This window comes from Pectobacterium aroidearum (assembly GCF_015689195.1).
Classification (GTDB): Bacteria; Pseudomonadota; Gammaproteobacteria; order Enterobacterales; family Enterobacteriaceae; genus Pectobacterium; species Pectobacterium aroidearum.
Map to the genome: position 1 here is coordinate 4552402 of NZ_CP065044.1, position 230686 is coordinate 4783087.

Annotated in this window: 198 protein-coding genes, 7 tRNA genes, 6 rRNA genes, 1 other RNA gene, 1 pseudogene and 1 riboswitch (1 of these 214 cut by a window edge); of the genes and pseudogenes, 96 read left to right on the forward strand and 117 right to left on the reverse strand. The window is 51.4% G+C overall.

What is annotated here, in order from left to right; translation table 11 throughout:
• Positions 1–213: 213 nt before the first annotated feature.
• Both I2D83_RS20290 and I2D83_RS20295 read left to right on the forward strand, forming a co-directional pair.
• Positions 214–888, forward strand: coding sequence for a DUF1190 family protein (locus tag I2D83_RS20290; RefSeq protein ID WP_012773030.1), 675 nt, complete (start codon positions 214–216; stop codon positions 886–888).
• Positions 889–899: 11 nt separating this feature from the next.
• Complete coding sequence (locus I2D83_RS20295) at positions 900–2060, forward strand: glutathionylspermidine synthase family protein (protein WP_180778474.1); 1161 nt, start codon at positions 900–902, stop codon at positions 2058–2060.
• 69 nt (positions 2061–2129) lie between these two features.
• Here the strand turns inward: I2D83_RS20295 and ygiD are convergent, their stop codons facing one another.
• The 5 genes from ygiD to rsmI all read right to left on the reverse strand — a co-directional run bounded on the left by ygiD (position 2130) and on the right by rsmI (position 5403).
• Positions 2130–2915: a 4,5-DOPA-extradiol-dioxygenase gene (gene ygiD, locus I2D83_RS20300; protein WP_012773028.1), complete on the reverse strand. Its 786-nt coding sequence runs from the start codon at positions 2913–2915 to the stop codon at positions 2130–2132.
• Positions 2916–3093: 178 nt separating this feature from the next.
• On the reverse strand, positions 3094–3381 hold the full coding sequence (locus tag I2D83_RS20305; protein ID WP_012822123.1) for a type II toxin-antitoxin system RelE family toxin: 288 nt from the start codon (positions 3379–3381) through the stop codon (positions 3094–3096).
• Positions 3371–3625: a type II toxin-antitoxin system Phd/YefM family antitoxin gene (locus tag I2D83_RS20310; RefSeq protein ID WP_180778477.1), complete on the reverse strand. Its 255-nt coding sequence runs from the start codon at positions 3623–3625 to the stop codon at positions 3371–3373. Before I2D83_RS20310 ends, I2D83_RS20305 begins: the two co-directional genes overlap by 11 nt.
• 486 nt (positions 3626–4111) lie before the next feature.
• An RNA gene (gene rnpB / locus I2D83_RS20315) (RNase P RNA component class A) lies at positions 4112–4490 on the reverse strand.
• A gap of 25 nt (positions 4491–4515) precedes the next feature.
• A complete protein-coding gene (gene rsmI, locus I2D83_RS20320; protein WP_205947215.1) occupies positions 4516–5403 on the reverse strand; it encodes a 16S rRNA (cytidine(1402)-2'-O)-methyltransferase in 888 nt (295 codons plus the stop codon).
• Positions 5404–5464: 61 nt separating this feature from the next.
• Between rsmI and I2D83_RS20325 the strand changes: the two genes are divergently transcribed.
• The 4 genes from I2D83_RS20325 to dolP all read left to right on the forward strand — a co-directional run bounded on the left by I2D83_RS20325 (position 5465) and on the right by dolP (position 9074).
• Positions 5465–7483 (forward strand): penicillin-binding protein activator, encoded by a 2019-nt coding sequence (locus tag I2D83_RS20325; protein WP_181829974.1) that lies wholly within the window; start codon positions 5465–5467, stop codon positions 7481–7483.
• Positions 7480–7836, forward strand: coding sequence for a YraN family protein (locus I2D83_RS20330; protein WP_300998014.1), 357 nt, complete (start codon positions 7480–7482; stop codon positions 7834–7836). The genes I2D83_RS20325 and I2D83_RS20330 overlap by 4 nt, the downstream gene beginning before the upstream one ends.
• 63 nt (positions 7837–7899) lie before the next feature.
• Complete coding sequence (diaA, locus tag I2D83_RS20335; protein WP_012773024.1) at positions 7900–8490, forward strand: DnaA initiator-associating protein DiaA; 591 nt, start codon at positions 7900–7902, stop codon at positions 8488–8490.
• An 11-nt stretch (positions 8491–8501) separates the two neighbouring features.
• Positions 8502–9074: a division/outer membrane stress-associated lipid-binding lipoprotein gene (dolP, locus tag I2D83_RS20340; RefSeq protein WP_012773023.1), complete on the forward strand. Its 573-nt coding sequence runs from the start codon at positions 8502–8504 to the stop codon at positions 9072–9074.
• A 125-nt stretch (positions 9075–9199) separates the two neighbouring features.
• On the opposite strand, the gene I2D83_RS20345 is transcribed toward dolP, so the two are convergent.
• The 5 genes from I2D83_RS20345 to mnmL all read right to left on the reverse strand — a co-directional run bounded on the left by I2D83_RS20345 (position 9200) and on the right by mnmL (position 15830).
• On the reverse strand, positions 9200–10495 hold the full coding sequence (locus tag I2D83_RS20345; protein WP_205947216.1) for an alginate lyase family protein: 1296 nt from the start codon (positions 10493–10495) through the stop codon (positions 9200–9202).
• Positions 10496–10565: 70 nt separating this feature from the next.
• Positions 10566–11300, reverse strand: coding sequence for a monofunctional biosynthetic peptidoglycan transglycosylase (mtgA, locus tag I2D83_RS20350; protein WP_012773021.1), 735 nt, complete (start codon positions 11298–11300; stop codon positions 10566–10568).
• Positions 11297–11950 carry an isoprenoid biosynthesis glyoxalase ElbB gene (gene elbB / locus I2D83_RS20355; protein WP_012773020.1) on the reverse strand — a complete coding sequence of 218 codons (654 nt, stop codon included), beginning with the start codon at positions 11948–11950 and terminating at the stop codon, positions 11297–11299. Before elbB ends, mtgA begins: the two co-directional genes overlap by 4 nt.
• Before the next feature lie 461 nt (positions 11951–12411).
• The gene (gene arcB / locus I2D83_RS20360; protein ID WP_205947217.1) at positions 12412–14781 is read right to left on the reverse strand and encodes an aerobic respiration two-component sensor histidine kinase ArcB; all 2370 of its coding nucleotides are present in this window, start codon (positions 14779–14781) and stop codon (positions 12412–12414) included.
• Positions 14782–14900: 119 nt separating this feature from the next.
• Positions 14901–15830 (reverse strand): tRNA modification radical SAM protein MnmL/YtqA, encoded by a 930-nt coding sequence (mnmL, locus tag I2D83_RS20365; protein ID WP_181845767.1) that lies wholly within the window; start codon positions 15828–15830, stop codon positions 14901–14903.
• Positions 15831–16481: 651 nt separating this feature from the next.
• Here mnmL and gltB point away from each other — a divergent pair.
• Both gltB and I2D83_RS20375 read left to right on the forward strand, forming a co-directional pair.
• Complete coding sequence (gltB, locus tag I2D83_RS20370; RefSeq protein ID WP_205947218.1) at positions 16482–20942, forward strand: glutamate synthase large subunit; 4461 nt, start codon at positions 16482–16484, stop codon at positions 20940–20942.
• 9 nt (positions 20943–20951) lie between these two features.
• Complete coding sequence (locus I2D83_RS20375) at positions 20952–22370, forward strand: glutamate synthase small subunit (protein ID WP_205947219.1); 1419 nt, start codon at positions 20952–20954, stop codon at positions 22368–22370.
• Between the two features lie 66 nt (positions 22371–22436).
• On the opposite strand, the gene I2D83_RS20380 is transcribed toward I2D83_RS20375, so the two are convergent.
• Positions 22437–22850: a GFA family protein gene (locus I2D83_RS20380; RefSeq protein ID WP_194431458.1), complete on the reverse strand. Its 414-nt coding sequence runs from the start codon at positions 22848–22850 to the stop codon at positions 22437–22439.
• Positions 22851–23228: 378 nt separating this feature from the next.
• Here I2D83_RS20380 and I2D83_RS20385 point away from each other — a divergent pair, with 378 nt between their 5' ends.
• Complete coding sequence (locus I2D83_RS20385) at positions 23229–24002, forward strand: (S)-acetoin forming diacetyl reductase (protein ID WP_012773014.1); 774 nt, start codon at positions 23229–23231, stop codon at positions 24000–24002.
• Between the two features lie 81 nt (positions 24003–24083).
• Here the strand turns inward: I2D83_RS20385 and sspB are convergent, their stop codons facing one another.
• The 5 genes from sspB to zapE all read right to left on the reverse strand — a co-directional run bounded on the left by sspB (position 24084) and on the right by zapE (position 27790).
• Positions 24084–24587 carry a ClpXP protease specificity-enhancing factor gene (gene sspB / locus I2D83_RS20390; protein WP_012773013.1) on the reverse strand — a complete coding sequence of 168 codons (504 nt, stop codon included), beginning with the start codon at positions 24585–24587 and terminating at the stop codon, positions 24084–24086.
• Between the two features lie 5 nt (positions 24588–24592).
• Entirely contained in the window at positions 24593–25234 is a 642-nt protein-coding gene (gene sspA, locus I2D83_RS20395) for a stringent starvation protein SspA (RefSeq protein WP_005975503.1), read from the reverse strand.
• Positions 25235–25564: 330 nt separating this feature from the next.
• Positions 25565–25957 (reverse strand): 30S ribosomal protein S9, encoded by a 393-nt coding sequence (gene rpsI, locus I2D83_RS20400; protein ID WP_012773012.1) that lies wholly within the window; start codon positions 25955–25957, stop codon positions 25565–25567.
• 15 nt (positions 25958–25972) lie between these two features.
• On the reverse strand, positions 25973–26401 hold the full coding sequence (gene rplM, locus I2D83_RS20405) for a 50S ribosomal protein L13 (RefSeq protein ID WP_012773011.1): 429 nt from the start codon (positions 26399–26401) through the stop codon (positions 25973–25975).
• A 237-nt stretch (positions 26402–26638) separates the two neighbouring features.
• Positions 26639–27790, reverse strand: a complete 1152-nt coding sequence (zapE, locus tag I2D83_RS20410; protein WP_205947220.1) for a cell division protein ZapE — start codon at positions 27788–27790, stop codon at positions 26639–26641.
• Between the two features lie 215 nt (positions 27791–28005).
• Between zapE and zapG the strand changes: the two genes are divergently transcribed.
• The 3 genes from zapG (at position 28006) to degS (ending at position 31368) form a co-directional block, all read left to right on the forward strand.
• A complete protein-coding gene (gene zapG, locus I2D83_RS20415; RefSeq protein ID WP_005975485.1) occupies positions 28006–28410 on the forward strand; it encodes a Z-ring associated protein ZapG in 405 nt (134 codons plus the stop codon).
• A gap of 275 nt (positions 28411–28685) precedes the next feature.
• A complete protein-coding gene (gene degQ / locus I2D83_RS20420; RefSeq protein WP_012773009.1) occupies positions 28686–30056 on the forward strand; it encodes a serine endoprotease DegQ in 1371 nt (456 codons plus the stop codon).
• A gap of 214 nt (positions 30057–30270) precedes the next feature.
• A complete protein-coding gene (degS, locus tag I2D83_RS20425; RefSeq protein WP_205947221.1) occupies positions 30271–31368 on the forward strand; it encodes an outer membrane-stress sensor serine endopeptidase DegS in 1098 nt (365 codons plus the stop codon).
• A 107-nt stretch (positions 31369–31475) separates the two neighbouring features.
• Here the strand turns inward: degS and murA are convergent, their stop codons facing one another.
• The 7 genes from murA to mlaF all read right to left on the reverse strand — a co-directional run bounded on the left by murA (position 31476) and on the right by mlaF (position 36329).
• Positions 31476–32738, reverse strand: a complete 1263-nt coding sequence (murA, locus tag I2D83_RS20430) for a UDP-N-acetylglucosamine 1-carboxyvinyltransferase (RefSeq protein WP_012773007.1) — start codon at positions 32736–32738, stop codon at positions 31476–31478.
• Between the two features lie 82 nt (positions 32739–32820).
• Positions 32821–33075 carry a BolA family iron metabolism protein IbaG gene (ibaG, locus tag I2D83_RS20435; RefSeq protein ID WP_010280170.1) on the reverse strand — a complete coding sequence of 85 codons (255 nt, stop codon included), beginning with the start codon at positions 33073–33075 and terminating at the stop codon, positions 32821–32823.
• 134 nt (positions 33076–33209) lie between these two features.
• Complete coding sequence (mlaB, locus tag I2D83_RS20440; protein ID WP_181848320.1) at positions 33210–33500, reverse strand: lipid asymmetry maintenance protein MlaB; 291 nt, start codon at positions 33498–33500, stop codon at positions 33210–33212.
• 13 nt (positions 33501–33513) lie between these two features.
• On the reverse strand, positions 33514–34143 hold the full coding sequence (gene mlaC / locus I2D83_RS20445) for a phospholipid-binding protein MlaC (RefSeq protein WP_012773005.1): 630 nt from the start codon (positions 34141–34143) through the stop codon (positions 33514–33516).
• A gap of 12 nt (positions 34144–34155) precedes the next feature.
• Entirely contained in the window at positions 34156–34722 is a 567-nt protein-coding gene (gene mlaD / locus I2D83_RS20450; protein WP_205947222.1) for an outer membrane lipid asymmetry maintenance protein MlaD, read from the reverse strand.
• A gap of 4 nt (positions 34723–34726) precedes the next feature.
• Positions 34727–35509 (reverse strand): lipid asymmetry maintenance ABC transporter permease subunit MlaE, encoded by a 783-nt coding sequence (gene mlaE, locus I2D83_RS20455; protein WP_205947223.1) that lies wholly within the window; start codon positions 35507–35509, stop codon positions 34727–34729.
• A gap of 7 nt (positions 35510–35516) precedes the next feature.
• Positions 35517–36329, reverse strand: a complete 813-nt coding sequence (gene mlaF, locus I2D83_RS20460) for a phospholipid ABC transporter ATP-binding protein MlaF (RefSeq protein ID WP_182100470.1) — start codon at positions 36327–36329, stop codon at positions 35517–35519.
• A gap of 301 nt (positions 36330–36630) precedes the next feature.
• Between mlaF and I2D83_RS20465 the strand changes: the two genes are divergently transcribed.
• The 12 genes from I2D83_RS20465 to rnk all read left to right on the forward strand — a co-directional run bounded on the left by I2D83_RS20465 (position 36631) and on the right by rnk (position 45443).
• Positions 36631–37596: a calcium/sodium antiporter gene (locus I2D83_RS20465; protein ID WP_180778488.1), complete on the forward strand. Its 966-nt coding sequence runs from the start codon at positions 36631–36633 to the stop codon at positions 37594–37596.
• A gap of 57 nt (positions 37597–37653) precedes the next feature.
• Positions 37654–38745: an arabinose-5-phosphate isomerase KdsD gene (kdsD, locus tag I2D83_RS20470; protein WP_012773000.1), complete on the forward strand. Its 1092-nt coding sequence runs from the start codon at positions 37654–37656 to the stop codon at positions 38743–38745.
• A gap of 18 nt (positions 38746–38763) precedes the next feature.
• Positions 38764–39330, forward strand: a complete 567-nt coding sequence (gene kdsC, locus I2D83_RS20475; protein ID WP_012772999.1) for a 3-deoxy-manno-octulosonate-8-phosphatase KdsC — start codon at positions 38764–38766, stop codon at positions 39328–39330.
• Positions 39327–39893, forward strand: a complete 567-nt coding sequence (lptC, locus tag I2D83_RS20480; RefSeq protein ID WP_012772998.1) for an LPS export ABC transporter periplasmic protein LptC — start codon at positions 39327–39329, stop codon at positions 39891–39893. The genes kdsC and lptC overlap by 4 nt, the downstream gene beginning before the upstream one ends.
• Positions 39874–40446: a lipopolysaccharide ABC transporter substrate-binding protein LptA gene (gene lptA, locus I2D83_RS20485; protein ID WP_012772997.1), complete on the forward strand. Its 573-nt coding sequence runs from the start codon at positions 39874–39876 to the stop codon at positions 40444–40446. The genes lptC and lptA overlap by 20 nt, the downstream gene beginning before the upstream one ends.
• 3 nt (positions 40447–40449) lie before the next feature.
• Positions 40450–41175 carry an LPS export ABC transporter ATP-binding protein gene (gene lptB / locus I2D83_RS20490; RefSeq protein WP_010296638.1) on the forward strand — a complete coding sequence of 242 codons (726 nt, stop codon included), beginning with the start codon at positions 40450–40452 and terminating at the stop codon, positions 41173–41175.
• Positions 41176–41224: 49 nt separating this feature from the next.
• On the forward strand, positions 41225–42658 hold the full coding sequence (gene rpoN / locus I2D83_RS20495; RefSeq protein ID WP_012772996.1) for an RNA polymerase factor sigma-54: 1434 nt from the start codon (positions 41225–41227) through the stop codon (positions 42656–42658).
• Positions 42659–42681: 23 nt separating this feature from the next.
• Positions 42682–42969, forward strand: coding sequence for a ribosome hibernation promoting factor (gene hpf, locus I2D83_RS20500; RefSeq protein WP_012772995.1), 288 nt, complete (start codon positions 42682–42684; stop codon positions 42967–42969).
• A 96-nt stretch (positions 42970–43065) separates the two neighbouring features.
• Complete coding sequence (gene ptsN / locus I2D83_RS20505) at positions 43066–43539, forward strand: PTS IIA-like nitrogen regulatory protein PtsN (protein WP_039279069.1); 474 nt, start codon at positions 43066–43068, stop codon at positions 43537–43539.
• A gap of 160 nt (positions 43540–43699) precedes the next feature.
• Positions 43700–44557 carry an RNase adapter RapZ gene (gene rapZ, locus I2D83_RS20510; RefSeq protein ID WP_010296630.1) on the forward strand — a complete coding sequence of 286 codons (858 nt, stop codon included), beginning with the start codon at positions 43700–43702 and terminating at the stop codon, positions 44555–44557.
• A 31-nt stretch (positions 44558–44588) separates the two neighbouring features.
• Positions 44589–44861: a PTS phosphocarrier protein NPr gene (gene npr / locus I2D83_RS20515; protein WP_012772993.1), complete on the forward strand. Its 273-nt coding sequence runs from the start codon at positions 44589–44591 to the stop codon at positions 44859–44861.
• Positions 44862–45032: 171 nt separating this feature from the next.
• The gene (rnk, locus tag I2D83_RS20520) at positions 45033–45443 is read left to right on the forward strand and encodes a nucleoside diphosphate kinase regulator (RefSeq protein ID WP_012772992.1); all 411 of its coding nucleotides are present in this window, start codon (positions 45033–45035) and stop codon (positions 45441–45443) included.
• Between the two features lie 139 nt (positions 45444–45582).
• On the opposite strand, the gene I2D83_RS20525 is transcribed toward rnk, so the two are convergent.
• Both I2D83_RS20525 and pmbA read right to left on the reverse strand, forming a co-directional pair.
• Positions 45583–48762, reverse strand: coding sequence for a bifunctional cytochrome P450/NADPH--P450 reductase (locus tag I2D83_RS20525; protein ID WP_205947224.1), 3180 nt, complete (start codon positions 48760–48762; stop codon positions 45583–45585).
• Positions 48763–49201: 439 nt separating this feature from the next.
• Complete coding sequence (pmbA, locus tag I2D83_RS20530) at positions 49202–50542, reverse strand: metalloprotease PmbA (RefSeq protein ID WP_012772990.1); 1341 nt, start codon at positions 50540–50542, stop codon at positions 49202–49204.
• Positions 50543–50912: 370 nt separating this feature from the next.
• Between pmbA and yjgA the strand changes: the two genes are divergently transcribed.
• Positions 50913–51464: a ribosome biogenesis factor YjgA gene (yjgA, locus tag I2D83_RS20535; protein ID WP_012772989.1), complete on the forward strand. Its 552-nt coding sequence runs from the start codon at positions 50913–50915 to the stop codon at positions 51462–51464.
• A 92-nt stretch (positions 51465–51556) separates the two neighbouring features.
• Here yjgA and I2D83_RS20540 read toward each other — a convergent pair whose 3' ends face one another.
• The 4 genes from I2D83_RS20540 to aaeX form a co-directional block, all read right to left on the reverse strand.
• Positions 51557–53011 carry an NAD-dependent succinate-semialdehyde dehydrogenase gene (locus I2D83_RS20540; protein ID WP_205947225.1) on the reverse strand — a complete coding sequence of 485 codons (1455 nt, stop codon included), beginning with the start codon at positions 53009–53011 and terminating at the stop codon, positions 51557–51559.
• A 139-nt stretch (positions 53012–53150) separates the two neighbouring features.
• The gene (gene aaeB / locus I2D83_RS20545) at positions 53151–55139 is read right to left on the reverse strand and encodes a p-hydroxybenzoic acid efflux pump subunit AaeB (RefSeq protein WP_181848360.1); all 1989 of its coding nucleotides are present in this window, start codon (positions 55137–55139) and stop codon (positions 53151–53153) included.
• 11 nt (positions 55140–55150) lie between these two features.
• A complete protein-coding gene (gene aaeA, locus I2D83_RS20550) occupies positions 55151–56116 on the reverse strand; it encodes a p-hydroxybenzoic acid efflux pump subunit AaeA (protein ID WP_180778493.1) in 966 nt (321 codons plus the stop codon).
• A gap of 7 nt (positions 56117–56123) precedes the next feature.
• Positions 56124–56327, reverse strand: coding sequence for a p-hydroxybenzoic acid efflux pump operon protein AaeX (gene aaeX / locus I2D83_RS20555; RefSeq protein WP_005975424.1), 204 nt, complete (start codon positions 56325–56327; stop codon positions 56124–56126).
• A gap of 425 nt (positions 56328–56752) precedes the next feature.
• Here aaeX and aaeR point away from each other — a divergent pair, with 425 nt between their 5' ends.
• Positions 56753–57688 carry an HTH-type transcriptional activator AaeR gene (gene aaeR / locus I2D83_RS20560; protein ID WP_012772984.1) on the forward strand — a complete coding sequence of 312 codons (936 nt, stop codon included), beginning with the start codon at positions 56753–56755 and terminating at the stop codon, positions 57686–57688.
• 175 nt (positions 57689–57863) lie between these two features.
• Positions 57864–58457 carry a hypothetical protein gene (locus I2D83_RS20565; protein WP_181845755.1) on the forward strand — a complete coding sequence of 198 codons (594 nt, stop codon included), beginning with the start codon at positions 57864–57866 and terminating at the stop codon, positions 58455–58457.
• A gap of 79 nt (positions 58458–58536) precedes the next feature.
• Here the strand turns inward: I2D83_RS20565 and tldD are convergent, their stop codons facing one another.
• The 8 genes from tldD to csrD form a co-directional block, all read right to left on the reverse strand.
• Positions 58537–59982: a metalloprotease TldD gene (tldD, locus tag I2D83_RS20570; protein ID WP_181848314.1), complete on the reverse strand. Its 1446-nt coding sequence runs from the start codon at positions 59980–59982 to the stop codon at positions 58537–58539.
• Between the two features lie 56 nt (positions 59983–60038).
• Positions 60039–63869, reverse strand: coding sequence for an AsmA2 domain-containing protein YhdP (gene yhdP / locus I2D83_RS20575; protein ID WP_205947226.1), 3831 nt, complete (start codon positions 63867–63869; stop codon positions 60039–60041).
• A 41-nt stretch (positions 63870–63910) separates the two neighbouring features.
• Entirely contained in the window at positions 63911–65380 is a 1470-nt protein-coding gene (rng, locus tag I2D83_RS20580) for a ribonuclease G (protein ID WP_012772979.1), read from the reverse strand.
• Complete coding sequence (locus I2D83_RS20585; protein ID WP_012772978.1) at positions 65370–65963, reverse strand: Maf family protein; 594 nt, start codon at positions 65961–65963, stop codon at positions 65370–65372. Before I2D83_RS20585 ends, rng begins: the two co-directional genes overlap by 11 nt.
• 8 nt (positions 65964–65971) lie before the next feature.
• On the reverse strand, positions 65972–66460 hold the full coding sequence (gene mreD / locus I2D83_RS20590) for a rod shape-determining protein MreD (protein WP_012772977.1): 489 nt from the start codon (positions 66458–66460) through the stop codon (positions 65972–65974).
• Entirely contained in the window at positions 66457–67440 is a 984-nt protein-coding gene (mreC, locus tag I2D83_RS20595; protein ID WP_012772976.1) for a rod shape-determining protein MreC, read from the reverse strand. The genes mreD and mreC overlap by 4 nt, the downstream gene beginning before the upstream one ends.
• Positions 67441–67615: 175 nt before the next feature.
• Positions 67616–68659, reverse strand: coding sequence for a rod shape-determining protein MreB (gene mreB, locus I2D83_RS20600; RefSeq protein WP_010300322.1), 1044 nt, complete (start codon positions 68657–68659; stop codon positions 67616–67618).
• A gap of 316 nt (positions 68660–68975) precedes the next feature.
• A complete protein-coding gene (gene csrD / locus I2D83_RS20605; RefSeq protein ID WP_181845752.1) occupies positions 68976–70913 on the reverse strand; it encodes an RNase E specificity factor CsrD in 1938 nt (645 codons plus the stop codon).
• Positions 70914–71096: 183 nt separating this feature from the next.
• Here csrD and acuI point away from each other — a divergent pair, with 183 nt between their 5' ends.
• From acuI to accC, 6 genes are all read left to right on the forward strand, one after another.
• Positions 71097–72074 carry an acrylyl-CoA reductase (NADPH) gene (gene acuI, locus I2D83_RS20610; protein ID WP_181829994.1) on the forward strand — a complete coding sequence of 326 codons (978 nt, stop codon included), beginning with the start codon at positions 71097–71099 and terminating at the stop codon, positions 72072–72074.
• Positions 72075–72245: 171 nt separating this feature from the next.
• Complete coding sequence (gene msrP, locus I2D83_RS20615; protein ID WP_012772972.1) at positions 72246–73247, forward strand: protein-methionine-sulfoxide reductase catalytic subunit MsrP; 1002 nt, start codon at positions 72246–72248, stop codon at positions 73245–73247.
• Positions 73248–73326: 79 nt separating this feature from the next.
• Positions 73327–73926 (forward strand): protein-methionine-sulfoxide reductase heme-binding subunit MsrQ, encoded by a 600-nt coding sequence (msrQ, locus tag I2D83_RS20620; RefSeq protein WP_194431449.1) that lies wholly within the window; start codon positions 73327–73329, stop codon positions 73924–73926.
• 253 nt (positions 73927–74179) lie between these two features.
• A complete protein-coding gene (gene aroQ / locus I2D83_RS20625; protein ID WP_012772970.1) occupies positions 74180–74632 on the forward strand; it encodes a type II 3-dehydroquinate dehydratase in 453 nt (150 codons plus the stop codon).
• A 24-nt stretch (positions 74633–74656) separates the two neighbouring features.
• Positions 74657–75124 (forward strand): acetyl-CoA carboxylase biotin carboxyl carrier protein, encoded by a 468-nt coding sequence (gene accB / locus I2D83_RS20630; RefSeq protein ID WP_012772969.1) that lies wholly within the window; start codon positions 74657–74659, stop codon positions 75122–75124.
• Positions 75125–75135: 11 nt separating this feature from the next.
• Positions 75136–76479, forward strand: coding sequence for an acetyl-CoA carboxylase biotin carboxylase subunit (gene accC, locus I2D83_RS20635; RefSeq protein ID WP_012772968.1), 1344 nt, complete (start codon positions 75136–75138; stop codon positions 76477–76479).
• Between the two features lie 272 nt (positions 76480–76751).
• Here accC and I2D83_RS20640 read toward each other — a convergent pair whose 3' ends face one another.
• On the reverse strand, positions 76752–77180 hold the full coding sequence (locus I2D83_RS20640) for a TOBE domain-containing protein (protein WP_012772967.1): 429 nt from the start codon (positions 77178–77180) through the stop codon (positions 76752–76754).
• 545 nt (positions 77181–77725) lie between these two features.
• On the opposite strand from I2D83_RS20640, the gene I2D83_RS20645 reads away from it, so the two are divergent.
• The 7 genes from I2D83_RS20645 (at position 77726) to I2D83_RS22530 (ending at position 83161) form a co-directional block, all read left to right on the forward strand.
• Positions 77726–77968 (forward strand): YhdT family protein, encoded by a 243-nt coding sequence (locus tag I2D83_RS20645; protein ID WP_180779475.1) that lies wholly within the window; start codon positions 77726–77728, stop codon positions 77966–77968.
• Positions 77958–79409, forward strand: coding sequence for a sodium/pantothenate symporter (gene panF / locus I2D83_RS20650; protein ID WP_205947227.1), 1452 nt, complete (start codon positions 77958–77960; stop codon positions 79407–79409). The genes I2D83_RS20645 and panF overlap by 11 nt, the downstream gene beginning before the upstream one ends.
• A 17-nt stretch (positions 79410–79426) precedes the next feature.
• Positions 79427–80314, forward strand: a complete 888-nt coding sequence (gene prmA, locus I2D83_RS20655; protein ID WP_205947228.1) for a 50S ribosomal protein L11 methyltransferase — start codon at positions 79427–79429, stop codon at positions 80312–80314.
• Between the two features lie 175 nt (positions 80315–80489).
• Positions 80490–81224, forward strand: coding sequence for a carbonic anhydrase (locus I2D83_RS20660; RefSeq protein ID WP_205947229.1), 735 nt, complete (start codon positions 80490–80492; stop codon positions 81222–81224).
• Positions 81225–81580: 356 nt separating this feature from the next.
• The gene (gene dusB / locus I2D83_RS20665; RefSeq protein WP_012772962.1) at positions 81581–82546 is read left to right on the forward strand and encodes a tRNA dihydrouridine synthase DusB; all 966 of its coding nucleotides are present in this window, start codon (positions 81581–81583) and stop codon (positions 82544–82546) included.
• Positions 82547–82569: 23 nt separating this feature from the next.
• Positions 82570–82866: a DNA-binding transcriptional regulator Fis gene (gene fis, locus I2D83_RS20670; protein ID WP_005975342.1), complete on the forward strand. Its 297-nt coding sequence runs from the start codon at positions 82570–82572 to the stop codon at positions 82864–82866.
• 193 nt (positions 82867–83059) lie between these two features.
• Positions 83060–83161: a hypothetical protein gene (locus tag I2D83_RS22530; RefSeq protein ID WP_277395608.1), complete on the forward strand. Its 102-nt coding sequence runs from the start codon at positions 83060–83062 to the stop codon at positions 83159–83161.
• A gap of 198 nt (positions 83162–83359) precedes the next feature.
• On the opposite strand, the gene I2D83_RS20675 is transcribed toward I2D83_RS22530, so the two are convergent.
• The 3 genes and pseudogenes from I2D83_RS20675 to I2D83_RS20685 all read right to left on the reverse strand — a co-directional run bounded on the left by I2D83_RS20675 (position 83360) and on the right by I2D83_RS20685 (position 87021).
• Positions 83360–85441, reverse strand: coding sequence for a hypothetical protein (locus tag I2D83_RS20675; protein WP_205947230.1), 2082 nt, complete (start codon positions 85439–85441; stop codon positions 83360–83362).
• A 312-nt stretch (positions 85442–85753) separates the two neighbouring features.
• Positions 85754–85852, reverse strand: a pseudogene (locus tag I2D83_RS20680) (ASCH domain-containing protein); the annotation flags it as partial.
• Between the two features lie 23 nt (positions 85853–85875).
• Positions 85876–87021, reverse strand: coding sequence for an endonuclease/exonuclease/phosphatase family protein (locus I2D83_RS20685; protein ID WP_205947231.1), 1146 nt, complete (start codon positions 87019–87021; stop codon positions 85876–85878).
• A 320-nt stretch (positions 87022–87341) separates the two neighbouring features.
• Here I2D83_RS20685 and I2D83_RS20690 point away from each other — a divergent pair, with 320 nt between their 5' ends.
• The 6 genes from I2D83_RS20690 (at position 87342) to I2D83_RS20715 (ending at position 93326) form a co-directional block, all read left to right on the forward strand.
• The gene (locus I2D83_RS20690) at positions 87342–88109 is read left to right on the forward strand and encodes an amino acid ABC transporter substrate-binding protein (RefSeq protein WP_205947232.1); all 768 of its coding nucleotides are present in this window, start codon (positions 87342–87344) and stop codon (positions 88107–88109) included.
• Positions 88110–88151: 42 nt separating this feature from the next.
• The gene (locus I2D83_RS20695; RefSeq protein WP_010681530.1) at positions 88152–88817 is read left to right on the forward strand and encodes an amino acid ABC transporter permease; all 666 of its coding nucleotides are present in this window, start codon (positions 88152–88154) and stop codon (positions 88815–88817) included.
• Positions 88818–89183: 366 nt separating this feature from the next.
• Positions 89184–90209, forward strand: coding sequence for an amino acid ABC transporter substrate-binding protein (locus I2D83_RS20700; protein WP_005975324.1), 1026 nt, complete (start codon positions 89184–89186; stop codon positions 90207–90209).
• 65 nt (positions 90210–90274) lie between these two features.
• A complete protein-coding gene (locus I2D83_RS20705; protein ID WP_205947233.1) occupies positions 90275–91453 on the forward strand; it encodes an amino acid ABC transporter permease in 1179 nt (392 codons plus the stop codon).
• Positions 91454–91461: 8 nt separating this feature from the next.
• Positions 91462–92556: an amino acid ABC transporter permease gene (locus I2D83_RS20710; RefSeq protein WP_181848300.1), complete on the forward strand. Its 1095-nt coding sequence runs from the start codon at positions 91462–91464 to the stop codon at positions 92554–92556.
• A gap of 8 nt (positions 92557–92564) precedes the next feature.
• The gene (locus tag I2D83_RS20715) at positions 92565–93326 is read left to right on the forward strand and encodes an amino acid ABC transporter ATP-binding protein (protein WP_012772954.1); all 762 of its coding nucleotides are present in this window, start codon (positions 92565–92567) and stop codon (positions 93324–93326) included.
• Positions 93327–93611: 285 nt separating this feature from the next.
• On the opposite strand, the gene rrf (I2D83_RS20720) is transcribed toward I2D83_RS20715, so the two are convergent.
• The 4 genes from rrf (I2D83_RS20720) to I2D83_RS20735 all read right to left on the reverse strand — a co-directional run bounded on the left by rrf (I2D83_RS20720) (position 93612) and on the right by I2D83_RS20735 (position 98729).
• Positions 93612–93727: ribosomal RNA gene (rrf, locus tag I2D83_RS20720) — 5S ribosomal RNA — on the reverse strand.
• Positions 93728–93859: 132 nt separating this feature from the next.
• Positions 93860–96766, reverse strand: a 23S ribosomal RNA gene (locus tag I2D83_RS20725).
• 259 nt (positions 96767–97025) lie between these two features.
• Positions 97026–97101, reverse strand: a tRNA-Glu gene (locus I2D83_RS20730).
• 86 nt (positions 97102–97187) lie between these two features.
• Positions 97188–98729, reverse strand: a 16S ribosomal RNA gene (locus tag I2D83_RS20735).
• The 16S, 23S and 5S rRNA genes sit together here with 1 tRNA gene alongside, the layout of an rRNA operon.
• Positions 98730–99332: 603 nt before the next feature.
• Here I2D83_RS20735 and purH point away from each other — a divergent pair.
• Complete coding sequence (gene purH, locus I2D83_RS20740) at positions 99333–100922, forward strand: bifunctional phosphoribosylaminoimidazolecarboxamide formyltransferase/IMP cyclohydrolase (RefSeq protein WP_205947234.1); 1590 nt, start codon at positions 99333–99335, stop codon at positions 100920–100922.
• A gap of 17 nt (positions 100923–100939) precedes the next feature.
• The gene (gene purD / locus I2D83_RS20745; protein WP_180779705.1) at positions 100940–102226 is read left to right on the forward strand and encodes a phosphoribosylamine--glycine ligase; all 1287 of its coding nucleotides are present in this window, start codon (positions 100940–100942) and stop codon (positions 102224–102226) included.
• A 305-nt stretch (positions 102227–102531) separates the two neighbouring features.
• Here the strand turns inward: purD and I2D83_RS20750 are convergent, their stop codons facing one another.
• The 6 genes from I2D83_RS20750 to nudC form a co-directional block, all read right to left on the reverse strand.
• Complete coding sequence (locus I2D83_RS20750) at positions 102532–103218, reverse strand: DUF1481 domain-containing protein (protein ID WP_205947235.1); 687 nt, start codon at positions 103216–103218, stop codon at positions 102532–102534.
• Positions 103219–103222: 4 nt separating this feature from the next.
• Positions 103223–103495, reverse strand: coding sequence for a nucleoid-associated protein HU-alpha (gene hupA, locus I2D83_RS20755; RefSeq protein ID WP_005970302.1), 273 nt, complete (start codon positions 103493–103495; stop codon positions 103223–103225).
• 204 nt (positions 103496–103699) lie between these two features.
• The gene (locus tag I2D83_RS20760) at positions 103700–104290 is read right to left on the reverse strand and encodes a YjaG family protein (RefSeq protein ID WP_012772950.1); all 591 of its coding nucleotides are present in this window, start codon (positions 104288–104290) and stop codon (positions 103700–103702) included.
• 77 nt (positions 104291–104367) lie between these two features.
• A complete protein-coding gene (gene nfi / locus I2D83_RS20765) occupies positions 104368–105057 on the reverse strand; it encodes a deoxyribonuclease V (protein ID WP_181830637.1) in 690 nt (229 codons plus the stop codon).
• Between the two features lie 15 nt (positions 105058–105072).
• Entirely contained in the window at positions 105073–106137 is a 1065-nt protein-coding gene (gene hemE, locus I2D83_RS20770; RefSeq protein WP_205947236.1) for a uroporphyrinogen decarboxylase, read from the reverse strand.
• Positions 106138–106285: 148 nt separating this feature from the next.
• On the reverse strand, positions 106286–107068 hold the full coding sequence (nudC, locus tag I2D83_RS20775) for an NAD(+) diphosphatase (protein ID WP_012772947.1): 783 nt from the start codon (positions 107066–107068) through the stop codon (positions 106286–106288).
• A gap of 108 nt (positions 107069–107176) precedes the next feature.
• Between nudC and rsd the strand changes: the two genes are divergently transcribed.
• From rsd to thiH, 7 genes are all read left to right on the forward strand, one after another.
• Positions 107177–107638, forward strand: a complete 462-nt coding sequence (gene rsd, locus I2D83_RS20780) for a sigma D regulator (protein ID WP_181830635.1) — start codon at positions 107177–107179, stop codon at positions 107636–107638.
• A gap of 122 nt (positions 107639–107760) precedes the next feature.
• A riboswitch (TPP riboswitch) is annotated at positions 107761–107914 on the forward strand.
• Between the two features lie 122 nt (positions 107915–108036).
• Positions 108037–109992, forward strand: a complete 1956-nt coding sequence (gene thiC, locus I2D83_RS20785) for a phosphomethylpyrimidine synthase ThiC (RefSeq protein ID WP_181848808.1) — start codon at positions 108037–108039, stop codon at positions 109990–109992.
• A complete protein-coding gene (thiE, locus tag I2D83_RS20790; protein WP_205947237.1) occupies positions 109989–110630 on the forward strand; it encodes a thiamine phosphate synthase in 642 nt (213 codons plus the stop codon). The genes thiC and thiE overlap by 4 nt, the downstream gene beginning before the upstream one ends.
• 1 nt (position 110631) lies before the next feature.
• A complete protein-coding gene (locus I2D83_RS20795) occupies positions 110632–111411 on the forward strand; it encodes a HesA/MoeB/ThiF family protein (protein WP_205947238.1) in 780 nt (259 codons plus the stop codon).
• A complete protein-coding gene (gene thiS / locus I2D83_RS20800; RefSeq protein ID WP_205947239.1) occupies positions 111408–111608 on the forward strand; it encodes a sulfur carrier protein ThiS in 201 nt (66 codons plus the stop codon). Before I2D83_RS20795 ends, thiS begins: the two co-directional genes overlap by 4 nt.
• A 1-nt stretch (position 111609) precedes the next feature.
• Positions 111610–112395, forward strand: coding sequence for a thiazole synthase (locus I2D83_RS20805; RefSeq protein WP_205947240.1), 786 nt, complete (start codon positions 111610–111612; stop codon positions 112393–112395).
• Entirely contained in the window at positions 112392–113513 is a 1122-nt protein-coding gene (gene thiH / locus I2D83_RS20810) for a 2-iminoacetate synthase ThiH (protein ID WP_181830630.1), read from the forward strand. The genes I2D83_RS20805 and thiH overlap by 4 nt, the downstream gene beginning before the upstream one ends.
• A 391-nt stretch (positions 113514–113904) precedes the next feature.
• Here the strand turns inward: thiH and I2D83_RS20815 are convergent, their stop codons facing one another.
• Positions 113905–115329, reverse strand: coding sequence for an aminotransferase-like domain-containing protein (locus I2D83_RS20815; protein WP_181848804.1), 1425 nt, complete (start codon positions 115327–115329; stop codon positions 113905–113907).
• 173 nt (positions 115330–115502) lie between these two features.
• Between I2D83_RS20815 and I2D83_RS20820 the strand changes: the two genes are divergently transcribed.
• Entirely contained in the window at positions 115503–115694 is a 192-nt protein-coding gene (locus tag I2D83_RS20820) for a DUF1127 domain-containing protein (RefSeq protein ID WP_010285501.1), read from the forward strand.
• Between the two features lie 94 nt (positions 115695–115788).
• Here the strand turns inward: I2D83_RS20820 and shiA are convergent, their stop codons facing one another.
• From shiA to I2D83_RS20890, 14 genes are all read right to left on the reverse strand, one after another.
• Entirely contained in the window at positions 115789–117186 is a 1398-nt protein-coding gene (shiA, locus tag I2D83_RS20825; RefSeq protein WP_220274105.1) for a shikimate transporter, read from the reverse strand.
• A 180-nt stretch (positions 117187–117366) separates the two neighbouring features.
• Positions 117367–121590: a DNA-directed RNA polymerase subunit beta' gene (gene rpoC, locus I2D83_RS20830; protein WP_012772937.1), complete on the reverse strand. Its 4224-nt coding sequence runs from the start codon at positions 121588–121590 to the stop codon at positions 117367–117369.
• 106 nt (positions 121591–121696) lie between these two features.
• On the reverse strand, positions 121697–125725 hold the full coding sequence (gene rpoB, locus I2D83_RS20835; RefSeq protein ID WP_012772936.1) for a DNA-directed RNA polymerase subunit beta: 4029 nt from the start codon (positions 125723–125725) through the stop codon (positions 121697–121699).
• 327 nt (positions 125726–126052) lie between these two features.
• The gene (rplL, locus tag I2D83_RS20840) at positions 126053–126418 is read right to left on the reverse strand and encodes a 50S ribosomal protein L7/L12 (RefSeq protein WP_012772935.1); all 366 of its coding nucleotides are present in this window, start codon (positions 126416–126418) and stop codon (positions 126053–126055) included.
• A gap of 66 nt (positions 126419–126484) precedes the next feature.
• Positions 126485–126982, reverse strand: a complete 498-nt coding sequence (rplJ, locus tag I2D83_RS20845; RefSeq protein ID WP_012772934.1) for a 50S ribosomal protein L10 — start codon at positions 126980–126982, stop codon at positions 126485–126487.
• 316 nt (positions 126983–127298) lie between these two features.
• Positions 127299–128003: a 50S ribosomal protein L1 gene (gene rplA / locus I2D83_RS20850; RefSeq protein ID WP_012772933.1), complete on the reverse strand. Its 705-nt coding sequence runs from the start codon at positions 128001–128003 to the stop codon at positions 127299–127301.
• Between the two features lie 3 nt (positions 128004–128006).
• On the reverse strand, positions 128007–128435 hold the full coding sequence (gene rplK / locus I2D83_RS20855; protein ID WP_012772932.1) for a 50S ribosomal protein L11: 429 nt from the start codon (positions 128433–128435) through the stop codon (positions 128007–128009).
• A gap of 162 nt (positions 128436–128597) precedes the next feature.
• The gene (gene nusG, locus I2D83_RS20860) at positions 128598–129143 is read right to left on the reverse strand and encodes a transcription termination/antitermination protein NusG (RefSeq protein WP_005970339.1); all 546 of its coding nucleotides are present in this window, start codon (positions 129141–129143) and stop codon (positions 128598–128600) included.
• Between the two features lies 1 nt (position 129144).
• Entirely contained in the window at positions 129145–129528 is a 384-nt protein-coding gene (gene secE, locus I2D83_RS20865) for a preprotein translocase subunit SecE (RefSeq protein ID WP_010285488.1), read from the reverse strand.
• 237 nt (positions 129529–129765) lie between these two features.
• Entirely contained in the window at positions 129766–130950 is a 1185-nt protein-coding gene (gene tuf, locus I2D83_RS20870) for an elongation factor Tu (RefSeq protein WP_012772931.1), read from the reverse strand.
• A 107-nt stretch (positions 130951–131057) separates the two neighbouring features.
• Positions 131058–131133 (reverse strand) — tRNA-Thr (locus I2D83_RS20875).
• Positions 131134–131139: 6 nt separating this feature from the next.
• A tRNA-Gly gene (locus I2D83_RS20880) sits at positions 131140–131214 on the reverse strand.
• A 129-nt stretch (positions 131215–131343) separates the two neighbouring features.
• A tRNA-Tyr gene (locus I2D83_RS20885) sits at positions 131344–131428 on the reverse strand.
• Positions 131429–131445: 17 nt separating this feature from the next.
• A tRNA-Thr gene (locus I2D83_RS20890) sits at positions 131446–131521 on the reverse strand.
• A 332-nt stretch (positions 131522–131853) separates the two neighbouring features.
• Here I2D83_RS20890 and I2D83_RS20895 point away from each other — a divergent pair.
• Both I2D83_RS20895 and coaA read left to right on the forward strand, forming a co-directional pair.
• Positions 131854–132402: a GNAT family N-acetyltransferase gene (locus tag I2D83_RS20895; RefSeq protein WP_181830667.1), complete on the forward strand. Its 549-nt coding sequence runs from the start codon at positions 131854–131856 to the stop codon at positions 132400–132402.
• A gap of 210 nt (positions 132403–132612) precedes the next feature.
• Positions 132613–133563: a type I pantothenate kinase gene (gene coaA, locus I2D83_RS20900; RefSeq protein ID WP_012772929.1), complete on the forward strand. Its 951-nt coding sequence runs from the start codon at positions 132613–132615 to the stop codon at positions 133561–133563.
• Positions 133564–133604: 41 nt separating this feature from the next.
• On the opposite strand, the gene birA is transcribed toward coaA, so the two are convergent.
• From birA to pepQ, 11 genes are all read right to left on the reverse strand, one after another.
• Positions 133605–134564, reverse strand: coding sequence for a bifunctional biotin--[acetyl-CoA-carboxylase] ligase/biotin operon repressor BirA (gene birA, locus I2D83_RS20905; RefSeq protein ID WP_205947241.1), 960 nt, complete (start codon positions 134562–134564; stop codon positions 133605–133607).
• On the reverse strand, positions 134561–135598 hold the full coding sequence (gene murB, locus I2D83_RS20910; protein WP_205947242.1) for a UDP-N-acetylmuramate dehydrogenase: 1038 nt from the start codon (positions 135596–135598) through the stop codon (positions 134561–134563). The genes birA and murB overlap by 4 nt, the downstream gene beginning before the upstream one ends.
• Before the next feature lie 154 nt (positions 135599–135752).
• Positions 135753–135868: ribosomal RNA gene (rrf, locus tag I2D83_RS20915) — 5S ribosomal RNA — on the reverse strand.
• Positions 135869–136001: 133 nt separating this feature from the next.
• A 23S ribosomal RNA gene (locus I2D83_RS20920) occupies positions 136002–138908 on the reverse strand.
• Between the two features lie 209 nt (positions 138909–139117).
• Positions 139118–139193, reverse strand: a tRNA-Ala gene (locus I2D83_RS20925).
• A 42-nt stretch (positions 139194–139235) separates the two neighbouring features.
• Positions 139236–139312, reverse strand: a tRNA-Ile gene (locus tag I2D83_RS20930).
• 73 nt (positions 139313–139385) lie between these two features.
• Positions 139386–140927, reverse strand: a 16S ribosomal RNA gene (locus tag I2D83_RS20935).
• A 391-nt stretch (positions 140928–141318) separates the two neighbouring features.
• Positions 141319–141858: a menaquinone-dependent protoporphyrinogen IX dehydrogenase gene (hemG, locus tag I2D83_RS20940; RefSeq protein ID WP_182100987.1), complete on the reverse strand. Its 540-nt coding sequence runs from the start codon at positions 141856–141858 to the stop codon at positions 141319–141321.
• A gap of 21 nt (positions 141859–141879) precedes the next feature.
• Positions 141880–143331, reverse strand: coding sequence for a Trk system potassium transporter TrkH (trkH, locus tag I2D83_RS20945; protein ID WP_015842133.1), 1452 nt, complete (start codon positions 143329–143331; stop codon positions 141880–141882).
• A 43-nt stretch (positions 143332–143374) separates the two neighbouring features.
• Positions 143375–143986, reverse strand: a complete 612-nt coding sequence (locus tag I2D83_RS20950; protein WP_015842134.1) for an IMPACT family protein — start codon at positions 143984–143986, stop codon at positions 143375–143377.
• A complete protein-coding gene (pepQ, locus tag I2D83_RS20955; RefSeq protein ID WP_205947243.1) occupies positions 143986–145317 on the reverse strand; it encodes a Xaa-Pro dipeptidase in 1332 nt (443 codons plus the stop codon). The genes I2D83_RS20950 and pepQ overlap by 1 nt, the downstream gene beginning before the upstream one ends.
• A 185-nt stretch (positions 145318–145502) precedes the next feature.
• Here pepQ and fadB point away from each other — a divergent pair, with 185 nt between their 5' ends.
• Both fadB and fadA read left to right on the forward strand, forming a co-directional pair.
• Positions 145503–147692 (forward strand): fatty acid oxidation complex subunit alpha FadB, encoded by a 2190-nt coding sequence (gene fadB, locus I2D83_RS20960; protein WP_205947244.1) that lies wholly within the window; start codon positions 145503–145505, stop codon positions 147690–147692.
• 11 nt (positions 147693–147703) lie between these two features.
• Positions 147704–148867: an acetyl-CoA C-acyltransferase FadA gene (gene fadA / locus I2D83_RS20965; protein WP_181845484.1), complete on the forward strand. Its 1164-nt coding sequence runs from the start codon at positions 147704–147706 to the stop codon at positions 148865–148867.
• Positions 148868–148959: 92 nt separating this feature from the next.
• On the opposite strand, the gene fre is transcribed toward fadA, so the two are convergent.
• Positions 148960–149661 carry an NAD(P)H-flavin reductase gene (gene fre / locus I2D83_RS20970; RefSeq protein WP_205947245.1) on the reverse strand — a complete coding sequence of 234 codons (702 nt, stop codon included), beginning with the start codon at positions 149659–149661 and terminating at the stop codon, positions 148960–148962.
• Positions 149662–149710: 49 nt separating this feature from the next.
• Positions 149711–151207, reverse strand: coding sequence for a 4-hydroxy-3-polyprenylbenzoate decarboxylase (gene ubiD / locus I2D83_RS20975; protein WP_180778850.1), 1497 nt, complete (start codon positions 151205–151207; stop codon positions 149711–149713).
• 200 nt (positions 151208–151407) lie between these two features.
• Here ubiD and rfaH point away from each other — a divergent pair, with 200 nt between their 5' ends.
• Positions 151408–151896 carry a transcription/translation regulatory transformer protein RfaH gene (gene rfaH, locus I2D83_RS20980; protein ID WP_015842140.1) on the forward strand — a complete coding sequence of 163 codons (489 nt, stop codon included), beginning with the start codon at positions 151408–151410 and terminating at the stop codon, positions 151894–151896.
• A 59-nt stretch (positions 151897–151955) separates the two neighbouring features.
• Here rfaH and hemB read toward each other — a convergent pair whose 3' ends face one another.
• The 12 genes from hemB to argC all read right to left on the reverse strand — a co-directional run bounded on the left by hemB (position 151956) and on the right by argC (position 163802).
• Positions 151956–152978: a porphobilinogen synthase gene (hemB, locus tag I2D83_RS20985; RefSeq protein WP_180778849.1), complete on the reverse strand. Its 1023-nt coding sequence runs from the start codon at positions 152976–152978 to the stop codon at positions 151956–151958.
• A 17-nt stretch (positions 152979–152995) separates the two neighbouring features.
• Complete coding sequence (gene tatD / locus I2D83_RS20990; protein ID WP_039521957.1) at positions 152996–153778, reverse strand: 3'-5' ssDNA/RNA exonuclease TatD; 783 nt, start codon at positions 153776–153778, stop codon at positions 152996–152998.
• Positions 153779–153884: 106 nt separating this feature from the next.
• Positions 153885–154637, reverse strand: a complete 753-nt coding sequence (gene tatC, locus I2D83_RS20995; RefSeq protein ID WP_039521955.1) for a Sec-independent protein translocase subunit TatC — start codon at positions 154635–154637, stop codon at positions 153885–153887.
• 3 nt (positions 154638–154640) lie between these two features.
• Complete coding sequence (tatB, locus tag I2D83_RS21000; RefSeq protein ID WP_205947246.1) at positions 154641–155231, reverse strand: Sec-independent protein translocase protein TatB; 591 nt, start codon at positions 155229–155231, stop codon at positions 154641–154643.
• A gap of 3 nt (positions 155232–155234) precedes the next feature.
• A complete protein-coding gene (tatA, locus tag I2D83_RS21005) occupies positions 155235–155495 on the reverse strand; it encodes a Sec-independent protein translocase subunit TatA (protein WP_180778847.1) in 261 nt (86 codons plus the stop codon).
• Between the two features lie 82 nt (positions 155496–155577).
• The gene (gene ubiB, locus I2D83_RS21010) at positions 155578–157218 is read right to left on the reverse strand and encodes a ubiquinone biosynthesis regulatory protein kinase UbiB (RefSeq protein WP_180778846.1); all 1641 of its coding nucleotides are present in this window, start codon (positions 157216–157218) and stop codon (positions 155578–155580) included.
• Positions 157215–157856 carry a ubiquinone biosynthesis protein UbiJ gene (ubiJ, locus tag I2D83_RS21015; RefSeq protein ID WP_015842147.1) on the reverse strand — a complete coding sequence of 214 codons (642 nt, stop codon included), beginning with the start codon at positions 157854–157856 and terminating at the stop codon, positions 157215–157217. The genes ubiB and ubiJ overlap by 4 nt, the downstream gene beginning before the upstream one ends.
• Positions 157857–157868: 12 nt before the next feature.
• On the reverse strand, positions 157869–158624 hold the full coding sequence (gene ubiE, locus I2D83_RS21020; RefSeq protein WP_015842148.1) for a bifunctional demethylmenaquinone methyltransferase/2-methoxy-6-polyprenyl-1,4-benzoquinol methylase UbiE: 756 nt from the start codon (positions 158622–158624) through the stop codon (positions 157869–157871).
• A 132-nt stretch (positions 158625–158756) separates the two neighbouring features.
• Positions 158757–160319, reverse strand: coding sequence for a DNA recombination protein RmuC (gene rmuC, locus I2D83_RS21025; protein ID WP_181845486.1), 1563 nt, complete (start codon positions 160317–160319; stop codon positions 158757–158759).
• Positions 160320–160550: 231 nt separating this feature from the next.
• Entirely contained in the window at positions 160551–161924 is a 1374-nt protein-coding gene (gene argH, locus I2D83_RS21030; protein WP_182100981.1) for an argininosuccinate lyase, read from the reverse strand.
• 62 nt (positions 161925–161986) lie between these two features.
• Positions 161987–162760, reverse strand: a complete 774-nt coding sequence (argB, locus tag I2D83_RS21035; protein ID WP_015842151.1) for an acetylglutamate kinase — start codon at positions 162758–162760, stop codon at positions 161987–161989.
• 37 nt (positions 162761–162797) lie between these two features.
• Complete coding sequence (argC, locus tag I2D83_RS21040) at positions 162798–163802, reverse strand: N-acetyl-gamma-glutamyl-phosphate reductase (protein WP_015842152.1); 1005 nt, start codon at positions 163800–163802, stop codon at positions 162798–162800.
• A gap of 202 nt (positions 163803–164004) precedes the next feature.
• Here argC and argE point away from each other — a divergent pair, with 202 nt between their 5' ends.
• Complete coding sequence (argE, locus tag I2D83_RS21045; protein WP_131591696.1) at positions 164005–165156, forward strand: acetylornithine deacetylase; 1152 nt, start codon at positions 164005–164007, stop codon at positions 165154–165156.
• Between the two features lie 54 nt (positions 165157–165210).
• On the forward strand, positions 165211–165924 hold the full coding sequence (locus tag I2D83_RS21050; protein ID WP_015842154.1) for a GntR family transcriptional regulator: 714 nt from the start codon (positions 165211–165213) through the stop codon (positions 165922–165924).
• Between the two features lie 154 nt (positions 165925–166078).
• Here I2D83_RS21050 and I2D83_RS21055 read toward each other — a convergent pair whose 3' ends face one another.
• Positions 166079–167278, reverse strand: a complete 1200-nt coding sequence (locus I2D83_RS21055; RefSeq protein ID WP_181847998.1) for a starvation-sensing protein RspA — start codon at positions 167276–167278, stop codon at positions 166079–166081.
• Positions 167279–167600: 322 nt separating this feature from the next.
• Here I2D83_RS21055 and I2D83_RS21060 point away from each other — a divergent pair, with 322 nt between their 5' ends.
• Both I2D83_RS21060 and ppc read left to right on the forward strand, forming a co-directional pair.
• Complete coding sequence (locus I2D83_RS21060; RefSeq protein WP_181845487.1) at positions 167601–168989, forward strand: PTS transporter subunit EIIC; 1389 nt, start codon at positions 167601–167603, stop codon at positions 168987–168989.
• Between the two features lie 243 nt (positions 168990–169232).
• Positions 169233–171872, forward strand: coding sequence for a phosphoenolpyruvate carboxylase (gene ppc / locus I2D83_RS21065; RefSeq protein ID WP_205947247.1), 2640 nt, complete (start codon positions 169233–169235; stop codon positions 171870–171872).
• Positions 171873–171970: 98 nt separating this feature from the next.
• On the opposite strand, the gene I2D83_RS21070 is transcribed toward ppc, so the two are convergent.
• From I2D83_RS21070 to I2D83_RS21080, 3 genes are all read right to left on the reverse strand, one after another.
• Positions 171971–172753, reverse strand: a complete 783-nt coding sequence (locus tag I2D83_RS21070; protein ID WP_205947248.1) for a tyrosine-protein phosphatase — start codon at positions 172751–172753, stop codon at positions 171971–171973.
• 149 nt (positions 172754–172902) lie between these two features.
• The gene (gene udp, locus I2D83_RS21075) at positions 172903–173673 is read right to left on the reverse strand and encodes a uridine phosphorylase (protein ID WP_015842159.1); all 771 of its coding nucleotides are present in this window, start codon (positions 173671–173673) and stop codon (positions 172903–172905) included.
• Positions 173674–173926: 253 nt separating this feature from the next.
• Positions 173927–174523 (reverse strand): hypothetical protein, encoded by a 597-nt coding sequence (locus I2D83_RS21080; RefSeq protein ID WP_205947249.1) that lies wholly within the window; start codon positions 174521–174523, stop codon positions 173927–173929.
• Between the two features lie 87 nt (positions 174524–174610).
• Between I2D83_RS21080 and I2D83_RS21085 the strand changes: the two genes are divergently transcribed.
• Positions 174611–175288 carry a helix-turn-helix transcriptional regulator gene (locus tag I2D83_RS21085; RefSeq protein ID WP_015842161.1) on the forward strand — a complete coding sequence of 226 codons (678 nt, stop codon included), beginning with the start codon at positions 174611–174613 and terminating at the stop codon, positions 175286–175288.
• 46 nt (positions 175289–175334) lie between these two features.
• Complete coding sequence (locus I2D83_RS21090; protein WP_181845489.1) at positions 175335–176162, forward strand: dienelactone hydrolase family protein; 828 nt, start codon at positions 175335–175337, stop codon at positions 176160–176162.
• A 102-nt stretch (positions 176163–176264) separates the two neighbouring features.
• Here I2D83_RS21090 and I2D83_RS21095 read toward each other — a convergent pair whose 3' ends face one another.
• From I2D83_RS21095 to metE, 3 genes are all read right to left on the reverse strand, one after another.
• A complete protein-coding gene (locus I2D83_RS21095; RefSeq protein WP_181830155.1) occupies positions 176265–177926 on the reverse strand; it encodes a methyl-accepting chemotaxis protein in 1662 nt (553 codons plus the stop codon).
• A gap of 750 nt (positions 177927–178676) precedes the next feature.
• On the reverse strand, positions 178677–180299 hold the full coding sequence (locus I2D83_RS21100) for a methyl-accepting chemotaxis protein (protein WP_181848000.1): 1623 nt from the start codon (positions 180297–180299) through the stop codon (positions 178677–178679).
• Positions 180300–180832: 533 nt separating this feature from the next.
• Positions 180833–183103 carry a 5-methyltetrahydropteroyltriglutamate--homocysteine S-methyltransferase gene (metE, locus tag I2D83_RS21105; RefSeq protein WP_205947250.1) on the reverse strand — a complete coding sequence of 757 codons (2271 nt, stop codon included), beginning with the start codon at positions 183101–183103 and terminating at the stop codon, positions 180833–180835.
• Between the two features lie 104 nt (positions 183104–183207).
• On the opposite strand from metE, the gene metR reads away from it, so the two are divergent.
• Positions 183208–184143 carry an HTH-type transcriptional regulator MetR gene (gene metR / locus I2D83_RS21110; RefSeq protein ID WP_180778836.1) on the forward strand — a complete coding sequence of 312 codons (936 nt, stop codon included), beginning with the start codon at positions 183208–183210 and terminating at the stop codon, positions 184141–184143.
• Here metR and I2D83_RS21115 read toward each other — a convergent pair.
• From I2D83_RS21115 to I2D83_RS21155, 9 genes are all read right to left on the reverse strand, one after another.
• The gene (locus tag I2D83_RS21115; protein ID WP_205947251.1) at positions 184049–184948 is read right to left on the reverse strand and encodes a carboxylate/amino acid/amine transporter; all 900 of its coding nucleotides are present in this window, start codon (positions 184946–184948) and stop codon (positions 184049–184051) included. The two genes, metR and I2D83_RS21115, sit on opposite strands and share 95 nt — an antisense overlap.
• Positions 184949–185080: 132 nt before the next feature.
• Positions 185081–185413, reverse strand: a complete 333-nt coding sequence (locus I2D83_RS21120; RefSeq protein ID WP_015842168.1) for a YjeO family protein — start codon at positions 185411–185413, stop codon at positions 185081–185083.
• The gene (locus I2D83_RS21125; RefSeq protein WP_205948223.1) at positions 185414–186130 is read right to left on the reverse strand and encodes a hypothetical protein; all 717 of its coding nucleotides are present in this window, start codon (positions 186128–186130) and stop codon (positions 185414–185416) included.
• Between the two features lie 16 nt (positions 186131–186146).
• On the reverse strand, positions 186147–186626 hold the full coding sequence (locus I2D83_RS21130; protein ID WP_205947252.1) for an Hcp family type VI secretion system effector: 480 nt from the start codon (positions 186624–186626) through the stop codon (positions 186147–186149).
• A 408-nt stretch (positions 186627–187034) separates the two neighbouring features.
• Complete coding sequence (pagP, locus tag I2D83_RS21135) at positions 187035–187673, reverse strand: lipid IV(A) palmitoyltransferase PagP (protein ID WP_015842171.1); 639 nt, start codon at positions 187671–187673, stop codon at positions 187035–187037.
• Between the two features lie 309 nt (positions 187674–187982).
• Entirely contained in the window at positions 187983–188804 is an 822-nt protein-coding gene (gene cysE, locus I2D83_RS21140; protein WP_015842172.1) for a serine O-acetyltransferase, read from the reverse strand.
• A gap of 142 nt (positions 188805–188946) precedes the next feature.
• Positions 188947–189966 carry an NAD(P)H-dependent glycerol-3-phosphate dehydrogenase gene (gpsA, locus tag I2D83_RS21145; RefSeq protein WP_015842173.1) on the reverse strand — a complete coding sequence of 340 codons (1020 nt, stop codon included), beginning with the start codon at positions 189964–189966 and terminating at the stop codon, positions 188947–188949.
• Positions 189966–190436, reverse strand: coding sequence for a protein-export chaperone SecB (secB, locus tag I2D83_RS21150; protein WP_014913761.1), 471 nt, complete (start codon positions 190434–190436; stop codon positions 189966–189968). The genes gpsA and secB overlap by 1 nt, the downstream gene beginning before the upstream one ends.
• A 203-nt stretch (positions 190437–190639) precedes the next feature.
• Positions 190640–191071: a rhodanese-like domain-containing protein gene (locus I2D83_RS21155; RefSeq protein ID WP_015842174.1), complete on the reverse strand. Its 432-nt coding sequence runs from the start codon at positions 191069–191071 to the stop codon at positions 190640–190642.
• A 371-nt stretch (positions 191072–191442) separates the two neighbouring features.
• On the opposite strand from I2D83_RS21155, the gene envC reads away from it, so the two are divergent.
• Together envC and I2D83_RS21165 are read left to right on the forward strand one after the other, a co-directional pair.
• Positions 191443–192744: a murein hydrolase activator EnvC gene (envC, locus tag I2D83_RS21160; protein WP_181830152.1), complete on the forward strand. Its 1302-nt coding sequence runs from the start codon at positions 191443–191445 to the stop codon at positions 192742–192744.
• Between the two features lie 2 nt (positions 192745–192746).
• Positions 192747–193694 (forward strand): divergent polysaccharide deacetylase family protein, encoded by a 948-nt coding sequence (locus tag I2D83_RS21165; protein WP_205947253.1) that lies wholly within the window; start codon positions 192747–192749, stop codon positions 193692–193694.
• Positions 193695–193744: 50 nt separating this feature from the next.
• Here the strand turns inward: I2D83_RS21165 and tdh are convergent, their stop codons facing one another.
• Together tdh and I2D83_RS21175 are read right to left on the reverse strand one after the other, a co-directional pair.
• Positions 193745–194776 carry an L-threonine 3-dehydrogenase gene (gene tdh, locus I2D83_RS21170; RefSeq protein WP_180778832.1) on the reverse strand — a complete coding sequence of 344 codons (1032 nt, stop codon included), beginning with the start codon at positions 194774–194776 and terminating at the stop codon, positions 193745–193747.
• 10 nt (positions 194777–194786) lie between these two features.
• Positions 194787–195983 carry a glycine C-acetyltransferase gene (locus I2D83_RS21175; protein WP_205947254.1) on the reverse strand — a complete coding sequence of 399 codons (1197 nt, stop codon included), beginning with the start codon at positions 195981–195983 and terminating at the stop codon, positions 194787–194789.
• Positions 195984–196225: 242 nt separating this feature from the next.
• Here I2D83_RS21175 and rfaD point away from each other — a divergent pair, with 242 nt between their 5' ends.
• The 16 genes from rfaD to coaD all read left to right on the forward strand — a co-directional run bounded on the left by rfaD (position 196226) and on the right by coaD (position 214372).
• A complete protein-coding gene (gene rfaD / locus I2D83_RS21180) occupies positions 196226–197158 on the forward strand; it encodes an ADP-glyceromanno-heptose 6-epimerase (protein ID WP_015842179.1) in 933 nt (310 codons plus the stop codon).
• Between the two features lie 23 nt (positions 197159–197181).
• A complete protein-coding gene (gene rfaF / locus I2D83_RS21185; protein ID WP_182100969.1) occupies positions 197182–198249 on the forward strand; it encodes an ADP-heptose--LPS heptosyltransferase RfaF in 1068 nt (355 codons plus the stop codon).
• Entirely contained in the window at positions 198246–199229 is a 984-nt protein-coding gene (rfaC, locus tag I2D83_RS21190; RefSeq protein ID WP_205947255.1) for a lipopolysaccharide heptosyltransferase RfaC, read from the forward strand. The genes rfaF and rfaC overlap by 4 nt, the downstream gene beginning before the upstream one ends.
• Positions 199230–199255: 26 nt before the next feature.
• A complete protein-coding gene (locus tag I2D83_RS21195) occupies positions 199256–200509 on the forward strand; it encodes an O-antigen ligase family protein (RefSeq protein ID WP_241007249.1) in 1254 nt (417 codons plus the stop codon).
• Between the two features lie 211 nt (positions 200510–200720).
• Positions 200721–201791: a lipopolysaccharide core heptosyltransferase RfaQ gene (rfaQ, locus tag I2D83_RS21200; protein ID WP_181830145.1), complete on the forward strand. Its 1071-nt coding sequence runs from the start codon at positions 200721–200723 to the stop codon at positions 201789–201791.
• Entirely contained in the window at positions 201788–202912 is a 1125-nt protein-coding gene (locus tag I2D83_RS21205; protein WP_181845500.1) for a glycosyltransferase family 4 protein, read from the forward strand. Before rfaQ ends, I2D83_RS21205 begins: the two co-directional genes overlap by 4 nt.
• Before the next feature lie 74 nt (positions 202913–202986).
• The gene (gene waaO / locus I2D83_RS21210) at positions 202987–204006 is read left to right on the forward strand and encodes a lipopolysaccharide 3-alpha-galactosyltransferase (protein WP_205947256.1); all 1020 of its coding nucleotides are present in this window, start codon (positions 202987–202989) and stop codon (positions 204004–204006) included.
• A gap of 61 nt (positions 204007–204067) precedes the next feature.
• Entirely contained in the window at positions 204068–205027 is a 960-nt protein-coding gene (locus I2D83_RS21215) for an O-fucosyltransferase family protein (protein WP_182100963.1), read from the forward strand.
• 79 nt (positions 205028–205106) lie between these two features.
• Positions 205107–206024, forward strand: coding sequence for a glycosyltransferase family 2 protein (locus I2D83_RS21220; protein WP_182100962.1), 918 nt, complete (start codon positions 205107–205109; stop codon positions 206022–206024).
• A 60-nt stretch (positions 206025–206084) separates the two neighbouring features.
• Entirely contained in the window at positions 206085–207158 is a 1074-nt protein-coding gene (locus tag I2D83_RS21225) for a glycosyltransferase family 9 protein (RefSeq protein WP_205947257.1), read from the forward strand.
• 372 nt (positions 207159–207530) lie between these two features.
• A complete protein-coding gene (locus tag I2D83_RS21230) occupies positions 207531–208340 on the forward strand; it encodes a class I SAM-dependent methyltransferase (protein WP_182100960.1) in 810 nt (269 codons plus the stop codon).
• Between the two features lie 743 nt (positions 208341–209083).
• Positions 209084–209905, forward strand: coding sequence for a glycosyltransferase family 2 protein (locus tag I2D83_RS21235; protein WP_182100959.1), 822 nt, complete (start codon positions 209084–209086; stop codon positions 209903–209905).
• Complete coding sequence (locus tag I2D83_RS21240) at positions 209892–211034, forward strand: glycosyltransferase family 9 protein (RefSeq protein WP_182100958.1); 1143 nt, start codon at positions 209892–209894, stop codon at positions 211032–211034. The genes I2D83_RS21235 and I2D83_RS21240 overlap by 14 nt, the downstream gene beginning before the upstream one ends.
• Before the next feature lie 464 nt (positions 211035–211498).
• Positions 211499–212392, forward strand: coding sequence for a glycosyltransferase (locus tag I2D83_RS21245; protein WP_182100957.1), 894 nt, complete (start codon positions 211499–211501; stop codon positions 212390–212392).
• A gap of 187 nt (positions 212393–212579) precedes the next feature.
• On the forward strand, positions 212580–213857 hold the full coding sequence (waaA, locus tag I2D83_RS21250; RefSeq protein WP_181845507.1) for a lipid IV(A) 3-deoxy-D-manno-octulosonic acid transferase: 1278 nt from the start codon (positions 212580–212582) through the stop codon (positions 213855–213857).
• Between the two features lie 38 nt (positions 213858–213895).
• On the forward strand, positions 213896–214372 hold the full coding sequence (gene coaD / locus I2D83_RS21255) for a pantetheine-phosphate adenylyltransferase (RefSeq protein ID WP_181845564.1): 477 nt from the start codon (positions 213896–213898) through the stop codon (positions 214370–214372).
• 21 nt (positions 214373–214393) lie between these two features.
• Here coaD and I2D83_RS21260 read toward each other — a convergent pair whose 3' ends face one another.
• The 6 genes from I2D83_RS21260 to radC form a co-directional block, all read right to left on the reverse strand.
• A complete protein-coding gene (locus I2D83_RS21260) occupies positions 214394–215257 on the reverse strand; it encodes a hypothetical protein (RefSeq protein WP_182100956.1) in 864 nt (287 codons plus the stop codon).
• 84 nt (positions 215258–215341) lie between these two features.
• Positions 215342–216334, reverse strand: coding sequence for a glycosyltransferase family 9 protein (locus I2D83_RS21265; protein ID WP_182100955.1), 993 nt, complete (start codon positions 216332–216334; stop codon positions 215342–215344).
• Between the two features lie 44 nt (positions 216335–216378).
• Positions 216379–217188 carry a bifunctional DNA-formamidopyrimidine glycosylase/DNA-(apurinic or apyrimidinic site) lyase gene (gene mutM, locus I2D83_RS21270; RefSeq protein ID WP_205947258.1) on the reverse strand — a complete coding sequence of 270 codons (810 nt, stop codon included), beginning with the start codon at positions 217186–217188 and terminating at the stop codon, positions 216379–216381.
• 221 nt (positions 217189–217409) lie between these two features.
• Positions 217410–217577, reverse strand: a complete 168-nt coding sequence (rpmG, locus tag I2D83_RS21275; RefSeq protein ID WP_002442576.1) for a 50S ribosomal protein L33 — start codon at positions 217575–217577, stop codon at positions 217410–217412.
• Positions 217578–217588: 11 nt separating this feature from the next.
• Positions 217589–217825, reverse strand: a complete 237-nt coding sequence (rpmB, locus tag I2D83_RS21280; protein WP_005967968.1) for a 50S ribosomal protein L28 — start codon at positions 217823–217825, stop codon at positions 217589–217591.
• A 237-nt stretch (positions 217826–218062) separates the two neighbouring features.
• Positions 218063–218728: a RadC family protein gene (gene radC / locus I2D83_RS21285; RefSeq protein WP_015842189.1), complete on the reverse strand. Its 666-nt coding sequence runs from the start codon at positions 218726–218728 to the stop codon at positions 218063–218065.
• Between the two features lie 153 nt (positions 218729–218881).
• On the opposite strand from radC, the gene coaBC reads away from it, so the two are divergent.
• The 3 genes from coaBC (at position 218882) to slmA (ending at position 221306) form a co-directional block, all read left to right on the forward strand.
• Positions 218882–220159 carry a bifunctional phosphopantothenoylcysteine decarboxylase/phosphopantothenate--cysteine ligase CoaBC gene (gene coaBC, locus I2D83_RS21290; RefSeq protein ID WP_370294138.1) on the forward strand — a complete coding sequence of 426 codons (1278 nt, stop codon included), beginning with the start codon at positions 218882–218884 and terminating at the stop codon, positions 220157–220159.
• Positions 220137–220595 carry a dUTP diphosphatase gene (gene dut, locus I2D83_RS21295; RefSeq protein WP_015842191.1) on the forward strand — a complete coding sequence of 153 codons (459 nt, stop codon included), beginning with the start codon at positions 220137–220139 and terminating at the stop codon, positions 220593–220595. Before coaBC ends, dut begins: the two co-directional genes overlap by 23 nt.
• Positions 220596–220709: 114 nt before the next feature.
• A complete protein-coding gene (gene slmA / locus I2D83_RS21300) occupies positions 220710–221306 on the forward strand; it encodes a nucleoid occlusion factor SlmA (protein ID WP_015842192.1) in 597 nt (198 codons plus the stop codon).
• A 56-nt stretch (positions 221307–221362) separates the two neighbouring features.
• Here slmA and pyrE read toward each other — a convergent pair whose 3' ends face one another.
• The gene (gene pyrE / locus I2D83_RS21305; protein ID WP_015842194.1) at positions 221363–222004 is read right to left on the reverse strand and encodes an orotate phosphoribosyltransferase; all 642 of its coding nucleotides are present in this window, start codon (positions 222002–222004) and stop codon (positions 221363–221365) included.
• 155 nt (positions 222005–222159) lie between these two features.
• Positions 222160–222876 carry a ribonuclease PH gene (gene rph / locus I2D83_RS21310; protein ID WP_015842195.1) on the reverse strand — a complete coding sequence of 239 codons (717 nt, stop codon included), beginning with the start codon at positions 222874–222876 and terminating at the stop codon, positions 222160–222162.
• 247 nt (positions 222877–223123) lie between these two features.
• Here rph and ycjG point away from each other — a divergent pair, with 247 nt between their 5' ends.
• From ycjG to I2D83_RS21345, 7 genes are all read left to right on the forward strand, one after another.
• Positions 223124–224089, forward strand: coding sequence for an L-Ala-D/L-Glu epimerase (gene ycjG / locus I2D83_RS21315; protein ID WP_205948224.1), 966 nt, complete (start codon positions 223124–223126; stop codon positions 224087–224089).
• Positions 224090–224133: 44 nt separating this feature from the next.
• Positions 224134–226005: an ABC transporter ATP-binding protein gene (locus I2D83_RS21320; RefSeq protein WP_205947259.1), complete on the forward strand. Its 1872-nt coding sequence runs from the start codon at positions 224134–224136 to the stop codon at positions 226003–226005.
• A gap of 88 nt (positions 226006–226093) precedes the next feature.
• On the forward strand, positions 226094–227635 hold the full coding sequence (locus tag I2D83_RS21325; RefSeq protein WP_015842198.1) for a glutathione ABC transporter substrate-binding protein: 1542 nt from the start codon (positions 226094–226096) through the stop codon (positions 227633–227635).
• 18 nt (positions 227636–227653) lie between these two features.
• The gene (locus tag I2D83_RS21330) at positions 227654–228574 is read left to right on the forward strand and encodes an ABC transporter permease (protein WP_205947260.1); all 921 of its coding nucleotides are present in this window, start codon (positions 227654–227656) and stop codon (positions 228572–228574) included.
• Positions 228575–228582: 8 nt separating this feature from the next.
• Positions 228583–229482, forward strand: a complete 900-nt coding sequence (locus I2D83_RS21335; protein WP_205947261.1) for an ABC transporter permease subunit — start codon at positions 228583–228585, stop codon at positions 229480–229482.
• Positions 229483–229490: 8 nt separating this feature from the next.
• Positions 229491–230567 carry a DmpA family aminopeptidase gene (locus I2D83_RS21340; RefSeq protein ID WP_370374889.1) on the forward strand — a complete coding sequence of 359 codons (1077 nt, stop codon included), beginning with the start codon at positions 229491–229493 and terminating at the stop codon, positions 230565–230567.
• Positions 230568–230593: 26 nt separating this feature from the next.
• Positions 230594–230686, forward strand: the beginning of a protein-coding gene (locus I2D83_RS21345) for a M55 family metallopeptidase (protein WP_205947262.1). 729 nt of this gene lie beyond the right edge of the window; the window shows 93 of its 822 coding nt (coding positions 1–93); its start codon is at positions 230594–230596; its stop codon lies off the right edge, out of view.

The following is a 230686-nucleotide window of genomic DNA, read 5'->3' on the forward strand; positions in this document are numbered from 1 at the left end:
CCCCACACCTTTCCAGCAGAATAACGCCGTGGTATCAGAAGGCGGGAGCCGTCTTCTCTCACCATAAAGCGAAACGTTGCACAACAGAATGTATAGCAACGTAAAGACCCCCTCCGTTACACCTCTTGCCGCTTTAAATTCAAGCAGCGTTCCCCTATTCTTAGGCACACTTATTGGTTATTAGCCGTGATGCTTTGCTCTGGGATAAACACGATGAAACGTACAAAAAATATTAATCAGGAAATGTTCCGCAAGGAATGGCGAACGCACCGTCTGGCACCTGTCGCTTTGGCCGTCAGCGCCGTATTTTTCCTCGCGGGCTGTGAACAAACCGATGAAACCGTCTCTCTCTATCAGAATGCAGATGACTGTTCGTCAGCTAACCCGTCAATGGCTGCCCAGTGCACCACCGCGTACAATAATGCGTTAAAAGAAGCGGAAAAAACGGCACCTAAATACGCAACGAAAGAAGACTGCGTAGCAGAATTCGGCGAAGCACAATGTACCCAAACGCCTGCGCCAGCACAGGCTGGTATGGCCGCAGAATCGCAGCAGGGCGGCGGTATGTCCTGGATGCCATTGATGGCCGGTTACATGATGGGTCGCATGATGGGTGGCGGTGCTGGTTTCGCACAGCAGCCGCTATTCAGCCCAAAAACACCAGCTAGCCCGGCCAATGGCCAGTTCGTTGATGCTTCAGGTAAAAACTACGGTAATGCGACAACAGGCCGCACGATGACTGTGCCAAAAACCGCACTGGCACCGAAGCCTGCAACGACCTCGACCATCACCCGTGGTGGCTTTGGTGAAACCGTCGCGAAGCAAAACAGCATGCAGCGCAGCAGCGCCAGCTCAAGTTCCAGCTCTTCCCGTAGCATGGGCGGCTGAGGACGTATTGAATGAAGCGGATAGATATTACAGCGCGTCCTGACTGGCAGGAAAAAGCGACCGAGTTTGGTTTTCGTTTCCACACCATGTACGGCGAGCCCTACTGGAGTGAAGAGGCTTACTACCAGTTCACTCTTGCTCAGATCGAAGAATTGGAAGAAACCACGGCGGAACTGCATCAAATGTGTCTGCAGGTGGTGGAAAAAGTCATTAATAGCGACGCGCTGCTCGCCAAGTTCCGTATTCCCAAACACACCTGGGAATTCGTCAGACACTCGTGGCGCACCAATCAGCCTTCGCTATATTCACGCCTCGATCTGGCGTATGACGGCAAATCTCCAGCCAAGCTGCTGGAAAATAATGCGGATACGCCAACCTCGCTGTACGAAGCCGCCTTTTTCCAATGGCTCTGGCTGGAAGATCAAATCAACGCCGGGAATCTGCCGCAGAATTCTGACCAGTACAACAGCATTCAGGAAAAGCTGATCGAACGTTTTGAAGAGCTAAAACTGAATCATGGTTTCGGCTTGCTGCACTTCGCCTGCTGTCAGGATACGGAAGAAGATCGCGGCACAGTGCAATATCTTCAGGATTGCGCGCTGGAAGCGGGCCTGCCGAGCGAATTTCTGTACATCGAAGAAATCGGCCTCGGAGAGAAAGGTCAGTTTACCGATCCTGAAAATCAGGTGATTGGTAATCTGTTCAAGCTCTATCCGTGGGAATTCATGCTGCGCGAGATGTTTTCCACCAAACTGGAAGATGCTGGCGTGCGTTGGCTGGAGCCCGCCTGGAAAAGCATCATTTCCAATAAAGCGCTGCTGCCGATGTTGTGGGAAATGTTCCCAGATCATCCCAATCTGCTTCCTGCCTACTTTGCGGAAGATGAACATCCCAAGCTGGACAGCTACGTCACCAAGCCGCTGTTTTCACGCGAAGGGGCAAACATCCAAATTATCGAAAATGGGAAAGAGATTGCGTCAGCCGACGGCCCTTACGGCGAAGAAGGCATGATCGTCCAGCAATATCACCCTTTGCCGAAATTTGGCGATAGCTACACGCTGATTGGTAGCTGGCTGGTAAACGATCAACCTTGCGGTATCGGCGTACGTGAAGATCGCGCCCTGATCACACAAGATCTCTCGCGCTTCTATCCGCACACCATTCTGGATTAAGCCGCAAAACTGAAAGTAATAAGGCACGGTTTTCACCGTGCCTTATTCATTACTGCAGCAAAAAGCGGATTACCCCACCTGCACCGACAGCATACTCAGCGAGCCCATTTCGAGCCCATCGACTGGAATACTAATCGCTTCTTTGCCATCCCAGCTTCCCAGTACATAGAGCAGCGGGAAATAGTGATCGGGCGTCGGGTTAGATAATGCGGCACCTTCATGCTGCATGAAATTAACCAGCGGATGGTCGTCCCCCTGATACGTCAGGTTATCACGCACAAATTGATTGAACGAGATTGCCCACGGATACGGCTCCGCATCACCATCCCATTTCACCATCCGCAGGTTATGCACGACGTTACCACTGGCGACAATCATGAAGCCTTCATCACGCAGTGCCGCCAGCTTGCGCCCTAATTCGTAGTGGTACGCAGCAGGCTGTGTACCGTCCACGCTCAGTTGCACAACGGGAATATCCGCATCGGGATACATCTTGATCAGCACGCCCCAGGAACCATGATCCAAACCCCATTGGCTTTGATCGGCAGTCACGGGATATGGCGCCAGCACCTGCTGGATTCTCGCCGCCAATTCAGGTGAACCCGGTGCCGGATACTGGGTATCAAACAGCGCCTGCGGGAAACCGCCAAAATCATGGATGGTGCGTGGGTTTTCCATCGCCGTCACAGCTGTACCACGGGTATACCAGTGGGCAGAAACGGCAATAATCGCTTTCGGACGCGGCAGCGTCTCACCCAGCGTTTGCCATGCCTGCGTATATACATTGTTTTCCAACACGTTCATCGGGCTACCATGGCCGAGGAACAATGCAGGCATCCGGGAAGTGTTGCTCATAGTCATATCCTCTGAAAGATGTCAGCGAACGTGCAACCGCACGCGATGGCCTTACTTTACGCGCTTTATGACACAGAAAAAGTCAGAGTTATGTGATGAAGAACATCAATTAATTTGAAAGGTATTACACGGCAAGAAAAACTGCCGACGAGGAATAGATAACTCGCAAAAGACCAGATTAAGCAGAGCGACCTTTAGTATCAGAATAAACCTGACTACCTTCGCGCTTTCCAACCCCCATGACCATCACCGTAATGGTCTCATCCTGAACCAAATACACCAGCCTGTAACCAGCAGACTTCAGTTTAATTTTATACTGGTCCTTACGACCATGGAGCTGGGCTGAAGGAACACGAGGATTTTCTAAACGCTCAACTAGCTTTTTTTTGAATTGTTCTCTGACAGGATGCCCTAATTTTTTCCATTCCTTCATTGCAGAAGGCACAAATTTTAACTTATAGGTCATCGAGCGAAATCTCTTCCGCGTCAGCTAACTCTGACATACGATCATCAACAGTACGCCCCAGCTCTGCATCTTCAGCCAATTCCATTAAATAAGCGAACATGGCGGGAGGCACACAATAGAACGCAGGCTCATTCCGGTTCAGTATAGCGATAGTCTCACCTTCAGCAGCCCGTACTGTCCCCATTGGGTCGCGTTTCAGTTCAGTGATACTGGCCGCTGTGTTAGTTAGGATATTGAAAGCCATAATTCGCCCACTCAATTCGATTAATCAAAGACAACTTAAACACGCTAATAATAGCACTTCTAAAAGCACTCAATATAGTATTTCATAAGCATCATGGACAGTCATTCATCTTTCCTGCCCCATAAAGCAAAACCCCGCCGAAGCGACAGTTTTATGATGAAGGGAGTTGACCGTTAAGCCGCGTTCTTTCATAAAAAGCGTCGTGGACAGTCATTCACTTTATCTATCCCCATTAAAGCAAAACCCCGCCGAAGCGGCGGTTTCATGATGAAGGGAGTTGACCGTTAAGCCGCGTTCTTTCATAAAAAGCGTCGTGGGCAGTCATTCATCTTGCCTACCCCATAAAGCAAAACCCCGCCGAAGCGGCGGTTTCATGATGAAGGGAGTTGACCGTTAAGCCGCGTTCTTTCATAAAAAGCGTCGTGGGCAGTCATTCATCTTGCCTGCCCCATAAAGCAAAACCCCGCCGAAGCGGGGTTTTATGATGAAGGGAGTTGACCGTTAAGCCGGGTTCTGTCGTGGACAGTCATTCATCTAGGCCAGCAATCACTCACTGGCTCAAGCAGCCTACCCGGGTTCAGTACGGGCCGTACCATGTGAACCCCTATTTGGCCTTGCTCCGGGTGGAGTTTACCGTGCCACGAACTGTTGCCAGTCGCGCGGTGCGCTCTTACCGCACCCTTTCACCCTTACCTGATCCCACTTGCGTGGGCCATCGGCGGTTTGCTCTCTGTTGCACTAGTCGTAGGCTTGCGCCTCCCAGGCGTTACCTGGCACCCTGCCCTATGGAGCCCGGACTTTCCTCCCCTCCACCTGTCTCCCCCGAAAGGGACGGCAGTGAAGCGGCGACTGTCTGGTCAACTCCGGCGCGGATAATAGGGGAAATTGCCCTACTTGTCATCCCCCGATTCACCGCTATCGCCTTCTTGCTCCAGCCCATAACGGTAAAGCGCGTTTTTCTTCACGCCGTGAATCTCTGCCGCCAGCGCCGCCGCTTTCTTCAACGGTAACTCAGCGCGTAATAGCATTAGCGTACGCAGCGCTTCCGCCGACAGCGCGCTGTCATCAGCCTGATGCCCTTCCACAATCAGCACCATTTCCCCTTTGCGCCGATTCTCATCCTCTTTGATCCAGGCCAGCAGCTCGCCAACGGGTGCGCCGTGAATCGACTCCCAGGTTTTGGTAATTTCACGTGCCAGCACCACATAGCGCTCAGCTCCCAGCACCTCGCTAATATCCTGCAGGCTGTCCAAAAGGCGATGCGTGGATTCGTAGAAAATCAGCGTACGGCGTTCTTCCCCTAGATCGCGTAGCGTATCTTTACGCGCCTTGGTTTTGGCAGGCAGAAAGCCTTCATAGCAAAAGCGGTCAGACGCCAGACCAGAGGCGGAAAGCGCCGTTATCGCCGCGCACGCGCCCGGCAGTGGCACCACGCGAACGCCAGCTTCACGGCAGCGTCGAACCAAATGGTAGCCAGGGTCGTTAATCAGCGGTGTGCCCGCATCTGAAACCAGCGCGATGCTTTGTCCTGACTGCAATTTAGCCAGTAACACATCCGCTTTTTGTTGTTCATTGTGATCGTGTAATGCGAACAGTCGCGCATTAATCGCAAAATGTTGTAACAGCAGACCGGTATGGCGGGTATCCTCTGCGGCGATCAGATCAACGCTCGCCAATACCGCCAGCGCACGCTGCGTGATGTCGCCCAGATTGCCGATTGGCGTGGGGACAATGTAGAGGGTAGATGCAGAAATATCTGCTTGTTGGTCTTGATTCATTGTTTCATCCGGGTTGCCGATTTAATATTGAGCATCTTTAAAAAAAATCACTGGATACAGTATGCTTCCCTTTCATTTCGTCCGTACCCAGGCAGGGCGTGCTATCCCTGTTTTGTTAGCGGCACTGTTTCTCGCAGGCTGTCCAAGCCAAGCACCGCAGAGCCCACCACCCGAGGTTCAGGGCAAAGCTGACGCATCATCCGATTATTATCTGCAACAGATGCAGCAAAGTAGCGATAATAACAAGGCTGACTGGCAATTACTTGCTATTCGTTCCCTGTTACAGGAAGGGAAAGCCCCTCAGGCAAGCCAGCAGTTCAACGCGCTCCCAGAAAAACTGAGCGCGGCGCAAAAACAAGAACAGCAGCTACTCAGTGCGGAATTGTCCGTCGCCCAGAACAATATGGATGCAGCCAAGGCAGCACTGAGCCAGCTTGATGTGAGCGCACTTTCCGATCAGCAGAAGCAGCGTTATTACCAGACGCAAATCAAAACTGCGCAAGGGCGCACGTCCATTGAGCTGCTGCGCGCCTATATTGCTCAGGAGCCGCTGCTGAAAGGCGACGAGCATCAAATGAACCTCGATCAGACGTGGCTGGCATTGACGCAAATGTCACCGCAGGAATCTGGGGCGCTGCTGATTAACGCGAATGAAAATGTGCTTCAGGGCTGGGTGGACTTGCTGAATAACTACCAGAACAACCGCGAATCCCCTGACCAGCTACAGAGCGCCATTCAGGACTGGCAAACCCGTTATCCGCATCACCCTGCTGCGAAAAAACTGCCTACGCAGTTAAATCAGGTCATCAATTATCAGCCGTCGTCTGTAAGTAGCATCGCGCTGCTGTTGCCGCTTAACGGTCAGGCACAGGTTTTCGCCAATGCGATCCAGCAAGGTTTTAACGCAGCAAAGAATGGCCAGATAGCCACCGCTCCCGTATCTGCTCCTGCTGCACCGGCAACGGGCACTACGCAAGACGGGCAGGTAACACCATCATCTGATGGACAGAGCGCTCAATCGCCTGCGCCATACAGCGATCAGGCGCTTGCATCAACGACACCAGCGCCCGAAGCACAACCGACAAGCGCTGGGCCATCCAGTTCGCTTCCGGTAAAAGTGTATGACACCTCGTCCCAACCGCTGGCCAATATTCTCACGCAGGCGCAACAAGATGGCGCATCGCTGGTCATTGGTCCGCTGTTGAAAAATGAAGTGGATCAATTGGCGAATAGCCAGTCGCCGCTGAATATTTTGGCATTGAACCAGCCGGAGCACGTCGAAAATAGCCCTAACATCTGCTATTTCGCCCTCTCTCCGGAAGATGAAGCCAGAGACGCGGCCAAGTTCATCCATCAGCAGGGTAAACAGCAGCCGCTGGTCTTAGCCCCTCGCGGTGCGCTGGGCGACCGTATCGTCAACGCCTTCGCTCAGGCCTGGAACCAGCAAAGCGGCACCAGTCCTCTGCAGCAGCGCTTTGGCAACACGGCGGAGTTAAAGCAGGCCATCAATAGCGGCGCAGGCTTAAGCCTGAGCGGCCAACCTGTCAGCGTATCGCAACAGCAGGCACAGCCGGGCACCACCATCGGGGGCTTGACCATTCCGTCACAGGTTCAACCGACGGTCAGTTCGTCCGTTAGCGGCAATATCGATGCGGTCTATATCATCGCAACGCCAGACGAGCTGGCGCTGATTAAGCCGATGATCGACATGCGCACGACCTCACGCGCACGTCCAGCGCTCTATGCCAGCTCACGTAGCTTCCAGGCTGGATTAGGCCCTGATTTCCGCCTCGAAATGGAAGGTTTACAGTTCAGCGATATCCCGCTGTTAGCAGGCGCGAACCCGGCACTGATGCAACAGGTCAGCAGCCAGTTTAAAAACGATTACTCGTTAGTTCGCCTGTATGCCATGGGGATGGATGCCTGGACGCTCGCCAGCCACTTTGGTGAAATGCGCCAGATTCCGGGTCACCAGATTCCTGGGGCGACGGGGATGTTAAGCTCAGGGCCGGATTGCACCATTAATCGGCAGTTAACCTGGCAGCAATATCGTCAGGGTCAGCTGGTGCCGGTTCTCTGAACCAGCGGGCCGCTGGCGCAGTTTATGAACAACAGGCCCGGCGTTATCTTGAACGCGCGGGTCTGACCTTCACCGCGGCAAATGTTACGCTACGCGGCGGTGAACTGGATTTAATTATGCGCGATCGCCATATCTGGGTATTTGTTGAAGTGCGCTATCGGCGCAACGCCCATTTTGGCGATGCGGCAGCCAGCGTCACCCGACACAAACAGCAGCGGTTGCTGCATGCCGCTGCCGTGTGGTTGGCGCAGCGAGGCGCCAGTTTTGACACGGTCGACTGTCGTTTTGACGTGCTGGCAATTACGGGCGATCGGTTCGACTGGATCCCTAACGCCTTTGCCGCACAGGGATAATACATTTACCACTCAGGGACAGCCCATCCTTGATGGATTTCAATTTACGTAGGTTAACTCAACGTGCTGGATAGAATAAAAGTTTGTTTTACCGAGAGTATTCAAACGCAGATTGCAGCGGCAGAAGCCTTGCCAGACGCCATTTCCCGTGGCGCGATTGCGATGGTGCAGTCTCTGCTGAACGGCAACAAAATTCTGTGCTGTGGCAACGGAACATCGGCAGCCAATGCACAACATTTTGCCGCCAGCATGATTAACCGTTTTGAGGCAGAACGCCCCAGCTTACCAGCCATCGCACTTAATGCGGATAATGTGGTCTTAACTGCGATAGCGAATGACCGCTTGCATGAAGAAGTCTATGCCAAACAGGTCAGAGCATTAGGTCAGGCGGGTGACGTCTTACTGGCTATTTCAACTCGTGGCAACAGCCGCGATATTGTTAAGGCCGTCGAGTCTGCCGTGACCCGCGACATGACGATTGTCGCCCTGACTGGTTACGATGGCGGGGAACTGGCTGGGCTGCTCGGGCCACAGGATGTGGAGATTCGCATCCCGTCGCACCGCAGCGCCCGTATTCAGGAAATGCACATGCTGACAGTAAATTGCCTGTGCGATTTGATTGATAACACACTTTTTCCACACCAGAACGATTGAAGGAGCACTACATGAGGATAAGTTCTGCATTTGCCGTGCTGTCTATCGCCCTGCTGCTACAAGGCTGTGTCGGGGTTGTTGCTGTTGGCAGTGCCGTGGCAACCAAAACAGCCACAGACCCGCGAACTGTAGGCACGCAGGTTGACGATGGCACACTGGAAGTCCGCGTGACGAATGCGATCAGCAAAGACGAGCAGCTGAAAAAAGAGGCCCGTATCATTGCGACGGCTTATCAGGGGAAAGTATTGTTAACAGGGCAGGCCCCAAATACAGAAATGGCAAACCGGGCTAAACAAATTGCCCTTGGCGTGGAAGGTGCAGCCGAAGTCTACAACGAGATACGTCAGGGTACGCCGGTTTCAATGGGAACCGCCTCCATGGATACCTGGATCACCACCAAAGTTCGCTCACAAATCCTGGCAAGCGACACGGTTAAATCCTCTAACGTAAAAGTCACCACGGAAAATGGCGAAGTCTTCCTGTTAGGCTTGGTAACACAGCGTGAAGGCACCTCCGCCGCAGAGATCGCCAGTAAGGTTGGCGGTGTGAAGCACGTGACAACGGCCTTCACCTATCTGCAATAACCTGTTATCGCGCTAATACGTTTGCCTTTTTAAAAACAAAAACCGCTGATGAAGACATCAGCGGTTTTTTTATCTCGATTCGACAGGGTCGTATTGTCACCCGATGAAGTCAGCGTACAACCAAATCACGGTGCAACAGGATTAATCAACCAGAGCGCACGGCGGGTTTCCACGCTGATATGGCTCGGTTCTTTATCCCGTTCGCTCGCGGCTCCAGAGAGTAATTCAGCAAAACCTGCCTGTTTGATTTGCGTCTGGTAACGCGGCGCTTTTACACCTCGCTCCGCCTGTAATAACAGCGGAATAAGGCGGCTGCTTTGCCTGTCCATCGTCTTACGCGGCCACGCCTTATTTTCATCCAGATACGGAGCCATAAAATCCAGCGCCTTTATCACGCTACTGCCCTTCGGCGTTTGGTATTGCCAGATATTCTCCCCAACGCGGGACGCCAGAATAGCCATATCCGTTATCGCCTGAAGGTTGAAGTAGCTGTAATGGAAAGATCGGGTGCGCGCCAGTTCCTCCGGCTGAGAACCATCCGGTTGCAGTTGGTGATCCAACTTTTCCCGCTGCAATTGCGCCATGGATTTCACCACGTCGATTTTGCCCAGATACCAGGCAATCCCCGCCACCTGTACGGTATACCAGCTACCGTGGTTGTTCTGCGCCGTTGCCTCTTTTTTCCCCAACTTGCTGGTTTGCAGCCAGTGCAGATAATCGCTCATCCATTTCTGCATCTGCTGCTCATCCTGCGTCGTCCAGCCCGGCGCGTGACGCAGGATGAGCAACGAATCGACAATACGGGTGGAAAAATAGCGTCCGTCCAACACGCCCGCCCCTCTGCCCGGCGCGATACCCGGCACACCTTGCGCGAAATCGAGATTAGGGTTCATCCGCGTAGCAGGGTCGATAAACCAGGTACGGATCATCGATATCGCTTTATCGGCATAAGCCTGTTTGCCCGAGAAGTACCACGCCAGCGTCAACGCCTGTGTTTGGGCGGTGAATTTTGCCAGCCTAACCCCATCAGTCTCATCATCCTTGCTGGCAGGGTTTACCTGCCCATCACGACGAATCCAAGGCAAACCATCAGCTTTATCGGGATCGGGCCACCAGTAGGCGCTGAGGCTCAAATAATCATGCTTTGAACCACTGGGTGGCGTGGATTTCTTTTCCGTCACGCTAGGGTTAGCAATTTTCAACGCGCGATCGGCTTCCGAAATAAGCTGCTCGTACGCCATTCGCGTCTGCGGCTTTTCCGTTTTCTGCTGCAACTGCTGTTTTACCGAGGATAGCTGGTGCTGTTGCAAGAAGGCGTAGGGATTATCGGGGGATGACGCTTTGGGCTCCGCGTCCGCACGGGCGACAGAGGCCACACAACACAATGCAACCAGTAAACCTGACCAATAACGTAACCGCATACTTTCTCCTGATGTCGAAAACACGACCGTTAACGCAAAAATTTCTCGGTATACTAACGAACAAGACGGGTTAATTCAGATTGTTAGCCCGCAAAAATGCATCTCCGCCCATCTGACGCATCTGGCGCAAAATCCACTGCTGGCGTTGAATGACATAGCTGGAGGGCGCATTCGCACGAAAGCGAATGGGGTTCGGCAGCACCGCGGCCAGCAAGGCAGATTCACTTGCCGTCAGTCTGCTGGCAGGCTTATTGAAATAACGTCTGGCAGCGGCCTCCACGCCAAAAATACCAGGACCAAACTCGGCGATATTCAGGTACACCGTAAGAATCCGCCGTTTTGTCCAGACCAGCTCCACCCCGGTGGTAATACCCGCTTCAAGGCCCTTACGCACCCAGCTACGCCCATCCCACAGGAACAGGTTCTTCACCATCTGCTGCGAGAGCGTAGAGGCACCACGAATCCGCTGCGTGTTGCGCTCGTTGTGCTTTAATGCCTGCCCAATCGCATCCAGATCGAAGCCCCAGTGATCAGGGAATTTTTGGTCTTCCGCCGCCATCACCGCCAGCGCCATTTCTGGTGCAATTTCTTCCATCGAAACCCAGTCAGAATGGGCAACATAGGAGAATTCACCTTTCAACCATGCGCTGATCTGCCTGTCGACCATCACTGCGGAGAACGGTACGGGCAGGAAGGAAAACAGCAGGATGCCAGCCAGCCACGCGCCGATGACGACTAACACACTGCGAACAATCAGGCGCTTCAGCCACGCTAGCAAGCCTCCACGCCCTCGACTCCACTTCATTCGGTGAGATCCAAAACGCGGGCCACGAGCTTATCAATGCCTTGTGCCGCTTCGCTGATGGAGTTAGCCAGCATATAGGCTGGTGTCGTCACGATTTTATGTTCCTCATCCACCACGATATCATCGACCGGACAAACAACGTGGATACCGCCCATCTCTTCGACGGCTTCAGCGGTATCAATATCGTTACCAATGGTTACGCGAACAGGTTCACCCAAAATCGTCGGCAGTAACGCGGGCGAGATGCAAATAAAACCAATTGGTTTATTTTGCTTATAAATTTCCTGTGTGAGCAATTGCAGCGTTTCATCAATCTGACAGGCCGATCCCTGCGTCGCGAAGTCACTTAAATTTTTCGCCGCGCCAAAACCACCCGGCACAATCAGTGCATCTAAATCTTGTGCATTCGCGGTAGAAAGGGGCTGGATTTTTCCTCTGGCGATCCGTGCCGATTCTGCTAAAACGTTGCGATTCTCACCAGTTACGTCACCCGTCAGGTGATTAACCACCTGTAATTGCGGCTTATCTGGCGCAAAGCAAACCGCTTGTGCGCCTGCGCGATCCAGCGCAAGTAATGTCAACACGGCTTCATGAATCTCGGAACCGTCATAAACACCACAGCCACTAAGGACAATGCCGACTCGTTTCATCATCTTTTCCTTCATTTCATTACATCAACTAATTGATTTTTTAATTGACAAACACTAATCTACATCACACATTTTAATGATTCTTGTAACAAAGATTTCTACATTTGCTATTTTGTTGCTTGATGAAGATGTAAAGTAGTTAGGTTGTAATTGTTGTTGTAAGCTGTATGTCGTTAAGACAGTTAGTTAAGACACGAATATCCGCACTTGCGAGTTTACAAAACCTGAAATCTAAATGCAGGTGCATGTTTTCCCTGGTGTTGGCGCATAATTCGCGCACCCCGGCTTCGGCCGGGGTCATTTTTTTCTACCGTATGAAAACGTGCAAAGCCTCGCATTCCCTGTCCTTCTTCACTCGTAAACCCCGATCAATGTGGCATCTTTTTGCATGATCTCGCGTGAGATGAAAAAATTTTTCTAACCGTTCCACTCGCCACATCCCTGTGGCTGCACAGAACCTATCAGGATTCTTTTTCTGCTTTTGCTACCCAATCACGCAGCACCTGAACATCATGACGCCAGTCGTGCTTAAGTTCATCGACCCATTCCTGCACGTTATCCCACCATGCTGGTAGCGATGACGTCTGAATCTGCTGAGCAACTTGCTGAAGATGCCGTAACCCGACGGAACCTGCCGCCCCTTTGATTTTGTGCCCTTCTTCCGTAATGCCCTTCTGGTCACGCGCCGTCATGTTGGAATCCAGAATCGCCAGATAGCCCGGCATCATCTGTTCAAACATTTCCAGACTCTGATGAATCAGTTTCGGCCCGACCAAATCCAGATACTGCTCAAGCATCGGGATATCCAGTAGATCTTCTTCTGCTTTTGCCATTTCAGTCCCCTCCTCAATCACTGGTTCTTCCGTCCACACCGTGTGAGTGTCCCAGAATTGCTTGATGACGGCCGTCAGCGCAGGCACCGATAGCGGCTTGCTGAGCACATCATCCATCCCCGCATCCACATATTCGCGTTTATCTTTCAGCACATTCGCCGTCAGCGCCACTAGCGGCGGCAGACTGCGGTTGCCATAGCGCGCACGCAACTGACGCGCGACGTCGAGCCCGGTCATATCCGGCAGTTGAATATCAAGCAGCACCAGATCGAACTCATCGGGATCGAACATATCCAGCGCGTCCTGCCCGGTCATGGCGACATCCACGCTATTACCCAATTTTTCCAGCACCGAACGCGCGACCACTACGTTCAGCTCAATATCTTCCACCAGCAAGACGTGAAGCGCTGGCAGCGGCAAATCATCGTCGTCGTCCAGACCGCTTCCTGCTTCATCGACGCTCGGCGCAATGACCGTCAGGGTAAAGCAGGAACCCTTGCCTTGTGTGCTGGAAACCTGGATATCGCCCCCCATATTCTGTGCCAGACGTTTCGACACCGCCAGGCCGATTCCCGTGCCCGTTGCGGGCTTCCCACCGTGCTGGTCTTTGACCTGATAATACATGGCGAAGATTTTTTCCAGCTCATCTGCCGGAATGCCCATCCCGGAATCTTCAACCTCAAAGCGCAGGCGATCGCCCTTTTCATGCCAGACGCGCACCACAATTTCGCCCTTTTCGCCGTTCTCCCCCTTCGGCGTGAATTTCACCGCGTTACTGAGCAGGTTCCACAGAATCTGCCGCAGGCGCGTTCCGTCGGTAATCACTTTCTGCGGCAGAGGGTAGTGCTGGTCCATAATCAGCTTCAGGCCTTTCGGTTCCGCCAGTAGGCCACCGAGGTTCTCCAGATCAACCAGAAAACCGGTAAAATCGATCGGCTGGTTATCCAGTTGCACCTTGCGGCGCTCCTGTTTGTCCATCTCAATCACGTCGTTAAAGATATTGCCCAGCGTAATCGCGCTGACGTGGATGGTTTTCAGGTATTTTTGCTGTTCAGGGTCAAGTTGCGTGTCCAGCAGGATGCGACTTAACCCGACAATGCCATTAAGCGGCGTACGAAGCTCGTGGCTGATTGTTGAGATGAAGGTGGTCTTCTCCCTACTGGCGTTCTCTAACGCGTCCTGGTAGCGCTTACGCTCCGTTATATCGCGTCCAAACCCCATGAGCCCGTGACGTTTGCCCATCCGGTCATAAAACGGCACCTTACGCAGCTCAAAGCAGGCTTTACGACCATCGGGGTAAACCAGCCACTGCTCATAAGTCAGAGAAACGTTATGACGGAACACTTTCTCGTCCGTTTCCATCACTTTCTCGGCAATATCGGGGGAGTAAACATCCTGCGGCGTCAGGCCAATGAGCTGCTTCTGGCTTTTACCTACCAGCAGTTCCATCGCCCGGTTGCAGCCGGAAAACTCTTTATCTTCGTTACGGTAGTAAACCAAATCCGGTGAGGCATCGAGGAACGAGCGCAGCAACGCCGACTGTTGCTCCAGCTCAATCTGCGCCTGTTCGCGGCGAGACATCTCTTCTTTAAGCCGGCTCATCACCAGCACACGCGCGTCTTCCGCTTTGATACGGTCGGCGATTTCCTGATTGAGTTGCGCGATGTTCTCCTGAAGCTGCTCGTTCAACTCCAGATCCCGATGGCGCATTTCTTCCAGCTTCGCTACCAATTTCGACAGCCGCTGGCGCGACTCTTCGAGCTGTTCCACCACCACGGAGAGAAAATAAACGGCCCAGGGCGTAATCAACAGCCCGAAGAAAATGGAGCGGACGACGTCGATGTTCTCGACTTCCCCACTGAGCAACAGGGTGACCGCCATTTGCACCACCATCGCCAGCAGCACCAATACCGAGGCAAGCAGCAGTGAAAAACGGACAAGCCCCAGTTTTACCATCAAATCAACATAGTACTGAGCCAACAGACGAATTTGCTTCATAGCGATTTCCCTTAGTCACCAACCCGCGCATCATAACGTAAAACGACGGTTTATACGGTGCGGCCGCACAGATTCACAGCACGAAATATCAGCCCCTACGGGCAGTATCGTCTGCTACATCAGACTTCATCATAACGGTAGGGCTTCCCCAGCGCGGAACCCTGTACACCGTGCGTTTGCAGATAGCGATCCAGCTCCACCATGCCCGTCCAGCGGTTTTCACACCACAGCGGTGCCAGTAGGGTCGGACGGCGAGCGCTGGCAGAAATGCGGTGATAGATCACCTCCGGCGGCGTATGGCGAATCATCTCTCCCGCCGTCTCCACGTAGCGATCCAGCGCCAGCTCGGGCAGCCTTCCCGCTCGCCAGGCTTTCGCCATCGTGCTGCCTTCCACGATATGGAGAGGGTGAAGCTTAATGCCCTCTACGCCAGTCTCAACCACCTGCTCTAGCGTCGATAAACAGTGCTGGGCGTCTTCTCCCGGTAAACCGACAATCAGATGGCTACACACTTTCAGACCGCGCTCACGCGCGCGGCGTGTGGTTTCCTGATAGCAGGCGAAATCATGTCCGCGATTAATTCGGTGCAGCGTTTTGTCACACGCGCTTTGCAGCCCCAGTTCCAGCCAGACCTCGTAACCCTGTTCATGATAGCGGGACAGCAAATCCAGCACCGCATCAGGCACGCAGTCAGGGCGGGTGCCCACGCACAGCCCCACCATTTCGGCCTGCTTCAGCGCTTCCTGATACATACTTTCCAGAACCTGAACTTCGGCATAGGTGCTGGTGTAAGCCTGAAAGTAAGCCAGATAGCGTTTGGCCCGGTTCACCTTTCCTGCCTGCGTTTCCAGCTGCTGCGCGATGCTACGTTGCTGCATCTGTTCATCGGCAAACGAGGCCACATTACAAAACGTACACCCGCCTCGCCCCAGCGTGCCATCACGGTTAGGGCAATTAAAACCACCGTGTAGCGTCAGCTTGTGGATCTTCTCGCCGTAACGACGTTGAAGATTTCCGCCAAACATATTGATTAATTTTTGCAATTGCATATTCTAACCTGCTCCCTTGAGGAACAGCAGACTACCTTTCTCTTGCCCCCTTCGCGATGACCGCGATCAATCACACACATCCCAATGAAATGCATTTTTATTCGCTTTTAGTGAAAATAAACTCACGTCGGTGCTAATTAATTTTTCTTATCCCGTATGCAGGCTTAATGAAAAGATGAAGCAATACTTAAAAATAGTTTCATAAAATCTAAAAGTAGCCATATACAGCAGAATATTCTAGAGCGCAGAAAGAACGTAGCATGGATAAGGGTTCTCACGCTTTTGTATAGTGATACAGCTCACACTTCAATTAAATCCCATATTCACTTCCCGAGATAGTTTTTCTAAAAAAATCATTATGTTTCATAGGTATAATTAAAAATTATCGTTTATCAGCACATTTTGCACTGGTATTTGACCTGAACAGGGTTTCTCGCTAATTTGGGAATCCGCTGGAAGCTTTCCTGACGGGTCCATGATTCGTCATATTTATGCAGTAAATGAAGACTCCCTCTAAAAACAAGTCATTTACCACTTGTGAGACCGTCACGAGAGGCCGAAGAAGAGAGCGTAATACTAGCCGCTCAACGCCACGGTGCTTTCTCGCAGTAGGTTGTGAGAGTCACACAGAGCCTGGGGAGGTTCACTAATATGTTGTACGATGCATCCCAAGAGAGAGATAACTGTGGTTTCGGATTAATCGCCCATATAGAAGGTGAGCCGAGCCACAAAGTAGTGCGTACCGCGATTCACGCACTCGCACGCATGCAGCACCGTGGCGCAATCCTTGCTGACGGCAAGACTGGCGACGGCTGCGGTTTATTACTTCAGAAGCCCGATCGTTTCTTTCGTCTGGTAGCGGAAGAGCATGGCTGGCGCTTAGCCAAAAACTACGCCGTTGGCATGATGTTTCTCAATCAGGACGAAGAGCTGGCTCGCGCCACGCGTCGGATTGTAGAAGAAGAGTTGCAGAACGAAACGCTGTCCGTACTGGGCTGGCGTGAAGTGCCAACCAACCCGGATGTACTGGGTGAAATTGCCCTGTCATCCATGCCGCGTATTGAGCAAATTTTCGTTAACGCCCCCGCTGGCTGGCGTCAACGTGATATGGAACGCCGTTTGTTCATGGCACGCCGCCGTATCGAAAAGCGCATCGAAGATAAAGACTTCTACGTTTGTAGCTTCTCCAATCTGGTCACGATCTATAAAGGTCTGTGTATGCCGGCGGATTTGCCGCGCTTCTACCTCGATCTGGCTGACCTACGTCTGGAATCTTCGATCTGTCTGTTCCACCAGCGTTTCTCAACCAACACGGTGCCACGCTGGCCGCTGGCGCAGCCGTTCCGCTATCTGGCGCACAACGGCGAAATCAACACCATCGCCGGTAACCGCCAATGGGCACGCGCGCGTGCTTACAAATTCAAAACCCCGCTGATCCCAGACTTGCAGGATGCCGCGCCGTTCGTCAACGAAACCGGCTCTGACTCCAGCTCGCTGGATAACATGCTGGAACTGTTCCTGAGCGGCGGGATGGATATCATCCGCGCCATGCGCCTGCTGGTTCCGCCAGCCTGGCAGAACAACCCGGATATGGATCCTGAACTGCGCGCCTTCTTCGACTTTAACTCCATGCACATGGAACCGTGGGATGGCCCGGCCGGTATCGTAATGTCCGACGGGCGCTATGCCGCCTGTAACCTGGATCGTAACGGCCTGCGCCCTGCGCGCTACGTCATCACCAAAGACAAGCTGATCACCTGCGCGTCTGAAGTCGGTATCTGGGATTATCAGCCGGATGAAGTGGTTGAAAAAGGCCGCGTTGGTCCGGGCGAACTGATGGTGATCGACACCCGCAGCGGCCGTATCCTACACTCTGCCGAAACCGATAACGACCTGAAAAGCCGCCATCCTTACAAAGAGTGGATGGAGAAAAACGTTAAGCGCCTCGTGCCGTTTGAAGAGTTGCCGGACGATCAGGTCGGCAGCCGTGAATTCAACGACGATCTGCTGGAAACCTACCAGAAACAGTACGGCTACAGCAGTGAAGAGCTGGATCAGGTCATTCGCGTACTGGGCGAAAACGGTCAGGAAGCGACCGGTTCCATGGGCGATGACACGCCGTTCGCCGTGCTGTCGAGCCGTCCACGCATCATTTATGACTACTTCCGCCAGCAGTTCGCGCAGGTCACCAACCCGCCGATCGACCCACTGCGTGAAGCACATGTGATGTCATTGGCGACCAGCATTGGCCGCGAAATGAACGTCTTCTGTGAAGCGGAAGGCCAGGCTCACCGTCTGAGCTTTAAATCGCCTATCCTGCTTTACTCCGACTTCACACAGCTGACGTCGCAGGATGAACTGCACTATCGCGCCGACACGCTGGATCTGACGTTTGATCCGTCGCAGCAAACGCTGCAACAGACCATCGAAAAACTGTGTGACGAAGCAGAAAACAAAGTCAGAGACGGTGCCGTTCTGCTGGTGCTGTCCGACCGTGGCATTAGCGAATCACGCCTGCCTGTCCCTGCGCCGATGGCTGTGGGTGCCGTTCAGCGCCGTCTGGTGGAAAAGAGCCTGCGCTGTGATGCCAACATCATTGTTGAAACCGCCAGTGCACGTGACCCTCACCACTTCGCCGTGCTGTTAGGCTTTGGTGCGACAGCTATCTACCCTTACCTCGCCTACGAAACGCTGGCGCGGATGGTGGATAACCACACCATCGACAAACCTTATCGTGCCGTGATGCTGAACTACCGTAACGGCATCAACAAAGGCCTGTACAAAATTATGTCCAAAATGGGCATCTCGACGATTGCGTCTTATCGCTGCTCCAAGCTGTTTGAAGCTGTGGGCCTGCATAAAGATGTGTCGACGCAATGCTTCCTAGGCGTCGTCAGCCGCATCGGCGGTGCAAACTACAGCGACTTCGAACAGGATCTGCTGAACCTGTCCAAGCGTGCCTGGCTGAAGCGCAAAACGCTGGAACAGGGTGGCCTGCTGAAGTTTGTTCACGGCGGCGAATACCATGCCTACAACCCAGACGTGGTCACCACGCTGCAAACCGCGGTGAAAACCGGGGAATACAGCGATTACGAGCAATACGCCAAACTGGTTAACGAGCGCCCGGCGGCCACATTACGCGACCTGCTGGCGCTGAAACCACAAGAAGGCGCAGCCATCGCTATCGACAGCGTTGAACCTGCTTCTGAAATGTTCAAACGTTTCGATACCGCAGCCATGTCTATCGGCGCACTCAGCCCAGAAGCGCATGAATCACTGGCAGAAGCGATGAACGTGCTGGGCGGTTTCTCCAACTCCGGTGAAGGTGGTGAAGATCCCGCGCGTTACGGCACCAATAAAGTGTCCCGTATCAAGCAGGTTGCTTCTGGTCGCTTTGGCGTGACACCAGCCTATCTGGTCAACGCCGATGTAATTCAGATTAAAGTGGCACAAGGTGCGAAACCGGGTGAAGGCGGTCAGTTGCCGGGTGATAAAGTTACGCCGTACATTGCCCGTCTTCGCTATTCCGTGCCGGGCGTGACGCTGATTTCACCTCCGCCACACCACGATATTTACTCTATCGAAGACCTGGCTCAGCTGATTTTCGATCTGAAGCAGGTTAACCCGAAAGCGATGATTTCGGTAAAACTGGTGTCCGAACCGGGCGTTGGTACCATTGCTACGGGCGTTGCCAAAGCGTATGCCGACCTGATCACCATCGCCGGTTACGACGGCGGCACGGGTGCTAGCCCGCTGTCCTCCGTGAAATACGCGGGCTGCCCGTGGGAACTGGGTCTGGTAGAAACACAGCAGGCTTTGGTATCCAACGGTCTGCGCCACAAAATCCGCCTGCAGGTGGACGGTGGTCTGAAAACAGGTCTGGATATCGTCAAAGCGGCGATTCTGGGTGCGGAAAGCTTCGGCTTCGGCACCGGACCGATGGTCGCGCTGGGCTGTAAATACCTGCGTATCTGCCACCTGAATAACTGTGCGACAGGCGTTGCGACGCAGGATGAGAAGCTGCGCCGCGATCACTATCACGGCCTGCCTGAGCGTGTGACCAACTACTTCCAGTTCATCGCACACGAAACTCGTGTGCTGATGGCGGAGTTGGGCGTCAGCCGTCTGGTGGACCTGATTGGCCGCACCGACTTGCTGGTTGAGCTGGACGGTTTCAGCGCTAAACAGAACAAACTGGATCTGTCTCCGCTGCTGCACGCTGCACAGCCTCAGCCGGGTAAAGCGCTGTACTGCACTGAAAGCAATCTGTCGTTCGATAAAGGCTTGCTGAACAAAGAGCTGCTGGCACAGGCACAGCCGCACATCGATTCGAAACAGGGCAAAGCACTCTACTTCGATATCCGCAACACCGATCGTTCTGTCGGCGCGACACTGTCCGGTGCAATTGCCGAGAAACATGGCGATCAAGGGCTGGCTGGCGATCCGATCAAAGCCTACTTCTCCGGTACCGCAGGACAGAGCTTTGGCGTCTGGAACGCAGGTGGCGTAGAACTGAAATTAACCGGCGATGCCAACGACTACGTGGGCAAAGGCATGGCGGGCGGCAGCATCTCCGTGCGCCCTCCGGTGGGTTCAGCCTTCCGCAGCCACGAAGCCAGCATTATTGGTAACACCTGCCTCTACGGTGCTACCGGCGGTAAGCTGTTTGCCGCAGGCCGCGCAGGTGAGCGTTTCGCCGTGCGTAACTCCGGCTGTATCACCGTGGTAGAAGGCATCGGTGATAACGGTTGTGAGTACATGACGGGCGGTATCGTCTGCGTGTTGGGTCGTACCGGTGTGAACTTTGGCGCAGGTATGACCGGCGGGTTCGCCTACGTACTGGATGAAGACGGTGAATTCCGCAAACGCGTTAACCCGGAACTGGTAGAAGTGCTGGATGTGGAAGAGCTGGCTATTCACGAAGAGCATCTGCGTGGCCTGATCACCGAGCATGTACAGAATACTGGTTCACACCGCGGAGAAGAGATCCTCGCTAACTGGCCGACCTGGGCACCGAAGTTTGCTCTGGTGAAACCGAAGTCAAGTGATGTGAAGGCATTGTTGGGTCACCGTAGTCGTTCCGCAGCCGAGCTGCGGGTTCAGGCGCAGTAAGAGGTCATCATGAGTCAGAATGTTTACCAGTTTATCGACTTACAGCGCGTTGATCCGCCCAAGAAACCGCTGAAAATTCGTAAAATTGAATTTGTTGAGATCTACGAGCCGTTCTCAGAAAGCCAGTCCAAAGCTCAGGCAGACCGCTGCCTGGCGTGCGGTAACCCTTACTGTGAATGGAAGTGTCCGGTACATAACTACATCCCGAACTGGCTGAAGCTGGCGAACGAAGGCCGCATTATCGAAGCGGCTGAGTTATCACACCAGACCAACAGCCTGCCGGAAGTCTGCGGTCGCGTGTGCCCGCAGGATCGTCTGTGTGAAGGGTCATGTACGCTGAATGATGAGTTCGGCGCAGTCACCATCGGCAACATCGAACGCTATATCAATGATAAAGCGTTCGAGATGGGCTGGAAGCCAAGCGTAGCCAACGTCAAACCGACCGGCAAACGCGTGGCTATCATTGGTGCTGGTCCCGCAGGGCTGGCCTGTGCCGATGTACTGGCGCGCAATGGCGTACAGGCCGTCGTCTTCGATCGTCATCCTGAGATCGGTGGCCTGCTGACCTTCGGTATCCCCTCTTTCAAACTGGAAAAAGAGGTGATGGTGAAACGTCGTGAGATTTTCACCGAGATGGGCATCGAATTCCGCCTGAACACCGAAGTCGGCAAAGACGTGCAGATGAAAGCGCTGCTGGATGAGTACGATGCCGTATTCCTCGGCGTCGGCACCTATCAGTCTATGCGCGGTGGATTGGACAATGAAGACGCTCAGGGTGTCTACGATGCTCTGCCGTTCCTGATTGCCAACACCAAGCAACTGATGGGCTTTGAGGCCGCAGCAGACGAGCCTTACGTCAGCATGCAAGGTAAACGCGTTGTCGTGCTGGGCGGTGGTGACACCGCGATGGACTGCGTGCGTACCTCGATTCGTCAGGGTTCAACGCACGTTACCTGTGCCTATCGTCGTGATGAAGAGAACATGCCGGGTTCCAAACGCGAAGTGAAAAACGCGCGTGAAGAAGGCGTCGAGTTCAAGTTCAACCTGCAACCGTTAAGCGTCGAAATCAACGGCGCTGGCAAAGTATGCGGCGTGAAAATGGCGCGTACCGCACTGGGTGCGCCGGATGCCAACGGGCGTCGTCGTCCTGAAATCGTTGAAGGTTCCGAGCATGTTCTGGAAGCCGATGCGGTCATCATGGCGTTCGGCTTCCGTCCGCACAAAATGGCGTGGCTGGCAGAACATGACGTCAAGCTGGACGATCAAGGTCGTATTGTCGCACCGGAAAGCTGCGATAACGCCTTCCAGACCAGCAACCCGAAAATTTTTGCGGGTGGCGATGCAGTACGCGGTTCCGATCTGGTGGTTACGGCCATCGCAGAAGGCCGTAAAGCCGCTGACGGCATCATGAACTATCTGGAAGTGTAAGAACGACTCACTTCTCTTAAGGGCAGCGCTGGCTGCCCTTTTCTTTTTCCGACGTGACCTCAATATTCAATCTTTACCTGCATAAAGCGCGATAATATCCTGCTCAGTCAGCGTCGGCGTCTTCTCAACAAATGAGTAGTAGCACGGTTTCTTATCAATATAAATCTGCGATATCAGCTTCTTATCCGTCTCGTCGGCAAAGAAACCCGCCGGAATATGGTAGGCATCACCGCCACGCAGCCGGTAGAACAGATGTGTTCCGCATACACGGCAAAAACCGCGCTCGGCCCATTCCGATGACGGCCAGACTGTAATATTCTCCTCGCCTTCTATCTCAATCGCCGGATCGGTACATTCAACCGCCATGAGCGGCCCACCGCCCCACGTCTGGCACATTCCACAGTGACAGGCAGCAACATCACGGACCGAATGCGCCGTGGAAATCGTTACGCCGCCACATAAACAACGACCTTGATGCATAGACCCTCTCCTGATTTTCTGCGTGTTCGAATCGCAATACCCTAACAAGGAATATCACTGCCAGGTTCGGTTATAGCATAGGTTATCTACGCTCTTTCCCTTATTCTCAGGAAGTCGGACAGTGATCCACTTTCACTCTACCTTTCCCTACACGTCGTGCTCAGACGCGGAAGTAATCTGCTCCGTATCAGCCAATGGCAACCACTCCATTCCCCTTCGGAATATCACACCAGAAAGTCCAATAAAAACTTTAACTTTCCACTCACCTCTAAAGAATTTTTCGTAATAAATCCTGCAATATCACGCTAAAGGCCTACACTTACCTCCGACATTGATTTGTCTTTATTGAGATTGGATTTCATTAAGGAGGAAGGAACTATGGCAGTCGAAGTGGCCCTTGTAACAGGAGCCGGTCAAGGTATTGGCCGCGCTATTGCTCTCAGACTGGCGGCCGACGGTTTTGCCGTCGCCATCGTGGATTACAATCAGGAAACCGCGCACAGCGTGGCGCAAGAAATCGAAAAAGCTGGCGGACAGGCTATCGCATTACAGGCAGACGTCGCGGATCGTGAGGCCGTTTTCGCAGCCGTTGCCGCAGCTAAAAAGCGCTTTGGTGACTTTAACGTCATCGTCAATAACGCTGGCGTTGCCCCTTCAACGCTGATTGAAGACATCACGCCGGAAGTCATCGATCGCGTTTATAACATCAACGTCAAAGGCGTTATCTGGGGAATTCAGGCTGCGCTCGATGCCTTTAAATCGCTGGGTCACGGTGGAAAAATCATCAACGCCTGTTCGCAGGCCGGACATGTGGGCAACCCTGAACTCGCCGTCTACAGCTCAAGTAAATTTGCGGTTCGTGGCCTGACGCAAACTGCCGCACGCGATTTAGCGCCGTTAGGCATCACGGTCAACGGTTACTGCCCGGGTATCGTAAAAACGCCAATGTGGGATGAAATCGATCGGAAGATCTCCGAATCCGCAGGAAAACCGCGTGGCTATGCGACAGAAGAATTCGCCAAACGTATTACGCTGGGTCGCCTTTCTGAACCAGAAGATGTCGCTGCCTGCGTATCCTATCTGGCCAGCCACGATTCTGACTATATGACGGGGCAATCGCTATTGATTGATGGCGGAATGGTATTCAATTAAGGGCAATTTCAGTTAACACTATTTTCACCTAGCAACACGAAAAATAAGAAAGGGCACCGCAGTGGTGCCCTTGAAAATGACTTATTTAACCACCCGCAGCGATGGTCTGCCACCTTTAGGCGGCTGTGGCGGTTCATCATCAGAACCAGAGCCACCGTCAGGGGCTTCAGAATCAGGCGAGCTATCGACAATCGACATCACTGTCCCTGAAGGTGCGCCTTCCTGGAAGTCTTCAAATTCGCCTGCGGATTCTTCGTAAGCAGGTTCAGGCTCAAACATCGTTCCAGCCCCGTTCTCACGCGCATAAATCGCCATTACGGCCGCCATCGGCACGTAGACCTGGCGCGGTACGCCGCCAAAACGGGCATTGAAACGAACGCTGTCATCAGCTAACTCAAGGCCGCCAACAGCGCGCGGTGCGATATTCAGCACGATCTGGCCGTCACGGGCGAACTCCATCGGCACCATAACACCCGGCAGAGTGACATCTACCACCAGATGAGGCGTTAATTGGTTATCCAGCAACCAATCATAAAAAGCCCGTAATAAATACGGACGACGCGGAGACAGTTGAGACAACGCCATACGGTTTAACCTCGGGTTTGCAAACGCATTTCACGTTCCACTTCCGTCAGGGAAGCCAGGAACGCATCACGCTCAAAGACGCGAGTCATGTAGCCTTTCAGTTCTTTCGCGCCCGAACCACTCAGTTCAATGCCTAACTGCGGCAGACGCCACAGCAGCGGAGCCAGATAGCAATCCACCAGACTGAACTCTTCGCTCATGAAATAAGGTGCTTCGTTAAACACCGGAGCAATAGCCAGCAGCTCTTCACGCAGTTGCTTACGCGCCGCGTCCGCTTCCTGCGCACTGCCATGGGTAATTTTCTTCAGTAAAGAATACCAGTCGCTCTCAATGCGATGCATCATCAGGCGGCTGTTACCGCGAGCTACCGGGTAGACAGGCATTAACGGCGGATGAGGAAAACGTTCATCCAGATACTCCATGATAATGCGTGATTCATAGAGCGTCAGTTCACGATCGACCAGCGTTGGCACGGAACCGTAAGGATTGAGGTCAATAAGATCCTGAGGCAGATTATCCATGTCTACCTGCTCAATCTCGACACTCACACCTTTTTCCGCCAATACGATGCGGACCTGATGGCTAAAAATGTCGGATGGACCAGAAAACAGCGTCATTACCGAACGTTTGTTGGCAGCGACAGCCATGAAAACCTCCAAGTTTATCGAGAAAATATGGCGAATAGCCGCGCAGTCAGTAACCTGCAAACCGCTATTCGAAATTCTGCTCGCCAATGTGTGTAAACGTCACCTGACAAAATTCGGCGTTTTAGGCAGCTACGAGATAGCTGGCACACAGGCATAAAATCGGCGAATAGCTTATCAGATTTTGTTCGTTTTGTGGGGGTATAAGCGTAATTTCATCGCTAACATACGGAAAGTAAAGCGTATATTGCGAGGAATTTTTTTTCAGACATAAAAAACCCGGTGACCAGCACCGGGTTTTTCGCATTGATTTCGCTGCAAAGCAGCAAGAAATTAACGCTTGGAGAACTGAGGACGACGACGTGCTTTACGCAGACCGACTTTCTTACGTTCAACCTGACGAGCATCACGAGTAACGAAACCTGCTTTACGCAGTTCGCCACGCAGAGACTCATCATACTCCATCAGAGCGCGGGTGATACCGTGACGGATCGCACCAGCCTGACCAGAGATACCACCACCTTTAACAGTGATGTACAGATCCAGTTTCTCAACCATGTCGACCAGTTCCAGCGGCTGACGAACTACCATGCGGGCAGTTTCGCGACCGAAGTACTGTTCCAGACTACGCTGGTTGATAACGATGTTACCGTTGCCCGGTTTGATGAACACGCGAGCGGCGGAGCTTTTGCGGCGACCAGTGCCGTAGTATTGATTTTCAGCCATTGCCTATAATCCCGATTAAATGTCCAGAACTTGCGGTTGCTGTGCCGCGTGATTGTGCTCGGTGCCCGCGTAAACTTTCAGTTTACGGAACATAGCACGACCCAACGGGCCCTTCGGCAGCATGCCTTTAACCGCGATTTCAATCACACGCTCAGGACGGCGGGCAATCATCTCTTCAAAGGTCGCTTGTTTGATACCACCGATGTGGCCGGTGTGGTGATAATAAATCTTGTCGTTACGCTTGTTGCCAGTTACAGCAACTTTGTCAGCGTTCAGAACGATGATGTAATCACCTGTATCAACGTGCGGGGTGTATTCCGCTTTATGCTTGCCGCGCAGACGACGAGCCAGTTCAGTAGCGAGACGGCCTAAAGTTTTACCGTTCGCATCAACAACGTACCAGTCGCGTTTTACGGTTTCTGGTTTAGCTGTAAAAGTTTTCATTAAAAGCTTACCCAATAATTAGTTACACGTTGGTGAACACCCAAACGCTCAAAAACAGTTGAGGCTCACACGACCATCAAGTCCAGCAAACCTACCCCTTCGAATAGCCATTGCCGGCACTATAAAGTTTTTGGGAAAAAAACTTTGTTGTAACGTGGGGTCGCAAGATTATAGAGAAGTCATTCCCAAAGATCGACCTTTTTTCACACGCAAATGACTAAAAAACCGCAGCCTGCGTTATGCCAAATGTGGCTGTCGTAAGTACTCTTCGCTCTGCATTTCCTGCAAACGGGACAGACAGCGCTGATATTCAAATTTCAGGTGTTCTCCCTGATAAATCTCAAACATGGATGCTTGGGCAGAAATAACCAATTTGATGCGACGCTCGTAGCACTCATCCACCAGCGCCAGAAAACGGCGAGCGGTGTTTTCTTCCTTCGTTTCCATCACGGTCACATTGTGCAGCAGCATCGTGTGGTAGAGACGCGAAAGCGCGATGTAATCATTCTGGCTGCGTGCTTCAGTACACAGCGTGTGGAAATCAACCGCCAGAACGCCCTCACTCACACCGAGTGTCGCCAACGGGCGATGATTAATCTCCAGCACCGGACCCGGCGTCTGCCAGCGTTTCCCCGTCAGACGGGTAAACATCTGCTGCATCGTGGCCTCGGTCTCTTCATTCAGCGGAGACAGATAAAGGTGTGCCTGTGTCAGTGTGCGCAAACGATAATCGATACCTGCATCGACATTACGCACTTCACAGTGCTGTTTAATCAGCTCAATCGCAGGAAGAAAACGGGCGCGTTGTAATCCATTGCGATAGAGATCGTCTGGCGGAATATTCGACGTCGCCACCAGCGCGATGCCACGAGCAAACAGCGCCCGCAGCAGTTCAGCCAGCAACATCGCATCGGTAATGTCAGAAACGAAAAATTCATCGAAACACAGCACATCAGTTTCAGCTTTGAACCCATCAGCCACTTTTTCCAGCGGATTTTCCTGCCCCTGAAACTGGTTAAGTTCTTCATGCACGCGCAGCATAAAACGATGAAAATGCAGGCGCATTTTGCGCTCAGCGGGCAAGCTGTGAAAAAACATATCCATCAGCCAGGTTTTACCGCGTCCGACGCCGCCCCACATATACAACCCTTGAACTGGCGCAGATTCACGTTTCTCACGTAGCCCAAGCCAGCTACGCCATTTTCCCACGCGGCCGGATGCCCCTGCATTATCATCAGCAGCACGTTCGCATAGCGCCTGATGTATCGCTTCCAGGCGCACAACCGTTTGCCGCTGCACCTCATCCGGCTGATATTCACCAGCGGAAAGCGCCTGCTGATAAAGTGCCAAGGGTGTTGTTTGCTGCCGTGTTGTCTGTGGAGTAGCCATCGCAATCCCTGAGAAAAAAGTTAGTCGTGTTTTGCTGTGTGTTGCCGTCGATTTAAGCCGTAATCGTCGCAGTTAACAACCTTGATGTCTGCGGTGGGTCAACATTCCCTTCCGTCATCGAGTATCAGGATTCCACTCAGGCAAGGTTAACGGTTATAGTGACTATTATTAAGTGAAAAACCCTACGGGACAACGACGTCAAAATAGGAGCTATTATGACTTGGGAGTATGCGCTGATAGGTTTAGTAGTCGGTATTATTATTGGTGCTGTAGCCATGCGCTTTGGTAACCGTAAGCTGCGGCAACAGCAGGTCTTGCAGAATGAGCTGGAGAAAAGCAAAACCGAACTGGAAGACTATCGTCAGGAATTGGTGGGTCACTTCGCCCGCAGTGCGGAGCTATTGGATAACATGGCGGATGATTATCGTCAGCTTTATCAGCACATGGCGAAAAGCTCCAATAACCTGTTACCTAACGTTCCCGGCCAGGATAACCCGTTTAAATATCGTCTGACCGAATCCGAAGCGGATAACGATCAGGCTCCGGTGAACATGCCACCGCGTGATTATTCCGACGGTGCATCAGGCCTGCTGCGGGGCGAACGCCCGATTCGCAAATAAGTCAATCTCCTCCAGCGTGAGGCTTTCTGGCCTCACGTTTTCCCTTCCTATGCTCTACGCTTAAAGCGTTTGTCCCTTTAAGACGCGCACCGTAGGCTGCTATCGTTCGATAACGCCACCGTTCGGTAACACGTTGTATAAAAGCGATAGTTACAATCTGCTGACGAAACAGCAGTGAACTTTACACACTGATCGCCAGTCTGACTCTTCACCGTGTCTTTAAGTTTATATATCATCGTTTTATTCATCCGCAGGCCGTGAGAGAGTTAATAACAATGAAAAAAACATCATTATTATTTAGTGCACTGGCAATGAGTATAGGTTTGACCCTGTCCACGCTTCCCGTAGCGAATGCTGCGTTGCCTGCCGTGGTACAAGGTCAACAGACGCCAAGCCTGGCCCCGATGCTGGAAAAAGTCTTGCCAGCCGTCGTCAGCGTGCATGTTGAAGGTACACAGGTACAGCGCCAGCGCGTACCGGAGGAGTTCAAGTTCTTCTTTGGCCCGAACTTCCCAACGGACAAACAAAGCTCTCGTCCGTTTGAAGGATTGGGCTCTGGCGTCATTATTGATGCCGCAAAAGGTTACGTGCTCACCAATAATCACGTCATCAATAACGCCGACAAAATTCGCGTCCAGCTCAATGACGGGCGTGAGTATGAAGCAAAACTGATTGGTCGCGACGAGCAAACCGATATCGCCCTGCTACAGCTGAATGACGCCAAGAATCTGGTCGCAGTGAAAATGGCTGACTCCGATCAACTCCGCGTCGGTGATTTCGCCGTTGCCGTGGGTAACCCATTCGGCCTTGGTCAGACAGCGACCTCCGGCATCATCTCTGCACTGGGGCGTAGCGGGCTGAATCTGGAAGGGTTGGAAAACTTCATCCAGACCGATGCGTCTATCAACCGTGGTAACTCCGGCGGTGCGTTGGTTAACCTCAACGGTGAGCTGATCGGTATTAACACGGCGATTCTGGCGCCGGGCGGCGGGAACATCGGTATCGGTTTCGCTATCCCCAGCAACATGGCTCAGAATCTGGCACAGCAGTTGGTTGAATTTGGCGAGGTCAAACGCGGGTTGCTGGGTATTAAAGGCAGCGAAATGACGTCTGAGATGGCGAAAGCCTTCAACGTCGATGCACAACGCGGTGCCTTCGTCAGCGAAGTCTTACCGAAATCTGCCGCCGCGAAAGCGGGTATCAAGGCGGGCGACGTGTTGACGACGCTGGATGGTAAACCGATCAGCAGCTTTGCCGAACTGCGGGCGAAAGTCGGCACCACCGCGCCGGGCAAGACCGTGAAAATCGGCCTGCTGCGTGATGGCAAACCGCAGGAAGTGTCCGTCGTGCTGGATAACAGCTCATCAGCGTCAACCAGCGCCGAAACACTTTCACCGTCATTGCAGGGCGCGTCTCTGACCAATGGCCAATTGAAAGACGGCAGCAAGGGCGTACAGATTGATAACGTCGCCAAAGACACACCTGCGGCGCAGGTTGGTCTGCAGAAAGGCGATATCATCATCGGCGTGAACCGTGAGCGTATTGAAAACATCACGCAGTTGCGCAAGCTGCTGGAAGCGAAACCTTCCGTTCTGGCTTTGAATATCGTCCGGGGCGAAGAAACGATTTATCTGCTGTTACGTTAATCACCTGTCGTCTTTTTCGGCAGCGTAATCAGGCAGAACATCGCTGATGTTAAAAAATTTCCGGGAGAAATTTTTAACGTTGTATCAGCAACGGCCCGTAAGGGTGGCGGCCAAGGATGGCACGCCATAAAAAATCGGACACCGAATCATGCGGTGTCCGAACTTCTCATGATATCCTCCCCACTACCTCCCTTTTCCACAGTAAATCACGGCCATGCTTGCTAAGTTATTACGTTCAGCACTCTTTGGTGCCCTCGTCGCCGGTATTATTCTGGCCATACTCCCCTTTATCGGGTCTGGTACGTCGTTTCTGAAAAGCAGTGACAGACAGACTGATGCTTCTCCTGTCAGCTACCATCAGGGAGTGAGCCGTGCGGCGCCTGCTGTGGTTAACATTTACAACCGGGTTGCCAATCAAGACAAACCCAGTGAAGTCGCTATTCACCCTCTGGGGTCTGGCGTCATCATGAATGAAAAAGGGTATATTTTAACCAACAAGCACGTGATTAATAACGTTCAGCAGATCCAGATAGAGCTGTCAGATGGCAGGCTGTACGAAGCCCGCGTGATCGGTTCCGATTCCCTGACCGACCTGGCTGTGTTGCAAATTGATGGCGTCAATCTCCCCGTTATTCCAATAAATCCAGACCGTATCCCGCACGTTGGCGATGTCGTGATGGCGATCGGCAACCCTTATAATCTGGGGCAAACTGTCACGCAGGGTGTCATCAGCGCCACTGGCCGCGTCAGCCTCAGCGCTTATGGCCAGCAAAGAAGCCAGGTCGGACGTCAAAACTTGCTGCAAACCGATGCGTCCATTAACCACGGCAACTCCGGCGGCGCGCTGGTCAACACGCTCGGTGAACTGGTCGGTATTAATACCCTCTCTTTTGATAAAAGCAGCAACGGCGAAACGCCGGAAGGCATTAGCTTCGCAATTCCCGTCACGCTGGCGACCAAGGTGATGGGCAAGCTCATCCGCGATGGTCGCGTAGTGCGTGGCTATATTGGCGTCAACGGTGTGCAGCTCGAAAACTTTGAGAACAGTACGTCGACCAACAGCCGTAATGCACAAGGGCGATTAACCGGTATTCTCGTGCAGACTATCGACCCAGGCGGGCCGGCGGATAAAGCGGGGATCCGTATCGAAGACGTCATCGTGAGCGTGAACAATAAGCCTGCACGTTCGATTATTGAAACCATGGAACAGGTTTCAGAAATACGCCCTGGAACTGTCATTCCGGTCACCATTGAGCGCGATGCTAAGCAAATCACGCTACAAATGACGATTCAGGAATTTCCCACTCAATAGCGGCACCCGAGGCGAGCTGATAAAGCACTATCGGCAGGCAAACAAGAAACCGGGTGGGAACCCACCCGGCTGAAAAACATCATTGTGAAGATGAACGACAGAAACGCTTATTCGTGCTCTTTAACGCGCTCAATGTTTGCACCTAACGCACGCAACTTATCTTCGATGCGGTCATAGCCACGATCGATATGATAAATACGATCCACTATCGTCACGCCTTCCGCGATACAACCGGCTAATACCAGACTGGCTGACGCACGTAAGTCCGTCGCCATCACCTGCGCACCAGACAGCTTATCAACGCCGTGGCAAATCACCGTATTGCTCTCAATTTCCGCCTGCGCACCCATGCGGATAAGCTCAGGCACGTGCATGAAGCGGTTTTCGAAGATGGTTTCGGTAATCACACCCGTTCCTTCCGCCACCAGATTCAACAGGCTAAACTGCGCCTGCATATCAGTCGGGAAACCCGGATGCGGCGACGTGCGAACGGTAACCGCTTTCGGACGCTTACCGTGCATATCCAGACTGATCCAGTCTTCACCGATTTCAATCTCCGCACCCGCTTCACGCAGCTTCGCCAATACGGCATCCAGCGTATCAGGACGGGTATTGCGACAGATAATCTGACCACGAGATACCGCAGCAGCAACCAGGAATGTCCCGGTTTCAATGCGGTCTGGCACCACGCGGTACACGCCGCCGCCCAAACGCGCAACACCTTCAATGGTGATTTTATCGCTACCTGCACCGCTGATTTTCGCACCCAGCGTGTTCAGGAAGTTTGCCGTATCGACAATCTCCGGCTCACGCGCCGCGTTCTCAATAATCGTAGTACCTTCCGCCAGCGTCGCCGCACTCATGATGGTGACCGTGGCACCCACGCTCACTTTGTCCATCACGATATGCGCGCCTTTCAGGCGACCATCAACCGTCGCTTTTACATACCCCTCTTCCAGCACGATCTGTGCACCGAGCTGCTCAAGGCCGTAAATATGCAAATCTACCGGGCGTGCGCCGATAGCACAGCCGCCTGGCAGCGATACCTGACCTTGACCAAAACGCGCCACCAGCGGCCCCAGAGCCCAGATGGATGCACGCATGGTTTTTACCAGATCGTACGGCGCACAGAATACGTTTACATTGCTGGCATCCACATGGACAGAGCCGTTACGCTCAACGCGCGCGCCCAGCTGACCAAGCAGCTTCATGGTGGTATCAATGTCGCGCAGCTTCGGTACGTTTTGAATCTCTACCGGTTCTTCTGCGAGCAATGCAGCGAACAGGATGGGCAACGCAGCATTCTTGGCGCCGGAAATGGTCACTTCCCCCGCTAAGCGGGTTGGGCCCTGAACACGAAATTTATCCATAGTCTTTGTATCTCGATGTCTTAATTCACTATTTCATCACACTGATACAGGCGATTTATCTCCGCTCACACACGGAGAGTATTTAGAAGCCGTTCAGTTTACGGTCGCGTTGCCACTCTTCCGGCGTATAGGCCTTGATTGACAGTGCGTGAATGCGGTTATCCGCGATGTACTCCATCAGCGGCGCATAAACGGCCTGCTGTTTTTTGACTCGGCTCATTCCAGCAAAAAGTCCGCCCACCACGATGACCTGAAAATGGCTGCCATCACCAGAAACATGGGCTTCTTCCAGTGCTAATGCGTTCATCAGCACGTCTTTAATTTCGTTATTTTCCATCGCTCTCGATTTCTATGTCAGGGGGAGATGATTTACAGGGAGGTATCTTAGATGAATATGGCGCTATCTTAAACAAAGAATACGCCCCTTCAGACAATGCCTAAAGGGGCGTATCCGGTAACCCGTGTTACCGTTTAAGACACTGGAATGATTTCATTCAGGTTATAGAGCGCAATGAGCGTTTTTAACCGATCGCTGGCGCCGACAATCGTTATCTCACGGCCTGAAGACGGCTGTTGGTAAAAATGCATCAGCAATGCCAACCCGGCAGAATCAACGCGGTTTAACCCCGACACATCCAACACGGTTTTACCCACGAGCAGCGATTCACGCTGCTGCCAGAAGGGTAACAGCGTTTCACGATCCAGATCGCCCGTTAACGCCAGCGTGTCGTCCTGCGCCTGCCAGTTCAATGCGTTAGCCATGTTCATATCCAAATTACTTTTTCTGATCCAACGTGATGGTCTGCTTCGCTGAGGATTCCAGCTGTTGAGTCAGGCCATCAACGCCTTTCTGACGCAGAATGGTCGCCCACTCATTTTGCTTCGTGGTGATCATACTGACGCCTTCGGCAATCATGTCGTACGCCTGCCAGTTACCGGTTTTGCTGTTCTTACGCCATTGGAAATCCAGACGCACCGGAGGGCGACCGCCGTTATCAATGATGGTCACGCGGATAGAAATGATATCGGCATTGCCCAGCGGCTGTTCAGGGGCGATCTGGTAGGTTTGGCCGTTGTACATCGCCAAAGCCTGACCGTAAGCCTGCTCCAGATAAGCTTCAAACGCTTTGAAGTAGGCATCACGCTGTGCCGGTGTCGCGTCTTTATAGTAACGCCCCAGAACCAACGCACCGGCGTATCTCACCTGAACATACGGCAGCAGTTCTTCACGCACGACAGTACGCAAATAGTCAGGGCTTTGTTTAATCTTTGGCTGCTCGCTCTTCAAGCGGTCAAAAGTTTTTTCCGCTGCTTCATTCATCAAACGATAAGGGTTCGTTTGATCCGCCGCGTTGGCTAATGGTGCCACCACCAGTAAAGCTACCATCAGTAAACGTTTAAACATGCAGATATCCTCTTATGGATGTGAAGGAACGGGTTCATTATGGTGCTCAGAGGTTGCCGCAGGATCGGCACCCGGCTCTGTACCCGATTGACCGGCATTATCTTCGCTATTACCGCCGCTCTTATATAGGAATTGACCGATGAGATCTTCAAGCACCATCGCTGACTTGGTGTCCTGAATCACACCGCCATCCTTCAGGATCGTGGTGCCCATATCCTCATCTTCAAATCCAATGTTCAGTGACAGATACTGTTCGCCCAGCAAACCAGAAGTACGAATGGCCAGAGAACTGGTATCAGGAATATGATCGTAGCGCTGCTGAATATCCATCGCTACGCGCGGCAGGTACGTTTTCTTGTCCAGCGAAATATCCGCCACGCGGCCAATGACCACGCCGCCAATGCGGATCGGAGAACGCGCTTTCAGCCCGCCAATGTTGTCAAATGTCGCGTACAGACGGTACGTCGGCTCACTGCCGATCGACTTGAGATCCGCCACTTTCAGGCATAAAAACAGGATGGCGGCCAGCGCGATCAACATAAACACACCAACCCAGACTTCAGTTTTCTTTGTTTGCATCGACTCAGTTCCCAAACATCAGTGCTGTCAGCACAAAATCCAATCCCAGTACCGCTAACGACGAGTGCACGACGGTTCGGGTCGTTGCACGGCTAATCCCTTCAGACGTCGGGATCGCGTCATAGCCGTTAAACAGTGCAATCCAGGTCACCGTAATCGCAAATACGACACTTTTAATCACGCAGTTCAAGACATCCTGACGCCAGTCAACCGCGCCCTGCATAGCGGACCAAAAGAACCCGCTATCGATGCCTTTCCAGTCCACACCGACCAGCGCGCCACCCCAAATGCCTACGGCGACAAAAATCACCGCCAGCAGCGGCATGCTGATGAGCCCTGCCCAGAAGCGTGGCGCCACAACGCGGCGCAGCGGATCGACGGCCATCATTTCCATGCTGGAGAGCTGTTCCGTTGCTTTCATCAGGCCGATTTCCGCTGTCAGCGCGGAACCGGCACGTCCGGCGAACAGCAGCGCCGTCACCACCGGACCGAGCTCACGCAGCAGCGACAGCGCCACCATCATGCCCAGGCTGGCCTCGGCGCTGTAAGTCGTCAGAATGATAAAGCCCTGCAACCCCAGCACCATACCGATGAACAGGCCGGAAACCATAATGATCAGCAGCGACTGCACACCCACGCTGTAAAGTTGTTTCACCAACAGCGGCCACTGCTTTCTGAATTCGGGTTTACCCACCAGCGCATTAAACAGCATCAGCCCGGCGCGCCCAAACGCAACGCTAGTGGAGATTCCCTGACGCCCAAGCGACGCCAACGTCCGTAATAACATGACTGCGTTAACCCCCTGAACCTAGCAGCGACGTTTTATAGTCGCCCGCCGGAAAACGGAAAGGCACTGGCCCGTCGGCGATACCATCCAGAAACTGACGGACCTGCGGGTCATTGTTCGCCCTCAGTTGATCCGCCGTTCCTTCTGCCACCACTCGTTTGTCGGCCACGATATACGCGTAATCGGCGATGCTCATCACCTCAGGTACATCGTGAGAAACCACAATGCAGGTCACACCCAATGCATGGTTCAACTCATCAATGAGCTTCACCAGCGTCCCCAGCGTGATCGGATCCTGCCCGACAAAAGGCTCATCAAACATAATCAACTGCGGATCGAGCGCAATCGCTCTCGCCAGCGCCGCACGCCGCGCCATGCCGCCGGACAGTTCCGCAGGCATCAGTTCCGCCGCACCGCGTAGCCCCACCGCTTCCAGCTTCATCATGACGATGCTACGCAGCAGCGATTCCGGTAGCCTGGAATGTTCACGCAGCGGCCAGGCAACATTATCAAACACGTTTAAATCGGTGAATAACGCCCCGGACTGAAACAACATGCTCATTTTCTTGCGCGCGTTATACAGTTCGCTGCGCGACAGCGTCGGGATATTCTCGCCATCAAACCAGATTTCGCCGCTGTCCGGCTGTAGCTGCCCGCCAATCAGGCGCAACAGCGTGGTTTTACCGATGCCGGAAGGCCCCATGATCGCGGTGACCTTGCCTTTAGGCACATTCAGCGTGATGTCCGTAAAAATCTCTCGCTCTCCGCGCCGGAAGCTAAGACCACGGATCTCAACCAGATTAGTTGCCTCATGGTGCATTATTTCCATTCCTTACCAATCAGTACGCCAGTCAGTACGCTTATGCAGCGTCTTTCACTCCAGCCTAACGGCTGACTGTCATCAACGTGAGAGTTTTACAAAAACTTACCGTAAGTTCTTGTCCAAAATGGCGGCATAAGCCGTTATCGGGTTTTACTTATCGCGACAGGTTTTACTTTTTCGCCTAGCACCGTCAGAATTAGCACTCATCACAGAAAAATGCTTTTTGTGCGAAATTCGTCCAGAAATGCTGACTTATTCGACAACAAGCCAGTGATTATATCCTATTAAAGGACGCTGCATGCTTTTTGCAACACTACTCTTGTTCGTTGGTTTGCTACTACTGGTCTACGGTGCCGACCGTCTTGTCTATGGCGCTGCCGTGCTTGCGCGTTCCCTTGGCTTACCGCCTTTCGTCATCGGTATCACGATTGTGGGCTTCGGCACCTCTCTACCCGAGCTGATCGTTTCCGTTACCGCCGCCTTGAACGATCAGAACGATATGGCCGTTGGTAATGTTATCGGTTCTAATATCGCCAATATCTTACTCATTCTCGGCAGCGCAGCGCTCATTCGACCGCTGACAGTACATTCAGCTATCCTGCGCCGAGAATTGCCGCTCATGTTGTCGGTCACTTTATTGTGTGGCGTTTTGCTGCATGATAGCTACTTGAGCCGCGCCGACGGCATGATGCTGCTCTTTGCCGCCATTCTCTGCCTGGTGTTAATACTTCGCATGGCACAACAGGCGCAGCGGGAAGGCGGCGATAGCCTGACCCGCGAACAGCTGGCGGAACTCCCACAGGACGACAGTAACCAGATGGTCGCCGTACTGTGGCTGATTCTTGGCATGATTATTTTACCCATGGCTGCCCGCATGGTGGTGGATAACGCCACCGTCATTGCACGCTACTTCGATGTCAGCGAATTGACCATTGGACTGACGATATTGGCTATCGGCACCAGCCTGCCCGAGCTTGCTACCGCTATCGTCGGGACGTTGAAGAAAGAAGATGATATTGCGCTAGGCAACCTGATTGGCTCGAACATTTTTAATATCGCGATTGTGCTGGGCGTCCCCGCGCTGCTCTCGCCGGGCGCACTGAATCCTCAGGTTTTTCAGCGCGACTATTGGGTCATGCTGGCGGCGAGCGTGCTGTTGACCGCACTGTGCCTCAGCAAAAAACGCCGTATCGGGCAGGGCGCGGGCGCATTATTATGCTGCGCGTTTATCGCCTACCTGACGGTGTTGTTCTTTTTTTCATAAGAAACTGTTTTTCATAATTAAGCTGTTCCGTTTTTCATCATAATCAGGACTATTGGTATGTCACAGTTTGAACAAGATGCTCATCTAAAACAGCAGTCTGACCGTGCACTATCCGATCATGCAACACAAGCCGATCACGCACCACAAGCCGATCATACGCGACAAAAGTCTCATGAACTGCCAGCCGATTTCGACTTCCAGCAGGCGGGTAAGCAGGTAATAAGCATCGAACGCGATGGGCTTGCGCAATTAGATCAGTACATTGATGATAATTTTACCCTCGCCTGTAAAAAGATATTCGATTGCCAAGGCAAAGTTGTGGTGATGGGAATGGGCAAATCCGGTCACATTGGCTGCAAGATGGCCGCGACTTTCGCCAGTACCGGTACGCCTGCTTTTTTTGTTCACCCAGGCGAAGCCAGCCACGGCGACCTCGGTATGGTAACGCCGCACGATATCGTGATCGCCATTTCCAACTCTGGCGAGTCCCATGAGATTCTGTCGCTGATTCCCGTCCTGAAACGTCAGAAAGTGTTCCTGATCTGCATGACCAGCGCGCCAGAAAGTACAATGGGTAAAGCGGCGGATATTCACCTGTGCGTGCACGTCCCGCAGGAAGCCTGCCCGCTCGGTCTGGCTCCCACTTCCAGCACGACCGCGACGTTGGTCATGGGAGATGCGCTGGCCGTGGCATTGCTACAGGCGCGCGGCTTTACCGCCGAAGATTTTGCCCTTTCTCACCCTGGTGGCGCACTCGGCCGCAAACTTTTACTGCGCGTCAGCGATATCATGCATTCAGGCGACGAGATTCCGCATGTCCCACACGATGCTTCACTCCGTGATGCACTGGTGGAAATTACGCGCAAAAATCTGGGTATGACGGTAATCTGCGAGGCGGATATGAAAATTCAGGGCATCTTTACCGATGGTGACCTGCGCCGCATCTTCGACATGAATATTGACTTGAACAGCGCGCGCATTGCTGATGTGATGACCGCGGGCGGCATCCGGGTCGCACCGCAAACGCTGGCGGTGGATGCACTTAACCTGATGCAGTCACGCCACATCACCTCAGTGCTGGTGGCAGAAAACGATCGTCTGGTCGGGATCGTCCATATGCACGATATGCTGCGGGCTGGCGTGGTTTAAAAGAAAGGATAATTGTGAATGAGTGAAGTCAGGGCGCAAACCGATACCTGCTATGGGCCAGTCGATCAACAGGTACTGGATAAAGCCCGTGAAGTTCGCCTGTTAATCTGCGACGTTGACGGCGTGATGTCCGATGGTCTGATTTATATGGGCAACCACGGCGAAGAGCTGAAAGCCTTTAACGTCCGCGACGGCTATGGCATTCGCTGCTTGCTGACATCTGGCATTGAGGTTGCCATCATCACCGGGCGCTCGGCAAAACTGCTGGAAGATCGGTGTAAAACACTGGGCATTAACCATCTTTATCAGGGGCAATCGGATAAGGTTTTGGCCTTCAACGATCTGTTGGATAAACTATCAGTAACGGCAAATCAGGTCGCGTATATCGGCGACGATATGATCGACTGGCCGGTGATGGCACAGGTCGGGTTGAGCGTCGCCGTGGCTGACGCCCACCCGCTGTTGTTACCACGCGCAGATTATGTCACCCGCATTGCGGGAGGGCGTGGCGCAGTACGTGAGCTGTGTGATTTGATTCTGTTCTCGCAGGACAAGCTGGAGCATGCCAAAGGGTTGTCAATATGAGTAAAACCAAACGTTGGCTCACCGCTTTTCTGGCCCTGTTGGTGCTTATCCTTATCGGCTGGAATATTGCGGATGACGACACGGTAGCGGCACCGGATGCAAACGACCCCGCCGTACCGGTTTATACCAGCGAAAAGACCAACACCCAGGTATACAGCCCTGCGGGTAAGCTGAGTTACCGACTGATTTCGGAAAAAGCGGAATATTTCAACGACGAGCAGTTGAGTTGGTTTACCGCCCCCGTTGCCACTCTGTTCAACGAACAGGGGACGGCAACCTGGTCAGTACGCGCCGACCGCGCCAAGCTGACAAAAGACAAGATGCTCTATCTGTACGGCCACGTCGAGGTGAATAGCCTGACGAAAGACGCACAGCTTCAGCGCATCACAACGAATAATGCCCAGGTGAATCTGGTGACGCAGGACGTTTCATCCGATGATGAAGTCACCCTGTACGGGACCAGCTTTACCTCAAGCGGAATGAAAATGCGCGGAAACCTGCGTAATAAAACGGCCGAGTTGATCGAAAAGGTAAAAACCTCTTATGAAATCCAAAACCAATAACCTGATGCGTAACACCCTGATCGCCAGCTCGCTGTTTGCCGTCAGCGTTTCCGCCTTTGCCGTCACGGGCGATAGCAACCAACCTATTCGCATTGATTCAGCACAGCAATCTCTGGACATGCAGGGCAATACGGTGACGTTCACCGGCAATGTTGTCGTGAAACAAGGGACGATTGAAGTGAAAGCCGACAAGGTCGTCGTGACACGCCCACAAGGCACGCAAGGCAGTGAAGTGGTAGAAGGCTACGGTAACCCTGTGACGTTCTATCAGATGCAGGACAACGGCAAACCGGTGAAAGGTCACGCGCAGAAAATCCGCTACGAGCTGGCCAAAGACCTTCTGGTGCTGACAGGCAATGCCTATCTGGAACAGCAGGATAGCAATGTCAAAGGCGATCGCATCACTTATCTGGTGAAACAGCAGCAGATGGAAGCGACCAGCGAAAAAGGAAAGCGCGTAACGACGGTATTGGTTCCCTCTCAGCTTCAAGATAAAGAGAACAAGAGCCAGCCTTCTCGTTCTCAACAACCGCAACCACGGGTCACTGAGTAAGTTATGGCAACATTAACCGCAGAAAATCTGGCCAAGGCGTACAAAGGCCGTAAGGTCGTCGAAAATGTCAGCCTGACCGTCAATTCCGGTGAAATCGTCGGCCTGCTCGGGCCGAACGGTGCTGGCAAAACGACAACGTTCTACATGGTTGTGGGTATCGTCCCGCGTGATGAAGGGCGTATTGTCATTGACGACGACGACATCAGCCTGCTTCCTTTGCATGAACGTGCGCTGCGCGGCATCGGCTATCTGCCGCAGGAAGCCTCTATTTTTCGTCGCTTAAGCGTCTATGACAACCTGATGGCCGTGTTACAGATCCGTAAAGATCTGACGACCGAGCAGCAAGAAGATCGTGCCAATGAGTTAATGGAAGAATTCCATATTATTCATTTGCGCGATAGTCTGGGACAATCGCTGTCCGGTGGGGAAAGACGCCGCGTAGAGATTGCGCGTGCGCTGGCAGCGAATCCGAAGTTCATCCTGCTGGATGAACCGTTTGCGGGCGTAGACCCGATCTCCGTACTGGATATTAAAAAAATCATTGAGCATCTGCGTGACAGCGGACTTGGCGTGTTGATTACCGATCATAACGTCCGCGAAACGCTCGATGTCTGTGAACGAGCCTACATCGTGAGTCAGGGCAACCTGATCGCCCACGGTTCGCCGACCGATATTCTGGCCGATGAACAGGTGAAGCGCGTCTATCTGGGCGAAGGCTTCCGACTCTGATAGGGTAATATTTTATCTTTGCAGTACTTATGGGACGTTAGCGCGATTTATGAAGCAAGGTTTGCAACTCAGGCTTAGCCAGCAACTGGCCATGACCCCACAGCTCCAACAGGCCATCCGCCTGTTGCAACTGTCCACGCTTGAATTGCAACAGGAAATTCAGCAGGCGCTGGAAAGCAATCCGTTGCTCGAACAAACGGATCAGCACGACGAAATCGAGTCATTTGAAAAGGCAGACAGCGATTCACTGGATACCGGTGAAGCCCTTGAACAAAGGGACATGCCGGAAGAATTGCCGATCGATGCCACCTGGGATGAGATCTACTCCGCAGGCACGCCATCGGGCACGGGCACCGACTATCGCGATGAAGAACTGCCAATTTATCAAGGTGAAACCACGCAAACACTTCAGGATTACCTGATGTGGCAGGTTGAGCTGACGCCGTTTTCAGATACCGACGCGGCCATCGCGACCTCTATCGTCGATGCCGTGGACAACACCGGCTACCTGACCGTTCCGCTAGAGGACATTCTTGACAGCATCGGCGATGACGACGTGACATTGGAAGAAGTCGAAGCCGTACTCAAACGCGTACAACGCTTTGATCCCGTTGGCGTCGCTGCCCGCGATCTGCGTGATTGTCTGCTGGTACAGCTTTCCCAATTCGCCGATAGCACCCCACGTCTGGCCGAAGCTCGCCTGATCGTCAGCGATCACCTCGATCTGTTAGCCAATCATGATTTCCGCAGCCTGATCCGCGTGACTCGTTTGAAAGAAGAGGTGCTGAAAGAAGCACTAGCGTTGATCCAATCGCTCGATCCACGTCCGGGGCAGTCGATCAACACCGGCGAATCCGAATACGTGATCCCTGACGTGCTGGTACGAAAAGTTCAAGGCATATGGGCCGTTGAACTGAACACCGACAGCATTCCCCGCCTGCAGATTAACCAGCAGTATGCGGCACTGGGCAACAGCGCACGCAACGACAGCGACGGGCAATTTATCCGTAGCAACCTGCAAGAAGCGCGCTGGCTCATCAAGAGTCTGGAAAGTCGCAATGACACGCTGCTGAAAGTAACCCGTTGCATCGTCGAACAGCAGCAGGATTTCTTCGAGCAGGGTGAAGAATTCATGAAGCCCATGGTACTGGCAGACATCGCTCAGGCGGTGGATATGCATGAATCCACCATCTCACGCGTCACGACACAGAAGTTCCTGCACAGTCCACGCGGCATTTTTGAGCTAAAATATTTCTTCTCCAGCCATGTGAATACCGATAGCGGCGGAGAAGCCTCGTCAACGGCCATCCGCGCGCTGGTGAAGAAGCTTATTGCGGCGGAAAACCCCGTGAAGCCACTAAGCGATAGCAAACTGACGGCGTTGCTTTCCGATCAGGGCATCATCGTGGCGCGCCGTACCGTTGCAAAATACCGAGAGTCTTTATCTATCCCACCATCAAATCAGCGTAAACAACTGATTTGATCTCAACAGAGAAGGAAGACACTATGCAGCTCAACATTACCGGACACCACATCGAGATCACTGAACCGCTGCGTGATTTTGTGAATGGCAAGTTTGCCAAATTAGAGCAGTATTTTGACCGGATTAATCAGGTCAATGTGGTATTGAGAGTGGAAAAAGTTCAGCAAATTGCCGAGGCCACGATCCACGTTAATGGCGGCGAGCTGCATGCGACCTCAGAAGCGGAGGATATGTACGCCGCGATAGATTTATTGATTGATAAGCTGGCGAGACAGCTCAATAAGCATAAAGATAAACTCAAGCAGCATTAATTTTCTCCTTTGCCGTTTGGCAAAGGAACAAACTCGCCCCATCCATCGGATGGGTCGGGATCACCAGAAGTGAAAGCGTCGTTAAGTGAAAATAAAATGAACCACGATCCCGTATTGCAACTCAGCACCGTATTACGTCCTGAGTGCACCCGAAGCACCGTCCACTGCCAGAGTAAGAAACGGGCATTGGAAATTATCAGCGAGCTGGCCGCCAGGCAGCTTAATATTCCTTCGCAGATTATCTTTGATGCCATCCTGACCCGGGAGCGGATGGGCAGCACGGGAATCGGCGGCGGCATTGCCATTCCTCATGGCAAGCTGGAGGACGATAATGCACTGGGCGCCATCGGTGTTTTCATCCAGTTAGAGCAACCTATTGCTTTCGATGCCATTGATAATCAGGCCGTTGATCTGCTTTTTGCCTTGCTGGTTCCGGCGGAACAATGTAAAACCCATTTGCATACCCTGTCGCTTGTTGCCAAGCGGCTGGCGGATAAAACGGTTTGCCGACGCCTGCGTGCGGCGCAAAGCGATGAAGAGCTGTACCAGATTATGACGGAAGCCGGTTAAGCCGGACGATCGTCATGCTCACGATGGCGGGTGACTCGCGTCACGTTCAGAGAATGCTTGCAATCCGTGCGCGAAGCCGTCATTTTTTTAGCTATACATCACTTTATAAAAACAGTGGCAATGAGAATTCGCCATCACGTTGCCAGAGGGGAGTCGTCAGATGGTGCTGATGATTGTCAGTGGTCGCTCAGGTTCAGGGAAATCTGTCGCCCTGCGCGCACTGGAAGATATGGGGTTCTACTGCGTAGATAACCTGCCAGTGGTTCTACTGCCGGAGCTGGCTAATACGCTTGCGGCACGTAACATTTCCGCAGCAGTCAGCATTGATGTGCGTAATATGCCGGAGTCGCCAGAGATCTTCGAGCATGCCATGGAGCAACTGCCACCTAGCTTCTCGCCTCAATTGCTGTTTCTGGATGCCGATCGCAATACGTTGATCCGCCGCTATAGCGATACTCGTCGCCTGCATCCGCTCTCCAGCAAGAATCTGTCTCTGGAAAGCGCCATTGATGAAGAAAGCGATCTGCTGGAGCCGCTGCGCTCACGCGCTGACCTGATTATCGATACCTCAGAGATGTCGGTGCATGAACTGGCTGAGATGCTGCGTACCCGACTGCTCGGCAAGCGAGAACGTGAACTTACGATGGTGTTCGAATCGTTCGGCTTCAAGCACGGTATTCCCATCGATGCGGATTACGTCTTTGACGTACGTTTCCTGCCGAACCCGCACTGGGATCCGAAACTGCGCCCGATGACAGGTCTGGATAAGCCCGTTGCGTCCTTCCTCGACAGGCATACCGAAGTTCACAATTTCATCTACCAGACCCGCAGCTATCTGGAACTGTGGCTGCCAATGCTGGAAACCAATAACCGCAGCTATCTGACTGTCGCCATTGGCTGTACCGGCGGTAAACACCGTTCCGTCTACGTCGCCGAGCAGTTGGCAGACTACTTCCGCTCACGCGGTAAGAACGTCCAGTCACGCCATCGTACGCTGGAAAAGCGTAAACCCTCGTAATAGTCGGCAAACCAGTACAGCCAGGTAACCCATGACAGTCCGGCAAACGGTTGAAATCAAAAACAAGCTGGGCATGCACGCTCGCCCAGCCATGAAGCTGTTCGAGCTGGTGCAGAGCTTTGATGCAGAAGTGATACTGCGCAATGACAGCGGCACCGAAGCCGAAGCCAGCAGCGTGATTGCCATGCTGATGCTGGACTCCGCCAAAGGGCGGCTCATCGAGGTGGAAGCCACTGGCCCGGATGAAGCACAGGCGCTTGCCGCCGTCATCGGGCTGTTCGAAGCCGGGTTCGACGAAGACTAGCGATTTCCTTAGCAGGCTATCTGCCAGCCTTCGTGACAAGGATCGCTTCACTTTCCCTTCCGAACCTCCTACTATCTACCTACATAAATCATAATATTTTCTTATACCCCCTGCTCCTTTGGGCGCGGGGGTTATTTTTATATCATCTAAAAATACCAACTGGAGAGGAGTATGACGAAACCTAACCTGACAATCAGTGAATTGGATGCAGAACGTCTGGATATGTTATTGGAGCAGCCCGCCTTTGCGGACAGCGATATCGCACAGGCGTTGAATGAGGAACTGGATCGGGCGGAAATTCTGCCTTCAGCATCGATTCCCTCACATGTCGTCACCATGAATAGTCGGGTGCGTTTCCGCGATCTGAATACCAACGAAGAGCACATCCGCACGCTGGTTTATCCAGCCGCGGTGAAGGACAGCCAAGAACCGCTGTCGGTGATGGCTCCGCTGGGCGCGGCACTATTGGGAATGCATGTGGGAAATGCTATCACCTGGCAGTTGCCAAACGGTGAAGAAACGCGAATTGAAGTATTGGAACTACTCTATCAGCCTGAAGCCGCGGGCGAGTACCACCGCTAAATTAGCGAGGTACGATGCCAATACCGGCATAGCGTAACCGCCGTCGGACAATGCTGACGGCGGCTCCTGCTAAATACTTTCTACTTCAGCGACATATGGTCGTTCGGAAACGGGATTATCCCCGTTACCACAGTTTACCTCAGATGAACATATCAACCACATACCTCCCTTGCTCCCGCTCAAGTTTATCAGCCCAGAGCATGGCTTCCGTTTCGTTACTCCCTGTCGCTTCGCGGTAAATACGGAGCAGCATGTCTCGTACCTCAGGGACCATCCGCAAACCATCCCCGCAAACAAAGAGAGAACCGCCGTTGCAAAAGAGCGTCTTAATACGCTCCCTGTCAGCCCAAACGCGATGCTGAACGAAGGTAACCTCCCCATCAGGCTGATGGGAAAATGCAGGCAACACCGTCACAATATGACTTTTCTCCCAGGCAGCAAGCTCATCGCGATAGAGATAATCGACATCGGGATGGCCTGTGCCAAAAAACAATAGCGCCGGACCAACCTTCACTCCGGCCGCCTGCTGCAATGCACGTTCCTGTAGAAAACCACGAAATGGCGCTATACCTGAACCTGCACCGATCAAAATAATCGGTATCGAAGGATCATCCGGTAAATGGAAAAACGGGCTAGAAGGGCGTACCACAATGGCGATACGATCGTCAGGTTTCAGAGAAGCAAGGTAGTTGGAAGCGACGCCTTTGTAACGGCCTATACCGGATAACGCTGGCGAATCGACGACCGCGACAGTAAGCGTAACGTGGTCCGGTTTCCATGCTGGCGATGATGATATTGAGTACTGCCGTGCTTTAATAGATGGCAGCATTGTAAGGTAGCGACGAAAATCAGTCGGACAAGATTGGAAGCGATAAAGTAGATCCAGCACGCTCAAACGCGGTGCCAGCACGTCATTCTCGTAATGCTCCGTGGCCAGTTTTTCAAGCTCCATTTTTTCTGGCGGGCAGCGTGTTGCCGCCGCCAATGCTGCGACCTGTGCCCGCGTAGCCGGTTGCGACAGCTCAACATAGTTTCCCAACAACTCTGCACAGCTAATGGGTTGTCCAATCGGCAGCCCCGTGACATCGGGAGCTTGATTAATGACAAGCATCATATCGGGTGACAGACCAAAACGCCGTAATACGCGATCTATCTGATCATCTGAGTTTCTCGGCAATACGGCAAGATAATCTCCCGCTCGGTATGCCATCCCTTCCGGCAACCTGATTTCAATATGCCTTTTTGAACGTGCGAAAGGTGATGTCATGTCGACAAGTTCTCGATTTTCAACCACAACCCCACGTCCCATATCGGGAATCTGTAATGTACTGACGCGATCGGTATGAACAAATTCCAGTTCGAGTTCAGCTGTGCCCTCAGCCACGGCTCCCTGTCTACCGAATGCCGTTGTCAGCGCAGGCCAGAGTTTGGTGCACCAGTCGTCAAAATTGCCGAAAAAATCCCCACCAGAATCGGCAACGCCTCGCTCATGGATACGCTGCCCCCCTGCATGTTCAAGTGCGAGATCCACTCGCTTGGGTATCGCCTGATAGGTACGCACCCATTGTAAGTTACCACAACCAAATACGCTGAATTTCAACCCTGACAGTGCATCATCCGCCAGTCCCTCAACCCAAGGGACAAAATGGCGTGCATTGTTCGGCGGCATCCCTTCATAAGAGGCAGTGACAACAATGAGTGCACCGGTTTGCGGTAACTTCTCAGCATAATCATCCAGCGCTGCGAGCGTAGAGGCAAAACCGTATCTCTGTGCATCAGCCGCGATACGGTTAGCGAATGCTTCTGAAGATCCGGTATTGCCGCCATGCAGCACCAATAAGGGGATAAGATCCTGATGGTGCTGTGCCTTGGCCACAGGCATCACGACCATCTTGTTTGAGGTCTCTTTGGGCGTGACACCTCGTACCAGCGTTTTTGACGGTTTACGCACCCGAATGCGGATTTTCAAGTTATCGGGTTTAATCGTCAAACGTTCGATAATCTTCAGCTCATAGGAAGGATCACTCAGTTCAAAATCAAAACGCTGCAACATCATTGCCAGTACAAGCTGTGCTTCCTGCATAGCAAACATTCTTCCAATGCAGGCGCGTTTGCCGGCGCCAAAGGGCTGCCAGGAATTTGGCAGCAAATTCTCTGCATTATCTGGCCCGAATCGCTCTGGTTTGAACAGGTTGGCATCATCCCCCCATGCTTTGACATCACGATGAAGCTGCGGTTGAAGGATGACGATCGAATCTTTTGGAGTAAGGTGGTATTTACCCGCCAATATCGTATCCTGTATGGGACTCACGACGTGGCCACCGGCAGTAGGCCACATACGCAAACTTTCCATCAGTATCTGTTCCAGATAGCGTAGCTGAGCAAGGTGCTCAATACGGGGTATTTCATCCCCAAGAACCTCATCAACGATAGCCCGCGCTTTATTCAGAACGTCTGGATTTTTCAACAAAAAATAAATAGTAAAAGAAAGCATACCGCTGGTGGTTTCATGACCCGCAACCAAAAACGTCAACATCTGATGAGCAATATTCTCATCAGACAGTTTTTCCCCGGTTTGCGGATCGACGCCATTCAACATGCGATTGAGCAGATCGTTTTTTTCACTCGCCTTCGGATCCATTTTTCTCGCCGCGATCAGTTGCTCTACCACTGAATACATCAGCGCTTTATCTGTCCGGTATTGGCGAGTGCTAGGAATCATCAATTTGTTCACGATTCCAGGTCGGCGCACACGTAAACCGGCCTCTTTAAGCGAACCGACTATTGCTTTCACGAAAGGCAGCAAATCATCACGGTAGAAGCTATTGAAGCGATAATCGAACCCACAGAGAGCGATCGTATCCAGCGTTAGCCGGGTCATATTATCAGCAACATCAATATCGACATCGGGGCCAAAACGCTCCCAACGCAAAAACATCTGCTCTGAAATATCCAGCATCTTATCGAACATCGAGCGAACACCGAGCGGGCCTAATGCTGGCATCAAAATTCGATGCGCCTTACCCCAATTAGGCTCATGAGTATGAGCCGTAAAAAGTCCATCACCGCCTAGATAACGTAATTCGAGTAATTCTGCACTTAACTTTTTCTCAAAGAGACTTTCATCACTCAGCTCGTTCACGAGTTCCTGAGAGGAGGCAACATAAAACTCATCGCTAAAAATTCGCATTTTAAAGAATGGGCCGTATGTTTTTGCTAATTTCATTAAACTGTCGATGCTATTACGGGGATCCACATCAGCCAAATTGCCAATGACCGGTTTGATGGGAGGTTGGGGAACAGCTGTCTTTCCTGACATAATCCATATCCTTATGAAGAAACAACACGTTAATTTCGCTCCAGCGCTGTTTACAGCCCCCACGGTAAAGCCCGTCCGGATATTACCCAGCCGATATTAGCGAGTTCATCATGGCCATATAAATCCAAACTGAGAGAAATAATCAGGCGGACTTAAAGCCATTACCGTTCATTACGAAATAATGCAGGCTCTAAACAATCGCTTTAAAAAATAACAAATCAAAGTAATGGGGAGAACAGAATTTACACAAGCACCGCATTTATAGCTAATTGCCACATCGCGCGCGTAAAATCTGCTATTTAGCGCATTTCATTTTAACAGGAAGACAGGCATCACATCACGGTACGCCTGAAAGATCAGGCCCGTACCGTGATGCATTCCAGGATAGAACACAACGGCACAACTAGAGCCGGGACTCCATCCCCAACGCGCGGCGCCATTATTCCCCTGCGATCTTCATGTCAGGCAACAACACGGAACCACACTGGATATTGCTTCGGGTTTCGATATCGTTCCCCACCGTCACAATATTGCGCAGCATGTCTTTCAGGTTACCCGCGATCGTAATCTCACTGACCGGATACTGAATTTCGCCGTTTTCGACCCAGAAGCCGGATGCCCCGCGGGAATAATCCCCCGTCACACCGCTCACGCCCTGCCCCATCAGTTCGGTCACCAGCAGGCCTTTGCCCATCTGTTTCAGCATACCGTTGAAATCCAGGCCTTGTCCGGCAATCCGCCAGTTATGAATACCCCCCGCATGACCGGTGCTCTTCATTCCCAATTTACGTGCGGAGTAGCTCGTCATCAGCCAGGTCTGCAAGACCCCTGCTTTCACAATCTCGCGCGCCTGAGTCCGTACGCCTTCGCTGTCGAACGGTGTAGAAGCCAGCCCTTTGAGTAAGTGCGGCTGTTCCTCAATCGTCAGCCACTCTGGCAGAATCTGTTGACCCAGTTTGTCCAGCAGGAAGGTCGATTTACGATAAACGCTGCCGCCGCTGATAGCGCCAACCAAATGGCCAAACAGGCCTGTCGCTACTTCGGCAGAGAACATTACCGGCGCCTGCATGGTTGGCAGTTTACGCGGTGACAGACGGGATAACGTGCGGCGCGCGCACTCTTCGCCCACCCATTCAGGGCTAAGCAAATCATCCAGCGCACGGCCAACGGTGTAGGCATAATCCCGCTCCATATCGCCATTCACTTCGGCAATCACGCAGCTGGACATGGAATGACGGCTGGAGCAGTAGCTTTTTAGAAGACCGTGGCTATTGCCGAACACCTTAACGCCATAATGACTGTTAAAACTGCCGCCTTCGGTGTTGGTGATACGCTTGTCAGCCTGTAATGCGGCCTGTTCTGCGCGAGCGGCTAACTCAATGCCACGATCCGCATCCAACTCGGTCGGATGGAACAGATCCAGATCCGGCGCGTCAAACGCCAGAAGATCGCGATCCGCCGGGCCAGCAAAAGGATCGACAGAGGTATAGCGCGCAATATCCAGCGCGGCTTGTACGGTGCGCGCTATCGCATCTGGGCTGAGATCGGTAGACGATGCGCTGCCTTTACGCTGTTGATGATAAACCGTGATGCCCAGCGCACCATCGCTATTGAATTCAACATTTTCAACGTCACCATAGCGGGTACTGACGCTAATGCCTGTCGTTTTTGTCACCGCGACTTCTGCCGCATCAGAACCGGCACGCGCCAGTTCCAGCGCCTGAGCAACCGCGAGCTCCAGCGCTTTACGCTGCTCTGCAACCTGAGTAGTTATCGTCATTGTTCTGCCATAATGAGTGGAAGAAAGCTCACCATCATCATCCCCACTCGAAAAATATGAGTAGAGAGAAATATGCTCTAAATAATTCAAGTTTCAGGAAGGCGGCAAGCGAAGGAATCCCGATGAGCTTACTCAAGTAAGTGATTCGGGTGACTGAACGCAGCCAACGCACATGCAACTTGAAGTATGACGAGCATAAAATGGTGTAGCATAATGCTTTCTAGTCTAACAGGATCTACGGACAATTTCGCACAAAGCCCAAACCTGTTAGTATCAGCCTCTTTTTTTCTGGTGGGCACGCTGTTCACCATCCCGGAGCCCCTACGCGTAGCGTTAGACATTGCTCCTGGACACTTTTTAGGAGCCAACCATGAAGCAAAAGTACGAAGACTGGCTGAATGACGTCCCGGATAATCAAGAAGACGACGAAGATGATGAAATTATCTGGGTCAGCAAAAGCGAAATAAAGCGCGATGCCGAAGCGCTGAAAGATCTCGGTGCGGAACTGGTCGATCTGGGTAAAAACGCCCTGGAAAAGATCCCGCTGGATGACGATCTGCGTGCAGCCGTGGAACTGGCGCAACGGATCAAGAAAGAAGGCCGACGCCGTCAGCTCCAACTGATTGGTAAAATGCTGCGCGCCCGCGATCCAGAACCAATCCAAACCGCGCTGGATAAGCTGAACAACCGTCATAACCAGCAGGTGGCGTTATTCCACAAACTGGAACAGCTGCGTGACCGTCTGATTGAAGAGGGTGACGACGTGGTTCCCGATATTCTGGCACTGTATCCCCATGCAGACCGCCAGCAGTTGCGTTCTCTGGTGCGCAACGCGCAAAAAGAGAAAGCGGCGAATAAACCGCCGAAATCCGCCCGCCAGATCTTCCAGTATCTGCGCGAACTGGCTGAAACCACAGACTAATGGCAAGAGCGGGATGAGGAGTATGACTCACTCATCCCGCACATGACTGGCTTCGGACGCATTATCACTCCAGATCGCTATGTCCAGTCACATTACAATCCGCCCAGATGCCAGGTTTTTACTTCCAGAAACTCATCCAGTCCCAGAACCGAGCCTTCGCGACCTAATCCTGACTCTTTCACACCGCCAAATGGCGCCAGTTCGGTTGAAACCGCGCATTCGTTAATACCCACCATACCGCTCTCAAGTGCTTCTGCCACGCGGAATACACACTGCAAATTCTGGCTGTAGAAGTAGGCTGCCAAGCCAAACGGCGTATTATTCGCACGCTCAATCACCTCTTCTTCCGTTTTGAAGCGGAAACATGGAGCGACCGGACCAAACGTTTCTTCCTGCGCAAGCAACATCGCTTCATTGGCATCAACAATCACCGTCGGCTCAAAGAAGCTGTGGCCCAGCTTGTGCCGTTGACCACCGACCAGTGCCTTACCGCCTTTTTCCACCGCATCATTGACGTGCTTCTCTACCTTCTCGACAGCCGCATCATCAATTAACGGCCCCAGTACAACGCCGTCATCCATGCCGTTACCGACCTTAAGCTTTTTCACTTCTTTCGCGAGCAGAGAGACAAACTCATCGTAGACACCATCCTGAATATAAAACCGGTTGGCACTGACGCAAACCTGACCTGCGTTACGGAAACGGTTAGCAATCGCACCTTTTACTGCGGCCTGAATATCCGCATCGTCAAACACGATATAAGGCGCGTTCCCACCCAGCTCCATCGACACTTTCTTCATAGTGTCCGCGGCGTTGCGCACCAGCGTTTTCCCGACTTCCGTTGAGCCGGTGAAAGAAATTTTGCGTACTTTATCGCTTGCCATGACGGTATCGCTGATCGCCTGCGTATCGCCCGCCACGCCGTTAAGTACCCCATCCGGCACACCCGCCTGCTGCGCCAGCGCCAACAGCGCAAACGCAGAAAGCGGCGTGTTGTTAGCGGGTTTGATGACGCCAGTACACCCTGCGGCCAGCGCCGGCCCCAGCTTACGTGTCAGCATCGCCAGCGGGAAATTCCACGGTGTAATGGCAACAACGACGCCAACGGGTTCACGCGTGGCATAAATCTTCGATCCGGGTTTCGCAGATGGAATAATCTCACCGTTAGCCCGCTTGCCCTGCTCAGCAAACCACTGAATGAAACTCGCCGCATAGACGACTTCACCTTCAGCCTCCTGCACTGGCTTGCCCTGTTCGGCAGTCATCAGCTCCGCCAGATAGCGCTTATTCTCCAGAATCAGCTCGTACCAGCGATACAGAATTTCAGAACGTTCCTTCGCAGTTTTACGCTTCCAGGCGGGAAAGGCGGCATAGGCAGCGTCAATCGCCGCCTGCGTCTCTTTCTTCCCCGCTTTTGCTACGCTGGCAATAGTCTCACCCGTCGCCGGATTCACTACCTCGAAGGTGGATGCGCCTTGCTGCCATTTTCCCGCCGCAAAGTAGCCCGTTTTGAACAGTTCATGATCCTGCAAATTTTGTCCTGACATCGTGTTACCTCCTGAAAATGGTCATATCCCATGACGTTACGAGGGAAGCTATAGATAATTCAGTATAGGAGTGATGAACGCAGACTGCGGTACTCTCGGATTAATCGTGAGGGTTGTCACTCTGCCTTGTCTACTGAGCTTAGTTACTCAGCGCATGCTGATAATCACGCAGGATACCGGTCAATCGCCCCACCGGCGCAGTGACGCTCGTGGGGAGCTGCTGTTCCGTCAGCATCTGCTGATAGCGTTCAAGCTCGCCTAACAGCTGCGTGAAATAGCGGCTGCGCGTGGTGTCGCGTCGGGCCAAAATCACCTGCTCCGCCGTCGCCCGAATCTGGCGATGAAAGGCAGAGAGTGCCGCGTTTTGTGGAATATCCAGCGTTCTCAGACGCTGGTGCATGATGATCAGCCACAGTGCGAGACGATACTTGGCAATATCGTCAGGGAAGCGGTTAAGCAACAGGAACAACTGTTGATACAGCGCAGGCAGGTGGTTTTCCTTGCGCCGCGTCGTGTTGGTCGTCAGCGCTGAAACCGCGCCATACACAAAACGGTTCAGCAGCGTTCTCCCCGTATGCGCCTTGGTGTTATCTCGGATCAGCAGGATCACCATCAACGCCAGAAAACAACCGATGATCTGCCCGATCGCGCTGTCCAGAAATTGGCTGATGTGGAACGTCATCGGGTTGTCCAACACCAAGATATTGATCGTACTGGCTAATGCGCCCAGCGAACCGAGCCGACGCTTTTGTACTTCAAGCCCGAGAAAGAAAGCCATCGCCCCCAGGCTCAGGCACAGCAGCAGCATACTTTGCTGCGTTGACGGCATAATAAACATGAACATCAGCGCCCCCAGCGGCAGCGCGTAGATCGTCCCGAAAAGAAAATCCTTCGCCATCATCTGTGGATTCGGTAAACGCATGGCAAGCGACGTAACCACCGCAATCATCACCATACACACGCTGCCAGAGGTCCAGCCGGTGCTCAGCCAGAACAGGCAGCCCAGCGCCGTCGCCACGCCGGTACGTAAGCCGTTGATCATGGCATGATGGGTTTCGGCTGATGGCGCTTTAATTTCCACCTCGCTGTTCAGCACATCGGCTTCAATCGTCGTGATACGCCCGTTGGTCTGCACCCCTTTTGCCAATAGCAGATAGCGCGTCGCAGCGCCTACCCAACTGACCAGTGTAGGCGGCACATCACGGCTATCAGCCGCAATCAGATGGCGCAATGCTTTCACACGGCAATGCACATCGCGAAATGACTCAACAGGCTGATCCAACACCAGTTTCAGGCTGCTTTTCACAGGGGTTGGAGCATCCTGCAAAACCAGATAGGTTTCACACGCTTGGGTAATCATCGTAAGTGATTGCGTATGCAGCGACGTTAAGCGGCGATTACTGTTCTGCCAGCGCGAGGATTCCAGCATCAGGCTGCTGCGCATGCCGCTTAGCGCGGTCGTTTTACGCACCAGAGCGTGCCATGCCGCATCGATGGTTTCTTTCTCCGCCCCGCTCATGCTGAGTTGCAATAACCGATATTGATCCACCAGCAGCTCACCCATGCTGCGGTCAACGTCCTGCTTGATCGAACGCGGCGAGAACAGTAAATCCGCCAGAATGGCGCAGACGATACCCAATACAATCTCGCTACAGCGCTCCACGGCAAACTGCGGCGTCAGCAGCGGCGTTCCCTGCGTCGATACAATAATAATCAGCGTGGTATAGCCCGCCAGCCCGAACACATAGGCATTTTCGACTTTAACCAGTGAGGAAACCCAGGTGCAGAGGCCAGCCCAAATACAGCACAGCATCAGCATCACAACCGGTGCGCGAACGGTGGCAATAATGATGATAAGTGCGCCGATACAGCCGATAAACGTGCCGACGACACGCAGCATGCCACGATGGCGAATCGCGCCGGAAAACGGCTCACCGCCTGCGGCAAATGCCGGGCCGGCCGCGACAATCGCCGCCGTCAGCACCGACCAGCGCGGGGTTTCCAACTGGAGATGGAACCCCAGAAATAGGGACAGCACGATCGCAAAACTCAGTTTGAAAGCAAAACGCAAGCGCGCAAACTTCGGTGTCGTAAAGAACACGGGGCCTGTCAACGACGGAGTTTTCATCGTCGCCTCACTTAACCAAACTCACGCAGGCGATACAGGAGACGAATAAGCGGCGACGGTTTTTTGTCATTGTTGACCTGTTCACCCGTGATCACCACCGTTGCCGTCGTGCCAGCTGGATAGAGGTCGCCCATTTGGCGATCGAGGCGAATTTTTACCGGCACACGCTGCGCCAGACGTACCCACTCCAGATTAGAATCCACGTTAGCCAAACCTTTATTGTTCGCGCTGCTGCTGCTGTTATTCACGCCAGCCGCTACGCTATCCACCGTGCCATAAAATATCTTTTCACTGCCCAACGGCGTGATTTCTGCACGATAGCCGCGGCGAACCCCTTCAAGCTTGGTTTCTTCCATGTACGCCAGCAGGTAGAACGAATCCTTCTTCACCAGCGCTACCGCCGTATTGCCGCGTTCGATGAACTCACCGCTCTGCACATGCAGGTTGGTCACCCAACCGTCAGCAGGGGCGCGTACCACGGTGCGTTCCAGCTCCAGTTGCGCCAGTGACAATACCGCCTGCGCTTTAGCAAGCTGGTGCGTGGCGGTTTCCAGGGCATTACTGGACTGATCGATATTTTCCTGCGACATCGCACTGATACCCAGTCGCGCCCGACGCCCTGATTCCCGGCGTTTTTCCGTTACCAGTGCCTGATAGTAGGCGACATCCGCTTCCGCCTGCGCGACAGCCTGATGGTAGCGCGGCTGGTCGATAACAAACAGCACATCCCCTTTGTTCACCAGTTGATTGTCCGTGACGCGAACATCGCTCAACAACCCACTGACGTCCGGTGCAATCGCGACAACATCCGCCGTAAATTTGGCATCGCGCGTCCAAGGCGATTCGGTATAAAACGCCCAGACACGGAAAATGGCGACAATCGCGCACAGCACAATCACCAGCGTAATCGCTACGCGGCTCATTTTTTTGATCAGCACGGCCTGCTGTCTAAATAAGGTTAAAAAGAACGCTTTCACAGACGCCTCACAGACCGTAACGGAAGAGTAAATAGAACAAACAGCAGAACAGCGCGCTGTTAAACAGCGCCGGATGCCAGACGAAGTCATAGATACCCGTCGGTTGCAGCAGGCGGTTCACGACAAAAAACAGAGTCAATGACACCAGCAGGACAAAAAATACGGGGGGGAATGACAGCCCGAACAGCACCATAACCGGGAGTGAACTCATCCTCTTTTCCTTTTTTCTATTAGGTAGCGGTAGCGCGCAGGTTCGCTACCGGATGGTAAATTATGTTGTCTGATACTGACGTTCAGCATAGACAAAAGCGCTTCATCCCGCAGGCTGGCTGCCAGCGAATGAGATAGCGTTAAACTGATGAATAGCGATGCCAGCAGGGGCTGACTAGCGATGGGAAATCAGCGTACGATCTGCATTGGGTAAATAAACACAATCATTGGGTAGCCTTGAGCGGTGAATAATCATGTATAGCCGCAAGGACGATATCTGTTCGCGTTCACCTGTAAGTAACGCTGCAACTTGAGCGATGGCGGACAATGCTCCACCCGGCATCACCGGATAGGCTATATTATGGATGCTTATTATCACCTTATCTACATAGTGTGATCTAAATCACTTTTAAGCCAGAGTGAATAATGGAAAGACTAAAGAGTATGTCGGTGTTTGCCCGCGTGGTGGAATTTGGTTCTTTTACCGCGGCCGCCCGCCAGTTACAGATGAGCGTATCCGCCGTCAGCCAGACCGTCACCAAGCTTGAAGATGAACTACAGATTAAGCTGCTGAACCGCAGTACGCGCAGCATTGGGCTGACGGAAGCGGGGAAAATTTACTATCACGGCTGTCGCCGCATGCTGCATGAGGCGCATGAGGTCCATGAGCAGCTCTACGCTTTCAACAATACGCCGATCGGCACACTGCGCATCGGCAGTTCTTCTACGATGGCGCAGAATGTGTTGTCCACCATGACTGCCGCGATGCTGAAGGAATATCCCGGCTTGTCCGTGAATCTGGTCACAGGAATCCCCGCTCCCGACCTGATTGCCGACGGGCTGGATATCGTTATCCGCGTCGGCGCATTGCAGGATTCCAGCCTGTTCTCAAAACGATTAGGCTCGATGCCGATGGTGATCTGTGCCGCCAAAAGCTATCTGGCACAACATGGCACGCCGGATAAACCGGCAGATATGGTGAATTTTTCCTGGCTGGAATACAGCGTACGCCCTGACAGCGAATTTGAGCTGATCGCCCCGGAAGGCATTTCAACCCGCGTCACACCACAAGGGCGCTTTGTCACTAACGATCCGCAAACGCTGGTACGTTGGCTCAAGGCTGGCGCGGGCATCGCCTACGTTCCACTTATGTGGGTCGTGGACGAAATCAATCGCGGCGAAATCGAGATCTTATTTAACCGCTACCACTCCGACCCGCGCCCGGTCTATGCGCTCTACACCCGCAAAGACAACCTGCCGCTAAAAGTACAGGTCTGTATTAACTACATGACGGAATACTTCAAAAATGTCGCCCTGACATATCAGGGTTACCGACAGGATCATGGAGAGGAAAAAAAGTAGGATTTGCAAAGAGGAAAATGCGAGACGCCTTCCTCTTTCATACAAAACACATCCCCATCCCACCATCCGTACGTTATATCTCTTTCCTTCGTTCAGGAAAGTAAAATCACATGGATAAGGTACGAATAAATTCGTACAATATAGGTGAAGGGATGGGGTTCAAGAAGGCGATGACATGAAAATTTTCAAAGTCGGCGATACACAGTCCGCTCTCTGTAACACATGCCAGTCACTTGAAACTGCGACGTTTCAGCTTAGAGACGTCCCATTCAGCGATAGCAGCGGCGTGGTGAGACAGGTTTTGGTTGGCGTTTGCAATCGCTGCGGGAATGTTGCCATCATCCCCCATCAATCTACGCCTATGATTAAGAAAGCGCTGGATGTACAGCGTAAGGCGCTAGAAAGCAGAGTCCCTGCGCACATGATAGATATCTTAAATCTGGCAAGCTGCGAATTAGGTGGGGAACCCGATTTTATTCCCACGCTGATGAAATACTATCTTCACACGCTGGCAGCCGATCGCGCAGCGGCACAAGAGATCCCGCGTTTTCTGCAAAGTGATTTGGCAAAAGGAAAATCCGAGAAACGTCTTTCTCTTAAAGGAAGGCATGTCGCGACAGACATTGACGTACTAAAAACCACGACAAACATCTCCAGTACAACAGACCTATTAAAAGGCATTGTTCTCAAGATTAAGGAAGATGTCTTGGTACAGCGAGATGAAATACACATCAGGCAGCTCAAATCGATTATTGCAGCGGTTTCCTGACTTTTTACTCCATTACCTCTCAACCCAATAAAAAAACAGCGCTTATAAAAGCGCTGTTTTAAAAAGACATCAGAGCAAATTACGCCGTGCCGCCAACGGTCAGGCTTTCCAGCTTCAACGTAGGTTGGCCAACGCCGACAGGCAGGCTTTGCCCTTCTTTACCGCACACGCCGACGCCTTTATCCAGCGCCAGATCGTTGCCGACCATTGAAATCTGCTGCATCGCTTCGATACCGGAGCCAATCAGCGTGGCACCTTTGACTGGCGTGGTGATACGACCTTTTTCAATCAGGTACGCTTCGGACGTCGAGAAGACGAACTTGCCAGAAGTGATATCGACCTGACCGCCGCCAAAGTTTGGCGCATACAGGCCGTATTCGACGCTAGAGATAATCTCTTCCGGCGTGGATTTCCCGGCCAGCATGTAGGTGTTCGTCATACGCGGCATCGGCAGATGAGCATAAGACTCGCGGCGACCGTTGCCCGTCGGCGCAACACCCATCAGACGAGCATTCAGCTTGTCTTGCATGTAGCCTTTCAGAATACCGTTTTCGATCAGGACGTTGTACTGCCCCGGAACGCCCTCATCGTCCATTGAGAGGGAGCCACGGCGTCCGCTCAATGTGCCATCATCGACGACCGTGCACAGCTCTGACGCGACGAGTTTCCCCATCTGTCCGCTGAATACTGACGTGCCGCGACGGTTAAAATCGCCTTCCAGACCGTGACCCACCGCTTCATGCAGCAACACGCCCGGCCAGCCTGCGCCCAACACCACCGGCATTGGCCCTGCAGGTGCAGCCACCGCCGACAGGTTAACCAGCGCCATACGCACGGCTTCTTTCGCCCACGCATCAACACGCGCTTCACCGTCCGCCACTTCCCAGAAATAGTCATAGCCGCCACGCATGCCGCCACCGCTGGAACCGCGCTCACGTTTGCCTTCAGCTTCGACCAGCACGCTGATCGACAGGCGAACCAGCGGACGCACATCCGCCGCCAGCGTACCGTCTGTTGCCGCTACCAGCACCAGCTCATAGACGCCAGTCAGGCTGGCTGACACTTCCTGCACGCGTGCATCTGCGGCACGCGCGACCGTATCTGCACGTTGCAACAGCGCAATTTTGTCCTCACGCGTCAAGCTATCCAGTGGATTCAACGTTGGATAGAGCGCCCGATGCGACACTTCGCCCAGCGTGTGCGCCGTACCTGTACCCTGTTCCCGCACAATGCTGCGTGCTGCCTGCGCACTCTGATGCAATGCGTTCAGCGTGATCTGATCGGCATAAGCAAACCCGGTCTTTTCACCGTCAATCGCACGGATACCCACGCCCTGATCGATATTGTAAGAACCGTCTTTAATGATGCGATCTTCCAGTACCCAGGATTCATGGTAGCTGGACTGGAAATAGAGATCGGCATAGTCCAGACGACGCTCATTAAGCGACCCCAGCACAGCGGCGAGATCGTCAAGATTCAATTTATTGGCGGTGAGTAACTGCTCACTGACAAACGAAAGGCTCATAGTTTTTCACTCTTTATCAGATAATCGGCTGAGTACACTGCGCTGCCCTAACGGCATTATTCGCCTTTCTTCTTGTTCGGCTCACGCAGCACTTCCTGAATCTTTGGCTGATCGAGGCTACCGGAAATCTGGTAGCGAATCAGCGAAATCTTGTTCCATAGCGGTGCCAGCACTTTACTGGCAGCAAACACCGCGGCCCCTATAACCGGATTGACGGCAAATGCGGTCGCCACGCCCACCGTCGCAGAAATTTCCGGGGCGATAACCGCTTCCATATTGACCTGTCGCTTAGCGAGGTCGAGATCGCCTTTCATCGCGATATCCGCCTCCAGACCGTCGATCAGCATATCATCAGTATGCAACACGCCGTCTTTAATCCATGCGGTGCTGCGAATCGAGTCGAAGTAAAATCCACGGCCAAACGTATCACTAAAATCAAACCGCAGCTTACGCATCAGCGCATCGAAGCTCAATAAACGCAGCAGTTGACCCGCCTGACCCGCACCCACTTCGGCAATTTCACCTTTACCAATGCGCGTGTGCAATATTCCGCTCAGGCTGGCAATATCCGGTGCCCAAGGCGTTCCGCGCCAGTACAAATCGTAATCCACATCGAAAGAACCGGCCTTCAGCGGTGAATCAACGCCGAACCAGTTAGCATTCTGCTCCAGACTATCCCCGGTCAGGCGGCCTTTTAGCGCGGTCCGTACGCCTTCAGCATTTTCCTGCCAGGTGCCGTTGACCGTCAGACGAGCCTTACCTGTATCAATGATGCCGTCCGTCAGCGTTAACTTTTCCTTTTCTGGCAGCAGCGTTCCCTGAATACGTCCCATATTCTGCCCGATAATCCAGCACTGGCGACAATTAACCGCCAGCGACGGCCAGTCTTCAAAGCTGATACTCGGGTCGTTCAACGGCGATTTTTTCTCTGCTAACGCCACCGGGTTAGTCGCTTCATTCCCTTTCCACTGAGGATTGTAGTAGAGATAATTGATGTCACTGCGCCACATACCACGATTGGGTATCTCAACCGTTCCGTCAATTTCACGCCCCTTTGCCTTCACTTCACTGCCAGCAAGCGTATTTTTGCGCGTAATTTCCAGATCGTGCCACTGCTGCCCCAACAGTTGCAGTTCAGGTGTACGCAAGGTCACCGCTTCTGGGAAACGAAGGGAACTCTGTGCCTTTCTCCCTTCCGCCGATGTCGAGGCACGCAGTGATGGCAGGAGCCCCAGCCAACTTTCCGCATCCAGCGACGGAAGATCGAGCACCAGCGAGGAATCATCGGGTAATGCAGGCGCCGACGTTGCCGCATTCTGCCAGCTTGCCCGCGCCAGCGTCACGGTGTCGCCTTTCAGCAGCCATTGACTATTGAAGCGGTTATCCTTGCCCAGCCGTCCCTGCATAGCGAAACCATTCAGATCACCACTGGCTTTGACTTCCAGCGGCAGGCTCTCACCAGCTGGTTTATTTAGCGGGTTAGGTAAGTGACTACTCACTTTATTTAAATCAGCCTGAATATCAACCTCATAGGTTGTCTTGCCGGTATGCGGCAGATTGACGGCAACCGTACTCTTCCAGCCTGCCGTGCCGGACAGCGCCTTGCTTGCCGATGCTGGCAAGCCGGGCAAGAGCGCAGGCTGCCAGTCGCCCTGCAAGCCCACATTCACCAGAAAGGCCTTCGCTTGTTCTTCTGTGGTGAAGTTGACCGCCATCGGCTGATTCATCCAATTCGCCTGAAGCGTGTCACTGCGTAAGTTGCCGTTTTCATAGCGGAACTTACCCGTGAGATTCTTAATCGTGGTATTCAACGGTTTGATGTACAGGCTGTTATTGTTCAGCGCAATGTCACCACTGGCGTGAACATCATCACCGACAAGCGGAATATCCAGATGCAGCGAGCCTTTCACTGGCCCGCCAATTTTCAGTTCATCCAGCGCCGTACCCAACGAGGATTTCAGCGGCGTCTGATTAAAATAGTTCCCCACTTCAGGCCCCGGACCTTCCAGTTCGCCATCAATGAGCAGCATCTCTTTTTCATAATCGGGAATGACCGCGCTAATATTCTTGCCTTCCACCTTGCCCAGCCAGGTTTGTGGCGCAAACATCCATAGACCGTTGTTGGCGAAATCCAGATTAATATCCAGTGGCGTCAGCGCAGGCCAGCCCGGCTGAAACTCGAAGGTCGCCTCTTTCACCGGCACCCAGACTTCGAATTGGCCTTCGTTATGCGTATACGGGAAGTGCTGCGGATTACCGGCAAAGATCAGCGTCGCGTTATCGACACGACCGCCCTTCAGCGCGCCGCTCAGATAGTCCACCAGCTCAGTGCCCATAAACTGTTCAGGATAATAACGCCAGGCATCCGCCGCGTCGGTCAAGCGGATACCCGCCAGAATATCCAGCTTCGGCTCCTGTTTAACTGGCTGTTCGTAACGGAAATCACCGTTCGCCCATAGCGATTTCGCCTGCACATCCAGCCCATGGCTCCAAAGCGCCAAACCCTGTGCGTCATTACGCCAGTCAATCGTGCCGCTGGCCTGCTGGATTTCCAACGGCGCGCGGAACATATCAACATAGGGTAGCGTGCTCTGCTTTAATGCTACGCTGACCTGACCACGCTCGGCGCTGCCACGGGCAGAACCAGAAAAATGATCGACCCCCGGCAGCAATTTCCACTGTTTCCAGCTCACGTCCTGCCAGCTGGCCTGAAAGCGGCTTCTCTCCGGCTGTTGCAGAGGGATATCGACGGAAACCGTATTCAATGTGCCCGTCGGTTGCAGTTCTGCCCAACGTTCTTTCAACGCTGGCGTTGTACTGGACAGCAGCGGCAACAGCGTGCTTACCCGCTCCAGCGCCAGATTGCTGGCGCGAACACGCAGCTCTTCCTGCCGATCGGGCCCCAGCATGTGTTCATTTTTTGGCAGCCAGAGGGCAGAGAGCCGCCCTTTCGGCCAGGCAATGCCATCCGTTGCCAGATTCAATTCAGGCACATCCACCTGCCAGCCATTTTCCTGACGGCTGACATGCAGCGTCATGTCATCAACATTCAGGCGATGTGCATCAGGACCGTCCCCCCAGTTGGCCGTCCCCTGATTAAGGAACACGTCTCCACTGTGGATGCCGCCATCACGGACGTTCAGCCAGGCCGCCAGGCTAAAATCGGCGCTTTCCAACCCGGTATTATTTTTCATCCAGCGGCTGAGCCAAGGCTTCATATCGATGTTATCAGCCTGCAGATAGAAGGTGCCGTTGCTGAGCAGCCCCTGCTCATCGTGCAAGTCCATGCGCATTTGCACCACGCCGTGCTGGCCGTTAAAACTCGACAAGCTGATCAACCCTTCCGCACGATGACGTTTGTCGGAATTCAGCCAGGTCAGCTGTGGGATGCTTAGCTCCGCGCGGGAGCCGGAAGGGGTAAGAAAGGTAATGTGGCTATCACGCAGGTCAAAGTGGTCAAACTGGCGCAGGAAAAGGTCGCTGACCTTTCCTGATTCCATCAGTTTGCTGTCCTGCTGCTGCCCAGTAAAAGGGCTATTAATATCGAGCTTTAACTGGTGAAACGTGAGATCGCGGAACTGCCAGCGCCCGTGTAACAATGACTGCCACACATCCAATGCCAGCGTAATGCGATCAACCTGCCAGTCTGATTCCGGCAGAGACGTGCGAAGCTTTTCAATTTCCAGCGTGGGGCCAAAGGACTCCCAGCGCCCCGTCATCGAGCCGATTTCTAACGGGACACCCGCCGCAGACTGCGCCCAAGCCACCAGCTGTGGCCGGAAATGATCGAGCTGCGGCAGCACCAGTCTTAAGCCGCTAACTAACAGCGCAACCATCACGACAAGAGTGGCACCCGTGATGACTACAATTCCGGGCAGTCGCCTCACTAATATCTCCTTCTTTCGTCGCCGACGACGAGCGTACGAATTTACATCATGACGACGTCAAACTGCTCCTGGCTATACAGGGGTTCGATTTGTACTTTGACCTGCTTGCCGACGAAAATTTCGACCTCAGCTAACGCGTGCGACTCTTCACTTTTCAGCGCTTCCCCAACGGCCGGTGAAGCATAAACCAGGAAACGATCGGTGTCATAAGCGTGGTGGACACGCACGATTTCACGCATGATTTCATAGCAGACGCTTTCTACCGTCTTCACGGTGCCGCGGCCATGACAGGTCGGGCATTCATGGCAGAGCACGTGCTCGATACTCTCACGCGTGCGTTTACGCGTCATCTCCACTAATCCTAGTTGAGAGAAGCCGTTAATACTGGTTTTGACCCGATCTTTACTGAGCGCCTGCTCCAGCGAATGCAGTACCCGCCGACGGTGATCGTCGTTATTCATATCGATGAAGTCGATAATGATGATGCCGCCGAGGTTACGCAGGCGCAGCTGCCGCGCAATCGCCTGCGTGGCCTCCGTGTTGGTATTGAAAATGGTCTCATCCAGATTGCGGTGGCCGACAAACGCCCCCGTGTTGATGTCGATGGTCGTCATCGCTTCAGTCTGATCGATGATCAAATAGCCGCCGGACTTCAGTTCAACCTTTCTGTCCAGCGAACGCTGGATCTCATTTTCTACGTCAAACAGGTCAAAAATAGGCTGTTTACCCGCATAGTGTTCGAGTTTGCGGGTCATCTCTGGGATATATTCGGAGGTAAATTCCAGCAGTGCTTCATACGTCAGTCGGGAGTCAATCCGAATGCGATCCAACGCCGCACCGGCGAAATCACGCAAAATTCGCTGGGCGAGCGCAACTTCACCGTAGAGCTTGCATTTGGTCTGGTTGCGCTTTTTGCGCTCCATCACCTTGCCCCACAGACGCTTCAGGAACGCCGCATCCTGCGAGAGTTCTTCTTCACCGATCCCTTCCGCTGCGGTACGAATGATGAAACCACCGTCATCGTCACAATACTCGGCGACCGTTTTCTTTAAGCGCTCGCGTTCCGCTTCGCTCTCAATCCGCTGTGACACGCCAACATGCGATGCGCCGGGCATAAACACCAGATAGCGCGATGGCAGTGTGATATCGGTCGTCAGTCGTGCACCTTTGGTTCCCAGTGGATCTTTGACCACCTGCACCATGAGATCCTGCCCCTGACGCACCAGCTCGGCGATATCACGGACGTGAAAATTCTTCTGTTCGTCACCGGCAACACATTCGGTGTGCGGCATAATATCGGATGCGTGCAGGAATGCCGCTTTATCCAGACCGATGTCCACGAACGCCGCCTGCATACCCGGCAGAACGCGGCTCACGCGGCCTTTATAAATGTTGCCGACAATGCCGCGCTTCGCATCACGCTCAATGTGGATTTCCTGCAAAATACCGCCGTCGATATAGGCAACGCGCGTTTCTGAAGGTGTAACGTTTACCAGTAACTCAGCAGTCATGTTTTCCTCTTGCACTCCGCAACGCAGCAAAATTACTGAATAGCTCATGGGTTTCTACCAGCGGCAGCCCAACCACCGCGTAATAGCTCCCGTTAAGCGACCGGACAAAGCATCCACCTTTGCCCTGAATACCGTAAGCCCCAGCTTTATCCATTGGCTCGCCGCTAGCGATATACCGTTCGATATCCTGCTGCGAGAGCGGACGGAAGACGACGTCGGTGATCACCAGACAACTCAATATATCGTCTTTATCTGCCAGCGCGACGGCCGTCATCACCTGATGTGGTTTCCCGGACAGTTGACTCAACATCTCTGCCGCATGGGCTTCATCTTGCGGTTTTTCCAACACCTGGCCGTTAAGCACTACGATGGTGTCCGCCCCCAGAACCGGCAAATCGAGCGGTGCAGCCGCGACACCCGCCGCGGCTTTTTCATGCGCCAGACGCCGGACATAGACTTCCGCTGCTTCCTCCGGTAACCGCTGCTCTTCCACCGCGACGTTCAGTACAGCAAAAGGAATATCGAGCTGCGTGAGCAGTTCACGACGGCGGGGAGAAGCGGAGGCCAGATAAAGCTGGGTCATGAATCACCTTATTGCACAGTAAACTGACGGCGAATTTTACGCATCAGGAGGAACAGCCACGGCCAGAGTACGCCATCCACGACGCTATTCCAGAATGTTTCTGGTCGGAAAGAGACATTAATAACTAAAAATTCTGCCCAGAATACCGTGAGGTCCATCAGCAGCGACAATAGCATGACGATTAATGCCTGCTGCCATAACGCCATATTTCGGAACAGTTGGAATTTAAAGGCGACCAGATAAGCAATAATGCTCAACGCCAGCGCCCGTACTCCCAGTGTAGACCCAAGAATCAGGTCCATAATCAGACCTAATATAAATCCTGTGCCGACATTCACCCGATGTGGCAATGCCATCACCCAGTAAATCAGGAATAGCGTCAGCCAGGAGGGGCGAAACATGTAGATTTCATCCGGCCACGGCATAATCTGCAACACCATGGCGATCAGAAAAGAAAGCCAGATAATCCAGTTGCCATGCCTGCGATAACGGTTCATTGGCGGCCTCTCTGCGGCTCGACGGTGGGCGCAGCGGTATCAGGAGGCAACGGAGGCCCCATGTCGTCAGGCGACGGTAATACCTGCGGCATCATCTGCATCAGCCGCTCATTGGCAACCCGATGGACTTCCGCCGGCGGCAGCGAGGTATTGGAGTTATTCTCCACACCCCACAGTAACAACAGATAGCGCAGGCGCTGTAGCCCCGCCGTCGGGCGTGCCTGAATAATCGTATAAGCGCGCTGTGTATCAGCTTTGACCGATGACACAACCGCGACCGGATACCCTTCAGGGAAACGTCCGCCCAGCCCCGATGTGACCAGCACATCACCGACGCGAATATCGGTATTGTTAGGCAAGTGCTCCAGTTGCAGATCGTCGGCGCAGCCATTACCGGCAGCAATCACGCGGATATCGTTGCGCAGCACCTGAATGGGCAGCGCGTGGGAAACATCACAAATCAACAAAACCCGGCTGGTAAACTGCCCAACCGCCACAACCTGACCCACCACGCCTTTATCGCTGATGACCGGTTGCCCTTCATACACGCCGTTCGTCTGACCTTTATCAATCACTACCTGATCGCTGTAAGGGTCGGTTCCAGCAGACATCACCTGCGTCACCATCTTCTGCTCATCCTGACGCAGTGGCGAGCCGAGCAGTTCACGTAACCGCGCATTTTCCTGCTTGAGCTGACCTAACATCAACAGGTCGCTGTTTTTCATCAACAGCTCCTGACGCAGCGCAGTATTTTCAAGGCCTAATTGCTCACGGGTCGCCAGTGAGGCGGACATGTTGTCCAGAACCTGACGGGGCCCATTTGCCAGAAAATAAAATGGGCTGACGGCGGTATCCATGTACGTTCTGATTTTGACGAACGAACCGAGCCGACTGTCCGCAACGATCACGACAATCGCGGTAACGACAGCAAGAAAAAGTCGTAATTGCAGGGAAGGTCCCCTGCTAAAAAGCGGCTTCATAAAATTTGCGTATTCCTCGACAGCAACCTCAAATCGCTCCCGGCGATTTTTAACGTCACAAAGCGGCAGCCCCGTAGGGCGGATTTCATTCGCTCAGGCAAATAAAAAAGGGGTAACCACGAGAGATGAAAAACGCAGGCGTTCATCCATCCGGTCCCCCCTTTTCCAGACAGGATTACTCCTCGCTGAACAAATCGCCACCGTGCATGTCGATCATTTCCAGCGCCTTGCCGCCGCCACGGGCAACACAGGTCAGTGGATCTTCAGCCACCACGACCGGAATACCGGTCTCTTCCATCAGCAAGCGATCCAGGTTACGCAGCAGTGCGCCACCGCCAGTTAACACCATACCGCGCTCGGAAATATCGGAGGCCAGTTCCGGTGGGCACTGTTCCAACGCCGCCATGACCGCGCTGACGATACCCGTCAACGGCTCTTGCAGCGCTTCCAGAATTTCGTTGGAATTCAGCGTAAATCCACGCGGCACACCTTCAGCCAGGTTACGGCCACGTACTTCAATCTCAAGCACTTCGTCGCCCGGATACGCGGAGCCGATTTCATGCTTGATACGTTCCGCCGTTGCTTCACCGATCAGTGAACCATAGTTACGACGAACGTAGTTGATGATCGCTTCGTCAAAGCGGTCACCGCCAATACGGACAGAAGAGGAGTACACCACGCCGTTCAGCGAGATCACCGCCACTTCCGTGGTACCACCACCGATATCCACTACCATGGAGCCCGTCGCTTCGGATACCGGCATACCAGCACCGATCGCTGCCGCCATCGGCTCTTCGATCAGAAACACTTCACGGGCACCCGCACCCAGTGCAGATTCGCGAATCGCACGACGCTCAACCTGTGTTGCTCCCACTGGAACACACACCAACACGCGTGGGCTCGGACGCATAAAGCTGTCGCTATGCACTTGTTTGATAAAGTGCTGCAACATTTTTTCCGTGACCTGGAAGTCAGCAATAACGCCGTCTTTCATCGGGCGAATCGCCACGATATTCCCAGGCGTTCTGCCCAGCATCTGCTTAGCGTCGTGGCCTACTGCCGCCACGCTTTTTTGGGAACCAGCACGATCCTGACGAATCGCAACCACAGAGGGTTCATTCAGTATGATGCCCTGCCCTTTAACATAAATCAGGGTATTGGCGGTACCCAGGTCGATGGACAAGTCGTTGGAAAACATGCCACGAAATTTCTTAAACATAACTAAAGGATAATCCTGCAAGCTGGGGGCGAAAAATAAATCCGCCTACTTTACCAACCACACGAAGCAGCGACAAGGCACGAAAAGGCTCTGCTTCGGTGAAAAATGAGTCTGCGTTGCGCACGTCGGCGTCATAGAGAAGGCACAAAATGCCTTCTCCTCAGGCGGCAAGGCATCTTACCACTGTCTCCCCGACAGAATTGCGCTAACACAGGACATAAAATCTAACATTTAATCGGATTGCCGCTATCGTAAGCACACACTAACCGATTTAACAACCGCCTCATTCTACGTCAATTTGAACAGGACGTTTATATTAAACGCGATGCCGCGATGAATATTTTTTCAGCTCATCCGTTACAAGGACTGATGCGGCAAAAAAATCCCCTTGCCCACCATAAACCCCCTTGCCCAACAGCATTCGCCACTCCTCTTTGGTCCGCACGCCAGCGGCAAACACTCGCGTTTGCGAGCCTTTACAGGCTTCGGTCAGGCTTTGTACAAACAGCTGATTTTCCGGACGACGTTCAAGACTACGCACCAAACCGGGATGAAGCTTGATGATCTCCACGGGGAGTGACTTGATATATGTCGTACTAACCAGCGTTAAACCCGCCTGCGTTACCGCCAGACGACAGCCTAATCCCAGGATCACAGTGAGAACCGGGCGCAGGCGGCCGATATATTGACAAACATCTGCCTCTGCAAGTTCAAATAAAATGCGCTGCCGCTGCGTTTTCGGACATTGTAGTAAGACTTCTTTCAGCCAACGCAGGAAAGGCTTCTGCAAAAGTGAGTCCACGCTTACCGGCAAAGCCAGTGTTTCCCCGGGCCAGTTCGCTGACAAATCAATAATTCGCGCCACAAGCTGTCGATCATAGCTGGCTGCCAGCCCCAGTTGTTGAACCAGCGGCATATACTCCGCGGCGAGCAGTTCCTGTTCCCCATCGTAGATCCGGCTCATCATTTCGCGATGATGCACCACGCCCTCTTTGGTGACCGCAGGTTTCTGATACAGCCTCGGGCCGCCACGCGCCAACGTCTGTTCCAGCAAGGTGCGCCATTTCACACTGCCGCGCCCCTTCTCTGGCACTTGTCTGTCAAACACGCACCAGCTGTTACCGCCCTGCAACACCGCATTGCGCGTCGCGTCTTCCACACTTTCCATCACCTGCTCGGCGCTTTGCCCGCCGCGATAGGCGCAGATACCAATGTGGAGCACTTCTTCCCGATCGATCAACGGGCAGGCAGGGAGAATATCGATGGACTTCACCAGCTGCGTGGCAATCGCATTGGCTTCTTTTAGCGTGCTATGAGGGAGTAATACGGTGAAATCGCTGCTGAAATAGCGCGCCAGCAACGCGGAGGGATAGCGCATGACAAACGTCGACAGCAGATTGATCAGCGTGAAACGGTATTCCTGAAGCGCACTGCTATCACCGTGCGTTTCCTGCAAAGTTTCAAAATCGGGTACGCGGATCATCATGACGACGCCGTGCGTCCCCACTTCTTCGCCATCCTCCAACTGTGTGGTCAGTTGATTATCAAAAAACAGACGATTACTCAGCCCGGTTTCGGCATCCTGTGCGGCGAACGCGCGAATTAAGGTATCAACCCGCCCGCGCTCCTCCCGCGCCTCCACTAAATCAGACAGCAGTTGATCGAGCGCCCCGCTGGTATTGACCGGCCATTCACGTACCGACCCCTGCATAACCGATTCACGTTCGCCCTTGAGAATACGCTGCGCGCGTTCTTCCAATTCTTCCTGTCCCGCGGCCTGACGGCGCAGCCAGCGGATGGAGAAGTACAGCATCAAAAGCATCAGACCCGCAGCCAACAGCACCGATAGCATCGACACCACAAAGCGCGGTAAGCCAATCAGCGGATCGACATACCGTATGGCTATCGTCATGTTCAGGTGGTGCATCAGTGGAAATTCGACCTCATGATAGAGGTGCGTGCGTTCCCAGCCGGCCTCAGGGAGCTGTATTGAATAGAGGGTCGAATCGTTATCCTGAATATCCAGCACAACAATGCCTGCCGTTTTCATCATGCTCGGCAGCCAATATTGGATATTTTCAGGCGATTGCACTAATAACGCCTGATCGATACTGGCCGTAACCTCACGCAGCTGCTGCTCAGTCCGCAGCTGGCTGTAATAACAGAGGCTAAATATGCTACTGAAAAGCATAAGAAAAATGGCGAGAACCGTCAGCAATACCACAAGTATCGAAAATCTGGTCGTAAATCCCATCCCTGCGTCCTATTCCAAATAAGTGTCATTTCTGCGAGTTTGTTGTTTTTTATCAGTTCGCATAAACCAGCTGTAACGCATAGTACCAGTACTCACAACGGTAACTGTATTAACAAATAGTATCTGTAATAACTATAGTCGTTAATGACTTCCCCATTTTCATCCTGCTACAGGAGATAGCCCATGCAGGCTTTAGTTCTTGAACAGTCAGACGGACTGACCCACGCTCAGATTCGCGAGATTGACGCGGAGCAGCTTCCCACCGGGGATGTAACTGTCGATATCAACTGGTCCGGCATTAACTATAAAGATGCGCTTGCCATTACCGGCAAAGGCAAGATTATTCGTAACTTCCCGATGGTTCCTGGGATCGACTTTGCAGGCACCGTACGCCACAGCGACAGCGATCGGTTTACCGTCGGCCAGCCCGTCATCCTGACCGGTTGGGGCGTGGGTGAAAACCACTGGGGCGGATTGGCGCAACAGGCTCGCGTAAAGAGCGATTGGCTGGTTCCCCTGCCCGCTTCGCTGGATGCTCGTAAGGCCATGATTCTGGGTACCGCGGGCTTCACCGCGATGCTGTGCGTCATGGCGCTGGAGGACGGCGGCATCACGCCAGAAAGCGGCGACATTATCGTGACCGGTGCCAGCGGCGGCGTTGGCAGTACCGCTGTCGCCCTGCTTGCAGAGCTAGGTTATCAGGTCACTGCCGTCAGCGGCCGTGCTGACAACACCGATTACCTGAAAAAACTTGGCGCCAAACAGGTGCTAGATCGCAGCGAATTCAGCGGAAGCCCTCGCCCACTGGAGAAACAACGCTGGGCCGGCGCGGTTGATACCGTCGGTGATAACGTACTGGCGACGCTGCTGGCGCAGATGGATTACAACGCGACGGTCGCGGCGTGCGGTCTGGCTGGCGGCATTGCGCTGCCGACTACCGTGATGCCTTTTATTTTACGTAATGTTCGCCTGCAAGGTGTGGATTCCGTTATGGCACCGCTGGCTCGCCGTCAGCAGGCATGGGAGCGCCTGGCAACCATCCTGCCAGAGTCGTTTTACCAGCAAGTCACGCAGGAAATCGGGCTGGAAGACGTCCCTGCCACTGCCGCTGCGCTGCTGGAAAATAAAGTCACCGGCCGCACGCTGGTGAAAATCAGCTAACACCTTTCGTTGATCCAGCCACCTGCACCGCGGGTGGCTGTTACACCCTGCAAAAAAGTATTTCATCTCTCCTGTCGCGGTTTCTACCGTAGTTCATCTATAACTAAGTGAACAGTTAGCCGTAAAAACGCCACTTTGCGTCAACAATAATAATGACTGGCGGGAGTTCACATGCACAAACATCGCAAACCCACTGAAGCCGACGTTACCCCGGAATCCCTCTTCTATCAGCGTCGGCGCATATTAAAAGCGCTGGGTATTTCCGCTGCCGCGCTTTCACTGCCGTTTTCTGCACAGGCCGACCTGCTGGCCTGGTTTAAAGGCACCGATAAACCCAAAGCGCCGCCGGGTAAACCGCTCACATTTAGCCAACCCGCTGACTGGAAGCTCGATTTGCCGCTCACGCCGGAAGATAAGGTTACGGGCTATAACAACTTCTATGAGTTCGGGCTGGATAAAGCCGATCCGGCGGCCAATGCTGGCGGGTTAAAAACCGAAGGCTGGACCATCAAGATTGACGGTGATGTCGCCAAACCGCTCACGCTGGATATCGACGATTTGCTAAAGCGCTTTCCGCTGGAAGAGCGGATCTACCGTTTTCGCTGCGTCGAAGCGTGGTCGATGGTCATTCCGTGGGTCGGTTTTGAGCTGGCCAAGCTGATTAAATTTGCTGAACCCACCAGCAACGCACGCTACGTGGCGTTTCAGACGCTGTACGATCCAGAGCAGATGCCGGGACAAAAAGATCGCTTCATGGGCGGCGGGCTGGATTATCCCTATGTAGAAGGGTTGCGGATGGATGAAGCCATGAACCCGTTGGCACTGCTGGCTGTCGGCGTTTACGGCAAGACGTTGCCGCCGCAGAACGGTGCCCCCATCCGGTTAGTCACGCCGTGGAAATACGGCTTCAAGAACATCAAATCCATCGTACATATCCGGTTCACGCGTGAGAAACCACCCTGCACATGGAACCTGGCGGCTCCGGATGAATATGGCTTCTATGCCAACGTTAACCCCCATGTGGATCACCCGCGCTGGTCGCAGGCGACAGAACGCGTCATCGGTTCAGGCGGCCTGCTTAACGTTGAGCGTCAACCCACGCTGTTGTTCAACGGCTATGCAGAACAGGTCGCTTCGTTGTATCGCGGCTTGAATCTGCGCGACAACTTTTAGCTAATAAAACAAAACGCCTAGCTAATAACACAAAACGTCTCGCCAATAACACGTTGTCAGGATAGGAATTCACATCAGCATGAGACTGACGCTACAACACATTACCCGGTTAAAAGTGCTACTCCATCTGGCTGGTTTTCTGCCGCTGCTGTGGCTGATATTGTCGGTTGACCAAGGGTGGTTCAGCGCCGATCCGGCCAAGGATATCCAGCACTTTACCGGCAGAATGGCGCTGAAATTGCTGCTGGCGACGCTGCTAGTCACGCCACTGGCGCGCTACGGCAAACAGCCGCTGCTCATTCGCTGCCGCCGGCTCCTCGGGCTGTGGTGTTTTTTCTGGGCGACGTTACATCTGGTGAGTTACGCGCTGCTGGAACTGGGTCTGGATCATCTGGCGCTGTTGGGTAAGGAGCTGATATCCCGTCCCTATTTGACGCTGGGTGTCATAAGCTGGCTGATTTTGCTGGCGCTGGCAGTGACCTCGCCACAGATGATGATGCGCAAGTTGGGATCGCAATGGCAAAAACTGCATAATTTTGTCTATTTAGTCGCCATTCTTGCGCCTATCCACTATCTTTGGTCAGTTAAAACGCTGTCTCCACAGCCCATTTTGTATGCGCTGGCGGCACTGATATTGCTGCTGCTCCGTTATAAGAAATTTCGCCAGTGGTGGCGCTAAACGCCGCGCTAGCACAGGAAAACCCGACTGTGGGCTGCCGTAAAGCTGACGCAGTTTCACGCCCTGGTGTAGGAATATCTCCGCAGATAAGACCAGTATTTAGCTGCGAATTGCCACGATATAGTTATAATGCACGACTTTAATTTCTCGGGTGGACAATTTGCATCACGAAAGGTGACAAACGAATAGCTTCGCGCTATTTTGTGCGACACGGTTTTGGCAATCTTGGTCAATCGCGGGAGATAGCAGCACAATGGCAGAAAAGTTTCACATTTTGCTCTTGAACGGTCCAAACCTGAATCTGCTAGGAACCCGAGAGCCCGACAAATACGGTAAGACGACGCTAGCAGACATTGTCAGCGAACTGGAAACACAGGCGCAGGCATTGAACGTGAAGTTTTCCCATCTGCAATCCAACGCGGAACATGTTCTGATCGATACCATCCATCAGGCCAGAGGAAACACAGACTTCATTCTGATTAACCCGGCGGCATTCACACACACCAGCGTTGCGCTGCGTGATGCCCTGCTGGCGGTCTCGATTCCGTTTATCGAAATTCATCTGTCCAACGTGCACGCACGTGAGCCTTTTCGTCATCATTCCTACCTTTCTGATGTTGCGGTAGGCGTGATATGTGGCCTGGGGGCAGATGGTTATCAGTATGCTTTACAGACGGCGGTCAAACGCCTGTCAACTTCCAATTAAACAAAAGAGTACGGAACCACATCCATGGATATTCGTAAAATCAAAAAACTGATCGAACTGGTTGAAGAGTCCGGCATCGCCGAACTGGAAATTTCTGAAGGTGAAGAATCAGTACGTATCAGTCGTGCCCCAGCAGCAGTTAACTACCCGATGATGCAACAGGCCTACGCGACCCCGATGATGCAGCCACAGCCTGCTCTGGCCGCCGCCGTTGCACCAGCGCCAGTGGAAGCTGCCGCCGCACCGGCTGCCATCAGTGGACACATCGTTCGTTCTCCAATGGTTGGAACCTTCTATCGCACCCCAAGCCCAGACGCGAAAGCGTTCGTGGAAGTGGGTCAGCAAGTCAATGTTGGCGATACCCTGTGCATCGTCGAAGCCATGAAAATGATGAACCAGATCGAAGCCGACAAAGCGGGCGTGGTGAAAGCCATTCTGCTTGAAAGCGGTCAGCCGGTTGAATTTGACGAGCCACTGGTTGTCATCGAATAACGAGGCTTATCATGCTAGATAAAATCGTTATCGCTAACCGCGGAGAGATTGCGCTGCGTATTTTGCGTGCCTGTAAAGAACTGGGCATCAAAACTGTCGCCGTTCACTCCAGTGCGGATCGCGATTTAAAACACGTATTGCTGGCGGACGAAACCGTGTGTATCGGTCCAGCACCGTCAACAAAAAGCTATCTGAACATCCCTGCGATTATTTCCGCTGCGGAAATCACCGGGGCCGTCGCGATTCACCCTGGCTACGGTTTCCTGTCCGAAAACGCGGATTTCGCTGAGCAGGTTGAACGCTCTGGCTTTATCTTCATCGGCCCACGCGCAGAAACCATTCGCCTGATGGGCGACAAAGTGTCTGCCATCACCGCCATGAAAAAAGCGGGTGTCCCAACCGTACCAGGTTCTGACGGCCCTCTGACCGACGACATGGACGCTAACCGTGTTCATGCAAAACGCATTGGCTATCCGGTCATCATCAAAGCCTCTGGCGGCGGCGGTGGTCGTGGTATGCGCGTCGTGCGCAGCGACAAAGAGCTGGAACAATCCATCAACATGACCCGTGCGGAAGCCAAAGCGGCTTTCAACAACGACATGGTCTACATGGAAAAATATCTGGAAAACCCACGTCACGTGGAAATTCAGATTCTGGCTGATGGTCAGGGTCACGCCGTCTATCTGGCCGAGCGTGACTGTTCCATGCAGCGTCGTCACCAGAAAGTGGTGGAAGAAGCGCCAGCACCAGGCATTACGGACGAGCTGCGTCGCAACATCGGCGATCGCTGCGCCAAAGCCTGTATCGATATCAACTATCGCGGTGCGGGTACGTTCGAGTTCCTGTACGAAAACGGTGAGTTCTACTTCATTGAAATGAACACCCGTATTCAGGTAGAGCATCCGGTCACCGAAATGATTACCGGCGTGGATCTGATCAAAGAGCAGCTGCGCATCGCTGCCGGTCTGCCATTGTCCATCAAGCAGAAAGACGTCAAGGTTCGCGGCCATGCGGTGGAATGCCGTATCAACGCGGAAGACCCGAACACGTTCCTGCCAAGCCCGGGTAAAATCACGCGTTTCCACGCGCCGGGCGGCTTTGGTGTCCGTTGGGAATCGCATATTTACGCCGGTTATACCGTACCGCCGTATTACGATTCCATGATCGGCAAGCTGATCACCTACGGCGAAACGCGCGAAATCGCGATTTCCCGTATGAAGAACGCGCTGGCTGAACTGATTATCGATGGTATTAAAACCAACATCGAACTTCAGATGAAGATCATGAGCGACGAAAACTTCCAGAGAGGTGGCACGAACATCCACTATCTGGAGAAGAAACTCGGCTTGCAGTAAACACTTCGCAATCGAGTCAAAAGGCCAGCTTACGCTGGCCTTTGTTATTTATGCCGATGTCTATCTCTTAAATAATCCCATTGAGGATTAATCATTCCAATCACATTTCCAGCGATACCTGATGTGGTCATTTGAACCGAAAAATAAGATACGTTTTACGCGGGGACACATCGAAGGAAGAAATATTCTGCGGTAAAAAATAAGCCGATAAACCCGTATATATCCGTCGTTTATCGGCAGTGATCGTTATATTTCGCGACAGAAACCGACAATTATTTCCGGGTAGCCAGAATAATACTGGATGCTTTAACCAGCGCGATTAATTCGTTGCCCACATCAATGTTCATCTCTTCCAGACTCTCATTGGTCACGGTTGAGGTCAGCGTCAACCCACCCGCAGTCACCAGTTGTACCGTCGAGTTTACGGCGCCTTTCGTAACGGAACTCACCTTGCCGTGAAACTGATTGCGGGCAGAAAAATTCAAACCACATTCGGCGGATGCCAGAATGACCCAGGGGGCTTTCACCAGCGCAATCGCCGGCTTGCCAACGGCCAGGTCCATAGATTGACAGCTGGCTCGTGTAATCACCGTCGTTAACTTATCTCCACTTTCCAGAGTCAATGCGACTTCATTGTTTACCGCCCCCTCAACAATGGAAGACACAACACCCGAAAGCTGATTTCTTGCTGAAACTGACATAACGACTCCTTTGGTTCATCTTTAACATAGACACTGAGATATTGAGCACTAAAACATCGGCAACCCGACCTACAACAGCGCCAATAACGCTAGCGTTATTATTATGTTCCCTTGCGCACCGCTAATATTCTGCTCAGGAATAGCAGGTGATAAATAATAGCCCTATAGTAAATCTTCTCCTGAGAAAATTATGCGATGTGACGTCCATCATTCGCTAATTACCTCAAGATCAATAAGCAAAAATACTCATTTAGTATTATTTTGTGGCGAGATAAATTTTATTTCCGCCTTGCTCTGTTGCTCACCAGACCGAAATAAAGCGGCAAAGTGACACACTAACCCCCTCTTTTTATTCCCCAATGGTAAAGCCGTTTTTTCACCAAACGATGAGTACCCCATAGCGGGCTTTTACGCCAATGGCGTAATTCTTACTAGTCAATTGGCCCACATGCCGTAAAATTCCCGCTTTCGTCATCACGACGATCATAACAATACCCATGCCCTAAAATGACGGGCTAATCCTCCCATTTACGGTGGAGAAGAACATGGATACACGCTTTCCTCAGGCGCACAGAGAAGCCCGCTGGGCTTTTGGCCTGACGCTGGTTTATTTAGTGGCCTGGGCGCTTGCCGCCTATTTGCCAGACAACACGCAAGGGATAACCGGCCTTCCACACTGGTTTGAGATGGCCTGCCTACTGCTGCCGCTCGTGTTTACGCTGCTGTGCTGGCTGATGGTTCGCGTCATTTTCCGCGATATCTCACTGGAGAGTGACGATGCAAATTGAAATTTTATTGCCGCTGATTGGCTATCTGCTGCTGGTCTTCGGGCTGTCGGTCTATGCGTACCGTCGCCGTAAGGCGGGCAACTTTCTTAACGAATACTTCCTTGGCGGCCGCTCGATGGGCGGGTTTGTGCTAGCAATGACGCTGATCGGCACTTACGTCAGCGCCAGCTCATTTATCGGTGGACCGGGTGCCGCGTATAAATACGGCCTGGGCTGGGTGCTGCTGTCGATGATCCAGCTTCCCACCATGCTGCTGTCGTTGGGTATTTTGGGGAAAAAATTCGCCATTCTGGCGCGGCGCTACAACGCTATCACGCTGAATGACATGCTATACGCCCGCTATAACAGCCCGCTGTTGGTGTGGTTCGCCAGCATCAGCCTGCTGGTCGCGTTTATCGGCGCGATGGCCGTGCAATTCATCGGCGGCGCACGCCTGCTGGAAACCGCAGCGAACATCCCTTACGACATCGGCCTGCTGATTTTTGGCGTCACCATCGCGCTGTACACCACGTTTGGCGGTTTCCGTGCCAGCGTGCTGAATGATGCGATGCAGGGCATCGTGATGTTGATCGGCACCGTCATCCTACTAGTCGGCGTGATCTATGCCGCTGGCGGTTTACACAGCGCGGTGGATAAACTGCAACAGATCGACCCAATGCTGGTCTCTCCGCAGGGCAGCGGCGGTATTCTGTCGATGCCGTTTATGGCCTCATTCTGGGTGCTGGTCTGCTTCGGCGTTATCGGCCTGCCGAACACCGCCGTCCGCTGTATCTCTTATCGCGACAGCAAAGCGCTGCACCGCGGGATTATTATCGGTACCATCGTCATCGGCATTCTGATGCTCGGCATGCATCTGGCTGGGGCGCTGGGCCGCGCCGTGATGCCAAATCTGACGATTCCCGATCAGGTGTTACCGGCGCTGATGGTCACCGTACTACCGCCACTGGCCGCCGGGATCTTTCTCGCTGCGCCAATGGCCGCTATCATGTCCAACATTAATGCGCATCTGCTTCAGGCTTCCGCGACGATCATCAAGGATCTCTATCTCAGCGTACGTCCGCAGCAGATCCATAACGAACGCCGCATCAAGATCCTGTCCAGCATGACCACGCTGCTGTTGGGTCTGCTGGTGCTACTGGCTTCCTTACGGCCGCCAGATATGATCATCTGGCTAAACCTGCTGGCGTTTGGCGGACTGGAAGCGGTGTTCCTGTGGCCGCTGGTGCTGGGCCTGTACTGGGAACGCGCGAATGCCGCAGGTGCGCTTAGCGCCATGTTCAGCGGGGCGATTTGCTATACCTTACTGGCCAGCTTCAATCTTCAACTGGCCGGATATCACCCGATTGTGCCATCGCTGTTACTCAGCCTGATGGCGTTTATTATTGGCAACCGCTTTGGTCATAATCCACCAGCGCCAGTTGCCGCTTCATCTTCACTTTAAATGTAATAGAGACTGCTATGCCGTGGATTCAACTGAAAATAAACACCTCAGGAAATGTTGCAGAACAACTGGGTGACGCCATGATAGAAAGCGGTGCGGTATCCGTTACGTTTCAGGATACGCACGATACCCCGGTGTTCGAACCGCTGCCGGGCGAAACCCGCCTGTGGGGTGATACCGACGCGATTGCGCTGTACGACGCCGAAACCGACATGAATGACGTTATCGCCATACTGGAGCAAGAACCGCTGCTGGGCGTCGGTTTTAAACACAAAATCGAACAGTTGGAAGACAAAGACTGGGAACGTGAATGGATGGATAACTTCCACCCGATGCAGTTCGGTAAACGTCTGTGGATTTGCCCAAGCTGGCGTGACATTCCTGACCCAACCGCCGTCAACGTCATGCTCGATCCCGGTCTGGCGTTTGGCACCGGTACCCACCCAACGACCGCGCTGTGCCTGCAATGGCTCGACGGACTGGATCTGGAAGGGAAAACCATCATCGATTTCGGCTGCGGTTCCGGCATTCTGGCGATTGCCGCTCTGAAACTGGGTGCCGCACGCGCTATCGGGATTGATATCGATCCGCAGGCGATTCAGGCCAGCCGCGACAACGCACAGCGCAACGGCGTCTCCGAACGTCTTGAGCTTTATCTGCCGAAAGACCAGCCTGCCGACCTGTCTGCCGATGTCGTCGTCGCCAACATCCTTGCTGGCCCGCTGCGCGAACTGGCACCGCTGATTAGCGATCTACCTAAAGCGGGCGGCCACCTCGGCCTGTCAGGCGTACTGGCGACGCAGGCCGACGGCGTCGCAGAAGCCTACACAGACAAGTTCACGCTCGATCCGGTGGCAGAACGCGAAGAGTGGTGCCGCATTACCGGTCAACGCCGCGCGTCTTAATCACGTTACCTCTTCCCGCTCCGCCCGCCGTGTACGCAACGGTGGGCGAGCTTCTTCTTGTTATACCTCATGATTTCTCCCGATAAGCTGGCGTATTATGCTGGCCGGCAAGTGACCGGACGCACCTGCGCCCGGCGCTCAACGATGCCGTATCATTATTTTTAAGGGATGAAAAATGAAGGGTAAACTCTCTATCGTATTGATGCTGTCAGCCTGCTTTCCCGTACTGGCGGCCGATCCGGTACACTGGGGCTACGAAGGCAACGGCGATCCGGCGCATTGGGGAAAGCTGTCCCCAGACTTCTCGCTGTGTGAAACCGGTAAAAACCAATCTCCCATCAATATCCGTCAGGCACTGAACGCCCAGCACGACCCTTTACAACTAGCCTTCCTGCCAGGGACACAGCAAATCATCAACAATGGGCATACCGTTCAGGTTAACGTCGGTCCGGGGAATACACTGCTGTTGGATAACGAGACATTCACCTTACAGCAGTTTCACTTCCACGCACCGAGCGAGAATGAAATTGACGGTAAACAGTTTCCGCTGGAAGGCCATTTTGTCTATAAAGACGCAAGCGGCGCGCTTACCGTTATCGCGCTGATGTTTCAGGAGGGAGAAGCCAATCAGCCGTTAGCCACGGCATGGCAGCAGATTCCAGCTCAGGTTAATCAGGCGGAGGACGTGCGCACGCCAATCGCGATTCAGAGCCTGTTACCGACGTCATTAAACTACTATCGGTTTAGTGGGTCGCTCACCACGCCGCCATGCTCAGAGGGCATTCGCTGGCTGGTGCTGGATCACCCCGTCACCGCCTCTGCTGAACAAATCAACCAGTTCCGCGCGGTCATGCATCACGCGAATAATCGCCCCATACAGCCGCTTAATGGCCGCGTCATCATCCACTAAGCCACTCTACGAGGCTGGTCTGACCGTCTGTCGGCCAGCCTCCGCTCAATCACCGCCCTTTTTTACCGCATTAACCAAGCATTTCACTGATAAATCCTTGATAGGCTGTGGTATCTCCACTCAAAATGACCGCGCTTACAGATAAAATTCTGTAAGCAGATGAATATTTTACCGAGCAAAAAACCAGCACAAAAACATAACATACTGTTAAATATGAATAATATTTTCATATGCTTCTACGAACTGCATTTTCATTGATCGATAGCCGTAAATTGGTCAAAGTTTGGCCTTTCATCTGACGTAAAAAATGCGTAATATACGCGCCCTTGCAGGCACAGTATGGTCAATTTTTGTCTATGCACATTGGACAATTTCAGCTTACCAATCGTTTGATAGCAGCCCCAATGGCTGGTATTAGCGATCGCCCATTTAGAGCACTCTGTCACGCGATGGGCGCTGGAATGACCGTGTCTGAAATGCTTTCTTCCAATCCGGAAGTGTGGCGTTCGGACAAGTCGCGTTTGCGAATGGTTCATAGCGATGAACCGGGTATCAGAGCCGTGCAGATTGCCGGTTGTGACCCCGATGAGATGGCGGCGGCAGCGAGAATCAATGCTGATTCCGGCGCGCAAATCATTGACATCAATATGGGCTGCCCGGCGAAGAAGGTGAACCGCAAGATGGCAGGATCTGCATTGTTGCAGTATCCGGATTTGGTCAAACAGATCCTCTCTTCGGTGGTGAAAGCGGTAGACGTACCGGTGACACTGAAGATCCGTACCGGTTGGGCACCAGAGCATCGTAACTGTGTAGAAATTGCCAAACTGGCTGAAGACTGTGGCATTCAGGCGTTAACCATTCACGGACGCACCCGTGCGTGCCTGTTCAATGGTTCCGCGGAATACGACAGCATTCGGGCAGTTAAGCAGGCCGTTTCCATTCCTATTATTGCGAATGGCGACATTACAGACCCGCATAAAGCCAGAGCGGTTCTTGACTACACCGGGGCTGACGCCCTGATGATAGGACGAGCCGCTCAGGGAAGACCCTGGATCTTTCGGGAAATCCAGCATTATCTGGACACAGGGGAGTTGCTGGCACCAATGCCGTTGGCAGAGGTCAAGCGCTTGTTGATCGAGCATATACGGGAATTGCACGACTTTTATGGTCCAGGCAAGGGATTTCGTATCGCTCGTAAGCACGTATCCTGGTATCTCCAGGAGCATGCCCCAAACGACCAGTTTAGGCGCACATTCAACGCCATTGAGGATGCCAGCGAGCAGCTGGAGGCGTTGAAGGCATATTTTGAAAATCTTGCGTAAACAGAAAAAGAGCTGACAGAACTATGTTCGAACAACGCGTGAATTCTGACGTACTGACCGTTTCCACTGTAAACTCTCAGGCTCAGGTAACCCAAAAACCCCTGCGCGACTCGGTTAAACAGGCACTGAAGAACTATTTTGCTCAATTGAACGGTCAGGATGTAAGTGACCTTTATGAGCTGGTACTGGCTGAAGTTGAACAGCCACTGTTGGACATGGTGATGCAATACACCCGCGGTAACCAAACCCGCGCTGCCCTGATGATGGGCATCAACCGCGGTACTCTGCGTAAGAAATTGAAAAAATACGGCATGAACTGATACTAATCAGTTAAGCATTTGAAAAAAGGCGCTTTACCTCTTGGGTTAAGCGCCTTTTTCTTTGCCTTCTATTTAGGCTTCGACCTTAGCATGGACGTTCTGAGCGGTGACGTCTGCAAGATGAGGGAGCCGTTGTTAATGACTAAAGTCACAACGATTGAATGCAAGGTTCCCGCACGCTGCTGTTGCTAAAGTGGAAAGTAGCCTTGAAGCTGATGAAACAAAGGCGCAATGCATCGTCACTGCAGCAAAAAGCGAGGTCAAACGCCGCTGGCGCAAACAATCCAAAGACTGACTGTTGTTACTGCTCTGGCTAGTGTTTAGCCTAGCATCTTCGTAACCTAACGTTGATAGCCAGCTCGGAGCCAAAAACGGGCACTACTTACAGCACAATTCATTAATCAGTTGGGGGAAAATTACTGTGTTTTGGGAGCAGCACAGTCGCTGTAAAAAAGCCCTTTACTATAAAGGGCTGATACATGTTGTATCCATCTCACTCAGAAAAGTTGATGGCCTGTTTTATATATTGCATGGTATCTGCTGAATAATTTTTCTTATTCACATCTAAAAATGAGGCTCCGGTGACACTCCCCAATTTGTTTGGCTCGAGATAATACATATGGCTTTCAGCACTAATGACACCATCACTGATAAGTTTGGCTAAAAGAGCTCGTCCATCAACATCACGAAGCATGCGAACATGGTTAATTTTATCCTGAAGCCTTGCGAGCCTTCCTTTGCTATGAGAGCGAAATGCCATGACTATACGCCTAAATACCCTTAACGTATCAGCAACACGACCACTTGATTCATCATCAGAGAATTTGCTCGAAAAAGCAGACCATGGGTATGCTTCCGAAGAAGGCCAGCTAACGTAAAGTTCAGACCCAGGCCTTACGATTGGAACGTTGACAGGCTTGTCGCTTTTAAAGTTTTTAGCCTCAAGGATAACATTGGTGTTGGCTGCATCACTCTTTACGGATTTAACGATTATCCTCTCACTATGGATAATCAAATTATCACAAGAAATACTTACAGGTGAAAATAGCTCCAACTGATCGCTTGAAGAAAATTCAACATCTGAACTATCTGTATTTACAAAAACATTTCCAACCTTGCTTCCTAAAAGTAGGACACCATACCCATCTGAAGAGAACTCTATCTCTTTAAATACATCATCTTCATTAAGAATGAACTCTATATTAAGAGAAAAATCATCATTATCATTAACTATTAATGTCGCATTATCTGAGTTTTTAAGCTTTGATAATGCAGAATCAAATAACAGCCCAACATATTCGCTACTAATCTTAGAAGAGCCCTCTTCTGGTAAAGCTTCGACAAAGAAGTCAAATAGGAAGGGGTTGGGTGTAATTCGTCCAGAAAGGCAATAATTGCGAGCCGCTTTTGCTATATTCGATTTACCACTCTGTAAGGCATGAGCCAACACACAGGCTTCAAAAACTGAACTAGCACATTTTCTTCCCGCTCCATCCAAAAAAGGATGCTGGGGTAACATACTATTGACTGCATCATCATAAACTGAAACAAGGTCACTGGTTAATACTGAATGGATTGGTATGGGCTCAATATTAAGAATATGGCAAGAAAGCTTATTCAGCTGTTCATCAGCAGTGTATAAATTATCTTTGAATGACTCAAATTTCTCTGACAATTGAGTCGTTAATTTCCCTTGTTCACGACTCAAAATAGCTTTGCATATATTGAGGAGCAACTCGCCACTGAGGATACTGGCCATTTCATCAGAAATTCTAGATGGATTAGATATGGTTCCGACAACCTTAGACACAGCATCTAGAACAGGCGCATACCCAAAGAACCGAGTTGACTCATTACCGGACACTTCTCTTAACGATGCAACAATTTCAGAAACAGACTTTTCATAAACAGGGTAATGGTCACGTAAAGCAGCCGGAAGATGCTTGTAGTCATTATTTGAAAAATATCTTTCAGACAATCCTTTTATCGACTCTAATATAAATAATGATGCTTCACACTCATTAAAGAACTCAATATCAAAAACAGGGCAATCAATTCCGTGGACATCACTAAGGATCAACCAAGTCTCTTCTATTATACCAACCCTTCCAAATATTATTATAGGATTGGCATTCCTCTTAGATACACTGTTCACATCTTCAAGAAAGTCTTCAAATGAATTTTGAGTTACCCGTAGTCTGGCCTCATCTAAAGAATCAATGACAAGTCCAGCAGTTCCTTCATTCCACTCATTAAGGATATCTTTATTAGCAAGACCACCGATAAGATAGTTCCCCGCTATTGTAGAAGCTTGTGATAAGTCTAAATATATAGCACCTGTCTGATTACTTAACTCTCTAGCCATCACTGACTTCCCTACAGCTCCAGGGGCACTTATCAAAATTATCTTAGCGCTGTCTATATCACCAAATAACGACTCATTCAAAGTTAGTCTCGCAGGAATATATTTTTTACTATTTTTCTTGGTAAAAATCCAACCATTGGAGTCACAGTGATTAACTATAGGTTTAACGTTACTAAGTAAAGCGGCAATGTTATTTAATGTGTGTGTCATTTACCCCCCTTTCCCTTCGGAAATAGATTTTTCTAGATACTCCCATCTCAATCCATGGTTTGTCTTCTTTCAGAGATACAACTTGGAGAGCTTCTGCCTCCAGGACTTTTTGAACCAACACATGAATGCACTGGCGCGATCGATGTCAAATCCGAACCAGAACATGGCGTAAGCCTAGTTAAAATATATGTGTTTCGCCAGAATGACAGGTTCCTTACCGAAAATAAGTACTCCGAAGTGAACAGCTCAAGCTACCTAGATACTTCTTAGTCACAGGCAATACTGCTATTCATTTTGCCCGTTAACACCTGCTTCCCGTACCAGTTGCAGCAGTTCATCCGCCAGCGCGGGACTGTCGCCAAATGACCAGCGTAGCGCGTCTGGGTATTGCTCTAATCCTTGCTTGCTCATCATCTTCCCCTGTTATACGACCATCAGGTAATATCCACTTCTACCCAGAGCGCGGCATGGTCGGACGCCGCCGTGTCCCATGAGGTGACTTCCGGTAGCGGCGTAACGGGTTCCGCGCCCTCTTTGGCGGCAATTTTGTCGATATTATAAATGCCCCGACGTTCGACTCCCCAGCCTACCACCGCCTGATGCAGCGGTGCAGATAAGAAAATGTAGTCCAGTTGGTTTAACCGAGCCCCTTTCTTTCCCCCAGCGAAATAGTAGGTGTAGCGCTCTTTTTCTGGGCGATCAGGGTCGATAACCGGGTGTAAATCCGACAGAGAAAACAGCGGAGCCAAGCTGTGCCAGGGGTTTGACGAATCCTCGTTCAAATCGCCGAGAATGACCACGTAATCCTTCTTGAGATCGTAAGTCTGTTGCACAATCTCCGCGACGCGTTCGGCCTGATCGCGACGTTTCTCCGCCCCACGCTGCCGCTCTTCCTCCGTTTGACCGCTCTGGCTTTTGAAATGGTTACACAGAATATAAATCGGCTGTTTGAGACCGGCATCCAGCGTCACTTCGAGGCAGTCACGGCTAAATACGGGATCGAAACGCTTTCCGGCATCAAAAATATGCGTGCGGAGCTGAGCAATCCGATAGCGCGTCAGGCAGGCGACATCAATACCGCGCGGATCGTTCGGGCTGTCGATCATCACGAACTGGCTGAATTTACTGTCCCCCAGTACCTGATTGTTGAAATCACGCAGGACGTCCATATTTTCGACCTCAACGGCGCACAGAAGGTCGGCGTTAAGCAGGGTAATAATCTTGCCTGTATTCTTACGCTGCTGACTGCTAAATTCTTGAGCCTTAAATACGATTTCGCCGATCCAATCACCACGTCCCCGGCAGCTTTTATTAATTCGGAATCCGGTGCCGGCGTCCTCTTTTTTCCATCGCCCCAACGTGCCTGCGTCAGTACGGATATCAATATAAGGGCGCAGTGCGATAGAAAGGCGGAACACCTGATCTTTCAGGGCATCATCGTATTGGGGCTGTTCAAGAAGATGCTGAAGCTGCCTGACCTGCTGCAATAAGGCGTCAATCTGCCGGGAATCAGGGAGGTTGAGAATCGCGGTACGGTGGAACAGGTTCTCGACGTTATAGCTGGCGATACGGATCTTCATTGTTATCTCCTGCTAGGTAGTGGCAAAAGCAATGATGTCCTTTTGAGAATAGAAGCCCATTGTGACAGTTGGGCAACATTCCCGGCAGCGATAGACTTTTTCTATCGTTCTTTAACTCAACATGGTTAAAACGTGTTAGACGCACTATATTCACTACAAAAGTAAGACTCGCGACAACAGTACGCACACCATAAGTACTATATTCACTTCTGATATAAATAATCACACAACGTGATTTATAAACAGATGTTTTGTCGCGTAGATTCGTTATTAACAAAAGTTATAAGCGCATGACCGCACTCTATTCACAGGAATTCATAATGAAAAAAATACGTTTTGCTTTACTGACCAGCGCCCTGCTTGCTACCAGCGTATTCGCTCATGCCGATGACCTTAGCGACATCAAGTCCGCAGGCGTTCTCAAGATCGGCACAGAAGGCACCTACGCGCCTTACACCTATCATGATAAATCAGGCCAGTTGGTTGGTTTCGATGTGGATATTGGCCGTGCGGTGGCAGAAAAACTCGGCGTGAAAGCCCAGTTTATTGAAGGACGCTGGGACGGGTTAATCGCCGGTATCGATGCCAAACGCTACGATGCGGTCATCAATCAGGTTGGCGTAACCAAAGAGCGTCAGGCCAAGTATGATTTCTCCAAGCCGTATATCGATTCCAAGGCGGTGCTGGTTGTCCGTGGCGATAACACCACCCTCAAAGATTTCAGCGATCTGAAAGGCAAAAAAGCGGCTCAGAGCCTGACCAGTAATTACTCTAAGCAAGCCACCAGCAACGGTGCAGACATTGTGCCAACGGACGGTTTTAACCAGTCTCTGGATCTGGTGCTCAGCGGCCGTGCTGACGCGACGTTAAACGATAATCTGTCATTCCTGGATTTCAAAAAACAGAAACCGGATGCCAACGTGAAGATTGCCGCGACCTCAAAAGACGGCGAACCTTCCGCGATTCTGGTGCGTAAAAACCAGGCACCACTGGTGGAAGCATTGAATAAAGCTCTGGATGAAATCAAAGCAGACGGCACCTATAAAACGATATCTGTGCGATACTTCGGGGAGGATGTTTCTCAATAATCGCACTGTTATCAGCGCATACCGTTATCGGAGCTCGTTTTCATGCCGCCTTGGCTACAACTCATGGCAGACTCCTTTTGGAGTCTGCTTTCTGCGGGACTTAAATTTACTGTCCCTCTGGCGATTCTGTCTTTCATCTTTGGCTTAGCCCTCGGTATTATCATCGCGCTGGTTCGCCTTTATGGCCCCAAACCGCTGAAATGGCTGGGTGATTTTTACGTTTGGGTCATTCGTGGCACACCGTTACTGGTGCAGCTTTTCCTGATTTTTTATGGTCTGCCCAGCGCGGGGATTACTCTGGATGCCTTCCCTGCAGCACTCATTGGTTTCACCATCAGCGTGGGCGCTTATAGCTCGGAGATCGTCCGTGGGGCCATTTTGTCTGTCCCGAAAGGCCAATGGAATGCCGCCTATTCTCTCGGCATGAACGGCAGACAGGCGATTCGCTGGGTCATATTCCCGCAATCCGTTTTCGTATCGCTGCCGCCGCTTTCCAATACGTTTATTTCCTTAATCAAGGATACGTCGCTGGCCGCGGTCATCACCGTGCCGGAGATGTTTTTATCCGCTCAACGCATCGTTTCCGTGACCTATGAGCCTCTGATTCTGTATGTCGAAGCGGCGCTGATTTATCTGATGTTCAGCACCGTGCTGAGCCAGCTACAGGTTAAGCTCGAAAAGTATTATCAGCGCCACATCACACACTAACATTTCCCGATATCAGCCCACGCCACCGCTGGGCTGATGACCCCCCCTACTTAACATTCAGCCTTGTTCACTGTTCTCCACATCTGATAAACGCGTAGAGTGACTGAAGGCATCTCGCGCTCTCCATTTTGACGCACCAAAAAAGGGCGCATCGCCCGCTTTGCATTTATCACGGTGCGCTCATACCTATTTAGAATTACCTACTTAGATCAATAACCCTTCATTTTCGTCTTTGTTATCAATCGAATAGAGAATTGGCATTTTATTTGCTTCGCTCTGCTCACGTCGGCATCCCGACAGACAGGTAGGGTGCACCTTTATTGTGTACTTCAAAAACAGCAAATAACTTTAGACGCTAGGATGATTATGAAAAGAATAGTGATTTCTACTCTGGTTGCTGGCGCGTCACTCTTTGCCGCAATCAATCAAGCCCATGCTGGTGCAACGCTGGACGCGATTCAGAAGAAAGGATTTGTACAATGCGGTATCAGCGATGGCTTGCCCGGTTTTTCCTATGCAGACGCCAGCGGCAAATACTCCGGTATTGATGTTGACGTGTGCCGCGGACTTGCTGCCGCCGTATTCGGCGATGCCAATAAAGTCAAATATACGCCGCTGACGGCAAAAGAGCGCTTCACTGCGCTGCAATCCGGCGAAGTTGACGTGCTGTCACGCAACACGACCTGGACCTCCTCCCGTGACGGCGGCATGGGCATGCTCTTTACCGGCGTCACCTACTACGACGGCATTGGCTTCCTGACGCACAACAAAGCAGGCTTAACCAGCGCCAAAGAGCTGGACGGCGCAACCGTTTGTATTCAGGCGGGTACCGATACCGAACTGAACGTCGCTGACTACTTCAAAACCCATAAGATGCAGTACACACCTGTCACGTTCGACCGCTCTGATGAAAGTGCCAAAGCGCTGGAATCTGGCCGCTGCGATACGTTGGCATCAGATCAGTCACAGCTGTACGCACTGCGTATCAAGCTGAGCAAACCTGCCGAATTTATCGTCCTGCCAGAAGTCATCTCTAAAGAGCCGCTGGGCCCGGTAGTACGCCGTGGTGATGAAGAGTGGTTCTCGATCGTCCGCTGGACATTGTTCGCAATGCTGAATGCCGAAGAGATGGGTGTGACTTCGAAAAACGTCGACCAACTGGCAGCAAAACCCACCACGCCAGATATGTCCCACCTGCTTGGTCACGAAGGCAGCTACGGTAAAGATCTCAAATTACCGAACGACTGGGCATTCAAAATCATCAAACAGGTCGGTAACTACGGCGAAATCTTTGAACGTAATGTCGGTATGGGCAGCGAGTTGAAAATTAAGCGTGGCCTGAACGAACTGTGGAACAAAGGCGGGATCCAGTACGCGCCAGCGGTACGTTAATTATCAGAAAAAACCGGGCGCAGTGTATTGCTGCGCCCCTCAGTACCCCGTATCGAGGTTCCAGCATGCTACAACGCCCAACCGTAAAAGGTGATTTATCACTGACTAATCCAGCGGTGCGCGCCTGGCTGTATCAAATTGTCGTTGTTATCGCTGTATTGGCTGTCGCAGCCTACCTGTTGCACAACACCGTGACCAATCTGGCACAGAGGGGCATCACCTCTGGCTTCGATTTCCTGAATAAAAGCGCTGGCTTTGGCATCGTCCAACACCTGATTGACTATCAACAAGGCGACACCTACGCCCGTGTTTTCCTTGTTGGGCTATTCAACACGCTACTGGTTTCGGCATTGTGTATCGTGTTTGCGTCGATTCTCGGCTTTACCGTTGGCCTTGCCCGGTTGTCCGATAACTGGCTATTACGGAAAATATCTAACGTTTATATTGAGATATTCCGTAATATCCCGCCGCTATTGCAGATCTTCTTCTGGTATTTTGCCGTACTGCGAAATCTGCCGGGACCACGTCAGTCAATCAGCGCATTTGATGTCGCCTTTCTCAGCAATCGTGGCTTCTATCTGCCCTCTCCTGAATTGGGGCCGGGTGCAGCGGCATTTTTTCTTTCTCTCATTATTACGTTGGTCGTGACATGGGGCGTTTTTCGGCGTAACCAGCGCTATCATGCGTTAACCGGTCAGCCACGCAGAACCTGGCCGCTGGCGCTAGGCCTGCTACTTGGGCTGTGTGCACTCAGCCATCTGATTTTTGGCTCGGCCTTTCACTGGGACATGCCGGAATTAAAGGGGTTTAATTTCCGCGGCGGTATGGTGCTTATCCCTGAACTGGCGGCATTAACCGTCGCCCTGTCGGTCTACACCTCATCGTTTATCGCCGAGATCATTCGTTCAGGCATCCAATCGGTTTCTCACGGTCAACATGAGGCGGCACGCTCTCTTGGATTACCGAATCCCGTTACGCTGCGCAAAGTGATCCTCCCACAGGCACTACGCGTCATCATTCCGCCACTGACCAGCCAGTATCTGAATATTGTGAAAAACTCTTCGCTGGCTGCCGCGATTGGTTATCCCGATATGGTGTCGCTGTTCGCTGGAACGGTGCTCAATCAGACCGGCCAGGCCATTGAGACCATCGCCATTACCATGTCGGTCTACCTCATTATCAGTCTGCTGATCTCGCTGCTGATGAACCTGTATAACCGCAAGATCGCATTAGTCGAACGCTAAGAGGACACATGACGATGAACCATTATACGCAAGGCCGTCAGTCTTCTCTGTTCAGAGCGATGCAGTGGGCACGGCGTAATCTCTTCTCCAGTATCAGTAATAGCCTGTTAACACTGTTTTGCCTCTGGCTATTGTGGGTTGCCATACCGCCGCTGCTCAACTGGGCGATCTTTCAGGCAAATTGGATTGGCACCACCCGTAATGACTGTACGCGTGACGGCGCCTGTTGGGTCTTCATTCACGCCAGATTTGGGCATTTTATGTATGGCCTGTACCCGGCAGCGGAAATCTGGCGCATCAACTTTGCCCTCACCATCGCACTACTCAGTATCCTGCCGATGTTCCTGAAAAGTATCCCCTATCGCGGACGCTACATTGCCGTCTGGTCAGTGGCTTATCCGCTCATTGCCTGGTGGTTGCTTTACGGCGGTTTTGGCGGGCTCAGCCGAGTGGAAACCTATCAGTGGGGCGGGCTCACGTTAACGTTGATTATCGCCGCAGTGGGTATCGCAGGTGCGTTACCGCTTGGCATCTTGCTCGCATTAGGGCGACGTTCCACGCTGCCGATCGTTCGTATGCTTTCCGTTGTCTTCATCGAGTTCTGGCGCGGCGTTCCGCTCATCACCGTGCTTTTTATGTCATCCGTGATGCTACCCCTGTTTTTAACGGAAGGCACCACGATCGACAAACTGCTCAGGGCGCTAGTCGGCGTTATTTTATTCCAGTCCGCCTATGTCGCCGAGGTCGTTCGCGGTGGTTTACAGGCGCTACCTAAAGGGCAGTACGAAGCCGCTGAATCTCTGGGCTTAGGCTATTGGCGTATGCAAGGGTTGGTCATTCTCCCGCAAGCGCTGAAAATGGTTATCCCAGGCCTGGTGAATACCATCATTTCGCTCTTTAAAGACACGAGTCTGGTGATCATCATCGGCCTTTTCGATCTCTTCAGCAGCATCCAACAGGCAACGGTTGACCCCACCTGGCTGGGCATGTCGACGGAAGGCTATGTCTTCGCTGCTATGGTCTATTGGATTTTCTGTTTCAGCATGTCGCGCTATAGCCAACATCTGGAAAGTCGTTTTAACACCGGACACAAGTCACACTGAGGCCATCCATGAATCAGACTGCATTAACTCAATCAACCGATCACATGATTACCTTAGAAAATGTGAATAAGTGGTACGGGCAATTTCATGTGCTTAAAGATATTAATTTGCAGGTCCGACAGGGGGAACGCATTGTGCTGTGTGGCCCCTCCGGCTCGGGGAAATCAACCACCATACGCTGCATTAACCATCTCGAAGAACATCAGCAGGGTCGGATTGTTGTTGACGGTATTGAGTTGAATAACGATTTACGCAATATCGAAAAAATTCGTACTGAAGTCGGCATGGTTTTTCAGCATTTCAATCTTTTCCCACACTTAACCGTGTTACAAAACTGCACACTGGCGCCATGCTGGGTACGCAACATGCCGAAGAAAGAAGCGGAAGAACTGGCAATGCACTATCTGGAACGCGTGCGTATCGCCGCACATGCGCATAAATTTCCAGGGCAGCTATCCGGAGGGCAGCAGCAGCGTGTGGCCATCGCGCGCTCACTGTGCATGAAGCCCAAGATTATGCTGTTCGACGAACCGACGTCCGCGCTGGATCCTGAAATGGTGAAAGAAGTGTTAGATACCATGTTGGGGCTGGCACAAGATGGGATGACGATGCTGTGCGTAACGCACGAGATGGGGTTCGCAAGAACCGTGGCTGACCGGGTGATCTTTATGGATCAGGGAGAGATCGTGGAACAAGCGCCACCGGATATCTTCTTCTCCAGCCCTCGCTCAGAACGCACACAGTCATTTCTCTCGCAGATCCTGCACTAATCCAGAACAATCAGCCTGCGTATCCACGCAGGCTTTCCCCAACAGCGCCAGTAAATAGCTCTCGCTATAGCTTCATTGAGTACAGACGGCCTCAGGTAGACAGCTTTCACACTAAGCCATTGAATAGTCGCTGGTAACAAATAGACTTCTGCATCCTCAACAACCATCCATTCACCTGTCTGTCATACGAACTGCTGGCAGGCAGCGGATATATATACAGCACTCTCCGCAACGCATACAGCAAAAAGCCCCTGTCTTCCGACAGGGGCTTTCCACTTGTTTGATGCCTGGCAGTTCCCTACTCTCACATGGGGAAGCCCCACACTACCATCGGCGCTACGGCGTTTCACTTCTGAGTTCGGCATGGGGTCAGGTGGGACCACCGCGCTATCGCCGCCAGGCAAATTCTGTTTCATTCCAGCCGTTATACTCCGGTCGCTTTCGCTTCCATCTGTATAATCACCAGAACCAATCTTCGAACAAGCTGAATATCGTTCTCTATGAGTCATCTCACAAAACACCTTCGGTGTTGTAAGGTTAAGCCTCTCGGGTCATTAGTACTGGTTAGCTCAACGTATCGCTACGCTTACACACCCAGCCTATCTACGTCGTCGTCTTCAACGGCCCTTCAGGGACATCTAGTGTCCAGGGAAGACTCATCTCGAGGCAAGTTTCCCGCTTAGATGCTTTCAGCGGTTATCTCTTCCGCACTTAGCTACCGGGCAATGCAATTGGCATCACAACCCGTACACCAGTGGTGCGTTCACTCCGGTCCTCTCGTACTAGGAGCAACCCCTCTCAATCTTCCAACGCCCACGGCAGATAGGGACCGAACTGTCTCACGACGTTCTAAACCCAGCTCGCGTACCACTTTAAATGGCGAACAGCCATACCCTTGGGACCTACTTCAGCCCCAGGATGTGATGAGCCGACATCGAGGTGCCAAACACCGCCGTCGATATGAACTCTTGGGCGGTATCAGCCTGTTATCCCCGGAGTACCTTTTATCCGTTGAGCGATGGCCCTTCCATTCAGAACCACCGGATCACTAAGACCTGCTTTCGCACCTGCTCGAGCTGTCACTCTCGCAGTCAAGCTAGCTTATGCCTTTGCACTAACCTCCTGATGTCCGACCAGGATTAGCTAACCTTCGTGCTCCTCCGTTACGCTTTGGGAGGAGACCGCCCCAGTCAAACTACCCACCAGACACTGTCCGCAACCCGGATTACGGGTCTACGTTAGAACATCAAACATTAAAGGGTGGTATTTCAAGGTTGGCTCCATGCAGACTGGCGTCCACACTTCAAAGCCTCCCACCTATCCTACACATCAAGGCTCAAGGTTCAGTGTCAAGCTATAGTAAAGGTTCACGGGGTCTTTCCGTCTTGCCGCGGGTACACTGCATCTTCACAGCGAGTTCAATTTCACTGAGTCTCGGGTGGAGACAGCCTGGCCATCATTACGCCATTCGTGCAGGTCGGAACTTACCCGACAAGGAATTTCGCTACCTTAGGACCGTTATAGTTACGGCCGCCGTTTACCGGGGCTTCGATCAAGAGCTTCGCCTTGCGGCTGACCCCATCAATTAACCTTCCGGCACCGGGCAGGCGTCACACCGTATACGTCCACTTTCGTGTTTGCACAGTGCTGTGTTTTTATTAAACAGTTGCAGCCAGCTGGTATCTTCGACTGATTTCAGCTCCATGAGCAAGTCACTTCACTTACCATCAGCGTGCCTTCTCCCGAAGTTACGGCACCATTTTGCCTAGTTCCTTCACCCGAGTTCTCTCAAGCGCCTGAGTATTCTCTACCTGACCACCTGTGTCGGTTTGGGGTACGATTCGGTGTTACCTGGAGCTTAGAGGCTTTTCCTGGAAGCGTAGCATCAGTTACTTCATCACCGTAGTGACTCGTCATCACGCCTCAGTGTTAACGATGACCCGGATTTACCAAAGTCACCCACCTTCACGCTTAAACCGGGACAACCGTCGCCCGGATAACCTAGCTTTCTCCGTCCCCCCTTCGCAGTAACACCCAGTACAGGAATATTAACCTGTTTCCCATCGACTACGCTTTTCAGCCTCGCCTTAGGGGTCGACTCACCCTGCCCCGATTAACGTTGGACAGGAACCCTTGGTCTTCCGGCGTGCGGGTTTTTCACCCGCATTATCGTTACTTATGTCAGCATTCGCACTTCTGATACCTCCAGCAACCCTCACAGGCCACCTTCGCAGGCTTACAGAACGCTCCCCTACCCAACAACACTAAGTGTCGCTGCCGCAGCTTCGGTGCATGGTTTAGCCCCGTTACATCTTCCGCGCAGGCCGACTCGACCAGTGAGCTATTACGCTTTCTTTAAATGATGGCTGCTTCTAAGCCAACATCCTGGCTGTCTATGCCTTCCCACATCGTTTCCCACTTAACCATGACTTTGGGACCTTAGCTGGCGGTCTGGGTTGTTTCCCTCTTCACGACGAACGTTAGCACCCGCCGTGTGTCTCCCGTGATAACATTCTTCGGTATTCGTAGTTTGCATCGGGTTGGTAAGTCGGGATGACCCCCTAGCCGAAACAGTGCTCTACCCCCGAAGATGAATTCACGAGGCGCTACCTAAATAGCTTTCGGGGAGAACCAGCTATCTCCCGGTTTGATTGGCCTTTCACCCCCAGCCACAAGTCATCCGCTAATTTTTCAACATTAGTCGGTTCGGTCCTCCAGTTAGTGTTACCCAACCTTCAACCTGCCCATGGCTAGATCACCGGGTTTCGGGTCTATACCCTGCAACTTAACGCCCAGTTAAGACTCGGTTTCCCTGCGGCTCCCCTATTCGGTTAACCTTGCTACAGAATATAAGTCGCTGACCCATTATACAAAAGGTACGCAGTCACACCCCGAAGGATGCTCCCACTGCTTGTACGTACACGGTTTCAGGTTCTATTTCACTCCCCTCGCCGGGGTTCTTTTCGCCTTTCCCTCACGGTACTGGTTCACTATCGGTCAGTCAGGAGTATTTAGCCTTGGAGGATGGTCCCCCCATATTCAGACAGGATGTCACGTGTCCCGCCCTACTCATCGAACTCACAGCCTGTGCATTTTTGTGTACGGGACTATCACCCTTTACTGTGCGACTTTCCAGACGCTTCCACTAACACACAAACTGATTCAGGTTCTGGGCTCTTCCCCGTTCGCTCGCCGCTACTGGGGGAATCTCGGTTGATTTCTTTTCCTCGGGGTACTGAGATGTTTCAGTTCCCCCGGTTCGCCTCATTACGCTATGGATTCACATAATGATAGTGTGTCGAAACACACTGGGTTTCCCCATTCGGGTATCGTCGGGTATAACGCTTCATATCAGCTTACCGACGCTTATCGCAGATTAGCACGCCCTTCATCGCCTCTGACTGCCTAGGCATCCACCGTGTACGCTTAGTCGCTTAACCTCACAACCCGAAGGTGTCTTTGATAAATCAAAGTCACTGTCGCGCTGCGATTATTTGAGAGACTCATTGACAGACTGCATCGTCATCGACACCCGAAGGTATCAACGCACGTTCAGCTGTCATGTTTCAATTTTCAGCTTGTTCCAGATTGTTAAAGAGCAATATCTTAAACCCTGACTATTACTAATCAGTTTTAAGATATGAGGTAAGTGGTTGACTTACTGAAGACCCCCGCTTTCACCGGAATGGTCGGATGCGCTGGCGTCCCCTAGGGGATTCGAACCCCTGTTACCGCCGTGAAAGGGCGGTGTCCTAGGCCTCTAGACGAAGGGGACACGACACCGTACTTTGTTGACGCTTTTGCTCATTATTTTCATCAGACAATCTGTGTGAGCACTTCACTCAACGCACATCTTCTTGGTAAGGAGGTGATCCAACCGCAGGTTCCCCTACGGTTACCTTGTTACGACTTCACCCCAGTCATGAATCACAAAGTGGTAAGCGCCCTCCCGAAGGTTAAGCTACCTACTTCTTTTGCAACCCACTCCCATGGTGTGACGGGCGGTGTGTACAAGGCCCGGGAACGTATTCACCGTAGCATTCTGATCTACGATTACTAGCGATTCCGACTTCATGGAGTCGAGTTGCAGACTCCAATCCGGACTACGACGTACTTTATGAGGTCCGCTTGCTCTCGCGAGGTCGCTTCTCTTTGTATACGCCATTGTAGCACGTGTGTAGCCCTACTCGTAAGGGCCATGATGACTTGACGTCATCCCCACCTTCCTCCAGTTTATCACTGGCAGTCTCCTTTGAGTTCCCGGCCGAACCGCTGGCAACAAAGGATAAGGGTTGCGCTCGTTGCGGGACTTAACCCAACATTTCACAACACGAGCTGACGACAGCCATGCAGCACCTGTCTCACAGTTCCCGAAGGCACTAAGGTATCTCTACCGAATTCTGTGGATGTCAAGAGTAGGTAAGGTTCTTCGCGTTGCATCGAATTAAACCACATGCTCCACCGCTTGTGCGGGCCCCCGTCAATTCATTTGAGTTTTAACCTTGCGGCCGTACTCCCCAGGCGGTCGATTTAACGCGTTAGCTCCGGAAGCCACGCCTCAAGGGCACAACCTCCAAATCGACATCGTTTACAGCGTGGACTACCAGGGTATCTAATCCTGTTTGCTCCCCACGCTTTCGCACCTGAGCGTCAGTCTTTGTCCAGGGGGCCGCCTTCGCCACCGGTATTCCTCCAGATCTCTACGCATTTCACCGCTACACCTGGAATTCTACCCCCCTCTACAAGACTCTAGCTTGCCAGTTTCAAATGCAGTTCCCAAGTTAAGCTCGGGGATTTCACATCTGACTTAACAAACCGCCTGCGTGCGCTTTACGCCCAGTCATTCCGATTAACGCTTGCACCCTCCGTATTACCGCGGCTGCTGGCACGGAGTTAGCCGGTGCTTCTTCTGCGGGTAACGTCAATCGGTGAGAGTATTAATCTCACCGCCTTCCTCCCCGCTGAAAGTGCTTTACAACCCGAAGGCCTTCTTCACACACGCGGCATGGCTGCATCAGGCTTGCGCCCATTGTGCAATATTCCCCACTGCTGCCTCCCGTAGGAGTCTGGACCGTGTCTCAGTTCCAGTGTGGCTGGTCATCCTCTCAGACCAGCTAGGGATCGTCGCCTAGGTGAGCCATTACCTCACCTACTAGCTAATCCCATCTGGGCACATCTGATGGCAAGAGGCCCGAAGGTCCCCCTCTTTGGTCCGAAGACGTTATGCGGTATTAGCTACCGTTTCCAGTAGTTATCCCCCTCCATCAGGCAGTTTCCCAGACATTACTCACCCGTCCGCCGCTCGTCACCCGAAGAGCAAGCTCTTCTGTGCTACCGCTCGACTTGCATGTGTTAGGCCTGCCGCCAGCGTTCAATCTGAGCCATGATCAAACTCTTCAATTTAAGATTTGTTTGATTTGCTGAACTCGTCAGCGATGCTCAAAGAATTAAAACTGTTTATTCGTAATGAATTTACTGTTGTTCACTCTTCAAGACTTTTCATATCGTTAAGATACGGTCTTGTGAGTGCCCACACAGATTGTCTGATTAAATTGTTAAAGAGCAGTGCGTTGCAGCCTTAACCGCTTCGCGAGGTGGCGTATATTACGCTTTTCACCTTCAGAGTCAACGCTTATTTTAAAGCGTTTTCTCTTTCTTTACCGACCCGGTTGTGAATCACAGCGCCGTGTCGATGGAGGCGCATTATAGGGACTTCTCGACCTGTCGCAATAGGTATTTTAAAGAAAAATGACTATTTGCTGCATTCCACAGCAAAACCCCGCCTTATACCTTTTTTTGCACAAACTTATCCACAGAAAGCATTCTACTCAAAAATTGACGAGCATCACGCAAACGTTTTCGCTACAATTCACCCCGTTCAAAATCGTCGTGTTTTTGCGAACGCTAACTGAATATTTCTCTTTATTCCGCAATTATTGCTCTGACAAAGACGATATTCACATACCGTTCTTTACTGACTACCCAAATCCAGGGGATAACATCATCATGCAACAACGCCGTCCAATTCGCCGCGCTCTGCTCAGCGTTTCTGACAAAGCAGGTATTGTCGAATTTGCTCAAGCTCTGTCCCACCGTGGCGTCGAGCTCCTTTCAACCGGAGGAACCGCCCGTTTGCTGGCCGATGCTGGCTTAGCGGTGACAGAAGTCTCTGACTACACCGGTTTCCCGGAAATGATGGATGGGCGTGTAAAGACCCTGCACCCGAAAGTACACGGCGGCATTCTGGGACGACGCGATCAAGATGATGCGATCATGGCGCAGCACGACATCAAGCCGATTGATATCGTCGTTGTGAATCTGTATCCGTTCGCACAGACCGTTGCCCGTGAGAGCTGCACATTAGAAGATGCAGTTGAGAATATCGATATCGGCGGCCCGACTATGGTTCGCTCCGCCGCCAAGAACCATAAAGATGTGGCTATTGTGGTCAAGAGCAGCGACTACAGCGCCATTATTAATGAAATCGACGCCAACGAAGGTTCATTGACCTACGAAACCCGTTTCGATTTAGCGATTAAAGCCTTCGAACATACTGCCGCGTACGACAGCATGATTGCCAACTACTTTGGCGCATTGGTTCCGCCTTACCACGGCGAAACCGATAAACCATCAGGTAACTTCCCACGCACGTTGAACCTGAACTACATCAAAAAGCAGGACATGCGCTACGGCGAGAACAGCCATCAGCAAGCTGCCTTCTATATAGAAGAGAATATTCACGAGGCATCTGTCGCCACGTCTACGCAGTTACAAGGAAAGGCGCTGTCTTATAACAACATCGCCGATACCGATGCAGCGCTGGAATGTGTGAAGGAATTTGCCGAACCAGCCTGCGTTATCGTTAAACATGCGAACCCCTGTGGCGTCGCCATTGGCGGCTCAATTCTTGATGCCTACGAACGCGCCTATAAAACCGACCCGACATCTGCATTCGGCGGCATTATCGCTTTCAACCGCGAGCTGGATGAAGAAACCGCACAGGCTATTATCAGCCGTCAGTTTGTCGAAGTGATTATTGCGCCATCTGCCAGTGAGGCCGCATTGAAGGTGACCGCAGCCAAACAAAACGTACGTGTCCTGACCAGTGGTAGCTGGCAGCAACGTGTTCCTGGTCTGGATTTCAAACGCGTCAACGGCGGTTTGCTGGTACAAGATCGCGATTTGGGTATGGTCGATGCGTCTCAACTGCGTGTCGTGACCGAGCGCCAACCGAGCGAGCAGGAATTACGCGATGCCCTCTTCTGCTGGAAAGTGGCTAAATTCGTTAAATCCAATGCGATCGTGTACGCACGCGATAACATGACCATCGGGATAGGCGCCGGCCAGATGAGCCGCGTTTACTCAGCGAAAATCGCCGGAATCAAAGCGGGTGATGAAGGGCTGGAAGTAAAAGGTTCCGCCATGGCCTCTGATGCATTCTTCCCATTCCGTGATGGTATTGATGCCGCCGCTGCCGTTGGTATTACCTGCGTGATCCAACCGGGTGGGTCCATTCGTGATGATGAAGTTATTGCTGCCGCCAACGAACACGGCATTGCGATGATCTTTACCGACATGCGCCACTTCCGCCATTAATACTGGAGCTGACCGAAATGAACATTTTAGTAATTGGTAATGGCGGACGCGAGCACGCGCTGGCCTGGAAAGCCTCACAGTCACCACTGGCGAAACGCGTTTATGTCGCTCCGGGAAATGCGGGCACCGCACTTGAAGCCGCGCTGACCAACGTTGATATCGCCGCAACTGATGTTCCAGCGCTCGTCGCTTTTGCGCAAGAGAACCACATTGATTTAACCATCGTTGGCCCGGAAACACCGTTAGTTATCGGTGTGGTGGATGCGTTTCAGAGCGCAGGTCTAAAAATCTTTGGTCCGTCGCAGGCCGCAGCACAACTGGAAGGCTCTAAAGCCTTCACCAAAGATTTTCTGGCACGCCACAATATCCCGACAGCGGAATACCAAAACTTCACTGAAGTTGAACCCGCGCTGGCCTATGTACGCAGCAAAGGTGCGCCTATCGTCATCAAGGCAGATGGATTAGCCGCAGGTAAAGGTGTAATTGTCGCCATGACGTTGCAGGAAGCAGAAAACGCCATTCAGGATATGCTGGCGGGCAATGCATTCGGCGATGCAGGACACCGTATCGTGGTGGAAGAATTCCTTGATGGTGAAGAAGCTAGCTTCATCGTCATGGTGGACGGCAAGAACGTGCTGCCGATGGCAACCAGTCAGGATCATAAACGCGTTGGGGATAAAGATACGGGACCGAATACTGGTGGCATGGGCGCCTATTCGCCAGCCCCGGTCGTGACCGATGAAATCCACCAGCGCGTGATGGATCAGGTGATCTGGCCGACCGTAAACGGCATGGCCGCAGAGGGAAATACCTACGTCGGTTTCCTGTATGCAGGCCTGATGATTTCTGCCGATGGTCAGCCAAAAGTGATCGAATTCAACTGTCGCTTTGGCGATCCAGAAACACAGCCAATTATGCTGCGTCTGCGTTCCGATTTGGTGGAACTGTGTCTGGCAGCCTGTGACGGCACGCTGGATCAGAAAGATTCCGTCTGGGATGAGCGTCCATCTCTGGGTGTGGTATTGGCCGCAGGCGGCTACCCGGCTGACTACAACACGGGTGATGTGATTTCCGGTTTACCGCAGCAGGATGCCGAAGATGGCAAAGTCTTTCATGCGGGTACCAAGCTGAACGGTATTAATGTCGTTACCAACGGCGGCCGCGTACTGTGCGTCACCGCATTGGGTAATACCGTAGCTGAAGCGCAGCAACGCGCTTATGAAATAGCAGCGGGTATTCAGTGGCAAGGGGTATTCTGTCGCAAAGACATCGGTTATCGTGCCATTGAGCGCGAGCAAGCCTGATAAGCCATGCTCCGATAAATGATTGTCTGATCAATACTGAAGCCCGGAGAAATCCGGGTTTTTTTATAGTCAGTTTTATATACCCTAAATAATTCGAGTTTCAGGACAAAACGAGTTCGTTTTGAATAACGCGGCGAGAGAGGGAGTCCCGATGAGCTTACTCAAGTAAGTGATTCGGGTGACTGACAAATCTGCCAGAGGCAGGTTTGAACGCTGCTTGCAGCGGCCCCAACGGGGCGAGGTCCACGTAAGTGGGCCGAGTAACGCAGCCAACGCACATGCAACTTGAAGTATGACGGGTATAGCTATTTAGGCTGCCACTGGCAGACATCATCCTCCACCACCAGCAATAACTGTGTTCCTTCCGGCGCTTCCAGCCATGCGACATTTAGCGGACGCGTTGCATGCATTTTTTGCTCCGCGATCCATTCACGCGAATCATTGTCAAAATCAGGGCGAACTATCGTGCCGTCACAAGACTGTACCTGACCTTCCAGCCATTTCCCTTGTTTCAAGATCACCTTGCCTGCACGCAGGACATCGCTCAACTCCAGCATGCGCTTAGCATCAAACTGGTAGAGCGCGACATCATCATCAGAAACCGATTCACGTCTTTCGGCAAGTTGCCGCTGCATAAAGCTGACGGTTCCATCTTCTGCAAAGCGCAAACGCATATCTTCTTTTTGCGTTCCAAGCTGATTACGCTGTATCTCGCGTAGCTTGTCCTGCTGGAACGTATAGCGAGTCACCACCAGCGCATTGCCCTGAAGCGGGTTGAACACGGTGGTCAACGCCGTCGTATTCTGTGCATCGTCTTTACGCCACAAACGCACGATACCGCGATCGGCTACGTAACCGCTGGCGAAAAATTCCGGCGGTGCGGTGCGGCTACTACAGGCCACCACAGCAGTAAGCATGAGGCCTACGCCACACCAGCGTCGTAAAAGCAAAAGGGGCGAAAACGCCCCTCTGCTTAAACTTTTAACCGACATGGGCTTATTTAACAGCGTCTTTCAGAGCCTTGCCAGAAACAAACGCTGGCACGTTGGCAGCAGCAATTTTGATTTCTTTACCGGTTTGTGGGTTGCGGCCAGTGCGCTCATTACGATGGTTGACTTTAAACGTACCAAAACCAACTAATTGTACTGCATCACCTTCTTTCAGAGACTCGGTAATTGCCGCCAGAGTTGATTCCAGAGCTGCTTTAGCCTGTGCTTTTGACAGATCAGCTTTGTCCGCAATTACATCAATCAGTTGAGTCTTATTCATAAGTTATCCTTACAGTGTGTTTATCGCTTGCTAAGCATCGAGTGCGACGGATATGCCATTTCCCTTTTCAGGGTGTGGTAGCACTCTCCTGCATACACGCACCGACAGCCACTTTTTTTACGCCCCCCAAATGTAGACCAGACAGGGTGCGAATGTGAAGCCTAAAGACAGGCCATTTCAGGCCTTAAATCACGTTTTATCGCGTTATTGATGCAAATTTATCCCGATGTTACTACTTCCAGCCTCGCGCAGATCGGAACGGAGCCCTTTTATCAGCTCAATATCGCGTTCTTCACAAGCCGCCAACAGGCGAAAAATCTCCCATTGGATGTCCCATTCTTCTTCAATTGCAGGCAAAACCTTTAGCTCATCGTCGGTCATTTCTTTGCCTGCCTGCGTCATTTCCAACATAGCAACCGTACGGATAGACGTTTCGCTAATGGCTATCGCATGTTCCAGCGTTTCACCACTCAAGCGTGAGTGAATTAACTCACCCAACGCGATACAGGCATCAATAGCCGGATAGACGCCGTAAAGATCATAATCTTCCGCGGCGGGAATCGCTTCTTCCAGCTTTTCCAGTTGGCTATCGAAATTAACCTTCGCATCTTTAACCACTAATGTTTCCCATACCAAATCGAGAATGCGGCGGTAAACCATCGCATCACCAAACTCTGTTTGACGACAGAATTCGTGGTAATTGGGATACATACGTTCACAAAGACATGCCATGAAAGTGACATGTTGCCAGCTTGCCAGTTTTTCCAGACGTAAATGAATGGGGTTACGTAACATTTTTATGCTCATTAACAGCGACGGACGGCAGTGTACCTGAAATAACAATGACGCCCTATGCCTGAATTCCTAAAGTTTTACGACAATACGTTAGCGGCTTGCTGCCGTTGCCAACGCACAAATGCGGGGCGATTCGATGCAACCGCATCAGCCCAACGGGTCGGCTCCGGTAAACGGTAGCCACGCATACAGGATTGTACCCAGTGCAATGCGCTGTCCTGACCTACTCGATGCCCCGTCGCCACGAACAGCGGGTTACAGCGCGCTTTGCTGCGCCATACCCAGCCAATCTGCTCACCCTTATCCAGTAACGGCTGCTGGCTGCCGACGCTCTCCGCTAACGGTTCAAATCGACCGCACAGCCGACTTTTTGCCACACCAATCGTCGGAACATCAACCAGCAAACCAAAATGGCTGGCAACGCCGAGACGCCGTGGGTGAGAAATCCCATGCCCATCGACAAACAACAAATCCGGCTTCTGTTCAAGCTGCGCCCACGCAGCTAACAGCCCAGGGCATTCACGAAACGAAAGAAAACCGGGGATGTAGGGCATCGTCGTGCTGATACGCGCAATCTTGTATTCTACCAGTTCCAACGAAGGATAGCGCATTACCGCAATCGCCGCGCGAGTTACCGACCCTTCTTGCTCAAAGCCAACATCCGCACCCGCGATAAACGCAGGCTGCTCAAAAGGTAAATCGTCGTGCCGAATCACATCAGAAGCACGGGCCAGTTGCTCCGCCCGCAGCTGTTGTGTATCAATCACATCACCCCCTGTGAATCATGCGTGATAAGGGCGGGACAACCGATGCACGGCCTCAACAAACACGCCCGCGTGCTCCGGCGGCACGTCCTGATGAATGCCGTGACCCAGATTGAAAACATGTCCGCTACCTTGCCCAAATCCAGCGAGGATCGATGCCACCTCCTGTTCGATCCGTGCAGGATCGGCATACAACATCGACGGATCCATATTACCCTGTAGCGCCACTCTATCGCCGACCCGACGGCGTGCGTCGGCAATATCGCTCGTCCAGTCCAGCCCCAGCGCGTCACAGCCCGTTTCTGCCATCGCCTCCAGCCACTGGCCTCCGCCTTTGGTAAAGAGCGTCACAGGCACTCGGCGACCTTCGTTCTCACGTTGTAAACCATCAACAATCTTATGCATGTACCGCAGGGAGAATTCTTTGTAGTCACGTCCGCTCAGCGCGCCGCCCCAGGTATCGAATACCATGACCGCCTGCGCGCCAGCGCGAATTTGCGCGTTGAGATAAAGAATGACGCTATCAGCCAGCTTATCCAGCAGCAGGTGTAACGTTTTAGGCTCAGCGAACATCATTTTCTTGATGACGGTAAACGCTTTGCTGCTACCGCCTTCAACCATATAGGTCGCCAGCGTCCACGGGCTGCCCGAGAAACCGATCAACGGCACTTCACCGGCGAGGTTTTTACGGATCGTCCGCACCGCGTTCATCACATAACCGAGTTCCTGCTCAGGATCGGGAATCGGCAGGTTAACTACATCGGCATGAGACGTGATGGGAGAGTGAAAGCGTGGGCCTTCCCCTGCTTCAAAATAGAGCCCTAAGCCCATGGCGTCAGGAATAGTCAGGATATCGGAGAACAGGATCGCCGCATCCAGCGCATAGCGTCGTAAAGGTTGTAACGTGACTTCGCAAGCCAGTTCTGCGTTTTTACACAGCGACATAAAATCACCCGCCTGCGCGCGCGTTGCCTTATATTCCGGCAAATAACGCCCCGCCTGACGCATCATCCATACCGGAGTGACATCAACGGGTTGGCGCAATAACGCCCGCAAGTAGCGATCGTTTTTCAGATCAGTCATGTTCTTTTCCTTTCAACCTCACGGCGGTTCGACACCGGATAGATGTGATGAAACGGATGCGTTATAAAACGAACGCTTTATAAAACGAATACGTTATGACGCCAGTACGTTATGTACGCGTGCCATTCATGGCGCAAATAGTATCACGTCAGCCTTCGTTCTCGTGATAAGCGCGGCACAACACCACCGTATCTTCGATAAGTCGACGCGCCACGGTGCCCGGCGGCGGCAGCTGCGGGAGTTGGTCATAGCGGAACCACCCCGCATCACGCAGCTCTTTCGGGTCGTGCTTGATTTCACCACCCGCATACTCAGCCATAAACGCCATCATCAACGAATGAGGGAAGGGCCAGGGCTGCGAACTCACGTAGCGTAGGTTTTTTATCTGAACCTGGCTCTCTTCCATCACCTCACGTACAACCGTTTGTTCCAGCGTTTCGCCCACTTCCACAAACCCTGCCAGCACGGTGTACATGTTTCCGCGATGTCGGTTGTGCTGCGCCAGCAAGATTTCCTCGCCACGGCGAATCGCGACGATGATGCAGGGCGCGATCTGCGGATAATAACGCTCTTTGCAGTGGTGGCATAAGCACGCCAGTTCCGTTTTACTCCGCACCATTTCATGACCGCAGTAACCGCAAAAACGATGAGAGCGATAGAACTCAGCCAGCTGTACACCGCGTCCCGCCAGTTGGAATAGCCCCACGTCCTGATCGAGCAGTTGGCGAACCGATGCCATATCGGTATCACGCCCCTGACACACCAGCCAGACAGGCTGTTCTTGCCATTCGCCAATTTGGCGAGCCGTTTTCCCCTGCAGCGACCATTTCGTCGCGGTTCCGCACGGTAATTCTCCCTGGGGCAGCCAGATTTGTACCGCATCGCTAACCACCCACCAGCCGGTTTCATCACCTTTTAGCGTCTGTTCCATATCTTTTTATTGCTCCACTGCCACTTCACTGGCATTTTACATTCAGAGTGATTACATAAGTTTTATAACTGGGATTTCGGTTATTTCTTACCGTTCACGGAGTCAACAATGCTAAACCAGCTACAAAGTCTGACTGAATACGTTGGTGGCAATAATGCGTTAATCGACCAATGGCTACAAGCGCGTAAGCAGCTTCTGGTGGCTTACTATCATTTGGTTGGCATCAAGCCGAACAAGGAAGCGCTGTCTCTTCTGGATGAAGAAGCATTGGATAATTTTTGCCAGAATCTGGTGGATTACCTTTCTACTGGCCACTTTCATTTATACGAAAAGATGCTGCATGAAGCAGCGACCCACAGCGAACAGCTCTTAGCCCTTTCCACCCAGCTCGACCTCGCCCTGCAAAGTAACACGCAGCAAATCATGGCGTTTTACGATAACCATCTGGCGACGGCCATCGACCATGATAACTGCCTCGAATTTCAGCAGGCGCTTTCCAGCGTCGGTGAAGCTCTGGAAGAGCGTTTTACGCTAGAAGACAACATGATCCGTCTGGTTTACGACAACTAGCGGTCATTTAGCGTTATTTAAGAACATCGCTATACGCTGTACAGGCAAAACCGGCATGCTTTGACATCCGTGTTTTGTCGTCATACAGTGTAGGGGTTTTATTGGCTCGTTTAAGAAACGGGCAAATCTTGTCGGAGTGCCTAGCGTGCTCGTGTTTTGTTTGACGAAATCAATCGTTTTACGAAACCTATGAGCGCACAGGCTGAGACCGTTAATTCGGGATCCGCGGAACCTGATCGGGTTAATACCTGCGAAGGGAACAAGAGTAATGCACCTCATTGAGATTGAGCCCAAGGCTGCGTATTTGCACATATCTTCTGCGCTGAGACTCGATATCATTATTACTCCCTCCGGCTCCAGACAAGCAATCTTCCCTTTACGTCTTACAGGAACTTGCTATGTCTACAGAACCCTTGTCTATAAACACAGTGTCGTCAAAATCGGGTCGCCGCGAGCAGCGTGCCGCCGCCCAGCAGTTTATTGAAACCTTACAGGGAACGGCCTTTCCCAATTCCAAACGCATTTATCTTACGGGCTCGCGCGACGACATCGCTGTACCGATGCGGGAAATTCAGCTCAGCCCGACGCTACTCGGCGGCAGCAAAGACAACCCCCAGTACGAGCCCAATGAACCAATCCCGGTTTACGATACATCAGGGCCTTATGGCGACCCCGCAGCCCAACCCGATGTCCGCATTGGCTTAGCGAAGCTGCGCGCCAGCTGGATTGCAGAACGCAACGACACCGAAGCGCTCTCTGGCGTCAGCTCCGATTTCACCCAGCAGCGTCTGGCAGATGCGGGGCTTGATCATCTGCGCTTTGAACACTTGCCACGGCCGCTGCGTGCCAAAGCAGGCAAACGCGTCACCCAGCTCCACTATGCGCGACAGGGAATCATTACCCCCGAAATGGAATTTATCGCCATTCGCGAAAATATGGGACGCGAGCGTATTCGCACCGACGTGCTGCGTCAGCAGCATCCCGGGCAAAGTTTTGGCGCCCTCCTGCCGGAGAACATCACGCCGGAATTTGTCCGTCAGGAAGTGGCCGCCGGGCGCGCCATCATCCCTTCCAACATCAACCACCCAGAATCAGAGCCGATGATTATCGGACGCAATTTTCTGGTGAAGGTTAATGCCAATATCGGTAACTCCGCCGTGACATCCTCCATCGAAGAAGAGGTGGAAAAGCTGGTCTGGTCTACCCGTTGGGGCGCGGATACGGTGATGGATCTCTCAACCGGCCGCTATATTCATGAAACCCGCGAGTGGATTCTGCGTAACAGTCCCGTGCCAATCGGAACCGTACCGATCTATCAGGCGCTTGAAAAAGTTAACGGCGTGGCGGAAAACCTGAACTGGGAAATGTTCCGCGACACGCTGCTGGAGCAAGCGGAACAGGGCGTGGACTATTTCACTATCCACGCCGGCGTGCTGCTGCGCTACGTGCCGATGACGGCCAAACGCCTGACCGGCATCGTTTCGCGCGGTGGCTCAATTATGGCGAAGTGGTGCCTGTCGCATCACAAAGAGAGCTTCCTGTACGAACACTTCCGTGAAATCTGTGAAATCTGCGCCGCTTATGACGTCGCGCTGTCACTGGGTGATGGCTTACGCCCCGGTTCTATTCAGGATGCTAACGACGAAGCCCAGTTTGCCGAGCTGCATACGCTGGGTGAGCTGACCAAAATCGCCTGGGAATACGACGTACAGGTGATGATCGAAGGCCCCGGCCACGTTCCAATGCAAATGATCCGCCGCAACATGACCGAAGAACTGGAGCACTGCCATGAAGCCCCGTTCTATACGCTCGGCCCGTTAACCACCGATATCGCACCGGGTTACGATCACTTCACCTCCGGTATTGGCGCCGCCATGATCGGCTGGTTCGGCTGCGCGATGCTCTGTTACGTCACGCCGAAGGAGCATCTTGGCTTACCCAATAAAGAAGACGTTAAGCAGGGACTAATTACCTACAAGATCGCCGCCCACGCCGCAGATTTGGCAAAAGGTCATCCCGGTGCGCAGATCCGTGATAACGCCATGTCGAAAGCACGTTTCGAATTCCGCTGGGAAGACCAGTTCAATCTGGCGCTCGATCCCCAAACGGCCCGCGCCTACCACGATGAAACGCTGCCGCAGGAATCCGGTAAAGTCGCCCACTTCTGCTCTATGTGCGGCCCTAAATTCTGCTCGATGAAGATCTCACAGGAAGTACGCGACTACGCCGCAAAACAGGAAGCGGAAGCCAAACCGATTGAAGTGGGCATGGCACAGATGTCGCAGGAATTCCGCTCTCGCGGCAGCGAGCTGTATCACAGCGCCACCAGCCTGCAAGCCGAGGAAAACCAATGACGGACTCAACGCCTTTTGCCCCAACGGTACAGCGGCTGGGGCTCTATCCCGTTGTCGATAGCGTGGAGTGGATCGAACGCCTGCTCGGCGTCGGGGTGAAAACAATCCAGCTAAGAATCAAAGATCGGTCAGATGAACAAGCCGAAGCCGATGTGATCCAGGCGATCGCCTTGGGTCGTCGCTATCAGGCGCAGCTTTTCATCAACGACTATTGGAAATTAGCCGTAAAACATCAGGCGTACGGCGTACATTTGGGTCAGGAAGATTTGGACACCGCCGATCTGACCGCGATTAAACAAGCAGGTCTGCGCTTAGGCATCTCCACGCACGACGATCGTGAACTGGCGCGCGCGGTGGCGATAAACCCGTCCTACATCGCACTGGGACATATTTTCCCCACGCAAACCAAAGACATGCCATCAGCACCGCAGGGGCTCGCTGAACTGACGCGCCACATCACCGATCTGCAAGACCGTTTTCCCACCGTGGCGATTGGCGGTATCAGCATCGATAGAGTCCCTGCGGTGCTGAAAACGGGCGTCGGCAGCATTGCTGTCGTCAGTGCCATTACTCAGGCACCGGACTGGCGTCAGGCGACGGCAACGTTGCTCAGGATGATTGAAGGGCGGGAGGCATAACATGGTAACGCATCACCACTCTACGCCAACCGGACTGAGCGATAGCGAGTTCATGCGCTACAGCCGTCAACTCATGCTGGAAGATATTGGCCCGGAAGGTCAGGAGAAGCTCAAAGCCGCCAGCGTTCTGCTGGTCGGACTGGGTGGGCTGGGCGCGCCCGCGTCGCTCTATCTGGCTGCCGCAGGGATCGGCACGCTGCTGCTTGCCGACGATGACGCACTGCATATCAGCAACCTGCAACGCCAGATTCTGTATCGCACCAGCGACACCGACAAACCCAAAGCCGTGCTGGCCCAGCGTCAGCTACAGGCGTTAAATCCGCACTCGGAAGCCATCGCACTCACTGAAAGGCTTAGCAGTGAAACATTAGATAACGCCGTCAGCCGCGTCGATCTGGTGTTGGATTGCAGCGACAACATGACCACTCGCCATGCGGTTAACGCCGCATGCTTTCGCGCAGGCAAACCACTCATCAGCGGGAGCGCCGTAGGTTTCAGCGGTCAGCTCGCGGTCTTCACGCCGCCTTATCACTCTGGCTGCTACGCCTGCCTCTATCCCGATACGACCGAACCACAACGCAACTGCCGTACCGCAGGCGTGCTGGGTCCGGTGGTCGGCGTAATTGGCACACTTCAGGCACTGGAAGCGATCAAGCTGCTGGCAGGTATGCCGTCTGCTCTGGATGGCAAGCTGAGAATGTTCAATGGCAAACAGCAGAGCTGGAACACGCTCCAGCTCACGCGTGCCCCCCATTGCTCAGTCTGTGGGGGAGCAGCATGAGAATCACGCTGAATGATGAGCCCTTTGAATTCCCAGAGGCCATCACGGTTGATGCGCTGCTAAGCCAGATAAACCGGCTCCAGCCCGGCACGGCGCTGGCTATCAATCAGACCATTATCCCGCACGCCACCTGGTCACAGCATCAGGTTCAGGACGGTGATGATATTTTGCTTTTTCAGGCAATCGCGGGAGGATGACATGCTGCACATTGCCGATACGACATTAACTTCACGACTGCTGACTGGCACCGGAAAATTCGCCACGCCAGAACTGATGCTGGCGGCACTCGAGGCTTCCGGTTCGCAGTTGGTTACCATGGCGATGAAACGCGTTGACCTGAACGGCGGCAATGACGCCATTCTCGCCCCGCTACGCCAGCTCGGCATTAAGCTGCTGCCGAATACGTCAGGAGCCAAAACCGCTGACGAGGCCATTTTTGCAGCGCGTCTGGCACGTGAGGCGTTGGGGACTCGCTGGCTGAAGCTGGAAATTCATCCCGATGTGAAATACCTGCTGCCCGACCCCATCGAAACGCTGAAGGCCGCTGAACAGCTGGTAAAAGAAGGATTCACGGTACTGCCTTACTGCGGGGCCGACCCGGTACTATGCAAACGGCTGGAAGAAGTCGGCTGCGCGGCGGTGATGCCTCTCGGTGCACCGATTGGCTCCAATCAGGGGCTACAAACGCGTGATTTTCTCCGCATCATCATCGAACAGGCACGCGTTCCGGTGATTGTCGATGCAGGCATTGGCGCCCCCAGCCAGGCGGCCGATGCGCTGGAAATGGGGGCAGATGCAGTGCTGGTCAACACGGCCATCGCCGTTGCTCACGATCCCGTCGCGATGGCGCGCGCCTTCCGGCTGGCAGTCGAGGCAGGAGGCCTTGCTCGTCAGGCCGGTCTGGGAAGTAAGCAGTTTTTCGCCAGTGCCACCAGCCCGCTCACCGGTTTTCTGCATCAGCAAACGGAAGGGGCGGTGAGATGAGCGTCGATTTTCAAACCGTCTGGGAACAGCTCGACTGGGATGACCTGACGCTACGCATCAACGGCAAAACCGCACAGGATGTTGAACGGGCGCTCACTGCACCACACCTGACGCGTGACGATTTTATGGCGCTCATTTCACCTGCCGCCAGCGCCTATCTGGAACCGCTTGCCCAGCGAGCGCAGCAGCTCACCCGCCAGCGTTTCGGCAATACGGTGAGTTTCTATGTCCCGCTGTATTTGTCTAATCTGTGCTCTAACGACTGTACCTACTGCGGCTTTTCGATGAGCAACCACATCAAGCGTAAAACGCTGGATGAGGCAGAGATCCTGCGTGAATGCGCCGCTATCAAGGAACTCGGGTTTGAGCACCTGCTGCTCGTCACGGGTGAACACCAGCGTAAAGTGGGGATGGACTATTTCCGGCGCGTTTTTCCACTAATCCGGCCGCTTTTCAGTTCCCTGATGATCGAAGTTCAACCGTTGTCGCAGGACGAGTACGCCGAATTAAAAGCACTGGGGCTGGATGGTGTGATGGTCTATCAGGAAACCTATCATCCGGCGACCTACCAGTTGCATCATCTAAAAGGACAAAAGCAGGATTTCCACTGGCGGCTTGCCACACCGGATCGGCTTGGCCGTGCCGGGATCGACAAGATCGGACTGGGTGCCTTAATCGGCCTGTCCAATAGCTGGCGTACCGACTGCTACATGGTGGCAGAGCACCTGTTGCACTTGCAGCAACGCTACTGGCAGAGCCGATATTCTATCTCGTTCCCTCGCCTGCGCCCCTGTGCGGGCGGCATTGAACCGGCGTCGTTAATGGATGAAGCACAGCTGATGCAGGTGATTTGCGCATTCCGCTTGCTGGCGCCGGATATTGAATTGTCGCTGTCCACGCGTGAATCACCGTTCTTTCGCGATCATGCGATCCCTATCGCGATTAACAACGTCAGCGCCTTCTCCAAAACCCAACCGGGTGGCTACGCCGACGACCATCCTGAACTGGAACAATTTTCTCCCCACGATTCACGGCGTCCTGAAGACGTAGCGCAGGCCATCGTGCGTGCAGGTCTTCAACCAGTATGGAAAGACTGGGACGGCTATTTGGGCAGATAAGGCGGGATACGTTTGATAATGTTCACTTAATCGTCAGTGAGAGGGAAACACGGTGATGAGATTCCTGCAGAGCACCTCGCACCGTGGTAGCCCTCGTATCTCGAAGCGTAAGCGATCGGAATAAGTGATACACAGGATTTGGGATGCGGCTCGCAAGCCAAAGTGAGAATTACACGGAAGACAACATTCTCAGGATAGCGCCGCGCAACATGACATTCGGCCTATCGCCACGATCCGTGACAAAGAATACAGTAGCGTCGTTGGCAGGCCTAAGCATTACGGCGCTTGCTGGCCGGAGCCGTTTGCCACTCATCGGTTCTGCACATCAACCCGCCGATACGGGGCTTATCCTTACCCGTATCGGCCCTTCCCTAACACTCTCGGAGGCGCTCTAGTCAGGAGGCGTATGCATCATCTTCGCAACCTCATTACCCACGATACGCAGCCCTTCCCTCATCTCTTCCGTGAAACGATTGGCATAGTTGAGTCGAATACAATTGCGGTATTTCCCTGAGGCAGAGAAGAGCGACCCTGCGGCGATCTGTATGCCTGATTTTCTGACCTCACGGGTGAGCTTGAGAGAGTCAAAATATTCGGGCAGTTCAATCCACATCAGGAATCCCCCTTGCGGACGACTGACACAAATATTGGACGGAAAATACTCGCGCACCCAGCAGGTAAACGTACTCAGATTGGCTTTGTACTGGGCGCGCATGCGACGCAGATGAGGCTGATAGTGCCCCTGGCGAATGAACTCCGCCACCGCTAGTTGCGGCTGCACCACCGTCGATCCCGTACTGATGTATTTTGTATGGCTCACCCGCTCCAGATAACGCCCCGGAGCGATCCAACCCACGCGCAAACCGGGCGCCAGGTTCTTTGAAAATGAGCTGCACAACAGCACACGCCCATCCTCATCAAACGACTTTATCGCGCGGGGACGCGGATATTCATAGGCCAGCTCACCGTAGGCATCATCTTCAATAATGGCGATATCGAAATGCTGCGCCAGCGTCACCAGCGATTTCTTACGGGCGTCTGGCATGATGAAACCAAGCGGGTTATTGCAGCTCGGCACCAGCAGGACGGCCTTGATCGGCCATTGATCCAGCGCCAGCCTCAATGCTTCGAGACTGATCCCCGTTACTGAATCGGTTGGGATCTCGATCGCTTTGATATCCAGCCCGCGAAGGATCTGCATCGTGCCCGGAAAAGCGGGTGATTCAACGGCCACGATGTCACCGGGCTGACAAACGGCGCGGACAGCGACAAATAGAGCTTCCTGACATCCGGTCGTGACCACAATATCATCTTGAGTCAGCTGGCAGCCACAGTCCACGGTAAGACGGGCAATCTGCTCACGCAGCGCAGGCACGCCATATACGCTGTCATATTGTAAGATACGGGGATCCTGATACTGGCAGAGGCGAGCCATTTCTTTCCACAGTGGTTTGATGGTCGGCTGGCTTACATCCGGCATTCCGCTACCAAATTTCAGCACGTTCGTTTCCAGACGCACGTTCACCAACTCCAGTACCGATTCCCACTGCGTAATCTCAACCGGACGTTGGGCAGGACGCGTTAGCGCGGGTACAGGCGGCGTGGCCTTACGCGGCGTGACAAAATATCCCGAACGCGGCTGCGGCATAATCAACTGCCGGGTTTCCAGCAGATGGTAGGCCTGCTGTACGGTACTGATGCTTACACCATGTTCTGTACTCAGCGCCCGTACAGAAGGCAGGCGCTCTCCACTTTGGTATAACCCTTGTTCGATCCGCTGTTCTAACAACCCAGCAAGGTGCTGATAACGCGTCATCAGTATCGTCCTCTATCAAGATTCCCAGCAGCAACCAGTACAGATTTAAATAAAAATAACCATTCAGATGCAATATCACACAATCTGTATGCTAAAAAAATGAATTTTTTGCGTCTGTATTGAAAATACCTTTCGCCCCATCATAGCGATCATTCACTGGCGAGGGGGAAAATATGGAATTTCATGAGAATCGATCACAAAAACCGTTCCGCGAGTCACCGTTCTGGCTAATGCTTATTTTGCCGTACCGCTTGTGGAAAGCCTGGCGGGCAAGAGCACAAACGCTGAAGATATTACGGAATATGAGCGATGACGGGCTTAAAGATATCGGGCTGAAGCGAAGCGATCTCGATCGATTCAGATAACAACGCCCCAGAAAACAATAGATAAAACACAGTAGAATATGCCGATACAGACGCTGCATCTGTATCGGCATTTTGGATTACAGCGATGAAGAAGTTAGTGAGGTAAGGCATCCGCCGATTTTGCTTTCATTTGCATCCCGACAATCGCCGACAGCAAACAGCCAATGGCGAGGTAAGCCGCCACGGCGTGCCATGAACCATCCATAAACTGCACCAGCAGAACAGCGATAAAAGGCGTAAATCCGCCGCCGACCACGCTGGCAACCTGATAACCCACTCCCGCTCCACTATAGCGATAAGCGGTACCAAATAGCTCGGTAAACATCGGCTGCTGTACGCTAACAATCATATCGTGGGCAATGTTCGCCAGCATGATGGCAAAGAACAGAATCAGCAGCGTGTTATGGCTTTCCAGCGCCATAAAGAACGGCACTGCACTCGCGGCACCAATCAGCGCACCAGTAACGTAGATCCGACGTCGGCCAAAGCTATCCGCCAGATAGGCAAAGAAAGGAATAGACACGCAGCTGATCGCCCCCACCAGCAGCCCGATATTCAGGAAAATATCCCGCGATAGCCCAAGATGAGTGGTGGAGTAATTGAGCGCAAACGCGGTGACGATATACATCGTCAACAGTTCTCCAAGCCGTAGCGCAATAATCAGCAGAAAGGCTTTCGGATGCTGGCGCAGCGCTTCCATAATAGGGAAAGAACGCAATTTGTTAGCTCTTTCTCCCAGAGTCTTATTCGCCTCAAACTCTTGAGACTCATCCATTCCGTTACGCACCCACCAGGCAATCGCAACCAGAATCAGGCTGAATAAGAACGGCAAACGCCAGCCCCAGGTGATAAATTCTTCGTTGGTCGTCAAATTGCTAACCAGCGAGACCGACCCTGTAGCCAGTAATAACCCGACCCCAAAGCCAACCTGTACGCCGCTGCTGTAAAAGGCTTTCTTCTTCTTTGGCGCGCTCTCTACCGCCAACAGCGCCGCACCGCCCCATTCGCCACCGACAGCAAAGCCCTGAATGGCTCGCAGCATAACCAGCAGCACCGGCGCCCACCAACCGATGGAGTCAAACGACGGCAACAGGCCAATCAGCGCGGTGGAAATGCCCATCATCCAGACCGTGATCATCAACATCCGTTTACGACCCAGCTTATCGCCGAAATGCCCAAACACCATACCGCCAAGCGGACGGAACAGAAAACCCACGCCAAACGTACCAAATGCTGCCAGCGTCCCCATTGTCGGGCTGACCTGAGGGAAAAATTCGGTATTAAATACAAGAGCGGCAACAATTCCGTACAGCAAGAAATCATACCAATCCACCACGGCCCCCACAAAGCTGCCCCAGGCGGCACGTTTCGCTTTATTCTGAGAATGGCTTACTGACTGTGTTTGTAGGGTTTTGTCAGATGAAATTGAATCATCCTGATGAGGTACTGAGCCGCCAGGCTGTGAGAGTGTTGGCGTAGTTGAGGTGTCCATGTCGGTTCCGTTCTATTTACTTTACACTACTGTACAACAAAAAATTTCAGGAAGAAATTTTTAACGTCGCTTGCGACGGCTTGACCACGAACATCTATAGGGCTGGCACCATAAAAAAACCCCGACCATAATAGCCGGGGTTTTCGTTATTTACCGCATGGTCGTACAGCGTTAAGAGACTTATTCGTCGTCGCTGCTACCAAAGCCTGCGTTCAGCAGTTCTGCCAGGTTAGCAGAAGCTTCATCGGCACTCACCTGAGGTACGATTGGCGCTTCACCCGCCTGACGGCGGCGCATACGATCCTGATGGTACGCATAACCCGTACCCGCTGGGATCAGACGACCCACGATAACGTTCTCTTTCAGGCCACGCAGTTCATCACGTTTACCCGCAACAGCGGCTTCGGTCAGTACGCGAGTGGTTTCCTGGAACGATGCCGCAGAAATGAAGGACTCGGTCGCCAGAGATGCTTTGGTAATACCCAGCAGATCGCGGCTGAACGTTGCCGTAATCTTGCCATCCGCTTCCAACTGACGGTTGGCAATCTTGATGCGAGAGACTTCTGCCTGTTCGCCTTCCAGGAACTCGGTGCTACCTGCGTTAACGATGGTGCCTTTACGCAACATCTGACGAACGATAACTTCGATGTGTTTATCGTTAATCTTAACGCCTTGCAGACGGTAAACTTCCTGAACTTCGTTGGTGATATAACGCGTTACTGCATGTACGCCACGCAGACGCAGGATATCGTGCGGAGACTCTGGGCCGTCGGAAACAACGTCACCACGTTCAACCACTTCACCTTCGAACACGTTGAGCTGACGCCATTTCGGAATCATCTCTTCGTAAGCATCGCTGCCATCCAACGGAGAAATCACCAGACGGCGTTTACCTTTGGTTTCTTTACCGAAGGAAATAATACCGCTGATCTCTGCCAGAATAGCCGGCTCTTTCGGACGACGGGCTTCGAACAGGTCGGCTACGCGTGGCAGACCACCGGTAATATCCTTGGTACCGCCGGATTCCTGAGGAATACGCGCCAGAGTATCACCGCTGCTGATTTTCACGCCGTCTTCCAACTGCACGATCGCTTTGCCCGGCAGGAAGTACTGAGCAGGCATATCCGTACCTGGAATCAGTACGTCTTCACCTTTGTCATCAACGATTTTCAGTGCCGGACGCAGGTCTTTACCGCTACCGGTACGCTCTGCACTATCCAGAACCACGATAGAGGACAAACCGGTCAGTTCGTCGGTCTGACGAGTAATCGTCTGACCGTCGATCATATCGGTGAAGCGAATGTTACCGCTCACTTCGGTGATAACTGGCATGGTATGTGGATCCCAGTTAGCTACGGTTTCGCCACCGCTAACTTCTGCACCATCACCTTTCGCCATTGCCGCACCGTAAGGCACTTTATAGCTTTCTTTAGTACGTCCGAATTCGTCGATCAGTTTCAGTTCGGTATTACGTGAAGTAATAACCAGTTTACCGTTGCTGTTCACGACGAACTTCGCGTTGCTCAGTTTCAGGCTACCTTTGTTTTTCACCTGAATGCTGGACTCAGCTGCCGCACGCGATGCCGCACCACCGATGTGGAACGTACGCATGGTTAACTGTGTACCCGGTTCACCGATGGACTGTGCCGCGATAACCCCGATGGCCTCACCTTTGTTGATGATATGACCACGAGCCAGATCGCGACCGTAGCAATTGGCGCACACGCCAAAGTCGGTTTCGCAGCTTACAACGGAACGTACTTTAACGGCGTCAACGGAGTTCTCTTCCAACATGTCACACCACTGCTCGTTCAGCAGCGTGTTACGTGGAACCAGAATATCCGCCGTGCCCGGTTTGATCACGTCTTCAGCCGTTACACGACCCAGTACGCGCTCACGCAGTGGCTCTTTAACATCACCACCCTCGATAACCGGCGTCATCATGATACCTTCATGGGTACCACAATCGTCTTCGGTCACAACCAGATCCTGCGCAACGTCAACCAGACGACGAGTCAGATAACCGGAGTTCGCCGTTTTCAGTGCGGTATCCGCCAGACCTTTACGCGCACCGTGCGTCGAGATGAAGTACTGGAGTACGTTCAGACCTTCACGGAAGTTTGCGGTAATTGGCGTCTCGATGATGGAACCATCTGGTTTCGCCATCAGACCACGCATACCCGCCAACTGACGAATCTGTGCCGCAGAACCACGCGCACCGGAGTCGGCCATCATAAAGATGCTGTTGAAAGATACCTGCTGCTCAACCACGCCATCACGGTTAACCACATCCTCAACGGACAGGTTTTCCATCATCGCTTTCGCAACACGTTCGTTCGCAGCAGCCCAGATATCGATCACTTTGTTATAGCGTTCGCCCGCAGTAACCAGACCGGACTGGAACTGCTCCTGAATCTCGGCAACTTCGGTTTCGGCTTCTTCGATAATCTCGGCTTTTTTCTCCGGGATAACCATGTCATCGATACCTACGGAAGCACCAGAGCGCGCCGCGTAAGCAAAACCGGTGTACATAGTCTGGTCAGCGAAGATAACTGTCGGCTTCAGACCCAAAATGCGGTAACAGGTGTTCAGCATTTTGGAGATCGCTTTCTTGCCCAAAGGCTGGTTAACGATCGAGTACGGCAGACCTTTCGGTACGATCATCCACAGGATGGCACGGCCGATAGTCGTATCAATAATCGACGTCTGATGCGTAACATCGCCTTCGATGCTCTTGATCTCTTCCGTGATACGCACTTTAACGCGCGCATGCAGAGAGGCCAGGCCGGCACGATAAACGCGTTCAGCTTCTTTCGGACCCGTGAGCACCATGCCTTCGCCTTTGGCGTTAACACAGTCACGCGTCATGTAATACAGACCCAATACCACGTCCTGAGAAGGAACGATGATTGGCTCACCATTCGCAGGGGACAGGATGTTGTTGGTCGACATCATCAACGCACGCGCTTCCAACTGGGCTTCCAGCGTCAACGGTACGTGTACAGCCATCTGGTCACCATCGAAGTCGGCGTTATATGCCGCACAAACCAGCGGGTGCAGCTGGATTGCCTTACCTTCAATCAGTACCGGTTCAAATGCCTGAATACCCAAACGGTGCAGTGTTGGTGCACGGTTCAGCAGGACCGGGTGTTCGCGGATGACTTCGTCCAGGATATCCCATACGACGGCTTCTTCACGCTCAACCATTTTCTTGGCGGCTTTAATGGTGGTAGCAAGACCACGCAGTTCCAGCTTGCCGTAGATGAACGGTTTGAACAGCTCCAGTGCCATTTTCTTCGGCAGACCACACTGGTGCAGACGCAGGTATGGGCCAACGGTGATTACAGAACGACCGGAGTAGTCAACACGCTTACCAAGCAGGTTCTGACGGAAACGACCCTGCTTACCTTTGATCATATCGGCCAAAGATTTCAGAGGACGTTTGTTAGAACCGGTGATCGCACGACCGCGACGGCCGTTATCCAACAGTGCATCAACCGCTTCCTGCAACATACGTTTTTCGTTACGTACGATGATGTCTGGCGCAGCCAGATCCAGCAGACGTTTCAGACGGTTGTTACGGTTGATCACGCGACGATACAGATCGTTCAGGTCGGAAGTCGCGAAACGACCGCCATCCAGCGGAACCAACGGACGCAGATCTGGCGGCAGTACCGGCAGAACGGTCAGAATCATCCACTCTGGTTTGTTACCAGACTGTACGAATGCTTCCAGCAGCTTAATACGCTTCGTCAGCTTCTTACGTTTGGTTTCGGAGTTGGTTTCGGTCAGCTCTTCACGCAGCTGCTCGCATTCCTGCTCCAGATCCATGTTCTTCAGCAGAGCCTGGATCGCTTCGGCGCCCATTTTCGCGTCGAATTCATCACCAAACTCTTCCAGCGCATCCAGATACTGCTCTTCAGTCAGGATCTGACGGCGCTCAAGGTTGGTCATGCCGCCTTCAACCACGACATAAGATTCAAAATAAAGCACACGCTCAATATCACGCAGCGGCATATCCAGCAGCAAACCGATACGGGAAGGCAGTGACTTCAGGAACCAGATGTGCGCAGTCGGAGAAGCCAGTTCGATGTGGCCCATACGCTCACGGCGCACTTTAGTCTGGGTCACTTCAACGCCGCACTTCTCACAAATAACACCGCGGTGTTTCAGGCGCTTATACTTACCGCACAAGCACTCATAATCTTTTACCGGCCCAAAGATACGGGCGCAGAAAAGGCCGTCACGTTCAGGTTTGAACGTACGGTAGTTGATGGTTTCTGGCTTTTTAACTTCACCAAAAGACCACGAACGGATCATGTCTGGCGAGGCCAGAGCAATTTTGATCGCATCAAACTCTTCGGTTTTAGTTTGCGCTTTCAGAAACTTTAATAAGTCTTTCACGGATTGGCTCCTGTCGGAGTTAGACCTGATAGACACCTGAACCATGCCGTTAAAAACACAATTCAGGTGTCCCTATGACGAATGCCAGCAATACAACGAGCTGGGATTACTCTTCTTCCAGCTCGATGTTGATACCCAGCGAGCGGATTTCTTTCAACAATACGTTGAAGGATTCCGGCATGCCTGGTTCCATCTGATGATTGCCATCCACGATGTTCTTATACATCTTGGTACGGCCGTTCACGTCATCAGACTTAACGGTCAACATTTCTTGCAGGGTATAAGCTGCACCATAAGCTTCCAGCGCCCACACTTCCATCTCACCGAAGCGTTGACCACCGAATTGAGCCTTACCACCCAGCGGCTGCTGAGTAACCAGGCTGTAAGAACCGGTGGAACGAGCATGCATCTTATCGTCAACCAAGTGGTTCAGTTTCAGCATGTACATGTAGCCCACTGTAACCTGACGCTCAAATTTCTCACCGGTACGTCCATCGTACAGGGTAATCTGACCGGAGGTAGGGATACCGCCCATCTGCAACAGTTCCTTGATTTCTTTCTCTTTTGCACCGTCGAATACCGGCGTTGCAATTGGCATACCTTTCTTCAGGTTTTCAGCCAGACGCATAACTTCTTCGTCTGAGAAAGTGCTCAGGTCGACTTTCTGACGCACATCGTCGCCCAGATCGTAGGCTCTCTGGATGAACTCACGCAGTTTAGTCACTTCTTCGTGCTGCTTGAGCATGGCGTTGATTTTCTCGCCGATACCTTTCGCAGCCATACCCAGATGGGTTTCCAGAATCTGACCAATGTTCATACGTGAAGGTACGCCCAGCGGGTTCAGTACGATATCGACCGGCGTACCGTTCTCATCGTAAGGCATATCTTCGATCGGGTTGATCTTGGAGATAACACCTTTGTTCCCGTGACGACCTGCCATTTTGTCACCCGGTTGGATCTGACGTTTAACAGCCAGATAAACCTTAACGATTTTCAGCACGCCCGGTGCCAGATCATCGCCCTGAGTGATTTTACGGCGCTTAGCTTCGAGTTTTTTCTCAAACTCATGCTTCAGCTCATCATACTGTTCTGCCAACTGTTCCAACTGATTCTGTTTATCTTCATCAGTCAGACCCAGTTCCAACCAGCGCTCACGCGGCAGTTTGTCCAGTTTGTCGGCTTCTACGCCGCCGGAAACCAGCACAGCGTGGATACGTGCAAACAGGCCCGCTTCCAGAATCTGCAATTCTTCAGTCAGGTCTTTCTTCGCCTGCTTCAGCTGCATTTCTTCGATTTCCAACGCACGCTTGTCTTTTTCCACGCCATCGCGGGTAAAGACCTGTACGTCGATAATCGTACCGGAAACACCGTTTGGTACACGCAGAGAAGAGTCTTTAACGTCAGACGCTTTCTCACCGAAGATCGCACGCAGCAGCTTTTCTTCTGGCGTCAGCTGGGTTTCACCTTTCGGCGTAACTTTACCAACCAGAATGTCTCCACCGGTCACTTCCGCACCGATGTAAACAATGCCGGACTCATCCAGTTTGGAAAGTGCTGCTTCACCCACGTTCGGGATGTCCGCAGTAATTTCTTCAGGCCCTAACTTGGTGTCACGAGACACACAGGCAAGTTCCTGAATATGGATGGTCGTAAAGCGATCTTCCTGAACCACACGCTCGGAAACGAGGATGGAGTCTTCGAAGTTGTAACCATTCCATGGCATGAATGCCACGCGCATGTTCTGGCCCAGCGCCAGTTCACCCAGATCGGTGGACGGGCCATCTGCCAGAACGTCACCACGTTCTACCGGCTCACCCAGAGAAACACACGGCATCTGGCTGATGCAGGTGTTCTGGTTAGAACGGGTATATTTGGTCAGGTTATAGATGTCGATCCCGGCTTCGCCCGGATACATTTCATCGTCATTAACGCGAATTACAATACGGGATGCATCCACGTACTGTACTGTACCACCACGTTTGGCTACGGCAGTTACACCGGAGTCAACCGCAACAGCACGTTCCATACCGGTACCAACCAGCGGCTTATCAGCGCGCAGGGTCGGAACGGCCTGACGTTGCATGTTCGCACCCATCAGGGCACGGTTGGCGTCATCGTGTTCCAGGAACGGAATCAGGGATGCACCGACGGAAACCACCTGCTGTGTGGAAACGTCCATGTATTCAACCTGATCGCGGCTGAACAAGCTGGACTCGCCTTTGTTACGGCAGGTAACCAGTTCGTCGATGAAGCGGCCTTCTTCGTCCAAATTGGTGTTCGCCTGTGCGATAACGAAGTTACCTTCTTCAATCGCAGACAGATAATGGATCTCATCCGTCACCACGTTGTCACGCACACGACGATATGGGGTTTCAAGGAAACCATACTCGTTCGTTTGCGCATAAACGGACAGGGAGTTGATCAGACCGATGTTCGGACCTTCCGGCGTTTCGATAGGACAAACACGGCCGTAGTGAGTTGGGTGTACGTCACGGACTTCAAAGCCGGCGCGTTCACGCGTCAGACCACCTGGGCCCAATGCAGAGATACGACGTTTGTGCGTAATCTCGGACAGCGGGTTGTTCTGGTCCATAAACTGTGACAGCTGGCTCGAACCGAAGAACTCTTTCACGGCAGCCGAAATCGGCTTGGCGTTGATCATGTCCTGTGGCATCAGCGTATCGAGATCGCCCAGAGACAGACGCTCTTTTACAGCACGTTCTACACGCACCAGACCAACGCGGAATTGGTTTTCTGCCATTTCGCCGACGGAACGGATACGACGGTTGCCAAGGTGGTCGATATCGTCCACTTCGCCTTTACCGTTACGGATATCAATGAGCTTCTTCATCACTTCGATGATGTCATCTTTGCTCAGGATACCAGAACCTTCGATCTCATCACGTAACAGAGAACGGTTGAACTTCATACGACCAACCGCAGACAGATCGTAGCGGTCTTCAGAGAAGAACAGGTTCTCGAACAGCGTTTCTGCTGCTTCACGCGTTGGCGGCTCACCAGGACGCATCATGCGATAGATTTCAACCAGCGCGCTCAGGCGATCGTTTGATGGATCGACACGCACGGTTTCAGACATGTATGCACCATGATCAAGATCGTTGGTGAACAGAGTCTCAATACGTTTGTGGCCAGACTGGCTCAGTTTAGCCAGCAGATCCAGCGACAGCTCCATGTTAGCTGCGCCGATCAGTTCACCGGTGCTCTCGTCGATATAGTCTTTGGACAGAACTTTGCCAGCGATATATTCAACAGGCACTTCAATGCGTTCAATACCGTCTTTCTCTAACTGACGGATATGGCGTGCAGTGATACGGCGGCCTTTTTCGATATAAACTTTACCGTTCGCTTCGATATCAAACGAGGCGGTTTCACCACGCAAGCGCTCAGGAACCAGATCCATCTGCAATTTATTGCCATTGATTTCATAGACAATTTTATCGAAGAAAAGATCGAGAATCTGCTCGGTGGAGTAACCCAGCGCACGCAGGATAATGGTCGCAGGCAGTTTGCGGCGACGGTCGATACGAACAAACAGGTTATCCTTCGGATCAAACTCGAAATCCAACCAGGAACCACGGTAAGGAATAATACGTGCGTTATACAGCACCTTACCTGAAGAGTGGGTTTTACCTTTGTCGCTATCGAAGAACACACCAGGACTACGGTGCAACTGAGACACGATTACGCGCTCAGTACCGTTGATCACGAAGGTACCGTTGTCGGTCATGAGCGGAATTTCGCCCATGTAAACTTCTTGTTCTTTGATGTCTTTAACGGTGCCTTCAGGCGCTTCGCGCTCGTAGATCACCAGGCGCAGTTTAACGCGCAGCGGCGCAGAGAACGTCACACCACGGATCTGACATTCTTTAACGTCAAATACTGGCTCGCCCAAGCGATAGCTAACGTATTGCAGCTCTGAATTACCGCTATAGCTTTTTATGGGGAAAACAGAACGGAATGCAGCTTCCAAACCGTACTGACCTTCCGGGTCTTGCTCGATAAACTTCTGGAACGAGTCAAGTTGGATAGAAAGGAGATAAGGTATGTCCAAAACCTGTGGACGTTTACCAAAATCCTTACGAATGCGTTTTTTCTCGGTATAGGAGTAAACCATAGGGTTCCTCAGCTAGCTGACAAGTCGAACCACTCTGTCTGCCCTAACAAGGACAGTTCATGCAACACTATTTACGTTGGTCGGAAAATAGACAACTTTCCGTAATACGTCTTTCTATTACTCTTAAACCATTTCGCTGCTCTTGCTTAGGCAAGGAGCCAATGCAGGAAAGCAGTATATTAAGTCGTCAATAGAAAAAAATATTGGGAGAAATCAATGGCTAAACAGTGTGAAATCCCATTGATACCCTACAGCGCAAAAAGGCTGGTGACTAAAAAGTCACCAGCCATCAGCCTAATAAATCAGGCTGCAACCTGAAAGATTGGCTTATTTAACTTCAACTTCTGCGCCAGCTTCTTCCAGTGATTTTTTCAGTGCTTCAGCGTCATCTTTGCTCACGCCTTCTTTCAGAACTGCTGGTGCAGATTCAACCAGATCTTTGGCTTCTTTCAGGCCCAGACCAGTTGCACCACGAACAGCTTTGATTACAGCAACTTTGTTAGCGCCGATGCCTTTCAGCACAACGTCGAACTCAGTTTTTTCTTCAGCAACTTCAGCTGGGCCAGCAGCAACAGCTACAGCAGCAGCAGCAGAAACACCGAATTTTTCTTCCATAGCAGAAACCAGCTCAACAACATCCATTACAGACATAGCTGCTACTGCTTCCAGAATTTGATCTTTAGTGATAGACATAACAATTGTTCCTAAGAATCAGAAATAGTTTATACGTTAGCAAGTGCGTTAGAAAAGAAAGCGCTATTACGCAGCTTCTTTTGCATCGCGAACAGCAGCCAGAGTGCGGACCAGTTTGCCTGCAGCGGCTTCTTTCATGGTCGACATCAGACGTGCCAGTGCTTCTTCGTAAGTCGGCAGCGTTGCCAGACGGTCAATTTGAGCCGCCGGGATCAGCTCACCTTCAAAGGCTGCAGCTTTGACCTCAAATTTTGCATTCGCTTTCGCGAATTCTTTGAACAGACGAGCAGCAGCGCCCGGGTGTTCCATAGAATATGCAATCAGGGTCGGACCAACAAACGTGTCTTTCAGGCATTCAAATTGAGTACCTTCAACGACGCGGCGCAGCAGGGTGTTACGAACAACACGCATGTAAACGCCAGCTTCACGACCTGCTTTACGCAGTTCGGTCATTTTATCAACGGTAACGCCACGGGAATCCGCAACAACCGCAGATAGCGCACCTTTGGCTACTTCGCTGACTTCAGCAACAATCGCTTGTTTGTCTTGAAGATTTAATGCCATTAGCTTTTGCTCCTGGATTTAGCCGGAGAAAATCTCCGGAACTCACTTCACTTATCGCCAAAATTAGAGATAAGCGTTGAAACACGGTGAGCAGAATCCAGTAAAAAATTATTCTTTATAAAAAAGAAAAACGTTATTTAGGCTCTGTCACCGTCTACGCAGGAAGATTAAGTTTCTTTCGAAACACCTGCGGTCTTGGACGGAGGCCTGGATAGGCCAGGCTCCAACCGAAAATTCTTGCGTTATCCCACTTCAGGAACAACGGGCGTAAAATTATAGGTAAATCTCACACCCGAGTAAAGCGGAACAAAAGCTATTAGTTAGCAGCAGCGTTCAGACCGCTCTGGTCGACGGCAACGCCAGCGCCCATAGTGGTAGACAGGCTAACTTTCTTGATGTACACGCCTTTCGCCTGAGATGGTTTTGCTTTTTTCAGCGCAACCAGCAGGGCTTCCAGGTTTTCTTTCAATTTGTTAGAGTCGAAATCAACCTTACCGATAGTGGTATGGATGATACCGTTCTTGTCGTTACGGTAACGAACCTGACCTGCTTTAGCATTGTTAACAGCTTCAGCAACGTTAGGTGTTACAGTACCCACTTTCGGGTTTGGCATCAGGCCACGTGGACCCAGAACCTGACCCAATTGACCAACAACGCGCATTGCATCTGGAGATGCGATAACGACGTCAAAGCCCATTTCGCCTTTCTTGATCTGTTCAGCCAGATCTTCCATGCCCACGAATTCAGCGCCAGCAGCTTTAGCAGCTTCAGCGTTTGCACCTTGGGTGAAGACAGCTACGCGAACAGAACGACCGGTGCCGTGAGGCAGAACGGTTGCACCGCGAACGTTTTGGTCAGATTTACGTGCATCGATGCCGAGGTTAACAGCTACGTCTACACTTTCTACGAATTTAGCAGTGGCCAGCTCTTTGAGCAGAGCAACAGCTTCGTTGATGTCATACTGTTTAGTTACATCAACTTTGTCACGGATCACGCGCATGCGCTTGGTCAGCTTAGCCATTTATTAATCCTCCACTACCAGGCCCATGGAACGAGCGGTACCTGCGATAGAACGCGCCATGGCGTCTACGTCAGAACCAGTCATGTCCGCAGCTTTAGTTTCTGCGATTTCACGAACCTGAGCGCTCGTTACTTTACCGACTTTGTCTTTGTTCGGCTTACCGGAACCAGACTTAATACCAGCCGCTTTCTTCAGCAGAACTGCGGCTGGAGGCGTTTTGGTAACGAAGGTGAAAGAACGGTCAGAATAAACGGTAATAACAACAGGAATCGGCAGACCTTTTTCAACGCTTTCAGTTTTAGCATTGAACGCCTTACAGAATTCCATGATGTTTACACCCTGCTGACCCAGAGCCGGACCTACCGGTGGGCTTGGGTTAGCCATACCAGCTGCAACTTGCAGCTTGACATAGGCTTGTACTTTCTTGGCCATTTAACTTTCCTCAATTGGGTAATAGCGCCTAGCGAAAGGCTCCCCGTGGTTTGTATTACGTTTCAGCCGCCATTAAGACACCTGAAAAACAAAAGGCGCGAAATTATAGGTTAATTTCGCGCCATAGGCAAGTAGCTATTTCCAGCAGATCCTGTCGGACAATTAGCCTTTTTCGACCTGAGCAAAGTCCAGTTCAACTGGCGTTGCACGGCCAAAGATAGAGACAGACACCTTCAGGCGACTCTTCTCATAATCAACTTCTTCAACAACACCGTTAAAGTCAGCAAATGGACCGTCGTTAACACGAACCATTTCACCTGGTTCAAACAGCGTTTTAGGACGAGGTTTGTCACCAACCTGCTGGAGACGATTCATAATCGCATCCACTTCTTTGTCACTGATTGGCGCAGGACGGTCAGAAGTACCGCCAATGAACCCCATAACGCGAGGTACACTGCGTACAAGATGCCAGCTAGCATCTTCCATCACCATCTGTACCAAGACATAACCAGGGAAAAACTTGCGCTCGCTCTTGCGACGCTGGCCGCCACGAATTTCGACTACTTCTTCAGTAGGAACCATGACTTCGCCAAACAGTTCTTCCATATTATGGAGTTTGATATGTTCACGCAGTGATTGTGCTACGCGACCTTCAAAACCAGAGAACGCCTGAACGACGTACCAACGTTTTTTTGGAGCTTCAGACATCTTAGAACCTCAGGCCAGTGATAAACGATACCAAACGGACCAGAATACCATCCAGTCCCCACAAAATCAGTGACATCACGGCAGTCACCGCGGCAACGATTAACGTGGTGTGTAACGTTTCCTGACGAGTCGGCCAAATTACTTTGCGCACTTCAGTGCGCGCTTCGCGAGCAAACGCTACGGTTGCTTTGCCTTTCGTGGTCAGCAGTGCCACACCACCGGCTGCGGCGATCAGGATAACAACGGCCAATGCACGCAGGGGAAGACTAAATTCGCGGTAATAATAATTGCCAACAATCGCAACAACCAGCAAGGCACCTACTACCAGCCACTTAATCACTTCCAGGCCACGCCCACTATCCTGAGCTTCGGTATTCGCACTCATAAACCAACCTGTCACAATGATTCAGACAAATAACTTTGCCCCGTAACCACGGGGCAACCAAACCGAAAGATGTTCTGTAAAACGAATAATTCGGTATTTACGCCGTATCTACAGAGCCTATCTCACCAATGATTATATCTCACAATCGCTGATGAGATAGGTTCTACCATGACAGCGTAGAAAAAGGGCATCAAATGATGCCCTTTTATCGCGTGTCGCGTCAAACGTTATCAGCGATTAAGCGATAACTTTAGCAACAACGCCCGCGCCTACTGTACGGCCGCCTTCACGGATTGCGAAACGCAAACCGTCATCCATCGCGATTGGGTGGATCAGGGTAACAACCATTTTGATGTTGTCGCCCGGCATTACCATCTCTACGCCTTCTGGCAGTTCGATGGTGCCCGTTACGTCAGTCGTACGGAAGTAGAACTGAGGACGGTAGCCTTTGAAGAACGGAGTATGACGGCCGCCTTCATCCTTGCTCAGGATATACACTTCTGATTCGAACTTGGTGTGTGGCTTGATTGAACCCGGCTTAGCCAGTACCTGACCACGCTCGATTTCTTCACGCTTGATACCACGCAGCAGAACACCAACGTTCTCACCCGCACGGCCTTCGTCCAGCAGTTTGCGGAACATTTCTACGCCAGTACAGGTAGATTTCGCAGTATCTTTGATACCAACGATTTCAACTTCTTCACCAACTTTAACGATACCGCGCTCTACACGACCGGTAACAACGGTACCACGACCGGAGATGGAGAATACGTCTTCGATTGGCAGCAGGAACGGCTTGTCAATTGCACGCTCTGGCTCTGGGATATAAGAATCCAGGTGCTCTGCCAGTTCGATGATTTTTGCTTCCCACTCAGCTTCGCCTTCCAGCGCTTTCAGAGCAGAACCACGAACCACTGGGGTGTCGTCGCCTGGGAAGTCGTACTGAGACAGCAGCTCACGCACTTCCATCTCAACCAGTTCCAGCAGCTCTTCGTCATCAACCATGTCACACTTGTTCAGGAACACGATGATGAAAGGAACGCCAACCTGACGACCCAGCAGGATGTGCTCACGCGTCTGAGGCATTGGGCCGTCAGTCGCAGCAACAACCAGGATAGCGCCGTCCATCTGAGCAGCACCGGTGATCATGTTTTTCACATAGTCGGCGTGTCCTGGGCAGTCAACGTGCGCGTAGTGGCGAGACGGGGTATCGTATTCAACGTGAGACGTGTTGATGGTGATACCACGTGCTTTTTCTTCTGGTGCGTTATCGATCTGGTCGAATGCACGTGCGTTACCACCGTAGGTTTTAGCCAGAACGGTAGTGATTGCAGCGGTCAGCGTTGTTTTACCATGGTCAACGTGGCCGATAGTACCGACGTTAACGTGCGGTTTTGTACGTTCAAATTTTTCTTTAGACATCGATTGTCCCTCTAAGACACGGATAAATCGGTGGTATCACCACATCAACCAAGCGATAGCTTGCTGAATTTATTCACAGAAAGAAAATCAGGAGGAGGAAAAGGAAGTGGTGCTGATAGGCAGATTCGAACTGCCGACCTCACCCTTACCAAGGGTGCGCTCTACCAACTGAGCTATATCAGCACATCTTGGAGCGGGCAGTGGGAATCGAACCCACATCATCAGCTTGGAAGGCTGAGGTAATAGCCATTATACGATGCCCGCATCCTGGAACTCGGCTACCTAATTTTTCTGTAGATTTTGAAATTGGGGAATGATACTTACAGGCCCCGCATTCTTCGATCCGGCTTACTCTTACTACCGTATCGATTATCTTGTTTCCAAGATTGAATTTGGTGGTGGGGGAAGGATTCGAACCTTCGAAGTCTGTGACGGCAGATTTACAGTCTGCTCCCTTTGGCCGCTCGGGAACCCCACCTGATTTTTTGTACTTGATGGTGCCGGCTACCGGAATCGAACTGGTGACCTACTGATTACAAGTCAGTTGCTCTACCTACTGAGCTAAGCCGGCTTCAAGTGCTGCGCATTCTAGGTAGACAGAACGCTCGATGCAACAAAAAAATTGCGTAAAATGCGCTATCGCTTAGATTTTATCCAAATTCAGCCATAAATCTAGAGTGGCAGTCAGAATTAGCGCAAAGAACCACCAGTTCCATCTAATAAAACGGGGGATTCGCCATCAACTTTCCCTCATATGTCTCTTGCACCAATAATGAAGTTTTTGCCCTCTGGGGGAGCAGACTCCGCACTGACAGATGCTATTTTGCTCACTTTTCTAAGAAAATAGACTTGGAATGCATTTTGCTTATTAGAATGAAATGTCTGACGAACAGGAAAAATACGATGAAAACAGTTCAACTCAATGCGGCAACCTTACCTGTCTATCGTGAAGAGCTGGCCAATCTATTGATAGATGCCGTAGAGAAAGGTGCCTCTGTTGGATATCAATCGCCCCTGCACCACAAAGAAGCTATTGAATATTTTCATAGCTTACAGATATCTGTCGCCAGCGGTGAACGCATACTTTGGGTCGCACGCGACGAGGAAGGTATCGTCGGAAGCGTACAGTTGGAGTTATGTCAAAAACCAAACGGAAGAAACAGAGCTGAAATTCAAAAGCTATTAGTTCATAGCCGAGCAAGGAGAACCGGGATAGGCCGACAGCTCATTCATTTACTGGAAAAGCACGCGCTTTTCCAACAGAGGGGGTTACTCTACTTAGATACTCAAGCAGGCTCCCCAGCAGAAGCGTTCTACCGCGCATTAGGCTATCGCCATCTGGGAGAATTGCCTGATTACGCATGCACGCCCGATGGCTATTACCATCCAACCGCTATCTATTATAAGCGCCTCTTTGCCGTGAATGGATTAGGTAAAGCAATCGCCAGCTAGCATGTACCCGATGCATCAACATAGAAGCATCGGGTACAGAACCGATTTTCTCTTCTTCTTTCTATCCGCAAAGTGTTAACCTGCCCATTATCAAAAATTTATTACATAAGAAAAGGTGTCGCGATCATAGCGTTGGCTAGACTAATAGCCCGTTTTCTTCGCTGGCTGAGAGTCCCTTTTCTTACCTGTGAAGCAGGCAGAACACGACTTATGAGCAATAGAGAGCAATCCTTGGCCACGCCATATCTACAATTTAACCGCAGCCAATGGGCCGCCTTGCGCGATTCCGTCCCGTTAACGCTGACAGAGGAAGAAATCGTTAAGCTCAAAGGGATTAACGAAGACCTTTCATTAGACGAGGTCGCAGAAATTTATCTGCCGCTATCTCGCCTGCTTAATTTCTATATCAGCTCTAATTTACGCCGTCAGGCGGTACTCGAGCAGTTCTTAGGAACTGATGGCCAAAAAATACCTTACATAATCGGTATTGCGGGTAGTGTCGCCGTCGGAAAAAGTACCACAGCCCGTGTGCTGCAGGCATTATTAAGCCGTTGGCCGGAACATCGCAGTGTAGAGCTCATTACAACCGATGGGTTTCTTCATCCAAATAAGGTGTTAAAAGAACGTGATTTGATGAAGAAAAAAGGCTTTCCGCAATCATATGATATGCATAGCCTAGTAAAATTCGTTTCTGATATAAAATCAGGAACACACAAAGTCACCGCTCCAACATATTCTCATCTAACATACGATATCGTTCCTAATAACAATAAAGTGTTGGAACAACCTGATATTTTAATATTAGAAGGCTTGAATGTTCTACAGAGTGGAATGGACTATCCACATGATCCACATAGAGTTTTCGTCTCTGACTTTGTTGATTTCTCTATCTATGTCGATGCACCAGAAACACTACTACAAACATGGTATATAAATCGTTTTTTGAAATTCAGGCAGGGTGCATTCTCAAATCCAAATTCGTATTTCCATAACTATGCAAAATTGACAGAAGAAGAAGCTGTCGGTATTGCTTCTCAACTATGGAAGGAAATAAACGGACTTAATCTAAAAGAAAATATTCTACCCACACGGGAGAGAGCCAGTCTGATTATGACTAAAAGCGCTAATCATGCCGTTGAATGTGTGCGATTGAGAAAGTGAAAAGCGAATAAATATATAAAAGGGGGGGTACCCCCCTTTTTTCACGCACCACGCAGAGAAATCTCCCCACCAATATATGGCGTGACCAACCCATCGTTTTCTAAGAGCAGTGCCCCTTGACGATCTATTCCTCGGTCGATTCCATATATTTCACGATTACCGATAATCAAACGAACCGGGCGATTAAAATAGTTATCCAATTTTTCCCATCTGGGAATAAATGGCTCAAGGCCTTGTAGTTCAAAGATAGCCAGAGCCCCTCTTAATTCAGAAATAAGAGTCGAAGCGAGTGTATTGCGATTAATATCTATACCTGCTTCTTGTAAATTTATCCAGCCTTGACTAATCGTACCTGGAGCAGGCTCTCTCATCTGTAAATTAATGCCAGCACCAATGACCAGATTAGCGGCATCTCCCGTTTTTCCGGTAAGTTCAACAAGAATTCCTGCTAATTTTCTATCCTTCAGATATAAATCATTGGGCCATTTGACTCGAACACCATCAGCACCAAGCTTATGTAGCACTTCTGCCATTACGATGCCGATAACCAAACTAACCCCAACAGCAGCAGCAGGCCCCTGTTCTAGGCGCCAGTATAAGGACAAATATAAATTTGCACCAAAAGGCGAGAACCATTGTCTGCCCCGACGACCACGCCCAGATTGCTGATATTCAGCAAGGCATGCATCACCAGAGGATAAGGTGTCCAATCGTTCTAAAATATACTGATTAGTAGAATCAACGACAGGTAAGACTGTCACTCCACCTTCCGGTAGGTGCCTAAGAATAACGTCTTCGTCCAATAACTGCATAGGTGCTGGTAATGAATAGCCCTTACCCGTTACAGTAAAAACATCTATTCCCCAATCACGTATCGTTTGGATATGTTTGTTAATCGCCGCTCGACTCATCCCCATCATTTCACCCAGTAATTCACCGGAATAAAATTCGCCATCAGAGAGGATTTTAATTAGTTTAAGAGGAACCGTAATATCTTTCATGATAATACCTCGATGGCATTGACCTCACCATGCGCAGCAATAAAGCGAACTTCAGGCTCCAGCTCTATGGAGAATTTTGCAGCAACCTGACTGCGGACATAACGTGCTAATTCGACAACATCGGAGCTTTTTGCATTATTTTTATTAATTAGAACTAATGCCTGTTTCTCATGTACAGCCGCACCACCAAGCTGAAACCCTTTAAGCTCGCACTGATCGATCAACCATCCAGCGGCCAATTTAACGTTGCCATCGGTTTGTAAATACTGAGGGGCATTCGGATACTCTCGTAAAACACGTTCAGCATGCTGCGGTGTAATTATTGGGTTTTTGAAGAAGCTACCGGCATTACCTGTTACGGCAGGATCCGGAAGTTTGCTGCGACGCATATGGCATACGGAATCAAATATCTGCTGTGGCGTAACAGTTGTAGGGTCCAGCTTGACCAAATCACCGTAGTTAAGTATCGGGCTCCACTCTTTCTTTAAAAAGAGCCCTACTGCGATAATCGCAAACCCAGAGCGGTATTGATGCTTAAATATGCTTTCACGGTAATCGAACTGACATTCCTCGGAGGTAAAACGCATGACGTTACCTTCAGTCAGATCCAACACGTCAACATAATCACAAACATGCTGTAATTCGATACCGTACGCACCAATATTCTGTATCGGTGCAGAGCCCACGCATCCAGGGATTAATGCCAGATTCTCTAACCCTGCAATACCACACTTGAGCGTATATTCAACTAATTGATGCCAGTTCTCGCCAGCACCGACATGAATATACCAGCCGTCACTTTCTTCTCGAATATCTATACCCTTGAGCCGATTTAACAGAATAGTGCCTAAAAAATCCTCAAGAAAAAGGACATTACTCCCTTCCCCTAGCAATAAAATCGGCTCTTGTGATGCGCTGGCGACGCGCCATCCGTCAATCAATTTCTCCTGAGTATCCGCAACCTTAATACAAGATGCGGAAACAGGTAATGAGAAAGAGTTATAAGACTTTAATGAAATAATGCTCGACGCCATGATAGAAATACCTACGAATTCAGATATCACATAGTCTACCTGATCTACGCAAGATATCGGCGGTCTTTCACCACGGGATATGCGTAAATAAGTACTCTCCCAACGCGCACAGCAAAAAGCCCAGTCTTTCGACTGGGCTTTCCACTTGTTTGATGCCTGGCAGTTCCCTACTCTCACATGGGGAAGCCCCACACTACCATCGGCGCTACGGCGTTTCACTTCTGAGTTCGGCATGGGGTCAGGTGGGACCACCGCGCTATCGCCGCCAGGCAAATTCTGTTTCATTCCAACCGTTATACTCCGGTCGCTTTCGCTTCCCATCTGTACAACCATCAGAACCAATCTCTGAACAAGCTGAACATCGTTCTCTATGAGTCGTCTCACAAAACACCTTCGGTGTTGTAAGGTTAAGCCTCTCGGGTCATTAGTACTGGTTAGCTCAACGTATCGCTACGCTTACACACCCAGCCTATCTACGTCGTCGTCTTCAACGGCCCTTCAGGGACATCTAGTGTCCAGGGAAGACTCATCTCGAGGCAAGTTTCCCGCTTAGATGCTTTCAGCGGTTATCTCTTCCGCACTTAGCTACCGGGCAATGCAATTGGCATCACAACCCGTACACCAGTGGTGCGTTCACTCCGGTCCTCTCGTACTAGGAGCAACCCCTCTCAATCTTCCAACGCCCACGGCAGATAGGGACCGAACTGTCTCACGACGTTCTAAACCCAGCTCGCGTACCACTTTAAATGGCGAACAGCCATACCCTTGGGACCTACTTCAGCCCCAGGATGTGATGAGCCGACATCGAGGTGCCAAACACCGCCGTCGATATGAACTCTTGGGCGGTATCAGCCTGTTATCCCCGGAGTACCTTTTATCCGTTGAGCGATGGCCCTTCCATTCAGAACCACCGGATCACTAAGACCTGCTTTCGCACCTGCTCGAGCTGTCACTCTCGCAGTCAAGCTAGCTTATGCCTTTGCACTAACCTCCTGATGTCCGACCAGGATTAGCTAACCTTCGTGCTCCTCCGTTACGCTTTGGGAGGAGACCGCCCCAGTCAAACTACCCACCAGACACTGTCCGCAACCCGGATTACGGGTCTACGTTAGAACATCAAACATTAAAGGGTGGTATTTCAAGGTTGGCTCCATGCAGACTGGCGTCCACACTTCAAAGCCTCCCACCTATCCTACACATCAAGGCTCAAGGTTCAGTGTCAAGCTATAGTAAAGGTTCACGGGGTCTTTCCGTCTTGCCGCGGGTACACTGCATCTTCACAGCGAGTTCAATTTCACTGAGTCTCGGGTGGAGACAGCCTGGCCATCATTACGCCATTCGTGCAGGTCGGAACTTACCCGACAAGGAATTTCGCTACCTTAGGACCGTTATAGTTACGGCCGCCGTTTACCGGGGCTTCGATCAAGAGCTTCGCCTTGCGGCTGACCCCATCAATTAACCTTCCGGCACCGGGCAGGCGTCACACCGTATACGTCCACTTTCGTGTTTGCACAGTGCTGTGTTTTTATTAAACAGTTGCAGCCAGCTGGTATCTTCGACTGATTTCAGCTCCATGAGCAAGTCACTTCACTTACCATCAGCGTGCCTTCTCCCGAAGTTACGGCACCATTTTGCCTAGTTCCTTCACCCGAGTTCTCTCAAGCGCCTGAGTATTCTCTACCTGACCACCTGTGTCGGTTTGGGGTACGATTCGGTGTTACCTGGAGCTTAGAGGCTTTTCCTGGAAGCGTAGCATCAGTTACTTCATCACCGTAGTGACTCGTCATCACGCCTCAGTGTTAACGATGACCCGGATTTACCAAAGTCACCCACCTTCACGCTTAAACCGGGACAACCGTCGCCCGGATAACCTAGCTTTCTCCGTCCCCCCTTCGCAGTAACACCCAGTACAGGAATATTAACCTGTTTCCCATCGACTACGCTTTTCAGCCTCGCCTTAGGGGTCGACTCACCCTGCCCCGATTAACGTTGGACAGGAACCCTTGGTCTTCCGGCGTGCGGGTTTTTCACCCGCATTATCGTTACTTATGTCAGCATTCGCACTTCTGATACCTCCAGCAACCCTCACAGGCCACCTTCGCAGGCTTACAGAACGCTCCCCTACCCAACAACACTAAGTGTCGCTGCCGCAGCTTCGGTGCATGGTTTAGCCCCGTTACATCTTCCGCGCAGGCCGACTCGACCAGTGAGCTATTACGCTTTCTTTAAATGATGGCTGCTTCTAAGCCAACATCCTGGCTGTCTATGCCTTCCCACATCGTTTCCCACTTAACCATGACTTTGGGACCTTAGCTGGCGGTCTGGGTTGTTTCCCTCTTCACGACGAACGTTAGCACCCGCCGTGTGTCTCCCGTGATAACATTCTTCGGTATTCGTAGTTTGCATCGGGTTGGTAAGTCGGGATGACCCCCTAGCCGAAACAGTGCTCTACCCCCGAAGATGAATTCACGAGGCGCTACCTAAATAGCTTTCGGGGAGAACCAGCTATCTCCCGGTTTGATTGGCCTTTCACCCCCAGCCACAAGTCATCCGCTAATTTTTCAACATTAGTCGGTTCGGTCCTCCAGTTAGTGTTACCCAACCTTCAACCTGCCCATGGCTAGATCACCGGGTTTCGGGTCTATACCCTGCAACTTAACGCCCAGTTAAGACTCGGTTTCCCTGCGGCTCCCCTATTCGGTTAACCTTGCTACAGAATATAAGTCGCTGACCCATTATACAAAAGGTACGCAGTCACACCCCGAAGGATGCTCCCACTGCTTGTACGTACACGGTTTCAGGTTCTATTTCACTCCCCTCGCCGGGGTTCTTTTCGCCTTTCCCTCACGGTACTGGTTCACTATCGGTCAGTCAGGAGTATTTAGCCTTGGAGGATGGTCCCCCCATATTCAGACAGGATGTCACGTGTCCCGCCCTACTCATCGAACTCACAGCCTGTGCATTTTTGTGTACGGGACTATCACCCTTTACTGTGCGACTTTCCAGACGCTTCCACTAACACACAAACTGATTCAGGTTCTGGGCTCTTCCCCGTTCGCTCGCCGCTACTGGGGGAATCTCGGTTGATTTCTTTTCCTCGGGGTACTGAGATGTTTCAGTTCCCCCGGTTCGCCTCATTACGCTATGGATTCACATAATGATAGTGTGTCGAAACACACTGGGTTTCCCCATTCGGGTATCGTCGGGTATAACGCTTCATATCAGCTTACCGACGCTTATCGCAGATTAGCACGCCCTTCATCGCCTCTGACTGCCTAGGCATCCACCGTGTACGCTTAGTCGCTTAACCTCACAACCCGAAGGTGTCTTTGATAAATCAAAGTCACTGTCGCGCTGCGATTATTTGAGAGACTCATTGACAGACTGCATCGCCATCGACACCCGAAGGTATCAACGCACGTTCAGCTGTCATGTTTCAATTTTCAGCTTGTTCCAGATTGTTAAAGAGCAAAATACTTCGCAGCATACTGTTTCCAATACGCTCTGAAGTCTTTTTAATGGTGGAGCTATGCGGGATCGAACCGCAGACCTCCTGCGTGCAAAGCAGGCGCTCTCCCAGCTGAGCTATAGCCCCATCGTTGCTTACAGATACCTTAGATACCACTCACGGAAGAGTTGGTAGGCCTGAGTGGACTTGAACCACCGACCTCACCCTTATCAGGGGTGCGCTCTAACCACCTGAGCTACAAGCCTATTAAGGTATTTCTGCTCGTTATTTTCATCAGACAATCTGTGTGAGCACTTCACTTAACGCACATCTTCTTGGTAAGGAGGTGATCCAACCGCAGGTTCCCCTACGGTTACCTTGTTACGACTTCACCCCAGTCATGAATCACAAAGTGGTAAGCGCCCTCCCGAAGGTTAAGCTACCTACTTCTTTTGCAACCCACTCCCATGGTGTGACGGGCGGTGTGTACAAGGCCCGGGAACGTATTCACCGTAGCATTCTGATCTACGATTACTAGCGATTCCGACTTCATGGAGTCGAGTTGCAGACTCCAATCCGGACTACGACGTACTTTATGAGGTCCGCTTGCTCTCGCGAGGTCGCTTCTCTTTGTATACGCCATTGTAGCACGTGTGTAGCCCTACTCGTAAGGGCCATGATGACTTGACGTCATCCCCACCTTCCTCCAGTTTATCACTGGCAGTCTCCTTTGAGTTCCCGGCCGAACCGCTGGCAACAAAGGATAAGGGTTGCGCTCGTTGCGGGACTTAACCCAACATTTCACAACACGAGCTGACGACAGCCATGCAGCACCTGTCTCACAGTTCCCGAAGGCACTAAGGTATCTCTACCGAATTCTGTGGATGTCAAGAGTAGGTAAGGTTCTTCGCGTTGCATCGAATTAAACCACATGCTCCACCGCTTGTGCGGGCCCCCGTCAATTCATTTGAGTTTTAACCTTGCGGCCGTACTCCCCAGGCGGTCGATTTAACGCGTTAGCTCCGGAAGCCACGCCTCAAGGGCACAACCTCCAAATCGACATCGTTTACAGCGTGGACTACCAGGGTATCTAATCCTGTTTGCTCCCCACGCTTTCGCACCTGAGCGTCAGTCTTTGTCCAGGGGGCCGCCTTCGCCACCGGTATTCCTCCAGATCTCTACGCATTTCACCGCTACACCTGGAATTCTACCCCCCTCTACAAGACTCTAGCTTGCCAGTTTCAAATGCAGTTCCCAAGTTAAGCTCGGGGATTTCACATCTGACTTAACAAACCGCCTGCGTGCGCTTTACGCCCAGTCATTCCGATTAACGCTTGCACCCTCCGTATTACCGCGGCTGCTGGCACGGAGTTAGCCGGTGCTTCTTCTGCGGGTAACGTCAATCGGTGAGAGTATTAATCTCACCGCCTTCCTCCCCGCTGAAAGTGCTTTACAACCCGAAGGCCTTCTTCACACACGCGGCATGGCTGCATCAGGCTTGCGCCCATTGTGCAATATTCCCCACTGCTGCCTCCCGTAGGAGTCTGGACCGTGTCTCAGTTCCAGTGTGGCTGGTCATCCTCTCAGACCAGCTAGGGATCGTCGCCTAGGTGAGCCATTACCTCACCTACTAGCTAATCCCATCTGGGCACATCTGATGGCAAGAGGCCCGAAGGTCCCCCTCTTTGGTCCGAAGACGTTATGCGGTATTAGCTACCGTTTCCAGTAGTTATCCCCCTCCATCAGGCAGTTTCCCAGACATTACTCACCCGTCCGCCGCTCGTCACCCGAAGAGCAAGCTCTTCTGTGCTACCGCTCGACTTGCATGTGTTAGGCCTGCCGCCAGCGTTCAATCTGAGCCATGATCAAACTCTTCAATTTAAGATTTGTTTGATTTGCTGAACTCGTCAGCGATGCTCAAAGAATTAAAACTGTTTATTCGTAATGAATTTACTGTTGTTCACTCTTCAAGACTTTTTATATCGTTAAGATACGGTCTTGTGAGTGCCCACACAGATTGTCTGATTAAATTGTTAAAGAGCAGTGCCACATCTTCCGTGGCGCGGGCCGCATATATTATGTTTTTCCGCTGTGAAGTCAAGTCATTACTGACCGCCTTCGTTGAATCTTTTTCTGTCACACCAACTTCGTAAGTCGCTGTTGCCGTGTCAGTGGAGGCGCATTATAGGGACTTCTCGCCGCCTGACAAGCGCTAAATGCAAAATAATTTTCGAGTGAGGTTTTTTTCAGCAAAGCGCAGTAAAAGACGCCGTTATGCGGGATTTTTCGCCGCTAATTGGGCAAAATCCTGTGCGAAACGGGCAACCTGCTGCCAGTCCGTATATTCAATCTCTTTCGTACTATCCGTTTCGCCCCCCGTAATACGCATAATCAGTTGAATCATTACCCGATCAAACCAGCGGTAACGTGGATAGCGCAGGGCACCAGCAAACACACAACACAAATCTGGCTGCCACGGAGAGCTCAGCAGGAATTTACGTGTATAAGCATTAGTTTGTATTGTGCGCTTTTCTGGCTTACGTGCAGTGAGGTTCACGGAGAAGAATGCGCTGGGCAACTGTTGCAGAGAATCCAGGTGTTTACGGATAAATTGATTTACCGCAGGATGAAAGCGCCCATATCGAATCGATGCCCCAATCATCACCCGATCGTATTGGCCAAGATCGATATCATTCGCATTGAGTACGTTAACAACATCACACTCCAGGGTTCCTTTCAGCGTATTTGCAATAGAGGAGGCAATGGCTCTTGTTTGCCCATCCCGACTCGAAAACACGATCAAAGCTTTCATTGTTCTTTATCCTTATGGGGACTATTCGCGCCAGAAGGTTGGCGTGAATAGCACTAAAAGCGTGAAAACTTCCAAACGACCAAACAGCATTGTCATTATGAGAATCCATTTCGCCGTATCATTCATCGACGTAAAGTTCTCGGCGACAACACCCAGCCCCGGCCCCAGATTATTCAATGTGGCAGCGACCGCGGCAAATGCGGAGAAATCATCAACGCCTGTCGCAATGACCGCCAGCATACTGACAATAAAAACCAGCGCATATGCGGAAAAGAATCCCCACACGGCTTCAAGAATACGTTCTGGCAACGCCCGATGACCGAGCTTAATCGTATAAACGGCATTCGGATGCACTAGACGCTTCAGCTCACGCGATCCTTGCAGGAAAAGCAGCAGGATACGGATCACTTTCAGACCGCCCCCTGTTGAGCCCGCACATCCGCCAATAAACGCAGAGCACAGAAGCAAAACCGGCAAAAAAAGCGGCCACGATGCGATGCTGTCTGTCGTAAACCCTGCCGTTGTCGCCATGGAAACGACCTGGAAAAATGCCTGATTGATTGTCTGCATACCGCTGTCATAAACGTGGTGGAACCACAGGACAATCGTACATACGGCCACCAGCGACAGCTGAACAAAAATAAACATGCGGAATTCTGGGTCGCGCCAGTATACCTTCAGGCTGCGGCCGCTCAGCAGAGCAAAGTGCAAGCCAAAGTTACAGCCGGAAATCAGCAGGAATATCGCGATGATGGTATTGATCGTTGGGCTGTTGAAGTAACCGATGCTGGCATCGTGAGTGGAGAACCCGCCGACAGACACCGTAGAGAAGCTGTGCCCAATCGCATCAAATACCGGCATCCCAGCCAGCCAAAGCGAGACAGCGCAAGCGATGGTGAGTAAGAGATAAATCAGCCACAGTGTTTTTGCCGTATCGGCAATACGCGGGCGCATTTTGTTTTCCTTCAACGGCCCCGGCATCTCCGCACGATAAAGCTGCATCCCACCAACACCAAGGATCGGCAGGATGGCAACGGCAAGTACGATGATCCCCATCCCACCAAACCATTGCAGCATTTGTCGATAAAACAGGATAGCTTTAGGCAGAGAATCCAGTCCGACCAACGTGGTTGCACCCGTTGTCGTTAACCCAGAGAACGACTCGAAGAAAGCATCCGTCACGCCCAGATTAGGATGCTCAGCGAACAGGAAAGGCAGTGCACCGACGCTTCCCAGCACCGTCCAGAAGAGAACAACGATGAGGAACCCTTCACGAGACTTCAGTTCATGCTTCTGTTTGCGGTTTGGTAACCACAGCATGATGCCAATCGCCAGCGCGACAATAAAGGTCTGCGTAAACGCCCGGCCTGCGCCATCGCGATAAATTAACGCCACCAGTCCGGGAATAACCATCGTCCCAGAAAACAGGATAACCAACTGGCCGACAATACGAGTTATGGCGCGCAAGTGCATCGCGAGGAATTCCTTAATGATTCATGAAAAAGCGCTGGGATTATTATGGAATCGGCAATAAATGCAACGCACCGCGGCTTAAATCGCGCAATTTCATTGCCGCTTCCTCGGTTCCCCTAACGGGGATAGAGAACCGCAATACGACGTCCACACCATACTCACTATGCAAAACCTTTCCGCCAAGCTGGAAGATCAGGGATTCCACCTGAGGCAACAGTGCATAGTCACATTGTAAGCCATACTCTTTTTGCAACACTTTTTCTTGCAGCGATATCAGCTTCAGCGCTTGCTGAACGCCACCGCCATAGGCCTTCACCAACCCACCGGTGCCCAACGGGATTCCACCATAGTAGCGCACCACCACAGCCGTAATTTCACCGATGCCACTTCCCATCAGTTGCGACAGCATCGGCTTACCTGCCGTGCCGGAAGGCTCACCATCGTCAGAAAAACCCAGTTGCTGAGAGTCATCGGGCGCACCCGCAACAAACGCCCAGCAGTGGTGGCCCGCCGAGGCGTGTTCTTCCCTGACATGCTGGATAAACGCTTTTGCCGCGTCGATTCCTGGCGTTGCCGCCAGGATCGTCGTAAAGCGGCTTTTCTTGATTTCCTCGCTGAAGCTCACCGGCGCAGCTGGAATTGGATACGCTTGCATCAGGCCAGATTCAGGTCGCGCGTCATGTTCTCCACACGCCCGTCATGAATGACAATATTATCCTCAATACGGATACCGCCAAACGGTTTCAGCGCATCGATTTTTTGCCAGTCAAAGTGTTGACGCAATTCGCCCTCGCGCCACGGAGCGAGTAAGGACTCGATGAAATAGATGCCCGGTTCGATCGTCATGACCATACCGGGTTCAAGTACACGGGTACAACGCAGGTAAGGATATTGAGACGGTGCCGCCAGATGTGTGCCGCGATCGTCTTGCATAAACCCGGCGACGTCATGCACCTGCAACCCCAGCGGATGGCCAAGACCGTGCGGCAGGAAAGGCGACGTAAGTCCCTGCTCCACCATCGCCTCTTCACTGATGTCTCGCACCAACTGATGTGATTTCAGCAGCTTCGCAATCCGCTGATGCATCTGAATATGGTAATCGGTATAGCGTACTCCCGCCTGAACGGTATCAATCAATGCGAGCATTTCCTGATTGAGATCTTTAATCAGCAGGGCAAATGCGCCGTCGCTCTGCGCGGAATAGGTACGCGTCAGATCGGCGGCATATCCGTTATATTCAGCTCCGGCATCGATCAGGAAGCTGCGGACATCGGAAGGCGCCTGATGATCGAGCTGGGTATAGTGCAACACCGCAGCGTGTTCATTTAGCGCAATGATATTGCCGTAAGGGACATCGATATCACGATGACCAGTAGCCATCAGATACGCCAGATTAATATCAAATTCGCTCATACCGGACAGAAACGCTTCATGCGCCGCCCGATGACCAATAACAGCCGTCTTCTGCGCTTCACGCATGCAGGCCAGCTCGTAATCGGTTTTATAAGCGCGATGGTAGTGCAGATAATCCAGCACGCCCTGAGGATTGATATTATCTGCACGAATCCCTAAATCCTGCGCACGTTGCGGTGCGTAGCCGATATAGGCAACGCGCTCACGCTGCGATGGGAGCAGTTGCCCAATATCATCGGCATTCCGCAGCACGGTAATATCAATTTCTTCAGTCCAGAAACTCTCAGGAACCGGCGCTACGTTATGCCAGTAATCCACCGGTGAGTAGAACCACAGCTTCGGTGGATTAACGCCATCAACCCATAGCCAGCAATTCGGCACCTGCGTGACGGGCACCCAGGCTTTAAACTGTGGGTTAACCTTGAAAGGATAGTCGTGATCGTCCAGAAAAACGGTCAACAGCTCACCAGAATGAATCAGTAATGCGTCAAGCTGATGGCGCGCTAAAACCGTCTGGGCACGCGCTTGCAGCGTCGCCAGATGGTGATGATATAAAGAAGCTAGCTTTTCCATGAGTATCCTTGTACGTCACGACATGATCTCTCCATTTTAACACAGGCATCCCCCAAGGGCAGCGTCCGGTGCTTTGTGATCGATTCGGCAAAAAATTAATCTCTCGTTTGCAAAAAATTAACATTAAAACCACAATTCGATTATCTGGTCATACCAGTTCACTCACACAAACAGCGGAGATAAACATGCTTTATCAAGGTGAATCCCTCTACCTTAACTGGCTTGAGGACGGCATTGCCGAGCTGGTATTTTCTGCCCCTGGCTCCGTAAACAAGCTAGATACCCGCACGGTTGCCAGCCTGGGTAAGGCACTGGACGTTCTGGCGGAACAGCCGAATCTGAAGGGCTTACTGCTACGCTCTGACAAACCTGCATTTATTGTCGGTGCCGATATCACGGAATTCCTTTCCCTTTTTGCCGCACCGGCCGAAAAGCTGCATGAATGGCTTGTCTTCGCCAACCGCATTTTTAGCCGCCTTGAGGACTTACCCGTTCCCACACTGTCCGCGATTAATAGCTATGCACTGGGAGGCGGTTGTGAATGTGTACTGGCAACCGACTTTCGTTTAGCGACGCCGGATGCGCGTATCGGCCTACCAGAAACGAAGCTAGGGATCATGCCGGGTTTTGGCGGCACGGTCAGGCTGCCGCGCCTGCTGGGTACAGATAGCGCATTGGAAATTATCGCCGCCGGTAAAGACGTCAGCGCAGCCGATGCCTTAAAAGTGGGACTGGTGCAGGCCGTGGTGACCAATGACAAACTGGTTCCCGCTGCCATCAAGATGTTGAAACAGGCGATTAACGGCTCACTGGACTGGCAGGCTTATCGGCGCCCGAAACTTGAAGCGCTGAAGCTCAATAAGATTGAAGCCATGATGAGCTTTACCACCGCCAAAGCGATGGTGCTACAAACCGCCGGGAAGCACTATCCAGCGCCCATGTTAGCGGTCAAAACTATCGAAGCCGCCGCGACCATGACGCGCGATGACGCATTGCAACTCGAAACGCAGCACTTCGTTCAGTTGGCGCGTTCCAATGAAGCTCGGGCACTCGTCGGCATTTTCCTCAATGATCAGTATGTTAAAGGTAAAGCGAAGAAGTTGATTGGCGAGACACCGGTGCCGCAGCAAGCGGCCGTTCTGGGTGCAGGTATTATGGGCGGCGGAATTGCCTATCAATCCGCGTTCAAAGGCGTGCCGATTCGAATGAAAGATATCAATGAGAAGCCGCTTGCGCTGGGGATGAATGAAGCTGCCAAGCTCCTGAATAAACAAATGGAACGAGGCAAGCTGGATGGAATGAAAATGGCGACGATTCTGGCCAGAATTCAGCCAACGCTGGATTACGCCGGCTTTGAGCGCACCAACATCGTGGTTGAGGCCGTGGTTGAGAACCCGAAAATCAAAGCCAGTGTACTCGCCGAAACTGAATCGCACGTTAGCGAGAATACGATTCTGGCTTCGAATACCTCCACCATCCCGATTGCTTCGCTGGCCCCATCGCTAAAACGGCCGCAAAATTTCTGCGGAATGCACTTCTTCAACCCAGTACACCGAATGCCGCTGGTCGAAATTATTCGCGGCCCTAAAACCAGCGACAGCACCATCGCCAGCGTAGTGGCTTACGCCAGCAAAATGGGGAAAACGCCAATTGTCGTGAACGACTGCCCCGGGTTCTTCGTGAATCGGGTGCTGTTCCCCTACTTTGCTGCATTCAGCTTACTGCTCAGAGACGGTGCCGATTTCCGCGAGATCGATAACGTCATGGAGAAAAAATTCGGTTGGCCGATGGGGCCAGCTTATCTGCTGGATGTAGTCGGCATTGACACCGCTCACCATGCTCAGGCCATCATGGCCGCTGGCTTTCCGCAGCGTATGGCGAAAGATTACCGTGATGCGATTGATGTGCTGTTTGAGCATCAGCGCTTTGGGCAGAAAAACGGTCAGGGCTTCTACCGCTATCAAACCGATAGCAAAGGCAAGCCGCGTAAAGAGCAGGATGAAGCCGTAAACACGCTCCTTAAAGACATTAGCCAACCGACAAAAGCATTCAGTGCAGAAGAAATTATCGCTCGTATGATGATCCCGATGATTAATGAAGTCGCACGCTGTCTGGAGGAAGGCATCGTCGCCAGCCCTGCCGAAGCGGACATGGCGCTGGTATACGGGCTGGGTTTCCCTCCCTTCCACGGCGGCGCCTGCCGCTATCTGGACACATTGGGCAGCGAACGTTATGTCGAGATGGCGCAACAGTTGGCGCACCTCGGCGCAATCTATCAGGTGCCAGACGGCTTGCAGCAAAAAGCCAGAAGCAATGAAAGCTATTACCCATCGGTCGCGCCACACGCGGACGTTTCCCACGGTCAACCGGCATGAGGACAGGAAATATGGAAAAGGTAGTGATTGTTGATGCCGTTCGCACGCCGATGGGACGCTCCAAAGGTGGTGCCTTCCGTCAGGTAAGAGCCGAAGACCTGTCCGCACACCTGATGCGCAGCCTATTAAGCCGTAACGCGGCGCTGGACGCCCGTGAGATCGACGATATCTATTGGGGATGTGTGCAGCAGACGCTGGAACAAGGCTTCAACGTGGCTCGCAATGCTGCTTTGCTGGCAGAAATTCCGATGAATGTCCCCGCGACTACGGTTAACCGGCTGTGCGGCTCTTCCATGCAGGCGCTCCACGATGCTGCCCGCACCATTATGGTTGGCGACGCGGACGTTTGCTTAATCGGTGGCGTTGAGCATATGGGACATGTGCCGATGAATCATGGCGTCGATTTTCATCCGGGACTGAGCCGCACCATAGCTAAAGCGGCAGGTATGATGGGGCTCACGGCCGAGATGCTGGGGCGTATGCACAATATTAGCCGTGAGATGCAGGATCAGTTCGCCGCTCGCTCACACCAACGGGCCCATCACGCCACCCAGTCAGGGGCGTTTCGCCATGAAATCATCCCTACGGCAGGGCATGATGCAGACGGCGCACTGCAACGCTTCGATTATGATGAAGTCATTCGCCCAGACACCACCGTCGATAGCCTTGCGGCGCTCAAACCGGCGTTCGATCCGGTTAACGGCACAGTGACGGCCGGATCATCCTCGGCGCTGTCCGATGGTGCAGCAGCCATGTTGATCATGAGCGAATCCCGAGCGGCGTCATTAGGTTTACCCGTACGGGCTCGCATCCGGGCGATGGCCGTAGTTGGCTGCGATCCTTCGATTATGGGCTACGGCCCGGTTCCGGCGACAAAACTGGCGCTGAAGCGGGCAGGATTGAGCCTGTCCGATATCGGCCTCTTTGAGCTCAATGAGGCCTTCGCCGCCCAGACGCTACCCTGCATTAAAGATCTCGGGCTGCTGGAACAGGTCGATGAGAAGGTCAACCTCAACGGTGGTGCGATTGCGCTGGGTCACCCGCTCGGTTGCTCAGGCGCACGCATCTCTACCACATTGATTAATTTGATGGAAAGCCGCGATGTTCAGTTTGGCGTGGCGACGATGTGCATCGGGCTGGGACAGGGTATTGCGACGGTATTTGAGCGCGTCTGAATATAGGCGCACTTTGCCAGAGCTATACCAGAAACCAAAAATCCCACAGACGTGGGATTTTTACTTTTAAATTCTGACTGCCATCGACCGTTTTAAATAAACGAAAACGCATCGCTGAACATGTGAGCAGCCAGCGCACCACGCTCGTTACAAAAACGCTCACGTGCAATTTTCGCCATTTCAAAGCGACCGGCAATATAGATATCCTGCTCTGCCAGCGAACCGTAATCCTGCAATACCGCGCTCAGAACGGTGCCCGTTCTGCCATTCCATCCGGCTTCCGGCTGTTCGACTACCGGCACCACCCGCAGATTGGAGTGCTTAGCCGCGAAGCCTTCGAGCTCGGCTAAATCATACAGGTGCTGGGATTCACGTCCGCCCCAGTAAATGGAGATATCACGATTGGGTTGCTGCGCCAGCGCGGTCAGCAGGATAGAACGCACGTATGAAAATCCGGTTCCGCCCGCAATCAGCACCAGCGGACGCGTACTCTCTTCCCTCAGCCAGGCTTCGCCGTGCGGAATATCGACCGTCAGGGATTTTTCCTTGTGAATACGTTCCATTACGGCCATCGCGTAAAGATTCAGTTCGGACGCCCCAATGTGCAATTCGATAAAATTTTTATCCATCGGGGTCGATGCCAGTGAGAAAGGACGTTTGTCTCGATCGCCCATCACCACCATCAAATACTGGCCAGCCCGAAAGGAAAACGGCGCTTCAGGTAATAAACGAACGCGATAGACCGTATCGGTTATGGCTTCGACCGAAGTCACTTTACAGCTCAATGTTGTCATGCATTCCCTCTATAGGGTCATAAAAGCAAAACCGAGAACAGGGCAGCCGCTAACGCCGGGGCTCTCTGTCACTAAAAATGGCCAACTCGTCCCATATTTCATCGATGCGGGCACAAACCTGTGGGTCTTTCTTGATGGGGTGTCCCCACTCGCGCTGTGTCTCACCAGGCCATTTATTGGTAGCATCCAGGCCCATTTTGGAACCCAAACCAGAAACCGGCGAGGCGAAATCAAGATAGTCGATCGGCGTATTTTCCACTAATACCGTATCACGTGCCGGATCCATACGCGTCGTGATCGCCCATATCACGTCGTTCCAGTCACGGGCATTAACGTCATCATCGCAGACAATGACAAATTTCGTATACATGAACTGGCGTAAAAAAGACCAGACGCCCATCATGACGCGTTTAGCATGGCCCGCGTACTGTTTCTTCATGGTAACGACCGCCAGACGGTAAGAGCAACCCTCCGGTGGCAAATAAAAATCAACAATCTCAGGAAACTGCTTTTGCAGGATTGGCACAAAAACTTCGTTCAGCGCCACACCCAGTACGGCAGGCTCATCCGGTGGCCGCCCCGTGTACGTCGAGTGATAAATGGCATTCTGACGCTGAGTAATATGCGTGACGGTAAAGACCGGGAAGTGGTCGACTTCATTGTAATAGCCGGTATGGTCGCCATAAGGTCCTTCAGCCGCCATTTCTCCGGGTTCAATATAGCCTTCCAGAACAATTTCTGCACTGGCGGGTACTTCCAGTTCGTTCGACAGGCACTTCACCACTTCGGTCTTGTGCCCGCGCAGCAAACCCGCAAAGGCATATTCCGATAGCGTATCGGGGACTGGCGTCACCGCACCGAGGATCGTCGCGGGGTCAGCGCCCAATGCGACAGACACCGGAAAACGCTGTCCGGGATTTTCCTGACACCACTCCTGAAAATCCAGCGCGCCACCGCGATGAGATAGCCAGCGCATGATCAGTTTATTTTTACCCAGTACCTGCTGGCGATAGATCCCCAGATTCTGCCGCTCTTTGTGCGGCCCGCGCGTCACGGTAAGCCCCCAGGTAATGAGCGGCGCGGCATCTTCCGGCCAACACTGCATCACCGGAATCCGGCGTAGGTCAACATCGTCACCCTGCCAAACCTGTTCCTGACACGGTGCCGAAGACAGTCGCTTCGTCGGCATATTCAGCACCTGACGGAACTTCGGCATTTTATCCACCAGATCGCGGAACCCTTTGGGCGGCTCCGGTTCTTTCAGAAACGCCAGCAGTTTACCCACCTCACGCAGTGCGCTGACCTCTTCTTGCCCCATTCCCAATGCAACACGTTTCGGCGTACCGAATAAATTGCACAGCACTGGCATGTCATAGCCTTTGGGGTTTTCAAACAGGAGAGCCGGGCCTTCCGCACGCAGCGTTCGGTCAGCAATTTCCGTCATTTCAAGGTAAGGATCGATGGGCTGGGTAATGCGTTTCAACTCCCCTCTCTCTTCCAGCAGCGAGAGGAATTCGCGTAAGTCACGGTATTTCATGCTATTCATCGGGGGCAGTCTATCGTTGTGGCTATTATAAAGTCTCTTCACCCACCTGTCGCTTCCCGCAGCGCCTATTTATGGTAAGAATCCAATCACCATCAAAAATCCGATTACCATAATGTGGTAACAAAAATATCTGCCGAAAATTTTTTATCCGTGCTCGCTTTTGTTATGCTTGCTCGTCGGAATCATAAGTCTGCGAAATTATGGAAGCCTGGTACTTACTGTATTGTAAACGTGGTCAACTGCTGCGCGCGAAAGAACATCTGGAACGTCAGGATGTGACCTGCGTGAGCCCGATGATCACGCTGGATAAAATCGTTCGTGGTAAACGAACGGAAGTGTGTGAGCCGCTGTTCCCAAACTACCTGTTTGTGGAATTCGATCCCGAACGTATCCACACCACCACCATCAGCGCAACGCGTGGGGTGAGCAATTTCGTGCGATTTGGCGCACTGCCAGCGACCATTCCGCAGCAGGTTATCGATGAGTTGTCACTTCGTCCCTTGCAGGTCATCACTGATCCGCTGACGCCGCAGCCCGGTGATAGCGTGGTCATTACCGACGGTATTTTCTCTGGTCTTCAGGCGATTTACACCGAACCTGATGGCGAAGCCCGGTCGATGCTGCTGCTGAATATGTTGAACAAGCAGGTCAGGCAGAGCATCGATAACCGCGAGTTTCGCAAAGCCTAGCCTGATGCTTCCCTCTTTACCCTATCCGGCGCGTTTATACCGCACCGGATGAGGCAGTCTTAGCGTTGCATGTGTTGATCGTGCAGCCACTGAGCGACACGTTTGGCAAAATAGGTCAGCACTCCATCTGCACCCGCACGTTTAAAGCACAGTAGAGACTCCATCACCACTGGTTGTTCCTGTAACCAGCCGTTTTGAATCGCCGCCATGTGCATCGCATATTCGCCAGAGACCTGATAGGCAAAGGTCGGTACGCCGAACGTATCCTTGACGCGACGCACCACATCCAGATAAGGCATGCCCGGTTTCACCATCACCATATCCGCACCTTCCTGCAAATCCTGCGCAATTTCCTGCAGGGCTTCATCGCTGTTGGCGGGATCCATCTGGTAGGTTTTCTTGTTGCCACCTTTCAGATTGCTGGCTGAACCCACGGCGTCGCGGAAAGGCCCGTAGTAACACGATGCATACTTAGCCGAGTACGCCATGATCTGGGTATTGATCAGGTTCTGCGCTTCAAGCATGTCGCGGATAGCACCGATACGACCATCCATCATATCGCTGGGCGCAATAATTTCGGCTCCGGCTTCAGCATGAGACAACGCCTGACGCACCAAAATCTCCTTGGTGACATCGTTAACCACATAACCGTCTTCATCAATAATCCCGTCCTGCCCATGCGTCGTGTAGGGATCGAGCGCCACATCCGTCAGCAAACCCAACTCAGGAACGGCATCTTTCAGCGCGCGGATCGTACGGGGCACCAAGCCATCCGGGTTATAGGCTTCTTCGGCATAGAGCGATTTCTTATCCGCTTCAACAACGGGGAACAGCGACAGCACCGGCACGCCAAGCTTAGCGATCTCTTCGGCTTCTTTCAGAAGCACGTCGATAGTCATCCGGTATACCCCCGGCATTGAGGGCACTTCCTGACGATGATTTGTCCCTTCCATCACGAAAACGGGATAAATCAAATCGTTCACCGTCAGTTGATTCTCAGCAACAAGGCGACGGCTGAAATCATGGCGACGAATGCGACGCATACGTCGGCCGGGAAAAGTGCCGGGAAAAGCAGTGCTCATGTCATTATTCTCCTGAATCAGGCCAGCCGGAAAACCCGGCGGGCATTTTCATCTGTTGTCTGTCCCAACCATGTGGCATCTTCTCCACGCCACTCCGCAATCTGGCGAATAATATGAGGCAGATAACAGGGTTCGTTACGGCGGGATGCCGGTTTAGGGCGTAAATCCCGGGGTAACAGATAAGGTGCGTCGGTTTCCACCAACAGCCGATCGGCAGGAATATGCGGCAGTAAAGCACGTAGCTCCAGCCCGCGACGCTCATCGCAAACCCAGCCGGTAATGCCCACCATCAATCCCGCAGCTAAGCATTCATCTAATTCATGACGATTGCCGGTAAAACAGTGAACCACGGCGGCAGGCAACCGGTTCAGCCAGGGGGTGAGCAAAGAGATAAAACGGGAATGCGCGTCACGACAGTGAAGAAAAACCGGCATAGACCGTTCAGCCGCGATCGCTAGTTGCGCGCTAAATGCTCGTTCCTGTTCTTCTGGCGTCGAAAAGTTACGGTTGAAATCCAGCCCGCATTCACCGATGGCAACCACGCAGTCGGCGCTTGCCATGTGATGAATCTGTTCGGCGACAGCATCATTCCACTGGCTGGCATCATGTGGGTGAACACCCGCCGTTGACCAGCAATAATCGGGATAGGCTTGCGCCAGTAACATGGCCTGCTGGCTTTCCTGAGCGTTAGTTCCAGTGATCAAGATACCACTGACACCCGCTTGCTTCGCCCGAATGACGACCTGCTCTCTGTCTTTTTCAAACTGAGAACTGGTTAGGTTAACGCCAATATCAAACATGACTCTTACCTGCTTGTGACCGTTCGCCGATTTCACTCTGGCGAATAAAAAAATAAGACCTCTCAAAGAGAGGTCATTTTATCGTCCTACCGCAGGAAACCGTTTGTTACTGCGATGGCTCTTCGGTTTCAGTCCGCCGGCCTTTGCCAACGTAAAACCGCGAGAAGAAGACGCCAATTTCAAACAGCAGATACATGGGAATGGCCAGCAGCGTCTGTGAGAAAACATCCGGCGGCGTTAGCAGCATGCCGACAACGAACGCGCCGACCAGAATATAAGGGCGCTTTCGTTTCAGATCTTCCGGCGTCACCACGCCACTCCAGCAGAGCAGCACAATAGCAACCGGCACTTCAAACGATACCCCGAACGCCATGAACAGTGCCATAACAAAATCGAGGTAGTTATTAATATCGGTCGCAATCAGCACGCCAACGGGCGCGGTTTTGGCAAAAAAGCCAAACGCTAGCGGAAACACCACAAAGTACGCGAATGCCATACCCGCATAAAACAGCAAACTGCTGGAGACCAACAGCGGCATCATTAAACGACGCTCGTGTTTATACAAAGCAGGAGCCACAAACGCCCACACCTGATACAGCACCAGCGGTGCAGCAACAAACACTGAGACAATCATAGTCAGCTTTATCGGCGTAAAGAAAGGCGAGGCGACATCGGTCGCAATCATGCTGGCACCCGCAGGCAATTGCTTGATGAGCGGGGCGGAAACTACCTGGTAAATGTCATTGGCAAAGAACACCAGCACAACAAATACCGCCAGCACACAGATAATGCTGTTCAGTAGCCGTTTGCGCAGCTCGATCAGGTGGCTAATTAGCGGTTGAGTATCTTCATCGGCCATAAACTAACGACTATCGCTCGGTTGGCGGGCAGAAACAGCAGAAGACTGGGACTGCTCAGGTTTGACATTATCGTTGCCGACAGCTTCAGCACGTACAGCGCTGTCGCTATCATGGTGATGTTCAGCAGCACCATTTTCAGGTTTAGGCTGGCCGTCTGCCGGACGTACTGCGGTTTCTACTTCAATCACGCCATCGTAGGCCGCTTCAGGATCGTTTAGCGGGGCGTTACGAGGCTGTTCCACCGTCGCGTTCTGATCGTCTGACTTTTGGTGACCATCCGACTTTTGCGGCGACGTCGTTTCGGTATAGCCACGTTTCATCGCTTCCGCCGCCTCTTTGAGTTCATCCATTGAGGCTTTCAACTCAGGCGACAGATTCTGCAAACTGGCTTTTTCGACTTTTTTCAGGCTTTCCTGAAACTCCTGAAGTTTCAGCTCCTGCGACAGTTCATTCTGAACGGTAGACGCCAGCGCACGCAGCGTCCTGATCCAGCCTGCAACCGTCTTGACTGCCACAGGTAAACGCTCCGGCCCGAGAACAATCAGGCCAAGAACCATCACCAATAGCAATTCACCAAAACCGATATCGAACACAGATTACACCTGCTCTTTATGCTGGCTCTTCGTCTCGCCCGGCTTGGCGTCTGCCTGGTTGTCAGCAATAGACTTGGTAGAAAAATCAGCATCTGGCTGCGTTTTGTCTGCGCTAGTGGACGGCTGATCGTCACCCATTGCTTTCTTAAAGCCTTTGATTGACGCTCCCAGATCCGAACCCAGCGTTCTCAGCTTGTTAGTGCCGAACAGCAAGATGACGATGACCGCGATAATCAACAGGTTCCAGAGACTAATACCACCCATAACATTTACCTCTTTTCAAAAAGGGGAACGACAGAATTCCTATTATTATATCGGGTAATTCTGGCGTGCATCATGATCTGCTTCAACGAGTTCGACGCCAACCGATAATCCAGGCAACAATGCCTGCTGCCATCAGCCCTGCGGGAACCATATCGGCTTCAACACGGCTGATCAGTAACAACGTACCACTGATTAGCAGCGTTGCGCCAATACCCAAAAGATATCGTGATTGCCCTTGACGCGCCTGCTGCGTTTTCAACTCATAGGCCAGTTGGTCGACGCTGTGCTTTAACATCTTATGCTGACGCAGCCCGTCATAAAACAATTCAGGCACTTCCGGCAGTTTTTCAGCCCAGAACGGCGCTTTTTCTTTGAGCGCACGGAAAACTGCAGGTAAACCGACCTGCTGCTTCATCCAGGTTTCCAGAAACGGCTTGGCGGTTTTCCACAGATCGAGCTGCGGATAAAGCTGTCGACCAACGCCTTCAATATACAACAGCGTTTTTTGCAGCAACACCAATTGGGGCTGTACTTCCATGTTGAAGCGGCGTGCCGTATTAAACAAATTCAATAATACATGGCCGAACGAAATTTCCGCCAACGGCTTCTCGAAGATCGGTTCACAGACCGTACGAATAGCGAATTCAAAATCAGCAACATTGGTATCCGCAGGCACCCAGCCCGAGTCCACATGCAGTTCGGCGACTTTACGATAATCACGATTGAAGAAGGCGATGAAATTCTCGGCCAGATAGCGCTTATCTTCTTTATTCAAAGAACCGACGATACCGCAGTCAATGCCGATATATTGGGGGTCTTCCGGGTGCTCGTAGCTGATAAATATATTGCCGGGATGCATATCCGCATGGAAGAAACTGTCGCGAAATACCTGCGTGAAGAAAACCTGAACGCCGCGTTCTGCCAGCAGCTTCATATCTGTGCCATTGGCCTTCAGCGCATCGACATCAGAAACAGGAATACCGTAGATACGTTCCATCACCAACATGCCTTCGCTGCAATAATCCGAATAGATTTCCGGCACATACAGCATCGGGCTGTTCTCAAAATTCCGCCGCAGTTGAATAGCATTGGCTGCTTCTCGCAGCAAGTTCAGCTCATCAAGCAACGTTTTTTCGTATTCCAGCACCACTTCACGCGGCCGCAGGCGACGACCATCCGGCAACAGACGAGGCAACCAGCCAGCCAGACGCTTCATCAGGCGCATATCCGCCTTGATGACAGGCAAGATATCCGGGCGGATAACCTTGATAACGATCTCTTTTCCCGTGCTTTTCAGACAGGCGGTATGCACCTGTGCAATTGAGGCAGAAGCCAGCGGTTTAATGTCAAAATCATCAAACCACTCTTCGAGAGGAATCCCCCCCATCGACAGCTCAATTTGCTCGCGAGCCAGCTTGCCATCAAACGGCTCAACCTTATCCTGCAACATCGCTAACTGGTCGGCGATAGCTGGTGGGAAGAGATCACGGCGCGTAGACATCATTTGTCCGAACTTAATCCACACGGGCCCCAGTTCCTGGAGTGCCAAACGTAGACGTTCCCCTAAAGGCATGTTGCGGTGACGATTGGGTAACCAGAACAGCAGACGACGCCCCGCACGCAGCGGAAACGTCAGACGCATTTTAGGAATGAGTTCGTCCAGACCATAGCTCAACAACACTCGCACAATGCTGTAAAGGCGGCGTAATTCACTGGGTGTCATCGTAAAGCCTCCAGCTTTGCCAGCCGTTCGGACAACACATCGGCGGATTTATCCAGCGCAACAATTTCCTCATGGAACCAGGCATTTTCCAGTTTTCCCGGCGCCAGTCGCCACTCTTCCGTTAACGTCTCGGACAGGAAATGTTGTTGCTGATGTAATGACCGTCTCAGGAAACTCAGGGTTTTCTGTGCCGTCTGGCTAAGACCTTGAGCAACAATATCGCCCAGGTAGGGAGACAGCCATTCCGCAGGATCGAACTCCGCCAGATCAACCAGCACAATGAACTGTTGAACGACTTGAATATCACCCTCAATCACCAGTTCGCCGCTGCGCATCAGCGACGATAGCTGTTGACGATCGCGTAATTTCATCAGAACCGGAACGCGTGTTTTCAGGCGGCAATCCGCCAATTCGTCCCACTGGCTGACAACGTCCAGGCGCTGTTCGTTAAACACCAGCACCAGAGGCACATCCAGTTCAGCCAGCTCGATCTGAAGTGTTTTTCCCTGTAAGCGCTGGCGGGCAGACTTCATGCTTCGATCGCAAGAAAAACGACGATCGCCAGAAACAGTATCGTGAAAAAGCAGCTGATTCAGCGCGGTTTCCAGCGTAGCAGTCAGAAAAGACGTTATCAGCATTGGCATTTCCAATCAGAATTTAAACCCACGATGCAGTGCAACGATTCCACCAGTGAGGTTGAAATAGTTAACACTGTCAAAACCGGCATCGCTCATCATCCCTTTCAGCGTTTCCTGATCGGGATGCATGCGGATGGATTCCGCCAGATAGCGGTAGCTCCCGGCATCACTCGCCACGGCTTCGCCAATCCTCGGCAGGATATGAAATGAATACGCATCGTAAACGGTGCTCAGCTGTTTAATGATCGGCTTGGAAAACTCCAACACCAGCAACCGACCACCCGGCTTCAGAACACGGTACATTGAGCGCAGCGCTTTGTTTTTGTCCGTCACGTTGCGCAGACCAAAGGAGATAGTAATGCAGTCGAAGAAATCATCAGGGAACGGCAGCGCTTCTGCATTGGCCTGCACGTAGCTGATGTTGTCGATAATGCCTTTGTTACGCAGTTTCTCACGGCCAACTTTCAGCATGGATGCATTGATGTCTGCCAGAATGACTTCACCACCTTCACCAACCATACGGGAGAATTTTGCGGTTAAATCCCCTGTTCCTCCGGCCAGATCCAGCACACGCTGGTTACGTCTTACCCCACTGCATTCAATGGTGAAACGCTTCCAGATACGGTGGATACCAAAGGACATCAGGTCATTCATCAAGTCATACTTTGCTGCTACAGAATGAAAAACTTCAGCCACCATGACTTCTTTTTCATCCCTGGCGACAGTCCGAAAACCAAAGTCGGCCGTATTCTCCTGCTCACTTGCCATCTTATCCGCCTACTATTTCAGTCAAATTTCGGGTCTACCCATTTATGGTGAGAGTGTACCAGACCCAGATAAAAACCCCACTGCACTAATTTCGCATAGCATGAGTGCCAAGCCCGCGAAATCCATATCGATTTAGTACGAGTTAGTACGGTTAGCGGAGGGGGTTTCTGCTGCTTCACTCTCTGCTTTCACAGGTGGTGAGACACCGTCGGGGGCGGCTGAACCCGTTAATTCATCACGTTCAGCGTGCTCATGGGCCGTTGCTTTTTCAGCCAATGACGGGCTGATCGTGCGTTTAATTTCAACGCCCAGCGCGCGAAACCCCTCAGCCTGGCCAATAAGGTTACCACGCCCAGACGAAAGTTTATTCATCGCCTGACGATAAGTGCCCTGTGCTTTATCCAGACTCTGCCCCATGGCCTCCATATCGTCGACGAACAACCGCAGCTTATCGTACAGCCGTGATGCTTTCTCAGCGATGTGCTGTGCATTGCGGCTCTGTTGTTCATAGCGCCATAAGTTGTTGATGGTCCGTAACGCCACCAGCAGCGTGGTCGGGCTAACCAGCATAATATTGTGCTTTAGCGCCTCGTTAATCAATTCGGGCTGACGATCGATAGCGACCAGAAAAGCGGGTTCGACCGGGATAAACATCAGCACGTAATCTAGCGAACGCAGCCCCGGAAGCTGCTGGTAATCTTTGCTACTCAGTTGCCTGATATGGCTGCGTACCGAGAGCAAATGTTCGTTCAGCGCCGCATTACGTTCGATGTCATCGTCGCTATTGAAATAGCGCTCATAAGCCACCAGCGACATCTTGGCATCGATCACGACATCTTTACCCTGCGGTAAACGCACAATGACATCCGGCTGCAGGCGGCTATTCGCCCCTGTTTGCACGCTGACCTGTGTCTGATACTCATAGCCTTCACGCAGGCCGGATGCTTCCAGCACGCGGCTGAGAACCACTTCGCCCCAGTTCCCCTGCGTTTTGTTATCGCCTTTCAGCGCTTTCGTCAGGTTGATGGCCTCGTGTGCCATTTGCGCGTTAAGCTGTTGCAGATTGCGGATTTCATGCGCCAGCGTGTGGCGCTCGCGCGCTTCCGCACCAAAACTGTCCTGAACCTGACGGCGGAAGCCATCAAGCTGCTCACGCAGCGGCATCAACAGCTTATCCAGACTCTGTTTATTTTGCTCATCCACTTTGCGGCCGCTGTGTTCAAAAATCCGGTTCGCCAGATTCTCAAACTGCGTCGTCAACCGCTGTTCGCTATTTGCCAACAGCCGCTGCTTTTCTTCCGCCGCCATACGGGTTTCTTCCAGCCGAATGGTGACTTCTCGCAGCTCAGCTTCCTGTGCGCTATTTATTTCACGTAGCGTCCGCAGTTCCTGATTTAACTGCACGCACTCTGCGCGAAGCTCGCCCAACTGTTGCAGCTTTTCATGGCTGGCAGAAAGCTGAGCGTGAACCGTGCGCAGTTCCAGCTCGTTTTGCCGCAGCCGCTGTTCATCTTGCTGCTTGACCTGCTGCTGTTCGCTGAGCGACTGTTGAGTCTGCTGTAATGTCTGTGCCAGCAACCGCTGTTCGGTGCCATGCTGCGACAGCTTCTGTTGATGAATCAGGCTGGCAATCAACCACCCGATCAGTAGCCCCACCGCACTGCCGCCCAGACCATAAAATATGCTGATATCCACTTTGCCTCCGCAGGCCTCTCACGCTGTCGGTCAAGGTAAAATGATACTGTATGGATGTCCAGAAACAATTCTGATGGGGAGTAGGTTGAGCAGAAAAATGCGAGCCGCATTCCATATGAGTATGGGCATACGATAATTTTCAGAAGAATCAGAGGGGTAACACTGAAATTCCCCCAACGTGGAACATTAACGTTGGGGGAATGGAAGGTACAGCTTAGCGAAGAGTGCGACTTAGGCTAAGCGCTGCTTCGCATCACTAATCGCTTTAGCGACCTGCTGCGGTGACACGCCACCTTGTGCTGCACGCTTATCCAGACAGGATTGCAACGCCAGAATCGGGTAGACATCCTCGCCAATCACGGCGCTGAATTTTTGCAGATCGGCCAGCGGCAGCGCTTCCAATGCTTTACCCTGACGGATGGCTTCAACCACCGCTTCACCCACGATATGGTGCGCTTCACGGAATGGGACGCCTTTTGCGACCAGATAATCCGCCAGCTCTGTCGAGTTCGCGTAGCCTTGCTCAGCGGCCTCTTTACAACGCGGGCGTTTCACCTGAATGCCTTCCAGCACCAGCGCCGCCATCATCAGGCAGTCGTGCCAGGTGTCCAGCGCGTCAAACAGCCCTTCTTTGTCTTCCTGCATGTCTTTGTTATACGCCAGCGGCAGGCCTTTGAGCGTCATCATCATGCCGGTCAATGCGCCCTGTACGCGGCCACATTTACCGCGAATCAGCTCCAGCGCATCCGGGTTTTTCTTCTGCGGCATCAGGGAAGAACCCGATGTCACACGGTCAGACAACTCAACGAACGCCGCTTCACCGCTGTTGAAGAAGATCAGATCTTCGGCAAAACGCGACAGGTGGATCATGCCGATCGAAGCATCGGACAACAGTTCCAGTACATGATCGCGATCGGAAACCGTGTCCAGACTGTTACGCGTGGCGGATGCAAAACCCAACCAGCCAGCTAACTGCTCACGGTCAATCGGATAAGCCGTTCCCGCCAGTGCGCCACAGCCCAGCGGGCTGACATCCAGACGCTTCAGCGTATCTTCCAGGCGGCTTTCATCACGCGCCAGCATCTCGTGGTAAGCCAGACACCAATGTGCAAACGTCACCGGCTGTGCGCGCTGCAAGTGAGTGTAACCCGGCATCACCGCATCCTGATTCGCTTCCGCCGTCGTGACCAGCGCCTGACGCAGCTGACGTACCGACAGCAGCAGTTCTGCAATCTGCGCCTTACACCAGAGTTTCAGGTCGGTGGCGACCTGATCGTTACGACTACGACCGGTATGCAGCTTTTTACCTAAATCGCCCACTTTCTCGATCAGACGCTGTTCAACCCAGCTGTGAATGTCTTCTGCATCGCTTTGCAGGATCATCTCAGGGTCAGCTTGTACCTCAACCAACAGCGCATTCAGCGCCTGTTCCAGTTGCTGCTGCTCCTGCTCGCTGAGCACATTGACCGTCACCAGCGCTTTCGACCAGCCGATCGAGCCAACGATGTCCTGTTCCGCCAGACGGTAATCAAACCGCAGTGAGTCATTAAATTGTTTAAAACGCTGATCTGCTGCCTGACTAAACCGACCGCCCCACAAAGCCATAACCCTTACTCCCAAAAATATCATTTACGTTGGTATGGCATCATGCCATACCCAGAAACGACTTACGCCAGAATACGCGTACCAATCGCCACACCGTTGAACAGCGCAGGTAACTGTTCAGCATGACGCCAGCTGGCGATATCAACCGGACGACCCAGCGCACGAGCGGCATCCAGCGCGGCGTTAACCTTAACAATCATGCCATCGGTGATGATGCCCTGAGCAATCAGCTGTTCGGCTTTTTCCGCCGTCATTTCGGCAATACGCTGGCCTTTACCGTCCAGAATGCCGCTCACGTCAGACAGCAGGATTAAATCCGCGCCGAGCGTTTGCGCCAGCGCCGTCGCTGCCTGATCGGCATTGACGTTCATCAGGTCACCCTGCGCCGTAATCCCGATAGAGCTGACAACAGGCAGATAGCCCGCAGACAGCAGCGTGTTCAGCAGCGCAGGCGATCCCGCTTCCGCTTTACCCACAAAGCCCAGCGCTTCATCTAACTGCGTGACCGTCGTGCTGCCGCCATCGCCCAGACACAGGCCGACCGCGTTGATGTCATGCTTCTTCGCCCACGACAGCAGCGTTTTGTTAGCAGACCCCGCCAGCGCACCGGTGATGATGTCGATCTGATCGGCAGGCGTGACACGCAGGCCGTTTTTCTTCACAACAGGCAGCGATAGCTTTTTCATCAGGTCATCCACCAGACAGCCGCCGCCGTGCACAATCACCAGCGGACGCTGATGTTCCTGACGGTAAGCCACCAGCGCGGTGAACAGACGTTCCAGCGCTTCTTCGCTATCCAGTAAAACGCCACCTAACTTGATAATTAACGGATTCATTATGCTTCACGCCTCGAAATGTCGGGACCAGTAGTCATTAAATTAACGATTGGGTTTCAGGGAAACCAAAACGAATGTTCATGCATTGCACGGCCTGTGCCGCTGCGCCTTTCAGCAGGTTATCTTCGGTTGCCACCACGATCAGGTGCTCACCGTCAACGGAGAAACCGATATCGCAGAACGGCAGGCCAACAACAGATTTCAGCGCCGGAACACCCTTATCATACAAACGCACCAGCGGCTTATCGTGATAGGCGTTGTGATAGGCTTCGGCGACATCCTGCTGGGTTACACCCGGTTGCAGGCGGCAGGTGATGGTTTCCAGAATGCCGCGGGCGAAGTTGCCCAAATGCGGCGTGAAGATCACTGGCGTGCCGAGGTGCGTTGAAATTTCAGGCTCATGGCGGTGGTTGAAAATGCCGTACGGTTGAAAGCTGACTTCGCAGAAGCTGTTGGTCATTGACGCTTTACGCCCCGCCCCACTCACGCCGCTAACGGCATTAATCACTGGCCACTGAGCCGGATTCAGCAGTTGTGCGTCCAGCAGCGGCTTCAGCGCCAGCTGCGCGGCCGTGGGATAACAGCCCGGAACGGCAATCAGCTGTGCCTGTTTTACGCTTTCCGCGCGCCATTCGGCCAGCCCATAAACCGCTTTTGCCAGCCAGTCAGGATGCTGATGCTCAAAACCATAATAGCGACGATAAAACTCGGCGTCCTGTACGCGGAACGCGCCGGATAAATCAAAAACAGTGCAGCCAGCCGCCAGAAAAACCGGAGCCAGATCGTGGCTGACTTTGTGGTCAGTCGCCAGAAAAACGACATCCACGCCTTTCGCTGCTTCTTCAGCATCGGTCAGCGGTTTTACCGGTACGTCGATGATGCCTTTGAGCTGCGGATGTAAATCAGAAATCAATTTTCCTGCATCGACACTTTGCGCAGAAACCATCAAAGCGGTTATGTTCATCTGTGGGTGACGGTTCAGGTAGAGCGCAAGCTCAGCGCCGGTATAACCACTTGCACCAACAATCAGCGTATTCAGCATGGGATCCGTATACCTTCTTATTTATCTATGGAACAGGTAACAGGGCTCACCAGCGTCGGTACGCTGTTCACCCGCGAAACTCAGTGAAAGTGACGAATCGCCATCGCCGTACCTTTGGGTTTCCTTTCGCCGAGCAATATTGTATTTTTATTCAAAATAAATGCATGAATATTGATACTATCCTAACCAGAGGCTGTCAACAGTGAAGATGAATTTACCCCCTTTTATTGAGCTATATCGGGCATTGATCGCTACACCGTCCATCAGTGCCACCGACAGCGCGCTCGATCAAAGTAATCATACCTTAATCAACCTGCTGGCAGGCTGGTTCGGCGATCTCGGCTTCCATGTGGAGGTCCAACCGGTTCCCGGCACCCTCAATAAATTTAATATGCTGGCGCGGATTGGTGAAGGAAAAGGTGGCTTATTGTTGGCAGGGCACACCGACACCGTCCCGTTCGACGACGGCCGCTGGACGCGCGACCCTTTCACGCTGACCGAACACGACAATAAGCTGTACGGTCTGGGCACCGCGGATATGAAAGGGTTCTTTGCCTTTATTCTGGATGCCTTGCGCGATATCGATCCGACCAAACTGACGAAGCCGCTTTATGTGCTGGCGACAGCGGATGAAGAGACAACCATGGCCGGCGCCAAATATTTCTCCGAATCTACGCAGATTCGCCCGGACTGCGCCATCATTGGCGAACCGACCTCGTTGCAGCCAGTGCGGGCGCACAAAGGCCATATGTCCAACGCGATCCGTATTCAGGGACAGTCCGGCCATTCCAGCGATCCTTCACGCGGCGTGAACGCGATTGAGCTGATGCATGAGGCGATTTCCCACCTGCTGGTGCTGCGCAACACCCTACAGGAACGCTATCACAACCCGATTTTCCACATTCCTCACCCCACCATGAATCTCGGCCACATTCACGGTGGCGATGCTGCTAACCGCATCTGCGGCTGCTGTGAATTGCATATGGATATCCGCCCACTGCCGGGTATCACGCTTAACGATCTGGACGGACTGCTGTCAGAAGCGCTTGAGCCCGTTAGCCAGCGATGGCCGGGTCGGTTGACCATTAGCGAACTGCACCCGCCGATTCCTGGCTATGAATGCCCACCGGATCACCGCTTGGTCTCGGTCGTGGAGAAGTTACTGGGGACGAAAACGGAAATCGTGAACTACTGCACCGAAGCGCCGTTTATTCAGACGCTGTGCCCGACGCTAGTTCTGGGACCGGGATCGATCGAACAGGCGCACCAGCCGGATGAATACATTGATACCAAGTTTATCAAACCAACGCGGGAGCTGATTTCGCAGGTGATTCACCACTTCTGCCATCACTGATCCAACGCAAACGGCCTTGTCAGCTACGCTGGCAGGGCTATTTTGAGACCGCCCATGAAAAAGAAAGATTTCATCGCGCAGGATTTACTGAGCAAAATCTATCAGCACACCGACCCACTGCCGGAAAAGCTGCCGCCGGAACGCCAGTTGGCGGAGGAATACGGTGTGTCGCGCTTCACTATCCGCCAGGCGTTGGAAAAGCTCGCCAGTATTGGTGCGATCCATATGGTGCAGGGTTCAGGTAATTTTATTAATCAGGGCGTACGCAGTAACCCGCTGGTGTACAACTCGATTACCGAAAAGAAATTTAATCAGATTTCATCCCGCCTGCTTAGCCTACATAAGCGCCTGCCGAACCGAGAGGAGCAGCAGGTATTTGCTATCAGCGATAAAGAATTTATCTGGGAATTCAGCCGATTACGTTATGTCGATAACCGTAAGGTGCAGATCGAGATATCGAAAATGCCTGCCGCAGACTTCCCAGAGATGAATCAGAAGATTATTGAAGGTTCTATTCAGCAGTATGTGCTCAGCAAGGGCTATGCGATTTCACACTACCTGACACATTATCAGGCAGTTAACGTCACCAAAGCTCAGGCTGAGCTGCTGGACTGCAAGAAAGGCACGGCCGCGATGCATATTCTTAATCGCGGCATTTTACAGGGCGGTCGCGTGTACGAATCGAGCGATATCATCGACATCAACTACACCTGTACCTACGTTATCCCCTTAAACCTCGATAACCTGACCTTCCGCCAGTCGCCGTAACGTTACTTAGAACCTATCCCAGTAGGCGTTATTGGTGCAGCCAGTTTGGACGCGGACAGCGCGCAGAAACCGGAGCGTACACGCAGTACGTGAGGATTTCGAGCACTGCCCAGGTTCAAAATGGCAAATGAAATAGCCCTAATGGGATGGGTTCTTAGGGCGTATGCATCGTGCCATCAGGCAGGCGGCTCTGTGTCCATTCGTGCGGACGATAGACGACGGGGAACTGCCGCGCCGCGTCCAGATCGATCCCGACACCAATGCCGGGGCGCTCAATCGGATACAGATAGCCATTCTCCGGCTCTACCGCCTGCGGGAAGACCTTACGGGTATTTTCCGGGTAAGCGACAAACTCCTGAATGGCGGCATTGTGCAGGTGGATATTGAGGTGAATGTTGACCGCCGCGCCGATAGGCGTCATATCCGGTGGGCAATGCCACGCCAGCCGAACGCCAAAGTTCTGACAGAGCGCACCCAGCTTCAGCGCAGGTGTAATCCCGCCAATCTGTGAGACATGGCAGCGAATGAAATCAATCTGCCGGTTAATCACTAGATTCTGCCACTCGGCAGGATTATTAAATAGCTCCCCAGTCGCCAGCGGCACCGCGCTCTGGCTGCGGATCTGCGCCAACCACTCGTTTTGCGCAGGCGGCAAAATATCTTCGATGAAATAGGGACGATAGGCTTCTACTGCTTTGGCGAACTGCACGGCCTGATTCGGGAACAGACGCTCATGGACATCATGCAGAATGTGGAAGCGATCGCCGTATTTCTCGCGCAGCGCACGGAACATGGCGATCGTGTTAGCCATGTACTGATCTTGATCGTAATAGGCTCCTTCCGTTGGCTGGCGCGTACTGTGCAGCGCGTCAGGATTGCCACCATAGAACCCTAACTGGCAGCGGATATGGCGATAACCCTGCGCATACAGCCGTTCTACGTCCTGATACAGCCCATCCAGCGTATCGCTGGCAGCATGACTGTAGGCCGCGATCGCATCGCGGGATTTCCCACCAAACAGGTGATAGAGCGGCATATCCGCCAGCTTGCCCTTGATGTCCCACAGCGCCATATCGACGCCCGCCACCGCATTGTTGATCACCGGCCCGTTACGCCAGTAGGCGTTAACCATCATCATGTGCCAGAGATCTTCGATATGGTTAGCATCCCTTCCGACTAAAAGCGGTTTGAGGTACTCGTCGACCATCGCTTTTACGGCCAGCGGGCGCTGCTGGAAGGTCGCACAGCCATAACCCGTGATACCTTTATCTGTACGAACCACCACCGTCACTAAATTATGGCGGTCAGGGCGGGTAACAAGACATTCAATGTCAGTAATGATTGTCGGTAACACAAAAATATCCTCCGACGCATTTTCCGGAATAGCGATAACCGGTAAAGATGCAGTCTAAAAATCAGTTTCTTTTTTGTTTTCTACTTATTTTTTCTTTTATTGTAAATCTCTTATTTAAAATAATTATTTTGGTTTGGAAAAGTCATCGAATTGATAAAAAAACCAGACCAATTATTGAATAATGGCAATAAAAACCCCTTTACAGGCTAATCATGTGATGAATCTCATGTTTTATTGGTTTGTTTTTTATTTTTTAAGATTTTACTATCTGAGGAAATAATTCGGCCAAAAATAACATAAGGTCATGTTGGGGGTTTATTCCATGGGAAAAAATGACGTTATTCAGTCAATCATTAAACTGGTTGGCGGAAACGAAAACATTAATAAAGCCTGGCACTGTATGACGCGGCTTCGGTTTGATTTAATTGATGAAAGTAAAGTGCAAACTGAGGCCATCAAGAATCTGCCAGGAATATTAGGTGCTCAACACCAAAGTGAGCAATTTCAGATTATTATCGGGCCACAGGTCAACGAGTATTACGAACTGCTGAGCGCACAGCTTTCCCCGACAGCACTTTCCTCCGCCGCGCCAGCGCAGCCAGACGCGCAGAAGTCGAAAAAAGGGCTGGTTTCGCTGTTCATGGATACGGTTTCCGGCGTGTTCGGCCCGATCGTTCCCGCCATCGCTGGCGCAGGGATGATCAAAGGACTGCTGGCCGGATTGATCGCCATGAAAGTGATCTCCGCGAAAACCGATACGGTGATCGTCCTCGATCTGATCGCCAGCGGTGTGTTCTATTTCCTGCCGTTCTTCCTTGCGGTCTCGGCTGCCAAGATATTTAAAACGAACGAATATCTGGCGGCGGCCGTTGCGGCCTGCCTGATGTATCCGTCCTTGATGGAAGCGGCGAAGGCCTTAGCCAGCCACAGCCCCGATGCGGTCAGCGCGTTTTACTTCATGGGCATATTGCCCATTTCGGTGTTCAACTACTCTGCCAGTGTCATCCCGGTCATTTTCTCCGTGCTGGCATTGAGCTATATCCACCGCTGGGTCGATCGCATTATGCCTTCGGTGCTGAAAACCGTGTTTACCCCGACGCTGACGCTGTTTATCACCGCGCTGGTGTCGCTCACGGTGATCGGGCCATTCGGGATCTACCTCGGTAAACTGCTGGCGCTGTTTATTCAGAGCCTGTTCGATGTGTCATCTATCTTTGCCGGTTTCGTGGTGGGTGCAATTCGGCCTGTCGCCATCCTGACTGGTATGCATCACGCCATGACGCCTATTGCGCTGCAAAACTTCGCCGATCAGGGTTTTGATATGCTGATGCCGATGATGTGTATGGCTAACATGGCGATTGCGGGTTCCACGTTTGCCATCTACTTCCACGCCAAAACCCGTCAGGATAAATCTGTCGTGCTGTCTGCTGGGGTGTCTGCACTGCTCGGAATCACGGAACCCGCACTCTTCGGCGTGCTGACCAAGTACAAAAAAGCGTTTATCGCCGCCACCGTTGCTAGCTCTATCGCGTCGGCCTTTATCGCGTTCTTCGGTGTCCGGCTGTATGGCTACATTCTCTCGAGTATTTTCAGCCTGCCAGCCTACATCGGCCCGTACTTTAGCTACGCCGTTTCCGGCATGGCAATCGCCATCGTGCTTTCCTTCACGCTGACCTATATCCTGGTTGTCAGAGCCTCCAAACAGTCGTAACCGCACTCGCGGGGCCGTTGCGCCCCGCCCTCTTTCCTCTCTGATTAGTAACCCTAATATCCGCGCCCCTGTAATTAAATTTCACAAATTGCCAAGCCCGCCTTAATGCAAGTACAAAGAATAAGGAGAAGAAAGAATCGTCAATTGACGAACCCGCCTTATCGTGGCTAGATGGAGGCAGTGCGTCAAAATATGTCAAGTGAAATAAACTTACAAAAATGGTAGGGATGGGTCAGGGTAACTATGAACGAACAATATTCCGCAATGCGCAGTAACGTCAGTATGCTCGGCAAACTGCTCGGCGACACCATCAAGGAAGCGCTGGGTGAAAATATCCTTGATAAAGTCGAAACAATCCGCAAGCTGTCAAAGTCTTCCCGCGCAGGTAATGAAAAACATCGTCAGGAGTTGCTGACCACGCTGCAAAACCTGTCTAACGATGAACTGTTGCCCGTTGCCCGCGCATTCAGCCAGTTCCTTAACCTGACCAATACCGCTGAGCAATATCATACGATTTCACCGCACGGTGAGGCAGCGAGCAACCCGGCACAGCTTTCCAGCGCCTTTGAGCGTCTGAAAGAAAGTAAAGATCTGACCGAGCGAGATATCCGTGACGCCGTGGAATCGCTGTCGATCGAACTGGTGCTGACCGCACACCCGACCGAAATTACCCGCCGGACGCTGATCCACAAGCTGGTGGAAGTGAATACCTGCCTCAAGCAGCTCGACCATAACGATCTGGCTGATTATGAACGCAATCAGATCATGCGTCGCTTGCGCCAGCTGATCGCGCAGTCCTGGCACACCGATGAGATCCGTAAAATTCGTCCTACCCCGGTAGATGAAGCCAAATGGGGCTTCGCCGTGGTGGAAAACAGTCTGTGGGAAGGCGTCCCCGCGTTTTTACGCGAGCTGGATGAGCAGTTGGAACAGGCTTTCGGCTACCGTCTGCCCGTTGACGCCGTTCCGGTGCGCTTTACTTCCTGGATGGGCGGCGACCGTGACGGTAACCCGAACGTGACGGCAGAAGTGACTCGTCATGTGCTGTTACTCAGCCGCTGGAAAGCCGCCGATCTGTTCCTGCGTGATATTCAGGTGCTGGTTTCCGAGCTGTCGATGTCCGAATGTACGCCGGAGTTGCTGGAGCTGGCTGGTGGTAGCGAAGTTCAGGAACCGTACCGCGCCATCATGAAATCACTGCGTTCACAGCTGAGCAGTACGCTGAGCTATCTGGAAGCGCGTCTGACAGGCGAAGAACGCCTGCCACCCAAAGACCTGCTGATTACCAACGAACAGCTTTGGGAACCGCTCCACGCCTGCTACCAATCGCTGAAATCCTGCGGCATGGGCATCATCGCCGATGGTCGCCTGCTAGATACGCTGCGTCGCGTGCGCTGCTTCGGCGTGCCTTTGGTCCGCATCGATGTCCGTCAGGAAAGCACCCGTCACACCGAAGCGCTGGCTGAAATTACCCGCTATCTGGGGCTAGGCGACTACGAAAGCTGGTCAGAGTCCGACAAACAAGCCTTCCTGATCCGCGAACTTAGCTCCAAGCGCCCGCTTCTGCCGCGCTACTGGGAACCCAGTGCGGATACCAAAGAAGTGCTGGATACCTGTCGGGTCATCGCTAAAGCGCCGCAGGGCTCTATCGCCGCCTACGTTATTTCAATGGCACGCACGCCTTCCGACGTGCTGTCAGTTCACCTGCTCCTCAAAGAAGCGGGCTGCCCGTTTGCTCTGCCGGTCGCGCCGCTGTTTGAAACGCTGGACGACCTGAACAACGCCGATGATGTCATGACGCAATTGCTAAGCATCGACTGGTATCGCGGCTTTATTCAGGGCAAGCAGATGGTCATGATCGGTTATTCCGACTCCGCAAAAGACGCGGGCGTGATGGCCGCTTCCTGGGCGCAGTACCGTGCACAGGACGCCCTGATCAAAACCTGCGAGAAAGCGGGTATCGCACTGACGCTGTTCCACGGACGTGGCGGTTCCATCGGTCGCGGCGGCGCGCCGGCTCATGCCGCGCTGCTGTCACAACCGCCGGGCAGCCTGAAAGGTGGTCTGCGCGTGACCGAGCAGGGCGAGATGATCCGCTTTAAATACGGCCTGCCGGAAGTCACCATCAGCAGTCTGGCGTTGTATACCGGTGCGATTCTGGAAGCGAACCTGCTGCCACCACCGGAACCAAAACAGGAATGGCACGAGGTGATGGATGAACTGTCCCGCGTGTCCTGTGATATGTACCGTGGATACGTGCGTGAGAACCCGGATTTCGTTCCTTACTTCCGCGCTGCGACGCCAGAGCTGGAACTGGGCAAACTGCCGCTGGGGTCACGTCCGGCCAAGCGTCGTCCGAACGGTGGTGTAGAAAGCCTGCGCGCTATCCCGTGGATTTTCGCCTGGACGCAGAACCGTCTGATGCTGCCAGCCTGGCTCGGCGCGGGTGCCGCGTTGCAGAAAGTGGTTGATGACGGCAAACAGGAACAGCTGGAAGAGATGTGCCGCGACTGGCCGTTCTTCTCAACGCGTATCGGTATGCTGGAGATGGTGTTCGCCAAAGCCGACCTGTGGCTGGCGGAATATTACGATCAGCGTCTGGTCGAAGAGAAGCTGTGGCCGTTAGGGAAACAGCTGCGCGATCAGCTGGCCGCCGACATCAACATCGTGCTGGCGATCTCTAACGACGATCACCTGATGGCGGATCTGCCGTGGATCGCGGAATCGATCGCCCTGCGTAACGTCTACACCGATCCCCTGAACGTGTTGCAGGCCGAGTTGCTGCATCGTTCACGTCAGCAGGAAAAACCGGATGCCGATCTGGAGCTGGCACTGATGGTCACCATCGCCGGTGTTGCAGCGGGTATGCGTAATACGGGTTAATCACCCAGGCAGCAAAGCTACACACAGCAAAACTATACACAACAAAACTATACACAACAAAACAAAGGCCGGTCAGTCGACCGGCCTAAAACAGAACCTTACGCCAGATATTTATCCTGCAAATAGTTCCGCGCACGATTATCCAGACCGTATGCCACCTCAAGCCAGCTATCGATCGAGCCGTGTCGTTCGTAGATAGCCTGCAACGCCGTCACGATGAACTCTTCCTGCACCGACAACACATAAGAGAACTGTCCCAGCGCTTTCTCATTCAGCGTTGCCGACAAATGCGTCAACAGTTGCTGGCGAAATGGCGTCAGCGTTGTTTCCGTAAGCAGGTAATCTTCCATTACCGTCTGTTCATCCGCACCCAGCGCAAACATCACTAATGCTGAACCAATACCCGTACGATCTTTACCCACGGCACAGTGCTGTACCAACCCGCCCTCATCTGGCCGTAATAGCAGCGACACCAGCTGTTTATAGGCAGAATTATTGAAAGGCAAACGGCGATAAAGCTCCAACATAAACGCCCGGGAATCAAACGCCGCCAGCACATCAGATCCCAGCGAGTCCAGATTGGCCGTCACTTCGTGACGCAATGGGTTGGCCGGATAGGCGTGATAATGAGCGCCCGTCCACAAGACATCAGGCTTCTGCGCAATTTCATCGGCATCCCGATAGTCCACCACATGAGAAATAGGCACACCCGCAAGATGTTCGCAGTCAGCCTGACTCAGCAGATCCAGCGAGCCGGAGCGAAAAAGTTTACCATGTCGGATAAGCCGCCCATCAGCAGCACGGTTACCGCCTAAATCACGGAAGTTGATTCCGCCGTCCAGCGGTAATAAAGAGGGATGAAGCAACGTTGGTTCGGTCATACATCTCCTTGCGAGGTTGAAAGGCGAGCAAGGCAACCGTATTACACACGCAGAGCGCGTCGCAGGTTAACCCAATAAACCAGAACAAGTGATTAGGATAAAGGCTGGTCTCTGCGATGACCAGCCCAAAATAACATCAACTTTTGTGTTTATTCAGCCGCTAACAAACGGCGTGTGGCATCCAGCAACACCTTGATCACGGTGGTTTCAGCCAGCTTCATGGTCGCCGCATCTGGGATTTCCTGCTGGGTACGGTTCACGATCACGCCCGCGATCATGCCTGCTTTTAGCCCCTGACTGGCGCACATGGTCAGCAGCGTGGCAGATTCCATTTCATAGTTCAGCACACCCATGCTCTGCCACTCTTCCATCGAACCGCGGAAGCGACGCACCACGCGTCCAGAGAAGGTGTCGTAACGTTCCTGACCCGGGTAAAACGTATCGGAAGATGCCGTGATGCCCACGTGCAACGCCGCCCCCGACGCCTTCGCTGCGTCCACCAGCGCAGTGGTACAGCCGAAATCAGCCACGGCCGGGAATTCCATCGGCGCGAAGTGCAGGCTTGCACCGTCAAGACGGACGGCGGCGGTGGTCACCAGCACATCACCCACATTGATACCGGACTGAATCGCCCCTGTTGTACCAACGCGCAGGAAAGTACGGATGCCGAGCTGTGCCAACTCTTCTACCGCGATGGACGTTGACGGGCCGCCAATACCGGTCGAGCAAACAATAACTGCCTTGCCGTCCAGTTCCGCACGCCAGGACGTAAATTCACGGTGTGACGCCAGATGTACCGGGTTATCCATCAGGCGAGCAATTTTTTCGACACGCTCAGGATCGCCGGGCACGATAGCCAGCGTCGCACCCTGTAAATCGTTCTTGACCAGACCAAGATGGAACACATCAGATGTAGACATAACTGCCTCCCGGGCAATCAATTGGGTATTCAGAGAAATCACGCCGGACGCCTCATAACGTAGTCTATGAGCGTCCGTTTAATAAAAAGACTCTAGCGCATCATTACGTTTTTTTAAGTGACGAAAATCACCTATAAAAAAGAAACAAACATCAACATACATAAAAAATGTGATATGAATCACCATTTATCAGGTAGTGAATGCATTTTTGCCGCTTAATTGTCTTCTAGTGTAGATTCTTTAGCCTTATCAGTTACGACAACGAACCAAACTCAATACTCTCTGGTTCAATCATTGCCAGAAAGGCATCACATAGAACTTCCCCTTGCCAGGATGCACAAATGGCTTCTGCGTACTGCTGATTGTCGGCAAAGGCGAGATCGATAAAAACGCCATTATCCAGACTGACTAAATGCTGGCTTTTCCAGCCCGGCTGAAGTGAAAGGTGACGTTCTACCATCTGATTATATGCCTGGCGCATGTCACTCTCCTGAATCCCCTGCTTGAGACGAAATCGCCCTATTTCGATACCGCCTCTGCTTGTTACTGACGGTGCGTCCGCCATTTGAACGGTATAGTGTCCCATGCTGTGCAACCCGCTGACAGAAGCCCTGAAACAGGAAAATTCGGGTTGGCTTTCAACCGCTTTTGCCGCAGCCCGTGCAGCGTCAAGACTATGCCACACCACAAGATCGACACGCTCGGCGGAGATATCGATACCTGAAAATGCGATCCAGTCGATAAACCTAGGGAAATGATTGAGCAGACGCTGTGCTGATACGCGTGCTGCATCGGCCTCTTGCTGGGTTTTCACTGTATAAGTGACGATTTCGTAACATGGGGTAGCCATTATGAACTCCGTTATCATGATGATATGAAGCCCGAATCTTAGTACACCACCCTGACAGAACTTGTCAGGGTGGTGTACTCTCTTCTCATGAAAACTATTCGGCTATTCTCTCTACTCGATCATCTTCGCGGCCGTGTGCACCCGGTATCAGCGGAAATATTAGCCCAAGCGTTGAATGTATCAGTCAGAACGATCTACAGAGATATGGCGGCGCTACAAACCATCGGCGCTCCGATTCGCGGAGAATCGGGGCTCGGTTACCTACTTGAAAAAGACTACTTCCTGCCCCCGCTGAATTTTGATCCAGATGAGCTGGACGCCATTATGCTGGGAATGCGGCTGATAGGTGCCCGAGGCGATGACATGCTTTCCGCAGCAGCCAGACGGGTTTCAGCAAAAATCAGCGCCGTGATTGATGTCAAAAAATCTGATAGCTATAAGTCGCTTCCTCTCAGAGCGGTTTCCCGACATACCGAGGAAAGTGAGAAAGCCATAAAGCACCTGGCCTTTATTCGCCTCGCTATTCGTAACAAGCTTCAACTACGTATTGCCTATGTTGACCTGCAAGGCAGAGAGAGCGATAGAATCGCTCGCCCTCTCGGGTTAACCCTGTTTGATGCCGTGTGGTTACTCACGATATGGTGTGAAACTCGCTCAGACTTTCGCAATCTAAGGGTCGATAACATCACTTCCGTGGCGGAGACCGGCCTATACTTCAGACCAGAGAAAGGGAAACGCTTCGAAGACTATCTCAATACGCTGTAGGCAGAATACGGCTAACTACGATTCATCGATAACAGGAGAGCGCGTAATGAAGACTGATGAACAGACGACCTTCAAACATCTTCCCCAGGGGTTATCCCCAGCAGTGGAGCCGCAGACCTCCTCCATCGTTACCACAGATTCTGTCGGTATCATTGCCAGTGAAACCACCATTCCTTCTCAGGGTGAACAGCTGCCCGCGTATATCGCCAGACCGGCAAATCATGAGAAGCCGCTTCCTATCGTTTTGGTGGTGCAGGAGATTTTCGGCGTTCATCAACATATTCAGGACGTGTGCCGCAGGCTGGCCAAACTGGGCTACATGGCCATTGCGCCAGAGCTGTATTTTCGTCAGGGTGACCCCAGCCAATATGACAATATTCAGCGAATCCTGACCGAGCTGGTTTATAAGGTACCCGATACACAGGTGCTTTCCGATCTTGATCACACGGCCAACTGGGCGATTAAACAGGGCGGCGACGCCAGTAAGCTGGCGATCACTGGTTTCTGCTGGGGCGGGCGCATCACCTGGCTCTACGCCGCGCACAACCCGCAGCTCAAGGCAGCCGTTGCCTGGTATGGTAAGTTTACGGGTGAGAAAACGTTGAATAGCCCCAAACATCCGGTCGATATTGCAACGGAATTGGAAGCCCCTGTGCTGGGGTTATATGGCGCGAAGGACGAAGGGATTCCGTTGACACAGGTTGATATCATGCGGCAGGCGCTACGCGCTGCCAATGCGGAGGCAGATATCATCGTCTACCCCGATGCCGGCCATGCTTTCCATGCCGATTATCGGCCGAGCTACCATGAAGAATCTGCACAAGACGGCTGGCAGCGTATGCTGGCGTGGTTCCAGAAAAACGGCGTGGCGTAACGTCACCACACCGTTTTCGTACTTAGCTATTTGCTAAAACGCCACCGGAGGTCGGTGGCGTTTGTGTTTTATCGTTTTACCACATGACAAAGTCAGGCAGCCTTAGAACGACGTCCAGTCGCTGTTATTGCCCTGATCTTTCGCCGCGGCAGGCGCTAAGGACAGCGTTGGCGTGCGCACTGGCGCTGAGGCATACGAGGCGGTTTTACCACTGCCATAAGACAGAAGTTTAAACGCACTTACCGCTTCCGCCAGAACGGAGGCCTGTGCTTGCAGAGACAGAGCCGCAGAGGCCGATTCTTCAACCAGAGCCGCGTTCTGCTGGGTCGTGGTATCAATCTGTCCCACTGCCAGGTTCATCTGGTTAATCCCGTCGCTCTGTTCACGGCTGGCCTGCGAGATTTCACTGATAATCTCATTCACATCCCGCACATAGCCCGTTAACCCGCCCATAGTTTCTTCTGCTGTATCCACCAGCGACATGCCTTCCTGAATTTTGCTCACGGAGTCGTCGATCAAATCCTTGATCTCCCGCGCGGCAGTCGCACTACGCTGTGCCAGAGAACGAACTTCCCCTGCCACCACCGCAAAACCACGCCCCTGTTCGCCCGCACGCGCCGCTTCAACCGCCGCGTTCAGCGCCAGAATATTGGTCTGGAATGCAATGCCGTCAATCACACCGATGATCTCCGCCATACGCTGGGATGAATCGCGAATGCCGCGCATTTTCTGCGTCACGGAAACCATAACGTCACCGCTTTGCTTCGCTGCACCAGAGGCTTTATTCGCAATCTCCGTCGCCTGCTGGGTGTTTTCCGCCGTGTTTTTAATGGTGGATGTCAGCTGTTCCATCGACGCTGCGGTTTCTTCCAGCGAGCTGGCCTGTTCTTCCGTGCGCGCTGACAGATCCTGATTGCCTGCGGCGATTTGCGACGCTGCCGTCGAGATAGTTTCCGCCCCATCACGTACCTGCCCGACAATCGTGCTCAGGCTGGTGTTCATGTGATCTAACGATTGCAGCAGCAATCCGGTTTCATCTTTGCTGGTAACAGTGATGCGCGAGGTCAGATCGCCCTGCGCCACTCGGTCTGCGACTTGCAAAGCCTGCTGAATCGGTCGGGTTACACTGCGCGTAATTGACCAGGCAATCAGCGCCCCAAATACGGCGCCCAACGCCAAAATAAGCAGCAAAATAATACGGGTTTCGCTGTATACCTCAGCCATGGCTTCAACAGAGGTGTCCATCGCATCATCCTGATAGTTAACCAGTTGTCTTACCGCATCGCGGTACTGACGCTGGGTGACATTCAGGTTGTTGTTGAACTCCTCAATCGCCGCATCCCGGTTGCCCGCCACCACTTCGCTGATGATTTTGTCACCGGATTTCAAAAATTCGTTACGAATCGCGCGGATAGCACGCAGTTGGGAAACGGAACGCTCTTCAACGGTTTGGCTTTCCAGCTTATCCAACAGACGACCAATCTCCTGACGGAATTCGTTCACGCGAGCGACGTTTGTCTGGATCTGCGTTTGATCCGAAACCAGCATCAGCCGCTGATATGCCACCAGAATGCTGTTCACATTATCGATAAGGCTATTAGAATCAACAGTTTGAGGGTAAACATCTTTCACAATACTTCTGGCACTATCCTGAAAACTGGATAGCTTAGACAGGGAAAAAATACTCACGACAAACAACATCAAAATCAGGATGGCAAATCCGGCTCCCAGTCGATAGCCAATACGCCAATTCGCTAAACTCATGTCTCACTCCTTTTAGGTAATGCATAGCAATGTCAATTGCGCACATGTCGCAGCTTGATGGAACCACAGGGCGGAGAATGATTGGCGATCCGAAGGGGAAAAGCCTCCTGACGCGCCAGAGATACCTTAAGGCAGGCATTTTTACGCACGCTCTCAGCATGAGAGGCGCTATCAAAAATCAAATAGTTTCCCTCGGGTGTTGAGGTGCAAAAGTGGAAATAAATCTAACAATGCTACAAATACAACTAATAAGACCGCAGAGGCGTGATTGAAGTGATAATAGTGGTCTTCCCTCTCCGGACTCATGCAGCCATGGCCGCTCCTGTGTTATCCATTTTTATCGGCAATGTGTTTCTGAACTTTACAAATTGATCGTTTAAATCATTCAAAAACATACAATAAATAGATATTAACTATCGAAAGTTAAGTTTCGATCGGAAAAATCACAGATTAATCAACCAATAATTAACATAAATAACGCCTCCATTACATAAAAGGATAGTCAGACATATTTGATATTAAAAATAAAGAGATGAGAATATTTCTTAGTAAAGAATAACAAGCTGAATAAGAAGAGAAAAAATCATATTTACTCTATACCGTCATACTTCAAGCTGCTTGTGCGTTGCCCGCCTCACGCAACTCGAATTATGTAGGGTATATACCCTATGTAGAGCGAATCAGGGGAGCGGTTGCTCCCCTATAGAGGTAGGCGCTGCGCTGCAACGCGATCAAACGATAGCCGTAAATTTACTCTTTACTTGCTAGTGCCAGAGACAGCGTTGGTGTGCGCATCGGCACATAAGATCCGCCATTACTACCGCTGTAAGACTGTATTTTGAACGCGCTCACGGCCTCCGCCAGAGCGGAAGCCTGTGCTTGCAGAGACAGAGCCGCAGAGGCGGATTCTTCAACCAGAGCCGCGTTCTGCTGGGTTGTGGTATCAATCTGCCCAATCGCCAGATTCATCTGGTTAATCCCGTCACTCTGTTCACGACTGGCCTGCGAAATCTCGCTGATAATGTCGTGTACATCCTTCACATGGGCCGTCAATCCGCCCATGGTTTCTTCAGCGGTATCGACAAGATCCATGCCTTCGCGAATTTTACCCACGGAGTCGTCGATCAAATCCTTAATCTCCCGCGCGGCGGTCGCACTGCGCTGCGCCAGTGAACGGACTTCTCCCGCTACCACCGCAAAACCCCGCCCCTGCTCACCTGCACGCGCCGCTTCAACCGCGGCGTTCAGCGCCAGAATATTGGTCTGGAACGCAATACCGTCAATCACACCGATGATCTCCGCCATACGCTGGGACGAATCACGAATACCGCGCATTTTCTGCGTCACGGAAAGCATGACATCGCCGCTCTGTTTCGCTGCACCAGTCGCCTTATTGGCAATCTCCGTCGCCTGTTGAGTGTTCTCCGCCGTGTTTTTGATGGTGGAGGCCAATTGCTCCATTGAGGCTGCCGTTTCTTCCAGCGAACTCGCCTGTTCTTCGGTACGCGATGACAGATCCTGATTACCCGCCGTGATTTGCGACGCTGCCGTCGAGATGGTTTCCGCCCCATCACGAACCTGGCCGACAATCGAACTCAAACTGGTGTTCATGCGATCTAACGATTGCAGCAGCAACCCGGTCTCATCCTTGCTGGTCACCGTGATGTGTGAGGTCAAATCGCCCTGCGCCACTCTGTCTGCCACTTGCAGCGCCTGCGCTATCGGGCGGGTTACGCTACGCGTGATCGCCCAGGCAATCAGCGCTCCAAATACCGCGCCCATAGCCAAAATAAGCAGTAAAATCATGCGAGTGCTGTTGTACACCTCAGCCATGGTTTCGACTGAGTTATCCATCGCATCATTTTGGTAGTTCACCAACTGCTTCACCGAGTCGCGGTAATTGCGCTGAATCACGTTCAGAGTGTTATTGAATTCCGCTACGGCGACGTCGTTATTACCCGCCAGTGCATCACTAATAATTTTATCGCCGGACTTGATGAACTCAGCACGAAACCCACGGACAACCCCTACCTGCTTGCGGGCAAGCTCTCCTGAGGTATTCCTTTCCAGATTATCAAGCAGGCGACTAATCTCCTTGCGGTACGCCATAATCCGATCGACATATCCCTGACGTTGTTCCTGGCCGGACACCAGCATCATCTGCAAATAAGCGACAAAGTGCCCGTTCACATTATCGATGAGGTCATTAGCATCCACCGTTTGTGGGTAAACGTCTTTGACGATATCTCTGGCGCCATCCTGAAAGCCAGAAAGTTTGGACAGAGAAAAAATACTCACGGTAAACAGCATCAGGATTAAGATGGCGAACCCACCTCCTAATCGATAGCCAATACGCCAATTCGCTAAATTCACATCTCACTCCTTTTAGGTAATACATAATAATGACTACTGCGTACAGTTATCGTCTAATAACCTCGCAGAGTGGGGGAAATAATCATTATCCGGGAAAATAAATATGCTTTATGGGTATATTAAAATACTCATAAGAGAGTAATTACAGGCGCACTTTTAACATCAGTAAAACGTTAGAAAAATACAAGAAATTTCGCGCTATTCGTACATCCTGAGCCGCCTCCATGCCGTTTACCTTATCGGCACAAGATTTCTGAGCTTTATGACGGTGTCGATTAAATCCTTTAATAAATAGAGATGTCGATAGTGGATGAATATTCATTTTTGACAAATAACCAGCTAGTCGATGCAGAGAAACAAGCGGGATAACACGGCAATTTTATTAAAGGAAAGACAATATCGTTAATTTTCGGGAAGGAAGAAAACACGACGGGGAAATAAGAATAAGTTGAGAGGAGGAAATAATGCGTACTTTATCTATTCGTAAGATATAAAAATCAGGGAGGCCATTGCCTCCCTGATGCCATCAGCAATTAAACATTACTGGATTCACGCAAACGCTGTGCTGCCTGAACCATATTCGCCAGAGCCTGACGCGTTTCCGGCCAGCCGCGAGTTTTCAGACCGCAATCCGGGTTCACCCACAGGCGTTCAGCGGGAATACGCTGCGCCGCTTTCTTCAGCAGGGCTTCCATCCATTCCACGCTTGGTACGTTCGGGGAGTGGATATCATAAACGCCAGGGCCGATTTCATTCGGGTATTCGAATTCTTCAAACGACTCCAGCAATTCCATGTCGGAACGGGAGGTTTCAATCGTAATCACGTCTGCATCCAGCGCGGCGATAGAATCCATGATGTCGTTGAACTCGCAGTAACACATATGGGTATGGATCTGCGTATCATCTTTCGCCACGGCGGCATTCAGGCGGAAAGCATCCACAGCCCAGGCCAGATACGCGTCCCAGTCAGAGCGGTGCAGCGGCAGACCTTCACGCAATGCTGGCTCGTCAATCTGGATGATGCCAATACCTGCGGCTTCCAAATCCGCGACTTCATCCCGCAGCGCCAGTGCAATCTGCTTAGCGATGGTTTCACGCGTGACGTCTTCGCGCGGGAACGACCAGCACAAAATGGTCACCGGGCCTGTCAGCATGCCTTTCATCGGCTTGTCAGTCAGGGACTGTGCGTATTTCGCCCACTCAACGGTGATCGCTTCTGGACGGCTTACATCACCAATAATGACTGGCGGCTTCACACAGCGCGAACCGTAGCTCTGCACCCAGCCGTTCTGGGTAAAGATAAACCCATCCAGATGCTCACCGAAATACTCCACCATGTCGTTACGCTCGGCTTCACCGTGCACCAGCACGTCCAGACCCAGACGCTCTTGTTCAATCACCGCTTGCTTAATGTGCTCGGCAATACCGGTACGATAGTTATTGCTATCCAGACGGCCCTGCTTGAAATCCAGACGCAGACCGCGAATTTCAGTGGTTTGCGGGAAAGAACCGATCGTGGTCGTCGGCCATGCCGGCAGATTAAAGCGCTCACGCTGAGCCTCTGCACGCACCGAATAGACGTTCTGACGCTGGCTGTCTTGGGCGGTAATCGCTGCCAAACGCTGCGCGACGGCGGCGTTATTCACACGCGTCGAGGTACGACGGGCGCGAATCGGCGCGCTGTAGGCTTCCAGAACCCGACCGTTGCCGCTGTTCAGCGCCTGAGACAACAGTGACAGCTCCGCACATTTCTGAATCGCAAAGGCAAACCAGCTCTTCACTTCATCATCCAGACGCACTTCCACACTCAGATCGATAGGGCTATGCAGCAGCGAGCATGAGCTGCCCAGCCACAGATCGCGCGTCCCCACCAGCGGTTGTAGACGCTCGAACCAGCTACTTAGATCGGCGCGCCAAACGTTACGGCCGTTAATCGCCCCCAGAGACAGTACCCAGTTAGCAGGCAGTTGGGCGCTCAGCGTAGCGGCATCATCCTTACCGTGAACCAGATCGACATGCAGTCCCTGAACCGGCAGCACCTTAATCGTTTCCAGATTCTGGCTAACGCTATCAAAATAGGTCGTCAGCAGCAGTTTCACCTGTCCTTGTAGTGCATCGTAGGCCGGTTTAAACGCGGCCAGCCACGCTTGCGGCAACTCCAGCACCAGTGCAGGCTCATCGATCTGCACCCACTCAATACCGCGTTTCGCCAGCTCAGCCAGCACCTGCTGATAAACCGGCAGAATATCCTGCAGCAGCGACAGACGGTCAAACTGCTCACCTTTCACTTTACCCAGCCACAGGTAGGTAACCGGGCCTAACAGAACGGGCTTCACTTTATGGCCCAGCGCCAGTGCTTCATCAACTTCATCCAGCAGTTGTGTCCATGTCAGCTTAAACTGCTGCCCTTTGGTAAACTCCGGAACCATGTAGTGATAGTTAGTGTTAAACCACTTGGTCATTTCCGCCGCCGCAGCGGGTTGACCCGTTGGCGCACGTCCACGACCAATACGGAACAGCGTATCCAGATCGACCGAACCGTCTTCATTCTGATGACGAGCAGGTACGTTACCCAGCAGCAGACTGGTAGTCAGTACATGGTCGTACCAGGCGAAATCACCCACTGGCAGCAGATCAACTCCAGCATCCTTCTGTTGTTGCCAATGACGCGCACGCAGCTCGCGTCCAACGGTCAGCAACTCGTCCTGTGTCGCATTACCTGCCCAGTAGCTTTCCTGCGCTTTTTTCAGTTCACGGCGTAATCCAACGCGCGGAAAACCCAGTGTGTGATTCACAATCGCCATCGTTAATTCCTCATTTAGCCGTCCAGATGTTTACACATCCATAATCCGCAGGTAGTGTAGTAACCACAAGCGCAATTTATTCACTGTCACTGTGAAGGACTCTCATGATCGAATTCAAACACCTGCGAACGCTGCAAGCACTGCGCAATACCGGATCGTTAGCCGCCGCTGCCGCTGCGCTTCACCAAACTCAATCGGCGTTATCCCACCAGTTCAGCGATCTGGAACAACGCCTTGGGTTCAGGCTATTCGTGCGCAAAAGCCAGCCGCTGCGCTTTACGCCTCAGGGAGACATTCTGTTGCAGTTGGCAGAGCAGGTGTTACCACAGATCCAGCAGGCGCTGCAGGCCTGCCATGAGCCGCACCAAACCACGCTGCGTCTGGCTATTGAGTGCCATAGCTGTATTCAGTGGCTGACGCCTGCGCTAGACGAGTTCCATCAGCATTGGCCGCAGGTGGCGATGGACTTTAAATCGGGCGTGACGTTCGACCCTCAGCCAGCGCTCCAGCAAGGCGAGCTGGATCTGGTCATGACCTCCGACATCATGCCGCGCAGTGGCCTGCACTATTCGCCTCTGTTTGATTTTGAAGTCAGGCTGGCGCTGGCTCCCGAGCATCCACTTGCCCAGAAAGAGAAAATCGAACCGGAGGATTTCACCGCCGAAACCCTGATGATCTATCCGGTACAGCGGCAGCGTCTGGACGTCTGGCGTCACTTTTTGCAGCCAGCAGGCGTCAGCCCTGCGCTGAAAAGCGTGGATAATACGCTGCTGCTGATTCAGATGGTTGCCGCCCGCATGGGCATCGCCGCACTACCGCACTGGGTGGTGGAAAGTTTCGAGCGTCAGGGGCTGATTGTCACCAAATCGCTGGGTGATGGACTGTGGAGCCGGTTGTACGCCGCCGTCCGCGACGGAGAGCAGCGCCAACCGGTGATTGATGCGTTTATTCGTTCGGCGCGTCAGCACGCTTGTGAACACTTACCGTTTGTGAAGGACGCTTCACGACCCAACGCTGGTGTACCCACAGCGAGGACGTAATAATGACCGTTCCCACGATAAAGCTCAGCCAGTCTGGCGTTTTATGCCAGATAGCGAAGTTGACCAAGAGCCCAGCAGGCACGTGAAAGTTGTTCATTATGCTGAGCGTTCCAGCATCCACCTGAGTGGCGCCGTAGTTCCACATAAAATAACCCAGGCCGGAAGCGCCAATCCCCAGCCAGACCAGCACGCCCCACTGCAAGGTTGTGGTGGGTAATTTATCCAGATTGCCGAAGAGCAACCACGCGGTTATCGTCACGATCGCCGCCCCCAGATAAAACCAGGAAAACGCACAGTGCTGCGGCACCGGATAGAGCTCCATCAGGCGCTTATAGCCAACCTGACCTGCTGCAAAACATACGTTAGCCGCCTGCACCAGCAGGAATCCCCACCAGAAATGCTCACTCACACCGTGATAGTGGATCACGGCAGCGCCGAATACCGCCAGCAGAGCGCTCATGACATAGCCCCAGCGCAAGCGCTGTCGGGCGAGCAGATCGTAAATCAGCGTGACGTACAGCGGCGTCATCACCGTAAAGAGTAAAAACTCAGGTACGGTCAGGTACAGGTAAGCCTGGAACACGAACAGGTACATGATACCCAGTTGGCAAGCACCCACTAACAGATACAAGAAAATAACGCGTGGCGCATAGCCGCGCAGGCGTAAGAATGGCAAAAACACCACTGCCGCCGCCGTCAGACGGAACATCGCAGAAAACCAGCTATCAACCTGACCCGCAAGATATTCGCCAATCAGACTGAATGAAAATGCCCACAAGATAGTGGTGATAGTAAGTAATGGCACAACAGCATCCGCTTAGAAAAAAGTAGCGCCATTGTAACGGAGATGACTGAATGAATTTCAGTCAATGTGGTTTACATTAGGGTGAATAATAGACAAATGAAAGCATCGGACCATTCTGACGAAATTCATCGATTAGCATAGCGCAAATCGACCAAAAAAAAGCCAGCCACCGTATACCGTGACGCACAGTATACCAACCATGTAATAAACTGTTTTATAGCGATTTTTCATGTAAAGATTACGTGCTAATGCAATAAATAAAGGCGTTACTAAAAATAGAGCCGCCGCCCCTGCCTGTAAAGTTCGATTACGGAAAGACTGATGGGGAATACTACAGATAGAGTCTCCCGGCTCCATCATCCAGTCATATTTGTTGATCGAAAGTAACTCCATTATAAAATAGGCGAATAAAAAATACCCCACCATAGCGATAACATCTACGATATTTCCCTTACGTATTTTCATTCAGATATCAAGCCCCAGAAGTTTTCTTATATGTTTTCTAATTTGCAGTAACCGTATTCCATAAGAAATGTAGTCGAACTCAATAGAACCACGTTCCGGTTTAGCATCAATGAAACTAATAAACTCACTCAGTTTTCTCTGTATACCCCGGTTGTAACGAACTCCCGCCATCATGTACTGTTCATCATTCAAGTAAAGCGCTGCTACATCAGGATAATCATAGAGGATCATATCTCTTAGATGCTGGGCAACAATCCAGAGATTAAAATCGTCCTCCATCAGACAAGTAGCTAATTCAAGCTGATCTCGCGTCGTCAAAGTGTCCGGATTTAATCCTAACGTTCTCGCTGCAACTTGAATTTGCATAGCAACAGAACCAAAAGAGGTTTTATTTTCAGGGGATGACTTTAATCTCAAAATCCGTTTTATCTCAAAAACCTGAAATTTATATTCTTCTGGCATTCCACCGGACTCAATCCAAGCAATCCCACCGAGTAATTCAGGAAGGATTCCAGCCTGATGGGAGTACTTTATTATTTTTTCTTTATTGTACTGAATATATGAATCTTTATATGCATTTAAATAATACCCACCACTCTTTCTTTCAGGATTGCTTTTACCAAACTTCCAGAAAAGAACATCAATTTCGTCCCATTTTCTAAATCTAACTTTAGAAATATCACAAAATTTATTTCGTACGATAATATTTTCTTTCACCATCGTTCCTTTTATATTAATACACCTGTTCTTCCCATAAACTATAGCCACCAGTTCCAGCAATGTGGTGTTGCCAATCTATGCTTTGATAAGCAACAGATATCATTTCTTCTGGTTGGTTCTCTGCATGGGTTAAAGCGTGTGGATAGGAAACGGCAATGTTTCTTATAACTGCTCCAATAAATTTAACAGAATAATATTTCTCCTGTACTCCAGTCTGCGCGGTTCGGTAAAAGTCGAACAAAAGCTCAAGTTTTTCATTATTTGCTATAGCATTACCCAAGAGCGGAGATGATTTATCAATGGGTTTACAGAACGTTATAGGTTGATGATTAATATTTTGGTTACGACTGATAGCATGATCGAATTGCAAAACAAAAATTTGGTCTTGATGCCTTATCTGATACTTATTACCAATCGAGTCGATGGTGCCACACTCAGCAGATATTTTCCCTTGTTGATTTCCCGTCAACGTTAGATAAATATTATTTGCCATATAAATCCCTTTATCTCAGTTAATCCATAAAACCTTACTTTTACTCATTAAGAGAATGCGTTAAAAATACACTTTAAATATCTATTAGATACATCCATGATTAATAAATATCACCAAACTATAGCATACTATAATTTTTATCCGGAATTTAACAAACCCAAACTAATGACTGATTATAGTTTCGTCAATAAAAAACTCAATAACTACGCCATATAATAAAAATTATAATAGTATTAATAAATATAAATGCTTAGTAAATCATTGTGGAGTGATACGATTTCGTTAACCTATACTATAGATATAGTACCGTTCGAAGCAGTAACGATCCCAGTAATACGGGATCGTTAACAGGCTGTATTAGGATTCATTTCTTTACATCAAAATATTCTTGATGAAAAGAAAAGGCTACTAAATCTGCCATCTTAACCATGCAAAGAAAACATTGCCGTTATTATATGTACCGGGAATGTAAGTCGCCTGGAAAGAGAGCTTGCTATAGCTTATTGATGCCAAAGGTAACAAAACCGGAATGGGGATATAGTTCCAGTTATCACGCATCGTTACGCCAGCCGTAAAACCCAGACCCAGTTGAAAATCCTGATCGCTGGTTGGCCGCCAACGCTTTTCATAACCATAGCCACCGATAGGTTCCCATTTATTAAAGGAATCTTTAAAAGCCATGATATAAAGCCCGTGCCAATCCCCATCCTTATCCAAACGGGAAACACCGTAACCCGCGCCCCACGGCCTTTCATTATATCTATCAGTCTTTTCTTTATCGTACGTCCAGCGGTTATGCCAAGTAATCGCCGGGATATAAATATCGTGGCTCTGCGGCGCGTTCCAGGTCGTGGACAGGTTATTTTTACTTCTCTGCCACCAGCTTTCCCCCTGCTTATCCGATACCGGATCACTGGAATCAACCGTGACAGGGGCAAGATTTTCGGTGCTGCTCGTATTATTTATGCTTTCTGCTGCGTAGCTCAAAAAAGGAACAATGGGTAGTGTAATCAAACTCAACGTGATTAAAGTTCGCTTCAAATACATATAAGATTCTCTGTAACGGCGTCACGATTCCATTCAAAAAAAGGTAATCCAGGCAAAGCTATTCTTGGTTGTTACCAAAATATATAGTTCAGTTTACGCAACCTGCCTACATCAACAGGAAACTAAAGCAGCCTATTATGAAGGGATAAACAGTGGCTGTACTTAAATAGATAGTGAATTCAGCGTGGTTTTCAGATGTTTCTTAGGCAGAATAACAAAAAACCACCTTATTTGTTGGTGGTTTATGCTCTGATGGAGAACCTTTTCGGGATAGATAGCAAGAGACGGTGAATCACCTACACCACGGGGTTAGATCCCATCACCGTATTCAAAGCCGCGATTGATGCCGTTGAAATACTGATCCATATCCATAGCGGGTTTATCGCTTTCCGGGCGACCGACGATACGAGCTGGCACACCTGCTGCCGTCGTGTGTGGAGGAACGGATTGCAGCACGACAGAACCGGCGCCAATTTTCGCACCACAGCCGACTTCAATGTTCCCCAGAATTTTCGCGCCTGCGCCAATCATTACGCCTTCGCGAATTTTAGGGTGACGATCGCCACTGGTTTTGCCCGTACCACCCAGCGTCACGGACTGCAGAATGGAGACATCATTTTCAACGACGGCGGTTTCGCCGATCACAATACCGGTTGCGTGATCGAGCATGATCCCGCAGCCGATTCTCGCCGCTGGGTGAATATCGACACCAAAAGAGACCGAGATCTGGTTCTGGAAATAGACCGCCAGCGCTTGACGATCCTGCGACCAAAGCCAGTGACCAATACGATACGCCTGTAATGCATGAAACCCTTTCAGGTAGAGTAGCGGCGTCGAGTATTTATCTACCGCCGGATCGCGCAGGCAGACCGCCTGAATATCGCGAGCGGCAGAAACGATCATCTGTGGATCGGCGCTATAGGCTTCTTCGACCACCTCACGAATAGCAATCGCAGGCATAATCGAATTGGCTAACTTATTCGCCAGCATGTAGCTCAGCGCGCTCCCCAGATTCTCGTGTTTCAGCAATGTGGCATGAAAAAAGCTGGCCAGCATCGGTTCACAATCTGCGAGACTGCGCGCTTCTGCTTTGATATTGGTCCAGACCAGTTCCAGTTCTTCTGTCGACATTGCCATACTCTCCGAGATGCCACACACCACAACGTATATCTGTTCTCAAACGGCGGGCTGATTAGCACCACCGCTCACATACAAGAAAATGAAGATACTATGAGCTTTCAGGATTAGAAAGCCCAGCATAGAACGACGTGTTTTATAATTTGGCGGTTTCGTCTTTACGCGTGCGCCCCAACAGGCTCAGTGCCGCCTCTCGGGCGTCTTTTCCGCAATAGAGAACTTGCCAGAGTTGTTCGGTAATCGGCATTTCAACGCCGTAGCGCTGCGCTAATGCCAGAACCTCTTTTGTATTGCGATACCCTTCAACAACCTGGCCAATGCTATCCTGCGCGCTCTGCACATCCATTCCCTGCCCCAGCATCATACCAAAGCGTCGGTTACGGGACTGATTATCAGTACAGGTCAGCACCAGATCGCCCAGCCCAGCCATCCCCATGAAGGTGGTGGGATCCGCCCCCAGCGCCGTACCAAGCCGAGTCATTTCAGCCAGCCCACGGGTGATCAATGCGGTGCGTGCATTCGCGCCAAACCCAATGCCGTCAGACATCCCGGCACCGATAGCAATGACGTTCTTCACCGCCCCGCCCAGCTGCACACCGATAAAATCTGGGTTGCTGTATACGCGGAAGCTCTTTCCACAGTGCAGTAGACGTTGCAGATCGTCAGCAAATTCACGGTCCGTCGATGCCAGAGCAATAGCCGTCGGCATGCCAGCAGCTAATTCTTTGGCGAATGTCGGGCCGGATACCACCGCAAGCGGAATGGTTTCGCCCAGCGCTTCGCGAGCGACATCCTGCAACAACCTTCCCGTTTCCGCCTCCAGCCCTTTCGTCGCCCACACGATACGCGCATCGGCACGCAAATGCGGTTTCAACTGACGCAGAACATCACCAAACACATGGCTCGGCACAACAACTAGCACGTTTCTGCTGGCAGCAAGCGCCTGCCCCAGATTGGTTTCCAACTGTAGTGAATCGGGGAAAGGGACATCAGGCAGGAATGCCTGATTACAGCGAGCGGCCTGTAATGCCTGAATGTGCGCGGGGTTGTGGCCCCACAGCACGACTCGATGGCCATTACGCGCCAGCGTAATGGCCAGAGCGGTGCCGTATGAACCGGCACCGATGACGGTCATGGAAGCGTCAGACGCGTTCATCAGGCATCCTGATGCTGAGCAGCGCCTTCACCTTCGGTCTGCTGTTGCAGGTAATTCATGAACAGCGCATCAAAGTTAACCGGAGCCAGATTCAGTTGCGGGAAGGTGCCGCGAGAAACCAGGCTGGTGATGCACTCACGCGCGTAAGGGAACAGAATGTTCGGGCAGTAAGCACCCAGGCAATGCGCCAATTGAGTTCCTTCAATGCCGCCAACGGTAAAGATACCACCTTGCTGAACTTCACACAGAAACGCAGTTTCTTCGCCCAGAGAAGCCGTTACGGTCACACGCAGAACAACTTCATAGATGTCATCAGCCAGTTGGCTGGACGCCGTATCCAGATCCAGTTTTACTTCCGGCTGCCATTCCTGCTGGAACACCTGAGGCGCGTTCGGCGCTTCAAAAGAGATATCTTTGGTGTAGATACGCTGGATTTGGAAAGCCATTTCTGTGTTGTTTTGTTCAGACATGTTAAGTAATACCCTTTTGTTAGATTTTCTTGACGTCTTCCGTCGTCATAAGTAGGCGGACGTCAGCACATTTATGTCATTGTCGTACTGCAATCAGCCTGTCGGTTATCCTGCCAAATCGTTGTCATTTTCGCTGTATATGACCAATCACACTATGACCTATCACATACGGCACGACGAGGATAGTTTTACCACAAACCGTTTTATTTGCCGCGGACTAAAGGCAGATTCTCACCGCTCCAGCCAGCTAGGCCGTCTTTCAATACCTGCACACGCTCAAAACCGGCTTTGTGCAAATTCTCGGCCGCTTCGCGTGAAGAGAGGCCGTTGGCGCATACCACGATAATCGGCTGCGACTTATGTTTTTCAAGTTCACCTACGCTGCCGTTTTTAATGTCGTTCGGCAACAGGTTAAATGCGCTGGCAATATGGCCACGGCGATAATCATCACGGTTACGGATATCAACGACGACAGCATCTTCTTTATTAATCAGTCGGATCGCTTCACCGCGAACCACTTCTTTCACGTTCGACAGTTTACTCTTCACAGTAAGTACAATTACCGCAACCAACAGCGCAACCCAGGCGATGCTCAAAATAGGGTTCTTGCTAACAAATGGCATAATCTCTTGCATGGGGTGTAACGGCTCCCGGATCAGTTAAGCAACAAAAATAAAGGTTCCTGAGTATACCTGCGCGATACGGCAATTACAGCCAGTAAGCCAACATAGCGTATCGAATCTGCGGCGCGATACCCAAAAATTACCAGGATAGATGTTTGAGGCTATCCCAGCGCAAGCCCGCAAGCGCCAGCCAGAGATAGCCAGCCACAGAAACTGGCGTACCAAATACTGCCATTCCCTCATTTTATGCGCAGAGCTTTCCATTTATCCATTATTGATGCGCATAGATGCCCGTCTTTGTGCCATGCTTGTCACGTCTGGAAATAGAAATCAGACAAGAGACAACTGGTAAGCCGCTGTTCATCGTGGAATAATTCACCGCTATGAGTAAAAACGCGTTATTTGTACAGAGTCGAGTGGCATGTAGCGCCGATCGCCATTTATCCGCATTACAAAGGCTGCTCACCCGCTGCGTCAGCGCACTCTGCGTTGGCGTTTTGCTGTTGCCCGCGCTCGGCCAGGCGGAAGATAATCAGGCACAGCTCAAGACCCTGCAACAAGATATCGCCGCGAAAGAAAAAAGCGTTCAGGAACAACAAAAGCAGCGCAGTGCGTTAGTCCAGCAGTTGAAAAAGCAAGAGCAGTCTATCTCTCAGGCCAGCCGCCAACTGCATGAAACGCGCAATACGCTGTCCACGCTAAATAAAGAACTAACCAGCCTCAGCGCCTCTATCGCAAAGCTACAGTCTCAGCAGAATAAGCAACAAACGCTGCTCTCCCGCCAGCTCGACGCCGCCTTCCGGCAAGGTCAGCACAGCGCGCTGCAATTAATGCTGAGCGGAGAGGAAAGCCAGCGCAACGAGCGCATCCTCGCCTACTTCGGCTACCTGAATGAAGCACGCCAGAAATCTATCCACGACTTACAGCAAACCCGCGTGGAACTGGCTGACCAAAAACGTCAGTTGGAACAAAAACAGACGCAGCAAAAAACGCTGCTGAGTGACCAGCAGCAGCAACAGCAGACGCTGGAGCAGGCGCAGTCTGATCGGAAGAAAACGCTGTCGACGCTGGAAAGCTCGCTGGAAAAAGATCGGCAACAGCTGACGGAGCTGCGCCAGAATGAAACCCGGCTGCGCGACCAGATCGCCCGCGCCGAGCGAGAAGCGAAAGCCCGTGCCGAACGGGAAGCGCGTGAAGCCGCCAAGGTTCGCGCCAAAGAAGAACAGGCCAAACGCAGCGGCAGCAGCTACAAACCGACTGAAGGTGAACGCTCACTCATGGCGCGAACCGGCGGTTTAGGGCGACCTTCAGGTCAAGCCATCTGGCCGGTTAACGGCCGCATCGAACACCGCTTCGGCGAACCGCTACAGGGCGAACTGCGCTGGAAAGGTCTGGTGATTGCCGCGCCGGAAGGAACGGAAGTGAAAGCCATCGCCGACGGCACCGTACTGATGGCCGACTGGCTACAGGGCTACGGGTTAGTTGTTGTTGTGCAGCATGGTAAAGGCGACATGAGCCTGTACGGCTATAACCAGAGCGCGCTGGTCTCCGTTGGCGCTCAGGTCAAAGCCGGTCAACCTATTGCGCTGGTTGGTACCAGCGGCGGGCAGAGCCAGCCCGGGCTGTATTTTGAAATCCGTCGTCAGGGTCAGGCGGTCAACCCACAACCTTGGCTGGGAAGATAGTCTTGTCATATTTAACCAAAACACCGTTACTGGCATTGAGTCTGCTCGCGTTGTCTCCTTTAGCGCTGGCCGGGAAACTGTCCATCGTCATCGATGATTTCGGCTATCGTCCGCATAATGAGAACCAGATTCTGGCAATGCCAACGGCGATTTCTGTCGCGGTATTACCCAACGCGCCATACGCCCGCGAAATGGCGACAAAAGCCCACCAGCAAGGGCGAGAAGTCTTGATCCATCTACCAATGGCACCGATGAGCAAGCAGCCGCTGGAGCGTGACACGTTACGCCCGGACATGAGCAGCGATGAAATTCAGCGCATCATTCGCCAATCGGTCAATAACGTGCCTTACGCTGTGGGGCTGAACAATCATATGGGCAGCGCGATGACTGCCAGCCTGCCCGGCATGCAAAAAGTCATGCAGGCGCTGAGCGCCTATCAGCTCTACTTCCTCGATAGCATGACCATTGGCAGCAGCCAATCGAGTCAGGCTGCGGCAGGAACGGGCGTCAAAGTCATCAAACGCAAAGTCTTTCTGGATGATTCGCAAAACGAAGCCGAGATTCGTAAGCAGTTTACCCGCGCGGTGCAAATTGCCCGTCGCAGCGGTTCCGCTATCGCTATCGGACATCCACATCCTTCAACCATCCGCGTTTTGCAGCAGATGCTGCCCACGCTGGATGCCGATATCGTCTTAGTCCGCCCCAGCCAGTTGCTGAATGAGCCGACGCGGCAGTACGAGCCTCAGCCGCAACAGCCGGTTAAACCACGTAATCCGTTCCGCGGCATACCGCAGTGTCGGGTCAAGCAGCCGCCAGAACCGGTCAAGAACGATATGTTCTTCAAACTAGTGAGCAGCAGCATTCGGGAAAGCGCCCCGGTGATGTTTATCAAACACCGCTGGCAAACCTGGGTGGCACCGGCAGAGACCGAAACGCACAAACAACCGTAGTTTCAGTGACACGTTCCCTTTTGTCATTACGCTGACTCGCGGCGGCAGGGTTATCTCTCGTCCCAATTGAGAATAACCTTGCCAGATTGACCCGAGCGCATGGCATCAAAGCCTTTTTGAAACTCATCAATGTGAAAGCGGTGGGTGATAATCGGTGACAAATCCAGCCCGGACTGAATCAGCGCCGACATTTTGTACCAGGTTTCGAACATTTCCCGTCCGTAGATACCTTTGATAAACAGCCCCTTAAAAATCACCTCTCCCCAGTCAATCGACATCGGTTCGTGCGGAATACCCAGCATGGCGATGCGCCCACCGTGGTTCATCGCTTTCAGCATGGCGCGAAAGGCCGATGGCGCACCCGACATCTCTAACCCAATATCAAACCCTTCGGTCATGCCCAGTTCTATCATGACGTCAGCCAGCCTTTCCTCTGCCACATTGATGGCCCGCGTTGCCCCCATTTTCCTGGCAAGATCCAGACGGTACGCATTCACATCGGTAATCACGACGTTTCTTGCGCCAACGTGCCGACACACCGCCGCCGCCATCATGCCTATCGGCCCTGCGCCAGCAATCAAGACATCCTCACCCACTAAGTCAAAGGAAAGCGCAGTGTGCACCGCATTACCGAAAGGATCGAAAATGGCGGCCAGCTCGTCAGAAATATTGTCAGGGATACGAAACGCGTTGTAGGCAGGAATCACCAGATACTCCGCGAATGAACCGGGGCGATTTACCCCAACGCCGATGGCATTGCGGCATAAATGGCGTCGGCCGGCACGGCAGTTACGGCAGTAACCGCAGGTAATATGTCCTTCGCCAGAGACCCGATCGCCAATATGAAAACCGTTAACCTCCTGACCGATAGCGACAATTTCTCCCACGTATTCATGCCCGACAACCATCGGAACGGGAATGGTCTTCTGCGACCATTCGTCCCAGTTATAGATATGCACATCCGTTCCGCAAATCGCGCTTTTGCGAATTTTAATCATGATGTCGTTATGCCCGAGCTCCGGCGTGGGGGAGTCCACCATCCAGATGCCCTCTTCCGGCCGCAATTTTGCCAATGCTTTCATGATGATTTCCTCAGATGATCACACCCAGACGTTTGCCCACGCGGGTAAAAGCCTCAACGGCGAATTGGATTTGCTGCGGCGTATGAGCGGCCGACATTTGCGTACGAATGCGCGCCTGACCGAGGGGAACCACAGGATAGAAAAAGCCTGCGACATACACGCCTTCCCGCTGTAGCGCCTGTGCAAAATCCTGCGCCAGCTGTGCCTCGCCCAGCATTACGGGGATAATGGCGTGATCGGCCCCCGCCAAGGTGAACCCAGCGGCAGCCATCTTTTCACGAAAAAGACGGGCGTTTTCCCACAGCCGCTTACGCCGTTCCCCACTTCTTTCCAGCAGATCCAGCACGCTGAGCGATGCAGTAACAATGGCTGGCGCAAGCGAATTGGAAAACAGATAGGGGCGAGAGCGCTGGCGCAGCCAGTCGATCACCTCACGTTTGCCTGCCGTATAACCACCCGATGCGCCTCCCAGCGCCTTGCCTAACGTCCCGGTAATGATGTCGACACGCTCCATCACCCCGCAGTGTTCATGCGTTCCGCGTCCTTGTTCACCCACGAATCCTACCGCATGGGAATCATCAACCATCACGAGCGCATCATAACGATCCGCCAGATCACAAATCCCCTGCAAATCCGCAATCACGCCATCCATCGAGAACACGCCGTCGGTGGCGATCATGATGTGCCTTGCTCCTTCCGCTCTGGCCAGTTGCAGTTGCGCTTCCAGTTGGCTCATATCGTTATTGGCATAACGGTAGCGCCGCGCCTTCGATAGCCGAATACCGTCGATGATTGAGGCATGATTGAGCGCATCGGAAATAATCGCATCCTCCGGCCCCATCAGCGTCTCAAACAGCCCGCCGTTGGCATCAAAACAGGAGGAATAGAGAATCGCATCATCCATTCCCAGAAAATCCGCCAGCTTACGCTCCAGCTGTTTATGGATATCCTGCGTACCGCAGATGAAGCGCACCGAGGCCATGCCGAAACCGTGGCTGTCCAGTCCGGCTTTTGCGGCGGCAATCAGCTCAGGGCTGTCCGCCAGACCAAGATAATTATTGGCGCAGAAGTTAAGCTGGCGGTTGCTGTCCATCACCTCAATTTCAGCCTGCTGCGCAGAGGTAATGATGCGCTCCTCCTTGAACACCCCTTCGGTGCGAGCTGCCATAATTTGTGTAGTAAGTTGTTGATAAAATGCGGCAGGCATAGCGTTACTCTCCCATACAAAGATCGCTTTATGGTTTTTAAGCTAGCGGATGTGGGCAGAAATGCGGGGTAAACAGTCTGAAAATGCTGGCTTCGTCACGGCCTGAATCATCTTAAAAAAGTTGGCGCAACACGGGATAAATTAAGCTCTGGCTGCTTGCGGTAAAATGAAATGCTATTATAGCGGTCATAAACAGTGTGGGGCGCGGTGCCTCACCAGCAAGATTAACAAAGGTCGCGCCCATGATTATCGTTACTGGCGGTGCCGGTTTTATCGGCAGCAATATCGTAAAATCTCTGAATGACATCGGCTATCGGGACATTCTGGTTGTCGATAACCTGAAAGATGGCACCAAATTCGTCAATCTGGTCGATCTGGATATCGCAGATTACATGGATAAGGAAGACTTTATCGCCAGCATCGTTGCAGGCGATGATCTGGGCGATATCGATGCCGTATTCCATGAAGGTGCCTGCTCTTCCACCACCGAGTGGGATGGCAAGTACATGATGGATAACAACTATCAGTATTCCAAAGATGTGCTGCACTATTGCCTCGATCGCAACATTCCGTTCCTGTATGCCTCTTCCGCCGCAACCTACGGTGGTCGCAACGATAACTTTATCGAAGAACGTCAGTACGAGCAGCCGCTGAACGTCTATGGCTACTCCAAATTCCTGTTCGATCAGTACGTGCGTGAAATTCTCCCTGAAGCAGAATCGCAAATCTGCGGTTTCCGCTATTTCAACGTCTATGGACCGCGTGAAGGTCACAAAGGCAGCATGGCGAGCGTCGCGTTTCATCTGAACAACCAGATCAATCAGGGTGAAAATCCGAAGCTGTTCTCCGGTAGCGAGAACTTCAAGCGTGACTTCGTCTACGTCGGTGATGTCGCGGCCGTCAACCTATGGTTCTGGCAAAACGGTGTTTCCGGCATCTTCAACTGCGGTACTGGTCGTGCCGAATCCTTCCAGGCTGTCGCCGACGCTACGCTTGCGTTCCACAAGAAAGGCGGCGTGGAATACATCGAGTTCCCCGAGAAGCTGAAAGGTCGCTATCAGGCCTACACTCAGGCTGACCTCACCAACTTGCGTGCCGCAGGTTATGACAAGCCGTTCAAAACCGTCGCCGAAGGCGTGGCGGAATATATGGCCTGGCTGAACCGTACCGTTTAATCAAATAAGGATTCATAAGCGGTATGAAAATTTTGGTCATCGGCCCTTCCTGGGTCGGCGATATGATGATGTCGCACAGCCTTTATCGCACGTTGAAGGCTGAACACCCGGAAGCGGTTATTGACGTGATGGCGCCAGCCTGGTGCCGTCCGCTGCTGGCACGTATGCCGGAAGTCAATCAGGCGTTAGCCATGCCGCTAGGTCACGGCGCACTTGAGCTGGGCGAACGTCGCCGTCTTGGCGTATCGCTGCGCGATGCAGGTTACGATCGCGCTTACGTGCTGCCCAACTCCTTTAAATCCGCGCTTGTCCCGTTCTTTGCCAACATTCCGCAGCGCACAGGCTGGCGCGGAGAAATGCGTTACGGGCTGCTGAACGACTTACGCGTGCTGGATAAGGCGGCATTCCCGCTGATGGTTCAGCGTTACGCCGCACTAGCTTATGACCGTAGCCGTATTCGTCGTGCTGAGGATCTGCCGCAGCCGTTACTGTGGCCACAGTTACAGGTCAATCAGGCCGAAATTGCGGACATGATGCAGGCCTTCGACCTCAGCGATGCACGCCCCATCATCGGCTTTTGCCCCGGTGCCGAATTCGGCCCCGCTAAACGGTGGCCGCATTATCACTATGCTGCGCTGGCGCAAACACTGATTGAGCGCGGCTACCAGATCGCGCTGTTCGGTTCAGCCAATGACCGTTCGGCCTGTGACGACATTCTTCAGGGATTGACGGAAGACGCACGACAACATTGTGCCAGTCTGGCGGGAAAAACCTCGCTGGAGCAGGCAGTGGTGCTGATTGCCGCCTGCCACGCCGTCGTCAGCAACGACTCCGGGCTCATGCACGTTGCTGCGGCGCTTCATCGTCCGCTTGTCGCGCTTTACGGCCCGAGCAGCCCCGATTTTACCCCGCCGCTGTCCCATCAGGCCGAGGTGATTCGGCTGATCACCGGCTATCACCGTGTGCGCAAAGGGGATGCCGAACAGGGTTATCACCAGAGTTTGATCGACATTCAGCCCGAACGCGTGCTCAGCGCGCTCAATAACTATTTCACGCAAAGAGAAAACCCGCTGCCGGGAGCAGACGCATGAGAGTGCTGATCGTCAAAACATCGTCGATGGGCGATGTGCTGCATACGTTGCCAGCCTTGACCGACGCGATGCAGGTGATTCCTGGTATTCAATTCGACTGGGTGGTTGAAGAAGGTTTCGCGCAGATCCCCAGTTGGCACCCGGCGGTTTCCCGCGTTATTCCGGTGGCGATACGCCGCTGGCGCAAAAGCTGGTTCAGCGCCCCGACACGTCAGGAGCGTGCAGAATTTAAACGCCAGCTACGCCAGCACCGCTATGATGCCGTCATTGACGCACAAGGGCTGATTAAAAGCGCGCTGCTGGTAACTCGACTCGCCAATGGAAAGAAACACGGATTGGATTGCAAGAGCGCGCGTGAGCCGCTGGCAAGCTGGTTTTATAACTATCGCCATCCGATCAGCCGTCAACAGCATGCCGTCGAGCGCGTACGTGAGCTGTTTGCCGCCAGCTTGGGCTATCGGAAACCCGCCGAGCGCGGCGATTATGCCATTGCCTCGCGTTTCCTCTCCCAGCCGCCCGCAGACGCCAACCGCTATCTGGTGTTTCTCCACGCCACAACGCGCGATGAAAAACACTGGCCGGAAGCGCACTGGCGCGAGTTGATTGCCCTATTAGCACCAAGCGGACTACGCATCAAACTTCCCTGGGGAGCGGAGCATGAGCACCAGCGTGCATTACGGCTGGCGGAAGGGTTCCCCCACGTTGAGGTCTTACCGCGCCTCATGCTGCAACAGGTCGCTGAGGTATTAGCAGGCGCCAAAGCCGTCGTTTCCGTCGATACCGGGCTTAGCCACCTGACGGCAGCGCTGGATCGTCCAAATATCACCTTATATGGGCCAACCGACCCGGGTCTGATTGGCGGCTACGGGATGAATCAGGTGGTGGAAATGTCTGAAAGCCAGAAAATGGAGACTATTCCCGCTAGCATCGTCCATCAGAAATTAGAGATGCTGATAGAATTACCAGCATCAGGCGAGTGATATCGCTCCCGACTGTGAACAAATACATGCTCAATGAATTAAGGTACGAACTGGGAAAAACGCCCAGCATAAGTTCGGCTGTCGCGCTTAAAGCAGTTTTTCCCGGCTGTTTAGTCACACTAGCCGTTATGCCATTTAGTAGCATTATTGCCGGGTGGCTTTTTTATCTCACGGGATCGCTATCTGTTTTTTATGTGGCGACACACTTAAGAACTGTAATAGCAGCGAAGCGGCTGTTACTGATTCCACTTTGCCTGCTGGCTATCGGCTTAACCAATCTCATTTGGTATCACCACTATTATCAACCCGATAGCCTGTTACCTTATGTGTATAACGCCTACAGGACATCCGCGCATGCCAGTATTCTGGGAGCATTCATCCTGCTGACAGTCCTGCATATCTCGCAAAAAAATCGGCAACAGCCACGCTTCTACATCATCGCAATCTGTGTTATCACGCTAGGCTACGCGTTCTACCAGTCATTATTCAGCGGCATGCACCGTATTGGATTAGTATTTGGTACCGCAACGAGCGCGGCCTATTTTCTTACCTTCATCGGTGCCTTAAGCGCACAGGCGCTGCTTAAGCTCGATTCAACCTATAAGTATTATCTCTATCTGGGGCATTTCCTGTTAGTGACTATTGCTATTCTGCTGACAGAAACCCGGGCAGCCATCTTCGTCTATCCTATTGTTGGCGCAACAATTTTATTGTCAGAAGTCAGGCACAGTAAGCCGCTATTTATAAAAGCACTAGTCGGTTCAGCGGCCACGCTTCTCCTGTGTTCATTCCTTTTCCAGGAAACGATTCACCAACGTGTTAACGATCTGATTAATGATGTACACAGCTATAGCATGAATAACAGCAGAACCTCGGTTGGTGCACGAATCGCGATGTACCAATCGGGTATCGAAGCAGGTGAAGAAGCATTACTGGGACAGTCTGCCGAACAGCGCGCAGAGCGAATCGTTGCACAAGCAGAGCAAAAGCCGAACTTAGCGGGTGCGGTGGAATATCTGGATGTCCATCTGCATAACGAAGTGATTGATGCCTTCTCCCTTAAGGGATTACCGGGAGCAATATTGCTTGTGTTGCTCTATGCCTCTTTATTTTATTTTTCGTTTTTTATTCTACGCAGCCATCTCTCTGCTGCGCTGCTTTTTGCTCTGCTGATGTATGGACTTAGCGATGTCATTCTCTATTCACGAGACATGCTTATCGCGTGGCTTATGGTGTTTTGCCTCGGCACAACGCTGACTGGAAAATGGCTAAAGAATTAGCCCTGTTATAATTAGCGTGTGGCAGTAGCATTTACCTCTGTGAGAGGGGGGTGGGTTTTAGTACCATACTGAATTTGAATACGTGCGCAATAAATTTGCGTACCGCAAATCGCCGCGACATTTCGGATCATCTCAGTCAACTGGTAGCTGTCGAGCCAGGGGCGGTAGCGTGCCTGTAAAAACAACCCTTTGATTATATGAAGGAAAACGAGTGAGTCAACGCATCACCCCTTATCACCGGATTCTCGTGGTAAAGCTCAGATATCATGGCGATATGCTGCTGACCACTCCGCTCATCAGCACGCTGAAAGCCAATTACCCTGACGCCAAAATCGACGTATTGCTGTATCAGGATACGATGCCGATTCTCTCCGCCAACCCGGAGATAAATGCGCTTTATGGTCTCAAAAGAAAGACCCGTACTCTTTTGGAAAAAGTCCGCAATTTCAAAGAAATCAGGCAACAGCTTAAGCAAAACAATTACGATCTGATCGTCAATTTAGCTGACCAGTGGCCGATCGCCCTATTGGTGAAATCATTGGGATGTCACAGTATTGCTCTCGATCGGGGCGATAATCTGAAGGGAAAGATTTGGCGCTCATTTTTCAGCACCTGCGTTCCACCAATGGGGACGCATATTGTTGAGCAAAATCTTCATCTCCTCACCCCGCTCAACCTGCCAGCGTCAAATACACGTTCTACATTATCACTGCATTATCGTCAGGAAGATGCTCAAAATATCGTTGATCAACGCCATACACTTTTAACGCAACGCTACGTCGTTATCCAACCCACGACTCGCCAATATTACAAATACTGGGACAACGACAAATTCGCCCAAGTCATTGACTACCTTAAAACAAAAAATCTGGAAGTCATTTTAACCTGTGGTCCTTCAGAAGACGATTTAAACGTGGTGCGAGACATTCACTCGCAGTGCACGTATAAACCCGATATGACCTTTGCGGGTAAAACGAGTTTTCTGGAACTCGCTGCGTTAATTGACAACGCCGTGTTGTATATCGGTGTAGATTCCGCCCCAATGCATATGGCTGCCGCATTGAATACGCCGCTAGTGTGCCTGTTTGGCCCAACAGACTACAAATTATGGCGCCCGTGGTGCGATCGCTATAAGCAGATTTGGGCAGGTGAATATCAACAAATGCCCGCCCAACAGAATTACGATCAGACGGTTAAATATTTGTCCTGCATTCCTGCACAAGCAGTTATTCAGGCATCAGAACACATGCTACAAGAGGCGCAGGAAGAGACTACCAAATGAAAATCGCATTCTGCGTCTATAAATTCTTTCCTTTCGGCGGGCTACAGCGCGATTTTCTGAGTATTGCACTAACGTGCCAAAAACAAGGCCACGACATTCGTGTTTACACGAGTGAATGGCAAGGTGACAAACCTGAAGGGTTCGACATCGTTCTCGTGCCCATCTCAGGGCTGGGTAATCATACTCGCCATCGCCGTTTTTCAGACTGGATACAGCGCCATTTACAACAGTGCCCTGTCGACCGCGTTGTCGGGTTTAGCAAAATGCCAGGGTTAGATTTCTATTATGCTGCGGAAGGATGTACGGCAGAAAAAGCGGTGCAAGAAAAAGGCTTCTTTTACCGGTTAACACCCCGCTGCCGAGGATATGTGGCACTTGAACGCGACGTGTTCGATAAAAACAGCCACACGCGTATGCTGATGCTGACGCCACGACAAATTGCTCATTTTCAGAAGCATTACGGCACACAAGATGAACGTTTTTTTATGCTACCGCCGGGTATTTCACTGGATAGAAAGTACAGCACACGCTCTCCAGATACGCGTTCACAGTTCCGTCAGCAGCAGCGTTTGGATGAAAATGGATTTGTTCTATTGCAAGTCGGTTCCGACTTCAAACGTAAGGGCGTTGGCCGCAGTTTGGCTGCTATCGCCAGCCTGCCACAGGAACTGCGTCAACGTGTAACGCTGCTGGTCGTCGGCCAGGACGATCCAAAACCATTTCAACAACAGGCAGAACAGCTAGGCATCGGTAAACAAATACACTTCTTCTCTGGCCGAGATGACATTCCTGACTTCATGGCAGCCGCAGATTTGTTGCTTCACCCCGCTCATCAGGAAGCCGCAGGCATCGTTTTACTTGAGGCTATCGCGGCTGGGCTGCCCATACTCGTTACCGATGCGTGCGGTTATGCTTTTTACATTGAGCGCTCACAGGCCGGGCTGGTCATCCCTGAGCCTTTTAGCCAGACAGCACTGAACCACGCGTTATTACACGCGCTCAGTCAGCCAGAAACGCTTAAAAAGTGGGCAGAAAAGGCCCGCCATTTTGCCGATACAGAAGATATTTATAGCCTGCCAGAAAAAGCGGCACAGTTGATTACCAGCGCAAACGCCCGTTAAACGAACGCAGTATATTGCTACCAAAATAACGCGTTGATCCCCATTTATTTTTAAGAGCCATAACCGAGTCCACTATGTATTTTTCATCGCAGGGTGTTATAAAAAGAAAAATTTCATTTACTCGCCCCTTAGCGGAAAATTCAAAATCCGATACGCTAAATATCGCTTACGGCATTGATAAAAATTTTATGTTTGGCTGCGCCATTTCAGCAGCATCAATCTTGCTCCACAATCCTGATATAAAATTTTCATTTCATATCTTCACCGACTCATTAAGTGATGATGAAGATAAAAAATTTCAAAACCTCAGCGTTCAATATAATACAAATATTGATATTTACATTGTAAATTGTGATGAGCTGAAATCGCTCCCTAGTACAAAAAATTGGTCTTATGCTACCTATTTTCGCTTTGTGATTGCCGATTTACTTTATCCAGACATTGAAACACTTCTTTATATCGATGCTGACATTGTTTGCAAAGGCTCGTTACGTGAACTGCTAGGCATCGAATTTAAAAATAACATCGCGGCAGTAGTAGCAGAAGAAGATAAAGTTTGGTGGGAGAAACGAGCGAAGGCGCTTGATGAACCAGGAATCAATGCCGGATATTTTAATGCTGGATTCCTATACATCAATCTCAAACAATGGCAAAAACATGATATTAGCTCACAGGCCATGTCTCTTCTTGCAGATGAGAAAATAAAGACAAAAATATCTTATCTTGATCAAGATATATTGAATATATTGCTTATAGATAAAACGATATGGCTTGATAAAAAGTACAACACACAATATAGCATTAATTATGAACTTAGTACGCCTAAGCCAGCCAACCCTATAAAGGATGACACGGTTATGATCCATTATATTGGGCCGACAAAACCGTGGCATAAATGGGCTGAACATTACGCTTGCACGGAATATTTTCTAGATGCTAAAAGAGCGTCACCGTGGAACCAGTCTCCCTTACTGGAAGCCACAACTACGAGTAATATGAGATATTGTGCTAAGCATCATTTTAATAATAATGAAGTTATATTAGGTATAGTGAGCTACTTAAAATATTTCTATAGAAAATCCCTATCAAAATAGAATTACTCTTTCAAACCATTGCAAAAAAACAATAATCAGAGCAGAATTAGGAACATAAAGAATGAGAACATTATTTCTCAAAAGAACAGGCGGCGGACTAAATAATCAAAAAATGATTTTCCTTGCCCTATTAATCGAAGCTATAGAAAAAAATGCGCCCATAGCACTGCCCTACTTTATTAATTTTATCGCTAATAAAAGCAAAAAAAACCTGAGAGATAAAATTTATTTCTCTTACATATATAAATTCTTTCATAGAGATATAGATCTATTCACCGTATTCGATAAGAAATCAATGGATGTTTTCTTCGAGAAGTATAATATAAAAATAAACAACTATATTACTTCTCGATATACAGGAAAAAAACTCAATCCTGACAAACTTTTTTTCAAAGGCGAATCTATCGTCAACGAATTTATAAAAAACCAGGATTATAAGCATAGAAATATAGTAATAGATTTTTTTAAATATTTGATACCATCTAAATACATGGAAGACAAGATAGAATATTTTATTTCGCACGCACACCCATATGATGCTGTTTGTCAATTACGGATAGAAAGCGATTGGCCGTTAGACATTGAAGATTCATGGGAGAAAAAACCCAATGGGGTTAATTCAACACCATTAGAGCGTTGCAATCACATATTTAGTAAAATAAAAAAAACCTTACCCTCTCTAGAAACACTTTATATTACTTATGATAAAAGTGCTCTAACCTGCTCATTCGAGGATATAGAAAATTTAGCAAGAGATGGATTTGGATTAAAACTAAAAGAGAAAAATACAACTGCCGATAATGAGTTCAGCCCTAAAAATGCATTAGAAGCATCAATCATTGATTTTGAAATTGCAGTACGCAGTAATATATTTATCGGCACAGACATGTCTACATTCACATCAATATCAGCGGTAACTAAATTTTGTAGAGATGGGTATCCACCTAAAGACAGATATTTATATAATCTACCGGGTATTCTCTTAACTCCAGATGATAAAATAATTCACACACATAAATAGAACTCTGACATTTATTACAAAGCAATCATTTATTACATACCCATCATATTAAGAGAGTAAATATAACAGGGCCATTAGCATGAAAATAAATGCGATCATCGTTACTTATAACTCTACTCTAATAAAATCAGACACCATAGCATCCGTATTTTCAGCAAGTTTAGATAAAATAAGTTTAACAATAACGATATGGAATAATGGACCAGAATTATTAAATAGCAATGACGTAAATGAATACATGGAAAAATGTCAATCATTAAATATATCCTCTAGCATTTATCAAGACATAAGGAATATATCATTAAGTAAAATATATAATTTTATTTTAAAGAGAGGAGAACACGATTTTTTTGTCATTTTAGATCAAGACACAAAAATAAACCCAGACTTCTTCTCCAACATAGAAAAAAATAGCGATTGTGAATTGATATGCCCTCAAGTATATATAGAAAATAATGATAATAAACTTGATTCTCCAGTCTACAGAGACTCCCTAAAAAAAATACCCACTGGCTATTTCAATGCCAATAATATGTTAACGTGTGGTTCAGGGCTATCAATATCTCGGCTACTTTATGAAAAAACACTAAAACATTCTGGTTTTATATTCGATGAACGGTATGCATTCTATTTAGCAGATGATAGCTTCTTATTAAATATGAAAAAATTCGACTATGTAAAAGGAATGTGTATAGGGGAAATACATCATAATCTATCGGGGTTTGGCAAGAATTATAAAGAAATGAAAGAGTCATCAAAACTTGAACTAGGATATTCAATAATACTGAGACGAATAAACGAACAAAAAAAGGACAGTATATTAAAAAACATTTTTCACGCAATAAAATTCATCGTCAAAGCGAAATGTAGTTACTCTAACTCTCTGAATATTTTAAGATGTGCGTTAACCAAAACTCACCCAAGAACATATCACATTCTAGATGAAAATATAAGACCAACAAATTCCTTAATAGAGAGCGAATATAAAAACAATTAATTATTCTTTCAAACTGAGAAATACGGCTATAAAAAAAGACACTAATAGGCATTCATCTTGATGAAAATATCAACGTACCTTAGTCAGTTAAATAGAAAAAGAAAACACAATACAAAGAAAATAAAAAATAAAATAAAAATATTAATATCTACTCTACTAATGGATAGCAAGAAAGGAAAGCCCATTAAGATAGAAGATGTAAATAGCATCGGAATTCTTATATTTAATGTTGGTATAGGTGATGTAATAATAGCGTCTGGGCTTTTCAAAGAACTACTTAAGAATGGATACTCATTAACCTTGTTCATCAGTAAAAACTCAGAGTTCTTATTCCGAGAAAGAACTGATATGAATATAATTTTAGTAGATAATGAGAAACCATCTATACCAACATCACTACACATAGATCTTTTAATTGATCTTTATGGAAGAGTTGATGATTATTTTCACTTAAAATATGTTTCCGTCATAAAAAAAATAAAACATAGTTTCTGCATCGGATTTAATGCAAAACACGAGAAAATTTATAATAAAAATGTAATTATCTCAGGGAAAGTTCATATAACAGATGCATACAAAAAGATTTTGTTACAACTGAATATAAATGTTCAAGAAATACCATATGATATAAAAGTCCCTAATAAAAACCTAGAAAAAATAGAAAACTTCCTCTATACGGCAGCAGGAAGAAAGATTATAGCTTTTAATCCATTTTCTGCATCACAGGTTAGGGATCTGACGCCAGAACAAATAATTAAATTAGTATTTCTACTAAAAGAAAGAAATGATATTTTAGTTATAATTATTGGTGAAAAACGGAAAATAGAAAATATAATTATACAAGACAATGTCATAACGTCTCCATTTACCGAATACTGGGATGCAGCTGCAATAATAAAAAAATCAGATTTAGTAATATCGGTCGACACATCAGTAGTGCATCTATGCAATGCATTAGATAAAGAATTAATTTGTATATATAGTTCAGAAGTTATAGATAACTATGAATGTGATTATTTCTTTTCTCCAAATTATAAAAAATCAATACAACTAATATCTCCCCAGAAAAGTGCCAGACACATGGATGTGATGAAAATATTTAGTCTCATAAATACTCATCTTCCACCTAAATGATTCGAACTGAAGTAAGAGAAGTAAAAAATCAACATATTAATTAGATAATCTCGTATCATATTGATATTTCACTCTATGTTATATCAACATAGCAGAAATTGAGGTAAACGAATAAAATATATCGCCTTGAAGAATGAGCGTAATAAATACGTATGCAGTTTGAATATGCGGCTATTAGTATTATATGGCCACGCGTGTTACACAAAAGAGAAAAAGCAGGAAGGAATAGCGATGGATAAGGCTTATTTATCATCGGTGTCTGTGGAGATTAGCTTTCGCAGGGTTTACCAGGAAAGCCCTGCAGTTGTCCTTCTTTAACCACCTACGTTGTAAATATCATTATATAAAAAACTAACATAAGGCGTATTTAGAATGAATAATGCTGATTTTGACTATCATTATCAATATAAAAACAATCATCCCGACACACAAGAAAGTTGCACAAAAGACATTGAACAAGCAAAAATATTATTTGATTCCCATGCCATGTATCCACAACAGAAAAACGATAAAGTATTAGAAGTTGGTTGCGGTATGGGTCGATTGATGCTGATGCTACAAAGAGAGGGATATGATAATATTACGGGAATAGATATTGATAAATCACAGATAGAAATAAGCAGAAAACAGAATTTAGACACTCACTTATCTGATGCAATAGATTTTTTACAAGAAAACGATAAAACATACGATACAATTTATGCTTTCGATGTACTGGAGCATATTGCCAAGGAAAAACAGTTAGATTTTTTAAAAATGGTTTTCAACCATACAAATGATACAGGTTTTATAGCTTTATCAATCCCAAATGCTCTAGCACCAACAGCAATGCTATATAGATATGATGATTTTACACATACAACAGTATATACAGAGAATACTATAAGTTTTTTATTACATAATGCAGGATTCCATTTCTTTAGTATCCGCCCTCAGCACCAAGAGTCGGCGATGGTGCAGGAATTAAAACTACCATGGGCGAGACTATATCGCCACGAATCAGGAATGGATAACTTCATCCTAACACCAAATTTAGTTATAGTTGCCTTCAAAACAAAAGATGGGTTAGAAAAATATAATAAAAAATCACCGAAAATAAGCAATACTTATCCAGACGCAGTGTACTCCAAGGCGCGGGGCCTGCGTAGAATATGGAAACATATTAAAAAAATGAAATTTTAATCATTTTAAATGATAGAAAATATTTCTTATCTAGACAATTTCTCATATTATCGTTCCATTTTAGTCAGCTCAGGTTGATTGCGAGGAACGGTGAAATTATATAGATTGTTTGCTTGTTTAGGTAACTTCTATATATAACGGAGAATCAACGTCGTTCTATCAGGTTTAATCACGGCAAATACATTCGCAGGAACAGTCAATCAGGACTTCACTTTTGGTATTAAGATGCACTTCTGATACTGCTTGAGTATCTATCCTTAATGATGCTCAGGCTTAGGTCGATATCTACTTAGTCCTGGTTTTCTGTTGGCTTCGAGACAGAACCTACTCAATGGTGAACCATTTTTTCTCATAGTGTGGGTCTCTGATTTTCAGCCAACCTCAGCCAGTCAGAATCGTTCGTATCAGTGCCCCATCAAGCACCACTGATAGACTTCCGACGAATGACAGACAGAATAAAGCATGTCAATAACTTAGGTGAACGTTATTCACCAATGTGCATACATCACGATCTGTAGGACTTCTTTGCGGATGAGTTATCCGCTATTTATTAGGAACGACTGCTATATATGATCGGTATTGCTCAATTCATACTGAGTACCTTCCAAGTGGCTTATTATTTTGAAATATTTAATTAGCATGTTTTTAATTCTATCTCAGCTAATAAGCTCTATATATTAAAAAATCATGCACTCGTATTTAAAATACCGTTATATATATTATCAAGTAGTGAGAATTTAAAAATGAGCGCAAAGAAAGTCTTTTCTATATCTGCCATTCTGATAACAAAAAACGAGGCCGAATTAATATATGATTGCTTGCAATCTATAAATTGGGTCGATGAGATTATTGTGGTTGATTCTGGTAGTACAGACGACACATTAGATATAGCTCAAAAAAATGGAGCAAGAATATACCACCACCATGATTGGCATGGCTATGGGAAGCAAAGGCAGATAGCCCAACAATATGCAACTAGTGATTACATTTTTTTTATTGATGCTGATGAAAGAATAACACCTGAATTACGATTTTCCATTGAAAATATATTATCAAAATCTACTATAAATGATAAAAAGGTATATTCTTGCGCTCGTAGAAATCTTTTTCTTGGTCATTTTATGGCACACAGTGGTTGGTACCCAGATAAAGTAATTCGACTCTATGCTAACCACCTCTATAAATATAATGATAATAGCGTACATGAGTCTCTGAATTATGGCGATGCTCATGTTGTGCACTTACATGGAGATCTCTTACATTTCACATGTTGCCACTTCTCCACTTTCCAGCAGAAACAGCTCCGCTATGCGATGGAATGGGCAAAAGAATATAATGCCAAGGGAAAACGCTGCCATTATTTATCAATATTTACTCATACTACTTTTGCATTCTTCAAAACCTGGATATTACGAGCTGGTTTTTTGGATGGAAAACATGGTTTATTGTTAGCATTCGTCAATGCACAATACACCTTCAATAAGTATACTGAGTTATGGTCACTAAATAATAAGAATTATAAACAACCGTCTAAGAATGAAGTGAAAAACCATGAAAGCAATTGAATTAATTAAAAAAATAAATAGAGAAAGAAACAAAAAAACAAAAATAATAAAAAACATTATCGCCAGTTTTAAATTAGTAAAAAAAAGCAAACTTGAAATAAAAAATATAAAAAAAATTGCTATTATTATGCATAATGTTGGCATAGGGGATCTTATTGTATCAAGCGGTTTCTTTCGAGTTTTAAAAAAATCTGGATTCGAGATTTACATTATAACAAACAAAGAAATATCAGATATCATTGAAAGAAACCCATATATAGAAAAAATAATATACATCAGAAAAAACACTCCAATAAAAAAACAATTAAATAAAAATAATGATTTAAAAATTGATTTACTCATCGACCCATTTTGGGAAAATGATATAGCAACATTATTACCAAAGTTTGAAATTATAAAATCCATAAAACCTAGATACTGCGTAGGTTTAAATAAAGAAAAAAAATACAGAGTTTATGACTTCTCTATAGATTATAAAAAATACAAGTCTCATGTTAAGGAAAAATTCATAGCATTACTAGATTTCTTAGAAATAAAAGACAAAAACATTAATTATGATGTTTTTATCAGTGAGGAAAAATACAAAAAAGCAATAAATATATTAGAAGAAAGAAAACATTCGATTCTAATTTCTTTATGCCCATTTGCATCAAAAATGAACCGTAGCCTGAGCATCGAAAAAACAAATATAATATTAAATGAATTGAATAAAATACATGGCGTACTTGTAATATTATGTGGAACTCCGTCTTCGTTATCAAAAATAGACGAGTTTGACAATGTCATTAAACCTGAATCAAATCAAATATCAGATATTATTCCCTATATAAATTTAAGTAATTTGGTAGTTTCTGTTGATACATCCATAGTACATTTATCAAATGCTCTTAATAAAAATCTCATTAGTATATATAGCAGTGAGGTAAATGAAAACTTTATACACGATTATGTATGGGCACCAGGTTACGAAAATGCGATTCAAATTATAGCACCAAACAACTCCGCTCAAAACATAGATCCCTACATATTAGTTAATAAAATAAAAGCACAGTTAAATACTTCAACTCTTAGCAAGGATAGCCATGACATGAGTCATTCCTTATTACAGGACAATCTCACCCAGCATTAATAGATAAATTCTTAAAAAAATGCTCCAGCATCAACTATATCCCCCTAAAAAATATAGACTCAAAGGACAGAATTAGTGTGATTACAATTCCTGCCGTTTCGAGTGGTATCATACTGACGTTAAAATCAGATTTTTTCTTAGCAGTAATAAATATTGTCATAAAAAATAACATTATATTTTATTTGCATAAAATCAAGCATCTTCAATGATTAAGGAGATATAATTGGGAATTAGACGTAATTTCAATATATGTGATATAGCCGAAAAAATTCACTGATAGTATATACTCCTAAAAAAGTCTCTATCCAGATTGGTTTTTTTAGATGAAAAATAAGAGTTTATCGCATTTTAAGAATTTAAAAACATAAGTTTAATAAACACACTTAGTCGCGTTAGTTAAATAATAAAAATTGATTCATATCTATATAGTATACTAATTTTTATAAAACGAGATGTCAGGAAAAATGGAAATTAACTACTCAACCTCTAAACGACATATTCTTGATAAGCAACATATAAAACTGAGTTACATCACTCACTTTTATTGTAATCAAAATGATCCTCAATCTGTTTTCACTTTATTAAGGGAATATGAAAAACTTCCTTTAGATATTCGTGAGGTCGTTGAATTTGTTATTGTCGATGATGGTTCACCGATTGAATACGAAACGGGAAAATATCAGCTTAATATCACGTGGCTGCGCATAAAAGAAGATATCCGTTGGAATCAGGCCGGTGCACGTAACCTTGGTGTGACCTACGCAAAATCAGACAAGATCATCGTCCTCGACCTCGATCAAGAATTACCGGAAAATACATTCCGCTATCTTATAAATCATAAAAACCCCGGTAGAAATTTCTACAAAATCTATCATGAGTGCCGGGAGGATGGTTTTGTTGATAGAGGAAAAAGATATAATATCGGCGACCGCTATCATGGTCATTCCAATACCTTTTTTATGTCCCGGGCAAGGTTTATGCGCTTTTGGGGCTACGATGAAGAGTTTGCCGGTAATTACGGTTCTGAAGATTTTCGGTTCGTAAAATTTCACAAGTACCATGGCTCAAAGCAGCGTTATTTGCCAAAAAACATCCGCTGTTTTGAAAGAAATGTGGATAGAAAAAAAAGCTATCACTCATTAAATAGAGATTTGACCGCAAATACGCCCGTCGACCTGCGTAAAAAACAGGAATGCTCACTATTCGGAGCAGAATACGGGCATAGCCGTATATTTCTTAATTATACCTGGGAAATTAAATACCAAAATAATCTCATTCCACAAACGCTTCCTCCAGAGAGAAAATGGTGGCGACCTTTGTGGTGGTTCCGCTACCTTTTTAGCCCACTGGCAAAATAAAGCAAAATACTACAAGTGAGTTTCATTCGCATATAATCACGACTGTACTACAACAGTCGTGTAATGGAACTCATTTTTGAGCGGCTTGAGAACCTCGCAACCGTTGGCCTAGCGATATCTTGCACATAGTCATTTCTATCCAAAACCGATAAAATCCCCCCAGCGATAACCGATAACAGTAGATCTTATGTTACAAACTCTCTACACCATCATCCTGTACCTCATCCAGCCGTTGATTTGGCTCCGCCTTTGGCTTCGTGGCCGCAAGGCACCCGCCTATCGTCGGCGTTGGGGTGAACGCTACGGTTTTTGTGCAGAGAAGGTTAAACCAGACGGCATTATGCTGCATTCCGTTTCGGTGGGCGAAACGCTGGCCGCCATTCCTTTAGTCAGAGCACTACGCCATCGATACCCCAATCTACCAATCACGGTAACAACCATGACGCCAACTGGCTCGGAGCGCGTACGTTCCGCTTTTGGCGACACGGTCTATCACGTTTATCTACCTTATGATTTGCCTTGTGCTCTGAAACGCTTTTTTGATCAGGTTCGTCCAAAAATCGTCATCATTATGGAAACCGAACTATGGCCAAATCTGATCGCGGAACTGCATAAACGCGAAATTCCGCTGGTCATTGCCAATGCCCGGCTATCAGAACGCTCTGCTACGGGTTACAAAAAGATCGGGAAGCTAATGCGCCATATCTTGCAGCGAATCACGCTCGTCGCTGCGCAGAATCAGGAGGATGGGAATAGATTTATCGATCTTGGGCTGAAACGCTCAAGCCTTAAAGTGACTGGTAGTCTCAAGTTTGATATCTCTGTTACGCCAGAATTGGCCGCGAGAGCCATTACATTGCGCCGCCAATGGGCGCCACACCGTCCAGTATGGATAGCGACCAGCACACATGAAGGCGAAGAAGCAGTCGTTCTGGCTGCTCACCGCCAGCTGCTTGGCAGTTACCCCGACTTATTATTGATCCTTGTCCCTCGTCATCCCGAACGTTTCTCCACCACACAGGCGCTGGCAGAAACTCAGGGATTCACCTACACGCTTCGTAGCAGTGGTGAACAACCTTCTGCGAACACGCAGGTGGTAATTGGTGACACCATGGGAGAACTGATGCTGTTATACGGCATCGCCGATCTGGCGTTTGTTGGTGGGAGCTTAGTTGAGCGTGGCGGACATAATCCGCTAGAGGCTGCAGCCCACGCCATTCCAGTCTTGATGGGGCCACACACGTTCAATTTCAAAGACATCTGCAACAAACTCGATCAAGCTGATGGGTTGATTACCGTGACCGATGCAGACTCATTGGGAAGAGAAGTGGGAAAACTACTCGCCGACGAAGACTATCGCCTCTACTATGGTCGACACGCCGTGGAAGTGTTACACCAGAACCAGGGCGCACTACAGATGCTGCTTACGCTTCTGGAACCTTATTTGCCCCAGCGGACGCAGTAAGGCAGTCGCTACCATACATTGAATGAAGGGCTGACGTGATGACAACCAAAGCGATTTATCCCGGAACGTTCGATCCATTAACCAATGGCCATTTGGATCTGCTCACGCGGGCATCACGACTGTTCGATCATGTGGTGCTGGCCATCGCCGCCAGCCCGAGCAAGAACACGCTCTTTACATTGGATGAACGCGTGGCGCTGGCAAAAGGCGCGACAGGGCATTTATCCAATGTCGAAGTGGTCGGCTTTAGCGATCTCATGGCACACTTCGCACAGCAGCAACACGCTAATATTCTTGTTCGCGGTTTGCGAGCCGTTGCCGATTTCGAATATGAACTCCAGCTCGCAAAAATGAATCACCACTTGATGCCAACACTTGAAAGTGTTTTTCTGATGCCATCGGAAGAGTGGTCATTTATTTCATCTTCTCTGGTCAAAGAAGTCGCTCGTCACGGTGGTGATGTATCACATTTCTTACCTACCCCTATACTTAAGGCATTAATAGATAAGCTATAATTAATATATACTATAATAGTTTTATTTTTTTCTATATATGATTCTTTTTTTCAGGCTATTCTTCCATTTTGAAAACAATCTATAGAAATAACCTTCCTTCACTACTTCCGCAGCAGGAAAAACACTCACATTTTCAAACCACTCTTTCATTAAATTAATATTTCCGCTATTTTTCTTTAGAGTATCTAATTCACAATAAAGCGGTTCCCAAGCATTTTTATTTGCATAATAATGAATAAAATAATCGGTCGATGGGGTTAAACGATTTGCATTTTCTAAAACAACAGAGATCGCAACCTGCTCCAAGGTATGCTGTTTAACGCCATATTCATACAGATTATCCATAATGATAGATGCATCCTGCATTTTATTTCCCAGCCCTTTAGGCAAACCCACTACACCTGAGTTCCACTGACTCGATTCCTTGTGTATTGCGTGACCTAACACATCTATATTTCTCAGTGCATTCCAATATTCTTTCTTGGATTCTTTAGCATATTTTCTCTCTCGCTGATACATTGCAGGCTTCCCTGAAAGAAGAGAAAGGACAAAAGTATCAAGCGATTGTAATACAATCATATCCGTGTCTAAAAATACGAAAGCGTTGAACTCATCTTCAAAATAAACTCTTTTTATAAGATTCAATTTTACGGAGAAGACGTATCCCTTGTGTTCACCAATACATTCTTGAAGATAAGCTTTATCAATGTGGACAATATCAATTTCTTCTCTAAAGAGTTCAAAAAAATCAGGGTTATCAGTATAAACTCTAAATATAAACCCTGGAGATCGATATTTTAGAAAAGAAATAATTAAAAGCTGAGATTGTAAATGGTACTCATCTCGTCCAAAAGCTAATGTATAAAAAACCACACGTTCATTCATAGAAATTCCCCGGGGAAAATAAAGAATTAAAAAATAACTTCAGGAAATAAATAAAATATATTCCTCTACATGATTTAATCATTTTTAATGATAATTTTCACAACCACAGGCCAATGTCAAAATAGCATTTTTAACATCATCAACACAGATCGAATCAACCCGATTCTCTCTATATAAAACTATACATTTTACACCTATAGGATACCAACGCAAATATTTCTCTGGCCTTGCTTCGAATAAACCAACAACAGGTATCTGTAATGCAGCACCGAAATGAACAGGCGCACTATCAGCGGAGACAACTATATCAAGATGGCTCATCGCTGCAATAAGATCGGGTACTGTCTTAGGACTTATATAACAGGAAGGAGGACAATCCAGCGCATCAATTTCAAATACATCATCTGGGCTAAAAAATATTTTTATATTAAAATCATCCCCCAACCCCCTCGCTAACTGAAACCAATTATCTCTTGACCATTTGCGAGAAAAACATTTATTCGATATAAAAAAACCAATATTGCATTTATTTTTTTGTTTTATTCTGTTTTCCCACTGCATTTTCAACTCACTATTCGGATATAAATATAAATTCAAATTTTTTATATCTGGAATGTTTAATTCTGGCACTAGCCGATACCCAGAAATAGCTTCATGCATTATAGGCCGCTGCTTGATATGTTCGATATTTCGATCATCAAATTCTGTTTCTTTGGTGTGCCAGCGCTTGTCTTGAATATTCAGCCAACGGGAAAATTGAATAGAATTTTTATTCATACCACCATTAGGAATGATCATGAGATCAAATTTCAAGCGCCTCAGGCGCATGATGAGGGAAAATTTATCCATTAGTGAAAAAAACAGCCCACTACGTGGATTTCTATACCTATTTTTACTATAGATATAGTGATATACACTAGTAACATCAGGATTTCCTGCCAAAACAGCAGAATTATACTGATTTGCTAATACATGTATCTCAGCTGTTGGCCATTGTGTTCTTAACGAACGGATCAATGCTGTGGTACAGACCATATCGCCAAGAAAATCAATTCTCATCACCAAGATGCGCTGCATATCTATTTTTATCTTTCTATATGTTAAAAGTTAATTTTTTGCCTTCACTTCTGACAACAGCGACAAAAAAAAGTGCTGCGCTGCCCATGTTTCGCGGTTTCGATCGGTGTTCCACATGTCCGGCACGGTTCACCATTGCGGCCATAGACTCGTAGTTCCTGCGCGAAATAGCCGGGTTTACCGTCAGATTGCAAAAAGTCGCGTAGCGTCGTGCCGCCCTGCTCAATCGAAAGCTGTAGCACCTGTTTAATCACGCTCACTAATACGGCTGCGTCGCTTTCATTTAACGATCCGGCCGCTCTGTCAGGGTGGATGCCAGCAGCAAACAGCGATTCACTCGCGTAGATATTGCCTACGCCAACGACCACTTTGTTATCCATAATCCACTGTTTGATTGCCGTCTTTTTACCGCGTGAGGCCTGATAGAGATAATCTGCGGAGAATTCCGCCTCTAACGGCTCCGGCCCCAAATGCGCCAAGACCGAGCAAGTTTCTGGATTATCCGTCCACAGCCAGGCACCAAAACGCCGTGGATCGGTGTAACGCAGCACCTTACCGCTGTCCATCACCAAATCAACATGATCGTGTTTCTCCGGCTCACTATATTCCGGCAACACTCGCAGGCTACCAGACATGCCGAGATGCACAATAATCCAACCACGCGTGAGTTCAATCAGCAGGTATTTTGCCCGCCGACGCACACTCAGCACCGGCTCATCACTCAGCGAGAGGATCTCACCCGACACCGGCCAGCGCAGGCGCGTGTTCCTGACCTCAGCATACAGAATAGTGTGATCGACAAGATACGGTGAAATTCCCCGACGACTGGTTTCAACCTCAGGTAATTCAGGCATGTGCGTCTCCTGATAAAGGTGGCTACATTAGCATAAACAACAGGATACCCTCTGTGACAATCCGCAAGACAGGGGATACGACGGGAAACGGGGTCACTGCTGGCGTATTTTAATTTTACCCGCAGTATTTACCACATAACAGTTAAACCAAATCGACACGCTGGCTGGCACATGACGAAAAAAAACCCGACCAAGGCCGGGTTTTTATCAAGAAGCAGAAATTACTTAATTTTAGCTTCTTTGTAGACAACGTGCTGACGGACAACTGGATCGAATTTCTTCAGTTCCAATTTTTCCGGCTTAGTACGTTTGTTCTTCGTAGTGGTATAGAAGTGACCAGTACCAGCAGAAGAAACCAGCTTGATCTTCTCGCGAACACCCTTAGCCATGATTCAGTTCCTTAATACTTTTCACCACGGGCACGCAGATCGGCCAGAACCGTCTCAATACCCTTCTTATCGATAACACGCATACCTTTAGCAGATACACGCAGTGTTACAAAGCGCTTCTCGCCTTCAACCCAGAAACGGTGTGAATGCAGGTTCGGCAGAAAACGGCGTTTGGTCGCATTCAGTGCGTGGGAACGGTTGTTCCCGGCCACCGGACGCTTGCCAGTAACTTGGCAGACTCGGGACATGTCTATTCTCCAAAAATCAAATCAGCTCGAGCTTCGTATAGGGTTTGGCCGCCTCGTCAGGCTTTAGAGCCCATCTCAGCAACTTCACTGAAAAGACTCTGTCATCAGGATAAACCTGCTGAGATAGGCTCTTAACGCCACACCCAAGATTCTCAAAGGTGGCGTAGTATACGCTCTGAAGCGTAAGTGCTCAAGTCCCGAACAGCTAAAGATCCCATTGGATCGCGGAAATATCTGTTAAATCCAGCCGCGCTCGGCAAAAGAAACGTATTCGCCATGTCCAATCACCAAATGATCGAGCACACGGATCTCCATTAACAGACAGGCTTTAACAATCTGTTCGGTTATCGCACGGTCAGCCTGACTCGGCTCCGCTTTTCCCGACGGATGATTATGCGCCAGAATCAGCGCGGCGGCATTAGCCTTTAGCGCTTCACGTACAATCTCACGCGGATGTACTTCCACGCTGTTAATCGTACCAACAAACATCTCCTGATGGCGAATAACGTGATGCTGATTGTCCAAAAACAGAACTAAAAAAACCTCACGCTCACGCCGGGACAGCAATAATTGCAGATATTGACCTGTCGCCTGGGGATTCAGCATCGCATCCTCTTTCGCCAGACGAGAGAAAAATAGCCGACGCGATAGCTCCGCGATCGCCTTGATTTGCGTATATTTTGATATTCCCACGCCTTTGGCGGTACGAAATGCGGACTGATCGGCCGTCATCAGTTGATATAACGATCCGAACTGCACCAGCAAATCCTCTGCCAGTTGCATCACATGTACGCCCGGCAGCCCAGTGCGTAAAAAAATCGCCAGCAACTCGACATCCGTCAGCGATTCAGCCCCTAAACGCACCAACTTTTCACGCGGTGCCAATCCCTTTTCCCAGCCCATCGCACTCTCCCTATACCGCTCGATGGCATCATGTCACGCTCATAAAAACAGGACGATAGCGGTACTAAAAAGCTGCGAAGCGCTTCGCAATCTTCTTAGGGAAGCAACAGCGACAACCTTAAGATTCCTATCTGGCTGCAAGGTTATGGTAAAATGGCACATCTTCTGACTTTCAATCGGACCATGATGATGACGGAATTTTCCAGCCTGAATGCACTCTCCGGCAAACGAATCGTGCTGGGTATCAGCGGCGGCATCGCCGCGTACAAGTGCCCAGAAGTGGTGCGGCGCCTGCGCGACGCTGGAGCTGATGTACGGGTTGTCATGACATCTGCCGCTAAAGCTTTCATCACCCCGCTCACGCTGCAAGCCGTCTCCGGCTACCCGGTATCAGACGACCTGCTCGACCCTGCGGCGGAAGCCTCGATGGGTCACATCGAGCTGGGGAAATGGGCTGATTTAGTCATTCTCGCCCCTGCCACCGCCGATCTGATCGCCCGCGTCGCTGCGGGCATGGCAAACGACCTGCTAACCACAATTTGTCTGGCGACATCCGCTCCTATCGCGGTTGTCCCCGCGATGAATCAACAGATGTATCGCGCGGAGCCCACGCAGGACAACCTGCGCACGCTGGCAGCTCGCGGTTTACCGATCTGGGGACCGGATAGCGGCAGCCAGGCATGTGGCGACGTTGGGCCGGGCCGCATGATTGACCCGCTGGAGATTGTCGGGTTAGCGCAGCGTCATTTTTCTGCCATCAACGATCTGCAACATCTGAACATTCTGGTCACCGCCGGGCCAACGAGAGAAGCGCTGGATCCGGTTCGCTTTATCTCCAATCATAGCTCCGGAAAAATGGGCTTTGCTATCGCGCAGGCCGCAGCTGCCCGTGGCGCGAATGTCACTCTGGTAAGCGGCCCGGTTTCGCTCGCCACGCCGCAGGGCGTCACACGTATTGACGTCGGCAGCGCGCTGGAGATGGAACACGCGGTCATGGCACATGCGGCACAGCAACACATTGTGATCGGTTGCGCCGCGGTTGCCGACTATCGCGCCAAACATATTGCCGATGAGAAGATCAAAAAACAGAGTCAGCAGGGCGATGAAATGACTCTCACTCTGGTCAAAAATCCAGATATTATCGCCGGTGTCGCAGCCATGACGAAAAATCGTCCTTATGTTGTCGGGTTTGCTGCCGAAACCCAGAATGTGGAAGAATACGCCCGGCAAAAACTGGCGCGTAAAAAGCTGGACCTGATTTGCGCGAACAACGTCTCTCTTTCCGGGCATGGTTTTAACAGTGAAACCAATGCGTTACACCTTTTTTGGCACGATGGAGACATGCCGTTGCCGCAGTGCGACAAACGTCTTCTTGGCCAAAAATTAATCGACGAGATTATCAGCCGTTATGATGAAAAAAATCGACGTTAAGATTGTTGACCCACGCGTTGGGCAACAATTCCCGTTACCAACCTATGCCACACCGGGTTCTGCCGGGCTCGATCTGCGTGCCTGTCTGGATCAGGCGATTGAACTCAAAGCAGGGGAAACGACCCTGATTCCAACCGGACTGGCGATTCACATTGCCGATACCGGGCTGGCGGCGGTCATCCTTCCTCGTTCCGGCTTAGGCCACAAGCACGGCGTGGTGCTGGGGAATCTGGTTGGGCTGATTGATTCGGACTATCAGGGGCAACTGATGGTTTCCGTCTGGAACCGTGGTCAACAAACGTTTACGGTTGAGCCGGGTGAGCGTATCGCACAGATGGTCTTTGTGCCTGTCGTTCAGGCCGAATTTAATCTGGTCGAAGATTTCGTCAGCAGCGAACGTGGAGAAGGCGGCTTCGGCCACTCCGGCCGTAGCTAACGCGCTCCAGCCACCCCATAGTGTAAAAAATTCATATAAGCCACAGCGTGCTATTGCGACTGTGGCGCTACCGGGTGCTTGTCAGTCAAATATTTAGCAAGGGTCTTTTCAGACATGGCAGAAAAAGAAAGTACGAAAAGGAACCGCCGCGAGGAAATTTTGCAGGCGCTGGCGCAAATGCTGGAATCCAGCGACGGCAGCCAACGCATCACCACGGCAAAACTGGCAGCGAACGTCGGCGTGTCCGAAGCGGCGCTCTACCGGCATTTCCCCAGTAAAACGCGGATGTTTGATAGCCTGATTGAATTTATTGAGGATAGCCTGACCACCCGCATTAACCTGATTCTGCAAGACGAAAAAGAAACGTTTAATCGTCTTCGTCTGATTTTGCTGCTGATTTTAGGGTTTGCGGAACGCAATCCCGGTCTGACTCGCATCATGACCGGCCACGCGCTGATGTTTGAACAGGATCGCTTGCAGGATCGCATCAACCAGCTGTTTGAGCGTATTGAATCACAGCTGCGTCAGGTGCTACGCGAGCATAAGCTACGTGATGGTAAAGGCTTCCAGCATGACGAAACGCTGCTGGCTAGCCAGCTGTTAGCGTTTTGCGAAGGGATGCTGTCGCGCTTCATTCGCTCTGAATTCCGCTATCGCCCAACGCAAGAATTCGACACCCGCTGGCCGCTGCTGGCCGCACAGCTGAACTAAGCACCGCGATTAAAACCCGCCAGACATCGCTGGCGGGTTCCCGACTCACACCGTTGTTAAACCCCGAACTGCTCACGATAGGCTTTCACCGCATCCAGATGCGCCGCCATCTCTGGTTTTTCCGCCAGATAGGCAATCAGCTCCTTCAGCGTAATAATCGAAATCACCTTGCACTGATAGTCGCGCTCCACTTCCTGAATCGCAGACAAATCAGCACGACCGCGTTCCTGACGATCCAGCGCAATCATTACCCCCGCCAGCGTTGCCCCATGTGCGCTGATGATTGCCATCGATTCGCGAATCGCCGTCCCCGCCGTAATCACGTCGTCCACCAGCATCACGCGACCCTGTAATGGGCTACCGACCAGACTGCCGCCCTCGCCATGGTCTTTGGCTTCTTTGCGGTTAAAGCAGTATGGCAGGTCGCGATCGTGATGTTCTGCCAGCGCTACCGCTGCAGTGGTAGCAATCGGAATGCCTTTGTAAGCCGGCCCGAACAGCAGGTCAAACTCTACACCGGAATCAACCAGCGCTTCCGCATAAAAACGCCCCAGTAAGGCCAGATCGCGCCCGGTATTAAACAGCCCGGCATTGAAGAAATAGGGGCTGATGCGCCCGGATTTCAGGGTAAATTCGCCGAACTTCAATACCTGCTTGCTGAGTGCAAACTCAATAAACTGGCGCTGGTAGGCTTTCATTACTGCATCTCCTCGTCTTACGGGTTAATCATGTTGTTGGTCAGAATTAAAAATTAATCAGACATAAAAAATTTCCAGGAGAAATTTTCAACGTCGCTTGTGGCGGCCAGGGATCGCACGCCATAAAAAAAGCGACCAATTGGTCGCTTATAAAATCAATCGATTAAGGCGGCTTTCTGCGCCTGAACGATGGTCTCGATTCCCCCTCGGGCTAACGCCAGCAGGGAGAGTAATTCTTCATGGCTGAACGGTTCGCCTTCGGCGGTCCCCTGCACTTCAATCATGCGACCGTCTTCGGTCATGACCACATTCATGTCGGTCTCAGCGGCGGAATCTTCCACATATTCCAGATCGCACAACGCTTCGCCGTTCACGATGCCGACGGAAACCGCCGCGACCATGCCTTTCATCGGGTTCTTTTTCAGCTTGCCGTTGGCCACCATCTGGTTCAGCGCATCGGCCAGTGCCACGCAGGCACCGGTGATGGACGCCGTACGCGTACCGCCGTCCGCCTGCAATACATCGCAGTCGAGCGTAATGGTGTATTCGCCGAGCACTTTCAGGTCGATAGCTGCACGCAGGGAGCGCGCAATCAGGCGCTGAATCTCCAGCGTCCGCCCGCCCTGCTTGCCTTTGGCGGCTTCACGGGCGTTACGGCTGTGCGTCGCGCGCGGCAGCATGCCGTATTCGGCGGTAACCCATCCTTGCCCCTGGCCTTTCAGAAAGCGCGGAACACCCTCTTCTACCGTGGCATTGCATAACACTTTGGTGTCGCCAAATTCGACTAAAACGGAACCTTCGGCGTGTTTCGTGTAATGACGGGTCAATTTAAGGGGGCGTACTTGCTGTGCACTTCGGCCTGTTGGGCGCATGGCTCATCTCCGGCGGGTCAATGAAAACTGGCGCGCATTATACACTAAATAAGTCGCGCGCTGCCTAATCTTACCCTGCGCCAGCCGCGATAAATTTGCAACAGAAGCGATTAATTCGTCACCAGCCATACCTTATTCTTATGCCATAACCTCAGGTTATACCCTACTCATAAACAAGTATTCGTCAGTGATGATGCATCATGAAATAGTCCATTCATCCCCTGAGCGTTGATGAGAACAAATCATGATGCGGCATATGCAAATTGAAACCGTCAATCTGCCACTAGCCCGTCCTATGGCGGCTGAAAACGGTACGCGTCGCGCGGTTACCGTTATCCGCGTCGCGTTGGAAGAAAAAGGATTTATTGGGCAAGGCGAATGTACGCCGCTCGCCCATTATGGCGAGTCCGCCGACAGCGTATGTCACCAGCTCTCTGCGATCCGTGAGGCAATCGAACACGGCTTGACCATCGAACAACTCCAGAAAGACTTAGCGCCGGGCGCAGCCAGAAATGCATTGGACTGCGCGCTGTGGCGGCTCAATACCGCATTGGAAAAACAGACGCTGTGGCAGCGCCTCGACATTCATCCCCCCACATCCGTGGTCTGTGCGCAAACGTTGGCGCTCGACAGCGTGGAGAAAATGGCCGCCGCCGCATCCAATGCTATTTCCCACGGCGCACTGCTGCTGAAAATTAAACTGGATCGCGAACTGATTCTGGAGAAAGTCGCCGCCATTCGTGCCGCCGCGCCCAACGCCAGATTGATTATCGACGCGAGAGCGAGCTGGAGCGGGCTGGATTTACATAGCCTGTCCACGGCGCTGCTGCCCTATCAGGTCGCCATGATTGAGCAACCACTGCCTGTCGGTAAAGACGAGGATTTACAGCGTTTTGCCCACCCGATTCCTATCTGCGCGGATGAAAGCTGCCGCCACAGCGGTGACATCGTCGGGCTGCGTCGTCGTTACGACATGATCAACATCAAGCTGGATAAGTGTGGCGGGCTGACCGAAGCACTGGCGATGGTGCGTGAGGCTCACTTTCACGGCCTGCGCATTATGGTCGGCTGTACGCTGGGCTCATCGATGGCGATGGAAGCCGCCCTGCCCGTCGCCGCCGATGCCGAACATGTCGATCTCGATGGTCCTATCTGGCTGGCCGCCGACAGCTCGCCTTATCTGACCTATAACCTTGGCCGAATCTGGCTATGACGTCATCAACCGCAGTAACCCTACAACCCTCAACCGGAGTGACCATGACGGATATCATGCACGCGGGTGCCGCCACAGCACCCGGTAACGCCCCCAGACCTGTGCTGGAAATCGACGACCTGAGCGTCAGCTTTAGCGGCCGTTCCGGCACGCATCAGGCGCTAAAAGGCATTTCCTTTACCGTCAATAAAGGGGAAGTGGTCGCCGTGGTCGGCGAAAGTGGTTCAGGCAAGTCCGTGACGTCACTCACCGTGATGGGGCTGCTGGCGGACTCTGCCAACATCGAACGCGGCGCGCTCCGTTTTACCGCACGCGACGGTCAGCAGCATGACCTGTTGAGCATGAAAGCGGAAGCACGCCGTAAGCTGCGCGGTCGCGATCTCGCCATGATTTTCCAGGAACCGATGACTTCGCTCAATCCGGTGCTGAAAGTCGGCGACCAGCTCACAGAAGCGCTGCTTGACCATAAGATCTGTGATGCCGCCAGCGCGGACAAAAAAGCCCGTGAACTGCTGCACAAGGTCCGTATCGCGGATGTCGACCGTGTGATGAAAAGCTACCCGCACTCGCTGTCCGGCGGGATGCGCCAGCGCGTGATGATCGCACAGGCGCTGGCCTGCGACCCACAACTGCTGATTGCCGATGAACCGACCACTGCGCTGGACGTCACCGTGCAGGCGCGCATTCTGCAAATCCTGCGCGACCTGCAACAGCAGAGCGACATGGCGGTGCTGTTTATTACGCACGATATGGGCGTGGTAGCGGAAATCGCCGATCGCGTGGTGGTGATGTATCGCGGCGAAATCGTGGAGCAAGGCACCGTCGAACAGATTTTTGCCGCACCACAGCACCCGTATACCCAGTCGCTGCTGGCCGCCGTACCCAAACTGGGCGACATGCGCGACAGCCTCTGGCCGAAACGTTTCCCACTGCTAGGGCAGGCTGCCGACCCGGCGAATATTGAACAAGTCACCGCCCGCTATGACGCCGAGCCGCTGTTAGATATTCGCGGGCTGCGGGTTTATTACCCGATGCGCAGCGGGATTTTGTCCACCGTAACTCACCACGTTCACGCGGTAGAACAGATCGATTTTAACGTCTGGCCGGGCGAAACGCTGGCTATCGTTGGGGAAAGCGGCTGTGGCAAATCCACCACCGGACGCGCCCTGCTACGTCTGGTACAGAGCGAAGCCGAAAGCATCCATTTTCAGGGCAACGAAATTTCCCAGATGAAAGAGCGTGATTTCCAGCCGCTGCGTCGGGAAATGCAGATGGTGTTTCAAGACCCGTATGCCTCGCTCAACCCGCGCCTGACGGTCGGCTTTACCATCGCCGAACCGCTGCTGCTCCACGGATTGGTGAAATCACTGGAAGAAGCGACACCACAGGTGCAGGCGCTGTTAAAAAGCGTCGGCCTGCTGCCTGAGCACGCGCGCCGTTATCCGCACGAATTTTCCGGCGGGCAGCGTCAGCGTATCGCGATTGCCCGCGCGATGGCGCTACAGCCGCAGGTCATCATTGCTGACGAAGCCGTTTCAGCGCTGGATGTGTCGATTCAGGCACAGGTCGTCAACCTGATGATGGATCTCCAGAAGAAAACCGGCGTGTCGTGGATTTTCATTTCGCACGATATGGCCGTTGTTGAGCGCATCGCCAACCGCGTCGCGGTGATGTACCTCGGCCAGATTGTGGAGATCGGCCCGCGCCAGTCGGTGTTTAACGATCCACAGCATCCGTATACCAGCCGCCTGTTGGCCTCAGTTCCAATTGCCGATCCAACGCGTCGCGGTACACGCCAGTTTGACGACAGCGAAATCCCCTCTCCTTTGCGTAAAGCAGGTGAGACCGTCGCCAAAACGCGCTACCGAGAGGTCGCGCCGCAGCACTGGGTCGCCGACAACGAATCGGCAGCCTGAAACACGATGTAGTTACAAAAGAATAGTGAAAAAACACGACATATTGATAAACACAACACACGTTCATTGCTGACCAGGAGAGATAACCATGAAGCCATTTGTTCGCCGCTCTGCCGTTGCCCTCGGGCTCTCACTGTGTCTGGCGGCTGTTGCCCAGGCGCAAGACCTTCGCATTTCTATCTATGCCGACATCACCGGGCTCGACCCGCACGACACCTCGGACACGCTGAGCTACTCCATTCAGAGCGGCATCTTCGAGCGTCTGTTCCAGTTCGATAATAAAATGAAGCTGGTACCGCGTCTGGCGACGGGCTACACCAGTAACGATAACGCCACCGAATTCGTCGTAACGCTGCGTGAAGGCATCACCTTCCAGGACGGCGCACCGTTCAACGCCGACGCCGTTAAAGCCAACCTAGACCGTCTGGCCGATCAGAGCAAAGGTCTGAAGCGCAACAGCCTGTTTAACATGGTGCAAACCGTCACCGTGCTGTCGCCGACACAGGTTAAAATTGAGCTGAACAAATCCTTCGGTGCCTTTGTGAACACGTTGGCGCACCCGTCTGCCGTCATGCACAGTCCGGAAGCCCTGAAGAAATACCCGGACGAAGCACAGCTACGCGTACACCCGGTCGGTACCGGTCCATTCAAGTTCACCGAATGGCAGCAGGGTAAAGACGTGAAGCTGGTGAAATTCGACAACTACTGGCAGAAAGGCTGGCCGAAAGTCGACAGCGTGACCTTCTACCCGACGCCGGAAGACTCCACCCGCGTGGCATCACTGAAATCCGGTCAGGTTGATGCCGTGTATCCGCTGCCTTCCGATCTGATCGCCACCGTACAAAGCGACAGCAAGCTGGCGATTCAGCGCGACCCGAGCATCTATCAATTCTGGCTGGCGATGAACAACCTGCGTCCGCCGTTGAACGATATCCGCGTGCGTCAGGCGCTTAACTACGCCATCAACCGCGACATCTGGCTGAAAGTGGGCTTTGCTGGCATGGGCGTTCCTGCCTCCTCGGCAATGGCGCCGGACGTGCAATTCTTCGCGCGTCAAACCTCGCCGAACTACACCTATAACCCAGAGAAAGCCAAGGCGCTGCTGAAAGAAGCGGGCTATGCCAACGGCCTGAACCTGAAACTGTGGACGACGAACCGCACCGACTACATCCGCAGCGCGCAGTTCTTCAAACAACAGTTAGAGCAGGTTGGCGTCAAAGTCACCGTCACACCGATGGATTCCGGGATGCGTAACGCCAAACTGTTTGGCGTGAAAGATCCGAAAGATGCCGAATTTGACCTGTTCTACAACGGCTGGTCTCCATCCACCGGTGATGCCGACTGGGCGCTGCGTCCGCTGTTCGCCACCGAGTCTTGGGTGCCGGTCGCGTACAACGTCTCCTACTACAGCAACCCGGTAGCGGATAAAGCGATTACTGCCGGTCTGGCCACTGCCGATGCTGACAAACGTGCCGCCGCTTACGCTGACGCACAGCGCCAGATTTGGCAGGACGCGCCTGTAGTCTTCCTGGGTACGCCGGACAACATTGTCGGTAAAACCAAGAACCTCGACGGCGTGTACATGCTGGCAGACGGCTCGCTGATCTTCGATCAGGCTGAATTTAAGTAATCGGTCAGGGAGAACGCCATGTTTGCTTATATCGTCCGACGTTTGCTGGAAATGATCCCGGTTCTGCTGGTGGTCTCCCTGTTAGTGTTCGGTTTTATCAAGCTGTTGCCGGGTGACCCGGCACGTATTTACGCGGGTGCTGATGCGACGATTGAGGCGGTGGAAGCCGCCCGTCAGCAGTTAGGCTTGAATGACCCGCTGCCGCAGCAGTATATCCACTGGCTCGGCGGCCTGTTCAGCGGCGATCTGGGTGTGACGTACCGCACCCAGCAGCCGGTCATCGACGTCATCAGCAAGAGCTTTATGCCTACCATGTGGCTGGCGCTGGCGGGCTTCGTCTGGTCGGTGCTGCTCGGTCTGCTGATTGGCGTGGTGTCCGCACTCAAGCGGGGCAAATGGCAGGACTGGACGCTGATGAGCTTCGCGGTTGGCGGAATTTCCATGCCGCCGTTCTGGCTCGGCCTGCTGCTGATTCAGTTTGTGGCCATGCCGTTCGGCGTCTTTTCCGTCAGCGGTTTTAATCAGCCCAGCGACATCATTCTGCCAGCACTGACGCTCGGAGCCTCGGTAGCCGCCGTCATGGCGCGCTTTACCCGCTCCGCGTTTCTGGAAGTCGCACAGGAAGACTACGTGCGCACCGCGCGATCCAAAGGGCTACGCAATCGGCTGGTCACCTGGAAGCATGTGATGCGTAACGCGCTGATTCCGGTCATCACCATGCTGGGGCTGCAATTCGGCTTCCTGCTCGGTGGCTCCATCGTCGTCGAAAGCGTATTTAGCTGGCCGGGATTGGGCTGGCTGCTGATTGAATCGATCAAGACGCAGGATCAGCCGGTCATTCAGGCTCTGGTCATGCTGTTCGTGTTTGAATTTATTGTCATTAACCTGTTGGTGGACCTGCTGTACGCGGTGGTCAATCCGGCGATTCGCCTACGTTAGGAGACACGATGAACCTGCCTTCCGAACCCGTCGTGGCCGCAGCCACGCTTGATGAAGAGACGATACGTTCGCCGTGGCGCGATTTCGTTCAGGTCTTTATCCGTAACCCGATGGCGCTGGTGTCCAGCGGCTTTGTCCTGCTACTGGTACTGGTTGCGATTTTCGCGCCCTGGCTGGCACCGTGGAACCCGATGGAGCCTGACTGGACGGCGCTGGCTTCACCGCCTTCAGCAGCGCACTGGATGGGCACCGACGATCTCGGACGCGATGTGATGAGCCGCATCATCTACGGCGCACGCATCTCGTTATACATCGGTATCTTTTCCGTCACGCTCGGCATGCTGGTCGGCATCGTCCTCGGCCTGCTGGCAGGCTACTACGGCCGCTGGGTGGATACGCTGATCATGCGCGGTTCCGACGTGCTGTTCGCCTTCCCCGGCATGCTGCTGGCGATTGCGGTCGTCGCCATCCTCGGCCCTGGCCTGAATAACGTGATTATCGCTGTCGCCGTCTTCAGCGTGCCGGTTTTCGCGCGAATCGTGCGAGCCTCTACGCTATCGCTGAAACAGGCAGCCTATGTAGAAGCGGTACGCTGTGCCGGTGCGCCGGATCCCATCATACTGATGCGCCACATCCTGCCCGGTACGCTGCCTAACGTGATCGTCTATTTCACCATGCGTATCGGCACCAGCATCCTGACGGCGGCAGGGCTGAGCTTCATCGGCCTTGGCCCAGAGCCGGACGTACCGGAATGGGGCAATATTCTGGCGATGAGCCGCAGCCTGATGATGGCTGGTGCCTGGCACGTCAGCGTGTTCCCCGGTCTGGCGATTTTCTTTACCGTGCTGGCGTTTAACCTGCTCGGGGATGCGCTGCGTGATACGCTCGATCCCAAACTGAAAAGCTGAGGAAGGCGATGCACGGCGATCACCAGATAAACGACTATCACCAGCAACAGCAGGCGCTGTTGCTACAACGCTGGAAAACGACGCGGCAGTTGGGTACGCCACGCTCGGCTAGCGGACCACAGAACAGTATCAGTGATGTGGCAGGCGTGCGCGTCGGCCACTGCACGCTGGCGGCTGGGGAAGTGCAAACCGGCGTCACAGCGATTGTGCCGCCCGGCGAGAACCTGTTCACCCAGCCTCTGCCCTGCGGCGCGGCAGTGCTGAACGGCTTCGCCAAGCCCGTCGGACTGGTACAGATTGAGGAACTGGGACAGCTGCAAACGCCTATCCTGCTCAGCAACACGCTGGCGACCGGCACGCTGTTTACCACGCTGGTGCGCGACGCCATTGCCCGTAATCCTGAACTGGGTCGCACGCTGCCGACGGTGAACCCGCTGGCGTTGGAGTGCAACGACGGCTGGCTGAACGACATTCAGGCGCTGGCGGTGACGGAGCACATGGCGCGACAGGCGCTGGACAGTGCAGCAGACCGCTTCGCTCGCGGCAGCGTCGGTGCAGGACGCGGAATGAGCTGCTTTAGCCTGAAAGGAGGCATCGGCACCGCATCACGCCTGATCCCCGAATTGAACGCCACGCTTGGCGTACTGGTGCTGGCAAACTTCGGTACGCTTTCCTCACTGACGCTGGACGGCGTGCAGATGGGAAGCGCCATTGCGCCCATCCTGCCGGAGCTTGCGCCACAGCAGGATGCCGGATCGATCATCATTATCATGGCGACAGATGCCCCACTCGACGCCCGTCAGCTGAAGCGCATCGCCAAACGCGCTGGCGCAGGGCTTGGTCGACTCGGCAGTTACTGGGGACACGGTTCCGGTGATATCGCCGTCGCGTTCTCTACCTGCCCACAGCCACAGCCGCCGGAGGATGCGCAGCTTGAACCGCTGTTAAGCGCCGCCGCCGACGCCACCGAACACGCGGTACTCGACGCCATGCTTCAGGCTGACGCCGTGACCGGTTTTCGCGGTCATCATCGCCCGACGCTGCCACAGGCGTTGGATCGGCTGGCCGCAGCGCTTTATCCATAAGCCCATTCTTCCGTAGGAAACTGATTATGAAAGTGTTTATTTCTGCTGATATCGAAGGGATCGCGGGCGTCATGCGCCCGGAACAGTGCAGCCCCGGCACCGCGGAATACCAGTTGGCA

Bases quoted from the DNA above. Each gene is read 5' to 3' on its own strand.
- I2D83_RS20290 (WP_012773030.1), top strand. From the start codon at position 214: ATGAAACGTACAAAAAATATTAATCAGGAAATGTTCCGCAAGGAATGG.
- I2D83_RS20295 (WP_180778474.1), top strand. From the start codon at position 900: ATGAAGCGGATAGATATTACAGCGCGTCCTGACTGGCAGGAAAAAGCG.
- ygiD (WP_012773028.1), bottom strand. From the start codon at position 2,915: ATGAGCAACACTTCCCGGATGCCTGCATTGTTCCTCGGCCATGGTAGC.
- I2D83_RS20305 (WP_012822123.1), bottom strand. From the start codon at position 3,381: ATGACCTATAAGTTAAAATTTGTGCCTTCTGCAATGAAGGAATGGAAA.
- I2D83_RS20310 (WP_180778477.1), bottom strand. From the start codon at position 3,625: ATGGCTTTCAATATCCTAACTAACACAGCGGCCAGTATCACTGAACTG.
- rsmI (WP_205947215.1), bottom strand. From the start codon at position 5,403: ATGAATCAAGACCAACAAGCAGATATTTCTGCATCTACCCTCTACATT.
- I2D83_RS20325 (WP_181829974.1), top strand. From the start codon at position 5,465: ATGCTTCCCTTTCATTTCGTCCGTACCCAGGCAGGGCGTGCTATCCCT.
- dolP (WP_012773023.1), top strand. From the start codon at position 8,502: ATGAGGATAAGTTCTGCATTTGCCGTGCTGTCTATCGCCCTGCTGCTA.
- I2D83_RS20345 (WP_205947216.1), bottom strand. From the start codon at position 10,495: ATGCGGTTACGTTATTGGTCAGGTTTACTGGTTGCATTGTGTTGTGTG.
- mtgA (WP_012773021.1), bottom strand. From the start codon at position 11,300: ATGAAGTGGAGTCGAGGGCGTGGAGGCTTGCTAGCGTGGCTGAAGCGC.
- elbB (WP_012773020.1), bottom strand. From the start codon at position 11,950: ATGAAACGAGTCGGCATTGTCCTTAGTGGCTGTGGTGTTTATGACGGT.
- arcB (WP_205947217.1), bottom strand. From the start codon at position 14,781: ATGAAGCAAATTCGTCTGTTGGCTCAGTACTATGTTGATTTGATGGTA.
- mnmL (WP_181845767.1), bottom strand. From the start codon at position 15,830: ATGCAATTGCAAAAATTAATCAATATGTTTGGCGGAAATCTTCAACGT.
- gltB (WP_205947218.1), top strand. From the start codon at position 16,482: ATGTTGTACGATGCATCCCAAGAGAGAGATAACTGTGGTTTCGGATTA.
- I2D83_RS20375 (WP_205947219.1), top strand. From the start codon at position 20,952: ATGAGTCAGAATGTTTACCAGTTTATCGACTTACAGCGCGTTGATCCG.
- I2D83_RS20380 (WP_194431458.1), bottom strand. From the start codon at position 22,850: ATGCATCAAGGTCGTTGTTTATGTGGCGGCGTAACGATTTCCACGGCG.
- I2D83_RS20385 (WP_012773014.1), top strand. From the start codon at position 23,229: ATGGCAGTCGAAGTGGCCCTTGTAACAGGAGCCGGTCAAGGTATTGGC.
- sspB (WP_012773013.1), bottom strand. From the start codon at position 24,587: ATGGCGTTGTCTCAACTGTCTCCGCGTCGTCCGTATTTATTACGGGCT.
- sspA (WP_005975503.1), bottom strand. From the start codon at position 25,234: ATGGCTGTCGCTGCCAACAAACGTTCGGTAATGACGCTGTTTTCTGGT.
- rpsI (WP_012773012.1), bottom strand. From the start codon at position 25,957: ATGGCTGAAAATCAATACTACGGCACTGGTCGCCGCAAAAGCTCCGCC.
- rplM (WP_012773011.1), bottom strand. From the start codon at position 26,401: ATGAAAACTTTTACAGCTAAACCAGAAACCGTAAAACGCGACTGGTAC.
- zapE (WP_205947220.1), bottom strand. From the start codon at position 27,790: ATGGCTACTCCACAGACAACACGGCAGCAAACAACACCCTTGGCACTT.
- zapG (WP_005975485.1), top strand. From the start codon at position 28,006: ATGACTTGGGAGTATGCGCTGATAGGTTTAGTAGTCGGTATTATTATT.
- degQ (WP_012773009.1), top strand. From the start codon at position 28,686: ATGAAAAAAACATCATTATTATTTAGTGCACTGGCAATGAGTATAGGT.
- degS (WP_205947221.1), top strand. From the start codon at position 30,271: ATGCTTGCTAAGTTATTACGTTCAGCACTCTTTGGTGCCCTCGTCGCC.
- murA (WP_012773007.1), bottom strand. From the start codon at position 32,738: ATGGATAAATTTCGTGTTCAGGGCCCAACCCGCTTAGCGGGGGAAGTG.
- ibaG (WP_010280170.1), bottom strand. From the start codon at position 33,075: ATGGAAAATAACGAAATTAAAGACGTGCTGATGAACGCATTAGCACTG.
- mlaB (WP_181848320.1), bottom strand. From the start codon at position 33,500: ATGGCTAACGCATTGAACTGGCAGGCGCAGGACGACACGCTGGCGTTA.
- mlaC (WP_012773005.1), bottom strand. From the start codon at position 34,143: ATGTTTAAACGTTTACTGATGGTAGCTTTACTGGTGGTGGCACCATTA.
- mlaD (WP_205947222.1), bottom strand. From the start codon at position 34,722: ATGCAAACAAAGAAAACTGAAGTCTGGGTTGGTGTGTTTATGTTGATC.
- mlaE (WP_205947223.1), bottom strand. From the start codon at position 35,509: ATGTTATTACGGACGTTGGCGTCGCTTGGGCGTCAGGGAATCTCCACT.
- mlaF (WP_182100470.1), bottom strand. From the start codon at position 36,329: ATGCACCATGAGGCAACTAATCTGGTTGAGATCCGTGGTCTTAGCTTC.
- I2D83_RS20465 (WP_180778488.1), top strand. From the start codon at position 36,631: ATGCTTTTTGCAACACTACTCTTGTTCGTTGGTTTGCTACTACTGGTC.
- kdsD (WP_012773000.1), top strand. From the start codon at position 37,654: ATGTCACAGTTTGAACAAGATGCTCATCTAAAACAGCAGTCTGACCGT.
- kdsC (WP_012772999.1), top strand. From the start codon at position 38,764: ATGAGTGAAGTCAGGGCGCAAACCGATACCTGCTATGGGCCAGTCGAT.
- lptC (WP_012772998.1), top strand. From the start codon at position 39,327: ATGAGTAAAACCAAACGTTGGCTCACCGCTTTTCTGGCCCTGTTGGTG.
- lptA (WP_012772997.1), top strand. From the start codon at position 39,874: ATGAAATCCAAAACCAATAACCTGATGCGTAACACCCTGATCGCCAGC.
- lptB (WP_010296638.1), top strand. From the start codon at position 40,450: ATGGCAACATTAACCGCAGAAAATCTGGCCAAGGCGTACAAAGGCCGT.
- rpoN (WP_012772996.1), top strand. From the start codon at position 41,225: ATGAAGCAAGGTTTGCAACTCAGGCTTAGCCAGCAACTGGCCATGACC.
- hpf (WP_012772995.1), top strand. From the start codon at position 42,682: ATGCAGCTCAACATTACCGGACACCACATCGAGATCACTGAACCGCTG.
- ptsN (WP_039279069.1), top strand. From the start codon at position 43,066: ATGAACCACGATCCCGTATTGCAACTCAGCACCGTATTACGTCCTGAG.
- rapZ (WP_010296630.1), top strand. From the start codon at position 43,700: ATGGTGCTGATGATTGTCAGTGGTCGCTCAGGTTCAGGGAAATCTGTC.
- npr (WP_012772993.1), top strand. From the start codon at position 44,589: ATGACAGTCCGGCAAACGGTTGAAATCAAAAACAAGCTGGGCATGCAC.
- rnk (WP_012772992.1), top strand. From the start codon at position 45,033: ATGACGAAACCTAACCTGACAATCAGTGAATTGGATGCAGAACGTCTG.
- I2D83_RS20525 (WP_205947224.1), bottom strand. From the start codon at position 48,762: ATGTCAGGAAAGACAGCTGTTCCCCAACCTCCCATCAAACCGGTCATT.
- pmbA (WP_012772990.1), bottom strand. From the start codon at position 50,542: ATGACGATAACTACTCAGGTTGCAGAGCAGCGTAAAGCGCTGGAGCTC.
- yjgA (WP_012772989.1), top strand. From the start codon at position 50,913: ATGAAGCAAAAGTACGAAGACTGGCTGAATGACGTCCCGGATAATCAA.
- I2D83_RS20540 (WP_205947225.1), bottom strand. From the start codon at position 53,011: ATGTCAGGACAAAATTTGCAGGATCATGAACTGTTCAAAACGGGCTAC.
- aaeB (WP_181848360.1), bottom strand. From the start codon at position 55,139: ATGAAAACTCCGTCGTTGACAGGCCCCGTGTTCTTTACGACACCGAAG.
- aaeX (WP_005975424.1), bottom strand. From the start codon at position 56,327: ATGAGTTCACTCCCGGTTATGGTGCTGTTCGGGCTGTCATTCCCCCCC.
- aaeR (WP_012772984.1), top strand. From the start codon at position 56,753: ATGGAAAGACTAAAGAGTATGTCGGTGTTTGCCCGCGTGGTGGAATTT.
- I2D83_RS20565 (WP_181845755.1), top strand. From the start codon at position 57,864: ATGAAAATTTTCAAAGTCGGCGATACACAGTCCGCTCTCTGTAACACA.
- tldD (WP_181848314.1), bottom strand. From the start codon at position 59,982: ATGAGCCTTTCGTTTGTCAGTGAGCAGTTACTCACCGCCAATAAATTG.
- rng (WP_012772979.1), bottom strand. From the start codon at position 65,380: ATGACTGCTGAGTTACTGGTAAACGTTACACCTTCAGAAACGCGCGTT.
- I2D83_RS20585 (WP_012772978.1), bottom strand. From the start codon at position 65,963: ATGACCCAGCTTTATCTGGCCTCCGCTTCTCCCCGCCGTCGTGAACTG.
- mreD (WP_012772977.1), bottom strand. From the start codon at position 66,460: ATGAACCGTTATCGCAGGCATGGCAACTGGATTATCTGGCTTTCTTTT.
- mreC (WP_012772976.1), bottom strand. From the start codon at position 67,440: ATGAAGCCGCTTTTTAGCAGGGGACCTTCCCTGCAATTACGACTTTTT.
- mreB (WP_010300322.1), bottom strand. From the start codon at position 68,659: ATGTTTAAGAAATTTCGTGGCATGTTTTCCAACGACTTGTCCATCGAC.
- csrD (WP_181845752.1), bottom strand. From the start codon at position 70,913: ATGGGATTTACGACCAGATTTTCGATACTTGTGGTATTGCTGACGGTT.
- acuI (WP_181829994.1), top strand. From the start codon at position 71,097: ATGCAGGCTTTAGTTCTTGAACAGTCAGACGGACTGACCCACGCTCAG.
- msrP (WP_012772972.1), top strand. From the start codon at position 72,246: ATGCACAAACATCGCAAACCCACTGAAGCCGACGTTACCCCGGAATCC.
- msrQ (WP_194431449.1), top strand. From the start codon at position 73,327: ATGAGACTGACGCTACAACACATTACCCGGTTAAAAGTGCTACTCCAT.
- aroQ (WP_012772970.1), top strand. From the start codon at position 74,180: ATGGCAGAAAAGTTTCACATTTTGCTCTTGAACGGTCCAAACCTGAAT.
- accB (WP_012772969.1), top strand. From the start codon at position 74,657: ATGGATATTCGTAAAATCAAAAAACTGATCGAACTGGTTGAAGAGTCC.
- accC (WP_012772968.1), top strand. From the start codon at position 75,136: ATGCTAGATAAAATCGTTATCGCTAACCGCGGAGAGATTGCGCTGCGT.
- I2D83_RS20640 (WP_012772967.1), bottom strand. From the start codon at position 77,180: ATGTCAGTTTCAGCAAGAAATCAGCTTTCGGGTGTTGTGTCTTCCATT.
- I2D83_RS20645 (WP_180779475.1), top strand. From the start codon at position 77,726: ATGGATACACGCTTTCCTCAGGCGCACAGAGAAGCCCGCTGGGCTTTT.
- panF (WP_205947227.1), top strand. From the start codon at position 77,958: ATGCAAATTGAAATTTTATTGCCGCTGATTGGCTATCTGCTGCTGGTC.
- prmA (WP_205947228.1), top strand. From the start codon at position 79,427: ATGCCGTGGATTCAACTGAAAATAAACACCTCAGGAAATGTTGCAGAA.
- I2D83_RS20660 (WP_205947229.1), top strand. From the start codon at position 80,490: ATGAAGGGTAAACTCTCTATCGTATTGATGCTGTCAGCCTGCTTTCCC.
- dusB (WP_012772962.1), top strand. From the start codon at position 81,581: ATGCACATTGGACAATTTCAGCTTACCAATCGTTTGATAGCAGCCCCA.
- fis (WP_005975342.1), top strand. From the start codon at position 82,570: ATGTTCGAACAACGCGTGAATTCTGACGTACTGACCGTTTCCACTGTA.
- I2D83_RS20675 (WP_205947230.1), bottom strand. From the start codon at position 85,441: ATGACACACACATTAAATAACATTGCCGCTTTACTTAGTAACGTTAAA.
- I2D83_RS20685 (WP_205947231.1), bottom strand. From the start codon at position 87,021: ATGAAGATCCGTATCGCCAGCTATAACGTCGAGAACCTGTTCCACCGT.
- I2D83_RS20690 (WP_205947232.1), top strand. From the start codon at position 87,342: ATGAAAAAAATACGTTTTGCTTTACTGACCAGCGCCCTGCTTGCTACC.
- I2D83_RS20695 (WP_010681530.1), top strand. From the start codon at position 88,152: ATGCCGCCTTGGCTACAACTCATGGCAGACTCCTTTTGGAGTCTGCTT.
- I2D83_RS20700 (WP_005975324.1), top strand. From the start codon at position 89,184: ATGAAAAGAATAGTGATTTCTACTCTGGTTGCTGGCGCGTCACTCTTT.
- I2D83_RS20705 (WP_205947233.1), top strand. From the start codon at position 90,275: ATGCTACAACGCCCAACCGTAAAAGGTGATTTATCACTGACTAATCCA.
- I2D83_RS20710 (WP_181848300.1), top strand. From the start codon at position 91,462: ATGACGATGAACCATTATACGCAAGGCCGTCAGTCTTCTCTGTTCAGA.
- I2D83_RS20715 (WP_012772954.1), top strand. From the start codon at position 92,565: ATGAATCAGACTGCATTAACTCAATCAACCGATCACATGATTACCTTA.
- purH (WP_205947234.1), top strand. From the start codon at position 99,333: ATGCAACAACGCCGTCCAATTCGCCGCGCTCTGCTCAGCGTTTCTGAC.
- purD (WP_180779705.1), top strand. From the start codon at position 100,940: ATGAACATTTTAGTAATTGGTAATGGCGGACGCGAGCACGCGCTGGCC.
- I2D83_RS20750 (WP_205947235.1), bottom strand. From the start codon at position 103,218: ATGTCGGTTAAAAGTTTAAGCAGAGGGGCGTTTTCGCCCCTTTTGCTT.
- hupA (WP_005970302.1), bottom strand. From the start codon at position 103,495: ATGAATAAGACTCAACTGATTGATGTAATTGCGGACAAAGCTGATCTG.
- I2D83_RS20760 (WP_012772950.1), bottom strand. From the start codon at position 104,290: ATGTTACGTAACCCCATTCATTTACGTCTGGAAAAACTGGCAAGCTGG.
- hemE (WP_205947236.1), bottom strand. From the start codon at position 106,137: ATGACTGATCTGAAAAACGATCGCTACTTGCGGGCGTTATTGCGCCAA.
- nudC (WP_012772947.1), bottom strand. From the start codon at position 107,068: ATGGAACAGACGCTAAAAGGTGATGAAACCGGCTGGTGGGTGGTTAGC.
- rsd (WP_181830635.1), top strand. From the start codon at position 107,177: ATGCTAAACCAGCTACAAAGTCTGACTGAATACGTTGGTGGCAATAAT.
- thiC (WP_181848808.1), top strand. From the start codon at position 108,037: ATGTCTACAGAACCCTTGTCTATAAACACAGTGTCGTCAAAATCGGGT.
- thiE (WP_205947237.1), top strand. From the start codon at position 109,989: ATGACGGACTCAACGCCTTTTGCCCCAACGGTACAGCGGCTGGGGCTC.
- I2D83_RS20795 (WP_205947238.1), top strand. From the start codon at position 110,632: ATGGTAACGCATCACCACTCTACGCCAACCGGACTGAGCGATAGCGAG.
- thiS (WP_205947239.1), top strand. From the start codon at position 111,408: ATGAGAATCACGCTGAATGATGAGCCCTTTGAATTCCCAGAGGCCATC.
- I2D83_RS20805 (WP_205947240.1), top strand. From the start codon at position 111,610: ATGCTGCACATTGCCGATACGACATTAACTTCACGACTGCTGACTGGC.
- thiH (WP_181830630.1), top strand. From the start codon at position 112,392: ATGAGCGTCGATTTTCAAACCGTCTGGGAACAGCTCGACTGGGATGAC.
- I2D83_RS20815 (WP_181848804.1), bottom strand. From the start codon at position 115,329: ATGACGCGTTATCAGCACCTTGCTGGGTTGTTAGAACAGCGGATCGAA.
- I2D83_RS20820 (WP_010285501.1), top strand. From the start codon at position 115,503: ATGGAATTTCATGAGAATCGATCACAAAAACCGTTCCGCGAGTCACCG.
- shiA (WP_220274105.1), bottom strand. From the start codon at position 117,186: ATGGACACCTCAACTACGCCAACACTCTCACAGCCTGGCGGCTCAGTA.
- rpoB (WP_012772936.1), bottom strand. From the start codon at position 125,725: ATGGTTTACTCCTATACCGAGAAAAAACGCATTCGTAAGGATTTTGGT.
- rplL (WP_012772935.1), bottom strand. From the start codon at position 126,418: ATGTCTATCACTAAAGATCAAATTCTGGAAGCAGTAGCAGCTATGTCT.
- rplJ (WP_012772934.1), bottom strand. From the start codon at position 126,982: ATGGCATTAAATCTTCAAGACAAACAAGCGATTGTTGCTGAAGTCAGC.
- rplA (WP_012772933.1), bottom strand. From the start codon at position 128,003: ATGGCTAAGCTGACCAAGCGCATGCGCGTGATCCGTGACAAAGTTGAT.
- rplK (WP_012772932.1), bottom strand. From the start codon at position 128,435: ATGGCCAAGAAAGTACAAGCCTATGTCAAGCTGCAAGTTGCAGCTGGT.
- nusG (WP_005970339.1), bottom strand. From the start codon at position 129,143: ATGTCTGAAGCTCCAAAAAAACGTTGGTACGTCGTTCAGGCGTTCTCT.
- secE (WP_010285488.1), bottom strand. From the start codon at position 129,528: ATGAGTGCGAATACCGAAGCTCAGGATAGTGGGCGTGGCCTGGAAGTG.
- tuf (WP_012772931.1), bottom strand. From the start codon at position 130,950: ATGTCTAAAGAAAAATTTGAACGTACAAAACCGCACGTTAACGTCGGT.
- I2D83_RS20895 (WP_181830667.1), top strand. From the start codon at position 131,854: ATGAAAACAGTTCAACTCAATGCGGCAACCTTACCTGTCTATCGTGAA.
- coaA (WP_012772929.1), top strand. From the start codon at position 132,613: ATGAGCAATAGAGAGCAATCCTTGGCCACGCCATATCTACAATTTAAC.
- birA (WP_205947241.1), bottom strand. From the start codon at position 134,564: ATGAAAGATATTACGGTTCCTCTTAAACTAATTAAAATCCTCTCTGAT.
- murB (WP_205947242.1), bottom strand. From the start codon at position 135,598: ATGGCGTCGAGCATTATTTCATTAAAGTCTTATAACTCTTTCTCATTA.
- hemG (WP_182100987.1), bottom strand. From the start codon at position 141,858: ATGAAAGCTTTGATCGTGTTTTCGAGTCGGGATGGGCAAACAAGAGCC.
- trkH (WP_015842133.1), bottom strand. From the start codon at position 143,331: ATGCACTTGCGCGCCATAACTCGTATTGTCGGCCAGTTGGTTATCCTG.
- I2D83_RS20950 (WP_015842134.1), bottom strand. From the start codon at position 143,986: ATGCAAGCGTATCCAATTCCAGCTGCGCCGGTGAGCTTCAGCGAGGAA.
- pepQ (WP_205947243.1), bottom strand. From the start codon at position 145,317: ATGGAAAAGCTAGCTTCTTTATATCATCACCATCTGGCGACGCTGCAA.
- fadB (WP_205947244.1), top strand. From the start codon at position 145,503: ATGCTTTATCAAGGTGAATCCCTCTACCTTAACTGGCTTGAGGACGGC.
- fadA (WP_181845484.1), top strand. From the start codon at position 147,704: ATGGAAAAGGTAGTGATTGTTGATGCCGTTCGCACGCCGATGGGACGC.
- fre (WP_205947245.1), bottom strand. From the start codon at position 149,661: ATGACAACATTGAGCTGTAAAGTGACTTCGGTCGAAGCCATAACCGAT.
- ubiD (WP_180778850.1), bottom strand. From the start codon at position 151,207: ATGAATAGCATGAAATACCGTGACTTACGCGAATTCCTCTCGCTGCTG.
- rfaH (WP_015842140.1), top strand. From the start codon at position 151,408: ATGGAAGCCTGGTACTTACTGTATTGTAAACGTGGTCAACTGCTGCGC.
- hemB (WP_180778849.1), bottom strand. From the start codon at position 152,978: ATGAGCACTGCTTTTCCCGGCACTTTTCCCGGCCGACGTATGCGTCGC.
- tatD (WP_039521957.1), bottom strand. From the start codon at position 153,778: ATGTTTGATATTGGCGTTAACCTAACCAGTTCTCAGTTTGAAAAAGAC.
- tatC (WP_039521955.1), bottom strand. From the start codon at position 154,637: ATGGCCGATGAAGATACTCAACCGCTAATTAGCCACCTGATCGAGCTG.
- tatA (WP_180778847.1), bottom strand. From the start codon at position 155,495: ATGGGTGGTATTAGTCTCTGGAACCTGTTGATTATCGCGGTCATCGTC.
- ubiB (WP_180778846.1), bottom strand. From the start codon at position 157,218: ATGACACCCAGTGAATTACGCCGCCTTTACAGCATTGTGCGAGTGTTG.
- ubiJ (WP_015842147.1), bottom strand. From the start codon at position 157,856: ATGCTGATAACGTCTTTTCTGACTGCTACGCTGGAAACCGCGCTGAAT.
- ubiE (WP_015842148.1), bottom strand. From the start codon at position 158,624: ATGGCAAGTGAGCAGGAGAATACGGCCGACTTTGGTTTTCGGACTGTC.
- argH (WP_182100981.1), bottom strand. From the start codon at position 161,924: ATGGCTTTGTGGGGCGGTCGGTTTAGTCAGGCAGCAGATCAGCGTTTT.
- argB (WP_015842151.1), bottom strand. From the start codon at position 162,760: ATGAATCCGTTAATTATCAAGTTAGGTGGCGTTTTACTGGATAGCGAA.
- argC (WP_015842152.1), bottom strand. From the start codon at position 163,802: ATGCTGAATACGCTGATTGTTGGTGCAAGTGGTTATACCGGCGCTGAG.
- I2D83_RS21050 (WP_015842154.1), top strand. From the start codon at position 165,211: ATGAAAAAGAAAGATTTCATCGCGCAGGATTTACTGAGCAAAATCTAT.
- I2D83_RS21060 (WP_181845487.1), top strand. From the start codon at position 167,601: ATGGGAAAAAATGACGTTATTCAGTCAATCATTAAACTGGTTGGCGGA.
- ppc (WP_205947247.1), top strand. From the start codon at position 169,233: ATGAACGAACAATATTCCGCAATGCGCAGTAACGTCAGTATGCTCGGC.
- I2D83_RS21070 (WP_205947248.1), bottom strand. From the start codon at position 172,753: ATGACCGAACCAACGTTGCTTCATCCCTCTTTATTACCGCTGGACGGC.
- udp (WP_015842159.1), bottom strand. From the start codon at position 173,673: ATGTCTACATCTGATGTGTTCCATCTTGGTCTGGTCAAGAACGATTTA.
- I2D83_RS21080 (WP_205947249.1), bottom strand. From the start codon at position 174,523: ATGGCTACCCCATGTTACGAAATCGTCACTTATACAGTGAAAACCCAG.
- I2D83_RS21085 (WP_015842161.1), top strand. From the start codon at position 174,611: ATGAAAACTATTCGGCTATTCTCTCTACTCGATCATCTTCGCGGCCGT.
- I2D83_RS21090 (WP_181845489.1), top strand. From the start codon at position 175,335: ATGAAGACTGATGAACAGACGACCTTCAAACATCTTCCCCAGGGGTTA.
- I2D83_RS21095 (WP_181830155.1), bottom strand. From the start codon at position 177,926: ATGAGTTTAGCGAATTGGCGTATTGGCTATCGACTGGGAGCCGGATTT.
- metE (WP_205947250.1), bottom strand. From the start codon at position 183,103: ATGGCGATTGTGAATCACACACTGGGTTTTCCGCGCGTTGGATTACGC.
- metR (WP_180778836.1), top strand. From the start codon at position 183,208: ATGATCGAATTCAAACACCTGCGAACGCTGCAAGCACTGCGCAATACC.
- I2D83_RS21120 (WP_015842168.1), bottom strand. From the start codon at position 185,413: ATGAAAATACGTAAGGGAAATATCGTAGATGTTATCGCTATGGTGGGG.
- I2D83_RS21130 (WP_205947252.1), bottom strand. From the start codon at position 186,626: ATGGCAAATAATATTTATCTAACGTTGACGGGAAATCAACAAGGGAAA.
- pagP (WP_015842171.1), bottom strand. From the start codon at position 187,673: ATGTATTTGAAGCGAACTTTAATCACGTTGAGTTTGATTACACTACCC.
- cysE (WP_015842172.1), bottom strand. From the start codon at position 188,804: ATGTCGACAGAAGAACTGGAACTGGTCTGGACCAATATCAAAGCAGAA.
- gpsA (WP_015842173.1), bottom strand. From the start codon at position 189,966: ATGAACGCGTCTGACGCTTCCATGACCGTCATCGGTGCCGGTTCATAC.
- secB (WP_014913761.1), bottom strand. From the start codon at position 190,436: ATGTCTGAACAAAACAACACAGAAATGGCTTTCCAAATCCAGCGTATC.
- I2D83_RS21155 (WP_015842174.1), bottom strand. From the start codon at position 191,071: ATGCAAGAGATTATGCCATTTGTTAGCAAGAACCCTATTTTGAGCATC.
- envC (WP_181830152.1), top strand. From the start codon at position 191,443: ATGAGTAAAAACGCGTTATTTGTACAGAGTCGAGTGGCATGTAGCGCC.
- tdh (WP_180778832.1), bottom strand. From the start codon at position 194,776: ATGAAAGCATTGGCAAAATTGCGGCCGGAAGAGGGCATCTGGATGGTG.
- I2D83_RS21175 (WP_205947254.1), bottom strand. From the start codon at position 195,983: ATGCCTGCCGCATTTTATCAACAACTTACTACACAAATTATGGCAGCT.
- rfaD (WP_015842179.1), top strand. From the start codon at position 196,226: ATGATTATCGTTACTGGCGGTGCCGGTTTTATCGGCAGCAATATCGTA.
- rfaF (WP_182100969.1), top strand. From the start codon at position 197,182: ATGAAAATTTTGGTCATCGGCCCTTCCTGGGTCGGCGATATGATGATG.
- rfaC (WP_205947255.1), top strand. From the start codon at position 198,246: ATGAGAGTGCTGATCGTCAAAACATCGTCGATGGGCGATGTGCTGCAT.
- I2D83_RS21195 (WP_241007249.1), top strand. From the start codon at position 199,256: ATGCTCAATGAATTAAGGTACGAACTGGGAAAAACGCCCAGCATAAGT.
- I2D83_RS21205 (WP_181845500.1), top strand. From the start codon at position 201,788: ATGAAAATCGCATTCTGCGTCTATAAATTCTTTCCTTTCGGCGGGCTA.
- waaO (WP_205947256.1), top strand. From the start codon at position 202,987: ATGTATTTTTCATCGCAGGGTGTTATAAAAAGAAAAATTTCATTTACT.
- I2D83_RS21215 (WP_182100963.1), top strand. From the start codon at position 204,068: ATGAGAACATTATTTCTCAAAAGAACAGGCGGCGGACTAAATAATCAA.
- I2D83_RS21220 (WP_182100962.1), top strand. From the start codon at position 205,107: ATGAAAATAAATGCGATCATCGTTACTTATAACTCTACTCTAATAAAA.
- I2D83_RS21225 (WP_205947257.1), top strand. From the start codon at position 206,085: ATGAAAATATCAACGTACCTTAGTCAGTTAAATAGAAAAAGAAAACAC.
- I2D83_RS21230 (WP_182100960.1), top strand. From the start codon at position 207,531: ATGAATAATGCTGATTTTGACTATCATTATCAATATAAAAACAATCAT.
- I2D83_RS21235 (WP_182100959.1), top strand. From the start codon at position 209,084: ATGAGCGCAAAGAAAGTCTTTTCTATATCTGCCATTCTGATAACAAAA.
- I2D83_RS21240 (WP_182100958.1), top strand. From the start codon at position 209,892: ATGAAAGCAATTGAATTAATTAAAAAAATAAATAGAGAAAGAAACAAA.
- I2D83_RS21245 (WP_182100957.1), top strand. From the start codon at position 211,499: ATGGAAATTAACTACTCAACCTCTAAACGACATATTCTTGATAAGCAA.
- waaA (WP_181845507.1), top strand. From the start codon at position 212,580: ATGTTACAAACTCTCTACACCATCATCCTGTACCTCATCCAGCCGTTG.
- coaD (WP_181845564.1), top strand. From the start codon at position 213,896: ATGACAACCAAAGCGATTTATCCCGGAACGTTCGATCCATTAACCAAT.
- I2D83_RS21260 (WP_182100956.1), bottom strand. From the start codon at position 215,257: ATGAATGAACGTGTGGTTTTTTATACATTAGCTTTTGGACGAGATGAG.
- I2D83_RS21265 (WP_182100955.1), bottom strand. From the start codon at position 216,334: ATGCAGCGCATCTTGGTGATGAGAATTGATTTTCTTGGCGATATGGTC.
- mutM (WP_205947258.1), bottom strand. From the start codon at position 217,188: ATGCCTGAATTACCTGAGGTTGAAACCAGTCGTCGGGGAATTTCACCG.
- rpmG (WP_002442576.1), bottom strand. From the start codon at position 217,577: ATGGCTAAGGGTGTTCGCGAGAAGATCAAGCTGGTTTCTTCTGCTGGT.
- rpmB (WP_005967968.1), bottom strand. From the start codon at position 217,825: ATGTCCCGAGTCTGCCAAGTTACTGGCAAGCGTCCGGTGGCCGGGAAC.
- radC (WP_015842189.1), bottom strand. From the start codon at position 218,728: ATGGGCTGGGAAAAGGGATTGGCACCGCGTGAAAAGTTGGTGCGTTTA.
- coaBC (WP_370294138.1), top strand. From the start codon at position 218,882: ATGGCACATCTTCTGACTTTCAATCGGACCATGATGATGACGGAATTT.
- dut (WP_015842191.1), top strand. From the start codon at position 220,137: ATGATGAAAAAAATCGACGTTAAGATTGTTGACCCACGCGTTGGGCAA.
- slmA (WP_015842192.1), top strand. From the start codon at position 220,710: ATGGCAGAAAAAGAAAGTACGAAAAGGAACCGCCGCGAGGAAATTTTG.
- pyrE (WP_015842194.1), bottom strand. From the start codon at position 222,004: ATGAAAGCCTACCAGCGCCAGTTTATTGAGTTTGCACTCAGCAAGCAG.
- rph (WP_015842195.1), bottom strand. From the start codon at position 222,876: ATGCGCCCAACAGGCCGAAGTGCACAGCAAGTACGCCCCCTTAAATTG.
- ycjG (WP_205948224.1), top strand. From the start codon at position 223,124: ATGCGGCATATGCAAATTGAAACCGTCAATCTGCCACTAGCCCGTCCT.
- I2D83_RS21320 (WP_205947259.1), top strand. From the start codon at position 224,134: ATGACGGATATCATGCACGCGGGTGCCGCCACAGCACCCGGTAACGCC.
- I2D83_RS21325 (WP_015842198.1), top strand. From the start codon at position 226,094: ATGAAGCCATTTGTTCGCCGCTCTGCCGTTGCCCTCGGGCTCTCACTG.
- I2D83_RS21330 (WP_205947260.1), top strand. From the start codon at position 227,654: ATGTTTGCTTATATCGTCCGACGTTTGCTGGAAATGATCCCGGTTCTG.
- I2D83_RS21335 (WP_205947261.1), top strand. From the start codon at position 228,583: ATGAACCTGCCTTCCGAACCCGTCGTGGCCGCAGCCACGCTTGATGAA.
- I2D83_RS21340 (WP_370374889.1), top strand. From the start codon at position 229,491: ATGCACGGCGATCACCAGATAAACGACTATCACCAGCAACAGCAGGCG.